This is a genomic window from Streptomyces sp. WMMB 322, from assembly GCF_900090145.1.
Classification (GTDB): domain Bacteria; phylum Actinomycetota; class Actinomycetes; order Streptomycetales; family Streptomycetaceae; genus Streptomyces.
Genome location: NZ_FMHI01000015.1, coordinates 1 through 183,113, shown reverse-complemented (window position 1 = coordinate 183,113; position 183,113 = coordinate 1). Strand labels below are relative to the sequence as shown.

137 protein-coding genes and 2 pseudogenes are annotated in these 183,113 nt (G+C 70.6%); 59 read left to right on the top strand and 80 right to left on the bottom strand.

Annotated elements, in window-relative coordinates; genetic code table 11:
* Positions 1-359, top strand: a pseudogene (locus H180DRAFT_RS21995) (transcription termination factor Rho); the annotation flags it as partial.
* Between the two features lie 63 nt (positions 360-422).
* Here H180DRAFT_RS21995 and msrB read toward each other — a convergent pair.
* The 4 genes from msrB to H180DRAFT_RS21975 all read right to left on the bottom strand — a co-directional run bounded on the left by msrB (position 423) and on the right by H180DRAFT_RS21975 (position 3,939).
* Entirely contained in the window at positions 423-830 is a 408-nt protein-coding gene (msrB, locus tag H180DRAFT_RS21990) for a peptide-methionine (R)-S-oxide reductase MsrB (protein WP_055487827.1), read from the bottom strand.
* A 42-nt stretch (positions 831-872) separates the two neighbouring features.
* The gene (murC, locus tag H180DRAFT_RS21985) at positions 873-2,282 is read right to left on the bottom strand and encodes a UDP-N-acetylmuramate--L-alanine ligase (RefSeq protein ID WP_055487826.1); all 1,410 of its coding nucleotides are present in this window, start codon (positions 2,280-2,282) and stop codon (positions 873-875) included.
* 274 nt (positions 2,283-2,556) lie between these two features.
* On the bottom strand, positions 2,557-3,024 hold the full coding sequence (locus tag H180DRAFT_RS21980; protein ID WP_055487825.1) for a hypothetical protein: 468 nt from the start codon (positions 3,022-3,024) through the stop codon (positions 2,557-2,559).
* Between the two features lie 117 nt (positions 3,025-3,141).
* Positions 3,142-3,939 carry a pyrimidine reductase family protein gene (locus H180DRAFT_RS21975; RefSeq protein WP_055487824.1) on the bottom strand — a complete coding sequence of 266 codons (798 nt, stop codon included), beginning with the start codon at positions 3,937-3,939 and terminating at the stop codon, positions 3,142-3,144.
* Between the two features lie 94 nt (positions 3,940-4,033).
* On the opposite strand from H180DRAFT_RS21975, the gene zapE reads away from it, so the two are divergent.
* The 5 genes from zapE to H180DRAFT_RS21950 all read left to right on the top strand — a co-directional run bounded on the left by zapE (position 4,034) and on the right by H180DRAFT_RS21950 (position 11,737).
* The gene (gene zapE, locus H180DRAFT_RS21970) at positions 4,034-5,197 is read left to right on the top strand and encodes a cell division protein ZapE (RefSeq protein WP_107097731.1); all 1,164 of its coding nucleotides are present in this window, start codon (positions 4,034-4,036) and stop codon (positions 5,195-5,197) included.
* Positions 5,198-5,336: 139 nt separating this feature from the next.
* Positions 5,337-6,722: an alkaline phosphatase PhoX gene (locus H180DRAFT_RS21965; protein WP_055487823.1), complete on the top strand. Its 1,386-nt coding sequence runs from the start codon at positions 5,337-5,339 to the stop codon at positions 6,720-6,722.
* A gap of 1,012 nt (positions 6,723-7,734) precedes the next feature.
* Complete coding sequence (locus H180DRAFT_RS21960) at positions 7,735-8,400, top strand: peptidyl-tRNA hydrolase (protein WP_254666132.1); 666 nt, start codon at positions 7,735-7,737, stop codon at positions 8,398-8,400.
* 121 nt (positions 8,401-8,521) lie between these two features.
* Positions 8,522-9,862, top strand: coding sequence for an MbnB/TglH/ChrH family RiPP precursor modification enzyme (locus tag H180DRAFT_RS21955; protein WP_079100301.1), 1,341 nt, complete (start codon positions 8,522-8,524; stop codon positions 9,860-9,862).
* A gap of 285 nt (positions 9,863-10,147) precedes the next feature.
* Positions 10,148-11,737, top strand: coding sequence for an alpha/beta hydrolase (locus tag H180DRAFT_RS21950; RefSeq protein WP_055487822.1), 1,590 nt, complete (start codon positions 10,148-10,150; stop codon positions 11,735-11,737).
* Positions 11,738-11,813: 76 nt separating this feature from the next.
* Here H180DRAFT_RS21950 and hemQ read toward each other — a convergent pair whose 3' ends face one another.
* Positions 11,814-12,545 carry a hydrogen peroxide-dependent heme synthase gene (hemQ, locus tag H180DRAFT_RS21945; protein ID WP_055487821.1) on the bottom strand — a complete coding sequence of 244 codons (732 nt, stop codon included), beginning with the start codon at positions 12,543-12,545 and terminating at the stop codon, positions 11,814-11,816.
* 4 nt (positions 12,546-12,549) lie between these two features.
* Positions 12,550-13,983 (bottom strand): protoporphyrinogen oxidase, encoded by a 1,434-nt coding sequence (hemG, locus tag H180DRAFT_RS21940; RefSeq protein WP_079100310.1) that lies wholly within the window; start codon positions 13,981-13,983, stop codon positions 12,550-12,552.
* A gap of 101 nt (positions 13,984-14,084) precedes the next feature.
* On the opposite strand from hemG, the gene H180DRAFT_RS21935 reads away from it, so the two are divergent.
* Positions 14,085-15,503, top strand: a complete 1,419-nt coding sequence (locus tag H180DRAFT_RS21935; RefSeq protein WP_055487820.1) for an FAD-dependent oxidoreductase — start codon at positions 14,085-14,087, stop codon at positions 15,501-15,503.
* 94 nt (positions 15,504-15,597) lie between these two features.
* On the opposite strand, the gene hemE is transcribed toward H180DRAFT_RS21935, so the two are convergent.
* A complete protein-coding gene (hemE, locus tag H180DRAFT_RS21930; RefSeq protein ID WP_055487819.1) occupies positions 15,598-16,665 on the bottom strand; it encodes a uroporphyrinogen decarboxylase in 1,068 nt (355 codons plus the stop codon).
* Positions 16,666-16,930: 265 nt separating this feature from the next.
* Between hemE and H180DRAFT_RS21925 the strand changes: the two genes are divergently transcribed.
* The 6 genes from H180DRAFT_RS21925 (at position 16,931) to H180DRAFT_RS21900 (ending at position 23,944) form a co-directional block, all read left to right on the top strand.
* Positions 16,931-17,599: a DUF3000 domain-containing protein gene (locus H180DRAFT_RS21925; protein ID WP_055487818.1), complete on the top strand. Its 669-nt coding sequence runs from the start codon at positions 16,931-16,933 to the stop codon at positions 17,597-17,599.
* Between the two features lie 252 nt (positions 17,600-17,851).
* Positions 17,852-18,526: a response regulator transcription factor gene (locus tag H180DRAFT_RS21920; RefSeq protein ID WP_045865701.1), complete on the top strand. Its 675-nt coding sequence runs from the start codon at positions 17,852-17,854 to the stop codon at positions 18,524-18,526.
* A 231-nt stretch (positions 18,527-18,757) separates the two neighbouring features.
* Positions 18,758-20,035 (top strand): ribonuclease D, encoded by a 1,278-nt coding sequence (locus H180DRAFT_RS21915; RefSeq protein WP_055487817.1) that lies wholly within the window; start codon positions 18,758-18,760, stop codon positions 20,033-20,035.
* Positions 20,036-20,090: 55 nt separating this feature from the next.
* Positions 20,091-20,408 (top strand): hypothetical protein, encoded by a 318-nt coding sequence (locus H180DRAFT_RS21910; protein ID WP_055487816.1) that lies wholly within the window; start codon positions 20,091-20,093, stop codon positions 20,406-20,408.
* A 183-nt stretch (positions 20,409-20,591) separates the two neighbouring features.
* A complete protein-coding gene (locus H180DRAFT_RS21905; RefSeq protein WP_055487815.1) occupies positions 20,592-21,815 on the top strand; it encodes a thiolase family protein in 1,224 nt (407 codons plus the stop codon).
* A complete protein-coding gene (locus tag H180DRAFT_RS21900) occupies positions 21,812-23,944 on the top strand; it encodes a 3-hydroxyacyl-CoA dehydrogenase NAD-binding domain-containing protein (RefSeq protein WP_055487814.1) in 2,133 nt (710 codons plus the stop codon). Before H180DRAFT_RS21905 ends, H180DRAFT_RS21900 begins: the two co-directional genes overlap by 4 nt.
* Positions 23,945-24,143: 199 nt before the next feature.
* Here H180DRAFT_RS21900 and H180DRAFT_RS21895 read toward each other — a convergent pair whose 3' ends face one another.
* From H180DRAFT_RS21895 to H180DRAFT_RS21850, 10 genes are all read right to left on the bottom strand, one after another.
* Positions 24,144-25,676, bottom strand: a complete 1,533-nt coding sequence (locus H180DRAFT_RS21895; RefSeq protein ID WP_079100300.1) for an ArnT family glycosyltransferase — start codon at positions 25,674-25,676, stop codon at positions 24,144-24,146.
* A gap of 137 nt (positions 25,677-25,813) precedes the next feature.
* Complete coding sequence (gene dxs / locus H180DRAFT_RS21890; protein WP_254666138.1) at positions 25,814-27,763, bottom strand: 1-deoxy-D-xylulose-5-phosphate synthase; 1,950 nt, start codon at positions 27,761-27,763, stop codon at positions 25,814-25,816.
* Between the two features lie 737 nt (positions 27,764-28,500).
* Positions 28,501-29,700, bottom strand: coding sequence for a sugar ABC transporter permease (locus H180DRAFT_RS21885; protein ID WP_254666137.1), 1,200 nt, complete (start codon positions 29,698-29,700; stop codon positions 28,501-28,503).
* Positions 29,701-29,810: 110 nt separating this feature from the next.
* Positions 29,811-30,593 (bottom strand): ATP-binding cassette domain-containing protein, encoded by a 783-nt coding sequence (locus H180DRAFT_RS21880; RefSeq protein WP_055487812.1) that lies wholly within the window; start codon positions 30,591-30,593, stop codon positions 29,811-29,813.
* Positions 30,594-30,713: 120 nt separating this feature from the next.
* The gene (locus tag H180DRAFT_RS21875; RefSeq protein ID WP_055487811.1) at positions 30,714-31,805 is read right to left on the bottom strand and encodes a substrate-binding domain-containing protein; all 1,092 of its coding nucleotides are present in this window, start codon (positions 31,803-31,805) and stop codon (positions 30,714-30,716) included.
* A gap of 220 nt (positions 31,806-32,025) precedes the next feature.
* Positions 32,026-33,279 (bottom strand): ROK family transcriptional regulator, encoded by a 1,254-nt coding sequence (locus H180DRAFT_RS21870; protein WP_055487810.1) that lies wholly within the window; start codon positions 33,277-33,279, stop codon positions 32,026-32,028.
* Between the two features lie 229 nt (positions 33,280-33,508).
* The gene (locus tag H180DRAFT_RS21865) at positions 33,509-34,453 is read right to left on the bottom strand and encodes a carbohydrate ABC transporter permease (RefSeq protein ID WP_079100298.1); all 945 of its coding nucleotides are present in this window, start codon (positions 34,451-34,453) and stop codon (positions 33,509-33,511) included.
* Positions 34,454-34,476: 23 nt separating this feature from the next.
* A complete protein-coding gene (locus H180DRAFT_RS21860; protein WP_079100297.1) occupies positions 34,477-35,553 on the bottom strand; it encodes a carbohydrate ABC transporter permease in 1,077 nt (358 codons plus the stop codon).
* 77 nt (positions 35,554-35,630) lie between these two features.
* A complete protein-coding gene (ngcE, locus tag H180DRAFT_RS21855) occupies positions 35,631-37,046 on the bottom strand; it encodes an N-acetylglucosamine/diacetylchitobiose ABC transporter substrate-binding protein (RefSeq protein ID WP_055487809.1) in 1,416 nt (471 codons plus the stop codon).
* A 369-nt stretch (positions 37,047-37,415) separates the two neighbouring features.
* Complete coding sequence (locus H180DRAFT_RS21850; RefSeq protein ID WP_055487808.1) at positions 37,416-40,229, bottom strand: aconitate hydratase; 2,814 nt, start codon at positions 40,227-40,229, stop codon at positions 37,416-37,418.
* Positions 40,230-40,623: 394 nt separating this feature from the next.
* Here H180DRAFT_RS21850 and H180DRAFT_RS21845 point away from each other — a divergent pair, with 394 nt between their 5' ends.
* Entirely contained in the window at positions 40,624-42,153 is a 1,530-nt protein-coding gene (locus H180DRAFT_RS21845; protein ID WP_055487807.1) for a helix-turn-helix domain-containing protein, read from the top strand.
* A 180-nt stretch (positions 42,154-42,333) separates the two neighbouring features.
* Here H180DRAFT_RS21845 and H180DRAFT_RS21840 read toward each other — a convergent pair whose 3' ends face one another.
* Entirely contained in the window at positions 42,334-42,612 is a 279-nt protein-coding gene (locus H180DRAFT_RS21840; RefSeq protein ID WP_055487806.1) for a DUF5133 domain-containing protein, read from the bottom strand.
* A 373-nt stretch (positions 42,613-42,985) separates the two neighbouring features.
* Between H180DRAFT_RS21840 and H180DRAFT_RS21835 the strand changes: the two genes are divergently transcribed.
* Together H180DRAFT_RS21835 and H180DRAFT_RS21830 are read left to right on the top strand one after the other, a co-directional pair.
* Positions 42,986-44,314 (top strand): hypothetical protein, encoded by a 1,329-nt coding sequence (locus H180DRAFT_RS21835; protein WP_055487805.1) that lies wholly within the window; start codon positions 42,986-42,988, stop codon positions 44,312-44,314.
* 302 nt (positions 44,315-44,616) lie between these two features.
* Positions 44,617-45,405: a VOC family protein gene (locus H180DRAFT_RS21830; RefSeq protein ID WP_055487804.1), complete on the top strand. Its 789-nt coding sequence runs from the start codon at positions 44,617-44,619 to the stop codon at positions 45,403-45,405.
* A 27-nt stretch (positions 45,406-45,432) separates the two neighbouring features.
* Here H180DRAFT_RS21830 and H180DRAFT_RS21825 read toward each other — a convergent pair whose 3' ends face one another.
* The 4 genes from H180DRAFT_RS21825 to H180DRAFT_RS21810 all read right to left on the bottom strand — a co-directional run bounded on the left by H180DRAFT_RS21825 (position 45,433) and on the right by H180DRAFT_RS21810 (position 49,541).
* Positions 45,433-46,245, bottom strand: coding sequence for an ABC transporter permease (locus tag H180DRAFT_RS21825; protein WP_055487846.1), 813 nt, complete (start codon positions 46,243-46,245; stop codon positions 45,433-45,435).
* Between the two features lie 53 nt (positions 46,246-46,298).
* Entirely contained in the window at positions 46,299-47,186 is an 888-nt protein-coding gene (locus H180DRAFT_RS21820; protein WP_055487803.1) for an ABC transporter permease, read from the bottom strand.
* An 11-nt stretch (positions 47,187-47,197) separates the two neighbouring features.
* Positions 47,198-48,394, bottom strand: coding sequence for an ABC transporter substrate-binding protein (locus tag H180DRAFT_RS21815; protein WP_055487802.1), 1,197 nt, complete (start codon positions 48,392-48,394; stop codon positions 47,198-47,200).
* Positions 48,395-48,500: 106 nt separating this feature from the next.
* The gene (locus H180DRAFT_RS21810; RefSeq protein ID WP_055487801.1) at positions 48,501-49,541 is read right to left on the bottom strand and encodes an ABC transporter ATP-binding protein; all 1,041 of its coding nucleotides are present in this window, start codon (positions 49,539-49,541) and stop codon (positions 48,501-48,503) included.
* 123 nt (positions 49,542-49,664) lie between these two features.
* Here H180DRAFT_RS21810 and H180DRAFT_RS21805 point away from each other — a divergent pair, with 123 nt between their 5' ends.
* The 4 genes from H180DRAFT_RS21805 to H180DRAFT_RS21790 all read left to right on the top strand — a co-directional run bounded on the left by H180DRAFT_RS21805 (position 49,665) and on the right by H180DRAFT_RS21790 (position 52,991).
* Positions 49,665-50,501 (top strand): FadR/GntR family transcriptional regulator, encoded by an 837-nt coding sequence (locus H180DRAFT_RS21805; protein WP_079100308.1) that lies wholly within the window; start codon positions 49,665-49,667, stop codon positions 50,499-50,501.
* A gap of 28 nt (positions 50,502-50,529) precedes the next feature.
* Positions 50,530-51,297, top strand: a complete 768-nt coding sequence (locus H180DRAFT_RS21800; protein ID WP_079100296.1) for a PDC sensor domain-containing protein — start codon at positions 50,530-50,532, stop codon at positions 51,295-51,297.
* Between the two features lie 117 nt (positions 51,298-51,414).
* Positions 51,415-52,179: an ArsR/SmtB family transcription factor gene (locus H180DRAFT_RS21795; protein WP_055487799.1), complete on the top strand. Its 765-nt coding sequence runs from the start codon at positions 51,415-51,417 to the stop codon at positions 52,177-52,179.
* Entirely contained in the window at positions 52,176-52,991 is an 816-nt protein-coding gene (locus H180DRAFT_RS21790; protein WP_055487798.1) for an isocitrate lyase/PEP mutase family protein, read from the top strand. The genes H180DRAFT_RS21795 and H180DRAFT_RS21790 overlap by 4 nt, the downstream gene beginning before the upstream one ends.
* Positions 52,992-53,022: 31 nt before the next feature.
* Here H180DRAFT_RS21790 and bla read toward each other — a convergent pair whose 3' ends face one another.
* Positions 53,023-53,952: a class A beta-lactamase gene (gene bla, locus H180DRAFT_RS21785; RefSeq protein ID WP_055487797.1), complete on the bottom strand. Its 930-nt coding sequence runs from the start codon at positions 53,950-53,952 to the stop codon at positions 53,023-53,025.
* 275 nt (positions 53,953-54,227) lie between these two features.
* Here bla and H180DRAFT_RS21780 point away from each other — a divergent pair, with 275 nt between their 5' ends.
* From H180DRAFT_RS21780 to H180DRAFT_RS21770, 3 genes are all read left to right on the top strand, one after another.
* Positions 54,228-56,924 carry a type 1 periplasmic-binding domain-containing protein gene (locus H180DRAFT_RS21780; RefSeq protein ID WP_055487796.1) on the top strand — a complete coding sequence of 899 codons (2,697 nt, stop codon included), beginning with the start codon at positions 54,228-54,230 and terminating at the stop codon, positions 56,922-56,924.
* 414 nt (positions 56,925-57,338) lie between these two features.
* Positions 57,339-57,593 carry a type II toxin-antitoxin system Phd/YefM family antitoxin gene (locus tag H180DRAFT_RS21775; protein WP_055487795.1) on the top strand — a complete coding sequence of 85 codons (255 nt, stop codon included), beginning with the start codon at positions 57,339-57,341 and terminating at the stop codon, positions 57,591-57,593.
* Positions 57,578-57,982, top strand: a complete 405-nt coding sequence (locus H180DRAFT_RS21770) for a PIN domain-containing protein (protein ID WP_055487794.1) — start codon at positions 57,578-57,580, stop codon at positions 57,980-57,982. Before H180DRAFT_RS21775 ends, H180DRAFT_RS21770 begins: the two co-directional genes overlap by 16 nt.
* Positions 57,983-58,016: 34 nt before the next feature.
* On the opposite strand, the gene H180DRAFT_RS21765 is transcribed toward H180DRAFT_RS21770, so the two are convergent.
* Positions 58,017-58,436, bottom strand: coding sequence for a RidA family protein (locus H180DRAFT_RS21765; RefSeq protein ID WP_079100294.1), 420 nt, complete (start codon positions 58,434-58,436; stop codon positions 58,017-58,019).
* Positions 58,433-59,569, bottom strand: a complete 1,137-nt coding sequence (locus H180DRAFT_RS21760) for an acyl-CoA dehydrogenase family protein (RefSeq protein WP_055487793.1) — start codon at positions 59,567-59,569, stop codon at positions 58,433-58,435. The genes H180DRAFT_RS21765 and H180DRAFT_RS21760 overlap by 4 nt, the downstream gene beginning before the upstream one ends.
* Before the next feature lie 147 nt (positions 59,570-59,716).
* On the opposite strand from H180DRAFT_RS21760, the gene H180DRAFT_RS21755 reads away from it, so the two are divergent.
* The 3 genes from H180DRAFT_RS21755 (at position 59,717) to H180DRAFT_RS21745 (ending at position 62,611) form a co-directional block, all read left to right on the top strand.
* The gene (locus tag H180DRAFT_RS21755) at positions 59,717-61,435 is read left to right on the top strand and encodes an AMP-binding protein (protein ID WP_055487792.1); all 1,719 of its coding nucleotides are present in this window, start codon (positions 59,717-59,719) and stop codon (positions 61,433-61,435) included.
* A 9-nt stretch (positions 61,436-61,444) separates the two neighbouring features.
* Positions 61,445-62,275, top strand: a complete 831-nt coding sequence (locus H180DRAFT_RS21750) for a PaaX family transcriptional regulator (RefSeq protein WP_055487791.1) — start codon at positions 61,445-61,447, stop codon at positions 62,273-62,275.
* 105 nt (positions 62,276-62,380) lie between these two features.
* Positions 62,381-62,611 carry a DUF3099 domain-containing protein gene (locus tag H180DRAFT_RS21745; RefSeq protein ID WP_055487790.1) on the top strand — a complete coding sequence of 77 codons (231 nt, stop codon included), beginning with the start codon at positions 62,381-62,383 and terminating at the stop codon, positions 62,609-62,611.
* A 57-nt stretch (positions 62,612-62,668) separates the two neighbouring features.
* On the opposite strand, the gene H180DRAFT_RS21740 is transcribed toward H180DRAFT_RS21745, so the two are convergent.
* Both H180DRAFT_RS21740 and H180DRAFT_RS21735 read right to left on the bottom strand, forming a co-directional pair.
* Complete coding sequence (locus tag H180DRAFT_RS21740) at positions 62,669-64,957, bottom strand: bifunctional salicylyl-CoA 5-hydroxylase/oxidoreductase (RefSeq protein ID WP_055487843.1); 2,289 nt, start codon at positions 64,955-64,957, stop codon at positions 62,669-62,671.
* 34 nt (positions 64,958-64,991) lie between these two features.
* Complete coding sequence (locus tag H180DRAFT_RS21735; RefSeq protein WP_055487789.1) at positions 64,992-65,819, bottom strand: enoyl-CoA hydratase family protein; 828 nt, start codon at positions 65,817-65,819, stop codon at positions 64,992-64,994.
* Between the two features lie 206 nt (positions 65,820-66,025).
* On the opposite strand from H180DRAFT_RS21735, the gene H180DRAFT_RS21730 reads away from it, so the two are divergent.
* Positions 66,026-66,796, top strand: a complete 771-nt coding sequence (locus tag H180DRAFT_RS21730) for a sulfite exporter TauE/SafE family protein (protein WP_055487788.1) — start codon at positions 66,026-66,028, stop codon at positions 66,794-66,796.
* 36 nt (positions 66,797-66,832) lie between these two features.
* On the opposite strand, the gene argF is transcribed toward H180DRAFT_RS21730, so the two are convergent.
* Positions 66,833-67,843, bottom strand: coding sequence for an ornithine carbamoyltransferase (gene argF, locus H180DRAFT_RS21725; protein ID WP_055487787.1), 1,011 nt, complete (start codon positions 67,841-67,843; stop codon positions 66,833-66,835).
* Between the two features lie 107 nt (positions 67,844-67,950).
* Entirely contained in the window at positions 67,951-69,183 is a 1,233-nt protein-coding gene (locus H180DRAFT_RS21720; RefSeq protein WP_055487786.1) for an arginine deiminase, read from the bottom strand.
* Between the two features lie 266 nt (positions 69,184-69,449).
* Here H180DRAFT_RS21720 and H180DRAFT_RS21715 point away from each other — a divergent pair, with 266 nt between their 5' ends.
* Complete coding sequence (locus H180DRAFT_RS21715; RefSeq protein WP_254666131.1) at positions 69,450-71,279, top strand: sugar-binding protein; 1,830 nt, start codon at positions 69,450-69,452, stop codon at positions 71,277-71,279.
* Positions 71,280-71,387: 108 nt separating this feature from the next.
* On the opposite strand, the gene mmuM is transcribed toward H180DRAFT_RS21715, so the two are convergent.
* The 5 genes from mmuM to H180DRAFT_RS21690 form a co-directional block, all read right to left on the bottom strand.
* Complete coding sequence (gene mmuM, locus H180DRAFT_RS21710) at positions 71,388-72,335, bottom strand: homocysteine S-methyltransferase (protein ID WP_055487784.1); 948 nt, start codon at positions 72,333-72,335, stop codon at positions 71,388-71,390.
* Positions 72,332-73,246: an LLM class F420-dependent oxidoreductase gene (locus H180DRAFT_RS21705; protein ID WP_055487783.1), complete on the bottom strand. Its 915-nt coding sequence runs from the start codon at positions 73,244-73,246 to the stop codon at positions 72,332-72,334. The genes mmuM and H180DRAFT_RS21705 overlap by 4 nt, the downstream gene beginning before the upstream one ends.
* Before the next feature lie 46 nt (positions 73,247-73,292).
* Positions 73,293-73,769: a DUF6099 family protein gene (locus tag H180DRAFT_RS21700; protein WP_368073139.1), complete on the bottom strand. Its 477-nt coding sequence runs from the start codon at positions 73,767-73,769 to the stop codon at positions 73,293-73,295.
* Between the two features lie 99 nt (positions 73,770-73,868).
* Positions 73,869-74,204, bottom strand: coding sequence for a nucleotide pyrophosphohydrolase (locus H180DRAFT_RS21695; RefSeq protein ID WP_254666136.1), 336 nt, complete (start codon positions 74,202-74,204; stop codon positions 73,869-73,871).
* Positions 74,205-74,265: 61 nt separating this feature from the next.
* Positions 74,266-75,567, bottom strand: coding sequence for an AAA family ATPase (locus H180DRAFT_RS21690; RefSeq protein WP_055487781.1), 1,302 nt, complete (start codon positions 75,565-75,567; stop codon positions 74,266-74,268).
* Positions 75,568-76,068: 501 nt separating this feature from the next.
* On the opposite strand from H180DRAFT_RS21690, the gene H180DRAFT_RS21685 reads away from it, so the two are divergent.
* Positions 76,069-76,869 carry an SGNH/GDSL hydrolase family protein gene (locus H180DRAFT_RS21685; RefSeq protein ID WP_055487780.1) on the top strand — a complete coding sequence of 267 codons (801 nt, stop codon included), beginning with the start codon at positions 76,069-76,071 and terminating at the stop codon, positions 76,867-76,869.
* 181 nt (positions 76,870-77,050) lie between these two features.
* On the opposite strand, the gene H180DRAFT_RS30580 is transcribed toward H180DRAFT_RS21685, so the two are convergent.
* From H180DRAFT_RS30580 to H180DRAFT_RS21645, 7 genes are all read right to left on the bottom strand, one after another.
* Positions 77,051-79,315 (bottom strand): ABC transporter ATP-binding protein, encoded by a 2,265-nt coding sequence (locus tag H180DRAFT_RS30580; protein WP_254666130.1) that lies wholly within the window; start codon positions 79,313-79,315, stop codon positions 77,051-77,053.
* Positions 79,316-79,347: 32 nt separating this feature from the next.
* Positions 79,348-80,553, bottom strand: coding sequence for a glycosyltransferase (locus H180DRAFT_RS21670; protein ID WP_055487779.1), 1,206 nt, complete (start codon positions 80,551-80,553; stop codon positions 79,348-79,350).
* Positions 80,550-81,386, bottom strand: a complete 837-nt coding sequence (locus H180DRAFT_RS21665) for an alpha/beta fold hydrolase (protein ID WP_055487778.1) — start codon at positions 81,384-81,386, stop codon at positions 80,550-80,552. Before H180DRAFT_RS21665 ends, H180DRAFT_RS21670 begins: the two co-directional genes overlap by 4 nt.
* Before the next feature lie 6 nt (positions 81,387-81,392).
* Positions 81,393-81,647 carry an acyl carrier protein gene (locus H180DRAFT_RS21660; protein ID WP_055487841.1) on the bottom strand — a complete coding sequence of 85 codons (255 nt, stop codon included), beginning with the start codon at positions 81,645-81,647 and terminating at the stop codon, positions 81,393-81,395.
* Between the two features lie 85 nt (positions 81,648-81,732).
* A complete protein-coding gene (locus H180DRAFT_RS21655) occupies positions 81,733-86,502 on the bottom strand; it encodes a type I polyketide synthase (RefSeq protein WP_074466925.1) in 4,770 nt (1,589 codons plus the stop codon).
* A 3-nt stretch (positions 86,503-86,505) separates the two neighbouring features.
* Positions 86,506-93,819, bottom strand: a complete 7,314-nt coding sequence (locus tag H180DRAFT_RS21650) for a type I polyketide synthase (RefSeq protein WP_055487777.1) — start codon at positions 93,817-93,819, stop codon at positions 86,506-86,508.
* Positions 93,820-95,011: 1,192 nt separating this feature from the next.
* Positions 95,012-95,485: an ATP-binding protein gene (locus tag H180DRAFT_RS21645; RefSeq protein ID WP_055487776.1), complete on the bottom strand. Its 474-nt coding sequence runs from the start codon at positions 95,483-95,485 to the stop codon at positions 95,012-95,014.
* A 658-nt stretch (positions 95,486-96,143) separates the two neighbouring features.
* Here H180DRAFT_RS21645 and H180DRAFT_RS21640 point away from each other — a divergent pair.
* On the top strand, positions 96,144-96,479 hold the full coding sequence (locus tag H180DRAFT_RS21640) for a MerR family transcriptional regulator (protein WP_055487775.1): 336 nt from the start codon (positions 96,144-96,146) through the stop codon (positions 96,477-96,479).
* Positions 96,480-96,980: 501 nt separating this feature from the next.
* Positions 96,981-99,065: a hypothetical protein gene (locus H180DRAFT_RS21635; RefSeq protein WP_055487774.1), complete on the top strand. Its 2,085-nt coding sequence runs from the start codon at positions 96,981-96,983 to the stop codon at positions 99,063-99,065.
* A gap of 14 nt (positions 99,066-99,079) precedes the next feature.
* On the opposite strand, the gene H180DRAFT_RS21630 is transcribed toward H180DRAFT_RS21635, so the two are convergent.
* The 5 genes from H180DRAFT_RS21630 to H180DRAFT_RS21610 all read right to left on the bottom strand — a co-directional run bounded on the left by H180DRAFT_RS21630 (position 99,080) and on the right by H180DRAFT_RS21610 (position 103,683).
* On the bottom strand, positions 99,080-99,538 hold the full coding sequence (locus H180DRAFT_RS21630) for a hypothetical protein (RefSeq protein WP_368073138.1): 459 nt from the start codon (positions 99,536-99,538) through the stop codon (positions 99,080-99,082).
* 386 nt (positions 99,539-99,924) lie between these two features.
* Positions 99,925-101,241, bottom strand: coding sequence for a molybdopterin-dependent oxidoreductase (locus H180DRAFT_RS21625; RefSeq protein WP_079100306.1), 1,317 nt, complete (start codon positions 101,239-101,241; stop codon positions 99,925-99,927).
* A 396-nt stretch (positions 101,242-101,637) separates the two neighbouring features.
* The gene (locus H180DRAFT_RS21620) at positions 101,638-102,531 is read right to left on the bottom strand and encodes a S1 family peptidase (RefSeq protein ID WP_254666135.1); all 894 of its coding nucleotides are present in this window, start codon (positions 102,529-102,531) and stop codon (positions 101,638-101,640) included.
* A gap of 512 nt (positions 102,532-103,043) precedes the next feature.
* On the bottom strand, positions 103,044-103,268 hold the full coding sequence (locus tag H180DRAFT_RS21615; RefSeq protein ID WP_055487772.1) for a hypothetical protein: 225 nt from the start codon (positions 103,266-103,268) through the stop codon (positions 103,044-103,046).
* Between the two features lie 106 nt (positions 103,269-103,374).
* On the bottom strand, positions 103,375-103,683 hold the full coding sequence (locus H180DRAFT_RS21610) for a hypothetical protein (RefSeq protein ID WP_055487771.1): 309 nt from the start codon (positions 103,681-103,683) through the stop codon (positions 103,375-103,377).
* 296 nt (positions 103,684-103,979) lie between these two features.
* Between H180DRAFT_RS21610 and H180DRAFT_RS21605 the strand changes: the two genes are divergently transcribed.
* Positions 103,980-104,783: a lantibiotic immunity ABC transporter MutE/EpiE family permease subunit gene (locus H180DRAFT_RS21605; protein WP_055487770.1), complete on the top strand. Its 804-nt coding sequence runs from the start codon at positions 103,980-103,982 to the stop codon at positions 104,781-104,783.
* Positions 104,784-104,785: 2 nt separating this feature from the next.
* Positions 104,786-105,526: an ABC transporter ATP-binding protein gene (locus tag H180DRAFT_RS21600; RefSeq protein WP_055487769.1), complete on the top strand. Its 741-nt coding sequence runs from the start codon at positions 104,786-104,788 to the stop codon at positions 105,524-105,526.
* A gap of 118 nt (positions 105,527-105,644) precedes the next feature.
* Here the strand turns inward: H180DRAFT_RS21600 and H180DRAFT_RS30575 are convergent, their stop codons facing one another.
* The 7 genes from H180DRAFT_RS30575 to H180DRAFT_RS21565 all read right to left on the bottom strand — a co-directional run bounded on the left by H180DRAFT_RS30575 (position 105,645) and on the right by H180DRAFT_RS21565 (position 111,253).
* Positions 105,645-106,655 (bottom strand): helix-turn-helix domain-containing protein, encoded by a 1,011-nt coding sequence (locus H180DRAFT_RS30575; protein WP_055487768.1) that lies wholly within the window; start codon positions 106,653-106,655, stop codon positions 105,645-105,647.
* A 39-nt stretch (positions 106,656-106,694) separates the two neighbouring features.
* The gene (locus tag H180DRAFT_RS21590) at positions 106,695-107,219 is read right to left on the bottom strand and encodes a DUF2511 domain-containing protein (protein ID WP_254666129.1); all 525 of its coding nucleotides are present in this window, start codon (positions 107,217-107,219) and stop codon (positions 106,695-106,697) included.
* A gap of 11 nt (positions 107,220-107,230) precedes the next feature.
* Positions 107,231-108,136, bottom strand: a complete 906-nt coding sequence (locus H180DRAFT_RS21585; RefSeq protein WP_055487767.1) for an ABC transporter ATP-binding protein — start codon at positions 108,134-108,136, stop codon at positions 107,231-107,233.
* On the bottom strand, positions 108,133-108,924 hold the full coding sequence (locus H180DRAFT_RS21580; RefSeq protein ID WP_055487766.1) for a hypothetical protein: 792 nt from the start codon (positions 108,922-108,924) through the stop codon (positions 108,133-108,135). The genes H180DRAFT_RS21585 and H180DRAFT_RS21580 overlap by 4 nt, the downstream gene beginning before the upstream one ends.
* Positions 108,921-109,607, bottom strand: coding sequence for a hypothetical protein (locus H180DRAFT_RS21575; RefSeq protein WP_074466924.1), 687 nt, complete (start codon positions 109,605-109,607; stop codon positions 108,921-108,923). The genes H180DRAFT_RS21580 and H180DRAFT_RS21575 overlap by 4 nt, the downstream gene beginning before the upstream one ends.
* A gap of 192 nt (positions 109,608-109,799) precedes the next feature.
* A complete protein-coding gene (locus H180DRAFT_RS21570; RefSeq protein WP_055487765.1) occupies positions 109,800-110,699 on the bottom strand; it encodes an anti-sigma factor in 900 nt (299 codons plus the stop codon).
* Complete coding sequence (locus H180DRAFT_RS21565) at positions 110,696-111,253, bottom strand: RNA polymerase sigma factor (RefSeq protein ID WP_055487764.1); 558 nt, start codon at positions 111,251-111,253, stop codon at positions 110,696-110,698. The genes H180DRAFT_RS21570 and H180DRAFT_RS21565 overlap by 4 nt, the downstream gene beginning before the upstream one ends.
* Positions 111,254-111,484: 231 nt before the next feature.
* On the opposite strand from H180DRAFT_RS21565, the gene H180DRAFT_RS21560 reads away from it, so the two are divergent.
* The 7 genes from H180DRAFT_RS21560 to H180DRAFT_RS21530 all read left to right on the top strand — a co-directional run bounded on the left by H180DRAFT_RS21560 (position 111,485) and on the right by H180DRAFT_RS21530 (position 121,464).
* Complete coding sequence (locus H180DRAFT_RS21560) at positions 111,485-111,655, top strand: gallidermin/nisin family lantibiotic (RefSeq protein ID WP_074466923.1); 171 nt, start codon at positions 111,485-111,487, stop codon at positions 111,653-111,655.
* A 95-nt stretch (positions 111,656-111,750) separates the two neighbouring features.
* Entirely contained in the window at positions 111,751-114,984 is a 3,234-nt protein-coding gene (locus tag H180DRAFT_RS21555) for a lantibiotic dehydratase (protein ID WP_055487763.1), read from the top strand.
* A complete protein-coding gene (locus H180DRAFT_RS21550) occupies positions 114,981-116,336 on the top strand; it encodes a lanthionine synthetase C family protein (RefSeq protein ID WP_055487762.1) in 1,356 nt (451 codons plus the stop codon). The genes H180DRAFT_RS21555 and H180DRAFT_RS21550 overlap by 4 nt, the downstream gene beginning before the upstream one ends.
* A gap of 28 nt (positions 116,337-116,364) precedes the next feature.
* The gene (locus tag H180DRAFT_RS21545; RefSeq protein WP_055487761.1) at positions 116,365-117,357 is read left to right on the top strand and encodes an ABC transporter ATP-binding protein; all 993 of its coding nucleotides are present in this window, start codon (positions 116,365-116,367) and stop codon (positions 117,355-117,357) included.
* Positions 117,354-118,181, top strand: coding sequence for an ABC transporter permease (locus tag H180DRAFT_RS21540; RefSeq protein WP_254666128.1), 828 nt, complete (start codon positions 117,354-117,356; stop codon positions 118,179-118,181). Before H180DRAFT_RS21545 ends, H180DRAFT_RS21540 begins: the two co-directional genes overlap by 4 nt.
* A 110-nt stretch (positions 118,182-118,291) precedes the next feature.
* The gene (locus H180DRAFT_RS29935; RefSeq protein ID WP_159033596.1) at positions 118,292-119,698 is read left to right on the top strand and encodes a DUF6895 family protein; all 1,407 of its coding nucleotides are present in this window, start codon (positions 118,292-118,294) and stop codon (positions 119,696-119,698) included.
* A 587-nt stretch (positions 119,699-120,285) separates the two neighbouring features.
* Entirely contained in the window at positions 120,286-121,464 is a 1,179-nt protein-coding gene (locus tag H180DRAFT_RS21530) for an L-talarate/galactarate dehydratase (protein ID WP_055487759.1), read from the top strand.
* Between the two features lie 141 nt (positions 121,465-121,605).
* Here the strand turns inward: H180DRAFT_RS21530 and H180DRAFT_RS21525 are convergent, their stop codons facing one another.
* The 11 genes and pseudogenes from H180DRAFT_RS21525 to H180DRAFT_RS21475 form a co-directional block, all read right to left on the bottom strand.
* The gene (locus tag H180DRAFT_RS21525; protein WP_055487758.1) at positions 121,606-122,394 is read right to left on the bottom strand and encodes a maleate cis-trans isomerase family protein; all 789 of its coding nucleotides are present in this window, start codon (positions 122,392-122,394) and stop codon (positions 121,606-121,608) included.
* Between the two features lie 203 nt (positions 122,395-122,597).
* Positions 122,598-123,080 carry a MarR family winged helix-turn-helix transcriptional regulator gene (locus H180DRAFT_RS21520; protein WP_055487757.1) on the bottom strand — a complete coding sequence of 161 codons (483 nt, stop codon included), beginning with the start codon at positions 123,078-123,080 and terminating at the stop codon, positions 122,598-122,600.
* 71 nt (positions 123,081-123,151) lie between these two features.
* Positions 123,152-124,006 carry an alpha/beta fold hydrolase gene (locus H180DRAFT_RS21515; protein ID WP_055487756.1) on the bottom strand — a complete coding sequence of 285 codons (855 nt, stop codon included), beginning with the start codon at positions 124,004-124,006 and terminating at the stop codon, positions 123,152-123,154.
* A gap of 92 nt (positions 124,007-124,098) precedes the next feature.
* Entirely contained in the window at positions 124,099-124,821 is a 723-nt protein-coding gene (locus H180DRAFT_RS21510; RefSeq protein ID WP_055487835.1) for an isochorismatase family protein, read from the bottom strand.
* Entirely contained in the window at positions 124,818-125,531 is a 714-nt protein-coding gene (locus tag H180DRAFT_RS21505; RefSeq protein WP_055487755.1) for an SRPBCC family protein, read from the bottom strand. Before H180DRAFT_RS21505 ends, H180DRAFT_RS21510 begins: the two co-directional genes overlap by 4 nt.
* Positions 125,532-125,677: 146 nt before the next feature.
* A pseudogene (locus H180DRAFT_RS21500) lies at positions 125,678-126,178 on the bottom strand ((2Fe-2S)-binding protein); the annotation flags it as partial.
* A complete protein-coding gene (locus H180DRAFT_RS21495; RefSeq protein ID WP_079100291.1) occupies positions 126,175-128,655 on the bottom strand; it encodes a xanthine dehydrogenase family protein molybdopterin-binding subunit in 2,481 nt (826 codons plus the stop codon). The pseudogene H180DRAFT_RS21500 and the gene H180DRAFT_RS21495, both read right to left, overlap by 4 nt.
* The gene (locus tag H180DRAFT_RS21490) at positions 128,652-129,521 is read right to left on the bottom strand and encodes an FAD binding domain-containing protein (RefSeq protein WP_055487754.1); all 870 of its coding nucleotides are present in this window, start codon (positions 129,519-129,521) and stop codon (positions 128,652-128,654) included. The genes H180DRAFT_RS21495 and H180DRAFT_RS21490 overlap by 4 nt, the downstream gene beginning before the upstream one ends.
* A 191-nt stretch (positions 129,522-129,712) precedes the next feature.
* A complete protein-coding gene (locus tag H180DRAFT_RS21485) occupies positions 129,713-131,158 on the bottom strand; it encodes an MFS transporter (protein ID WP_055487753.1) in 1,446 nt (481 codons plus the stop codon).
* A 111-nt stretch (positions 131,159-131,269) separates the two neighbouring features.
* Positions 131,270-132,538: an FAD-dependent monooxygenase gene (locus tag H180DRAFT_RS21480; RefSeq protein ID WP_055487752.1), complete on the bottom strand. Its 1,269-nt coding sequence runs from the start codon at positions 132,536-132,538 to the stop codon at positions 131,270-131,272.
* A gap of 62 nt (positions 132,539-132,600) precedes the next feature.
* Positions 132,601-133,632: a 2,5-dihydroxypyridine 5,6-dioxygenase NicX family protein gene (locus H180DRAFT_RS21475; protein WP_055487751.1), complete on the bottom strand. Its 1,032-nt coding sequence runs from the start codon at positions 133,630-133,632 to the stop codon at positions 132,601-132,603.
* A 482-nt stretch (positions 133,633-134,114) separates the two neighbouring features.
* On the opposite strand from H180DRAFT_RS21475, the gene H180DRAFT_RS21470 reads away from it, so the two are divergent.
* The gene (locus tag H180DRAFT_RS21470) at positions 134,115-135,230 is read left to right on the top strand and encodes a trypsin-like peptidase domain-containing protein (protein ID WP_055487750.1); all 1,116 of its coding nucleotides are present in this window, start codon (positions 134,115-134,117) and stop codon (positions 135,228-135,230) included.
* Here the strand turns inward: H180DRAFT_RS21470 and H180DRAFT_RS21465 are convergent.
* Entirely contained in the window at positions 135,217-136,092 is an 876-nt protein-coding gene (locus H180DRAFT_RS21465) for a SigB/SigF/SigG family RNA polymerase sigma factor (RefSeq protein ID WP_055487749.1), read from the bottom strand. The genes H180DRAFT_RS21470 and H180DRAFT_RS21465 overlap by 14 nt on opposite strands.
* A 313-nt stretch (positions 136,093-136,405) precedes the next feature.
* Between H180DRAFT_RS21465 and H180DRAFT_RS21460 the strand changes: the two genes are divergently transcribed.
* Positions 136,406-137,596, top strand: coding sequence for a PP2C family protein-serine/threonine phosphatase (locus H180DRAFT_RS21460; RefSeq protein ID WP_055487748.1), 1,191 nt, complete (start codon positions 136,406-136,408; stop codon positions 137,594-137,596).
* Between the two features lie 50 nt (positions 137,597-137,646).
* Here H180DRAFT_RS21460 and H180DRAFT_RS21455 read toward each other — a convergent pair whose 3' ends face one another.
* From H180DRAFT_RS21455 to H180DRAFT_RS21445, 3 genes are all read right to left on the bottom strand, one after another.
* A complete protein-coding gene (locus H180DRAFT_RS21455) occupies positions 137,647-138,147 on the bottom strand; it encodes a MarR family winged helix-turn-helix transcriptional regulator (protein ID WP_055487747.1) in 501 nt (166 codons plus the stop codon).
* Between the two features lie 429 nt (positions 138,148-138,576).
* The gene (locus H180DRAFT_RS21450; protein ID WP_055487746.1) at positions 138,577-139,197 is read right to left on the bottom strand and encodes an L-threonylcarbamoyladenylate synthase; all 621 of its coding nucleotides are present in this window, start codon (positions 139,195-139,197) and stop codon (positions 138,577-138,579) included.
* A 93-nt stretch (positions 139,198-139,290) separates the two neighbouring features.
* Complete coding sequence (locus H180DRAFT_RS21445; RefSeq protein ID WP_055487745.1) at positions 139,291-139,977, bottom strand: HAD family acid phosphatase; 687 nt, start codon at positions 139,975-139,977, stop codon at positions 139,291-139,293.
* A gap of 342 nt (positions 139,978-140,319) precedes the next feature.
* On the opposite strand from H180DRAFT_RS21445, the gene H180DRAFT_RS21440 reads away from it, so the two are divergent.
* A complete protein-coding gene (locus H180DRAFT_RS21440) occupies positions 140,320-140,895 on the top strand; it encodes a M23 family metallopeptidase (protein WP_055487744.1) in 576 nt (191 codons plus the stop codon).
* A 134-nt stretch (positions 140,896-141,029) separates the two neighbouring features.
* Here the strand turns inward: H180DRAFT_RS21440 and H180DRAFT_RS21435 are convergent, their stop codons facing one another.
* Positions 141,030-143,915: an AfsR/SARP family transcriptional regulator gene (locus tag H180DRAFT_RS21435; RefSeq protein WP_055487743.1), complete on the bottom strand. Its 2,886-nt coding sequence runs from the start codon at positions 143,913-143,915 to the stop codon at positions 141,030-141,032.
* 488 nt (positions 143,916-144,403) lie between these two features.
* Here H180DRAFT_RS21435 and H180DRAFT_RS30820 point away from each other — a divergent pair, with 488 nt between their 5' ends.
* Positions 144,404-144,532, top strand: coding sequence for a DUF6408 family protein (locus H180DRAFT_RS30820; protein ID WP_302622450.1), 129 nt, complete (start codon positions 144,404-144,406; stop codon positions 144,530-144,532).
* Between the two features lie 57 nt (positions 144,533-144,589).
* On the opposite strand, the gene H180DRAFT_RS21430 is transcribed toward H180DRAFT_RS30820, so the two are convergent.
* Positions 144,590-146,704, bottom strand: coding sequence for a DUF2075 domain-containing protein (locus H180DRAFT_RS21430; RefSeq protein WP_079100304.1), 2,115 nt, complete (start codon positions 146,702-146,704; stop codon positions 144,590-144,592).
* Between the two features lie 202 nt (positions 146,705-146,906).
* Complete coding sequence (locus H180DRAFT_RS21425; RefSeq protein ID WP_055487741.1) at positions 146,907-148,796, bottom strand: DUF2075 domain-containing protein; 1,890 nt, start codon at positions 148,794-148,796, stop codon at positions 146,907-146,909.
* A gap of 317 nt (positions 148,797-149,113) precedes the next feature.
* On the opposite strand from H180DRAFT_RS21425, the gene pglW reads away from it, so the two are divergent.
* Both pglW and pglX read left to right on the top strand, forming a co-directional pair.
* Positions 149,114-153,805: a BREX system serine/threonine kinase PglW gene (gene pglW / locus H180DRAFT_RS21420; protein WP_055487740.1), complete on the top strand. Its 4,692-nt coding sequence runs from the start codon at positions 149,114-149,116 to the stop codon at positions 153,803-153,805.
* Entirely contained in the window at positions 153,802-157,398 is a 3,597-nt protein-coding gene (gene pglX / locus H180DRAFT_RS21415) for a BREX-2 system adenine-specific DNA-methyltransferase PglX (RefSeq protein ID WP_055487739.1), read from the top strand. Before pglW ends, pglX begins: the two co-directional genes overlap by 4 nt.
* A gap of 53 nt (positions 157,399-157,451) precedes the next feature.
* Here the strand turns inward: pglX and H180DRAFT_RS21410 are convergent, their stop codons facing one another.
* Both H180DRAFT_RS21410 and H180DRAFT_RS21405 read right to left on the bottom strand, forming a co-directional pair.
* Entirely contained in the window at positions 157,452-157,661 is a 210-nt protein-coding gene (locus tag H180DRAFT_RS21410; RefSeq protein ID WP_055487738.1) for a DUF397 domain-containing protein, read from the bottom strand.
* Positions 157,643-158,485 (bottom strand): helix-turn-helix domain-containing protein, encoded by an 843-nt coding sequence (locus tag H180DRAFT_RS21405; RefSeq protein WP_055487737.1) that lies wholly within the window; start codon positions 158,483-158,485, stop codon positions 157,643-157,645. The genes H180DRAFT_RS21410 and H180DRAFT_RS21405 overlap by 19 nt, the downstream gene beginning before the upstream one ends.
* Before the next feature lie 177 nt (positions 158,486-158,662).
* On the opposite strand from H180DRAFT_RS21405, the gene H180DRAFT_RS21400 reads away from it, so the two are divergent.
* The 8 genes from H180DRAFT_RS21400 to pglZ all read left to right on the top strand — a co-directional run bounded on the left by H180DRAFT_RS21400 (position 158,663) and on the right by pglZ (position 170,658).
* Positions 158,663-158,989 (top strand): hypothetical protein, encoded by a 327-nt coding sequence (locus H180DRAFT_RS21400; RefSeq protein ID WP_254666127.1) that lies wholly within the window; start codon positions 158,663-158,665, stop codon positions 158,987-158,989.
* Positions 158,990-159,084: 95 nt separating this feature from the next.
* The gene (locus H180DRAFT_RS30570) at positions 159,085-159,264 is read left to right on the top strand and encodes a hypothetical protein (protein ID WP_107097732.1); all 180 of its coding nucleotides are present in this window, start codon (positions 159,085-159,087) and stop codon (positions 159,262-159,264) included.
* An 859-nt stretch (positions 159,265-160,123) separates the two neighbouring features.
* A complete protein-coding gene (locus H180DRAFT_RS21390; protein ID WP_055487736.1) occupies positions 160,124-160,420 on the top strand; it encodes a WXG100 family type VII secretion target in 297 nt (98 codons plus the stop codon).
* Positions 160,421-160,423: 3 nt separating this feature from the next.
* A complete protein-coding gene (locus tag H180DRAFT_RS29565) occupies positions 160,424-161,746 on the top strand; it encodes a putative T7SS-secreted protein (RefSeq protein ID WP_139151425.1) in 1,323 nt (440 codons plus the stop codon).
* Positions 161,747-161,775: 29 nt separating this feature from the next.
* Positions 161,776-162,447, top strand: coding sequence for a hypothetical protein (locus H180DRAFT_RS29560; RefSeq protein ID WP_139151424.1), 672 nt, complete (start codon positions 161,776-161,778; stop codon positions 162,445-162,447).
* A gap of 12 nt (positions 162,448-162,459) precedes the next feature.
* On the top strand, positions 162,460-163,122 hold the full coding sequence (locus tag H180DRAFT_RS21385) for a hypothetical protein (protein WP_139151423.1): 663 nt from the start codon (positions 162,460-162,462) through the stop codon (positions 163,120-163,122).
* Positions 163,123-163,858: 736 nt separating this feature from the next.
* Positions 163,859-167,749, top strand: a complete 3,891-nt coding sequence (locus tag H180DRAFT_RS21380) for a BREX-2 system ATPase PglY (protein WP_055487734.1) — start codon at positions 163,859-163,861, stop codon at positions 167,747-167,749.
* Between the two features lie 11 nt (positions 167,750-167,760).
* Positions 167,761-170,658: a BREX-2 system phosphatase PglZ gene (gene pglZ / locus H180DRAFT_RS21375; protein ID WP_055487733.1), complete on the top strand. Its 2,898-nt coding sequence runs from the start codon at positions 167,761-167,763 to the stop codon at positions 170,656-170,658.
* Between the two features lie 118 nt (positions 170,659-170,776).
* On the opposite strand, the gene H180DRAFT_RS21370 is transcribed toward pglZ, so the two are convergent.
* Positions 170,777-171,523, bottom strand: a complete 747-nt coding sequence (locus tag H180DRAFT_RS21370; protein WP_055487732.1) for a DUF3800 domain-containing protein — start codon at positions 171,521-171,523, stop codon at positions 170,777-170,779.
* 100 nt (positions 171,524-171,623) lie between these two features.
* On the opposite strand from H180DRAFT_RS21370, the gene brxD reads away from it, so the two are divergent.
* From brxD to H180DRAFT_RS21355, 3 genes are all read left to right on the top strand, one after another.
* On the top strand, positions 171,624-172,955 hold the full coding sequence (gene brxD / locus H180DRAFT_RS21365) for a BREX system ATP-binding protein BrxD (protein WP_254666126.1): 1,332 nt from the start codon (positions 171,624-171,626) through the stop codon (positions 172,953-172,955).
* A gap of 104 nt (positions 172,956-173,059) precedes the next feature.
* Positions 173,060-175,171: a DEAD/DEAH box helicase gene (locus H180DRAFT_RS21360; RefSeq protein ID WP_368073137.1), complete on the top strand. Its 2,112-nt coding sequence runs from the start codon at positions 173,060-173,062 to the stop codon at positions 175,169-175,171.
* A gap of 446 nt (positions 175,172-175,617) precedes the next feature.
* Positions 175,618-176,295: a peptidoglycan-binding protein gene (locus tag H180DRAFT_RS21355; protein WP_055487731.1), complete on the top strand. Its 678-nt coding sequence runs from the start codon at positions 175,618-175,620 to the stop codon at positions 176,293-176,295.
* 378 nt (positions 176,296-176,673) lie between these two features.
* Here H180DRAFT_RS21355 and H180DRAFT_RS21350 read toward each other — a convergent pair whose 3' ends face one another.
* A complete protein-coding gene (locus tag H180DRAFT_RS21350) occupies positions 176,674-177,300 on the bottom strand; it encodes an HAAS signaling domain-containing protein (protein ID WP_055487730.1) in 627 nt (208 codons plus the stop codon).
* Positions 177,297-177,623: a PadR family transcriptional regulator gene (locus H180DRAFT_RS21345; protein WP_254666125.1), complete on the bottom strand. Its 327-nt coding sequence runs from the start codon at positions 177,621-177,623 to the stop codon at positions 177,297-177,299. The genes H180DRAFT_RS21350 and H180DRAFT_RS21345 overlap by 4 nt, the downstream gene beginning before the upstream one ends.
* A 272-nt stretch (positions 177,624-177,895) precedes the next feature.
* Between H180DRAFT_RS21345 and H180DRAFT_RS21340 the strand changes: the two genes are divergently transcribed.
* The gene (locus tag H180DRAFT_RS21340) at positions 177,896-178,852 is read left to right on the top strand and encodes a phosphotransferase family protein (RefSeq protein WP_055487728.1); all 957 of its coding nucleotides are present in this window, start codon (positions 177,896-177,898) and stop codon (positions 178,850-178,852) included.
* A 136-nt stretch (positions 178,853-178,988) separates the two neighbouring features.
* Here H180DRAFT_RS21340 and H180DRAFT_RS21335 read toward each other — a convergent pair whose 3' ends face one another.
* On the bottom strand, positions 178,989-179,645 hold the full coding sequence (locus tag H180DRAFT_RS21335; protein ID WP_055487727.1) for a class I SAM-dependent methyltransferase: 657 nt from the start codon (positions 179,643-179,645) through the stop codon (positions 178,989-178,991).
* On the bottom strand, positions 179,645-180,553 hold the full coding sequence (locus H180DRAFT_RS21330; protein WP_254666124.1) for an NAD(P)/FAD-dependent oxidoreductase: 909 nt from the start codon (positions 180,551-180,553) through the stop codon (positions 179,645-179,647). The genes H180DRAFT_RS21335 and H180DRAFT_RS21330 overlap by 1 nt, the downstream gene beginning before the upstream one ends.
* Positions 180,554-180,618: 65 nt before the next feature.
* Here H180DRAFT_RS21330 and H180DRAFT_RS21325 point away from each other — a divergent pair, with 65 nt between their 5' ends.
* On the top strand, positions 180,619-181,191 hold the full coding sequence (locus H180DRAFT_RS21325) for a helix-turn-helix domain-containing protein (RefSeq protein WP_055487726.1): 573 nt from the start codon (positions 180,619-180,621) through the stop codon (positions 181,189-181,191).
* Between the two features lie 64 nt (positions 181,192-181,255).
* Here H180DRAFT_RS21325 and H180DRAFT_RS21320 read toward each other — a convergent pair whose 3' ends face one another.
* Both H180DRAFT_RS21320 and H180DRAFT_RS21315 read right to left on the bottom strand, forming a co-directional pair.
* Positions 181,256-182,194 (bottom strand): GHMP family kinase ATP-binding protein, encoded by a 939-nt coding sequence (locus H180DRAFT_RS21320; protein WP_079100289.1) that lies wholly within the window; start codon positions 182,192-182,194, stop codon positions 181,256-181,258.
* 596 nt (positions 182,195-182,790) lie between these two features.
* The coding region (locus tag H180DRAFT_RS21315; protein WP_139151422.1) for a transposase at positions 182,791-183,113 on the bottom strand (323 nt) is incomplete at its 5' end.

Here is a 183,113-nt window from a genome sequence, read left to right as displayed (position 1 = left end):
TGGCCGCCGCTTTGGTGGAGACCGGTTCGCGCATGGACGAGGTGATCTTCGAGGAGTTCAAGGGCACCGGCAACATGGAGCTGAAGCTGGACCGCAAGCTCTCGGAGAAGCGGATCTTCCCCGCCGTGGACGTGGACGCCTCCGGCACCCGCAAGGAGGAGATCCTCATGGCGGGCGACGAGCTGCAGATCATCTGGAAGCTGCGCCGGGTCCTGCACGCCCTGGACCAGCAGCAGGCCATCGAACTCCTCCTGGACAAGATGAAGCAGACCAAGTCCAACACCGAGTTCCTGCTCCAGATCCAGAAGACCACCCCCACCCCCGGCAACGGCGGCAACGGCGGCAACGGCACAGCCTGACCCGGCGTGCGCACGGCGACGCCGGGCACCGGCCCCTGGCCGGCGCCCGGCAAGCAGCGCGCCTCAGGACTCCGAGGGCACCAGTCGTACGGAGATGCTGTTGATGCAGTAGCGCTGGTCCGTCGGGGTCGGGTAGCCCTCGCCCTCGAAGACATGGCCGAGGTGCGACCCGCAGCGGGCACACCGGACCTCGGTGCGGAGCATGCCCATCGAGTGGTCCTCGATCAGCTCGACGGACTCGGCCTGCGCCGGGTCGTAGAAGCTCGGCCAGCCGCAGTGCGACTCGAACTTCGTGTCGGAGCGGAAGAGTTCCGCTCCGCAGGCCCGGCAGTTGTAGACGCCGGTCGTCTTGGTGTCGGTGTATTCACCCGTGAAGGCGGGCTCGGTGCCGGCCTGGCGCAGCACCCGGTACTCCTCAGGGCTCAGCTCGGCCCGCCACTGGTCTTCCGGCTTCTCGATCTCGTACGTCACGGCCGGTAGGCCTCCTTCGTCTGTTCCCAGGGCTCCACGTGGTCAGTGCGGCAGCCGGGCGAGGATCTCGGGGCCCAGCTCCGTCACGTCACCGGCTCCCATGGTGAGAACGAGATCACCGGGCTCCGCCATTCCCGCCACCAGCTCGGCGCCCGCCGTGCCGGTCTCAGCGTGCCGCACGTCGGCGTCCGCGGCGCGTGCCGCATCGATGATCAACTCACTGGTGACGCCCGGAATGGGGTCCTCACGGGCCGGATAGATGTCGAGGACGACGGAGGCGTCGGCCAGGGCCAGCGACTCCCCCATCTCGGTGGCGAGCTCCTGCGTGCGGCTGAAGAGGTGCGGCTGGAAGAGCACGATGATGCGTCCGTCGCCCGCACCGCCGCGGATCGCCTCCAGGTCGGCGGTCATCTCCGTCGGGTGGTGGGCGTAGGAGTCGATGACCTGGACGCTGTTCGCCTCGCCCTTGAGCTGGAGGCGTCGCCGTACGCCGGTGTAGGTGCCCAGAGCCTTCGCCAGCTCGTCCGCCGGTACACCCAGCTCGGAGCCCGCGACGAGCGCGGCGACGGCGTTGAGCGCGTAGTGCCTGCCGGGCACGAAGACCGCGAAGGTCACCTCCTGCCCGTCGAGCCGCACGGTGGTCTCGCTGGTCAGGCCGTGCGGGGTGATGTCGAGGACGCGTACGTCCGCGTCCTCCGCCTCGCCGTAGGTGCGGACCCGCACCTGCCCGCGTTCGCGCACCCGGCGCGTCAGCTCACGGGCGCCCTCGTGGTCGGCGGAGACGACGAGCACGCCGCCGGGGCGGATGCGGTCGGCGAAGGTCACGAAGGATTCGTAGATCTCCTCCATGGAGGAGTAGTTGGCGTGGTGGTCGAGCTCCACGTTGAGCACGATGGCCACCTCGGGCGCGTACTTGTGGAAGCTGCGGTCCGACTCGTCGGCCTCGGCGACGAAGATCTCACCGCGTCCGTTGTGCGCGTTGGAGCCCGGCTCGTTCAGGTCGCCGCCGATCGCGTACGACGGGTCGAGGCCGAGAGCGCCCAGGGCGACGGCGAGCATCGAGGTGGTCGTGGTCTTGCCGTGGGTGCCGGCGACGGCCAGGGGCCGGCAGGCATCCATCAGCGCGGCGAGCGCGTCCGAGCGGTGCACGACGGGAACGCCGCGCGACGCCGCCGCGGCCAGCTCGGGATTGTCGGGGCGGATGGCACTGGAGACGACGACGCTGGTGGCGTCCTGAGCGAGATGCGCGGCGTCGTGGCCGATGTGCACGGTCGCACCGAGTCCGCGCAGCGCTGCCGCCGTCACCGACTCCCTGGCGTCGCTGCCCTGCACCCGCGCTCCGCGCTGGGTGAGGATCTTCGCGATGCCTGACATCCCCGCACCGCCGATGCCGATGAAGTGCGGACGGGCGAGGTCCGCCGGGACCGTCGGGCTGGGCAGGTCGGCTGCCATGCGGGCGCCTCCATGACTCGTACTCTCGCGAACGGACGCGCCACGCGGCTCCGGGAAGGCCCCGGAACGTCCGCGACGCGCCCGCCCAGCCTATTCGCTGCGGGGCGGCGGCCCCGCCTCCGGCTCCGCGTCATCCCTGTCCGGCACTCCGCGGGGCCTCCACCCGGCAGGACTCCGGCAGACACGTGGCAGCGGGACGTCGGAGAGGCGGCAGAGGGACGGCGGAGAGGCGGTGGCCAACCGGCAGCGTCCGCCACCAGGGCCGCCGGGAAGGTCAGGGTGTGTGGGCGAACAGCTTCAGCACCGGGACACCCACCTTGTGCCGGGCCCGTGTCGCCCAGTCGCGGTGGAAGAACTCCTCGACCAGGTGCGGGGCCGTCAGCACGATGACCTCGTCCGCCTTGTGCCGCTCCACCGTCCCGGTCAGCACGTCGACCGGATGCTTCTCGATGATCTGGCCCTCGGCCTCCGCACCCGCCTCGCGCAGCAACGTCAGTGAGTGCTCCAGAGCGGTGACGGCCGGACTGTGGGTGTCGCGGTCCTCCGGTTCGCTGCCCTCGCGGACTGCCTGGTCGAACTCTCCGAGTGCGACGTCGTCCAGGGCCCGCAGCAGGCGGTCCTGGTCCCCTCGCGGCTGCATCAGTACGACGAAGGAGACGTCCTCGTCACCGTGCAGCGTCGTGACGAGTTCCACATCGTCGGACACCAGCGGCTTCTCGATCATCAGTACGGTCGTGAACACTGCGGCGCCCTTCCTCCCACGTGGAGCCCTCGGCTCCGTGACGATCATCCAGCCATCGGCTGCCCGCCCAGACGGCACTCACGCACACAGGCCGCCGGCGAATTCATCCGGACCGCTCTACTCCGCCGCCGGACCCGGCCGCTGGTACCGCGTGAACAGGAACCCGTCCTCTTCCAGTACCCCGGCGAGCCGGAAGTCCACCGGCACCTGCATCCCGGGCCCGTTCACGATCCGTACGGCCTCGCCCGAGGTGACGCGCGGCGCGACCGTCAGGCACAGCTCGTCCAGGACCTCGCCGGAGACCAGTTCCCCCAGCAGCCGCGGGCCCCCCTCCGTCAGCAGCCGCCGCAGGCCCCGCTCCGCCAGGGCGGCGACCAGCCGGGCGGGTTCGGCGGCGGTTCCCTCGCCCGCGAAGACGACCTCGGCGCCCGCGTGCCGTGCGGCCTCGATCCGGTCCGAGGGCGCCGCCGCACCCGTCACCAGCAGCGTGGGGACCACGGGACGCGTGAAGAGCGGCGCGGAGAAGTCCAGGTCGAGGCCCGCGCTGACGACCGCGATCGCCGGAGCCGGGCCCTGCCCGGCGGCGGCCCGTCGGCGGACGAAGACGTCCCGCTCGCGCGCGGGACCGTAGCCCTCCTGGCGCACGGTCTGCGCTCCCACCACGACCGCGTCCGCAAGGCCCCGCAGCACGCCGAAGATCCGCATGTCGGCCGCGGACGAGAGGGGCTGCGAGCGCCCCTCGTGATGGGCGGCGCCGTCCAGCGAGGAGACCATGTTGGCGCGCAGCCACACTCCCCTCCCCGAGGCCGCCGGCTCCGGGTAGGCGTAGGCCTCGGCCAGGTCGTCGATGCTCCACCGGCCGCCCTCGGGGGCAGCGGGACGCTCGTCGGCGGGGAGTGGGAACAGACGTCGCATGGGACGGCAGTGTGGCACGCCGCCGCAGGCCGGCCGTCCGGCGGCCGGGCCCTGCGTAACCGCGGTTCCACGCCCGGCCGGCGGCCCAACTAGCATGAACGGCGTGTCCAGCTCCCTCGACTCGCACGGTTCCGCCCGCGGTTCCGGCCCCGCCGCCGGCGCGGCCCACCCTGCCGGTGCCTCCGGCGAGCGGAGCGCGCCGCTCTCCCTGACCGCGCGCGAGCCGCGGGTGCCCGCCGAGCGTCTCGTCGCGGAGATGGTGCCGCCGCCGCGCTTCGACTCCGTGCGCTTCGCGACGTACGTGCCGGACCCGGAGAGGCCCAGCCAGTCCGAGGCGGTACGGGCCCTGGAGTCGTTCTCCGCGAGCATCGGTGAGGCTCCGGCTTCCCGGAGCGCGGGCAGCGGCCTGACGCGGTGGTTCCGGCGCGGCAGCGGTTCCGGCGCCCGCCGGGGCTCTCCCCGGGGCGTCTACCTCGACGGCGGCTACGGCGTCGGCAAGACGCACCTGCTCGCCTCGCTCTGGCACGCCACGGAAGCACCCCCGGAGCGCAAGGCGTTCGGCACGTTCGTCGAGCTGACCAATCTCGTCGGAGCCCTCGGCTTCCAGCAGACCGTGCGCACCCTCGGGGAGCACCGGCTGCTGTGCATCGACGAGTTCGAGCTGGACGACCCGGGCGACACCGTCCTCGTCTCCAGCCTCCTCAGCCGCCTCGTCGAACAGGGTGTGGCACTGGCCGCCACCTCCAACACGCTGCCCGGCAGGCTCGGAGAGGGCCGCTTCGCCGCGGCGGACTTCCTCCGCGAGATCCAGGGGCTCTCGGCGCACTTCCGCACGCTGCGCATCGACGGCGAGGACTACCGGCACCGGGGCCTGCCAGCCGCTCCCCCGCCGCTCGAGGAGGACGAGGTCACGCGCGTCGCCAACCTCACCCCCCGAGCCTCGCTCGACCACTTCCCCGCCCTTCTCTCGCATTTGGCCGCGGTCCACCCGAGCCGCTACGGGGCGCTCGTCGACGGTCTCGGCGCCGTGTGCCTGACCGGGGTCGGGCCGGTGCCCGACCAGTCCACGGCGCTGCGGCTGGTGGTGCTCGCGGACCGCCTGTACGACCGCGAACTGCCGGTGGTGGCCTCGGGCGCGCCGTTCGACGAACTGTTCGGGAAGGAGATGCTCGAGGGCGGCTACCGGAAGAAGTACTTCCGCGCGATTTCCCGCCTCACTTCCCTCGCGCGTGACGGCGCACGGCTCGCCGACGGCTGAGCGCACGCCCGCCCGGTCGGCTCCCCCATCCTCACTCCCTCACCGCACGCGCGTAGACGACAGTTGTCGTGGCTAGTGCTCGTACACCCGTCCGCGTGGTAGACACACGAGGTATCTGCCCGCCGACTGGGAGTTCCGTATGACGACACGACGTCAAGTGCTGGCAAGATCGGGCGCCTTGGGAGCAGGCATCGCCTTCTCGGGTGCCCTCTCGGAGTTGTTCACGGGAACCGCCGCCGCCCAGGGCACCGGGGGTCGTTCCGGCTACGGGCCGCTCGTGCCCGACCCGAAGGGCGTGCTCGATCTGCCCAAGGGCTTCAAGTACAAGATCCTCTCCCGCGAGGCCGACGAGCTGCGCTCCGGCGAGGGCAAGGTTCCCAGCAACTTCGACGGGATGGCCGCCTTCGCCGCAGCGAACGGGCACGGCGACCGCCACGGCTCGACCTGGCTCGTCCGCAACCACGAGAACAGGATGGACGCCGAGCACGGCGTGCCCACCGTCGACGGCCTCACCTACGACCCGGAGGCGCTGGGCGGCTGCACGGTCCTCGAAGTCGACCGTCGCAACGAGGTCCTTCAGGAGCGCGTCGGCATCGCCGGTACCTCCACCAACTGCGCGGGAGGCCCCAGCCCCTGGGACACCTGGCTGACCTGCGAGGAGACCGAGTTCAAGGCGGGCGAGGAGGGCTACGCCAAGGACCACGGCTTCATCTTCGAGGTCGGCTTCCGGCACGACCGGCCCACCTCCACCGAGCCGCTGTCCGCGATGGGCCGCTTCCAGCACGAGGCCATCGCCTTCGATCCGCGCAACGGCGTCGTCTACGAGACGGAGGACGCCTTCGAGAAGCCGTTCGGCCTGTTCTACCGGTTCCTGCCGGAGAAGCCGCTGGGCGGATACGGCTCCCTCCACGCGGGCGGCACCCTCCAGGCCATGCGGGTGCCGGGCGTGCCCGACCTGTCGGTCGTTCAGGAACCCGGCACGAGCTTCGAGGGCATCGAGTGGGTCGACGTCCCCGACCCGCTCGCCAAGGAGACGGCGATCCGCTTCCAGGACTTCGGCAAGGACGGCATCACGCACGCCCAGAAGCTGGAGGGCTGCTACTGGGGCGGCAAGTCCGTCTACTTCGTCTCCAGCTTCGCCAAGACCGCCGACGGCTCGAAGGCCGACCACTACGGGCAGGTCTGGCGCTACGACCCGAAGCACAAGAAGCTCACGCTCGTGGTGATCTTCGGGCCCGACTCGGATCTGGACATGCCGGGCGAGGAGCCGGACAACATCTGCCTGGCGCCGAGCGGCGGCCTCATGGTGTGCGAGGACGGCGAGGGCGCCCAGCACGTCTACGGGCTGACCAAGCACGGCTCGGTCTACCCGATGGCCAGGAACCGGCAGAACACCGGCTCCGAGGACGAGCCCGCGTGGGGCGAGTTCGCGGGTGTGACCTTCTCGCCGGATGGCCGCACGATGTACGTCAACTGCTACGACCCCGGCACCACGTTCGCGGTGACGGGCCCCTGGAAGCACTGAGCCGGCCGGCACCGCCGCCGGGCTCCCTCCGGGCACTGCCGCCGGACACTGCCGTACGGCCCGGACCCCTCGGGGTCGGGCCGTACGGGGTCGGGATTCGCGGGGGTGGTGTGCGGGGCGGGTGTGCGGGGTGCGGGGTGCGGGGTGCGGGGTGCGGGGTGCGGGGTGCACCTGACGGTTCGTGGTGGGTGCGGGGGCGTGCCGTTCCGGCGGGTGTCCCGGGGCGGCATGATTTCCCTCCCTGTACCGGTTCGGGTCTTCGTGCTGCCTTCCATATGCCGGTCCGCAAATCACGTTTAAGCCCCGTGCCCCCCGCCTCCACGTCCCGCCCCCTCCCGCCCGTCTCGCGTCTGCCGCTCAGGTCCCCCCCTTCTCCCTCCGGGAGTCCGGCTGGCTCGCGGCTGGCGCGCCGGTGGCCATCTGGGTCACTCGCGCAGGTTCGTCCGGTGACTCAACTCCTCTGCCTCGTGGAGGGGTTCACCGACGCTCGGGGCTGGGCGCGCTTGGGCCCGGTGTCCATCCACGTTGCGGGGCCATCGGCCGCGCCCGTCGAGGACGACGGGGTACGGGCCCCTGGCCGGTGTGGAAGAGGGGGTTATGGCGACCCTCTGGGGAGAGCCGCGGACGGGCGGGAGGGGGCGGGACGCGCAGGGGGGCATGGACGGGCCCTTGGGGTCTCCCCAGCGAAGCGTGGGGAAGTGATTTGCGGACCGCCATATGGGAGGCAGCACGAAAGCCCTTGACGGTCCAGGGAGGGAAATCATGCCGCCCGGACTTGCCCCCCGGAGCGGCACGCCCCCGGCACCCCGAACCCACGCAAAGCACCGCGCACCCCCGCACCCGAACGCAAACCCGGCCGCCGCCGACGCTGCGCCGCCGAACGCTGCGTGTACCGATCGTCAACTCGCCCAAGACTGGACGCATTCGGACGCCCCTACGGCTCGCCGGGGAGTGGATCCCGCGCGGCTTCGGCCTTGGATCTCCCGTAGTCGGGGGCTGGCAGACTGGCCGGGTGAACGACGCACAGGAGTACGCGCTGCCGCTGGTCGTCCGGGTGGAGCGGGAAGCGCCGCCGGAGCGCACCGACGCGCTGGAGACGGCGGCGCGCGCGGTGCTCACCTTCCTGTCCGACGAGCGGGCGGCGGAGGACGGCGAGTGGGGCGAGCGTGTGCGGGCGTGGGAGGACAGCGCGATCCGCAAGGTGGTGCGGCGGGCACGCGGCGCGGACTGGCGGCGTGCGGAAGCGCTGCCCGGCGTGACGGTGACGGGGCGGACGGCGGCGGTGAGGGTCTGTCCGCCGGTGCCCGTCGACGACTGGCCGAGGGACCTGGCGCGGTTGCAGGTCTCCGGCACCGAACTCACCGACCCGGAGCCGCCCGCGGCGCCGCCACCCGGGGTGCCGGTGATGTGGCTGGCGCCGGATCTGGAGATGTCGGCGGGCAAGGCCATGGCGCAGGCCGGACACGGCGCGCAGTTGGCCTGGTGGGAGCTGTCCGCCGCCGCGCGCACGGACTGGCGCGAGGCCGGCTTCGACCTCGCCGTGCGCAGGGCCGCCGGTCCGGGGCAGTGGGCCCCCTTGGTCCGCGGCGGACTCCCGCTCGTACGGGACGCCGGCTTCACCGAGGTCGCGGCGGGTTCGGTCACCGTGGTCGCCGGCCATCCCGCGCTGCAGACCTGACACGGCGCCGCGGGCGGGCCCGTGCACACGTGCCGAACCTCAATTCCCGCTCAGAACACGGCACACGGTGGATTCGGCGGACGGTTCCGTGGCATGAGCGAGGAATACAGGGGAGGCACACATGGGATCGGCGTCCACGGGCGGGGCACACCCGCCGACGGCCGGCACTGCGGTGCGGCTGGGCACGGGCGTCGGCTGGCGGCCCGAGATCGCGGACGGGATCGAGGCACTGCCGGGCATCGACTGGGTCGAGGCCGTCGCGGAGAACCTCTGCCCGGACCATCTGCCGGACGCCCTCCGGCGCCTGCGTGTGCGCGGCACGCCGGTCGTCCCCCACGGGGTCTCTCTCGGGCTCGGCGGCGCCGAACCGCCCGATCCGGCACGGCTGTCGGCGCTCGCCGGGATCGCCGAGGCCCTCGGGGCGCCTCTCGTCACCGAGCACATCGCCTTCGTGCGGGCAGGCGGCCCGGGCACCGGCCGGCCGCAGATGGAGGCGGGCCACCTGCTGCCGGTGCCGCGCACGCGGGACGCCCTGGACGTGCTGTGCGAGAACGTACGGACCGCGCAGGACGCCCTGCCCGTTCCGCTCGCGCTGGAGAACATCGCCGCGCTCGTCGAATGGCCGGGCGAGGAACTCACGGAGGGCTCCTTCCTCGGCGAACTCGTGGAGCGTACCGGTGTGGGCCTGCTGATCGACGTCGCCAACCTGCACACCAACCACGTCAACCGCGGCGAGGAGCCGGCCGCCGCGCTGGACGAACTCCCCCTGGACGCACTGGCGTACGTGCATGTGGCGGGTGGCTTCGAACGGGACGGCGTCTGGCACGACAGCCACGCGCATCCCGTTCCGCAGCCCGTGCTGGATGTTCTCGCCCAGCTCTGCGCACGCACGCACCCACCGGGAGTGCTGCTGGAGCGGGACGAGAACTTTCCGCCCCTGAGCGAACTCGCAGACGAGCTCGACGGCATACGCAGCGTGGTCGAGGGCAGCGTGCGGCCACACGGGCCCAAGGGAGTCGAGCGCCCCAGGGCGGGCGGGGAGACCGCCGGGACCGCCGCCGCGCGCGAACGGCTCGCACGGGAGCAGGCCGGGCTGCTTGCCGCGCTCGTCGCGGGCGCGCAGCCGCCGGAGGGCTTCGACCGCGACCGGCTGGCAGTGCAGAGCCGTGCACTCGTCGCGAAGCGCACCGGCGTCGTGGCGAAGGTCGCGCCTCAACTGCCGGAGATCATGGGCGAGTCGGCCTTCCGCGCGGCCTTCGCCTCGTACGCGCGGACCCGTCCCCTGACGGGAGGACACCGGCGCGACGCGCTGGACTTCGCGGCCCACGTGCTGGACACGGGCCGCGCCGGCGGCCGCCGCGCCCGCAGGAGGCTGCGGACGTGGTGGCTGGAGCGCTCCGGTCCGGAACCGCTGCCCGGGGGACGGCTCGCCCGCGCGCTGCACCTGATGCGCACCCGCTGACGAGGACGGGGCCGTCCGGCTCCCCGCCTCCTTCACGCCCGGCGCCGGCTGCCGTCTCCGGCCGGGAACTCTCCCGCGTACGGGCGGACTTCGCACGGCGTTCGCCATCGGTCGCCGCTTCGGGCGCACCGCCGCCGACACCGGCCGGCGGTCCTTTACTTCGTCAACTCCCGCGCCGACCATGCGTGTTGTCACGCCATGCATGCATACGATCACTGCCAGTGCAACAAGTTGTCGGCTGCCGGAGCCGCGTCCGGCCGCCGCGCAACAGGAACGAGGCACCCCGTGCGCTCAGTCGCGATCCATGCCGCGCTCGGGGCTCTGGTTCTCACGGCCGTGCTGCCGGGCGGCACCGCCCCGGGCGGCCTGCCCCTGCCGCTGCGCGACGTACGCGAGGCGGCCGGTGCCGCCGAGGCGGCCGAGGCGGCGTGGGCGGCGGGCATCGGCTGGGGCAAGTGCCCGGCTGCGGAGGGCCTTCCGTCATCCGCCGAGTGCGGCAGCGTCACCGTCCCCCTCGACTACGCCGACCCGCACGGGGAGAAGATCCGGCTGGCGGTGAGCCGCAGACGTGCGACCGGGCCGGCGCCCGTGAGACGCGGGCCCCTGCTGCACAACCCGGGCGGGCCCGGGGCCGACGGCTTGGACTTCCCGCTCTACGCCGCGGTGCGGGGAGGAGTGTGGAAGGAGCTCAACCGCTCCTACGACCTGGTCGGTTACGCACCGCGGGGTGTCGGCCGCTCCGGGCCGCTGCTGTGCGGGGACCCTCACACGGTGGGCGAGGCGCACAGCGGCCCGGCACGCTCGCCGCGAGTGCCGTCCGAGCGGTTCAAGCGGAGGATGCGCCGGCAGGCGGCCGCGTTCGCCGCGGAGTGCTCACAACGGCACGGGGCGCGGCTCGCCCACTTCACCACCGCCGACAACGCCCGGGACCTCGATGTCCTGCGAGCCGCCCTGCGCCGCCGGAAGACCGACTTCGTCGGAACCTCGTACGGCAGCTACCTCGGCGCCGTGTACGCCACGCTCTTCCCGGACCGGGTGGGCCGTCTCGTGCTCGACAGCGTCCCCGATCCGCGCCCGGAGCGGATCTGGTACCGCAACGCCCTCGAACAGAGCGAGGCGTTCCAGCGGCGCTGGCGCGACTTCACCTCCTGGGTCGCCGGACACGACTCCGTCTACGGACTGGGCCGCACGGCACACACCGTGCAGCGCAACTTCGACCGGGCCCGCGACGCCCTCGACCGGGGGCAGCCGGTCGGCTGGAGCGGCAGCCGCGCCGGCTCGCGGCAGCTGCTGCGCGGCTACCTCGAGGCCGGCTACGGCGACGACAGCTGGCCCCGGCTGGCCGGGGCCCTCGCCGACTTCCGCGAGGGCGACCCGCGTGCCCTCGCCGGGGTGGCCGCTCCCGGTCCGCGTGGCTCGGAGCAGCGGATGAACAGCGACTCCGTCTACCGCGCCGTTCCGTGCTCCGAAGGGCACTGGCCGCGCGAGTGGTCACGCTGGGACCGCGACGGCACCGCGCTCGCGCGGGAAGCGCCCTTCCAGACGTGGGAGAACCTGCGGGCGAACCTGCCGTGCGCCTACTGGGGGGTCAGGCCCTCACGGCCCGTCGACGTGCGCACCGCGCCGGGCGAAGTGCCGCCTGTGCTGCTGCTCGCCTCGACACGCGACGCGGCGACTCCCTATGCGGGCGCCGTGGAGACCTGGAAGCGGCTGTCCGGCTCGTCCCTCGTCACCGAGCGGGGCGCGGGCTCGCACGGCGTCGCCGGCGGCGGCGCATGCGCCGACCGGCATCTGGCCGCCTACCTGCTGGAGGGCAGAACACCCGGCCGCCGGGCCGACTGCCCCGCACCTCCCGCACCACGCCCCGACCGCTGAGCCCTGACGCCCTGACGCCCTGACGCCCTGACGCGACCGCCCTTACCGCCGCTGACCCCTGGTGCCGCGCCCCGCGCTAGACCAGCCCGGCCAGCAGCTCCGCCACGGGCTTGCGGCGCCCCGTGAAGAACGGCACCTCTTCCCGTACGTGCATCCGCGCCTCCGAACCGCGCAGGTGACGCATCAGGTCGACGATGCGGTGCAGCTCGTCGGCCTCGAAGGCGAGGATCCACTCGTAGTCGCCGAGGGAGAACGCAGGCACCGTGTTGGCCCGTACGTCCGGGAACCCGCGGGCCATCTTCCCGTGGTCGGCGAGCATGCGGCGGCGGTCCTCGTCCGGCAGCAGATACCAGTCGTAGGAACGCACGAACGGGTACACGCTCACGTAAGCCCGCGGCTCCTCCTCCGCCACGAAGGCAGGAAGGTGCGACTTGTTGAACTCGGCCGGGCGGTGCAGCGCCATGTTCGACCACACCGGTTCCAGGGCCCGTCCCAGCCGGGTGCGGCGGAAGCGGTTGTAGGCGTCCTGAAGGGCATCGGAGGACTCCGCGTGCCACCAGACCATCAGGTCCGCGTCGGCGCGCAGCCCCGAGACGTCGTAGGTGCCGCGCACCACGACGTCCTTCTCGGCGAGCTGCCCGAACAGGTCCTCCACTTCGTCCGCGAGGCCCGAGCGGTCCTCGGGCAGGACGTCGCGCAGCCGGAAGACCGACCACAGGGCGTATCGGACGACCTCGTTGAGGTCCTTGGCCTTCTTGCCCGCGTTGGGCGTCTTCCCCGGCTTGTCCGGCTCAGGTACAGCTGTCATGCGCCTATTCTCGCGCGCTGCCCGCCGCCGCCGGCGCCAGGGTCTCCCGGGCAGCACGCTCCCCGCTCGCGATGCACGCCGGGATGCCCACCCCCTCGTAGGCGGCTCCGCACAGCGCGAGACCCGGCACCCCCTCCACGGCTGCACGGATTCCGGCGATCCGCGCGGTGTGGCCGACCGGGTACTGCGGCAGGGCGCCGTTCCAGCGGCTGACGACACGGTCGACGGGCGCGGCGGCAAGACCCGTCGCGGCGGCCAGATCACGCAGGGACAGCTCCACCAGCTCGGAGTCCTCGCGCTCCAGGACCGACTCCTCCCCGTACCGTCCGACGGAGGTCCGCAGCACGAACAGCTCCGGGTCCTGCGCAGCGACCCAGCCCCACTTGTTGCTGGAGAACGTCGACGCCTTGATGGTGCGGCCTTCGACGGGCGGTACCAGGAAGCCGCTGCCGCCCGGCACGTGCTCCATGTCCGCGCGGCGGAAGGCCATGGTGACCAGCGCCATCGACGCGTACTCCACGGCGCGCAGCCCCTCCGCGGTGGCCGGCGCCTCGTCCGCGAGCAGCCGCGCGGCCTGCCGGGCGGGCACGGCCAGGACGAGCGCGTCGGCTCCGAGCGTCTCGCCGCTCCCGGTGACCACGGTCCACCGTGCGGGGGCCGCGGTGCCGGGCGGTGACGGTTCGCCGGCGGGGTGCGCGCGCACGGCCCGTACGGGAGTGCCCGTGCGGATCACCGCACCGGCGGCGCGGCAGGCGTCGGCCACCGCGCCGGGCAGTCGCCCCACCCCTCCCTCGATCCCCGTGAACACGGGCGACCCGCAGGGCGCGGCCGGTGTCCGCTGCAGCAGCCCGCGCACGCCGGCCAGCAGCGACGTCCCGGCTCGTGCGGCCTCGTAGAGCTGGGGCACGGCGGCGCGCATCGAGATGCGGTACGCGTCGCCCGCGTACACGCCGCCCAGCAGCGGTTCGACGAGACGGTCCACGACTTCGGGCCCCAGCCGCTCCGCCACGTAACCGCCGATGGCGACGTCCTCGCCGACCTCGGTGGGCGGGAGCGAGACGTCCTGGCCGGCGCGCGCGACGCCCTCGTCCGAGAGCAGGCCGCGCAGCGCTTCCGGCTCGCCCGGCACGCCCATCACATGTCCCCTGGGCATCGGGCACATCTCGCCGCGCGACCAGATGGCGGCGCTCGCGGCGGTCGGCGGCCCCAGCGACTCGGCCAGGCCCGCCTCCCGCGCGAGATCCACGCCTTCGGGGCGTCGCGCCAGCATCGACTCCGCGCCCAGATCGACGGCGACGGAACCCGCGACGGAGCCCGTGAGCAGCTTCCCGCCCACCCGCGCCGACCCCTCCAGTACGGTCACCGACGCGCCGCCCGAGGAGAGCCGCAGGGCCGCGGCGAGCCCCGAGATGCCCCCGCCGATCACAATCACACGCATGTGTCCCATCGTCCCAGGGCGGGTACCGCCCAGCGTATTCAGGGCCACGGCGGGAAGCCCGGCCCGAGGGGGAGCCCCGCCCACGACGGAAGGACCCGGACATGCCCGCTGCCCGACGCATGGTCGTCGTCGGAGGTGACGCGGCAGGCATGACGGCCGCGTCGCAGGCCCGCAGGCTCCGGGGGCCGGACGAGCTGGAGATCGTCGCCTTCGAGCGCGGCGACTTCACTTCCTACTCCGCGTGCGGCATCCCGTACTGGATCGGCGGCGACGTCGGGGAACGGGACGCTCTGATCGCGCGCACGCCGCAGGAGCACCGGGAGCGCGGTATCGATCTGCGAACGCGCACCGAGGTCACCGCGATCGACGCGGACGGCGGGCGCGTGCGGGCCCGTGAGCTCCCGCGGGACGCGCCCCCGGGGCCGGAGTTCTGGACCGGCTTCGACGACCTCGTCATCGCGACCGGCGCAAGGCCCAGGCGCCCGCGGCTGCCGGGCATCGACGCCGAGGGCGTGCACGGCGTCCAGTCGCTGGAGGACGGGCAGGCCGTGCTGGACGACCTGGACGCATCGCAAGGGCGCAGGCGCACGGGCCCGGGGAACGGCGGCACACGGAAGGCAGTCGTGGTCGGCGCCGGCTACATCGGCGTGGAGATGGCCGAGGCCCTTCTCCTGCGGGGCTTCGGGGTGACGGTCCTGGAAGGCGCCCCGCAGCCCATGACGACCCTCGACCCCGACATGGGCGAGCTGGTGCGCGACGCGATGTGCGGCATGGGCATGGAGGTGGTGACGGGCGCTCCGGTCACCGCCGTCGAGACGGGCCAGGGCGGCCGGGTCCGCGCCGTCACCACCGAAGAGGCCACGTACCCGGCCGACGTGGTGGTGCTCGGCCTCGGCGTCGCGCCGGAGACCTCGCTCGCGCGGGAGAGCGGGCTGCCGCTCGGCGAATCGGGCGGCCTGCTGACGGACCTGGCCATGCGCGTGCGGGGACGGGAGAACATCTGGGCGGGCGGCGACTGCGTCGAGGTCCTCGACCTGATCTCCGGACGGACGCGGCACATCGCTCTGGGCACGCACGCCAACAAGCACGGGCAGGTCATCGGCGCCAACGTCGGCGGAGGCTACGCGACCTTCCCCGGCGTCGTCGGCACCGCCGTCAGCAAGGTCTGCGATCTGGAGATCGCCCGTACGGGACTGCTGGAGGAGCAGGCACAGGAGGTGGGACTGCAGTTCGTGACGGTGACGGCCGAAGCCACGAGCCGTGCCGGATACTTCCCGGGCAGCCGTCCGATGAGGGTGAAGATGCTCGCGGAACGCGGCACGGGACGGCTGCTGGGCACGCAGATCGTGGGCCGTGAGGGCGCGGGCAAACGGGTCGACATCGCGGCGGTGGCGCTCACCGCCGGGATGTCCGTGGAGCAGATGACGTATCTCGACCTGGGCTACGCGCCGCCCTTCTCCCCGGTCTGGGATCCGGTGCTGGTGGCGGCACGCAAGGCTGCAGCGGCGGTCTCACGCTGACGGACGGCGGGCGTGGGGCGCGCCGGCCGGGACGCGCCCGTCGGGCCGATCCGGGGAACTCGGCGCTCTCACTTCCGTCTTCCCGTCGGCCGAACTACCCGGCCGCCGACTTCTCGTGCACGTACTCCACGAGCCGGGTCAGCGCCTCGGGGTCGGTGTCGGGCAGAACTCCGTGCCCCAGGTTGAAGATGTGGCCCTCCAGGCCGCGCGCCGCGTCCAGTACGCGCTGCGCCTGGGCCTCCACGGCCCCGCGCGGCGCGAACAGCACCGCCGGGTCCAGATTCCCCTGCACCGCCTTGCCGGGCCCGATCCGCCGGGCCGCCTCGTCCAGCGGCACCCGCCAGTCCGCCCCGACGACGTCGGCTCCCGCCTCGCCCATGGCCGTGAGCAGTTCGCCCGTGCCGACGCCGAAGTGGATGCGCGGCACGCCGTAGTGCGCCACCGCCTGGAAGACCTTCGCCGAGGCGGGCAGGACCGAGCGGCGGTAGTCGGCCTCGGAGAGGGCGCCCGCCCAGGAGTCGAAGAGCTGCACGGCCGACGCACCGGCCTCGATCTGCACCTTCAGGAACGTGCCGGTGATGTCGGCGAGCCGGTCCAGCAGGGCGGCCCACAGTTCCGGGTCGCCGTACATCAGCGCCTTGGTGCGTTCGTGGTTGCGGGAAGGCCCGCCCTCGACGAGGTAGCTGGCCAGCGTGAACGGCGCACCGGCGAACCCGATGAGGGGGGTGCCGCCGAGTTCGCGGCCGAGCAGCCGCACGGCCTCCGTCACATACGCGACATCGCCCGGCTCGAGGGGCCGCAGCCGCTCCAGGTCCGCGCGCGTGCGCACGGGCTGCTGCACGACGGGCCCGACGCCCGGCTTGATGTCGAGGTCCACGCCGATGGCCTTGAGGGGCACGACGATGTCGCTGAAGTAGATCGCGGCGTCGACGCCGTGGCGCCGCACCGGCTGCAGCGTGATCTCCGTGACCAGCTCCGGGCGCATGCAGGAGTCGAGCATGCCGATGCCCTCACGCACCTTGCGGTACTCCGGGAGCGAGCGTCCCGCCTGCCGCATGAACCACACCGGGGTGTGCGGCACGGGCTCCCTGCGGCACGCCCTGAGGAATGCGGAGTCGTGCGGGTCGGTCGGCTTGCCCGGCTGGGGTTCTTCGGCGCTCACGCAGGGCAGTCTCCCACGCCACGGAGGGGCCCCTGACCGGCGAGGTGGCGCAGGGGCGTGCGGCTCCTCGCACGTCCCGCTCCGGCGGACGGCGTACCCGTGCCGCGAACCGTCAGTTGTCGGCCAATCTCGCGGCCCGGCAGTCGGCCGTCCGCTCCCTGACCGCGCCCCGCACCCGCGGACATCCTCAACACCCACCATTCTTCGGCCACTTGCGAGTGTCCCTACCGGTCTGCGCCTGCCGCTCGCCCTACTCTTGCGCCCCATGGCAGCGGCGCGACCAACGACGACGGAGGGTTCCGGCGACCCGGGCAACGGGGGCGACGGCGCCCCCTTGCCCTTCCAGCGGGCGGTGGAGGCCCTGAAGACCGCACACACCAGACCCGAGGTGCAGCTCTCGCCGCTGCCCGCGCCCAAGCGCCTGGCCCCCTACTCCTGCGCGCTGTCCGCCGCCGTCATGGACCCGGAGGACGAGTCGGCCGAGCTCGCGGACGGCCGCTTCGTGCTGCTCCACGATCCGGCCGGGCAGGAGTCCTGGCAGGGCACGTTCCGCGTCGTCACCCTGGCCCGCACCGAGCTGGAGCCGGAGATGGCAGGCGATCCGCTGCTGCCCGACGTCACCTGGTCGTGGCTGACGGGGGCGCTGGAGGCCCAGTCGGCGGCGTACTCGGACTCGAGCGGCACGGTGACCAGGTCGGGTTCCTCCTACTTCGGCGGCCTGGACGAGCGCCCGCCGCAGACGGAGCTGGAGATCCGGGCCAGCTGGACACCCCGCCCCGACGAGGCGGCGGCACCCGACGCCCTGCCCGACATGGCCGTCCACCTGACTGCCTGGTCGGAGCTGCTGTGCCAGTGCGCGGGGCTGCCGCCCGAGGCGGGCGAGGGAAGCTCCGTCGTCTCCCTGCCGAAGCGGCGGGGCCCCCAGCCTCTCTGACGGGCGCCTGCCGCGGTGTCCGCGGCGGGCATCGCGGGTCACGGTGCGGATGCACCCGGCGCGCGAGCCCGCGCGGGGCGGCGTCGAGCGACTGTCCTATTCGGGAAATATCGGTCATCAATTGGTGATCTTCCCCTAAAGCAGGGCCCCCGACCTGCCGAAGGAGTCTATGACCCTTCCACACGGAACCCCCCGGCCCACCCCACGCGGTCACCGGAATCGTTCCGTCCGCAGCCAGCCCTCGGAGGCCCGGTGTCTGTTCTTCTTGAGCACCCCACAAGCCTGGTCGCCTACCGCCCGAACAAGCCGACGGCCATGGTCGTCGTGGCCGACCCCCGCGTCCGTTCCACCGTGACCCGACATCTCTGGGCTCTCGGCGTACGTGACGTGATCGAGGCGTCGTCGATCGCGGAGGCACGTCCCCGAGTCAGCAACCCACGCGACATCTGCGTGGCCGACGTCCACCTCCCCGACGGTTCGGGCCTCAGCCTGCTGTCCGAGACCCGTGCAGCGGGCTGGCCCAACGGCCTGGCCCTCTCGGCGGCCGACGACATCGGCGCCGTACGCAACGCCCTCGCGGGCGGCGTCAAGGGCTACGTCGTCACCGGCACCCGCAACAACCTCGGCGCCATGCCGACCCGGCACGGTGCGGCCCCCATCGGCGCAGCCGCCGCGCGCATGCACCGCCGTCCCGGTGGCGGCCCCGGCGGCCCGGGTCACCCCGGTGGCCAGCGTGAGCTGTCCGGACGCGAGGTGGAGGTCCTGCGGCTGGTTGCGGAGGGCCAGTCCAACAAGGCCATCGGCGTCTCCATGGGCCTCTCGGCCCTCACCGTGAAATCCCATCTGGCCCGCATCGCACGCAAGTTGGGCACCGGAGACCGGGCGGGCATGGTCGCCGTGGCGCTCCGCACCGGCATCATCCACTGATCACGCGCTCCCTCGCGGAGCTTCCCCTCCCCCCACACCTCGAGGCGCCCGCCGGCGGCACGGTCCGCAGGCGGGCGCCTCGTGCGTGCACCGCGGAACCCGCCACGGAAGCCGCCGCGGAAGCCGCCGCCGGGCACCGCCGCCTCAGCCCCGCGGGGATTCCGGTGCCACGGGCAACGATCTGCCCGGACATTCGGACAACGACGGGCCTTCCGCAGCTACCCTTGACCGGTGACCGACGCCCGAGAGACCGCATCAGCAAACGCCGCCATGGCCCGGACCGAGGGCCAAGACCCTGGTCAGGCGCCGGTCCCCCTGCTCGAGCCCCGTGAGGGCGTTCCACCCGTGACCGCCGACGAGGCCGGGCTGGCCGAGATCGTCGCCGCTTTCGCCAAGGGCACCGGTCCGGTCGCCGTGGACGCCGAGCGCGCTTCCGGATACCGCTACGGGCAGCGGGCCTATCTCGTACAGCTGCGGCGCGAGGGCGCCGGAAGCGCACTGATCGACCCCGTGGGATGCCCGGACCTGTCGGCGCTGGGCTCGGTGCTGGCCGACTCCGAGTGGGTGCTGCACGCCGCCACGCAGGACCTGCCCTGCCTGCGCGAGATAGGCATGGTGCCCCGGAGGCTGTTCGACACCGAGCTCGCGGGACGCCTCGCCGGGTACGCGCGGGTCGGCCTGGGCGCGATGGTGGAGAACCTGCTCGGCTACGCGCTGGAGAAGGGCCACTCCGCCGTCGACTGGTCCACCCGTCCGCTTCCCGAGCCCTGGCTGCACTACGCGGCGCTGGATGTCGAGCTGCTCATCGACCTGCGGGACGCCCTTGAGGAGGAGCTGGAACGGCAGGGCAAACTGGCGTGGGCGCGGGAGGAGTTCGAGACCATCGCCTCCGCACCCCCCGCTCCGCCGCGCAAGGACCCGTGGCGCCGCACCTCCGGCATGCACAAGGTGCGGCGGCGGCGTCAGATGGCCGTCGTACGGGAGATGTGGACGGCGCGGGACAAGATCGCGCAGAAGCGGGACGTCTCGCCGGGCAAGGTCCTCTCCGACTCCGCGATCGTCGAGGCGGCACTGGCGCTCCCCTCGGACGCGCGGGCCCTCGCCGCCCTGCCGGGCTTCGGGCACCGGATGGGCCGCAAGCAGCTGGACCAGTGGCAGGCTGCCGTCGACAGGGCGAAGGCGCTGCCGGAGTCGGCCCTTCCGCAGCAGAGCCAGACGCCCAACGGCCCGCCTCCGCCGCGCTCCTGGGCCGACAAGGACCCGGCGGCCGCCGCACGGCTCGCGGCGGCGCGGGCGGCGATCACGGCACGCGCGGAGGAACTCGGCATGCCGCAGGAGAACCTGCTGACGCCCGACTCGGTCAGGCGGCTGTGCTGGCAGCCGCCGAGCGCGAGCACGGAGCCCGAGGTGGTCTCCGCGCTGCGTGCGCTCGGAGCCCGGGAGTGGCAGATCGAGCAGACGGCGTCGCTGCTCACCGAGGCACTGGCCGCCGCCGCTCCGTCCGAGTAGCGGGCCTTGGCTGTCCTCGGGCGAGGGGGAGCGGCGCCGGCCCCGGGCGGCGTCCATGGGTGAGCTGTTGCCGTATCTCGTGGTCGCGGGTGTTCTCGCCGCCGTTGTCGGCTTCTTCACGTGGCTGGCGGCGGTCGTGCGCCGTCGCGGCGTCGCCGGCAGCGCCGTGCGCGGCGCACTTGCCGCGCACGACGAGGCGTTCCACGTCACCGCACACGATTCCGCGTACGAGATCCGGGCACAGGCGGAGCGCAAGGTGCCCGTCGTCGAGCCCGGTTGCGGGACGGGCGGGACGGGCCGGCGGCCGTTCGTACCGCGTCCGCGTGCGCGGCGGAGGTGGCGCTTGCGGAAGGGCGGCCCGCGCGGCCGGTGACCGGATCCGCCGCCCGTGTTGCGAGTGTGGTCCGCGGGTCTCGGGGCACGCCGGTGACGGGCGCCGGTGTGACGTGTGCCCCTCACGGCGAACCGGCCTTGCCCCTCAGTTACCCACGGGTAGCATGAGCCCTGGGAAGCGCGCCGTACGGCGTAACTGCACCGCACCTGGAGGAGAGCCAAAGTGCCTCGTACCGCTAGGGACGTCGTCTTCGTCGACGGCGTCCGCACACCGTTCGGCAAGGCGGGCCCCAAGGGCATCTATCACGAGACCAGGGCAGACGACCTGGTCGTGAAGTGCATCCGCGAACTGCTGCGCCGTAACCCGGAGCTGCCGCCCGAGCGCATCGACGAGGTGGCCGTCGCCGCCACCACCCAGATCGGCGACCAGGGGCTGACCCTCGGCCGCACCGCGGGGATTCTGGCCGGGCTGCCCAACACCGTCCCCGGATACTCCATCGACCGCATGTGCGCCGGCGCGATGACAGCGGTGACGAGCACCGCCGGTTCCATCTCCTTCGGCGCGTACGACGTCGTGGTCGCGGGCGGCGTCGAGCACATGGGCCGTCACCCCATGGGCGAGGGCGTCGACCCCAACCCGCGCTTCGTGTCGGAGAAGCTGGTCGACCAGTCCGCCCTGTTCATGGGCATGACGGCCGAGAACCTGCACGACCGATTCCCCCACCTGAGCAAGCAGCGCGCCGACGAGTACGCGGTGCGCAGCCAGGAGAAGGCCGCCAAGGCCTACGCGAACGGGAAGATCCAGCAGGATCTCGTGCCGATCTCGATCCGCCGTACCAACGAAGAGGCGGGAGAGACCGGCTGGGGTCTGGCGACGCAGGACGAGCCGATGCGCCCGGGCACCACACTGGAGAGCCTCGCCGGACTGAAGACTCCCTTCCGCGCCCACGGCCGCGTCACGCCGGGCAACGCCGCCGGTCTCAACGACGGCGCGACGGCCTCGCTCATCGCCGCCGAGGACTTTGCGCAGGAGATGAACCTGCCGGTGAAGATGCGGCTGGTCAGCTATGCGTTCGCCGGTGTCGAGCCGGAGGTCATGGGCGTCGGGCCCGTGCCGTCCACGCAGAAGGCGCTCGCCAAGGCCGGGCTGTCCATCGACGACATCGGCCTCTTCGAGATCAACGAGGCCTTCGCCGTGCAGGTGCTGGCGCTGCTGGACCACTACGGCATCGCCGACGACGACCCGCGCGTCAACCAGTACGGCGGCGCGATCGCCTACGGGCACCCGCTGGCCTCCTCCGGCGTCCGTCTGATGACGCAGCTGGCCCGCCAGTTCGAGGAGCAGCCGCAGGTGCGTTACGGGCTGACGACGATGTGCGTCGGCTTCGGCATGGGCGGAACGGTCATCTGGGAGAACCCGAACTTCGAAGGTGGGGCAGGCAAGTGAGTACCAAGACCGCCGAGTTGCTGAAGGGCGCCGCCGAACTGTTCCCGGACGAGGTCGTCACGCAGGCGCACGTGCGCCACCTCGACCTGCCGGGCGGAGTCGGCCGCTTCGCTCTCATCACGCTGGACAACGGCTTCGACCACACCAAGCCGACGACGTTCGGCCCGGCTTCGCTGGCCAACCTCGACGCGGCCCTCGACCAGGTGGAGAAGGAGGCGAAGGCGGGCGAGATCGTCGGCGTGGGCCTCACCGGCAAGCCGTTCATCTTCGCCGTCGGCGCCGACCTCAAGGGCGTCGAGCTGCTCAAGGAGCACAAGGACGCGCTCGCCATCGGACAGGGCGGCCACGCGGTCTTCCGGCGGCTGGCCGACCTCGGAGTGCCGACGTTCGCGTACTACAACGGCGCGGCCATGGGCGGCGGCGTCGAGGTGGGGCTGCACTGCAACTACCGCACCGTCTCGCAGGCCGCGCCCGCGTTCGGGCTGCCGGAGGTCTTCCTCGGGCTGGTGCCCGGCTGGGGCGGCTGCGCACTGCTGCCGAACCTCATCGGCGCCGACCGCGCGGTCTCCGTCATCATCGAGAACTCCCTCAACCAGAACAAGCAGCTCAAGGGCCCGCAGGTCTACGAACTGGGCATCGCCGACGCTCTGTTCGAGGGCGCGGACTTCCTGGAGCAGTCGCTGCGCTGGACCGCGGCCGTCCTCAAGGGCGAGATCGAGGTCGTGCGCCCCGAGATCGACCGTGACGAGGCGTGGGACCAGGCCGTTGCGCGCGGCAAGCAGATCGCCGACGAGAAGGTGCACGGCGCCGCCCCCGCCGCGTACCGCGCGCTCGACATCATCGCCGCGGCCAAGAGCGGCGATCTGCGCGCGGGCTTCGAGGCCGAGGACAAGGCACTGGCCGACCTGATCATGGGCGGCGAACTGCGCAGCGGCATCTACGCGTTCAACCTCGTACAGAAGCGCGCCAAGCGGCCGGCGGGAGCCCCGGACAAGTCCCTCGCGCGGCCCGTCACGAAGGTGGGCATCGTGGGCGCCGGGCTCATGGCCTCGCAGCTGGCGATGCTCTTCGCGCGCCGCCTCGAGGTGCCGGTCGTACTGACCGACATCGACCAGGAGCGGGTCGACAAGGGCGTGGCCTACGTCCACGAGGAGATCGACAAGCTGCTGCTGAAGGGCCGCGTCAACCAGGACAAGGCGAACCGCCTGAAGTCTCTGGTGACCGGTTCGCTGGACAAGGCGACCGCCTTCGCGGACGCGGACTTCGTCATCGAGGCCGTCTTCGAGGAGATGAGCCTCAAGCAGAAGATCTTCGCCGAGGTGGAGGCGGTCGTGCCGGAGCACGCCGTCCTCGCCACCAACACCTCGTCGCTGTCGGTCACCGAGATGGCCTCGAAGCTCAAGCACCCCGAGCGCGTGGTCGGCTTCCACTTCTTCAACCCCGTGGCGGTGCTGCCGCTGCTGGAGATCGTACGGGCGGAGAAGACGGACGACGCCTCGCTGGCGACGGCCTTCTCCGTGGCCAAGTCGCTGAAGAAGACGGCCGTTCTGGTCAAGGACGCACCCGCCTTCGTCGTCAACCGGGTGCTGACCCGGTTCCTGGGCGAGGTGCTGCGTTCCATCGACGAGGGCACCCCGGTCGACGTCGCGGACCGCGCGCTGGCGCCGCTGGGTCTGCCGATGTCGCCGATCGTGCTGCTGGAGCTGGTCGGTCCGGCCGTCGCCCACCACGTCTCGGGCACCCTGCACACCGCGTTCCCCGACCGCTTCGGCGTCTCGGAGAACCTCGGACGCATCGTCGAGGCGGGCAAGCGCAACCTCTACGTCCCGGGCTCCGCGAAGCCGGAGCTGGACCCGGAGGTCGAGGCGCTCTTCCAGACGGGCGACGTGGCGCTCACCGAGGAGCAGGTGCGGGAGCGGGCGCTGGACGCCATCGCGCAGGAGGTCCGCCTCATGCTCGACGAGGGCGTCGTCGCCGAGGCGCAGGACATCGACCTGTGCCTGATCACCGGTGCGGGCTGGCCGTTCCACCTCGGCGGCATCACGCCGTACCTGGACCGTGAGGGCGTCAGCGAACGGGCCACCGGACGCCGCTTCCTGGAGCCGGGCGTCGCCAGCGTCCCCGCGTAGCACCCGGGGAGACGGACACGGAAGCGGCGGCGTCCGTCCGCGCTCACCGGCAACGGGTGCGCGGGCGGGCGCCGTTCGCCGTCACGGATCGCATCACCCGCGCGACGGCACAGGAGACGGAGAGACCGCGAGGAGACCGGGACTCCGAAGGCGGCATCGGACCGGCCACTCCCCCCGGAGCCGGGGTTCGCATCCGCGCTCAACCGGCCGGGGCGGCTGAACGGACGTAGACGACCGCGCCGTCGACCGTTCCCACGCGTTCGTAGTGACGGGCCACGTACCCCCGCAACGTCGGCGTGCGCGGCAGCGCATACGGCTTCCCGCGCGAGTCGTCGACGATCAACTCCGGCGGCTTGTCTCGCAGTTCGCGCCGGAAGTACGGCCAGGCACCCTCCATCGCGTACCGCTCCCCCACGCGCGCCCCGGTGCGTCCGCCGCTGAAGTTGGTGAGGAAGCCCGCGGTGAGATAGCGGGAGGCGGGGGTACGCGCGGAGAGCCAGTAGCCCTCCGGATGCATGCCCCACAGAAGGACGCGGTCGGACGGGGCGGTACGGGCCCGGACCTCGGCGGCCAGCCGCTGCTGGTGGGCGAGTTCGCCGCGCGGGAAGAGCAGCAGCGCCCAGGCGAGGAACCCGGCGGCGATCAGCGCGTTGCACGCGATGACGGCCACGGCTGCGCGCACGGTGAGGTGTTGCAGCGCGGCCGCCGACAACAGGGCGACGGCAGGGGTGAGTTGCAGGAAGTAGTGGCCGAAGAACTGGAAGCCGGCGGTGACGGCCACCGCGGAGGCGGCCAGCCACAGCCACGCGTCCACCGTGTGCGTCAGGGCGCGGCGGACACGGGAGACGTACAGCACCGCGAGCAGCATCGGCAGGCAACCGGCGGCCAGCAGAGCGCAGTTGGCGAGGGCGCGCACGAGCGCGTAGCCCGCGGAACCGTCCGCCGAGACGTAGCTGGAGGACCCGGTGGCCATCCAGAACGCGAAGCGCGCGGGCCCGTAGAGGAGGGCGGCCGCCAGCACCGGCAGCGCGCACCCCGCCGCCAGCCACGCCGCCAGCCGCGCCGGGGGCCGCCGGCCGCCGCGCTCCGACCACAGCAGCCACAGCACCGGCACGAGCACCGCACCGCCCGTCTGCTTGGTGAGCACCGCTCCCGCGACCGCCAGACCGGCCCACGCCCAACGGCCGCGGTCCGCACACCACATGGCGAGGATCGTCCACGGCAGCATGAAGACCTCGAACGTCGCCGCCTGGGTGTCCTCGGGCACCAGAGCGACGGACGCGAGGACGTAGCACACTCCCGCGAACCGTCCCGCGCGCTCGCCCCAGCGGCGCCTGGCCATCGACGCCAGCAGCACCGCACCGGCCAGCACGGCCAGCACGGCCGCCACCCTCAGCGGCCACAGGGAGCGGTCCCCGAAGAGCGCGAACGCGCCGCGGTACAGCCAGGGCAGCAGTGGCGGCTTGCGGTCCACGACCGTCTCGTACAGCGTCCCTCCGGCCGCCAACTGCCGTGCCTGGGTGGCGAGATAGCCCTCGTCCGGATTCCACAGCGGACGGGTGAAGGACGGCAGCCGGGACACGGCCGTCAGCAACGCGAGTACGGGCAGCAGCAGCGCCCAGAACTGCCGCCGGCTCCCGCCCCCGGCCGCCTCGGTGACGGCGGCATCGCCGGTGGGAGCGTGAGCACCGTCCCCGGGTCCGGGCACCGTGGTCGTACGCGTAGGCGGCATGGCACCAAAGCTAGCGGGACGCACGGCAGGCATGCGGCAGGGCCGGGCCGGAACCCCGGGGTTCCGGCCCGGCCCTGCCGATCGGCTGACTGCTGTCCGCGCCGGCCGCCTGCCTGCGAACGGCCGTCGTGCGCGGCTCAGTCGCGCGCGGCTTCGGCGGCCTCCGTCTCGTACCGCCCGTCCAGCTTCGCGACGAGGCCCGTCACCTGACGGGCGATGTCCGGTGCGGTGAGCCCGATCTCGGCCATCACGTCGGCGCGCGAGCCGTGGTCGAGGAAGCGTTCGGGGATGCCGAAGTCACGCAGCGGGACGTCGACGTTCGCGTCCCGCAGGGCCTGCGCCACGGCCGAACCGACGCCGCCCGAGCGGCCGTTGTCCTCGACGGTGACGACCACGCGGTGCTGCTCCGCGAACGGCGCCAGCTCCTCGTCGACGGGCTTGACCCACCGCGGGTCGACCACGGTCGTCGAGATGCCCTGCTTGTCCAGGAGGTCGGCGACCTCCAGGCACATCGGCGCGAGCGCGCCCACCGACACCAGCAGCACGTCGGGCCGCTGGACGTCCGCGGGCCTGCGCAGCACGTCCATCCCGCCGACACGGCCGACGGCCGGAACGGGCGGGCCCACCTTGCCCTTGGAGTAGCGCACGACTGTCGGTGCGTCGTCCACCTCGACGGCCTCGCGCAGCTGGGCGCGCACCTGGTCGGCGTCGCGCGGTGCCGCAAGCCGCAGACCGGGAACGCACTGGAGCACCGACATGTCCCACATGCCGTTGTGCGACGCGCCGTCGGAGCCGGTGACGCCCGCGCGGTCCAGTACGAACGTCACGCCGCACTTGTGGAGCGCGACGTCCATCAGCAGCTGGTCGAAGGCCCGGTTGAGGAAGGTGGCGTAGACGGCGAAGACGGGATGCACACCGCCGGTGGCCAGACCCGCCGCGGAGACGGCGGCATGCTGCTCGGCGATGCCGACGTCGTAGACGCGGTCGGGGAACTCCTCGGCGAAGCGCTGCAGTCCGACCGGGCGCATCATCGCGGCGGTGATGGCGACGATGTCCTCACGCTCGCGCCCGAGCTTGACCATCTCCTCGCCGAAGACCGAAGTCCAGTCGGCGCCGGCGGACTTCACCGGCAGGCCGGTGTCGGGGTGGATGATGCCGACCTGGTGGAACTGGTCCGCCTCGTCCTCCAGGGCGGGCTGGTAGCCGCGGCCCTTCTCCGTCAGGCAGTGCACCAGCACCGGCCCGCCGAAGCGCTTGGCGCGCTGGAGGGCGGATTCGACGGCGGCCAGGTCGTGTCCGTCGATGGGGCCGACGTACTTCAGGCCGAGGTCCTCGAACATGCCCTGCGGGGCGATGAAGTCCTTCAGGCCCTTCTTGGCGCCGTGCAGCGTCTCGTACAGCGGCTTGCCGACGACGGGCGTGCGGTTGAGGACCTCCTTGCCGCGGGCGAGGAAGCGCTCGTAGCCGTCCGTCGTGCGCAGCGTGGCGAGGTGGTTGGCGAGGCCGCCGATGGTCGGTGCGTAGCTGCGCTCGTTGTCGTTGACGACGATGACGAGCGGGCGGTCCTTGGCGGCGGCGATGTTGTTCAGCGCCTCCCAGGCCATGCCCCCGGTCAGGGCGCCGTCACCGATGACGGCGACGACGTGGTCGTCCTTGTGGCGCAGCTCGTTGGCCTTCGCGAGGCCGTCCGCCCATCCGAGGACGGTGGAGGCGTGGCTGTTCTCGATGACGTCGTGCTCGGACTCGGCACGCGAGGGGTAGCCGGACAGGCCCCCCTTGCTCTTGAGCTTGGTGAAATTCTGACGGCCGGTCAGCAGTTTGTGGACGTAGCACTGGTGACCGGTGTCGAAGAGGATCTTGTCCTTCGGGGAGTCGAACACCCGGTGGAGGGCGATGGTCAGCTCCACCACGCCCAGGTTCGGCCCGAGGTGCCCGCCGGTCTTGGAGACCGAGTCGACCAGGTACGACCGGACCTCGCCGGCCAGCTGCTCCAACTGCTCCGGTGAAAGCTGGTCGAGGTCGCGCGGTTCCTCGATGCGGGTCAGCAGATCCCACCTGCCGCGGCGTTGTGCCCTGGGGAACTCCACCGCCCCCGACCCGGGATGACGCGCTGAGCGCGGCCCCTTATCCACGGTGCCTCCTTGCTTTCGAGCGTGATCGAGCTGTGCCGATCCGTCGAGTCTAATGTTCCTACCGCAGACGGGGTCTCCTGGCCGTGCGAGATCGATCACCCGTCTGGACGTGGCACACGTGGTCTCCGGGCCCGTTTGCGGGGCGGAAAGCAAGTCCGGCACACCGCCCGGGAGGCCTCCTTTCCGGGGAACGGAAGCGTCCGTCCGGGCGCCTGCGCCCCGGAATGCGGCCGGTCCGGCGGTGCGGCCGGTCCCGCGGTGCGGCCGCCCCCGGGTGGCGGAGGGCACCTGTCCGGCTCATGGGTGCGGGCGGAGCGCCCGCTCGGTTTGTGCGGGGATCACCCGGAAATCCCCTGCGGCGGACCGGAGTTGCCATATTCAGGACGATTCGGGGTGAACCGGATACCGGACAGCCATGGGCCACGGGGAGCCGGAACCGGCGGCCCCGTCCGGACGAGGGAACCCCGCCGGAATCCGCCGGACCGCGTTCCGCAACAGCCGTCCGCAGCAGCACCGCACCGCACGCCGCGGGGCCTCCGCGGAAGAAGTCCGCGAAGGCCCCGCCGCCCGGGCCCAGGAGGGGCGGCACCGGGAGCGCACTCCCGGGCGGATGCGGCGGGGAGGGCTTCGCGGAGCCCGCCCCGCCGCATCGAGAGCGGCTGCCAAGGCGGCCGCCGGACGCGGTCCGGCTTCTAGGTTCGTCCCGCCGTCTTCTGCGTCCGCCGGGAGACGGAGTCGATGACGACCGCGGCGAGCAGCACCGCACCGGTGATCATGTACTGGATCTCGCTCGCCATGCCCAGCAGGTTCAGGCCCTGCTGGATCGACTGGATGACCAGGATGCCCAGCAGCGCGGACCAGATCTTGCCGCGCCCGCCGAAGAGGCTGGTGCCGCCGATGACGGCCGCCGCGATGACGTTCATCAGCGTGTTGCCGGCGCCGAGACTCTTCGTGGCGCCGCCGGAGAGGCTGGCGATGAACAGCCCGCCGAAGGCGGCCAGCATGCCCGCGATGCCGAAGACGGTGATGCGGACCCGCTCGACGTTGATGCCGGCCCGTCGCGCCGCCTCCGCGTTGCCGCCGACGGCGAAGATCTGCCGCCCGTAGGTCGTGCGGCGCACCGCGAAGTCGGCGATGACGAGCACCGCCAGGAACAGCACCAGCGCCAACGGCAGTCCGCGCGACTGGTTGAGCACGTAGGCCCCGACGAAGGCGACCACCGCAACCACCGCGGTGCGCACCACGATCTCGCTGACCGGGCGGGACGGCAGCCGGGCCGACCGGCGCCGCTTCGCGTCCACCAACAGGGCCGCGGCGTAGGCGAGTACGGCGACGAGGGCCAGGCCGTATGCGGCGGCGATGTCCTCGAAGTAGTAGCCGGTCAGGTCCTCGACGACGCTGCTCTCGGGAGTGTTGATGCTGCCTTCCTGGCCCATGAGCCAGATCTGCAGACCGCTCCATCCGAGGAACCCGGCCAGCGTGACCACGAACGCGGGGACGCCGACCCTGGCGAAGAAGAAGCCGTGCAGCGAGCCGATGGCCAGGCCGGAGACGATTGCGAGCAGCACCGCAAGCCAGTCGTTGACGTCGTGCGTGACGCTCAGCACCGCCCACACGGCCGCCCCGACGCCCGCTACGGAACCGACCGAGAGGTCGATCTCGCCCAGCAGCAGGACGAAGACGATGCCGGTGGCCATGATTCCCGTGCCGGCGATGTAGACGCTGATGTCGCTGACGCTGCGCGCGGAGAGGAAGCTGTCGTTCAGCGACTGGAAGATGACAGCGATGATGATCAGGCCGAGGACGACGGGGATGGAGCCGAGCTCACCACCGCGGATCTTGCGCTTGAACTCTGTCAGGTAGCCCGCGAAGCCCTGCTCGCGCACGAGCAGGCGGGGGTCGACGACGCGGTCCCCGCCGCCGGCTCCGGCATCGCCGTTCGCGGGTGCCGATTCCTTCGCGTCCGTGGCGTCGGTGCCGCGCTCCTTGTCGACGGTGTCGCTCACTGCGCCGCCTCCTTCTCGGTACGGGCCTGCCGGCGGGTGACCGCGTTGTCGGAGGCGCCGGTGATCGCGGCGATGACCTCTTCGTGGGAGGTGGTCTCCACGTCGAACACCCCGTTGTTGCGGCCGAGGCGCAGCACCGCGACGCGGTCGGCGACGGCCTGCACGTCGGCCATGTTGTGGCTGATGAGGATGACGGCGAGGCCGCGTTCACGCAGCCGCTCGACCAGGTCGAGGACCTGGGCGGTCTGTTCGACGCCGAGTGCCGCGGTCGGCTCGTCGAGGATCACGACCTTCGGGTCGCCGATGAGGGCGCGCGCGATGGCGACGACCTGCCGCTGCCCGCCGGAGAGCGAGGCGACGGGAATGCGGACGCTGGGGATGCGGATGGAGAGCGTGTCCAGCAGCTCCATCGCCCGCTTCTCCATTGCGATCTCGTCGAGGATCGCGGCGTGGCGCGCCTCGTTGCCGAGGAAGAGGTTGGCTACGACGTCGAGGTTGTCGCACAGCGCCAGGTCCTGGTAGACGGTGGCGATGCCGAGGTCCTGGGCGTCGTGGGGGCGGCTGATCGTGACCGGCCTGCCCTCCCATTCGATGCCGCCCTCGTCGATGGGGTGCACACCCGCGATCGTCTTGACGAGGGTCGACTTGCCGGCGCCGTTGTCGCCGACGAGGGCGACCACCTCGCCGGCCTGTATTTCCAGATCAACGTCGGTGAGTGCCTGGACGGCACCGAACCGCTTGGAGATCCCGCGCAGCGCCAGCACGGTTTCCTTCGCCACTGGGCAAACTCCGATCTTCCGTCAGGAGCCGCCCCCGCTCACGGCGGGGGCGGCGGCCTGCGTTTCGTTCAGGGAGACGCTTCGTTCAGGAGGGGCCGCCCGGCCGGGCGGCCCCGGTGGTCACTTCAGACCGGCCGCCTCGCAGGCCTTGGCGAACTGCGGGGTGCAGATCTGACCGACCTCGTAGACCTTGTCCTTGATGATCGTGTCCTTGATGTTGTCCTTGGTCACGATCTTGGCGTCGTAGAGCTGGGCCGGGATGCCCTTCTTGCTCTTGCTGTCGACCTTCTTCGGCGCGAACTCGTCGATCTTCTTGCCCTTGAGCAGGGCCACCGCGATCTCGGCCGTGGTCTCCGCCTGCGGCTTGATCGCCTTGTAGATCGTCAGCGTCTGGTCGCCCCTGATGATCCGCTGCAGACCGGCGAGTTCGGCGTCCTGGCCACCGAGCGGCACGTCCTTGACGCCCGCCTTCTTCATGGCGGTGGAGACACCGCCGGCCATGCCGTCGTTGGCGGCGTAGACGCCGTCGAAGCCGTCCTTGCCGAGCTTGGTGATGGCGGCGCCCATCTTCTTGTTCGCCTCGTCCGGCGACCAGTCCGGGATGTCCTGCTCGTAGACGATCTTCTTGACCTTGCTGTCGAGGACGCTGTGCGCGCCCTTCTTGAACAGCGGCGCGTTCGGGTCCGTCGGCGAACCGTTGATCATGACGACGTTGGCGTCCTCGGCCTTGTCGCCCAGCGCCTCGACCAGTCCCTGGCCCTGCAGTTCGCCGATCCGCTCGTTGTCGTAGGAGATGTAGGCGGAGATGTCGCCCTCGGCGAGGCGGTCGTACGCGACGACCTTGACGCCCTTCTTCGCGGCGCGGTCCACCCACGACTTGGTGGCCTGCGCGTCGACGGCGTCCAGGATGATCGTCTTGACGCCCTGCGCGATGAGCGCGTCGAACTGCTTCTTCTGGAGCTCGGAGTCCTGGTTTGCGTTGTTGTACTTGACCCTGCATTCCTTGCAGAGGGACTTGATCTTGTCCGTCATGTAAGGACGGTCGAAGGTCTCGTAGCGGGTCGTCTTGTTCTCCGGCAGCAGCAGACCGATGGTCTTGTTGTCGCCATCGCTGCCGCCGTCACCGCCGCCGGCCTTGCCACAGGCCGCGAGAGACACGGCCATCGATATGGCTGCCGTACCGATGACGACGCGACGCACCTTTGCGTTCATGGGGTTCCAACCTCCCTGACGAGGCCGCGTCGGTGCGGCCGAGGTGCTCGGAAGTCAACTCTCAGGCCAGCCAGGCGTCAAGAAGTAAATCATTAACGAGACGGCAACGATGCCATCCGTTATCTCCATGAAGGCAGAACGCCCACGGCGTGTGCCCGCACGATTCCGGAGCGCAGGCGGATGCCGTCCGTCTTCGTGCCCCGCCCGCCTCCGGGTTCCGTCAGACGGGCGCCGCGAGCGCGCCGACGGGCGCCCTGCGTTCACCGTCGACGGCTCCCGCGTGCCTCCTCCCAGGCACGGGGGCGGAGGGTTCCAGCAGCGTCGCGTCCCCCATCTCGCTGAGCACCAGGGCCAGCGCGCCCAGCACCTCCGCGCGGCCGCCCAGCGTGCCGGGCACCACCGTCAACTGGCGTGCGGCGCTGGGGATCGCGTACCGCGCCACGGAGTCGCGCACGGGCCCGAGCACGACGTCGCCCGCCTCGGCGAGATCGCCGCCGATGACGACACGGCTGGGGTTGAGCAGATTGCAGAGGTTGGCGACACCGCTGCCGATGTGGCGGCCGAGGTCACCGACGACCCTGCGGCATCCCGGGTCCCCCTCGCGCGCCAGCTGGACCACTCGCGCCATCGTCAGGTCGGTGCCGTGGCTGGAGTGCAGCAGTGGCAGTACGTAGCGGGCCGCGGTGAAGGTTTCAAGGCATCCGCGGTTCCCGCAGCGGCAGACCGGGCCCGACTCGTCCAGGGTGATGTGCCCGATCTCGCCCGCCGTACCGCCCGGGCCGCGGTAGATCTGCCCGTTGATGACGAGGCCGGCACCGACTCCGCTGGCGACCTTGATGTACGCCAGGTCCGTCGCGCCGCGGCCGTTGCCCCACACCTGCTCGCCCAGAGCGCCGAGGTTGGCGTCGTTGTCGACGTGGACCGGAACTCCCAGCCGCGAGGCCAGCTCCTCGCGCGGGTGCGTGCCGCTCCAGCCGGGAAGGATGGACGTGGATCCCAGCTCACCGGTCTCCACGTCGATGGGCCCCGGAACGCCGAGGCCCACTCCGATCAGTTTCTCGCGGCTGATCCCGGTGGAGGCGACGAGCCGGTGGACGAGCTGCTCGGCCCGGTCGAAGCCCTCCTCCGCCGAGGCGTCCACGTCGATCGGCTCGGCCTCCTCGGCCAGCACCTGGTGCGCGAGGTTCCCCACGGCGACGCGCAGATGCGAGTGCCCGAAGTCGACCCCGACGACGGTGCCCGCGTCACCGCTCAGCGAGACCGCACGCGCCCTGCGACCGCCCGCCGAGGTGGGCGTGACCTGGACGGTTCCGCCCTCCTTGAGCTCCCGGACGATGTTGGAGACCGTCGCCGCGGACAGCCCTGTGGTGCGCGCGATGTCCGCCTGCGTGAGCGAGCCCGCCATGCGTACCGCCCGCACGACCCGCTCGAGGTTCGCCCGGTGCAGCGACGACTGCGACCCCGGAGTCTCCACCACTGATCCACTCCCGCCTCGACGGCCGGCGCGACCATCGGACCGTCCGCCGCACCGACTCTTCTGGAAACGGCTTTGTCTCCAACACCTGAACTCCAAGCAGAGCCCGAGGGGTTCTCTCCCGTCAAGACCTTGAACGGGGTGTGCGCTCACATGTGGGACTTTCTACGGAGGGTGAGCGGGCAGCCCGCGGCCACGCCCCCGTGAGGCTGCCTCGCCGCCGAGTGGATTACTTGACGGCGCCGGCGGTGAGCCCCTCCTGCACCTGCCTCTGGAAGACCATATACACGACGAGGATCGGCACCATCGCGATGGTCAGCCCCGCGAAGAGGGCTCCCCAGTCGCCCTCGTACCCCTGGTTGACGGACAGTTCGGCCAGCCCCTGTGTCAGCAGCGCCTTGTCCCCGTCCTCCGAGTTCAGCGCGAGGGGCAGGAAGTACTGGTTCCACTGGCCCAGGAAGTTGAAGATTCCGATGCTGATCAGGCCGGGCTTCGCCATCGGCAGCATGATCTGGAAGAACGTCCGCAAGTGCGAGGCCCCGTCGATGGTGGCCGCCTCCGCGATGCTTCCGGGGAGGGTGCGGAAGAAGGCCGTCATGAAGAACGTCGTGAACGGCAGCGAATAGGCGATGTACGCGAGGACCAGTCCCTGCCTGGTGTCCAGCAGGCCGAAGTTGTCCATCACGAAGAACAGCGGCACGACCGCGAGGATGATGGGGAACATCATGCCGCCCGCGAAGAGCAGATAGATCACGCGGTTGCCCGGGAAGGAGAAGCGGGCGATGACGTACGCGGCCATCGAACCGAGCAGCATCGTGCCGGGAAGCGAACCGGCCAGGATTATCAGCGAGTTGAGCGCGAAGCTGCCGATGTTCGCGTCCGACCACGCGTTGGCGAAGTTCTCGAAGCTCAGCGCCGTGGGCCAGCCGAAGGGCTTGCCCTCGATCTGCGCGGAATCCCGCAGCGAGTTGACCATGACCCACAGCAGGGGGCCCGCGGCCATCACGACCCACAGCGCCAGGAAGGAGTTGGCGAACACGTTGAGCGTGCCGCCCTCGGCGCCCGGCCCCTTCGCGCGGGCCGCGCGATCGGCCGGCGCGGTCTGCGCCGCGTCGTCTCCGTCCGCGGGCTGTGAGGGGTCCTCGGCCGTCCCGGCGGGCCGCGTAGCGCTCATTCCTCGAATCTCCCCGCTCATTCTCAGTACTCGATCCGGTCACGACGGCTGAGCAGCATCATGATCCCCGCGAAGACCATGGTCACCACCAGCAGTACGACGCCGATCGCGGTGGCATAGCCGGCCTGCCCGGAGTCGAAGGCCTTCTTGTAGAGGTAGACCGGGGTGACCAGCGTGGAATCCCCGGGGCCGCCCCGGTTGATGGTCATGATGTGCACGATCGCGAAGGCGTCCAGCGCCTGGATTCCCATGTAGATCCAGCCCGTCTGCACGGTGTCCCAGATCAGCGGGAGCGTCACGCGGAAGAACGTGGCGGGCCTGCTTGCGCCGTCCAGCAGTGCAGCTTCGTAGATGTCACGCGGGATGGCGCCCATCGCGGCGGAGAAGAGCACCACGTAGAAGCCGATGAACATCCAGCACAGGACGAACAGCACGCACAGCAGAGCGAAGTTGGGGTTGGCCAGCCACGAGCGCGTGAGCGAGCCGAGGCCGACCGTGCGCAGCACTTCGTTGATGGGCCCCGTGATCGGGTCGAACATCGCCCCCCAGACGACACCGATGATCGCCACGGAGAGCACCTGCGGAAAGAAGTAGACGTTCTTGTACAGCTTCGCGCCGCGGACGCCGGAGACGGCCTCGTTCTTCTTGTGCCGTCCGCCCGCCTGGAGCATGAACGCGAAGAAGAGGCCGAGCCCGAGAGTGCACACGGGTGCGACCACGAGAAGCATCAGGCTGTGCTGGAGCGAGGCCCAGAACGTCGAATCGTCGAGCAGCTTCGTGTAGTTGTCGACGCCGACGAAGGAGAAGTCGCCGCTGAAGCCCGTCCAGTCGGTCAACGAGTAGTAGAACGCCTGGAAGAACGGCGAGATGACGAACACCGCGTATATCAGCACCGGTATCAGCAGGAACCAGCAGATGAAGCGGTACTTGTCGAGTGTGCGGTAGCGCCTGTCGTTCCGCACCTTCTCCGGTGTGAAGCGGGGCGGCAGGAGGAACGCCGAGACGAGTGCCCCCGTCCCGGCGGGTGCTTCCCTCCGAGTGCTGCCGTGCGTCGCTGAACCAGTGGAGGCCCCGGCCACTGTCCGGACGTCGTCAACCATTCCCGCCCCGCTCCATACTCACCTGTCGAACGATCGATGCCGTGGTGCGCCGCCCTCGGCGCTGCCCACGCTCCGGGTCAGCGCTTGTACTTCTTGATGTCGTCGTCCTTGGCCACCTCGTCGGCCGCCTTCTGGCAGCGCTTGACGGCCTCGGCCGGCTCGATGTCGCCGGACATCATGGAGGCGATGACTCCGCCGATCTTGTCCTTGTCCAGCTCCAGGTACCAGTCGCGCAGGCGCGGCCCGACGACGTTCTCCCCGGCGGCCTTGAGGGTCTTCTGCGCGGAGGCGAGACCGGGCTGGAGGTCCAGACCGTCGGCCGCGCCCTCGACGCTGGTGAGGGCCGAGACCTGCTTGCTGAAGTTCTGCGTGGACTGCTTGCCGAGCATGACGCGCAGCCATTCCATGCCGCCCTCGACGTTCTTGGCCTGCTTGGGCACCATGAACGGCTCGCTGGCCTCGGCCCAGATCGTCTCGAAAGGCATCGCGTCGGACTTGTCGAGACTGGAGGGGGGCGCCACCCGCATCTCGAAGTCCTTGGGCGTGGTCTTCTTCGCCTCGTTCTCCACCCAGGAGCCGTTGGGCAGGAAGAGGGCCTTGCCCTTGTTCCACTGCGTCTGCGACTGGATGTGGTCGATGCCGGGAGTGCCCTTGAGGATGTAGCCCTTCGCGTAGAGCTCGTGGTACGCCTCGAAGGCCTTCTTCACCGCATCGTGCTTCCAGGCGTTCGGCTCGAGATTGTCGATGTCCTTCAGCACGTCCTCACCGCCGATCTTGGCGATGAAGGGGTAGAGGCTGAAGGCGAAGTAGTACGGGTACTTGCCCGCGTACGTCCAGCCCGCGACCCCCTCCTTCTTCGCCTTGGCGCAGGCGGCGAGCATCTCGTCCCAGGTCTTGGGGTATTCGAGGTCCAGCTTGTCCAGGTTCGTCTGCGAGTACCAGACGCCGTAGACGGTGTAGGAGTAGTTGAGCTGGTAGACCTTGTCGCTGCCGAACCGACCCTTCTCCATCACTCCGGGCAGCAGCGTCTCGCTGACCTTCTTCGACGGGTCGTAGAGGGACGGGGCGTCCAGCAAGGGCTGCAGGTCGGCGACCTGGTCCTCGGCTATGAGGCTGGCGATGTCCATGTTCTCGGCGCCGGAGTTGTTGATCACGTCCGGCGGGTTGCCCTTGACCATCCGCGGCTGCATCTTGGTGCGGATCTTCTGGGTCTTGGAGTGGTCGACCTTGCCGAAGTTCTTCTCGTAGAGCTTGTGGTTGTCCAGCGCGTACTGGTCGCCGTACCCGCCGTTGAAGATCACGACTTCCAGCTTGGCGTCCTTGTTGACCGCCAGCGGGTTGTCCTTGGTCTTCTTGCCCTTCTCGACCTTGTCGTCGTTCTCGCCGCCGCCGCTGGCGCAGGAGGTGAGCGCTCCGACGGCGGGAATGGCTATCAGGCCTGCTGCGGCTGCCTGCTTGATCAGGTTACGGCGGTTGACGTGGTTGGGTCCCATGCTCAAGTCCTCGCCTTCTCCAGGACTCAGGCGGTGTTCCGGGGTCTCCCGAGGACTCGCCCACCGGCGAAGGGCCCGACACCGCGGGTCAGTTGAAGCTGAGTTGGTCTTTTTCGCTACCGCCGGGAGCGCCGCGTGCACGGGGCCCTCGTGAGGTGCCGACAGGTATAGTCCACTTGCCGTCAACAGGGCAAGATCAAAACAACCCGAAAGGTGAGTCTTTCCCGAGTTGAGACCTGGCGGATTCCCGGCGGCACCGGGAACAGCCGACGGCAAGAGACCACAAAGCGGCGGGTGCCGGGAGATGACTCCCGACACCCGCCTGCGCCCTCGCTGCCCGCCCACGCCTGGGGCGGGACAGGGCCCGTGCTACGCGTTCAGCAGCGAGCGCAGGACGTACTGCATGATCCCGCCGTTGCGGTAGTAGTCGGCCTCGCCGGGGGTGTCGATGCGTACGGTCGCGTCGAAGGAGACGCCCGTCTCCGTGCTGACCCCGACCGTCGCGGGAATGCCGCCGTCGTTGAGCGCGGTGATCCCGGAGAAGCTGAAGGTCTCCTCGCCGGTCAGCCCCAGCGACTCGGCGCTCTGCCCCTCGGGGAACTGGAGCGGCAGCACACCCATGCCGATCAGGTTCGAGCGGTGGATCCGCTCGTAGGACTCGGCGATGACGACCTTGACACCCAGCAGCGCCGTGCCCTTCGCCGCCCAGTCGCGGGACGAGCCGGAGCCGTACTCCTTGCCCGCGAGGACGACCAGCGGGATGCCCTGTGCCTGGTAGTTCTGCGAGGCGTCGTAAATGAAGGAGACGGGCGCGTCCGGCTGCGTGAAGTCGCGGGTGTAACCGCCTTCGGTGCCCTCGGCGATCTGGTTGCGCAGCCGGATGTTGGCGAACGTCCCGCGGATCATCACCTCGTGGTTGCCGCGGCGCGAGCCGTAGCTGTTGAAGTCGCGGCGCTCGACACCGTGTTCGGTGAGGTACTTGCCGGCGGGGGTGTCGGCCTTGATCGCACCGGCGGGCGAGATGTGGTCGGTGGTGACGGAGTCGCCCAGCTTTGCCAGCACGCGCGCGCCCGAGATGTCCTCGACGGGGGCGGGTTCGGTGCCCATGCCGTCGAAGTACGGGGGCTTGCGCACGTACGTGGACTCCGGGTCCCACTCGAAGGTGTTGCCGGTGGGCACCGGCAGCGCCTGCCACTGCTCGTCACCGGCGAAGACGTCGGTGTAGCCCTTCGTGTACATCTCCTGGCCGATGGCGGAGGCCACGACCTCCTCGACCTCGTGCTCGGAGGGCCACAGGTCGGCGAGGTAGACGGGGTTGCCCTCCTGGTCGGTGCCGAGCGGCTCGGTGGTGATGTCGGTCTTCATCGAACCGGCGATGGCGTAGGCGACGACCAGCGGCGGGGACGCGAGGTAGTTCATCTTCACGTCCGGGTTGATCCGGCCCTCGAAGTTCCGGTTGCCGGAGAGGACGGACACGACGGCCAGGTCGTTGTCGTTGACGGCCTGCGAGATCTCCTCCGGCAGCGGGCCGGAGTTGCCGATGCAGGTCGTGCAGCCGTAGCCGACGAGGTTGAAGCCGAGCTTGTCCAGGTACGGGGTGAGGCCCGCGCGGTCGTAGTAGTCCATGACGACCTGGGAGCCCGGCGCCAGGGTGGTCTTGACCCACGGCTTGCGCGTGAGGCCCTTCTCCACCGCCTTCTTGGCCACCAGCGCGGCGCCCACCATCACGTACGGGTTCGAGGTGTTGGTGCAGGAGGTGATCGCGGCGACCGCGACGGCGCCGTGGTCGATCTCGTACGAGTTACCGTCAGGACCTGTGACCTGGACGCGCTTGGTCGGGCCGCTCTCCGTCCCGGAACCGATGGACGCGTGCTGCGGGGCGCCGACACCGTTCTCGCTGGTGCCGTAGGCCGGGGCGTCGCTCGCCGGGAAGGACTCGGCGCTCGCCTCGTCCACGGGGGAGCTCCCGGTCTGCGCCTTCCGCGGCGTCCCGTTCTCCTCCTCCTTGACGTAGGCGGGCAGGTCGGCGAGGAACTGCTGCTTGGCCTCGGAGAGGGCGATGCGGTCCTGCGGGCGCTTGGGCCCGGCGATCGACGGCACGACGGAGGCCAGGTCCAGCTCCAGGTACTCGCTGTACTCCGGCTCGTGCGCAGGGTCGTGCCACATGCCCTGCTCCTTGGCGTACGCCTCGACGAGCTTGAGCTGCTCCTGCGAACGGCCGGTGAGCGTCAGGTAGTTGATGGTCTCCTCGTCGATCGGGAAGATCGCGGCGGTGGAGCCGAACTCCGGCGACATGTTGCCGATGGTCGCGCGGTTCGCGAGCGGCACCGCGCCGACGCCCTCGCCGTAGAACTCGACGAACTTGCCGACCACGCCGTGCCGGCGCAGCATCTCGGTGATCGTGAGAACGAGGTCGGTGGCGGTGGTGCCCGTCGGCAGCGAGCCGGTGAGCTTGAAGCCGACGACGCGGGGGATCAGCATCGAGACCGGCTGGCCGAGCATGGCCGCCTCCGCCTCGATGCCGCCGACGCCCCAGCCGAGCACGCCGAGGCCGTTGACCATGGTCGTGTGCGAGTCCGTGCCCACGAGGGTGTCCGGGTAGGCCTGCCCGCCACGCACCATGACCGTGCGGGCGAGGTGCTCGATGTTGACCTGGTGGACGATGCCCGTGCCGGGCGGGACGACCTTGAACTCGTCGAAGGCGGTCTGGCCCCAGCGCAGGAACTGGTAGCGCTCGCGGTTGCGCCCGTACTCCAGCTCGACGTTCTGCGCGAAGGCGTTGGCCGTGCCGAACTTGTCGGCGATCACGGAGTGGTCGATGACCAGCTCGGCGGGGGCCAGGGGGTTGATGCGGTCCGCATCGCCGCCGAGCTCCTTGACGGCCTCGCGCATGGTCGCCAGGTCCACCACGCAGGGCACACCCGTGAAGTCCTGCATGATCACGCGAGCCGGCGTGAACTGGATCTCCTGGCTGGGCTGGGCCTTCGGGTCCCATCCGCCCAGCGCGCGGATGTGGCCGGCGGTGATGTTGGCGCCGTCCTCGGTGCGCAGGAGGTTCTCCAGCAGGACCTTCAGGCTGTACGGGAGGCGGGCGGAGCCCTCCACCTTGTCCAGCTTGAAGATCTCGTACGACTCGTCGCCCACCTGCAGCGTGCTGCGGGCGTCGAAGCTGTTCGCCGACACGACAGTCTCCTTCAGTGCGTTGGCATCCGTCCCCTGGCCCTGCGGCCGGAGACCCCCAGCGGGCGAAGCTTGTCGGCTGGCTGCGGGCAAGCCTGCAAGCCTTGCTCGGCTGCGGTCGGTTGTGGTGCGCGCGCTCGTGGTGTGCGCACTCAGGCAAGTTATCTCGATGTCGAGATAACTCTAGTACACGCGCGCCCCCGGGTCATGAGGGGTTCCCGAACCCGTCGGCGCCACGCCCGGGGGGTGCACGGGATTCAGCGGTCCGCGAGCCCCCGCCGGAACCCCGGGACTGCGCTCCGCACCGGGCCGGTCCCGCCCCGTATCGCGCCGCACGTCAACCGCACGGGCACATCCTCGGTGCGAAGTCATCTCACATGTGAGATATTCTCGACGCATGACTGATGACTACCTGGCCCGCATCGGGCAACTCATTCGCGACGCCCGTCAGCACCGGGGCTGGACTCAAGTGAAGCTTGCCGAGGCCCTGGGTACGAGCCAGAGCGCCGTGAACCGCATCGAGCGGGGCAACCAAAACATCAGTCTTGAGATGATCGCGCGGATCTCCGAGGCGCTGGACAGCGAGATCGTCTCGCTCGGCTACTCCGGCCCGATGCACCTTCGCGTGGTCGGCGGGCGGCGCCTGTCCGGCAGCATCGACGTCAAGACGAGCAAGAACGCGTGCGTCGCGCTGCTGTGCGCCTCGCTGCTCAACTCCGGGCGCACGGTGCTGCGCCGGGTCGCCAGGATCGAAGAGGTCTTCCGCATCCTCGAGGTGCTCTCCTCCATCGGCGTCCGCGCCCGGTGGATCAACGACGGCGCCGACCTCGAGATCGTGCCCCCCGCCGAGCTGGACCTGGAGGCCATCGACGCGGACGCGGCGCGCCGCACCCGCAGCATCATCATGTTCCTCGGTCCTCTGCTGCACCGCATGGAACAGTTCCGCATCCCGTACGCGGGCGGCTGCGACCTCGGCACGCGCACCGTGCAGCCTCACATGATCGCTCTGCGCCGCTTCGGCCTGGAGATCACGGCGACCGAGGGCCTGTACCACGCTGTGGTGGAGCGCTCCGTCACGCCCGGGGGGCCCATCGTCCTGACCGAGCGAGGCGACACCGTCACCGAGAACGCGCTGCTGGCCGCGGCCCGGCACGAGGGCGTCACGGTGATCCGCAACGCCTCGTCCAACTACATGGTCCAGGACCTGTGCTTCTTCCTGGAGCAGCTCGGCGTCAAGGTCGAGGGCATCGGCACGACGACGCTGACCGTGCACGGTGTCGCGGAGATCGACGTCGACGTCGACTACTCCCCCTCCGAGGACCCGGTCGAGGCGATGAGCCTGCTGGCCGCCGCTGTCGTCACCGGCTCCGAACTGACCGTCTGCCGGGTGCCGGTGGAGTTCCTGGAGATCGAGCTCGCGGTGCTGGACGAGATGGGCCTCGACACCGACCGCAGCCTGGAGTACGCGGCCGACAACGGCCGTACGCGGCTGGTCGACCTCACGGTGCGCCCCTCCAAGCTGGAGGCGCCCGCAGACAAGATCCACCCGATGCCCTTCCCGGGCATCAACATCGACAACGTCCCGTTCTTCGCCGCGATCGCCGCCGTCGCGGAGGGGCAGACACTCATCCACGACTGGGTCTACGACAACCGCGCCATCTACCTCACCGACCTGAACCGGCTCGGCGGGCGCCTGCAGCTCCTCGACCCCCACCGGGTCCTGGTCGAAGGCCCCACGCGCTGGAGGGCCGCGGAGATGATGTGCCCGCCCGCGCTGCGGCCCGCGGTCGTGGTGCTGCTCGGGATGCTGGCGGCGGAGGGGACTTCCGTGCTGCGCAACGTCTACGTCATCAACCGCGGCTACGAGGACCTCGCCGAGCGGCTCAACGAAGTCGGCGCGCAGATCGAGACGTTCCGCGACATCTGAGCCTCAGCCGGCCCCTCCGGTTCACCGGCCCAGCGGCCCCCTCCGGCCCCGGCGGCCAGGCGGACAGGCGGAGAGGCGGACCATGCACGCCGCGCAAGCCGCGGAGGTCACCGAGGCCGCGCGCCGGGGAGCACGCCGCGTGCCGCCGCATCCGGGACCACCGGGCGCGGCCGGTCACAGTCAGCCTGCGGAGGGGAGGGCGTCGTCCCTCGCAGCCGGTCCGGGCGCGGCCTCCTCGGCGAGGAGTGAATCGTCGTGCGTACGGGCGCCCGGGAGCCGGTGCCGGGCAGCGATCAAGGCCGCGTCGACGTCCTTGGTGCCCGTGGCGATGCAGAGGGTGTACTCCACGTCGTCGAGGCGCTGCCGCGCTTCGGGGGTGCCTTCCTCCGCATTGACGGCGTGAAGGGTCTCGTACTGCCGGAGCAGCTTGTTCAGGACGGCGGTGTGTGCCATCAGCATGGCCGGCCTCCTCCGATTGCTGTTTCGCATCACGCTGCACGGCAGACAACGGCGCGCTGCCCGTTCGCCGGCGCAGTCCTCGGCTGACCGCCCCTCCCCCGGGCGACGGTGCGTTCGCCGGACGCGAGTACCCCCTCGGCCGGTTCGATGCGGGCGGCAGCGGCAGACGGCCGTGTCGTCACCGGATCTCCACACCGCGTTGGTCTCCGCGTCGGTCTCCGCGTTCCCCTGCCGGTCCGGCCCCGGGTCCGGGTCGGGTCCTGCCCGGACCGCACGCGGCCGCAGACGCCGCCTTCCGAGGCCGGGGCGGAGCTCGCATGACGAAGTGAGAGCCGCCGTGCAGCCCCGGCCCGAATCGGGGTACACGGCGCAAATGCATCGAATACGACACAAAGGTCCCCTGAGGCTGCTGCTCCTTGTCGTGGCCGCCCTTCTGCCGGTGCTCGCCATCGCTCCGGGCGCGCAGGCGGCCGGCAAGGCGGACAGCGTCGGCGAGGTGGCCGCGGAGCTGAGAGAGGGCCCCGTCTACGTCGACCCGCGCGCCTCGGACCGGCTGTCCGGCGCCGAAGCCAGGGACCTCACGCGGAAGATCAAGGACGCCGACAAGCCGGTCTTCGTCGCCGTGCTGCCGAAGGCCCGCGAATTCCCCCCGTCGAACCTGCTGCGGGACCTGCGCGCACAGGTCGGCGACAGGGGCGTCTACGGAGTCACGCTCGGTGACGACTTCGCCGCGGGCGCCGACCGCTCCGTCATGTCACGCCCCGCGGTCGATGATCTGCGCCGCTCCGCCGAAGGCCCCGGCGGTGACACGGAGGCGAAGCTGGAACGGTTCGTCGACGGCGCCACGAAGCAGGCGGACGGCAGCGCACCGGCCTCGTGGGACAGCACCACGTCACGGGGAACCGGCGGCGGCTTCGCCCTGGTGGCGCTCCTGGCGCTGCTCGTCCTGGGCACAGGGGGCGCCCTCCTCGTACGCAACCGGGCTCGCAAGCAGCAGGCCGAGCGGGAGCGTGCACAGCTGGAGCAGCTGCGCCCCGTGGTGGACGAGGACATCACGGCCTTCGGCGAGGAACTCGACCGCGTCGGCTTCGATCCGCAGGCCCCCGACTCGGACGACGCCATGCGCCGGGACTACACGCACGCCATCGACAAGTACGACGAGGCGAAGCGGAAGATGGAGGCCGCAGGCGGGCCGGGAGAGGTCCGCGGGGTCACCGAGGCCGTGGAGGACGGGCGCTTCGCGCTGGCCACCGTCGAAGCCAGACGGAACGGCGAGCCGCTGCCGGAACGCCGGATGCCGTGCTTCTTCGACCCGCGTCACGGACCGTCCGTCGAGGACGTGCGCTGGGCACCGCCGGGCGGCACCGAGCGGACGGTGCCGGTGTGCGCGGCGGACGCGGCGAGGCTGAGGGACGGTACCGAACCGATGGCCCGCAACGTCGACACCCCTCAGGGACGGCGGCCCTACTGGGAGGCCGGGCCCGCCTACGGGCCCTGGGCGGGCGGCTACTTCGGCGGCGGCATCCTGCCCGGCCTGCTCGTCGGTACGTTGCTGGGCAATGCGCTCGGCCCCTGGAGCTACGGCGACGGCTTCGGCGAGGGCGGATTCGAGGGCGGGGGCGACGGCGACGGGTTCGGCGACGGGGGCGGATTCGACGGCGGCGGCTTCGGCGGGGGTGACTTCGGCGGAGGGGGCTTCTGAACAACGGGCCGTCGCCGCCACGCCGTTGAGACACCGCACGCGGCGCTGCACGCGACGCGGAATTGCTTGCCGGCCGGGCCGCGTGCCGGCCGGGGTGCCGCGGCGGGCCCGGCGCCCCGGGCCGCACCCCTGCCGACTCCCCCGGCCTGCGCGTCCCGCGCGCGTCCTGCCCGTCCGCGCCCCCGTGCAGGCGGTCACGCCCGGCCCTACTTCGTTTGGCACAGGCAACCGCCGCTGCTGTTGCCGGTTGCCCGCCGTCCGCTTTGACTCGAATGTGCGGACGCCGTACGGAGGTGGCACTGATGCTCTCGTCCCGAAGCCTGTTCCGGGAGATTCTGGAGAACGACCGTTCCTTCCAGCTCTTCTGCTCCATCGCTGCCAGCGGGGAGGCACAGGGAGGCTGGGAGAACACCCGGATCGCGGCCCTTGTGCCGGAGAGCCTGCGCGATCTCGCCCCGAAGATCACCAAGCACGGCGCGGACGAGGACAAGCACGGCCGCATCTTCAAGGCCCTGCTGAAGAAGCGCGGTCTCGAACCCGTCCCCGTGCCGGCGGAAACCGACTACACGATGCTGCTGGAGCGGCGCGGCATCGGCCTGATGCACGAGAAGCTGCGGCGCGACGAGCAGCTCACCGAGAACGACGTCATCGTCTATCTCTCGCACAGCAGGGTCACCGAGCAGCGCGCCTCCGACCAGATGGCGATGCTGCTCGACAGTTGCGGCGACGACCCCGAGACCGGCCGCGCCATCAGGATGATCAGCAACGACGAGGACAACCATCTGGCCTACTGCCACGAGGAGTTGCTGCGGCTGGCGGCCAAGGGCCACGAGGGGACCATCCGCCGCAGTCTGCGGCAGTGCGCCCGCGCCGAGATCGTCGTCCACCGCGAGGTCTCCCTCGCCGTGATGTCCCACATGGGGCGGTTGCTGGACTGGCCCGCCGTCAAGACCGCGTCACTCGCCGCCGGCATCCACGGCATGTACCAGTTCGAACGGTTCGGCGGCTGGCGGCGGATGGCCAACCTGACCATGCCGGAGAGGCTGGACGCACTCGGCGAGCACTCGCCGACCACCGCCCCGGTGATGTGATGCTCCGGTCCGTGCGGCCGACGTGCTTCAGATCCGGCCGCCGGCCGTGTCGGACGACATCCGCTGTGCGATGTAGATCGGGATGACGGAGAGCAGCACGAGGACCGCCGCGACCACGTTCACCACCGGTGCCTGCTGCGGGCGTGCCATGTTGGAGAAGATCCAGATGGGGAGCGTCTGGGTGTTCGGGCCCGCGGTGAAGGTCGTCACGATGATCTCGTCGAAGGAGAGCGCGAAGGCGAGCATGCCGCCCGCGACCAGGGCCGAACGCACGAGCGGAAAGGTGACGTCGGCGAAGGCGCGGAAGGTGTTCGCGCCCAGGTCCATGGCCGCTTCCTCGTAGCTGCCGGACGTCCGCCGAAGCCGGGCGATCATGTTGTTGTAGACGACCACGACACAGAACGTGGCGTGGCCGACGATGACGGTGAAGAGGCCGAGCCCGATGCCGAGGGGCTCCAGGACCGTGCGGAACGCGGTGTTGAGCGCGACACCGGTGACGATGCCCGGCAGCGCGATCGGCAGCACGACGACGAAGGAGAGCGCCTCGCGGCCGAAGAACCTGAAGCGCTGGATGGCGAACGCGATGAGCGTGCCGAGGACGAGTGCGGCGACCGTCGCACCCGCTCCTGCCTTGAGCGAGGTGACCAGGGCGTGCCGTGCACCCGCGCTGCCCCACGCGTCCGCCCACCAGTGGAGGGTGATGCCGGGCGGCGGCCAGCTCGAACTGCGGTCCGGGTTGAGCGAGTTGATCAGGACGAGAAAGAGCGGGACGTAGATGACCGCGAAGCCGGCCGCCGCGGCGACGCCCAGCGTGATCCGTGCGGGCCGGGAGAGTTTCATCGTCGTTGCCTTCGCGTCGTCGGGGCCGCCGGCCACTGCGCCGGCGGGTGCGGTCAGAGGCTGCTCAAGGCGCCGGTGCGGCGCACCGCGAGCAGGTAGAACACGATGATCACCACGGGGACGGTGCCCAGCGCCGCGGCCAGCGGCAGATCCAGGGTGATGTTGGAGTAGATGAGGTTGCCGATCAGCTGGGTCTTGCCGCCCACGATCTGCACGGCGATGTAGTCGCCGAGGCTGAGGGAGAAGGTGAAGACGGATCCGGCGGCGACCGACGGCAGCAGGAGCGGCATCACCACGGAGCGGAAGGTGCGGCCCGTGCGCGCGCCCAGGTCGGAGGAGGCGTCGAGGAGGTTGCCGGGGATCTGCTCCAGCCCGGTGTGGATCGGCAGGATCATGTACGGCAGCCACAGGTACGTCAGGACGAGGATCGTGGCGATCAGCCCGAACCCCGGGCCGTCGAGGCCGAACGGCGCGAGCAGCCAGTCCAGCAGACCGCCCTCGGCGAGGATGAGCCGCCACGCGTACGCCTTGACCAGGTAACTGGCCCACAGCGGCGTGAGGATGGCGACGACGAGCAGCGGCCTCCAGCGGGGGGAGGCGATGCGTGCGGTGAAGAAGGCCACGGGGAAGGCGATCACCACGCAGATGACGGTGACCGCGAGGGCGACGCCCACGCTGCGCAGGGCGACCTGCCGGTAGACGTCCGCGGTGAGCAGGGTCGTGAAGTTGTCCAGGGACCAGACCTTCACCACGTTCGAGGTGAAGGTGTCCGTGGTCCAGAACGCTGACATGAACAGCGCGGTGAGCGAGCCGAGGTAGGCGAGGATCAGCCACGTCAGCGGCGCGGTCAGCAGCAGGGACAGTTGCAGCCGGGGACGGCGGTGAAGGGTCCCGGCTAGCCGCCGGGCGGTGTGCCCGGCGGCCGGCTCGGTTTTGCTCATCGGTGTCGGTCCTAGTCCTTGATCTCGGTCCAGGCCTGGACCCACTTGGCGTACGGCACGCACTTGGCGTCCTTGCGGCCGTCGAGGCACTGCTGGGTCGGCGTGGTCCAGAAGTGGACCTTCTTCCAGTAGTCCTCGTCCTCGGCGTGGAACGTGCGGCAGTGGTTCTTGTCCGCCGTCAGCTTGCACGCCTTCTCGTTGGACGGCGCCTCACCGAAGTACTCGGCGACCTGGGCGTTTGCCTCCGGCGAGATGATGTGGTCCAGCCACTTGTAGGCGCAGTTGGGGTGCTTGGCCTTCGAGGAGACCATCCAGGTGTCGGACCAGCCGGTCGAACCCTCCTTGGGCAGTACCGCCTTGACCGGCGCCTTCTCGTCCTGCGCGGTGTTGACGATGACCTGCCACGAGGTGCCGACCACGGAGTCGCCGCTCTTGAAGGCGGAGATCTCCTTGAGGTAGTCGCTCCAGTACTCGCCGATGTTGGCGTTCTGCTTCTTCAGCAGGTCCACCGAGGCGTCGAACTGCTTCTGGTCCAGGGAGTAGGGGTTCTTGATGCCGAGGGAGGGCTTGTGCTTCATCAGGTACAGAGCCGCGTCCGCGATGTAGATCGGGGAGTCGTACGCGGTGACCTTGCCCTTGTGCTCACCGGCCTTGTCGAAGACGGCGGACCAGGAGTCGGGGGCGGGCTTGACCTTCTCCGTGTTGTACATGAGGAGGTTGGCGCCGCGGCCGTGCGGGATGCCGTAGGCCTTCCCGTCGACGGAGTTGAAGTCCTGGTTCTTCAGGCCCTTGAAGACGTCCTTGTAGTTGGGCACCAGCTCGGTGTTGACGGGCTCGGCGTCGCCGGAGGCGATCAGGCGCAGTGAGGCGTCGCCCGAGGCCGAGACGGCGTCGTACTGCCCGGTCTTCATGAGGCTGACCATCTCGTCGGACGAGGCGGCCGTCTTGGTGTTGACCTTGCAGCCGGTCTTCTTCTCGAAGGGGGTTACCCAGTCGACCTTCGGGTCGTTGCTGCCGTCCTCAGCGTAGCCGGCCCACGCGATGAGGTTCACCGAGTTCTCCGCCTTGCCGATCTTCTTCTGGGGCTTGAGGTCCGGCGGGTCGACGGCACCCGACGAGGACGAGGAGGAGCCGGAGGAGCCGCAGGCGGTGGCCAGGAGCAACGCACCTGCCGCGGCGAGGGTTTTGAGGGTCGGGGACTTGCGCACAGAGATCTCCACAGTAGGAGGGGCGGCGAATCGTAGGTGCGGAGGTGGGGGTCGGTTGGGGACGGGGACAAGCAGGGAGAGGGAGTGGGAGAGGCGCGGGCGTTGCTCAGGGCGCCTGTTCCACCTGGAAGTTGTGCCTGTGGTGCCACTGGAGCCTCACCCGTGAGCCGCGGTACGCGGCGACGTCCTCGGAGGAGGCCTCCAGGTTCTGCTGGACGGCGGTCAGCCGTCCTCCGGCGTCGAGGTCGACCAGGAAGCGCGTGGTGTCTCCCAGGTAGACGACCTCGGCGACGGAGCCTTCGGCGGCGGTGTGTTCCGGTTCGTTTGCACCGGTCGCCGGTTCCTTGAGCACCCGGATCTTCTCCGGGCGCACGCTGAACGTGCCGGGCTTGCCCACGACCTGCTCTGCGGTCTCGCCGCTCAGCAGGTTGGAGGTGCCGACGAAGCCCGCGACGAAGGGAGTCGCGGGGCGTTCGTAGATCTCGGCGGGCGTTCCGGTCTGCTCGATGCGGCCGTCCCGGAAGACGGCCATCCGGTCGCTCATCGTCAGCGCCTCGTCCTGGTCGTGGGTGACGAAGACGAAGGTGATGCCGACTTCCCGCTGGATCTCCTTGAGTTCGATCTGCATCTGCTCCCGCAGCTTGAGATCGAGGGCGCCCAGCGGCTCGTCGAGCAGCAGCACCCGCGGACGGCCGACGAGTGCGCGGGCGAGGGCGACGCGCTGCCGCTGCCCCCCTGAGAGCTGGGAGGGGCGGCGATCGCCGAACCCCGCGAGGCGGACGCTCTCGAGGGCGTCGGCGGCCCGGCGCAGCCGCTCGGCCCTGGGCACCTTCTGCACCTTCAGGCCGTAGGCGACGTTCTGCTCGACGGACATGTGCGGGAAGAGGGCGTAGTCCTGGAAGACGGTGTGCACGTCACGCTCGAAGGGCGCGAGCCGCGTGACGTCCTTCCCGTCGAGTTCGACGGTTCCGCTGGTGGGCGTCTCGAAGCCCGCTATCAGGCGGAGCACGGTCGTCTTCCCCGACCCCGAGGGCCCGAGCATCGAGAAGAACTCACCGTCCGATATGGCCAGTTCGACGCCTGCGACGGCCTCGGTACGGCCGAAGGCCTTGCGCAGGCTCCGCAGCCGGATGGCATTCCCCTCCATCAACGGGAACCTTTCTGATGCTGTGGTCGTTGGCCGGTAAATATATGAAGTCATAGTTCAACCTTCAAGACCACTCCGAGCCCTCTTCAGGTAAAACTTGAGCCAACTGACAAGGTGGTGGCCGTGAAGAGAGACCAGGACGGCGCCCGAAGAACGGTCTTCACGCCCATCGGGACACAAGCCCGCGTCGAGGCCGTCGTGCGGCGCCTCGGTGACGCGATCGAACTCGGCCTGCTCGCCGACGGCGAGCAGCTGCCCGGCGAGCAGGAACTCGCGGCGCAACTCGGCGTCTCGACGGTCACCTTGCGCGAAGCACTCATGGCGCTGCGGCAGCGCGGGCTGGTCACCACGCGCAGGGGACGCGGCGGCGGCAGCTTCGTCACCGTCCCCGAAGGGCCCGTCGGGGAACGGCTGCTGGCCCATCTGGGCAGCTGGAGCCTCGAGGAGCTGCGCGAACTCGGTGACTACTGGACGGCCGTCTCCGGTGCCGCCGCCCGCCTGGCCGCACAGCGCACCGCCCCGGACGACCTGCGTCAACTACACCGTTCCGTCGCGGAGTTGGAGGCCGCCACGGACGCGCCCGCGCGCAGCCGCCTCTACTTCCGCTTCCACGTCGAGCTGGCCGCCGCGGCCCAGTCGGCACGGCTGACGAGGGAACTGGTGGGCGTCCACTCCGAGGCGGGCGCGCTGCTCTGCCTCGTCCTCGCGGAGGAAAGGCACCTCAAAGACGTCTGCGATCGTCATCGTGCCGTGATCTGTGCGGTGCAGGATGATGCGGCGGAGCAAGCAAGAGCCCTTGTAGAGGAGTGCGTTCAGGTCTCCATGGGGCGCCTGGTCGAACTCCGCCTCGGTACCTCCGGCCCGGCCGGCGGCCCGCAGACCAAGGAGGGCAACCGTGGGCAGCAGTCCTCGTCCAAGTCACCGATCCGGACCCGCAAAGGGCGGAACACGCCTCGTTGACGACCCCGCGGCAGCCGCGGCGTCGGGCGTGCGTGACGCGCTGGAGTGCGTCTTCGACGCCGTGAACGAGACCCGCAGGGACACCCTGGCGCTCCTCGCCGACGCCGCCGCCGAGCACAGACGGCCCGCGACCACCGACCTGGCGGGCCTCCGTCCCGGGCTGAAGAAGCGGCTCGCCCGGCTCACGCTGGTCTCCGGCGCAGGCTTCGTGGCCGCACCGGGGCTGCTCGCCGACGCCGAGGCGTGGCTGGAGTGGTGGCAGACGGGACCGGGCGGCGATGTGCGTCCGCTGCTGCTGGACCTCGACCCCCGGCACTCGGCGTACTCGGACTACACCCACTGGGAGTGGTACGCGCTGGCCCGTGACACCGGGCGACGCGCGGTCGCCGGACCGTACGTGGACTACCTGTGCTCCGACGAGTACAGCCTGACCCTCTCGGTGCCGGTGACCCTCGACGGCCGTTTCAGCGGAGTGGCCGCGGCCGACGTCTACCTCCCCGACTTCGAGGCGGTCGTCATGCCCGTGCTCCAGCGGCTGCCGGGGCCCGCCTGCCTGGTCAACTCCCGCGGCCGCGTGGCGGTCTCGACGTACGCGCACCAGCTGGCGGGATCGCTGCTCAAGGGGCCGGACTTCACCGCGGTGCCCCTCATGCCTCCGGGCCCCGTGGACGGCGACGGCGCGGCCGGGGAAAGCGGCGGACCACGGCCCGGCGAGCCCGTCCCCCACATCCAGAACGGGCTGGCGCTGCGTGCCTGCGGAGACATCCCGCTCATACTGGTGACCGACGAGGATTGACGGGGCGGAGTGCACGTGCCCCGGGCCCGCCCCGGGGCAGCGTGGCCGGCCGGGCGGGTGGGCACACCCGTCGACACTTCGGCGCCCGCCGAAGTGTCGACGGAGCATCATGGCCGTATGGAACCGGACGCAGGACCCTCCCGACCCGACCGGAGCGGACAGCGGCTCGCCGGACTGGCCGGGCTGCTCGCCGACCCCACGCGTGCCTCCGTCTGCCTGGCGCTGCAGGACGGGCGTGCGTGGACCGCCGGTGAACTGGCGAGGGCCGCCGGTGTCACGGCGGCGACGGTCAGCGCACACCTGGACAAGCTCGTCGCGGGCGGGCTGCTGGAGGAGGTGCGGCAGGGCCGGCACCGGTACGTGCGCATCGCCGGGGCGGGGATCTCGCAGCTCATCGAGGACCTGACAGCGCACGCCGGGCCCCCTCCCGCCCCGCGCGGGCTGAGCGCCGCGTCGGCCGGTGCGGCGATGGCACGGGCCAGGACCTGTTACGACCACCTGGCGGGCGCTCTGGGCGTCGCTGTCACCGACGCGCTGCTGGCACGGGGGCTGCTCCAGCAGTCGACGGGCTTCTCCGTGACGGACGAGGGTCTGGAGTGGTTCGGGAAGCTGGGCATCGACCTGGCCCCGCGCCGCAGCAGCCGCCGGCCCGCCACGGCCCAGGGGGCGGCGCGCTCGTGTCTCGACTGGACGGAACGCAGGCCGCACCTGGCGGGGCGGGCGGGCGCCGCCCTGTGCAGCCGCGCGCTGGAGGAGGGCTGGTGCGAACGCATCGGCAGCCGACGGGCGTTGAGGGTGACACGCAAGGGCCAGGACGCGTTCGAGGACCTGCTCGGCCTGCGGGTGGAGGAGATCGGCGTGCGGGTGGAGGCGGCGGCGTGAACCCGGACGAGAAGTACGAGACTTTCCGCGAACTGCATTGCGGGGAGCGTCCTTTGCTGCTGCCCAACGCCTGGGACCACGCCTCGGCCGCCCTCCTGCACAGGTGCGGCTTCCCCGCGATCGGCACCACGAGCCTGGGCGTAGCGGCGGCCGCGGGACTCCCCGACGGGAGCGGCGCCGCACGCGGGCAGACGCTGGCGCTGGGCCGGGGGCTGGCGCGTCTGCCGGTGCCGGTGAGCGTCGACATCGAGGGCGGCTTCAGCGACGACCCGGCCCGAGTCGCGGCGCTGGGGGCGCAGTTGGCGCAGGCGGGCGTGGCAGGCGTGAACGTCGAGGACGGCCTGGCCGACGGCACGCTCGCCGATCCGGCACGTCACGCGGCGAAGGTGTCCGCGCTGAAGGAGGCCGCGCCGGGCCTCTTCGTCAACGCACGCACCGACACGCACTGGCTGGAGGCCGACGCCACGGTCGCCGGGGCCGCACGCAGATGCGCCGCGTACGTCGAAGCGGGCGCCGACGGGGTGTTCGTGCCGGGGCTGGTGGAACGCGACGACATCACCGCGCTGGCCGCGGAGTTGGGGACGACTCCGTTGAACGTCCTGCACTCCCCCGCGCACCTGTCGTACGACGAGCTCGCGGAAACCGGTGTCCGCCGCATCAGCCTGGGCTCGCTGCTCTTCCGTGCGGCGCTCCGGCGGGCCGCCGACCTGGCGCTCTCGGTCGCCGCCCCGGACGGAGGCACCGAGGCCCCCTCCACGGTGCCGGGTTACGGCGAAGTGCAGGGTCTGCACGAGGTCTTCGGACAGCACTGACGGTGCTGCCGGCGGTACGCCGGGCGCGGCGTCAGGTCAGTGCCGGGGCCAGAATCCGGGCGGTCTTCGCGATCAGCGCCCGGTCCGGCTCGGCCCCGGCGGACTTCTTCGTGGTGAGGACGGCCAGGACGACCGGCTCCCGGCCGTGTGCGGTCCAGGCGACACCGACGTCGTTGTGCGTGCCGTACCCGCCCGCGCCGGTCTTCTCCCCCACGCTCCAGCCTTCGGGGAGTCCGGCGCGCAGGCTCTCCTCCCCCGTGGTGTTGCGCTTGAGCCAGTCCGCCAGCCGGCGGCGCCCGGCACCTCCGAGGGTGTCGCCGAGGATCAGGCGCATGTACGTCCGCCCGATGGCCCGCGGCGACGTCGTGTCCTTCACGTTCCCGGGCTCCGCGGAGTTCAGCTCCGTCTCCCAGCGGTCCAGGCGCGTGACCTCGTCCCCGAGGGAGCGGCAGAAGCGGGTCACCGCGGTGGGGCCGCCCAGTTCGCGCAGGAGCAGGTTCGCGGCGGTGTTGTCGCTGTAGCGGACGGCGGCGTCACAGAGCTCCCGGAGGGTCATTCCCCCGGCGAGGTGGGCACGGGTGCCGGTGACCGGCGAGTGCTCCACCAGGTCGGAACGGGAGTAGCGGATCCGTTCGTCGAGAGAGCTGCCGCCGCCCCCGTCACGGGCCTTCATGACCGCCGCCGCCGCGAGGGGCTTGAACGTCGAGCACATGGGGAAGCGCTCGCCGGCGCGGTGGACCACCGTCGTCCCCGTTCCGGTGTTGTGCGCGAACACCCCGAGGCGTGCGTCGTGTTCACGCTCCAGCTTCTTCAGCCGGCGGGTCGTCGCGGCGTCCTGCGACGGGGGGCCGGAGGGCGACGGGGGTTTGTCACCGGCGGAGGAGGTGCATGCGGCCAGCACGCTCCCGGCGCCGGCGGCCAGCAGCGTGCGGCGGGCCGGCCGGAACACGTCCTTGCTCAATTCGGCGCCTCTTCCGTGCCGTTCGGAACCGTCCCTGCCGTCCGGGACCGGTCTCAGTGAAACAGGACATCTCCACGCACCGGCCGGTTCCGGCCACAATCACCGGGAGGGAGGGTGTTCGCCCCGGATCCCTTGCGTGCATCCACGGCCACGGGGAAGATGCGGGCTGGCCGGGGTGACGTCCAACACATCCCGGCGGCAAGCCCATTCGCAATGGCTGAGGGGGCGGGGGCCCGTGGCAGCTCGCGGGAGCCTGCCACGGGGGGAGTTCCGCCATGTCCCAGTCCATCCCACCGCTGACCGGTGTCGACCAGCTGATCGAAAGCCTGGAAGAGCTCATCAAGGTCCCGCCGGGCAGACGGGGGCCGTCGCCCCGGGTGCTGCTCAGCCAGCCGGCCGAGGGCCCGGAGGCAGAACGTCTCGCGGCGGGGCTGTGCAAGCGTCTCCACGTCTCGGGCCGGGCCCTCGTCCCGTACGCGGAAGTGGCCGGCCCGACGCCGGAAGGGCAGCGGGAACGGATCGGCGCCGTCTTCCAGAAGGTGGAGCAGGAACTCAAGCGGAACCGCCCCGCAGGCTCCGGCAAGCTCCGGTTACCTCAATTCGCCCTGATGTGCAGCGTCGTCGAAACAGACCTCGTCGAACGCCAGCCTCCGGTGCGGGCCCGGGAGTTGCGTGACCAGTGCTTCGCCGAGCGCCGCAAGGACTCAGGCTTCCTCAGGGCACTGGAGATGGTCAGCGGGGGCGACCAGCCCCCGGCGACCGGAGGGCCGGCCCTGGCCTGGTACTACCTGCGCCAGCCGGTGCTGAACCTCCTGCCCCGCTGGATCTACGGCCGGATCCAGGAACGTCGCATGGGGCACGGCGGCAGCTGGTACAGCCAGTGGCAGAACCTGCCCAAGAGCACCCGCTTCTTCGAGGACGCCTGCAAACTCGCCGGAGGCGGCACGGAGCCACGAGCCGACCGCACCGCCTGGATGGAGGAGACGACCGGCGCGCTGCTGCGGGCGCTGCTCGCCGATCTGGACGCGGCCTTCCGCCGGCGCTGGTTCTCCCCGTGGCGGCGCAGACGCAGGACCAGGTTCACCGTCGTCCTCCCGCAGACCGACTGGTGCCCGGAGTGGACGGCTCCACTGGTCCGGGACTTCCCCCTCGCAGTCGAGCAGACGGGGAGCACCGGGGTCGTACTGGTCGCCGCCGAGCGCTCCTACGGTGAGCGGCCCCAGCGGAGCCAGAACACGGCCGACGCGGCGGGAACTCTGAAGTCCTGGAGCGCCACGACCGGCGGTGCCGGCGCGCGGGTCGTGCGGGTCGGGCTGGAACCGCAGGACCCCGACCGCGACATCGAGCACTGGCTGGACCGCCACCCGAAGATCGACGTACGGGTCCGCACCGACGCCGCACCGCTGGCGGAGGCGGTGACCGGGACGCTCGTGGTCCTCAGCCTTCTGGCGTGCGCGGGTGCCTACGCCGTGTCCCACGGACCGCACCGCGGCTCCACCGAGTGCCTCGGCTCCACGGCCGCCGCCGGGTCGGCGCCGCCCGAGCACAGCCAGGCGCCTCCCGGCAAGGAGCCGAGGGAGCTGTACGAGGAGACACGGGCGGGCATCGGGAAGGAGAACGAGGAGGCGGAAGAGGCCGGGAAGCGCCCTGACGCGGTTGTCCGAACCGTCGTCTACCTGGGCGTGCCCACAAAGGTCGGTTCCTGGGACGACGCCATGTACAGCGGCGCGATACCGGAGTTGAGGGGCATCGCCCTCGCCCAGGAGAAGCTCAACCACGAGGCGGCCAGGGACAGGGCGAACAAGGTCCTGCTCCGGGTGCGGATCGAGGACGCGGGTGCGAAGTTCCACCGTGGACCCGCCATCGCGAAGCAGATCGCGAAGGAGGTCGATTCCGGGAAGGGCGAGGAGATCGTCGGCGTCGTGGGGCTGGGGCAGAGCCGCCAGACCACCATGGAGACCCGCGACATCCTCGGAGACGCCGGGGTGCCCATGATCGGGACCGTCGCGACGGCGCAGGAGATGCAGCGCCACTCCATGTACCGGCAGGTCGCACCGGACAACGGCCGCGAGGCGCGGATCGCCGCGGACTTCGCACGGCGCGGCAACATCGTGCGTACGGGCCCCGGCACATGTGCGCCTGCCGAGAAGGCCGTTGTGATAGCGGACCCCGGCGACGCGTACAGCGACAATCTCAGCCGCCGGTTCACGCAGGCCTTCGGGGACACCCACACCCTCTGGTACAGCCCGGACGGGAAGTCGCACGGGCCGTCCGCCGAAGGACGCGGCGACGTCGACTGGGTGGGAACGCCCATGGAGATGGCGACGGAGGTGTGCCGCCTGCTGAAGGCGGAAGCCCGCACAGTCGTCTACTGGGCGGCGCGGTCCAACGAGTTCAGCAACTTCCTCGCCGACTTCGACGGCGGAACCGCGTGCAACGGCCGGGTGACGGTGCTGGGCGGGAACGACCTCACCAACTCCGTCGTGGAGAAGCAGCGCCCCAGTCAGAACCACCCCGGCATCCGGCTCTACTACGCCGCACACGCCCTGCCGAAGAGCTATCCGCCCAATCTGCGCGCGGAGACCTTCCGCGCCGACTATGCGGCCAAGTACAAGACGGACCAGTGGAGCAACGACGGCCACGCGCCGTTGTCGTGGGACGCGATGCAGGTGCTCTCCCACGCAGTCGACTCGGCGCGGCAGGACGCCGAGCCGGCGGCGTTCGACCGGGGCACGGTGCAGGCGGCGCTGGTCAACGGGCCGGGCGGTGAGGCAGGGGTGCGGGGAGCCAGCGGGTCGCTGGTCTTCGGCCACCGGGGCGAAGTGCCACGGAACAAGCGGCTGCTCATCCTGCACGAGACCAGGCGGGGCCCGGAGGTGTCCCTGGAGTGCGGGGTGCGGGACAGCGGCGTCGAACAGAAGGCCTGGGGGAAGCACGGAGAGTTCAAGTGCCCGCAGGACGAGGACCAGTGACTGTCCGGCGGGACAGCCCCTGGCTGTGGACCAGTCGTACTTCCCTGATTCGTTGCTCTCCCGCCCGGGCGGGATGCTCGTCGGGGCCTGCATCACGCTGCTCGGAGTGGTCGCTTCCGCCCTCTGGGCCCGGAGACGACCCGTCTCGCCCTCCATGAGTCCGCAGCGCTGAGCGGGGGCGCACGGCAGCGGAGGGAGCCGGTCGGCCGCTGCATTACCCGCGGATCACTGAGCGTGCCGCCGGACTCGAACCGCCACACGGCACGTTCGACGAGGTCGTCACGGACGAAGGCCGGGGCCGGTGGACCCGGGCCCCTGGGGCGAGGCCGTGTGACAATCGGCGATCCGGGGCGCCGTGGGGTCGCAGGGCGGAGCCACCGTGCATGATCAGGTGAAATCAGATACTCTGACATCATGAAGACGATGACGGCAACCGAGGTGTCGAGGAACTTCGCCTCAGTCCTCGACCGTGCCGAGCACGGAGAGACCATTGTGATCACAAGAGGTGGGCGGCGGCTCGCCACACTCTCCCCGACCACGACGGGAAACGGCGGAGCGCTCATGGATTTCCTCGCCGCACACCCGGTCGACGAGGACTTCGAAGCGGACGTCACCTCTGCGCGCGACAGCGTTGGCGACGAAATGAGCGCGACGTGGCCCGACGACTGATTCTGGACACCGGGATCATCATCCGGGCGGAGCGGGAACCCACAGGCCTGACGGGCCTGCTGGATCCCGAAGACGACGTCACCATCTCAGCCGTGACAATGGCCGAGTTGCAGCTGGGGGTCGAACTCAGCGACGGTGCCCGCCGCATCCGGCGACAGGAATACGTCGACGGTGTGCACGCCCTCGTGCCTGTGGAGGACTACACCTCCGACGTCGCACGCGTACACGCCCGGCTTCTGGCACACGTGCGGCGAACAGGGAAGCCCAGAGGGGCACATGACCTGATCATCGCCGCCACAGCCGCCGCCACCGCTCGCACTCTGGTCACTCTCGATGAGAAGGCGGCGTTCGGAGACCTTCCAGGAGTCAACGTGATCACCGGAACCTGATCGCTGAGTCGTCTGTGCGCGGTTTCGGAGACCGTCACGGCAGCACCGCGATGCCGTCCAGCTCCACCAGCGCCTCCTCGTCCCACAGCCGGGAGACGCCGATGAGGGCCATCGCCGGGTAGTCGCGGCCGGCATGGCGGCGCCAGACGGCGCCCAGGTCGCGGGCGGCGGACCGGTAGGCGGCGACGTCGGTCGTGTAGACGGTGACGCGGGCGAGGTCGGCGGGACCGCCGCCGGAAGCGGCCAGCGCCGTCAGCAGGTTGGCCAGCGCCTGCTCGAACTGCTCGGTGAGCGTGCCGCCGACGACGGCCCCCTCGCTGTCGAGCGCCGTCTGCCCGGCGAGGAAGACGATCCGCGAACCGGTCGCGGTCACGGAGTGCGAGAAGCCGGTGGGCGGGGAGAGTCCGTCGGGGTTGGTGCGCTGCAGGTGGGGGCGGGAGTCGGCGTCGGTCACCGGTAGAGCTCCTTCGCGATGATCGAGCGCTGCACTTCGCTGGCGCCCTCGTAGATGCGGGGTGCGCGGACCTCGCGGTAGAGGTGTTCGAGAAGGTGTCCGCGCTGGAGCGCGGCCGCGCCGTGGATCTGCACGGCGGTGTCCACTGCCTGCTGCGCGGTCTCCGTGGCCAGCAGCTTCGCCATGGCGGCGCGCCGCGCGATGTCCGGCTCGCCCCGGTCGTGGGCCGCGGCGGCCGCGTAGACCATCAGGCGGGCGGCCTCGATGCGGGTCGCGGTCTCGGCCAACTGGTGCGAGACGGCCTGCAGATCGCTGAGCGTGCCACCGAACGCCCGCCGCTCACCGGCGTGTTCGACGGCGGCGTCGAGGGCCGCCTGTGCCATGCCCGTCGCGAAGGCGCCGACGCTGGGCCGGAAGAGGTTCAGCGTGCGCATGGCCACGCCGAAGCCGCCGTCGGCCTCACCGAGGAGGTCGTCGCGGGAGACGGGGACGCCGTCGAAAGTGAGGGTGCCGATCGGATGGGGGGAGAGCATCTCCAGCGGTTCGCCGCCGAGCCCCGGCCGCCCGGCGGGTACGAGGAAGGCGCTCACGCCGCGCGAGCCGGCGCCCTGCGTCGTGCGGGCGAAGACGGTGAAGACGTCGGCGTGCGGGGCGTTGGAGATCCAGGTCTTTTCTCCGGTCAGGCGCCATCCGTGCCCGGCCCCTGTGCCGTCCGGCTCGGCTTGGAGGCCGAGCGCCGCCGCGTCGCTGCCCGCGCCCGGCTCGCTCAGCGCGAAGGCGGCGACGGCACGTCCCGAGGTGACCTCGCCGAGCCAGCGTGCGCGCTGGGCGTCCGTGCCCGCGAGGGCGACCGGTCCGGCGCCGAGCCCCTGGAGGGCGAGCGCGGTCTCGGCCTCCGTGCAGGAGTAGGCGAGGGATTCGCGCAGCAGGCACAGGTCGAGGGCGCTCGCGGGCCGCCCGTCCGGCGCGAACAGGCGGCCGAGCAGCCCGAGTTCACCGAGGGCGGCGACCAGCTCGCGGTTGATGCGGCCCTCCTCCCCGGCTTCGGCGAGCGGCCGGAGCTCGCGGGCGCCCAGCGTCCGCAGCTCCTCGCACCACTTGTGCTGCTCCGGTTCCAGTGCGAACGCGGGCATGCGGGCCTCCTCCTGGTGGCGGGCTGGTGCTCCCGGTCACTGATCCTCTATCGCGGACCGTTGACTGTCGTCACCAACACGTTACGCTCAACGGCACACCGGCGACACCGGCCACCGGCACACGGCACACCCCCGAGGGGGCTTGCGATGCATCTGAGCCCGTCCGCACACGTCGACACCTTCGCCCGCGAGCATCTGCCCCCGCCCGAGGACTGGCCGCAACTGGTCTTCGACCGGCCCGGACTGCACTACCCGGACCGCCTCAACTGCGGTGCCGAACTGGTCGACGGGTCCGCCGCGCGGTACGGCGCCGAGCGGCCCGCCTTCCGCGGCGACGACGGCGAGTGCTGGAGCTACGGCGAACTGCGCGCCCGCGTGGACCGCATCGCCCACGTCCTCACCGGGGTCCTGGGCGTCGTACCCGGCAACCGGGTCCTGCTGCGCGGCCCCAACTCCCTTCACCTGGCGGCCTGCTGGCTCGCGGTGATGAAGGCCGGGGCCGTCGCGGTGACGGTGCTCGCCGCTCAGCGCGCGCACGAGCTGCGCACCGTGTGCGCCATGGGGCAGGTCAGCCATGCGCTGTGCGACGCGGATTCCCTGGAGGAGCTGACGAAGGCGGACGTACCCGGGCTGCGGGTGACCGCGTTCGGCGGTGACGGAGCGGAGGACCTGCTGGCCCTGTGCGAGTCGCAGCCCGAGCGCTACGAGGCCGTCGCCACCGCCGCGGACGACGTCGCCATGATCGCCTTCACCTCCGGCACCACAGGGAAGCCCAAGGGGTGCGTCCACTTCCACCGCGACGTGCTCGCCGTCGCCGACACCTTCTCCGCGCACGTGCTGCGTCCGACGCCGGACGACCTCTTCGCGGGCAGCCCGCCGCTGGGCTTCACCTTCGGGCTGGGCGGCCTGGTGATCTTCCCGCTGCGGGCGGGCGCGTCGGCGCTGCTCGGCCAGTGGAGCGGCCCGCAGCAGATGCTCGCGGCGGTCGAACGCCACCGTGTCACCGTGCTGTTCACCGCCCCGACCGCCTACCGCGGCATGCTCGCGGAACTCGGCACCGCTTCCCCGCAGGCCCCGGCAGGCGGCCGCACGTACGACATCTCCTCACTGCGCCGCTGCGTCTCCGCCGGCGAGAACCTGCCCGCCGCCACCCACGAGGCATGGCAGGAGAGGACCGGCCTGCGGATGATCAACGGCATAGGTGCGACGGAGATGCTGCACATCTTCGTCTCCGCCGCCGACGAGGCCGCCCGCCCCGGTGCCACAGGAGTCGCCGTGCCCGGCTTCGAGGCCCGCGTGGTGCACAAGGACTCCGAGGGCCGCCTGACACAGGTGCCGGACGGCGAACCGGGACTGCTGGCCGTGCGCGGCCCCGTCGGCTGCCGCTATCTCTCCGACCCGCGGCAGCGCGAGTACGTGTGCGACGGCTGGAACCTCACGGGCGACACCTACATACGCGGGACGGACGGCTACTTCCGCTACGTCGCACGCGCCGACGACATGATCGTCTCGGCGGGTTACAACATCTCGGGCCCGGAGGTCGAGGAGGCCCTGCTGCGCCACTCCTCCGTGGCCGAGGCCGCCGTCGTGGGACGCCCCGACGAGCGGCGCGGCCAGGTCGTCGTCGCGCACGTGGTGCTGCGGGAGGGAACCGAGGGGGGAGCTGCAACGGCGGAGGAGCTGCGCGAGTTCACCACCGGGGAGCTCACGCCGTACAAGTGCCCCCGTGAATTCGTCTTCGCCGACTCGCTGCCGCGCACACCGACGGGGAAGCTCCAGCGGTACCTCCTGCGGGAGGCAGGCCCGGCACAGGCCGGGCCGGAGGCGGCCACCGAAGATCAGACGGCGGACGGGCTCCCCGCCTAGAGTTGCCGCGTGAATCAGCAGCAGCCGGCCGCCAGGCCGTCGCCGAGTTCGCTCATCCTCACCTTCTACGGGGCGTACGGACGTGCCTTCCCCGGCAGCACCGTGCCGGTGGCGGCGCTGATCCAGCTGCTCGGCGCGGTCGGAGTGGACGCGCCGTCGGTCCGTTCCGCCGTCTCGCGGCTGAAGCGGCGCGGGCTGCTCACCGCGGACCGGCCCGGCAGCAAGGCGGCGGGCTACGCCCCCTCGGACGCCGGGCGGCAGCTCCTCGACGACGGCGACCGCCGCGTCTACGCCCGCCCCGCGGCGGACGGCCGCTGGCTGCTGGCCGTCTTCTCGGTGCCGGAGAGCGAGAGGGGCCGCCGCCACATACTCCGTTCCCGTCTCGCACGGCTCGGCTTCGGCAACGCCGCACCCGGCATCTGGATCGCCCCGTCCCACCTGGAGGAGGAGACGCGTCACAGCCTGGGGCGGCTCGGTCTCACCCCGTACGTGGACCTGTTCACCGGCACGCACGTGGGTTTCGAGACGACCGCGGACGCGGTGGCGCGCTGGTGGGACCTGGCGTCCCTGGCGGCACTGCACCGCTCCTTCCTGGACGTGCACGAGCCGGTGCTGCGCTCCTGGGCGCGGCGGCGCCAGGCGCCCCCGGAGGAGGCGTACCGGGACTACCTCCCGGCGCTCGACGCGTGGCGGCGGCTCCCCTACGCCGACCCGGGCCTGCCTGCGTCGCTGCTGCCGGCGGACTGGCCCGGCGAGCGCTCCGCGGAGGTCTTCTTCGCGCTGCACGAGAAACTGCGGGAGCCGGGACGCGAGTACGCGGTGCGCTTCGCGCAGGGGTGACGGGCGGACGGCGGCCAGGCGTCTCTCCGGCCGCCGTGCACGGCCTCTCGTGGGCCCGCCGGGCACGGGCTCTCGTGGGCCGCCGTGCCGCAATACCCTGGAGGTATGTACGCACGACGGCGCAGGCGTTACTTCGTGCTGATGGCTACGTGCCTGGTGCTCTTCGTCAGCGCATGGAGCTTCGTGCGTCTGATCTCGGTCCCCGCCGCGGTCGGACTGTGCGTAGCGGCGCTGGTGATTCCGCCGATCGCGGCGATCGTCGGCAACCGGCGCGAGCCGGACGACCGCTGGTTCGACGAGGACCGCAACCCTGACCGGGACACCTATCGCAGATGACGCCGCGGAAGACGCCCGGCAGGCGCCGCACGGACCCGGACACGGGGCGGGCGGCTGCTACAGCGTGAGCCGCGGCTTGGGCGCGTCGGTACGGCCCGTCGGGGGTTTGCGGCTGCCCGCGCGGTAGGGCAGCGGCCAGGGCGCGCCGGGGCCCTGGTATCCCTGGTCGGCCGCGGCGTGCAGCGTCCAGTGCGGGTCGTACAGGTGGGGGCGTCCCAGCGCGCACAGGTCGGCACGGCCGGCGAGCAGCAGCGAATTGACGTCGTCCCACGAGGAGATGGCGCCGACGGCGATCACGGGCACCCCGACGGAGTTGCGGATGCGGTCGGCGTACGGCGTCTGGTACGAGCGCCCGTAGTCGGGCCGCTCGTCCGCGACGACCTGTCCGGTGGAGACGTCGACGGCGTCGGCTCCGTGCTCCCCGAACGCGGCCGCCACGTGCAGGGCCTCCCCGGGGGTGATGCCTCCCTCCGCCCAGTCGGTGGCGGAGACGCGCACGGTCATCGGCCGCTCCCGCGGCCACACTTCGCGCACCGCGTCGAAGACCTCCAGCGGAAAGCGGAGGCGGGCGTCGATGCCGCCGCCGTAGGCATCGGTGCGGCGGTTGGTGAGCGGAGAGAGGAAGCTGGAGAGCAAGTAGCCGTGGGCGCAGTGGAGTTCGAGCAGGTCGAAGCCGGCGCGGGCGGCACGTCGCGCCGCCTCGGTGAACTCCTCGCGGATCGCTGCCAGTTCGGCCACGGTGAGGGCCTGCGGCACCTGGTTGACGCCCTCGCGGTACGGCAGGGGTGAGGGGGCCACGAGCGGCCAGTTCCCCTCCGGCAGCGGTTCGTCGATTCCCTCCCACATCACCTTCGTCGAGCCCTTGCGGCCGGAGTGCCCGAGCTGCACGCCGATGGCGGTGCCGGGCGACTGCGCGTGCACGAAGCCGGTGACGCGGCGCCACGCCGCCTCCTGCTCCGCCGTCCACAGGCCCGTGCAGCGTGGCGTGATGCGGCCGCCCGGCGAGACGCACACCATCTCCGTCATCACCAGGCCCGCTCCGCCCAGCGCGCGGGCCCCCAGGTGCACGAGGTGGAAGTCGCCGGGGGTGCCCGCCTCGTCCTCGGACGAGTACATGTCCATGGCGGAGACCACGACCCGGTTGCGCAGGGTCAGTCCGCGCAGCCGGAAGGGCGTGAACATCGGCGGGGTGCCCTCGGGGACGCCCGCCTCCGCCTCGACGCCGGCGACGAACCCGGGGTCGCGCAGCCGCAGGTTGTCGTGGGTGACACGGCGGCTGCGGGTGAGGAGGTTGAAGGCGAACTGCCGTGGCGGCTGGGCCGTGTAGGTGGCCAGGTCCTCGAACCATTCGAGACTGCCGCGCGCCGCGCGCTGCGTCGAGAGGACGACGGGCCGGCGTTCCTCCTCGTACGCCGCCAGCGCCGCAGGCAGGCCGGACTGCTCCTCGATGCACGCGGCGAGCGCGAGCGCGTCCTCGACGGCGAGCTTGGTGCCGGAGCCGATGGAGAAGTGGGCGGTGTGCGCGGCGTCGCCGAGGAGCACCACGTTCCCGTGCGACCAGCGCTCGTTGACAACCGTGCGGAAGGCGATCCACTGCGAGTTGTTGCCGCGCAGCGGGCTGCCGCCGAGGGTCTCGGGGAAGAGCTTGGCGCACTGCTCGGCCGAGGCCCGCTCGTCGAGCCGGTCCAGTCCCGCGGCCCGCCACACCTCTTCGCGTGCCTCGACGATGACGGTGGAGGCACCGGGGCCGGACTCGCCCGCTCTCTCGTACGGATAGGCGTGCAGCTGAAGCACGCCTAGCTCGGTCTCGGCGATCTCGAAGCGGAAGGCGTCGAGTGCGAAGTCGGCGGCGAGCCAGATGTAGCGGCAGCGGTGCGTGGTCACCTGCGGCCGGAAGACGTCGGCGAAGGCGTCCCGGGTGGCGCTGTGCACCCCGTCGGCGGCGACCACCAGGTCGTGGGTGGCGGCCAGTTCGGCCGCCGCAGGCGCCTCGCTGCAAAACCGCAGCTCCACTCCCAGTTCGCGGCACCGCTCGTGCAGGACGGCCAGCAGCCGGCGGCGGCCGAGCGCCGCGAACCCGTGGCCGCCGGAGGTGAGAGTGTGCCCTCGGTGCACGATGTCGATGTCGTCCCAGCGCACGAACTCCCGCTGGAGCGCGGCGTACACGGCCGGGTCGGCGTGCTCGATGCCGCCCAGCGTCTCGTCGGAGAGGACGACGCCGAAGCCGAACGTGTCGTCGGGGGCGTTGCGTTCGTGCACGGTGACGCTGCGGGAGGGGTCGAGGCGCTTGAGCAGCGCCGCCGCGTACAGCCCGCCCGGTCCGCCGCCGACGACGGCGACGCGCATCCCCGTGGTGCCGGCCGAGGGCCCCGGGCTCATCTCATCTCCCCTGCCACTTCGGCGGGCGCTTCTCGCTGAACGACGCGTGGAACTCCGCGTAGTCCTCGCTGTGCATCAGCAGCGCCTGCGTGGACGCGTCCATCTCCACGGCGGCCGAGAGCGGCAGGTCCAGCTCCGCGGTGAGCAGCGCCTTGGTCTGCGCGAGGGCCAGCGCGGGCCCGTCGGCGAGGGTGCGGGCCAGCTCGGCGGCGACCGTGTGCGCCTCGCCCTCTTCGGTCAACCGGCTGATGAGGCCGATGCGTTCGGCCTCGTCGGCGCGTACGGGCTCACCGAGCATGAGGATGCGGGTGGCGTGCCCGAGGCCGACGACGCGCGGCAGCAGATAGGCCGCGCCCATGTCGCCGCCGGAGAGGCCGACCTTGGTGAAGAGGAACGAGAAGCGCGCCGTGGGGTCCGCGACGCGGAAGTCCGACGCCAGCGCCAGAACGGCACCGGCACCGGCGGCCACCCCGTGCACGGCCGCGACGACCGGGAACGGGGTCTCGCGCAGCGCCCGTACGACCTGGCCCGTCATGCGGTTGAAGTCGAGGAGTTCGGCGGTGCCGGCGTCCAGGGTGGCCCCGATGATCTCATCGACGTCGCCGCCGGAGCAGAAGCCGCGGCCCTCGCCCGCGAGCACCAGTGCGCGTGCGCGGCGCTCCCGCGACAACTCGGCGAGAAGGTCGCGCAGATCGGCGTAGGCGCCGAAGGTGAGGGCGTTGAGCCGCTCCGGACGGGCCAGGGTGACGGTGACGACGCCGTCGTCCTCGGCCACGCGGATGTGCTGCCACTCGCCGGTCGCACGGGCCGAGCCCGTGTACGGGCTCACGCGGATGCTCCGGGGGCGCTGTGCTCGCTCGTGGGCTCGCTGGTTGGCTCGGTCATGGCTCAATGCCTCCTTCGAGACGCCGGCGACGGCACACGCTGAACGTATCACCGGTTCGTGACTGCCGTCACGGGTGCGCGATAGACGCCCGCCGGGGTGCGGGTCGCGACCCGTTAGCGTGAGGGGCCGGTCGCGGGAGGGAAAGGCTGATGGAGCACGGTCCGCTGGTACTCGCACTGCTGGCGCTCTTCGGACTGGTGGGCGGCATAGGCATCACGGCGGTCGGTCCGGGCGGTGTGCTGCCCACCATCGGGATGTTCGTGCTGACGGGCCTGTCCCCCTCCGGCGTCGCCGGCACGGCCATCGCCACGCACATCGCGACCGGTGCACTCGGCACCGCCGCCTACACACGCTCCGGGCAGCTGCGAGACACCCGCACGCGCCGCATCGCGCTGATCCTCTCGGGCGCCGCGCTGGTGGGCTCGCCGCTGGGCGTGCTCTTCAACACCCGTGTCGACGGGCGGGTGTTCGGGATTCTCCTCGCGGTCGCCGTCGCCACCACGGGCATCCTGGTGTGGGTGCGAGAGCGCCGCACCACCGCAGCCGGGGACGGCGCCGGGAGGGGCCCGTCACCTCTGGTCACCGGCACCGTCGGGCTGCTGGTCGCCGTCGCCGCGGGCCTCTTCGGGCTCGGCGGCCCGATGCTGAGCGTGCCGCTGCTGGTGATCTGCGGCCTGCCGCTGCTGCCCGCCCTGGCCGCCGCGCAGGCGCAGTCCGTGGTCATCGCGGGCGTCGGAACGGTCGCCTACCTCGTGCACGGCTCGGTCGACTGGGCGCTCGCCGCGGTCGTCGGCGTCCCGGAGCTGGCGGGCGTCATGATCGGCTGGAGGATCGCCCATGCGGTGCCGACGCGGAAGCTGAAGTTCGCCCTCGCGGGCACCCTCCTGGCCCTGGCGCCCTATCTGGCACTGCACGGATAGGGCGTGTGCGGGCGGCGGCCGGCCCGACCTGCGCTGCTACGCCCCGCCCGCGAGAGTCGCGACGAGCACCGCCTTGATGGTGTGCATCCGGTTCTCCGCCTCGTCGAACACGACGGAGTGCTCGGCCGATTCGAAGACTTCGTCCGTGACCTCCAGGAAGTCCAGGCCGTGCCGTGCGTGGATCTCCCGGCCCACCGCCGTGCCCAGGTCGTGGAAGGCGGGCAGGCAGTGCAGGAACTTCACGTCCGGGTTCCCGGTGGCCCGCAGCACGTCCATCGTCACGGCGTACGGACGGAGCAGCGCGATCCGCTCGTCCCACACCTCCTGGGGCTCGCCCATGGAGACCCAGACGTCCGTGGCGACGAAGTCGGCTGCGCCCACGCCCTCTTCGACGTCCTCGGTGAGGGATATGCGGGAGCCGGTACGGGCCGCGATGTCGCGGGCCCGGGTGATGACGGACTGTTCGGGCCACAGTGCACGCGGGGCGACGATGCGCACGTCCATGCCGAGCAGCGCGCCGGTGACGAGGTAGGAGTTGCCCATGTTGTTGCGTGCGTCGCCGAGGTACGCGAACGCGGTCTCCGTGAGCGGCTTGGGGCAGTGCTCGGTCATCGTGAGCACGTCGGCGAGCATCTGCGTGGGGTGCCAGCTGTCGGTCAGCCCGTTGTAGACGGGGACGCCGGCGTAGGCGGCGAGCTCCTCGACGACGGCCTGGCCGCTGCCCCGGTACTCGATGCCGTCGTACATGCGGCCCAGCACACGGGCGGTGTCCCGCGCGGACTCCTTGTGTCCCAGCTGGGAGCCGGTGGGGTCCAGGTAGGTCGTGCCGGCTCCCTGGTCGGCGGCGGCGACCTCGAAGGCGCAGCGGGTACGCGTGGAGGTCTTCTCGAAGACCAGCGCGATGTTGCGGCCCCGCAGCCTCTGCTGCTCGGCGCCCGCCTTCTTGGCCACCTTCAGCTCGGCGGCCAGATCGATCAGGTGACGGAACTCCTCGGGAGAGAAGTCCAGTTCCTTGAGGAAGTGGCGGCCCGTGAGATCTGTCGCCATTAGGGCTCCTAGGTCGCTGGCAGAGGCTGACTGATATCGACCTGGAATTCTATACCGTGGCTCGAATCTCTATACAGCGCCCTCTCTTCCTGCCGCCGCTGCCGCGTTCAGACCGGGTCCCTCTCCACCGGGCAGCTCATGCACCGCGGCCCGCCCCTCCCCCGGCCGAGTTCGCTGCCCGGGATCTCCAGCACCTCGATGCCCTGCTTGCGCAGGTGGGTGTTGGTGGTGACGTTGCGCTCGTATGCGAGCACGACACCCGGTTCCACGGCGAGCACGTTGCACCCGTCGTCCCACTGCTCGCGCTCCGCGGAGTGCACGTCCTGCGTGGCGGTGAGCACGCGGACATGGTCCAGGCCGAGAGCAGCCGCGATCGCCCTGTGCATGTGCTCCGGCGGGTGGTCGGTCACCTTCAGCTCGTTGGCGCTGCTGCCGGGCTCGATGGTGTACGAGCGGAGCATGCCCAGCCCCTCGTACTGGGTGAAGGTGTCGCCGTCGACCATCGTCATCACGGTGTCCAGATGCATGAACGCACGGCGCTTGGGCATGTCGAGCGCCACGATCGTGCGCGCGGAGCCCGCCGCGAAGAGCCCCCGTGCCAGCATCTCGACGGCCTGCGGAGTGGTGCGCTCGCTCATGCCGATCAGCACGGCGCCCGAGCCGATGACCAGCACGTCACCGCCCTCGATGGTGGACGGATACGCGCCCTGCCCCTCGGACCACACGTTGAAGGCCGGACTGCCGGGACCGGCGAAGAGCGGGTGGTGGAAGTAGATCGCCTCGAAGTGCACCGTCTCGCGCTGACGGGCCGGCCAGCGCATCGCGTTGATGGAGACCCCGTCGTAGACCCAGGCGGAGGTGTCCCGCGTGAAGAGGTGATTGGGAAGCGGGGCGAGCAGGAAGTCGTCCAGGTCCATGACGTGGAAGCGCACGGACGCCGGCTCCTCGTGGCCCTCCAGGAACTCGCGCTTGGTCATGCCCCCCACCAGCGCCTCGGTCAGCTCCCTCGTCGGCAACCGGTCGAAGGCGGCGCGCAGATGCCCGGTGGCGAGCGGACCGTACTCCTTCTCGTGGAAGACGCGATCCAGGACGAGGGTGCGGGCGTCGGGGATCTCCAGCGTCTCGGCCAGCAGATCACCGAAGAGGTGCACCGCGATGCCGCGGTCGCGCAGCGCGTCCGCGAGGGCGTCGTGCTCCTGGCGTGCACGGCGGACCCACAGCACGTCGTCGAAGAGGAGATCGTCCTTGTTCGTCGGCGTGAGGCGCTTCAGCTCCAGGTCCGGGCGGTGCAGGATGACGCGGCGCAGCCGTCCGGCCTCTGAATCGACATGGAAACCCATGTCTCCATCCTCGCCGAGGTCGACGTGACGCGCGTAGTGTTTGCGCAAAGGTCTCCACGCCGGAGGGGCAGAACAGCGGGCCGTACCCCGAGAGGGTGCGGCCCGCTGCGCGGTCCGGCCGCGCCGCGCGAGCAGGCTCCGGGCGTGCGGACGGGGGCGGCGGACATGGCCTGCGGGACGGTTGCCCGGAACGCAAAGATGCCGAAGAGTTGCGGCCGGTGACATCCGCGGGCCGAGGGCGGGCCGGAGAAGAGGGCGGTTCCAGCGTGTTGGATTCGAGCGAGCAGACCGGCACGTCGGGCCCCTCCCGGAGGCTCGTGACGGCTGCCATGGCCTCCGGCCTGGTGGGCGCCGCCGGCGCGGCGGGGAGTCCCACGGCGCAAGCGGCCGAACGTCCGTCCGCCGGGCGCCGCGACCCCGCCCACCACGACGTGCTGTTCGTGAGCGCCCACCCGGACGACGAGGCCGGCAACCTGTCCACCTTCGGCCTGTGGCGGGAACGGCTGGGCCTGCGCACGGGAGTCGTCACCATCACCCGCGGTGAGGGCGGCGGGAACGCCGTCGGCCCGGAGGAGGGCGCACCCCTGGGCATGCTGCGCGAGGACGAGGAGCGCTCCGCGACCGCGCTCGCGGGCATCGAGAACATCTTCTACCTCGACAAGCCCGACTTCTGGTACACGCTCTCCGCCCCGCTCACCGAGCGGATCTGGCATCAGCAGGACACCTTGGAGCGCATGGTGCGGCTGCTGCGCATGACCACGCCGCACACCGTCGTGACCATGGATCCGCGTCCGTTCAGCCAGCACGGCGGGCACCAGATGTCGGCGCGGCTGGCGATCGAGGCGTTCTTCCTGGCCGGTGACGGGCGGGCGTTCCCGGACCAGTTGAACTGCGAAGGGCTGAAGCCGTGGCGCGCCCGGCGCCTGCTGGCCCAGAATCACGGATTCTCGGACCTGCTCGGGCCGGACGCTCCCCGGAAACGCCGCAAGGACCCCGTGACGGGACTGCCTGTGGTCGGCGTCTGGTCCGGGCACCGCTCACGCGAACACGGCAGGTCCTGGGCGCAGGTGGAGCGGGACGCGAGCCGCATGTACCGCAGCCAGGGCTGGGCCGCGATGCCGCCCGAGGTTCCCACGGACCCCGCGAAGCTGGGGTCGGACTGGTTCAGCGTGCTGGCGCGGCGGGGCCGGGTCGTCCGGGCGCCCGTGCGGGAACAGGGCGGACTGCGGCCCGTGTACGCCGAGTTCCGCGAATGGGCGCGGCGGGTGGGGCTGCCGTGGCTGGCCAACGACGCACAGCCCGACTACCCGGCCGTGCCGTCGACGACGGTTCCCGAGGTCGCGGCGGCTCCCGTGCTCAACGGCGTCGAGGGCGAAGGCGAGTACCCGGGGCCCGAGTTGCCCCTTCGGCACTGGGAGGGCGACGAGGTCCCGCACTCCGACTGCTCGGCGACGGCGAAGATGTCCCGGCACGGGGACGACCTCTACGTGCTCGTCACGGTGACGGACGACAAGGCGGGGACCGCTCTGGACCAGGACGACGCGAAGCGGCACTGGCGCACCGACTCCGTCGAGATCGCGCTCGACCCCCGCGGCGACGGCGACGACACCTCGGTGACGTTCAAGACCGGCATCTTCCCGTTCACGGCGGGAGACGCAGGCCCGGCCGCGGAGCGGGACGCCGACAACAGGCAGGGGCCCGCGGAGAAGACTGCGCCCGGTATGCGCGTCGCCGCCGCGGTCGGCGAGCCGTTCCGGGGCTACACGGTCGAAGTGAAGATCCCCCTCGGGGAGTTGCCGGCCGCGGCGGACCCGGAGCGCTTCGCGGCGAACATCCTCGTGTACGACTCCGACACCCAGGACAAGACGGGCCAGACGCGGCTCGCCTGGTCGCCGTTCGGCAGCGCCCAGGCCGATCCGTACGTGTGGGGCACCGCCCGCCTCGGGGGTTACACGCCGCCGGCGGACCGTCCGACGGTTCCCGTCGACCCCGAGATTCCCACGGAGGCGGCACGCAGCGAGGACTCCCCCGCGTCCGTCGCCCAGGCCCGGCGCACCGGCGTCCCGCTTGCCGGAGGCCCGCGCCCCTGCCGCTGACGGGGCGGGGCGGACGGGACGGGACGGGACCGGGCAGTGCGGCGACCGGGTGTGGTGGTGCGCAGTTTTCCGGGCGGCGTCCGTCAACTCACCGTCGCCCAGGGCGGATCAGCCCTCGCCCGGCGCGCCCCGGCCGCCGGACCGCATGGCGGGTTCGCGGGCCAGTTCCGCGATGAGGTCCGGGCCCACGCGGCAGCAGCCGCCGATCAGGCGGGCGCCCTTCTCCACCCAGCCGGCGGCACGGTCGGCCGACCAGGTGCAGGAGCCGTGCCATGCACGCCCGTCGGCGCCGTCCCACTGTTCGCCGCTGTTGGGGTAGACGACGACCGGCTTTCCCGTCACCGCCGCCGCGGCAGCGACGGCACGGTCCGCGTCGCCCGGAGCGCAGCAGTTGACGCCCACCGCCATGACTTGATCCCGGCCGGCCGCCAACGCAAAGGCCTCTCCCAGGGGTTGCCCCGCGCGGGTGCGGTCCCCGGAGATCGTGAAGCTCAGCCACACAGGGATGCCGCAGCCGTCCGCCGCGCTCAGCAACGCCTCGGCCTCCACCACGTCCGGGACGGTCTCCAGCGCCAGCACGTCCGGCGCCGCCTCCGCCACGGCCTCGATCCGGGGCCGGTGGAAGGCGGCGAGTTCGCGCACGCTCAGCCCGTACCGGCCCCGGTACTCGCCGCCGTCCGCGCGGACCGCGCCGTAGGGGCCGACCGAACCCGCGACCCACACCTGATCGCCCACGCCGCAGCGTTCGGCGGCCCGGCGGGCGAGCTCCACGCTGCGGCGGAAGAGTTCCCGCGCCTCCCGCTCCCCGGCGCCCGCCCGCGCGAAGCCATCGAAGGAGGCCTGATAACCGGCGGAGATGAGCACCCGCGCCCCCGCCCGCACATACGCCGCGTGTGCGTCCTCGATCCGCCGCGGGTCGTCGCGCAGCAGCCGCGCCGTCCACAACTCGTCGTCCAGGGCGCAGCCCTGGGCCTCGAGCTGGCTGGACAGCCCGCCGTCCAGGACGAGCGGACCGCGGGCGAGGGCGGTGCTCAAGGCGGTGGCGGGCCGGGTCACGACAGCTGGGGGCGTACCTGCTCGGAGATCAGCTGAAGGTGATCCAGATCGTGCACGTCGAGGAACTGCAGGTAGATCCGGGAGGACCCGGCCTCCTTGTAGCGGCCGATCTTGTCGACGACCTCTGCCGGGGAACCGGCGAGCCCGTTCTCCTTCAGCTCGTCCACGTCGCGTCCGATGGCCGCGGCGCGGCGGGCGGTCTCGGCGTCGTCCTTGCCGACGCAGGCGACGAGCGCGTTGGAGAAGACGATCTCCCGCCCCGTCTTCTCTGCCGCCGCCCGTACCCGGGCGAACTGCCGCTCGCTGTCCTCGACGGAGGCGAAGGGGATGTTGAACTCGTCGGCGAAACGCGCGGCGAGAGCGGGCGTGCGGACCTTGCCGTGGCCGCCGATGAGCACGGGCACCTTGGACTGGGCCGGCTTGGGCAGCGCGGGCGAGTCCGTCAGCGTGTAGTGCTTGCCGCGGTGGTGGAACTTCTCTCCGGGCGGCGTGGACCACAGCCCGGTGACGATCTCCAGCTGCTCCTCCAGCCGGCCGAACTTCTCGCGGGGGAACGGGATGCCGTACGCGGTGTGCTCGTCCTCGAACCAGCCGGTTCCCAGGCCCAGTTCGACCCGGCCGCCCGACATGTCGTCGACCTGGGCGACCTGGATGGCGAGGGGACCGGGCAGCCGGAAGGTCGCCGCGGTCATGAGGGTGCCCAGCCTGATGCGGCTGGTCTCACGGGCCAGCCCGGCGAGGGTGGTCCAGGCGTCGGTCGGCCCGGGAAGGCCGTCGGAGCCGCCCATGGCCAGGTAGTGGTCGGACCGGAAGAACGCGTCGAAGTGCAGGTCCTCGGCAGCCTTCGCGACGCGCAGCAGCGTCTCGTAGCTTGCCCCTTGCTGGGGTTCGGTGAATACACGAAGCCTCATGGCACCCATCCTGCCTCACCCCCCTCACTGGCCCTCGCCCTGATCGTCAGGCTGCCGGGCCGTGTTCCTGCGCCTCCAGCCTGCGCATCATGCCCGTGACACGGTCCCCGGACTCGTCGGCCGCGTCGAGGGCCTCGACGCACTGCCAGTACAGGCCCTCCTCCCTCGCAGAGACGGCCACGAGCACGAGCGCCACGCCCGTCTCGGCCAGCAGCAGACTCAGGTCGGACAGCGCGCACTTGGGGTCCTGGACCTGGGAGAGCCGGTCGGCACGCGCCTCGCACCACCGGCCGCCGCACCGCACCGGGCCCACCGACGACAGGCAGGCCTGCGTGCCTGCTTCGCTCAGGCCGATCGCTTCGGCCCGCACCGACTGCGGTCCGCTCACCGCGAGATGACGTCCGATCGCCCCGGCGAGGGCCTGCACCTGCCACGCTTCGGCGACAATCTCTTCCACGGACTCGCACTCGGCGAGCGCGTGGCGGGTGGCCTTGATGAGATGCACGGCATCCAACTTCACCACCTCCCTCCACGCATCACTACGGAGAGTGACACTCAATAGGCAAGCAAGCCGGGCCAAGTTGCACCAATCCGGGCATACCGCCTCTCGCGAATACCTCTGTCACTTCATAGAGTGACCGCTTCCGGTAGCCGGGAAACGCTTCTCGTTGCGCTCGATCTTCGCGGCAAGCGCTTTCAGCACGTCGACACCCAACACCTCGCAGAACTGGAGCAGATACGCGAGGACGTCCGCGACCTCGTCCTCGACGCGGTGCGCGGTCCCGGGACGTTCCATCACACGGGCCGACTCCTCGGGCGTCAGCCACTGGAAGATCTCGACGAGTTCACCGGCCTCGACGCTCAGCGCAGCGGCCAGATTCTTCGGGGTGTGGTACTGCTCCCAGTCGCGTGCCCTCGCGAACTCCGCAAGTCTGCACTGCAGTTGGGACAACGACACGGACTCGTGCGGGCCGGAGCGCGAGGGCCCGCCGGACGGGGACGCGGAAGAAGAGGGGAATTCACTCACCCCCAAGGTCTACCAGGGACACATCCGGGTGCCGCGCGGCCTCTGCCGCCGCCGTCCCCGTATCGCTCACGGCTGCCAGCAGCCTCACATGCCCCCGCTTGCCCATCCGCACCGCAAGCGCGACCAGTTCGGCCGTCTGCCGCGCGTCCAGGGCGCGGTCCAGCCCGTCGGCGAGCAGCGTCATCGCCTGCCTGGCGGGAAGCACCTCCTGGGCGGGGTCCATCGACAGCACCCCGGGGCCCGTCAGCAGCACCAGAGCCAGCGCTGCGTAGCGCAACTCGCCGTCGCCCAGCCACTCCAGGGGGGTGCGGACGCAGGGGTGGCCGGCGCCGGGACCGCTGCCGGAGCCGGGGCCGGGACCGGGGCCGACGATCAGCGCGCGGACGCGGCCCCTGTCCGAGTGCTCGTCGGGAAGGTCGGCGACCACCTCGGCGACGGGGTCCGCGAAGCCGGCGCTCAGGGCGTCGACAAGGTGTCCGTACCGGATCGCGCACTCCGTGCGGGTACGGCGCAGCACCGCCGCCAGGTTGTCGCAGCCGCCGCGCAGAAGGGTGTCGCCGACGGGCACTGGGTCGCGCATGGTCTCCGGACGCGGATCGCAGGCGAAGGCGGAGCGCAGCGCCACCACCACCTGCTCGGCCGCCTCCAGCACCCGGCGCTCCTCCTCCGTGCCGCCGGCGACCCGGAGGGGCAGCAGGGCCGTCGCAAGCCTGTCGGCGGGAAGCCGGGCCCGCGTGACCCGGCCGGTCCCGGCGCTGTGCCATTCGGCCTGCACGGCGGGGCGCGCCGGGTCGCGCAGCGCCGTGGCCAGCAGGGTGCGACCGCCGGGCACCGTCAACCGCTCGCCTACGATGCGCAGTTCGGGCTCGGCCTGCACCGCGAGATCGAACCGCACCGGCCCCGCCGGGCCGTCGACGGTGCAGCCGAGGCGGAAGCCGCGGCGCCCCTCGGCGTCGGGGCGGGCGCGGCGGGGAACGTAAGCACCCGGACCTCCGGAGGCGCGCCCGAAGACCTCCCCCAGGGCCTCGCCGCCGCCGAGCCGGGCCAGGGCCTCGTGCGCCTCCAGGACCGCCGACTTGCCGCTGCCGCTCGGCCCGGTCAGCACGGTGACCGGGCCGAGCGGGACGGTGCGGTCGCGCAGCGCGCGGAACGAGGACAGGTGCAGCCGGGTCACCGCCGCGGCTCTCGACGGGGCGGCCGCCTCGTCGGGGCCCTTTGCCTCTTCGGAGCCCCCGGCAGCCGGAGCCGGAGCCGCGCAAGAGCCGTCCGTGGTGCGGTTCTTCGTGACGTGCATGCTCCGGACGGTAAGCAGCGCAGCGTCAGCCGAACCGTTCCGTCACCCCTGTCTCCCCCTAACGAGCGACGCATGCGGTCACGGTGGCCTGCCATACCGAGCGCCGGAGTTGCGAACGCGAAGCGCAGAGAAGCCTGTTGGCGGAGTGACGGGACGCGTCGGATCAAGTGACGGACCAGTGAAGGCACTTCACGCCAGGCGGCGGCCCGGCCGGGGTGCGCGGCGCACAGGCTCGCAGGCCCACGGCCACAGCGACCGCGTTCCGGCGCCGGCAATCGCGTCCGCAATTTCCGCCCGGAAGCGCAAGGAATCACGAAAGAAAGTCGCCCGCATTTGCCGGTAATGCCACCCGTACTGGATCACCGAAACACCTTCGAAGATCTTCGAGTTTATCGAAACGTGATCGAAAAAATACGCGCCCGCACATACCCGCGCGCGCGAGGCGACTGCTATTTCTAGGGTGTTCTGTTCTCATCCCCCACCTTCGGAGAAGACAACTTCATGCGCTCGTTGAAGCTGCTGTTCGCCGCATTGCTTGCGATGGTGGCCATCGCCTTCGTCGCTCCGGGATCACAGGCTGCCGCGGGCAAATACGTGGCCCTCGGTGATTCTTATACCGTCGCCGTAGGAACGAGGACCTACGACAACCCGGACGACCCCTGCCGCCGCGGCCCCACCTCCTACCCGAGGCTCTGGGCCGCCGCGCACCAGGACGTCGGATTCGTGGAAGCGGCGTGCTCGGGCGCCACGACGGCCGATGTCATCAACACGCAGGTCGGCCGGCTGACGCCGGACACATCCCTGGTGACGCTGCAGATCGGCGGAAACGACGTCGGCTTCGTCGACGTGCTGAAGAACTGCATCCTCACCGCGGACGACGCCGACTGCATAGCCGGGGTCGAGGCTGCGAAGGCTGCCGCCAACAGCACGCTGTCGCCGGCACTCGCCCAGACGTACTCGGCGGTGCGCGCCGCGGCGCCGTCGGCGAAAGTGGTTGTCGTCGGCTATCCGCGGCTTTACACAATCGGAGGTGACTGCGGCATTCTCGGTCTCAGCGACAAGGAGCGGACCGCACTGAACTCCGCGGCCGACACACTCGCCGGGATCATGTCCGCGCGGTCGGACGAAGCCGGATTCACTTTCCTGGACGCACGGCCGGTTTTCGACCCGCACACCATCTGCTCGAGCGGTGAGGACTGGGTCACGAGCCTGGAGTGGGACAAGCTCAACGAGTCCTACCACCCGAACACGAAAGGGCACCGGGACGGCTACCTCGCCGCCCTGAACCCCCTGATGGGCTGACCGGCCGGCACTTTCGCGGCAAGGAACGTGAAGGGGTGCCCGCCGTATGCGGCGGGCACCCCTTCACGTCTCGGACCCGAGTCCGGGCACCGGTGCCACGTTCCGTGGAGGTGCGCGGCGACGCCGCAACTTCGCCCGCGAACATCAGACTTGGCGAGAACCTGCCCGGATGCCGCCGCGATCAGCGGCCCGGCGGTCCGCCGGGCGACGCCACGGGACGCTGCGGCAGAGGTCCCGCCGACGGCGCCGGCCCCCTTCCCTGCGGGGGCCGACGGCCGCCACCGTCCGGGGTGCCCGCGGGGGTGCCGCCCCGGCCACCGGCAGGACGCCCCGTACCGGGGCCGGCCGGCATGCCGCCGCCTCCGGCGGGACCGCCCGGCTCCGCACCCGCAGCCGCACCCGGCGCCGCTCCGGCCGCGCCCTCCTCGCCCACGAGCATCTGGGAGGCGGCGAGTTCGCGGTAGAGCGGGTCGGCCTTGACCAGCTCCTCGTGGCTGCCGAGCGCGCGGATCTCGCCGTGCTCCATCACCACGATCTGGTCGACGTGGGTCACGGTGGACAGACGGTGCGCAATGAGGATGACGGTGCACCGCCGGGCCGCCTGGTCCACCGCCTCGCGCAGCGCCTGCTCGTTGCGGGCGTCGAGCTGCGCCGTCGCCTCGTCCAGCAGCAGCACTTCCGGCTTGCGCAGCAACGCCCGTGCGATGGCGAGCCGTTGGCGCTCACCACCCGAGAGGGAGACGCCGCGGTTGCCCACCTCGGTGCGCAGTCCGTCCGGAAGCCGGTCGATCAGCGTGTCGAGCCGCGTCACGCGCAGGGCCTCGGCGATGTCGGCCTGCGAAGCGTTCGTCGCCGAGTACGTGAGGTTGTCCTCCAGCGTGCCGGCCATCACCGGGGAGTCCTGCTCGACGTAGGCGATGCGGCGGCGCACCTCGGCCCGCCGCATGCTCTCGATGTCGACGCCGTCGATGATGATCTGACCCGCCGTCGGGTCGTAGAAGCGCTGGAGCAGCGCGAACATGGTGGTCTTGCCGGCGCCCGAGAGACCGACGAGCGCCGTCTGCGTCCCGCCGGGGATGGTGCACGAGATGCCCTTGAGTGCCGTGCCGCGCCCGGGGTATCCGAACCGCACGTCGCGGAACTCGATGGTCGGCGGCCTGCGCACACCGCCGGCCCGCGCTCCGATGACCTTCAGTTGCATCGTCGAGGCCGGGTTGCCCCGGATTCCGGCGTCCTCGTCCGCGCCGCCTCCGGCGAAGCCGTTCACGTGGCCGTCGGGCGCTCCGTTCACCCTGCCGTTCGCGCCGGGGCTCGCGGGATGCCTGGGCATGTGGTCCTGGGGCAGCTCGTCGACGTCGGCCTCCACGGCCATCCGCTTGATCTGCTCGATGCGTCCCACCGCACCCAGCCCCTGCTGGAGCATGCCCAGCCCTCCCACGAGGGAGCCGATCGGGCTCGCCAGGTAGAAGACGTAGAGCAGGAAGGCGATCAGTTCGGGCGTCTCGAGGTCCCCCGAGGCGACCAGCGCACCGCCGACACCGAGCACGGCGAGGAAGGCCGCCTGGATGGAGACCCCGGAGAGGATCTTGACGAGGGCCACGTACTTGGCCCCGACCAGGCCCGCCTTGTAGGCACCGTCGATGGCGTCGTCGGCGACCTCGGTCTCCCGGTCCTCCGCGCCGTTGGCCTTCACCGTGCGGGCCGCACCCAGCGTGCGGTCCAGCGCCGAGCCGACGGCGCCGATCGACTCCTGGGCGCGCGCGACCGCCTTGCGGATGCGCGGCAGTACGCCCCCCATCACCAGGCCGACCGCCACCAGCACGCCGACGGTCACCCCGAGCAGCGGAAGGTGCACGATCCCCATGAGGACGCCGGCGCCCACGATGCTCAACAGGCCGTTGGCGATCATCACCAGGCCCTCGGTCGCGGCGTTCTGCAGCAGCGTGCTGTCGGAGGTCACCCGCGCGATGAGATCGCCGGGGGGACGGCGGTCGAGTTCGGGTACGCGCAGCCTGATCAGCCGGAAGACCAGTTCCTGCCGTACGCGGCGCACGACCCTCTCCGATGTGCGCTGCTGCCACCACGACTGCAGTCCGGTCAGCCCGGCGCCCGCCACGACGAGCGCGCCGAGCAGGATGACCGGCCCCTTCACATCGCCCCCGCCCGAGAGGGAGGTGAGGACCTGCTGCGCGACGAGCGGCTGCATCAGTCCGGCTCCGCTGGAGGCGAGCACGAGCAGCAGCGTCGCGAACAGGACGAGACGGTGGGGACGGGCGTACCCCATCAGCACGCGCAGCGGCGCGCGCTTGCGGTGGTCGATCCGCAGCACGCTCGCCCGCGGGTGACCGGCCACCTCGGGCAGGACCGGAGCCTGCGGGGGCGGAACCGGGGGCTGGGAGCCCTTGAAGAACCCGAAGGGCTCGGGGGGTCCGGGAGCCGTCGTCATGTGTGTCCTACAGGTCGCTGGTCGGGCGGGAGTCAGCCTGCTGCCTGGTAGTTCGCCGCCTGCGCGGCGATGCGGTCGAGGTGGTCCGCGGCGGCCCGCGCGCCGCCGGCCTCACGGAAGGACCGGCCGATCGCCTCGGCCGCCTCCTTGTGGCCGCCCGCCGGATCGAGCACGGACGTGACGGCCGCGGCCAGCCGTGGAGCGTCGACCCTGTTGAAGCGGACCCGCACTCCCGCACCGGCGTCGACGACCTGCCCCGAGACGATCGGCTGGTCGTCGCGGATCGGCGCGAGCACGAGGGGGACGCCGTGCCAGAGCGATTCGCACACGGTGTTGTGGCCGCCGTGGCACACGACGGCGTCGAGGTGGGGAAGCAGATCGAGCTGCGGCACGTACTCGCGCACCAGCAGCCCGGACTGCCCCGGCCCGGTCTGCTCCCGGGGTACTCCGAGCACACCGCCGGGGTCGACGACGATGCCCTGCACCGTCTCGCGCAGGCCCTCCAGCGCGGCGACGGCCTCGCCGAGGAACCGTCCGCCGGCGTCGGCGTTGGCCGTGCCCAGGGTGACCAGCACCTTGCGCCGCCCGGGGTCGAGCTCCCCGTAGGGGAAGTCGCACCGGGGTGCGCGCGGGGCGATGGCCGGGCCCACCATGTGCACGCCGTCCCAGGGCAGCGGGGCGTCGCCGAGCAGCGCCCGGCCGGTGAAGGCGACGATGCCGTGCGGGGAGAAGCGGGGGTCGCCGCTGCACCGTTCGTCGCCGAACTCGGCGCGCAGCGAGGCGAAGATGCCCTTCAGCCACGCCTCCACCTTCGGCATCGAGGAGAGCGGGTCGGTGAGTTCGGCCGACGTGGTCACCGACGTCACGTACGGGATGCCGTGGCGTTCGGCCACCAGCGCCCCGGCCACGGCGTGCTGGTCCGCCACCACCAGGTCGGGGCGGAACTCGCGGATCGCGGAGTCGACGCCCGGCGCCATCAGTCCGGCCAGCGGTGCGAAGAAGTCCTCCCACAGGAAGCGGAAGGCCGCGGGCCCGGTCAGCTTCGGCGGCCGGCCGAGGTCGCTGTCCGGCATCCGCGTCTCGTGGACCTCTGCGTCCTCTCCCGCCAGGCGCCGGATCAGCTCGCCGTACCCGGCCCAGGCCACCCGGTGGCCCCTGCGGGTGAGTTCGGCGGCGACGCCCAGCAGCGGGTTGGTGTGCCCGACCAGCGGGGGGACGACGAAGAGGAGGCGAGTCACCGTGCGGCCTCTGCCAGTTCGTGCCCGGCCGCCCTCTTCTCGGCCTCGTCGTGCTCGCGCACCCAGTCCAGGAGCAGGTCCCGTGTCTCCTTGGTGCGCTCCACCAGGACGGAGTGGCCCTGGTCGGGCAGCACGACGGTGCGGCAGCGCTCCAGCACGCTCTCGAACAACGGGACCTGGGCGACGAGCCCCGACTCCTCACCGAAGATCGCCAGCACGGGGCAGGTGATCGCCGACAGGTCGTCGTCTATGACACGTCCGCTCCACACCTCCGCGCCCAGCGTGGTGGAGTTGAGGATGCGGCCCGCGATGCGCGAAAGGCGCGCGGTCTGCGCACCGCGGTTCTCCTTGATCCAGTCGATGACCTCCTCGTGCACGAGCTGCTCCTTGGCGAGAGCGAGCCCCTCGGCCATGTGCCGTGTCCACCGCTGGACCGGCGGCTCGGCCTCGATGAGGGTGAGCGTCGCGATCCGCTCCGGGTACCAGGCGGCTGCCCCGGCCGCGACCGTGCCGCCGAAGGAGTTGCCCACGACGTGCACCCGCCGCCGCTCACCGAGCGCGTCGAGCAGCGCGACGAGGTCGTCGACGAAGGACTCGATCCGGTAGCCGCTCTCCGGCCGCTCGCTGCGGCCGTGCCCGCGCAGGTCGTACATGATCACGTCGATGCCGGCCGCGGCGAACGCGGGCCCGAGCGTGAAGTAGTAGCTCGCCAGGCTGTCGGTCAGCAGCCCGTGCACGAACACCACGACGGGCGGCTCGCCCTGCTGCCCCTCGCGCACGGTGGCGGGGAGGCGCTGCACATGGGTGGTGATCTCTCCGGTACGGATCTTCATCCCGGATCAGCCCTCTTCCGTTGCGCGCAGCGACGCGACGACGAAGTCCACCAGTTGACCCACGGTCAGCGCGATGATCTCGTCGAGTTCGAGATCGGCCACGAACTCGGCGAAGTTGACGCGGTCCCCGTAGTGCTCGCGCAGCGAACCCGAGAGCGTCACCAGGTCGATGCTCTCCAGCTCCAGGTCGTCGTGGAAGGTGGTCTCCCTTCCTATCTCGGCCTCGTCGAAGCCGTACTCCTCGAGCAGTTCGCGCAGCATTCCGGCGATGTCCGCCAGGACTTCCCCCGGACCGGTTCCGGCGTGCGCCGTCCCGTGCGGCTGCGCAGGCGCGAACCGGGTCGCGTCAGTGGTCATCTTGCACTCCTGATTCCTCGTGGGCGGCCGTCCACGCGACCACATACCGCCGCTCGGGCAAGCCCGGCGGATTCGCTGTCTCCCGCACCCGCACCTCGTACGAGTGGCCCCCGTGACGCACCCGGAGCCGGTCGGTGTCCGCCGAGACCACCTGGTAGTCCGACGGACGGCCCCGCAGTCCGGTGCCGCGCAGCTTCGCGACGGCTTCCTTCGCCGCCCACATGCGCGTGAACCAGACCTCCTCACTTCCTGAACTCTCCGCGCCGTGCTCCGGCCCGCCGTCCGACAGGCCGCGCAGCAGGGCGAGTTCCTCCGCTCCGCAGGCCGCCTCGACGGTGGCCCGGGAGCGGGCGGTGATCTCCTCGACGTCGATGCCGCACGGGCCGCGGCGTGCGATCGCGACACCGCACTCGCCGCGGTGCGCGATGGAGACCGTCAACTCCCCGACGGTGCGGCCGTGCACGCCGCGGACGAAGGGCCGGCCTTCGTCGTCGTTGTGCACGGAGACCTCCGCCGGGTAGATGTCGCCTGCGCCTTCCGCCCACAGCAGTGCGCGCGCGGCGTCCTTGGCCGCGATCCTGCCGAGCAGGAACTGCCGCCTGCGGACGGGAGGAAGCGCGGCGTAGCCGGCGCGTTCCGCGCTGCCGAGCATGTTGCGCATCACCAGTTCGCGCGTCGCCAGGTCCGGCCAGCGCTCGTGCACCAGGGACCAGCCCTCCGGCTGCTGTGCGGAGAGGGTGTTGCAGCCGGGGAAGCGGTCGACGGCGCGGATTCCGGGATCGGTGTCGAAGCGTCGGTCCGTCCAGCCCGTCAGCTCCGCCCACACACGGCCTTCGTGCAGCAGCTGCATGTCGGCGGTGAGCAAGCTGCGGGTGACGCCGGTGATGCGGACGGAACAGGTCACCTGCTGGCCGGCTCCGGGCTCGGGGCCGTGGAAGCGTATGCGGTCCACGCTGACGGGGAAGACCGTCGTGCGCTCGGTGAGCGTCGCCATGATCCAGTAGCCCAGGAGCTGGCCGACGTTGTCCAGCAGCGAACCCGGTGCCCCGGGCGCGGTGATGACGCCCCGTACGTGCCTCTCGCCGATGGCGGTCAGCTCGCTCACGCCCTGGAACTTCGGGCCGTGGAACATCCACCGTTCCGTGTAGAGCTGTTCGGCACGCATGTCCGGTGCACGGTCCGAGGACGGGTCGACGGGCCACGGCGCCGGGGGCGGATCATGGCGGGGGGCGAGTTCGACGACGGCGCGGGAGGAGCCCGTCAGCTCCACCTCCACCTCGGTGGGTGCGGTGCGCCGGACGGCGACGGGCACGTCGTGGGCCGGGACGGCCTCGATCCACTTCAGCAGCCGCACGTCGCGAAGGCCGACCGCGCGCATGCCCGGCACGGCGCTTTCGGCGATCTCCATGAGGTGTCCGATCACGGTGGTGGCGGGCACGATGGGCCAGCTGTCGGCCACGTCGGGCCATCCGGGGCGCTGCCGGAAGAAGCAGTGGTCGACCAGGTACGGCATCTCGTCCAGCCCCACGCGGAGCACCGAGGGCACGGACGGCGCCGCTCCGGGCCCGGCAGGCGGAACGGCGGGAGGCACGGGCGCGGAGGGCGGCACCGGTGCCGGACCGGCCGGTGCCGGACCCGCCGGTGCCGGACCCGCCGGTGCCGGGCCGCGCCGCGCGGTCGGCCCGCCCGGACGGCTCCTGTGCGCGGGCCGCGCGGCCGGCACGTGACGGCGGGTGCCGGCGCCGATCACGTCGGCGGCGGCGGAGGCCGTCTCCTGCAGGAGCGCGGAGAGTTCGGCGGCCAGCGGATTCCCGGAGCCGGCATTGTCCAGCCTCGCCATCGACGCGGAGGCGGCAGCGAAAGCGGGGGCCGGCGCCGGGGCCGTTCCGGCGGAGGCGGCCGCTGCCGCCGGACCGACGGTTCCGGAGAGGCTTCCGTGCACCTGCTCGGGCAGCGACACCAGCGCGCCGTCGAGGTCGAGCCGCACCCCGGGGCGTGCGGAGGACCCGGCCCCCGCCCCCGCCTTCGCCCCGGCGCGCCCGGCGTCCTCGGAGCCGAGCAGGGGCCGCACGTCCGGTTCGGCCCCCTCCACCCACAGCGCGGTCACGACGCGGCGCAGCTGCGCAAGGCTGTCCCGCGCACCGGCGTGCGCGGAGACGACGAGGCGGTCGCATCCGGAGAGCGTGTCGTCGATGAGGGAGCCGAGCTGCCCGGCTCCGAGCTGGATGAACGCACGGTGACCGGCGTCGTACATGGCCAGGATCATCTGCCGGAAGCGCACCGGCTCCAGCAGATGCCGTACGAACAACTCCCGTATCGCATCGGGGTCTTCGGGATACGGCGAGGCCGTGGTCGCCGACCACACGGGCGTCGTCTGCGGATGCAGGCGGTAGGCCTCCGCCGCGCCGCGGATCGGCCCGAGGTAGGGGGCGAGCATCGGCGTGTGGAACCCGGAGCGGAACGGCAGCACCTGGCTGATCACTCCGCGGGAGCGCATGCGCGCCACCATGGCCTCGACGGCCTCTTCGGAGCCGCAGATCATCGACTGGTTCGGCGCGTTGTCGTGGGAGAGCACGACGTCCGTGCGTCCGTGCAGCTCCGCGAGGACGTCATCGGCGGGCATGCCGAGGACGCCGAAGACGGCTCCCGGCACGCGCAGCGCGTCCGGGTCGAACCCGGCCAGGAACGCGTCGACTTCGTCGGCGGCGTGGATGCCGCCGCACGCCATCGCCGTCCACTCGCCCACGCTGTGCCCGGCCACGGCGTCCGGGACGACGGCGAGTGCGCGCAGTGCGGCGTCGAGAATCCTGCCGAGCTGGAAGACGGCCGCGCCGTGCCGTCCGACGTCGCCGACCTCCGCCTGACTGCCGAAGGAGAAGTCAAGGCCGAACCGCTCTGCCAGCCCGCCCGCCCTGGGTTCGAACTCGGCCTCCAGCCCCGGGAAGACGAAGGCGGTGAGCCCTCCCGCGGGACCGAGTATGGGGCGGGGGCTGAACCACACGTCACTGCGTCCGGACCACGGCATGCCCTTGGCGACGGCCTTGCGTGCCAGCTTCAGGCGCCGCGCCGTCGGGTCGACGATGCCCAGCCGGCACCGCGCGGTGACGGAGGTGGTCTCGTCGAGGCCCTGCGCCAGCACCGCCGCGTCGTCGCGCTCCAGCAGGTCCGCGAGCGCCTCAGGTCCGTCGGCGGCCAGCCGCAGCACCCGCTCGGGTTCGACGACGGCCGCGGTGGCGGTGGCGCCCCCGCCGGACGCGGCGTTCCGGTCGGCGGGCCGCGTCGCGGGCTGCTCCAGTACGACGTGGGCGTTGATGCCGCCGAAGCCGAAGGCGTTGACGCCTGCCCGGCGCGGTGCGCCGCCCTCCGGTTCCTCCCAGGGGCGTGCCTCGGCGAGCGGCGCGAAGCGCGTGCGGGCGAGGGCCGGGTGCGGGTCGTCGCAGTGCAGCGTCGGGGGCAGCACGTTGTGGTGGACGGCCAGTGCGGCCTTGATGAGTCCGGCTATGCCCGCGGCGGGCATGGTGTGCCCGATCATCGACTTCACCGAGCCGATGACCGCACGGGCGCCCTCGCCCCCGTCCGCGGCGGTCCCTCCGGGCCCGGTGCCGGTGCCGAACACCTCGGCGAGCGTGGTCAGTTCGGCCTCGTCACCGGCGGGTGTCGCGGTGCCGTGAGCCTCCAGCAGCCCGATGGCTCCGGGAGCGAGCGGGTCCAGCCCCGCGGCGTCCCACGCCTGGCGCACGGCACGCACCTGTCCGCCGGGGTCGGGGTTGAACAGGCTGGAGGAACGGCCGTCGCTGGCCACCCCCGTGCCGCGCACGACGGCGTATATCCGGTCGCCGTCACGTTCGGCGTCCGCGAGGCGCTTGAGCACCACGACGCCCGTGCCCTCGCCGATGAGGACGCCGTCCGCCCCGCGGTGCAGCGGCCGTATCCGCTGGCTGCGTGAGAGCGCGCCGAGCTGGCTGAAGACGGACCACAGGGTGATGTCGTGGCAGTGGTGCACGCCGCCGGCGAGCATGATGTCGCAGCGTCCGGCGTCGAGTTCGCGGACCGCGTGGTCGACGGCCACGAGCGACGAGGCACAGGCGGCGTCCACGGTGTAGGCGGGACCGCGCAGGTCGAGCCTGTTCGCGACACGCGAGGCCGCCAGGTTGGGCACCAGGCCGATGGCCGACTCCGGTGCTTCGGGCCCGAGTTGGGCAGCGAAGGCCGAACGCACCTCTTCCAGCCGGTCCTCGCCCAGTTCGGGCACGAGTTCGCGGAGCGTGCGCACGACCTGGTTGCTGGTGCGTACGCGCTGATCGAGCCGCACCAGACCGGGCGTGAGGTACCCGCCGCGGCCCAGTACGACTCCTGCCCGCTGCCGGTCCTCCGGCAGCACCCCGTCCCCTCCGGCGTCCTCGACGGACCGGTGGGCCACATCGAGGGCGATGAGCTGGTCGGGCTCGGTCCCGGGCACCGAGTTGGGCATGATGCCGAACCGCGTCAGGTCGAACTCGGCGGTGTCGTCGATGAATCCGCCGCGCCGGCAGTAGACGCGGTCGGCGCGCCGTGGCCCTCCCGCGGACTCCGACCGGGGGGACCCCCAGGCCGCGTAGAACTCCTCGTCCCAGCGGCCTTCGGGCACGTCGGTGATCGCGTCGACGCCGCCGACGATGTTCTGCCAGTAGCGGTCCAGATCGCCGGCGCCCGGGAAGAGAGCGGCCATGCCGACGATCGCGACGGGGGTGCGGGAGGGACCCCGCTCAGGGGCGGACACGGTTCACCAGCCGGACGCAGCGGCGACCACCGCGTGCACTGTGGGCGCGCCCCAGGCCAGTTCGCGCAGCAGACTCAGCGGCCCCTCCTCGGGGTCGAGGAGTTCGATGCCGCGAGCCGCGTAGGAGCGCATCAACTCCGGTGTGACCATGCCGCTGTTGGTCTCCGAGGCGGCCCATGGCCCCCAGTGCACGGTCAGACCGCGGCGGTCCTCCGTCGACCAGCGCCGGCCCAGCTCCTCCAGGGCGTCGTTGGCTGCCGCGTAGTCGGCCTGTCCGCGGTTGCCCAGTGCTCCGGCGATGCTGCCGAACAGCACGGCGAAGCGCGGGGATTCGGGCAGGGCGCCCAGGGCGTCGAGCAGCACGCGGGCGCCGTCGGCCTTCGTGGAGAAGACACGGCGGAAGGACTCCGGCGACTTCTCCGCGATCAGCTTGTCCTCGATGACGCCTGCCGCGTAGACGACCCCGTCGAGCCTGCCGTGCTCCGCGTGAATCTCCTTCACTGCGGCGCGTACGGCTTCCTCGTCCAGCGCGTCGACGCAGCGGTAGCGGGCCTGGCTGCCCGACTCCCGCAGCGCGGCGAGGGTTTCGCGCACCTCGCGTTCGGCGAGGACGGCGGAGACGGCACGCTCGATCTGCGCCGGTGACGTCATCCCGGAGCCGATGAAGGCCGTGCGCAACTCGTCGCGTCCCGGCGCCGCGGCCGTGGCCGGGTCCTCGGACGGCGGCGGCACGGGAGTGCGGCCCAGCAGCTCGATCCGGCAGCGGCTCGCGGCGGCGACGGTGCGGGCGAAGCGCGCGGTGATACCGCGGGCGCCCCCGACCAGGAGCAGCACTGAGTCGCGGTCGAGTCCCGCGGCGGCCGCCTCGGAGACCCCGTCACCGGCCGGGCCGGCGCCCGTCGCGGCGACCGCGCCCAGGTCCTTGGGTGCCAGCTTCAGTGCGCGCCGGCGTCCGCCTTCGCAGAGGACGACGGGTTCGCGCTCCGTGGCGCCGAGTTCGGCCACGAGGAGACGGGCGACGGTGTCCGGGTCGTCGTCGGCGCCGACTTCGACCAGGGTCGCGGCGACGTCCTCGTACTCGCGGGCGACGCTGCGGAAGAAGCCCCGCAGACCGGAGGCGGCGCCTTCCGCGCGCCGGTCCGCCCCGATCAGCCGCGCGGGTCCGGAGGCCAGGATGCCCTGGAAGAGCGGGAAGGTCTCCGGGAGCGTGGTCTCCGGCGACTCCAGGAAGGGCAAGTGGAAGACGATCTCGCCGACCTGCTCCGGGAGCGGCTGGCCGTCCGGCACGGTGTGCGGCATGGCGCCCAGCTCCCGGAGGCGTTCCGCCACGAGGGTGCCCAGTGCGCCGCCGCCGAGGACGGTGACGGTGGTGCCCTCGGCGAGGGCGGGGGCGGGCGGTGCAGGCAGCTCGGTCTCGGTGAACTCCAGCCGCTGCGGCGCCACGACGACGGCGCCGCCCGCGGCGGCCTGCTCGGAGGGCGCGTCCTGCGCCGGTGCGGGCACTGCTGCGGAGGCCGCGGACTGCGCAGCCCCGGTCGCGGGTGCGGCGGCGCCGAGTCTGGCGACGAGGAGCTCGGAGACCGCGGCCGCCGTACGGGCCGCACTCAGCTCCTCCACATCGGCGTCCCGCCCCACAGGCAGACCCAACCGCACCGCCAACTCACCGGCAATCTCAGCCCTCTTGATCGAATCCACACTCAGATCCGCCTCCAGATCCAACCCCGGCTCGATCATGTCCACCGGATAACCCGTACGCTCCGCCACCACCGACAACACCGACTCCAGCACCGCATCCGCCGACAACACAGCGGCAGCGGCACCATCACCGGACGACGCCGGAGCAGCGCCGGGCAACGGGGCGGACGCCGGCCCGGCGGCGCCGAGTCTGGCGACGAGGAGCTCGGAGACCGCGGCCGCCGTACGGGCCGCACTCAGCTCCTCCACATCGGCGTCCCGCCCCACAGGCAGACCCAACCGCACCGCCAACTCACCGGCAATCTCAGCCCTCTTGATCGAATCCACACTCAGATCCGCCTCCAGATCCAACCCCGGCTCGATCATGTCCACCGGATAACCCGTACGCTCCGCCACCACCGACAACACCGACTCCAGCACCGCATCCGCCGACAACACAGCGGCAGCGGCACCATCACCGGACGACGCCGGAGCAGCGGCGGGCAAAGGCGCGGACGCCGGCCCGGCGGGGGTGTTCGCGGCCGTCGCGGGGGCAGGCGCGGCGGGCACTGTGACGGCGGGTGCGGGCAGCGCCGGCGAACCGGCGGGGGCGGGGGGAAGTTCGGCAGCTCCCAGGTAGCGCAGCAGCACATCTCTCTGCGCGGTGACCATCTCCCTGCTGGAGCGCAGGAATTCGGCGATGAGAGCGTCCGGACCGGACAGCGTGGTGCCGTCCTGCGTGGGGGGTTCCGGCACGATCAGCTCCGTGACTGGGCGTGGGGGACGAAGGGCGTTGGGCGGGATGGTGCCGTCGGCGAGACGGACGAGCTGACCGTCCACGGTCCAGCCGGCGGGCTTGCCGGGGGTGGCGCTCTCCGGGTCGACGGCGTCCCGCCCCTGGTAGAGCTTTGCGGTGCGCACGTCTGCGCCGGCGACGGCAAGTTGTGCGACACCGGCGAGAAAACCGTACAGTCCTCCGCGCCCGGCGTCCTCGAATGTGACCGTACTGTGTGGACGATCGCCGAGGATCGCCGATACGAGCCTGGTCAGGACCTTGCCCGGGCCGACCTCCGCGAAGACGCGTGCGCCCGCCGCGTACATCGACTCGATCTGCTCGGCGAACCGGACCGGCGACCCGATCTGTTCGGCGAGTCCTGCGCGCACCGCATGGGGGACGGCGTCGTAGGGCTCTGCCGTGCTGTTGGACCAGACGGGAAGTCCGGGCGCGTGTATGTACATCGACTGCAGCGTCCGGGCGAACACTTCTCCGGCGCCTGCCACGAGCGGGCTGTGGAAGGCGCAGGCCACCTGGAGCGTCCTGGCTGACAGACCGGCGTCCTTGAGGTGACCGACCGCCTTCGTGACGGCCTCCGTCGGGCCGGAGATCACGGTCTGCCTCGGCGAGTTCCGGTTGGCCGTGACGACCTCACCGTCGAGCCCCGCCAACGCCAGTACCTCGTCGACCTTTTCGGGGAGCGCGGTCACGGCGGCCATGGCCCCGGCGTCACCATCGTCCGGGATCTGGCCGAGTATCGCCTCGGCGCGTGCGGCGCTGGCCGTCAGCACGTCCTGGGGCGACAGCGCCCCCGCCACGCCCAGCGCGACGAGTTCGCCGTAGCTGTGACCGGCGGCCATGTCCGGGCGTATGCCGAGGGAGGCGAGCAGGTCGGCGGCGGCGAGTTCGACGATGCCCAGGGCCGGCTGGGCGACGGCGGTGTCGGTGATGCGGGCGAGCTGCGCGTCGGCGGTCGCCTTGTCGAAGGCCGTCGGCGGGTACAGCACGTCCGCCCAGCGCCTGCCCAGGTGCAGGTAGCGCTGGAGTTCGGGGAAGGCGACGAAGAGGTCGGCGAGCATCCCGGGGCGCTGGCTGCCCTGGCCCGGGAAGAGGAACGCGATGTCGCCTCCCTCCGACGCCTCGCCCGTGGCGCTGCCGGAGGCGGCGAAGATGCCCGCCGCCGGATCGTGCGCGCCCTCGGCCGCACGGTGCAGCAGCCCGCGCAGCTCTGCGACGCTCTGCGCGAGCAGAGCGATGCGCACCGGTTCGCCCCGCACGGCGGCCGAGTCGCTGACGCGGGCGGCACCGAGCGCGTGGTCCCGCAGCCGCCACGCGCCGCCCCGTCCCGTCTGCCCGGCCTGGTCGACCTGCTCCAGGAGGCGGCGCACGGCGCGCTGCGCCGCGGCGTCGTCCTTGCCGCGGAAGGTGAACAGCTCCACCGGCCACTCGTCGCCGGAGTGCACGGAGGGCGCCTGGTCGTATGCGCGCAGGACGGCGTGGAAGTTCGTCCCGCCGAAGCCGAATGCGCTTACACCCGCGACACGTTCGGAAGCCTCGGCGGCCCACGGCCTTGCCGCGGAGTGGAAGAAGAACGGGCTGCTCTCCCGGCTCCAGGCCGCGTTGGGCTCCTCGATGTGCAGCGTCGGCGGCTTCACCCCGTGGTACAGGGCCAGCGTCGTCTTGATCAGGCCCGCCAGGCCGGCGGCGCACTTGGTGTGCCCGATCTGCGACTTCACCGACCCGATGGCGCAACTTCCGGGCGCCGCACCCGCCTCCGTGAACACCTGTGTGAGCGTGGTCAGTTCGGTACGGTCGCCCACCACCGTGCCCGTGCCGTGCGCCTCGATCAGGCCGATCTGCGCGGGCGATACGCCCGCGTTGCGGTAGGCGCGGGTCAGCGCGGCACGCTGGCCCTCGGGGCGGGGCGCGGTCAGGCCGAGCGCGCGGCCGTCGCTGGCGCTGCCGACGCCGTCGATCACCGCGTAGATGCGGTCGCCGTCGCGCTCGGCGTCCGCGAGGCGCTTGAGCACGACGCAGCCGACGCCCTCGCCGAGCGCGATGCCGTCGGCGCCGTCGTCGAACGTGGAGGAGCGCCCCGTCGGCGAGAGGGCGTGCACGGAGGAGAAGAGCAGGTAGTCGTTGATCCCGTTGTGCAGGTCGGCGCCGCCGCACAGCACCATGTCGCTGGTGCCGGTGACCAGTTCCTTGCAGGCCACGTCCACGGCGGTCAGCGACGAGGCGCACGCGGCGTCCACGGTGTAGTTGGCCCCGCCGAGGTTGAGCCGGTTGGCGATGCGCCCGGCGATGACGTTGGCGAGGACACCGGGGAAGGAGTCCTCGGTCAGATGCGGCAGCTGTTCGTCGAGAGCGGCGGGCAGGTCCCCGCCGAGGTATGCCGGGAGAACGGTGCGCAGGACGCTGGCGTTGGACAGGTCGCTGCCGGCCTCCGCACCGAAGACGACGGACGTGCGGGAGTGGTCGACGGGCCGCCCTTCGCAGCCCGCGTCGGCCAGGGCCCGCCGCGCGGCCTCCAGCGCCAGCAGCTGCACGGGCTCGATGCTGGCGAGCGAGGCGGGCGGGATGCCGAAACTCAGCGGGTCGAAGGGGATTTCGGGCAGGAACCCTCCCCAGCGTGAGGGGGTGCGCTCCCCATCGCCGTCCGGCGCGTAGTACAGCTCCGGGTCCCAGCGCTCTTCCGGCACCTCGGTGACGCAGTCCTTGCCGGCCAGCACGTTCGCCCAGAAGGCGGAGAGGTCCTCGGCCCCGGGGAACATGCCCGCCATGCCGACGACCGCGATGCGCAGCGGCTCGGCCCGGCTCTCCTCCTCCTGCCCCGATCCCCGCTCCACGAGGCCGAGTTCGTCCCGCAGCCGCCGTGAGCGTTCGCGCAGCACCGAGGCGGCCCGCTCGCCGACGGACTCGTGGAGCGCGGCGACGGTCGTGACGTCCGTGCGCAGCACGCACACCTCACCGGCCATGAACATGCCCTCGTCGCCCTGGCGCTGCTCGTCCACGCCGCGCAGCTCGGGCCCGACGCGTTCGATGCCCTTGCTGGCGACGCGCAGCCGCCCGACGTTGAACTTCTCCAGCTGCTCCCAGATCTCCCGCTCGGGGACGCCGGCCTGGCGCAACTGCTGCTTGAGGGAGGCGAAGTGGGAGGTGAAGGCGCTGTGCGCGCACCGCGTGGCGTGTCCGGGTGCGGTCTCCAGCAGGTCGGTGCGCTCGGCGGCGACGACCTGCTGCTGGAAGCGCGGAAGGATGGCTCCCGCGTCCACGGCTTCCTGGGTGAACAGGTAGGCGGTGCCCATCAGTACGCCGGTGGCGACCCCGGCGCGGGTCAGCGGTGCGGCCAGGGCGGCGACCATCGATGCGGATCGTTCGTCGTGCACGCCGCCGGCGAAGAGGACGGTGATCTCACCGGCAGCGCCGGGTCTCTCCTTCGCCACGAACTCCAGCAGGATCTCGGCCTGTGCCTCCCACAGCGGAAAGCTGTTGCGCGGACCGACGTGGCCTCCGCACTCGGCACCCTCGAAGATGAACTTGCGGGCGCCGGCGGCGAGGAACTGCCGCAGCAGCCCCGGCGAGGGCACGTGCAGGAAGGTGGATATGCCCTCCGCCTCCAGCGCGGCCGCCTGTGCGGGACGGCCGCCGGCGATGATCGCGTGCGTGGGCTTCGTCTGGCGTACGGCCTCCAGCTGGGCCGCCCTGATCTCCTCGTCGGCGAACCCGAGGATGCCCACGCCCCAAGGCGCCTCGCCCAGCGCGGACTTGGTGGCCTCCAGCATGGTCCTGGTCTGCTCGGCGCCGGCGAGCGCCAGCGCGAGGAAGGGCAGCGCGCCGTCCGCGGCGACGGCGGCGGCGAACTCCGGCTGGTCGCTGACGCGTGTCATCGGCCCCTGCGCGACGGGCAGCCGGGTACCGAGGGCGGCGGCGCCGGGAGCGCCGGGGCCGAGTGCCGCGGCCGCCCCGTCGTCCTGAACGGCGGCCGCGACGGCCTCGCGGATGCCCCGTACGACGTCGGTGACGGAGTTCCACCTGCGCGCGAAGGACGCGGCGAGGAAGACGTCCTGGCCGGCGGGGAGGAACTGCGTGCGCAAGTCGTCGCCGCCTACGCGGGAGGTGAACTCCTCGGCGTCGTCTGGCAGTTCGGGGGCGCCGGGGCCGCGCCGGCGCAGCACGCGCATCCCGTGGTGCAGCACCGTCTCGGAGCCGTCCAGGCCGGAGAGGGCCTCGGTGATCTCCAGCGGCAGTCCGGCCTCGTCCAGCAGAGCCAGCTGTGTGTCCAGTACGACACCGGCCGCGCCGCCCGCGACGGCGGCGGCAGCGGTGTGGGGCCCGATGCCGCCGCAGGCCCACACGGGCATGCCGTCGGGCAGCCCGTCCCGTGTTCCGCCGAGGGCCGCGAGGACATGCTGGAGCAGCACGAAGGTGCTCAACTCCCCGGCGCGGCCCCCGCTCTCGCTGCCTCGGACGATGAGGCCGTGGGCCCCGGCGGCAGCGGCGCGGCGTGCCTCGTCCAGCCCGACGACCTCGACGAGGACGCGTCTGCCGCCGAACTCCCCCGGTGACCTGGCGGGGTCGGCGAGCAGTACGGTCTCCGCGGCTGCGGGAAGGTCGCCGTCCGTCACCGGGCAGCCGGGGCGGACACGTACTCCGAAGGGGCGTGCCGCCCATCGGTCCGTGCGGTCGAGATGCTCGGCCGCTTCGCGCAACGCACCGTCACCGGCGGGCAGTTCGAGCACTCCGAGTGCACCTGCCGCGCAGGCGCCCGCGGTCAGCCGTGGTGACGGCCTGTGCAGGGGGTTGATCGCGATGACCGGGTTGGATCGCGAGGACACGTGGGACGCGTCCTTGTCCAGCATCCTCATGGGCTCTCCCGACTGCACGATCGCTTCGGCCAGCTGACCATGCGTAGTAGACGGGACGGTTACTGTGCGGTCAACCGATGGTTTTCCGCGTGCTCGTCACTCTCCGTCAACTGCCGAAGAGGCGCCCAGTGCCGGGCATTTCGCCCTCCGGGGCACACCGAGCAGGGCCTTGACACACGCGTCATGAAGACGGAACGCAGCGGTCATTACGTTTGTCATGGCCATGTAACCGTCCGCTTACATGCCACACGAGCACTGTGTGGCAGATCACAGCATTGGAGCGGGATTTCCGGATCAGCCGGCGGCCGCGACGAGCCACCGCGACGGCAGGAGGTCGGCCTGCCGGTGGCCCGGGGCGGGTCACGCCGGGCGGATTCCGGTTGTCCGGCGATTGTGCCCCAGCTCCCCGCACCGGCGGCCACCATTGAGGAAACGCGCAAATACGCCGCCGGGAGGGCTTCGGGGCCGGACCCTCACATCATCCGTCGAAGGGCACGGGGAGGGAGGGGGAGTGAGCAGCGGGCGGACGGGCGGAGGTCCGTGCATCCGCCGCACCGGTGGCCCGAGGGGGCACGGCTGCCCACCCCGGAATCGGCGTGCGTCTGCTCGATCTCACCCTCGGAGCAATGTGGTTGGGGGTCACGGCGGTCTCCTTGGCGACTGTCCCGGTGGGGTCGGAATGTCTACGCGCGGAGAACGTACGACGGGATACTCGTGAGTCACAAGAGACGGACACACAATGGCAAGTACCTGCCACGAATTCACGTGTACGGGCACGCACATGGTGCGATTTCAGCTCCACGCCGGTGCATGATCGTGCGCTTTCGGCCGCCACACCCCGGCCCGACCACGCCTGCCCACCAACTCGGGGCTCAAGTACCCGCTGTTTTCCGCCTGTTCGTACGACGGACTCGACAGGAAGGCGATCCAGCGCTACAGCGCGAATCCTCGGTGGAGTCGCCCGCAGTCGACGGCGACGCCACCGCGGACTCGCGGTGGTCTTCGTCGGACGGTCGACGACGCCTCCCATCCGGCCGACGGCGAAACTCATGACTCCGCGCCTCGCCCACGCCGGCCGTTCCCCACGCACAGATACACGTCGCACGGCCGGGTGGCCGCTGTGCGGCCGGCATGACTTGGCGCCGGCGCCCGGCAGCGTTCGCGATCCGGGTCATCGCCGTGCCGATCCGGGTCATCGCCGTGCGCAGAGGTCGGCTCCGACGCCGGACGCGCCCTCCGGTTCCGGGCGGAGCTCTCGCGGGAGCCGGACGCGGATGGTCTTGCCTGGCCCTGGGCCGAGTGTGATGGTCAGGCGGCCGGCGACGCTGCGGATCATGTGCCAGCCGAAGCCGCCGCTGCCGCCGCTGCGGTCGGGTGTCCGCTCGCACGGGCCCGCCGGGCTGAGGTCGCTGACCGCGACGGCCAGCGCGTCCGGGCCGGCGGACAGCTCCAGGGTGTACCGGCCGCCACCGTGACGCAGGGCGTTGGTGACGAGTTCGGAGACCACCAGGACCAAGGTGTCCGCCATGGAGCCGTCCGGTGCCGGCGTGAGGCTGTCGGCGAAGGCACGGGCGGCGTCGCGGGCCTTGTGAACGTCACACGAGCGATCGCCCCGCACCACGGTCGCCCCGGGATTCGGCATGCTGGTGATCATCGTGCCGTTCATGCGCGTACACCCCACTTGGATCGTTGTGCCGCTCTTGCCGTGCCCAGCCGCATGCCCGCCCCGGCAGACCTTCATACTCCGCCGGCAGTGCTCTCCGGTGCAGCTTTCCGGGGGCCGCAGAGGACGGAAGCCGACATTCCTCCTCCCAGAAAATCTGTCATGGCGGGAGTAGACATGTGAGCCTCCCGGAGTTAGTGTCTTCCTCGTAGCCAAGAGATCGAGAAGGCGCGGCAGAGGATGAACTGCCGCGCATGCAGGACCAGCAAGTCGGGCACGGCAGTGGAGTGGCGGGGCCGGAAGGATCTCGGGGTCCCCTCGCTGACTGCCGGGCCGGGTGGCTCACCAGGAGCCGCCGTAAGAACGCAGTACCCGTAGTGGCAAGCAAGTTGAACAGCACGAAAGAGAAAGAAGGAGGCAGACGCCATCCAGGATCGCCCGGGCGAGGAAACCGACAGCCCGGGTACCGCAGGCCCCGGAATGGAAGGTGGTCCCACGGTCACGCATCCGCGATCCCCGCACGCGCTCCCCTCTTCCAGGGGTCGGTGCGGAAAGAGAAGGCCGGCACTGCAGTAAGCCGGCAGATGGTGTTCAAATCCCTCGGGGCCCTGGTGCCGTTCGGCACCAGGGCCCCACGATGCGTTCCCTACCAGAGGTGCAAATGACAGAGGAAAACTCACTCGGCCGTCTCGACGACGACGACTACCCCGCTTTCACCATGGGCCGTGCCGCCGAAATACTCGGCACCACGCCCGCCTTCCTTCGCGCCATCGGCGAAGCCCGCCTCATCACCCCCCTGCGCTCCGAAGGCGGCCACCGCCGCTACTCCCGCTACCAGCTGCGCATCGCCGCCCGAGCCCGCGAACTCGTCGACCAGGGCACTCCCATCGAGGCCGCCTGCCGCATCATCATCCTCGAAGACCAGCTCGAAGAAGCCCAGCGCATCAACGAGGAACTGAGCCGCGCCACCAAGTCCCGCCACGGCGCCGAAGCCTGACTCCTCCTGCTCGCGCACCCCCGACGGCCGGCCCCGGTTTCGGTCGGCAGCCGGCCGGCCCCGCAGCCCGGCCGGCTCCCGGACCCGTACCGACGGGGTGATGATGCCGGGTGAGACACCACCGCCATGCCGACGACGACGGCCTTCCGCCGGGCCGCTCGGCCATTGGCCCGGGTGTGCCGTTCGGCTGATGAGCAGCGGACCGGATTGCGCCATTACTTCCTGACGGACCGAGAGCCGCGGCAGCGGGCATCCTCATGCGGCCGTCCCGTGATCCGAACGAGGCACCGCGTGCGGCGCCGGGTGCTCCAAGTCTGTCCGTGGGGTTGTCTAAACCGATTTAAACGGGCAGGGTGCGAGACCCTCCAGCCGGCCGGCGGAGACCTGCACGGTCGGGCACCAGCCAGGACACGACCGGACAGCACGCCGGCCCGCAGGCCGGAACGCACGCCGGGACGCAGTCGAACGTCCGGAAGAAGACAGGGAAGAGGAGCCGAGACCATGAGTGTGCCCCGCAGAAGACTCCTCGCCCTGGGCGCCGCCGTACCGGCCTCGTCACTGCTCGGGGCCGCACCGGCACGCGCCGCCTCCCCCGCCGCCCGCGGCGGCACGGGCCGCCTGACCAATCTCGCCCACCTCCGCTTCCTCGGCGACACGGTCGAGCCGGAACCGCTCCCGGGGCACGACACCTACCGGCTGCGCGAGGAGCCCCGGCTCGGAACGCTGTGGACCTACGCCGAACGGCAGGACGACGGCTCCTACAAGCGCATCGGCGGTGGAAGACTCGATCCGGAGACAGGGCACTACGAGCAAGGCGCCTTCAACGCCGACGACATCGCCCGCGCCGCAGTCGTGCACCTTCGGCACTGGGTGAGCACGGGCTCCGGCCGCAGCCGCGACTCGGCCCGGCAACTGCTGCGCGGCCTCTGCTATCTCCAGACCACCGACGGCCCCCACGCCGGCAACGTCGTCCTGTGGCAGCAGGCCGACGGCACCCTCACCCGCAGCGCCTATCCGCCCGAGAAGCCCGACCCCTCGGACTCGGGCCCCTCCTACTGGCTGGCCCGGTTCGTCTGGGCGCTCGGCGAGGGCTTCGAAGCGTGCCGCCGTACCGACCCCGCCTTCGCCGCGTTCCTCCGCGACCGCCTCGATATGGCCCTGACCGCCCTCGAACGCGATGTGCTGAGCCGGTACGGGACATGGGAGACCGCCGACGGCCGTCGTGTGCCCGCTTGGCTCATCACCCACGGCGCGGACGCCTCCTCGGAGGCGGTGCTCGGCCTCGCCGCCTACGTGCGGGCGGGCGGCGGCACCCGCGCCCGGAGGGTCATGGCGCAACTGGCCGAAGGCATCGCCGCGTTGGCCTCCGGCGGACCGGGCCGGTGGCCGTACGGGGCGGTGCTGCCCAGCGCGGCGGCTGTCTCGCAGTGGCACGCCTGGGGCGCCCAGATGCCGACCGCGCTCGCAACCGCGGCGTCCGTGCTCTCACGCCCCGGGCTGCTCCGTACCGCGCTCGCCGACACGGCCGGCTTCACTCCCGAACTGCTGACGGCCGGAGGCTGCGACAACGGCTGGCTGCCCGCCCCCGTCGACCGCAACCAGATCGCTTACGGCGTCGACTCCCGCCTGCGCGCCCTGCTCACCGTCGCCGAGAACGGCGGCGCACCTGGCCTGTACCCGCTGGCGGCGCTCACCGCCGCCTGGTACTTCGGGGCCAACGCGGCAGGGGAAGCGGTCTACGACCCGGGCACCGGCATCACCTTCGACGGCGTCGGCCCCGACGGCAAGATCAACCGCAACTCCGGGGCCGAATCCACCATTCACGGCCTGCTCTCGATGCTCGCCCTCGACTCGCTCAGCGACCGCGGAGGCGTGCGCTCCGTCGCTTCCCCGCTGGGTCTGGGCGGCACCGGCGAACGTGACGGACTGCGCGTACTGGAGGCCGAGAAGGGCGAACTGACGGGAGCCGCCGAGTCCGTGAGCCCCGACTCGCCCTGGACCGGGGAGTCGCAGTACAGCGGCGGCGCCTACGCCGCCCTGCGCGAGGGCGGAGGCATCTCGTGGACACTTCCCGACGACACCGAAGGGCCCCTGCTCGCCTCGCCGGTCGTCAACCTGGTCCCCGACACCGAAGCCGGCGCGACGCGCTGGGGCGTCCGCGGCTCCGGCCCCCGGGTCACCCGCGTCGACCACGGCACTGCCGGAGACCAGGGCATCACCGCAGCACCCGGTGCGCTCACGCCGGTTGCACTGCCGGAGACGTTCGCACCAGGAGCACGGCTGCGGGCGCGCGCCGAAGCCGTCGGAGAGCATCCCCTGCGCGTCGACGCCGTGTTGGTGCGGCCCGCCGTGGCACGACGGGTGCTCCACGGGCCGGAGCGAAGCATCGCTCTCCTCCACAACGGTGACGGACAGGCACACACGGCCGAGGTGACACTGCCCGGTCAAGGATCTGTGACCGTCGAGCTGTACGACGTACGGGCACGGCTCCGCAGCCGGCACACCCTCCCCGGTCCGGAGGCCCAACTGACACTGCCTGCACACGGATTCGCCGTCGTACGGCGGAAGGCCGCACGACGGACATGACGAGGAGGCGGGCGCTATACCCCGTCCTCACGGTCCGCCCGCCGCCGTCCCCGCACTGCCCGCGCCAGCAGGCACACCGCCGAGAGGGCGAAGAGCGCCGCGGTGACCAGCAGCCAGCGGCCCATGAACACGCCCGGATCGAGAGCGGTGTACGAGGCGTAGCGACCGCCCCGCTCCAGGATGAGCGGAAACCAGACGAGAAACAGCAGCAGCGAAATGACTGCCGGCACCCGCACATAGTTGACCTGCTCCGGCCGCTCCGGCTGCCCCGATGATGCCTCCGTCCCGCGCCCACGGGCCTTGCGCGGCCATGCCGTGACCGCCCGCAGCGCACGGTCGGCGACCGAGTAGAGCGGAACGAGGACGAGGTCGTGCACGACCGCTGCGCCCACGAACCACAGGACGACACCGAGCGTGTTCCCCTCCAGCAGCCGGACGCCGGCGTACCCGGCCAGCGCGAATGAGCTGAGCACCAGGAGCAGATGGAACGGCGATGCCCCGTACCTCGCGCGGAACGCAGCCAGGCCCTTGCCCCGCTCCGGGCCCCTCTTCGCCGGGCCTTCCTTCTCCGGGCCTTCCCGCTCCGGACCCTCCTCCCCCGGGCCTTCCTTCGCCGGGCCTCCCTCTCCCGGGCCGCGGTCCCCCGGCCCCCTCTTCTCCGGGCCCCCCTTCTCCGGGCCGCGGTCCCCCGGCCCCCTCTCCTCCGGGCCCCCCTTCTCCGGGCCGTGGTCCCCCGGCCGGTGGTCCCCCGAATTCCGGTCGCCCGTCGGGCTCGTGTCCCCGGGACGCGCGTCACCCCTCGGGGTCTCGTCACCCCTCGGGTCCTTGTCTCCCGAGTTCTCCTCTGCCGGGCCGCCCGTCACGGCCGCGCTCCGAAGGTCAGGCGCGTGACCCACTTCGTGTTGTTCACGCCGGGGTTGGCCGGAACGATGACGCGTGCGGGATACCCGTGGTCCAGGGACAGGTCCGCTCCGTTGACCTGGAGTGCGAGCAGGGACCGCGGGTCGCGGACCTGGTTGTCGCGCAGGTTCGCCGAGCGGAACGAGCCGCTGCGCTGCGCCGATTCGACGAAGACCTCCGGAGGGCCGTCGCGGAACCCGGCGAGTGCCGCCAGCGTCGTCAGCCTCACGCCGCTCCACTCCTGGTCGTCGGTCGACCATCCCTCCACGCACGCGATGGGGAGGGCGGCGGTGTGCTGCGGCAGTTCCAGCAGCTGCTGCCGGGTGAGGATCCTCTCCCGGTCGCCGGAGCGCACCGTCAGCCGCCAGTCCTCCCCGACGTCGGCGGCCCGGATTCCCCGCGCCTCTGCGGTCTTGTTGATCTGGAACCCGTTGGGTCCGGTGCCGGGGTCGGTGTGACGCGGCGCCAGTACGGCCGTCTCACGTAGCGATCCGCCGATGCTCTGGCCGGCCGTCACCACGAACAGCACGAGTGAGCCCGCGCCGACCATGCCCAGGGCGCCCCGCCGGGAGATCGTCGCCGGTGCCGGATCGGGAGTGACCAGCCCGGTTGCGTCGGGCGGTTCGGGCTCCGTGCGGCGAGTGGGGGTGCGCAGTTCCCTGCGCAGGTCGCGGCTGCGCAGGGCCCGCACCATGACGGGGATGCGGAAGGCGATGTGCACGACGAAGGCGCCGATGAAGACCCAGGCTCCGTAGAAGTGGAGGGTGTAGAAGGAACCGGGGAAGATGTAGTCCAGCTGCACGTTCAGCAGGCCGGTTGCGAACTCGAAAAGCGCCCCGCCGACGAGCAGCAGCAGCGAGAGCCGCTCCAGCGCATGGCTGAGGGAGCGCACGGGCGGCCAGGTGAACAGCTTCGGCACGACCGACCACAGCTTCGCCAGCAGAACCGGCACCAGGACGACCCCGAGCGTGACGTGCACACCCTGGTTGAGGCGGTACAGCCACGGAGGGTCCGTCGGCCAGGGGAAGAGGTAGAAGCCGAGCCAGCCCTTGCCCGGCGTCGTGTCGTTGGGCGGCCCCAGGCCGGGGTTGTACGCGGCGTACGACAGCAGGCCCGTCACGAAGAGCACGATGATGCCGACGAGGAGGACCAGGCCGAACATCGAGGTCAGCCACGGGCCGCGGAGCGGGCTGCGCCAGAATCCCGGCCGCGTCGGACCCGGGGGCGGACCGAGGGGCGAGCTGCCCTTCCCGCCCCCGCGGGCGACGTCGCGCATTCGGGCGAACCGCCCGTGCCCCTGCGGCTGTTGAGGGGCGCGGCGTGCGCCGTGCTCGCCGGGTCCGGGGGTGTGTCCTTCCGGCGGGCCGGTCTCCGCCGGGTGCTCCTTGGCCTGCATCTTCGTCCTCCGCGGTGCGACGACGGCCGGACGGCCCGTCACATCGACGGTATGCAGCGGGGCACGCCGGGCCATGGAGATCGACTGCCACGTCACCGGACCGTTCGATCTTTCGCCCCGGCGCCACACGGACGAAGCCACACGGCGGAAGCCGCAGGCAGGAAGCCACAGGCGGGGAGCCGCGCAAGACGAAACCGGCCTGCGCGCCCCTCAGGATGCACAGGCCGGCGCTCACCGCGCGGCAGGGAGGGAGTCCGTGCCGCGCGGCGAGGTGGTTCAGAAGACGCTCACCCCGTACGCGCTCAGCGCCTCGGTGACCGGCTGGAAGAAGGTCGTACCGCCGGAGGAGCAGTTGCCGCTGCCGCCGGAGGTCAGGCCCAGGGCGGTGCTGCCGGCGAACAGCGCGCCGCCGCTGTCCCCGGGCTCGGCGCAGACGTTGGTCTGGATGAGCCCGTTGACGATGCCGTCGGCGCCGTAGTTGACGGACACGTTCAGGGCCTGGACGGTGCCGCCGTGCAGGCCGGTCGTGCTGCCGCTGCGCTGCACGGACTGACCGACGGACGGGTTCCCGGCGTTGGTGATGTCCTGGTAGCCGCCGTTGTAGAGGTAGACCCGGCCGTCGGCCGCACTCGGGTTCGAGTGGCGGATGATGCCGTAGTCGTTGCCCGGGAAGCTGCTGCCGGCCGTCGTGCCGATCGACCAGGAGCTGCCGATGTTGGTGCAGTGACCGGCGGTCAGGGCGTACTTGGTGCCGCTGCTGTCCTGCACGTTGAAGCCGAGCGAGCAGCGGGCGCCGCCCGTGGTGATGGCTTCGCCGCCGGCTATGAACTTGGTGAACTTGCCGGGTGTGCGCTTGATCTCGTAGGCACCGGCGTTCACGCCGGCTTCCTTCTTGATCTTGGCCAGGTCGGCCTTTGAGACCGTGCGGTCCGCCGTCACGACGACCTTGTCGGTCTTCGCGTCGGTGTACCAGGCCACGCCGCCGACGTCTGCCGTGCGCAGGGCCTGGCTCGCGTCGCTGAGTGCGGCGGCGCTGAACTTAGTGGGGGCGGGTTCGGCTGCTGAGGCGCCGCTCGCGGGGAGCGCAAGCGCGGCGGCGACCGCGAAGCCGGATGTCACTGCGATCAGCCGCGCGCGTCTCGCAAGGCGATGGGGGGTGGTGCGCGTGATCCTCACTGATTCCTCCAGTTGGAGAACGGGGGCCCTATGGGGTGGTGGGCCCATTGAGCGCAGCCATGAGCGCACGACGGTGGGGCCGCCGTGTCCCTGACAAGCGCTGGTGGGAATGTTTGCTCCAGGCCCCCGGTCCACGCAAGACGCTGTTTCAAAGTTCAAAAAGTGAAAGAGGCCAGCCGGGACGAAATGTCAGATTGATCCGCCTGATAACTGTCACAAGCGGACACACGTCAAGTGCACTTCTCTGTCCGCTTGTTCGCGGCACGCCACATCGGGTGATGCGCCTCCATCGAGCCGGCACTCGCTCATGAGGCGCGCCGACCGCCTTCCGGCGGCGGCCAGTTGGGCACGCGGCTTCGGGAACGGGACTCCGGCGGCGCCTGCCCGGGGGTCCGGACACGCCACTCCCCGGCCCCACCGGCACGCGGCTTCGGCAGCCCGGTGGTCGTTGCTCACTTCGTCGGCCCGGACCTCGGAATCCGGCGGAAGGACGAAGGCGCCGGCAGTCAGCGCCTCTCGATGCGGGCCTGGTCCACGAGCTCGGAGTAGGCCTCGTCGTCATCGAGGTCCGACTCGTGCAGGAGGAGCGCCGACCACGGGACCGGGCACGGCGGAGCGTGATCCGGGTCCGGGCAGAGAAGCCTGGCAATGCGCTCCTTGATTTCCTCCGCCTGCTTCTCGGTCGCGTAGATACCCAGCCGTACTTCCCACACGCTCGGCTCGTCCGGCAAAACCCACCGACCTCCTCGGAGACAATTTCTGTCGGAATGAATCAGAAACGGGGTCCGAATTGACAAAGAAAAGGGAGGCGAGCTCTCACCCGCCTCCCATTGCACGCTACCAGACCCGCTTTGCGTCGCAGTGCCGCTTGTAGTGGCCCTTGGGCACCGGCACGTTGGCCTTCGCGGCCTTGATCGCCTTCTCCCTGGAGTTGCCGGTGCCGTCGGCCCGGTCGTAGCCCACGACGTTGTTGTCCTTGATACGGACGATCTGGCACTGCACGGTGGCATGCCACGTCCGCAGAATTCCGGCGCTGTGCGGGACGGCCTCGTAGGAACTGCCGGCGGCCGAGGCCGCCGGCACCACGAGTCCCCCCAGCGCGAGGGCCATTACTGCGGGAACGAGTGCGCGGCGGAGCTTCTTCATGAATTCCTCCCTGACGGTGGTGAGGCCGGACCATGCCTGCCCGGCGACGCCAGATGACCTTCGCACCGGCGCACTCCGGGACGAGTCCTTTGTCAGGCGAGCGGCAGTCCCGCGTCAGGTTTCCGTCAGTCGGCTGCCGACTTGCGGAAGGAGCCATGTCATGCCCTGCCCTGGGCACCCCCCGAGCCCGTCCGGGCCGACTCGTGGATAGTCCGTCTCGTGGAGGATTCCGTGAACCGAAGCCTCCCGGCCCGCTACGTACAGAGAGCACGGACACAGCGGCCGCAGGAGATCACATGGCAAACGAAACAGCTGTCCCCCTCAGGGCGGGGCGGCGGGACAATCCGTCACTGGCGACGGTCACAGGCACCGAACTCGCCCGCAACAAGCGGGGGTTCATCTTCTGGTACCACCTGCTGGCCCCCGTCGTGATCACCGTCCCCCTCTTCATCGGCGCGCTCGGTTCCTCCGAGGCGAAGGCAGGCCAGACTTTCGAGGTGTTCCGCAACGTCACCCTCGAGTTCTGGGGAGTCCTGGTGCCGATGACGGCCGCGCTCGCCGCCGCGCTGACCGTCCGCGCGGACCAGGACCCTTGGCGGCTGCTCCTCTCGTACGGCGTGCCGCGGGGGCGCTACTTCGTCGCCAAGGTCGCCGCGCTGGGCGTCCTGGGCTTCGTCTCCTCGACGGTGCTCCTGGTGATGCTGTCGCTCGGCTCGGTGATCAGCGGACGCTTCCCGGAAGGCATGGGAACGGTGGCCGCGGCCGTCTACCTGCCCTGGCTGGTCGGCCTCTCCATGACGGCGCTGGCGGTCCTCGTGGCCGTCATGTGGGGCATGGGGCCCAGCATCGGAGTCGGCGTCGCGGGCCTGCTGTGCGGGGCTCTGGTCTCGGACAAGGTGTTCTGGTTCGCCGTCCCGTTCGCCTGGCCGATGCGGGTGGTGCTGCCGCTCGCCGGCATCGGGCCGAACGGGGTGCCACTGCCGGAGGACAGCCCCGTCACCGAGATGTCCGCGATCCCCCTTGCTCTGGGCCTCGCCACGGTGCTCACCGTGGTTCTGCTCCTCCTCGGCCGCCTGCACATGATCCGTAAGGAGATCTGACCATGTCCGTGGGGACACCCGGCACACAGACTGCGCACGCTCTGGTGATCCGTCAGCTGCACAAGCACTACGGCACGCACCGCGCCCTGGACGGTGTGGATCTCACCGTGAAGTCCGGCGAGGTCTACGGCCTGCTCGGGCCGAACGGCGCGGGTAAGACGACGCTGATGAAGGCGCTGCTCGGGCTGCAGCGCCCGACGTCCGGCAGCATCAGGATCTTCGGCAGGCCGGTCGGCCGGGAGACACTCTCCGAAGTCGGCGCGCTGATCGAAGTGCCCGGCCTGTGGCCGACGCTGACGGGCGACGAGACGCTGAAGGTGCACGCCAAGCTGCGCGGAGTGCCCGACGAGTGGATCGAGGGGGCGCTGCGGCTGGTGAAAATGACCGATGCACGCGGTCGCCGGGTCGGGGCGTACTCGCTCGGTATGCGCTGGCGGCTGGGCATCGCCATCGCGCTGCTCGCTCGGCCCCGGTTGATCATCCTGGACGAACCGACCAACGGCCTCGACCCGGTCGGCATCCGCGAAATGCGCGGCATCATCAGGTCGTTGGCGAGCGAGGGCGTGGCGGTGCTGATCGCGAGTCACCAACTGGGTGAGGTGGCCCAGGTATGCGACCGAGTACAGGTGCTGACTGCCGGCCGCACCCAGTACGAGGGGCCGCTGGAAGGCCTGGCCGTCGACGGCGATGTGGAGGCCGGCTTCTTCCGCCTGCTGGAGACCGCCGATGCCGGCATCCGCTGAGCAACCGGACCACCGCCGGTGGCCCCGTAATGGCCGGTCACGAGGCCACCGGGGCGCAGTCCGGGACATGCCGAGCACGGAAGAAGCAGCAGTCCGAGAGCGAATGTCCCCCGGCGCCTCAGGAGGCCTGTCTGCGGTCGCGCTGCGACGGCACCCTGGCAGCGGCGTGCGGTGCGTCCGCGGCGAGCACGGATGCCAGGGGAATCAGCTCGGCACGGCTGCGCACGCCCACTTCGTCGTACAGCCTGCGAATGCGCCGGTACATCGTGCGTTCCGAGCAGTAGTAGCGTCGGGCGATCTCCGACACCGTCATGGACGAACACAGCATCCGCATCAGCCCTGTGTCGATTCCGGGCGCGGTTCGCACCGCGTCCGCCGCGTGCGCCCCGCCCGCCCGGCCACACGGGGACGGGCGGACGGGCCCGTGCTCGCCGGACGCGGAACCTCCCGGATGGAGAGGATGAGACGGGAGTCCGTCCCCGGCTTGCAGAGTCCGGCGCCCTGCAGCGGCGGCATGTTCCAGGCCGCTTCCCTGCCGCATGCTCCCCGGCCTGGCCGTCCGATCCTCGAAATGCCCTGGCAGGGCCTGCCGGTGATCTTCTTCGCCGAAGCCGCTCTCGCGTGCCACGGAGAGAGGCTGAAATTGCGACTCCGCCCTCTCGGGAGGGCCTGTGGTGCAGTGCGAACGGAGCTGGGCGTACAGCATGTCCACCTGATGTGCGCCGGAAATGGCCATGTTGAAGACGAAGTTCGCACCTGAACGGATGGCGTAGTACGTGCGAAAGCCCGAGACGTCATTGGTGACGGCAACGAGCAGCGCCAGGGGATGCCGCACTCTCACCGCGCGCAGTCCCTCGGCCTGGAATTCGCTGGTGACCGGAATCAGCACCGGCAGGTCGAGCGCTCCGCCGGGCGCGGTCAGATCCTCGTCATCGACGAAACCGATCCTGCCCAGGCCTGAACGGATTCCGGCGAGTGGTGCGTGAGGCGACTCGAAGTGGGCCCTGAGGCCCGAATGGATCAGGACGTGGAGTTCGCTGGAGTTCGAAACCTGCTGCTGTTCGTGCTGGTGCATCGTGTTTCCCCCGTCGTTCATCCCCGTGATCGCCCGGTCGTAGGTGACGATCACGGGTCATGCCCCTGCCGGCTCTGAGAGATCCGGTACCGGTCACCGTCCGACCCGACAGAGCTTCATCGTTCTGCTGAGCAGCGAGCCGAGGCTCACTTTGTCACCATCGTCCCCGGATACCCTCATCGGCCCGATATCACGGTAACCGGCCCGCTTTGCACGCTCGTTGAGCGCGTATGTCGTGCCGTCGGGGTCCGTGAACACGGCCTGGTTTCCTTCCCGGCACTCCGCTGTACCGTGGTCGGTCTTCAGCGGCCAGGTGTAGCCCAGGTTCTTCTCACTCATCTTCTGCTTGGTCGAGGTCGGGCTGGGCAGCGGCTCCGGCTGCTTGGTGTCGGGGTCCGTTCTGCCTGCGCCACCGCAGGCAGACACCGCGAGCAGCACGAGCCCGGCAACGGCCGAGGCCAGAACCGCCGGGCGGGCACGGCCGCCGGACCTCACGGAGCCGGTCGAGCCGGTGGCCGGGAGGGCCGCGGTCAGTGAAGTGGTCGTCGGCGTCGTGGTGTTCATGGTTGTCGCGACGGTGCTCGCGGTCTCCGAGCGGTTCCGGTTCTTCGTGGTCACGTGTGCATGCCTCACTGTTGGATCGGGCTGGTGGAGAATCGGGCTGCTCCGTCGGCGCCCAGCAGGGCGGCATAACCGTCCTCGAGAGACGGTTCGACCGGACGGGCCCCCGCCGGCGGATCGTTGGTGATGACCCGGTACTGGGCTCCTAGCGCGGTGGTCACCGCACTCACCACCTCCGCCCCGGGCGGCGGTCCTTGCGCGGGTCCTTCGGCCTCGCACACGTAGGTGCACCCGGCGGCCTGGTCGACCAGTGCCGTGGTGGCGTCGTGGAAGACCAGGCGACCGCCGGAGAGCACTGCCACCGCGGGGCAGGTCTGTGCGACGTCGTCGAGGATGTGAGTGGAGAGCAGAACGGTGCGGCCGCGGCCGAGCCCGGCCAGCAGCGTCCGGAACCGCATGCGTTCGTGCGGGTCCAGGCCGGTCGTCGGCTCATCGACGATCAGCAGGGACGGATCGCCCATCAGGGCCTGCGCGATGCCTACCCGTCGCTTCATGCCACCAGAGAAACCGGACAGGCGCTCGCCCGCCCGCGCCTCCAGGCCGACCTCGGCGATCCGTTCCTCCACCTGGCGCCGTCGGTCCCGCTTGTCGTGGATGCCTTTGAGCACCCCGATGTAGTCGAGGAACTCACGGGCGGTCAGGTCGGGATAGAGGGAGAGCTCCTGCGGCAGATAACCGAGCATCCTCTTGACCGCGGTGAGCCCGCCGCCGGTCGACAGGTCGTGTCCGCCCACGGTCACACGGCCCGCAGTCGGCCGCAGCACCCCGGTGAGGATGCGCAACAGGGTTGTCTTTCCTGCGCCGTTGGCGCCCAGCAGGCCCACGGTGCCGTTCTCGATGTGCAGGTCGACGGCGTCCAGCGCGCGGCGTCCACCCGAGTAGACCTTCGTCAACCGCTCAGTGGTGATGTTCATGTTGCTCCGTCTCGACGGCGGACGAGGAGGTGGCCGACGGCGTAACAGACGGCGGCCATGGCGAGCACCAGCAGAAGGTTCATCAGCGCGGCGGCGTCGCTGACGTCGGGGCGCAGCGCGCCGTCGCCCTCTCTCGCCGCCCACACCTGAGGTGCGTGCGCCCAGGCCACAAGCGGGTAACCCCCGAGTGGTGACAGGACAGTGCCGGTGATCGTGGGCAGCGGAGAGAACGCGGGCGGGAAGTGACAGGCCCACAGCCACACCACGACCGTGACAGCGCGCGCGGCCGCGACCGGCATCAGCACGCCCAGCAGTCCGGCGAAGGCAGTGACCAGCAGGGTTGCCGGGAGGAGCACAGCCACGAGGGAGACCACCGCGGATGTCAGAGGTGCTGCGGACCCCCCGGTACCGGCGAGCACCGCGGAGGCCAGCAGGAAGAGCAAGGCGACCGGTGCGAGTGCGGTCACCAGCGGACCCGCGAGCGCCCCGGCTGTGCGTGACAGCGCACGGGTGGGAGTGGCGGCCAGCAGCTCGGGCATTCCGCGCGCTTCCAGACTGCGGCGCAGCCGGTCCGCGAGGGCGAGACCGACACCCAGGGTGCAGAGGGTGTTGACGAGCACGGCGCCGGCTCCGGCCCGGGCGGCAGGGTCATCGTGACCCGTGACCACAGGTGACGTGGCGGCCAGAAGCACACTCAGCAGCGCCAGTGGCAGGACCGCTCCCCAGACGACCTTGCGACGGGCCGCCATGAGGGCCTCGTACCGCAGTGTCCACAGCAGCGCCGTCATCCTGTCTCCCCCCTCGTCGAGCGGTGGCCCGCCACGTTTCCGGACGGCCCACCACCGGTCCCCGGCCACCTGCCGGAGACTGCCCCTTCCCCGCCTGAACGGCCCGCGTCACCCAGAGCACGCAGGGCCAGCACGATCAGCACGGAACCGGCCAGCAGCGCCGGCACGCCCTGTCCCGCACCCTCGGGCACCACGCGGTCGATGAGCAGCAATTTCGCCAGGACGGCGGCCACGATGAGACCTGTGGCGGTCGCAGCCGACCCGGACCGCACCGTCGCCCATACGGCACCGCCGGCCAGCAGCACCGTCAGCCCGGTCAGCTCCAGGAGGGCGGCGCCCAAGTTCAGCGAGTGACTTCCCGCCCGTACCAGCGCCACCAGGGCGAGAGCGGAGACGGCGCTGACTGCAGCGGGCCACGCGAGGCGGCGGGCGACAGTCCGCGGATAGGGCGTGGGCAGCGACAGATGGAGTTCCAGGAGCTGCTCGCGGGCGACAACTGCCGCACAGGCCAGCGCAGTCGCTGCGGGCAGCGCGCTGGTCAACAGCGAATGTCCGAGCAGCGTCCCGCCACCGGGCCCGGTGAGCATCGCGACGCATGCGAGCAGGGCGGCCAGGACCGGCAGGACGACGGCCTGCTTTCCGCAGCGGCGCACCTCGTGCGGCAACCACGTCGCGATCGTCATCTCTCGGCTCCTCCCGTCGGTCCCCTGCCTTCGCCGGCCCGGTGCACCACCGCCCCCGGCCGGCAACGGGGGAAACCGGCCGGTGAGCAGTGGCGCACTCTGTACGTAGCCCGGCGAAGTCGGATGGTTCACACATGGCCGTGCATTCTTCGTTTCGTTCCCCCTTCCGCCCGCAGCGCCGCCGCGTGCGGGCTACGCCGCCGAAGCCGCGGCCGCATGCCTCCTCATGGCTCCGGCGGCCCAGCCGAGCAGCGCGAACGCGAGCAGCAGGGTCCAGGGCGTCGTCGACAGCAGTGGCTTCAGGAAGGCGTCCGCCGGCGTGGAGAACGGCCCCCGCGGGCCTGCCGCCACCCCCAGCAGCCACAGCGCGGCTCCGGCGGCGGCCCCGGTCACCGGCGCGAACCGGACGGCAAGGGCGAGCGCCAGCGAGGCTGCCAGCAGCGACTCCCCCAGCCAGCTCGTCACCACGGGCCACCAGCCCGGCCCGTCCACGAGAGCGGAGCAGATCATCGCCATGGCGACGTCCGCGAAGAGAACCACCGTGAGCCTCGCGAGAAAGACCGCGGCGGGCGGCACCGGCAGCGTGAACAGAAGCTCCCGCCGGGGGTCCCTGCGGGGTGAGGCGGCCATGAGGGCGCCGAGGATCACCAGCAGCACCACGACACCTCCGAACAGCCGCACCCCGAAACCGTCCTGCACCCTCGCCGATGCCGTCAGCGCCGCGCCGACGAAGCCGGCCGCGCTCAGCGGGGCCCAGACCCGGGGCATCAGCGCTGCCTGGCGCAGCGTCAGCTGCCATGCAGTGCGCCAGGACATGCCACGTCCGTGCGGCCTCTCTGCCGGAACGGCCACGGCTGCTGCGCTCCGTGACGGCGCCGCCCCGGCCAGGGCCGGCGCGAGCAGCGCGTCGAACGAGGGCGGAGCGACCGCCAGCTCGTCCGCTTCCGCGCGCACTGCCGAGCCGATGTTCTGCCACGCTGCCATCCGCGTTCGGCAGTCGGTGCACACTGCCAGGTGTTCCGGTCCGCTCCCGCCGTCCCGGTCCGGGCGGGCAAGCTGCGCCAGGACGTCGTCGGTGATGTGTTCGGTCATGATCGTCCCGATCCTTCCAGCCGCGTGGCGGCGAGCATGCCGGCCAGGCGTCTGCGCGCGTGGGACATCCGGCTCTTGACGGTGCCCACCGGGATGGCCAGCACGGTGGCGACTTCCGCGTAGGCCAGTTCTTCCACGAGCACCAGGGCGAGCACTTCCCGCAGATGCCCGGGAAGAGCACGCACGGCGGCGAGCAACTCGGTGTGTTCGGCCTCTCTCACGATCTGTTCCTCCACGCCCGGGGACGGGTCGGGCACGTCGTGCGCCTCCGAGAGATCCGCCAGTTGCGGGCGGGACTTGCGGAGTTGGTTGTGTGCCTGTCTCCGGGCGACGCCCATGAGCCAGCCGCGCGCGGAGGACTCGCCGCGGAATCCCTTCGCGGAGCGCCAGACGGCCAGCCACGTCTCCTGCAGGATCTCCTCCGCCACCCCCTGGTCCGAGGTGAGTCTGCGGATGAGGCGGAGCGCGGCGGCGGCATGCCGTTCATAGAGGGCACGCAGGGCGGTCTGGTCGCCGTCGGCGACGGCGGTAAGCAGAGCTTCGTCCGAACACACATCACGTACGTATCAGGAAAGTCCGTCCCGGTTCACGTGTCTCCGGGAGGAATCACCGATTCAGGCGTGAAAGCGCCACTCCGGCCTCATCTTTACCCATAGCTGCCATCGAACTGCCAGCGCTGCCAAATCGGTTGGATTCCGTTGATCGACGCCGAACAGCATGATTCGGTAATTCCCGGATCGCGACCCACGAACGTTCAGTCGTTTCAAACGGGAGGAGTAGTCAGCATGGGAAACATCGCCCCTGCGCAGTCGCACAACGAGGTGAACCTCTTCGATCTCGACCTGGAGATCGGTGTGGAGAAGTCCGTCGCCGGCCCGGCCATTACGAGCGTCTCGTACTGCACCCCGGGCTGCACCAGCGAGGGCGGCGGCTCCGGCTGCAGCCACTGCTGCTGACCTGAACCACCGTGTGGCCGGGCGGGTGCCCGCCCGGCCACACGGGCCGCACCGCCGAACGCGGGCGCACAGACCGGCGCACAAGGAGGGGGAACGTGGGGCAGCCGTCACTTGAGAGACCGTTCGAATCGAAGGACGTGTTCCTGCTCCGGGCGCCGCTGGCTCCGGAGTCAAGGGGGCTCCCCCTGCCGCACGGGCCCGGCGGAGGGCCCGGGGACCTGTCCGCATGTGCGGACCTGCTCGCTTCCGTCACCTGTGACAGCGCGCTGAGCGAGGCGCTGGACCTGGCCTCCCCCAGCCTCAGCGCGACGATCCGCCGCGTGGCGGAACTCGGGGCCGGAGCGGTCAAGGCCGGACAGCTCCGCCGTGCCGCGCTCGCGGTACTGCGCTACGACATCCGGATGCGGACCCGGCCGACCCCGTTCGGGCTCTTCGCGGGCGTCGCGACCGGGCATTTCGACTCCGCGGCCAAGGTCGGCCGCGGGGCCGGGCACAGGACGCGGACCCACGCCGACATGCAGTGGCTCACCCGGATCGTCCACCGCCTCGAGTCCGACCCCGCCGTGCTCGCAGAGCTCACCGTGCAGGCGCATCAGGGCCTGGTGCAGCGCGGGGACCGGCTGGTCCTCACCTCGCCCTCCACCCAGGGAGTCCGGCCCGGCGAGAGCGGAGAGGGCCGCTCCGTGGTGTCGGTGCGCAGAACACCCGTGGTGGAACGGGCGGTTGCCGAGTCCCCTGCCCCCGTCCCCTACGAGGAGCTGGTCCGGCTCACCGCCGCGGCCTTCCCCGGCGCACCCGCGGAGCGGGTGCGGGCCCTGTTGGCCGAACTGGTCCGCCAGGAAATCCTGATCACCGGGCTGCGGCCCCCGCTGGACGGCGGTGATCCGCTGAGCCACGTGCTGGGCGTCCTCGCGCGGGTGGGCCACCCTTCCGAGGCGACCTGCACGGTCCACGAGGCGCTGCTGGCGGTGGAGAAGGAGCGGCAGGCCTACGACGAGTGTCCCGTGGGCGAGGGCCGTGAACCGCTCGGCAGGCTGCTCGCCGCGGCACGCTCGGTGGAGCCGGACGACACGCCCCTGCACATCGACACCCGTCTCGATGCCGAGATGCATCTCCCGTACCCGGTGCGCGAGGTGATCGAGGAGGCCACCGGTGTGATGTGGCGTCTCTCCCGCAGCAAGCTCGGGCTCTTCGCGCTGCGTGACCACCACCGTCGCTTTCTCGACGTCTACGGGGCAGACCGGCTGGTCCCCGTGCTCGAACTCCTCGACGAGGCCACGGGGATCGGCGCGCCCGCGGGATATGGCTGGCCCAACAGCGAGGCCGCACCGGTGACTCCGGAGGTCCCACGCACGGCTCGCCGCGACCGGGCGATGGCGCGGCTCGTCGCCGCGGCGCAGCGGCAGGGCGCACGCGAAGTGGTCCTCGAGGACGGGGACATCGACGAGCTGTGTCATGACGCGGCGGACCCGGCGGACCTTCCCAGTTCCTGTGAGGTGACGGTGCAGGTGGTCGCGCCGTCCGTCGAGGCCCTGGACGACGGCGACTTCCGCGTCTTCCTCTCCCCCTCCCCCGGCTCCCATCGCGCCGGTTCCACCTTCGCCCGCTTCGCCGATCAACATCCGTACTGGCGTGAGCAGTTCGCTGCCCTGCACCGCGGCAATCCCGTTCATGTCCGGGACGCGCATCCCGTCGACCTCGCCTTCATGCCGCGCTCGGGCCGGGCCGCGAACCTCGCGCACACCGTGCCGGCGACGGGCCGCCGCATCGGAGTCGGCCTGCCCGACGCCGCCGGGACCGAAGAACTGCGCCTGAGCGACATGGGCATCGGTGCCACCCTCGACCGGCTCACGGCCGTCCACATCCCCACGGGCCGTGAAATCGTGCCCGTGCTCGGCAACATGGTCAGCGCTCCGGCGCAGGCACCCAACGCCGTCCGTCTGCTGTGGGAGATCGGGCTGGAGGGTCAGCGGCTGTGGGAGCCGTGGAACTGGGGCCCGCTCGCCGACGCACCGTTCGTGCCCCGCGTGCGGTACGGACGCTTCGTACTGGCCTGCGCCGTGTGGCGGCCGGACGTGCTGCGGGCCGGTGCCGAGGAGCTGCGGGGGCGGCGTGAGGCGAAGGGCGGAAGCGGCTCGGGTTCCGCGGACGCGGAGCGGGACGCCCTCGTCGCGGAGTGGCGCAGTACCTGGGACGTGCCGCGCCATGTCCTCGCCGTCACGGCCGACCAGCGGCTGCTGCTCGACCTGGACCTGTCGTGGCACCGGGAGTTGCTTGTCGATCAGGTGATCCGCCACCCGGATCTGGTCGCCCAGGAGGTCCCCGGCGAGTACGAGAACTGGATGGAGGGCCCGCTCGCGGGGCACACCACGGAGTTGGTCATCCCGCTGGTCCGCCGGGGGAGCAGCTGCGGCAGGCGCCCCTACGCCGGGCACATCCAGCCGGCCCGCACCACGCACGGCCTCGGCAGCGAGTGGCTCTACCTCAAGCTGCACGGACCGGCCCGCACGCAGGACGATGTGCTGCGCGACCGTATCCCCGAACTCGTCGGGCTGGCGGGCGAGAGAGGCGCCGACGGCTGGTTCTTCATCCGCTACACGGACGAGGGCGGTCACCATCTGCGGCTGCGGCTGCACAGCGCCCGCCCCGCGGAACTGTGGGGAGACGTGGCTCCCGCCGTCGGGGAGCTGCTGGGTCGCTGGCAGCGCGAGGGCATCCTGCGGGGCCATTCCCTCGCGCAGTACGACCCGGAGACCGAGCGCTACGGAGGCCCCGGCGCCCAGCTTCTGGCCGAGCGGGTCTTCAGGTACGACAGCGAGGCAGCGGTCGAACTGCTGCGGCTGGCAAAAGATCCTTCCAGCGAGTACGGCATCGACGACCTGGCCGTCGTCTCCTGTGCCGCCCTTGCTCACGCGTTCGGGCCGCCGGCGCCGGACAACCCCCTCGTCACCGAGGACTGCGGTGACGACGGCGCCGCGGCTTGGCTGTCCATGACCGGCTCACGGCGTGACCTGCCCGCCGCATTCCGTGCAGGTTCGGCTCGCTGGCGCCGGCTTGTCGACCCGTACGGCGGCTGGCCGGCCCTGTCGCAGGAGGGCGCGGGGTCTCGTGCCCTGGACGCGCTGCGCCCTCGTGACGACGCCGTGCGCGAACTGGCCGCGCTCGTAAGGGAGTCGGGTGAGACCCCGGAGGGCCGGGTCGTGGGAAGTCTGCTGCACATGGTCTGCAACCGTCTCTTCGGAGGTGAGAGCGCACGTGAGCTGAAGGTGCTGGGAATCGCGCGGGGCGCCGTGCAGGACCACCTCAACCGCCGGAGGCACCAGTCATGAACGACACCCTCGTCCGCTGCGAGGAAGCGGTTTCCCTCGTCGCCGAGCGGCTGGCCGACCCGGAGCATGTCGCGTCCGTCGCGTCGCGCGACGACAACCGTGACCCTGTCTACGACGCCGTGATGTGGGGGCCGCTGACTCTCGCCAACGGCCTGCCGGGCACGGCGCTCCTCTACGGCGAACTCGCCCGCACGGACGAGACGTGGCGCCACGTCGCGCACCGGCACATCACGGCGGCGGGGCAGGCGATGGGTGCAGCGCCGAGCCGCGGACTGTTCTCCGGTCCGGCCGCCCTGCTCGCGGCGGCGCAGACCTGTGCAGGAGCGGAGGGGCACTACGGTTCGCTGCGCCGGAAGCTGGCCGCCTGGGTGGCGCAGGACCAGACGGAGCGTCTGCGCCTGTTCGACGAGCAGGTGCGCTCGGGCCGGAGCGGCGTCGACTGGGCGGCCTACGACCTCGTGAACGGGCTGTCGGGGACGGCGCGGCTGCTGCTCGACTCCGCGGCCGATCCGGCGGAGACCGGGCCGGAGGTGGAGTCCGCGGTGACGGCGTCGCTGCGTCATCTTGTCCGCATCACCGAGCCGGTGCGCGTCGACGGCCACGATGTGCCGGGCTGGTGGGTGCCCGTCGAACTGCAGGTCGGCGAACGGGACCGCGAGCTGTATCCTCGCGGCGACTTCAACCTGGGCATGGCGCACGGCATCGCCGGTCCGCTCGCCGTCCTCTGCTCCGCCGTCGAACGTGGGCGCGAGGTGCCGGGTACACGCGACGCGATCCGGCGCATCGCGGACTGGCTCGTCGGCTGGACGCTGCACGACGAGGCGGGCCCGTACTGGCCGGCCCGCGCAGGATGGGACGACGAGACGGCAGGGGAGCGACCGCGCGCGCTCTTCACACGCACCGCATGGTGCTACGGAACCCCCGGGGTGGCCGCTGCCCTGCACCGGGCCGGCGGGATCGTGGACAGGCCGGAGTGGTGCGCCGCAGCACTGCAAGGGCTCTTGGCCGCGCTGCGCCGGGACGAGTCCCTGTGGGCGATCGAAGGTGCCACGGTCTGCCACGGCTATGCCGGGCTGCTGCGTGTACTGACGCATGTGAACGAGTCCGCCGGGGATCCGGAACTGCTCGCCGGCTGCCGCCGCCTGACCGGCAAGGTGCTCGAATGCGCCGACGAGGAGGCCCCGTTCGGGTTCCGTCACCTCATGCGCTTCCCCGCCGCCGCTCGCTCGCCGCGACCCCACCGGGCAGTCGACACCGCGGGCATGCTCGAGGGCGCCGCGGGCGTGGCTCTCGCCCTGCTGCCCGCCGGCACCGGCCCGCTGCCGTGGGACCGCACGCTGGGTCTGGCATGACGGGGCGACCGGGGTCAGGGAGGAGCAGATGACGACGGAGACGGACGTGACAGCGGCGGCGCAGGTGCCGGGAAACGCCAGCCCGGCCTTCGAGTTGAGCGGCCTCGTCGTGCGCTACGGCAAGGTCACCGCGGTGGACGGGGTGTCGCTCAGCTCGCCGCCAAGCCGCGTCACCGCGCTCCTCGGCCCCAACGGAGCGGGGAAATCCAGCTTGCTGGGCGTCCTGTCGACGGCGGCCCGGCCGGACGCGGGCACCGTGCGGATCTTCGGCCACGACGTGCGGAAGTCGGCGATGGCCGCGCGCCGCCGTCTGGGCCTGGTCTTCCAGGAACGCACCCTGGACAGGGAACTCTCCATCGAGCGCAACCTCTGGTTCCACGCGCGCCTGTTCGGCATGAAGCGCGACGACGCACGCGCCCGGACGCGTCTGATGCTGGAGCTGTTCGGGCTCACGGACCGTCGCCGGCAGCCGGTGGAGGAGCTGTCCGGGGGGCTGGCCCGGCGGGTGGAGATCGCCCGCGCCCTGCTGCACCGTCCGGGACTGCTCATCCTCGACGAGCCGACCAACGGGCTGGACCCGACGGCGCGGGCCACCGTATGGACCGACCTGCTCCGTCTCCGGGACGAACTCGGTGTCACCGTCCTGTACTCGACGCACTACATGGACGAGGCCGAGTTCGCCGACGAGATCGTCATTCTTCAACAGGGCCGCGTGGTACGGCAGGGCAGCATCGGCAGGCTCAAGAGCAGCCTGGACTCCTCCCGCGTCGTGGTGACCTGTGCCGACGAGGAGACAGCGGTCCGGCAGCTCTCGGCGGCCGGCTTCGAGCCGCTGAGCGAGCCGGGCGGCGTCGCCGTGCACTGCCCGGACCCCGAGGCCCAACTGGCGTGCGTGGTGCGGGCACTCGACGTCCCGGGGCTGACGGTCTCCGTGCACCACCCGTCCATGAACGACGTCTATCTGGCTGCCGCGGCCGCGAACGGGGCGCCGCAGCAGCGGGAGGGGGTGAGCGCACCGTGACCGTGACGACGACTGCCAAGGCCGCCCCGCCGGGTCCGGAGGCGGACGGTTCCGCGCCCACGGAGGACGGGCAGCTGCGTGTGGCGCTCCGCGCGGTGGGCGTCATCGCGCACCGCGATCTGCTGCGGCAGGTGAAGAAGCCGGGCGTGCTGTGCAGTCAGGGCGTTCAGATTCTGTTCTTCGTCCTGGTCTACGCGGTCGGCTTCGACGGGATGGTCGGTTCCGTCGGTTCGATGCCGTTCAGCGCCTACGTGTTCCCGGGGATCATCGCCATCCAGGTCGTCTCGATCAGCATCGCCTCCGGGCAGAGTTATGCGTGGGACCGGGAGTACGGCGTGTTGAGGGAACTGCTCGTGGCACCGGTGCCGCGGGTCTGCCTGCCGCTGGGCAAGGTGCTGGCGGGAACGGGGATGGTGACGGTTCAGAGCATCGTCATGCTCGCCTTCTCCCCGCTGATGGGGGTGCCGCTGGCCCCGGCGCGGTTCGTTGCCACGGTCGGCTGCTACGCGCTCGCCGCCATGGTCTTCAGCGTCATCGGGCTGTGCCTGGCCACGCTCATCCAGCGCGTCCAGACGCTGCAGGCGACGGTGCAGATGGCCATGTTCCCGATGCTTTTCCTGTCGGGGTCGGTCTTCGCCGCGGACGACGCGCCCGCGTGGCTGGCGTGGATCATGCATGCCAACCCGATGACGTACGCCGTCGACCTGGCCCGCCAGACCTTGCTGGGCGGCGGAGGCCTGCTGTCCTGGTGGGCGGATCTGTGCGTACTCGGCACGGTCCTCGCGGCCGTCCTCACGCTGCTGCGCATCCGGAGCGGCCGGTGACCCCGCTCGCCGGCGCACCCTCCTGGCCCCTGCTCCCGGGACTCTCCTGTTCGGAGACACCTGCCGCCGGCGCAGGAACACCGACGGCCGACGGGGAAGCAGCGGGCCGGGTGCTGTCCGGAGCCCTGCGCTGGACCGGTGCGAACCTGGAGTGGTTCGCACCGCGGCGCTGGCAGGAGCACCTTCCACCTCGGGCGTTCGGGCCCGGGCCGCTCCTGGAACTCCTCGGCCTGGTACGGGTGCTGGAACGCTCAGGTCTCCTGCCGCTGGATGCCGAACTGCCCATGAGAGCGCTCGATCTCGCCGAAGAGGCCGCGCACACTGAGGAGTTCGCACGCGGAATGGGACGGTGCGACGAACTCTTCCCCTACCACCTCAACCTGGTCGGACTGCTGGAGTGCCTGGGGCGCCCGCAGGGTGAGCTGCGCAAGCGGGGCGAGACGCTGCTCGCGGCCGGTGCCGGCGGCCACGCGCTGCCGTACAAGCCGGTGCTCAACAGGATCGAGCTGCGCTACTTCACCGACCGGGCGGGCTTCACCGCGCCCGCGACGCTGGCCGGTCTCGGCGCACTGTACGGGCAGAGCATCGCAGCGCTCGGGCCGGACGTCCTGCAGCTGACCGAGAGCGAGGTCTACGCGTTCACGCACGTCCTGTTCTACGTCACCGACTTCGGGCGCCACCGGCCTTTTCCCGGTGGCCGGGCGGATTCGGCAAGGCTGCGCGAGACGGTGCGGGTGTTGCTCGGCGTCCACCTGGCGCGGGGCGGCCTCGATCTGCTCGCCGAACTTCTGCTCTGCGACGCGGCATTGGAGGAAGAGGAGGCAGAGAGCGTCGAGGACCATGACCTCGCGTATGGCGCCGAGGCCGGACCTGGCACCGGTCCCGGTACGGGCACCGGCCCCGGCCCCCGTACGGGCTCGGGCGCCGGTTCCGGTACGGGCTCGGGCAACGCCCCCGGTACAGGCCCCGGTTCCGGTACGGGCTCGGGCGCCGGTTCCGGCCCTGGGGAAGGCTCGGGTTTTCTGGTGAACGCCGCCTGGAACGCACTGGCGTCGGCCGCTCGCCCGGACGGCTCGGTGCCCAGCCCCGTGCACCGTCCCGATGTCCTGGCCGGCCTCACCGGGGACAAGGCCGCCGCATACGTCTTCGGCACCTGCTACCACACCACCCTGGCCGCGGCTCTCGCGTCAGGTGTCGCGCTGGCCGCCGGGCGCCGGGACTCCCGGCCGGGAGAACGGGCCGGGGTGCCCTGCGCAGTTCCGCCCCTCCCGCTGCCCCGCTCGGAGCCCGGTGAGATCAGGCAGTGGGTGCGCGCCGCTTGCGAGGTCCCCGGGGCTGCGAGGCCCGGCGAACCCGGGGCGTGGCCGGGATATCTCGCCTCCCTGCTCGTCCTCGCCGTCCAGGCGCGCGACCCGGATGTGCTGGCGGAGGTGCTGAGCGCCGCCGAACGACTCGGCCACGGCGACGAGTCCCTGGTGCGCTCGGCGAGCGCGCTGCTCGCTGCGTGGAACGGCTGAGACGGACCGCAGTGCCGGCTCCGAGCTCGCCGAGCCTGAAGCGGCGACGGACGGGCCGGGCTGTCCTCAGCGGCAGCACGACGCATCGCGCACCCCGGAGCCCCAAGCCCTGAGCCGTCTTCGAGACCCCGAGACCCCGAGACCCCGAGACCCCGAGACACGAGTCTCCAATTCTTCGCTCTGTCGCGTTCAGCATCATGAACACTGCCTCATCTGTACGGAGTTGGGCGGCCTGCAACGGCAATCGGCCGACGGCCCGTGCGACCCACACACAGGAGCGCCGCTGCCCCCGTCGGCCGCAGGACCGGACACGGCACGACGGACCGGCTCCCAGGCTCCGCTCCGCGTAGGACGGCGTCCGCACGGGAGAACTCTGTCCATGTACAGGACTGGCGATTATGGTTGTGACCATGCGGAGTTGACGGGCTGCTGTACGGGGCCGGCTGTACCGGCCGGCTGCCGGACGCGCGTACGGCCACCCGTGCACGACCGGAAACCCGCCCCAGCCCCAGCCCCGCCAAGCCCCAATCGCACACCCGACACCAGGACTTCCCGGCCCAGGACTTCCCGACAACCAGGACGCAGCCGTGAACTCGACGCACAGCGGCCCGCAGGCCGCGCCCCGGGCGGACGAAGCGGAGCGCGACGGCATCCGCGGGATCAAGCTCTCCTCCGTACGCCTCCCCCTCGCCGTACCGGTCAGTGACGCGAAGGTCCTCACCGGACGCCAACGCCCCATGACCGAAGTGGCTCTGCTCTTCGCCGAGATCACGACGCAGAACGGTCACGAGGGCATCGGCTTCACCTACTCCAAGCGCGCGGGCGGCCCGGGGCAGTACGCACATGCCCGCGAGGTGGCGCCCGAGTTGATCGGCGAGGACCCCAGCGACATCGGCCGGCTCTGGACGAAGCTCGTGTGGGCGGGTGCTTCCGTGGGCCGAAGCGGCCTCGCCACGCAGGCCGTCGCCGCCTTCGACGTCGCCCTGTGGGACCTGAAGGCCAAGCGTGCCGGTCTGCCGCTGGCCAAGCTCCTCGGCGCCCACCGCGATTCCGTGCGCTGTTACAACACTTCGGGCGGCTTTCTGCACACCCCTGTCGAAGACCTCGTGAGCAACGCCTCCGCTTCCCTCGCAGGCGGGGTGGGCGGAGTCAAGATCAAGGTGGGCCATCCCGACCACAAGGAGGACTTGCGGCGACTGGCCCGCGTACGCGAGGAGTTGGGGGACGACGTGCCACTCATGGCCGACGCCAACCAGCAGTGGGACCGGCCCACGGCCCGTCGCATGGGCCGTGCCCTTGAGGACTTCGGACTCGTCTGGCTCGAAGAGCCCCTCGACGCCTACGACTCCGAGGGTCACGCTGCCCTCGCGGCCGCCCTGGACACCCCGGTCGCCACGGGCGAAATGCTGGCGTCCGTCGCCGAGCACTGGGAGTTGATACGCGCCGGCGGTGCGGACGTGATCCAGCCGGATGCGCCGCGCATCGGCGGCATCACCCAGTTCCTCAGGCTCGCCGCCCTCGCCGAGCACCGGCATCTCCAGCTCGCACCGCACTTCGCCATGGAGATCCACCTGCATCTCGCTGCTGCCTATCCGTACGAGCCGTGGGTGGAGCACTTCGACTGGCTGGAACCGCTGTTCAGCGAGCGCCTGGAGATCCGCGACGGACGGATGCGTGTGCCGTTCCGGCCCGGCCTCGGGATCACCCTGTCCGAGCGTGCCCGGGAGTGGACGCGGGAGGAGTGCCGGATCACCAGCCGCCCGTGATGGAGGGACGGTGCCGGTGCCGGCTCGCGGCCGTCCCTTCGCCGTCCGTGCAACTGCCGCGTCTCAAGCAGCAGTTGTCCGCCACGACCGACCAGACCGGCTGCACGGCGACGCCGTCGGCCCTCCCGGCCCGGGTCGGCCTCACCGCCCACCACCCTGGTGGCCCTCTCCGGCGCTCAGTGCCCGCCCGCGGAGCAGGGCCCCGGCGTCCGGAACCGAGGGGTCGAGCCCGAGTTCGCTCAGGATGCGGTACGCCGTGGCCGTCGCCGCGGTCAGCACCGGCAGACCCGAGGCGTCCTCCACGTACTGCACGGACGGCAGCGACGGCATCTGCACGCAGGCGGACAGCACTATCGCATCGGCCCGCGCGAGGTCGAGACGCCGCCAGTGCTCCCGCAGCGCCGAAGGGTCGAGACGGGCGACGGCCAGGTTGTCCGGAACCTCCAGGCTCAGCGAGTCGACGACTTCGGTGCCGGCGTCCTCGATGTAGTTCACGACCGTCTCGGTGAGCGGCTTCATGTACGGGGTGATGACGGCCACGCGCTTCGCGCCGAGCGCCTCGATCCCGCTCAGCAGCGCACCGGCGCTGGAGACGACCGGAACCTGCGCACCCTGCTCCTTGAGGACCGCGGTGATCTCGTCCTCGGCCGTGCAGTGATGGCCCGGCCCCTGAGCCATGATCGCCACCAGGCACGCGGTGGCGACGATGTCCGGCCGGGCGTCGGCGAGTTCGAGGGAGGCGCGCGCCGTCTGCGCGTTCATCTCCTTCAGTTGCTCGGGGGTCACCTTCTGCATCCGCATCCGGCTGCTGTGGAAGACGAACCGGTCCCCCGGCACCGTCTCCTCGCGCGCCCGCAGCATGCGGGGCAGTTCGGTCTCCATCGTCAGGTTGGAACTCGGAACGATCATGCCGATGTGATGGTCCGCCATGGGAGGCTCCCGTCTTTCCGGCGGCGACCCGGAGGCGGCCGCGCACAGAATTAATCCGAACACGTACGATTTGTGCGGGCATCTCCCGCCGACAGCGGGGGATGCCACGCCCCCCTACGGTTCACTTCCTGCCCGGGACGGCTCCCGGCTGCTCACCGGGCCCGCCCGGCCCGCAGCGGGCCGTTCGGACTCCCCGAGCCCGCTCAGGACTCCCCGGACAGCCCTTCCCAGTGGTCGGCGAGCTCCGTGAGCTCCCGCATCAACCGGCTGCGCTCCGCCCCGGACCCGTAGTTCTCCAGCAGGCGTTCGTCCAGGGCCCGCGCCCGGTCGTCGGCCTCCCGCAGCGCCCGCTCTCCCTCCTCGGTGAGGAAGAGAAGCTTGCGGCGTCCGTCGTCGGCTGCCGTACGGCGCACCATCAATCCGCGCTTCTCCAGGCGCCGGGCGACGTCCGCCATCGTCGAGGTGTCCAGCGCCACCGCCGACGCCATGGCGGTCTGGTCATGTCCCGGCGCGGCATCGACGGCGGTGAGCACGGCGAACTGCGGGCCTGTCAGGGTCGGATCGACGCTGCGCACCCATGCCGCGAGATATGCCTGGTAGAGACGGCGCACCTGGTAACCGGGCGCGGCGAGCAACGCCGCGGGCGGGGCAGCCGTGCCCGAGGCCGGTGAGGTCTTGTCAGCCATGGGCCCACTAAAGCACGGCGGCGTCACTGCGTGTTCCGCGCCTCCCGCGCCCCCTTCCCGCACCGTCCTGTTCACGCCAACATGGCGCGCAGCGCCTCGCGCAAGGCGTCCAGGGCGGCGTCCGGCGCGTCCCAGAAGACCATGTGCCCGGCGCCGGGGATTCCGGCCAGCCGTGCCTGCGGATGCTTGAGGGTCGCCTCCTCCACTCCGGCCGGGGTGACGACCGGGCTGTCCTCTCCGTGGAGGAGCGCAGTGGGTGTGGGCACCGACGGCCACCAGTCGAAGAAATCCTCGTTCTCGAAGCCGTGGTGGGTGGCGCGCAGCGCCTCCTCGCCGCAGCTGGAGAGCCAGCGGGCGCGCAGTTCCTGTTCGCGGCGTGGCCAGCGGGGCCATGCCGCGGCCACCTCGTCGGCGTCGGTGCCGCGCCGCGCCTGCTCCAGCTGACCGAGGAAGGCGGACAGCGTCGTCGGGTACGGCGCCCTTCCGGGACCGCTCATCGGCGGGTCGACCAGGACGGTGCCGAGGAGCGGCACCTTCGTGTGCACAGCCGTGGCCGCCGCGATGCGGGCACCCATCGAATGACCGGCCACCACCGGGCGTTCGAGGCCGAGTCCGGTGATCCATGCTTCGGTGTCCTCGGCGTAGGCCTCGAGCGAGTAGTCGTCGCCGTCGTCGGAGAGTCCCCTTCCGCGGATGTCGGGGACGATCGGGCGCACGAGGTCGGTCAGCCTGCGTGCGACGAAGTCCATCGTGACGGCGGGGCTGGTGATTCCCGGCAGCAGCAGCATCGGCACACGTCCGTCCCCGGGGTCGCCGCCGTAGTCGAGGGCGTGCAGCCGCAGTGAACCTGAGCGCACCCAGCGGCTGCGGGCCGGCACGTCTGCGAGGTCGGCGAGGGCGGGCTGGGTGATGAACCGGTGGGACATGGTGCTTCCTCGGTGAGTGGTACGGGAAGGGGCGGGACTCGGGGCGTGGGGCGGGCAAGAGGAAGGCTGCATTCTGCGGCGCTCACCGCGGGTCAGCCGGTGGGCCTGCCTTCCAGCCGGACGGACGGACGGCGGGAGACGGCAGGCCCGGGCAGCCTGCCGAGGTACGCGAGGGCGTCCGCGAGCGGTACGACGTCGCCGTATTTGACCTGGATGTCGAAGAGCGCCGCGTCGTGCGGTCCTTGGGCTCGGTCGCCCGCGCACTCCTCCGGAACCAGCACGGGAAACCCGGACTGCACGGCGTCCACCGCGGTGGCCCGCACGCATCCGCTGGTGGTGGCACCGCAGACCAGCACGGTGTCGCAGCCGAGGGCGACGAGCGTGGCGGCCAGCGAGGTGCCGAAGAACGCCGACGCGCCCTTCTTGACGACGAGTTGGTCCTCCGGCCGGTAGGGCAGTCTCGGGTCGAGCGCGACGGCCCGGCTGCCTTCGACGAGGGCCCGCATGCCGGGCGCCTTCTCCAGCCAGGTCACCGAACGGCCCTCCGCCTCGGCCCCGGTGTAGGCGATCGCTGTCCAGATCACCGGGACGCCGGCGGCGCGCGCCGCGTCCGCCAGGGTCGCCGTGGCCTCGACGACGGCCGTCAGGTCGGCGCCGGAGGGGTAGGAGTCCTCGGTGAATCCGCAGGTGAGGTCGACGACGACGAGGGCGGGGCGGCTGCCGCGCCGCACCGGGGCGCCGAAGCCGGCCCGCTCGTAGGTGCGGTCGGTCTCCTCGCCGTAGCGGCCGGTCCGTCCGGACCGCTCTCCGCTCACCGGGACCTCCCCGCCGCCGCGCCGCACCGGCTTCCTCCGCCGCCGAATGCCCGGCTGAGGAGCCATCCCTCGAAGAGGCCGAACGCGAACGCTCCGACGACCGGGGCGTACTTGGCGGCCGCCGGCCCCAAGAGCACCGCGAGGCCGTTCAGTTCGGTATCGCTGCCACCGGCCTGCGCGGCGACCACGCCGTTCTCCCCCGCAAGAGCGGGCCGCCCGTCGCTGCGCGTGCCGTCGCCCGCCGGGGCCGGGGCCGTTCCGCGGCGCTCCTGGTCGAGCAGGCTGCCGAGGTTCGCCGCGAACTGCTGGAGGATCCTGTCCGAGACGGCGGCGACCGCGCCCTTGCCGAACTGGGCGATCTTTCCCCGGATGACGAGGTCAGTCGTCATCCGCAGCTCGGCGCCCTCCGGTGCCGCAGCGACCTCCAGGACGACCTCCGCCTCGGCGTCGCCGCTGCCGTGGGTGTCGGCGCCGCGCGCCTGGACGCGCAGCCGCCGCTTGTCCTCGTCGGCCTCCAGGAACCGCACGGTGCCGGAGTAGGCCGCTGTGACGGGGCCGACCTTCACCTTCACCCGGCCCGTCCAGGCGTCGCCGTCCCGGCCCTCCAGCGTGGCTCCCGGCATACACCCTGCGACGCGCTCCACGTCGTTGACGACGGCGAACACCTCTTCGGGCGATGCCTTCACCGGGACCGCGTTGTCGATCCGCATGGAACCTCCTCGTGCTTGTCGTGCTCCACGTGCTCCGCGTGCTTCTCGTGCTCTTCGGCTCCGCCGGGGTGCGCGGCGTGCGGGCGGACCCCGCCCGGGGCCGTCCCGTCCGGCCGTGTCTCCTCCAGCCGCCGCTGGAGTGCGGCGCGGCGCCGCGTGGCGCAGTCGTCGATCGCCTCGACGATGGTCTGGTAGCCGGTGCAGCGGCACAGGTTGGAGGCGACGACCTCGCGTATCTCCTCCTTCGTCGCCCGTGGCCGCTCCGCCAGGAAACCCTCGGCGAGCATCAGGAACCCGGGTGTGCAGAATCCGCACTGCAGGCCGTGGTGTTCGCCGAACGCCTTCTGCAGATCGTTGAGTTCGCGTCCGTCCGAGAGCGATTCGACGGTGCGGATCTCCCGGTCCTCGGCCTGCGCGGCGAACATCAGGCAGGCGCGCACCGGTTGCCCGTCGAGCAGCACCGTGCAGGCGCCGCAGATCCCGTGTTCGCAGCCGACGTGGGTGCCCGTCAGACGCAGGTCGTGGCGGAGCACGTCGACAAGGGTGCGGCGGGCCTCGGTGAGCAGCTCGTAGGTCTCGCCGTTGACATGCAGGGTGATCAGCTGCTGATGCCGCGGATCGCGCGGTGCGTGTGCGGGTTGCGTCATGAGGTGTGCTCCAGTGCTCGCGCCGGTGACGCTTCCAGTGCGTCGGCCACCGACTCGGGCGTGACGGGGGTGTCGTCGAGCTCCACGCCGGTGGGGAGCAGCGCGTCGTTGACGGCGTTGAGCACGGCGGCGGGAGCGCCGATCGTGCCGCCCTCCCCCACGCCTTTCGCGCCGGTCTCGGTGAACGCGCACGGTGTCTCGAGGTGGTGGATGCTCACCTCCGGGATCTCCAGGGCGGTGGGGACCTTGTACTCCATGAAGCCGACCGCGGACGGTGCGCCCTGCGCGTCGTAGGTGACCTGCTCGAAGAGCGCCCCGGCGATGCCCTGCGCTATGCCTCCCCTGGCCTGGCCTTCCACGACCTTCGGGTTGATGGCCACTCCGCAGTCCTCGACGCAGACGTACCGCAGGATCTCCACCTGGCCGGTGCCCTCGTGGAGTTCGACGACGACGCCGTGGGTGGCGTTGGAGAACGTGCCGTCGTTGAAGACGTCGAAGGTGGCGGTCGCCGTCAGACCCGGTTCGACGCCCTTGGGCAGGAGGTGCGACTTGAGGTAGGCGATGTCGGCGATTTCGCCGTAGGGCACCGAGCCGCCCGTCGCGGGATGGACGATCAGCCCTTCACCCAGCTGCAGTTCCCCGGCGGGCACTTCGAGCATCGAGGCGGCGATCGTCTTCAGCTTCTCGCCGAGCTTGCCGGCAGCCAGCCGGACGGCGCTGCCGCCGACGGCGATGGACCGGCTGGCGAAGGTGCCCCAGCCGTAGGTGATGCGGTCGGTGTCGCCCTGGTGGATGCGCACGTGCGCGATGTCGAGGCCCAGTTCGTCGGCGGCGATCTGCGCCATCGTCGTCTCGTGGCTCTGGCCGTGGCTCATCGTGCCGGTGGTGACGACGAGGGCGCCGCTGGTGTCCATCCGCACCTCGGAGATGTCAAAGCCGGGGACGACTTCCATCTTGCGCTGCGCGAAGGCGGCCGAACCGTAGCCGGTGCGCTCGCTGAAGCAGGAGTAGCCGATGCCGATGTGACGGCCCTCGCCGGCGGCCTCCTCCTTGGCGGCGTACCAGCCCTCCTCGCTCAGCACGCTCTCGCACAGGTTCAGCGACTCCAGATAAGAGCCCGGGTCGTAGGTCACGTTGTTGACGCCGGTGTAGGGGAACTGCGTGATCAGGTTGCGGCGGCGTATCTCCGTTGCTCCCAGGCCCAGTTCGCGGGCGGCACGCTCGAAGAGCCGCTCGACGACCATCACGTACTGCGGACGGCTCACGCCCCGGTAGGGCGCCGTGGGCGCCTTGTTGGTCGTCACCGCCCTCGCCCTCACTCGGTAGGCGGGGACCTTGTAGACGCCGGGCATCTCGGCCGAGGCCATGAGTGGTTCGATGCCGGCGGTGAAGGGATAGCAGGAGTAGGCGCCCATGTCGCAGACGATCGCGGCGTCAAGCCCGAGGATCCGCCCGTCGCCGTCGAAGGCGGCCCGTACGTCGTAGTGCTGTTCGCGCGCGAGGAAGGAGGCGCTGAGGGCGTCCTTGCGGTCCTCGATCCACTTCACCGGCCGTCCCAGGGCCAGGGCGGCCGCACCCACCGCGATCTCCTCGCGTCCTACGACGCACTTCAGACCGAAGCCGCCACCCATGTCGGGCACGACGACGCGGACGGCGCGCTCGTCGAGTCCCAGGCAGCGGGCGGCAGTTGTGCGGACCTGGTGCGGCACCTGCGTGGAGGTGCGCAGCAGCAGCTGCTCCTCCCGGTCGTCCCAGCCGGCGAGGACGCCCCGGGTCTCCAGGGGCAGGGCGTTCTGCCGCCCCGTCCGGGTGTCCACGCGGACGACGCAGGGAGCTTCGTCGAAGACCTCGTCGATGCCCTCGGTGGCGAACATCGAGACGTCGAGGAGGGTGTTGGCGCTGGCTTCGTCGTGCACGAGCGGAGCGCCGGCGGCGAGAGCCGTCTCCTCGTCGAGGACCGGGGGCAGCGTGTCGTAGGTGACCCTCGCCGCCTCGATGCCGTCCTCGGCCGCGTACGGGTCGCGTGCGACGACGACCGCCAGCGGCTCCCCCATGTAGCGGACGCGCTCGCGCGCCAGCACGGGCATGCCGGTGGGCACGAACTCGGTGAGCGGACGGCCCAGCCGCGCCGTGATGTCGGCCAGTTGGAGGTCGGCGGCGTCGAACGCCGCGACGACGCCCGGCACTTGCCGCACGGCGGACAGGTCGAGGGAGGTGACGGCGGCGTGGGCGACGGCGCTGCGCACGAACTGCGCGTGCAGCGTGCCCGGCACCTCCAGGTCGTCGGTGAAGCATCCGCGGCCGCTGAGCAGCCTGGGATCCTCGCGGCGTCCGACGGAGGCGCCGATCCACGCGCCGTCCCGGCGGCGGACATCGGCGCGGACATCGGCGCGGGCGGCGCTTCGCTCGCCCTCGGCCTGTCCGTCCTGGCTGCCTCGGCTCGGCGGGCTGTCCCCCTGGCGGTGTTCCTGCGTCATCGGGACGTCGCCTCCTCGCACGCGCGTGCCACAAGTGTGCGGATGAGCCTGCGCCGGTGACGTGCGCTGCCGTTCGCGTCGGCCGGCGGCCGGGCCGCGGCGGCCGCCGACTCGGCGCACTCGGCGAACAGTTCGGGCCCTGCCGGGCCGCCCCGTTCGAGCACCGCCTCCGCTTCCGGGACCCGTACCGGCCGCGGTGCGACACCGCCCAGCGCGACGCGCCCCCCGGCGACGCTCCGTCCGTCCCGGTCGAGCCGCAGGTCGACGGCCGCGGCGACGACGGCGAAGTCGCCGCGCCGCTGGGCGAATTCGGTGAGCGCGGCATGCGGAGCGGGCCGAGGGAACACCACTTCGACGAGGATCTCGTCGGGCGCCAGGGCGGTCGTGTAGTAGCCCTGGAAGAAGTCGGTCGCCGGTATGCGCCGCTCCCCCGAGGGGCCGCGGGCCACCAACTCGGCGTCCAGAAGCACCGCGAGCAGGCACCATTCGGCGGTGGAGTCGGCGTGCGCGAGGCTGCCGCCGACGGTTCCACGGGTGCGGATGGGCAGATGCCCGATCCAGTGCATGGCCTCGCGCACGACGGCGAAGCCGGTCCCCAGGGCGTCGGGCGGTGCGGTCTCCACCGCGTGGTGCGTGGCGAGCGCACCGACGCGGAGACCGCCGTCGGCGTCGGTGCGGACCCTGTCGAGTCCGTCGAGCCCGCCGATGTCCACGAGGTGTTCCGGCCGTGCCAGGCGGAAGTTCATCATGGCCACGAGGCTCTGGCCTCCCGCGATGATCTTCGCTTCGTCCCCGAGTTCGGCGAGCAGACGTGCTGCGCCGTCGACGTCGCGTGCACGGTGGTACGTGAATGCGGCGGGCTTCATCTCACTCCTCTCCTGCTGCGTCCTGCGGCGGTGTTCCGGCCCGGGGGTGCGCCGACCGCGGGGAGGCGGGCGGGCACGCCGGTCCGGGGAGATGTCCTGCGGGCACGGGTGCCAGGGGTGCCGTCGGCGCCGTGCGCCCGTGCCCGCAGGACAGCTAGGTCCAATACCAGTGACTTTGCTGGTTGTTGGGCCTAGCCCTTCACGGGCGTCTTCTCGGCCTGCGGTGCAACGGTCACCGTCTGGTTCGCCGCTCCGTCACCGGCGCCGCCGCTCTCGCCGCTGCCGTCGATGTCGTCGAGGTCCTTGCCCTTGGTCTCCGGGGCCCCGAAGGCCATCCAGATCACGGCGAGGACGACGATCACGCCGAGCACCGCGAAGGTCATCGGCAGCCCGAGCAGCGGCCACATCAGCGACCCGAACAGCATCGGGGCGAACCCGGTGCTGACCCGGCTGACCGACGAGGCCCAGCCGAAGCCGCTGGCGCGCAGCGTCGTCGGGTACAGCTCGGCGGCGTAGGCGTACAGCACGGGGATGGTCAGCTGGATGAGGAAGCCGAAGACGGCGATCGCCACCATCGCCGCGGTCTCCACCTTCAGCACCATGGCGAAGGCCACGAGCGCCGCCGTCGAGACCGGCGCGGCGACCCCGATGAGCCACTTGCGGCCGACGATGTCGACGAGCCAGGTCGACACGAGGACGCCGAGGATGCCGACGCCGCTCATCAGGGTGGGCCCCATGAAGGACGCGGTGTCGTTGTAGCCCTCGTCCTTGAGGATCGACGGCATCCAGGTCAGGGCCGCGTAGTACACCAGCATGATCGTGACGAACAGCAGCCAGGAGACCGAGGTGATGCGGGGGTTGTACTTCCACAGCCGCCGGAACTGCTCGACGCCGGCGCGCACGCCCCTGGGCCGGTCGGAGCCGTCACCGGCCGCCGGCGCGGGGATCCCGTACGGCTCGGGCAGGGCTCCCGTGCGGGCGACGAGTGTGTCGATGACCTCACGTGCCTCCGCCTCCCGGCCGACCCGGGTGAGGTAGATCGGGGACTCGGGCACGCCGCGGCGCACCCAGAAGAGCAGCAGCGCGGGCATGACCATGGTCGCGAGCATCCAGCGCCAGTTGCCGGGCAGCGGCACCATCATGGTCGCCGTCAGGCCGCACAGGGTGACGCCGACCGGCCACCACAGGTCGAGCGCGGTGAGGATGCGGCCGCGGTGCTTCCTCGGTGAGAACTCGCTGACCAGGGCGTAGTCCACGGGGATGCATCCGCCCAGGCCGACGCCGGCGAGGAAGCGCAGCACGAGGAAGACCGAGTAGTCGGGCGAGAGCGCTCCGAGCACGGAGAACAGCGCGAATATCAGCAGCGTCGCGCTGAAGGCCCTGCGACGGCCGATGCGGTCGGCGACGGCACCCCAGACGACGGCTCCGACCGCCATGCCGACCAGGTTGGCCGTCGCGACGAGACCGCTCTCTGCGACGCTGAGGCCGAAGTCCTTGGACAGCAGGGGCATCAGGAAGCCGTTGAGCGCGATGTCCCACGCGTCGAACAGGTAGCCGAGGCCACCGATGATGAAAATCCTGCCCTGGACACCCCATTTCCATGGGAGTTCCTGGACTATCTGATCGCCTGTCTTCACGGTTCGCTCCACGGTTCGGTGTTGGGCTGGGGCGCGTCGCCGGAAAAGGCGACGCCGACGCCGGTTCGCTCGCCGGTCAGCGGGGACGTCGCATCGACGCGCCCGCGCGGCTCACCGGGAGAACTGGTAGGAAAAGGCCCCCAGGTCGGGGTCGTTGAGCGGTGTGCCGCTCCACAGCCAGTCGTAGGAGACGTCGGACTCCCCGTCGAAGCGTTTCAGCTTCTCGTCGCGCTGCCTCTGCTCGGGTCCGTCGGGATAGTGGTAGAAGGTCTTGTTCCGCAGTGAGGCCTGCTGCACCATGCCGGCGTGCTTGGCCCGCCGGTCCACGTAGCGGCGCAGTGCTCCGCGGATGCCGTCGGCGGTGACGGCGCCCAGTTCCTCCGCGAGTACGGCGGCGTCCTCCATGGCCTGCGAGGCGCCCTGCGCCTGGTAGGGAAGCATGGCGTGGCACGCGTCGCCCAGCAGCGCGACGTTGCCGTCCATCCACACCGGGTCGGGACGCCGGTCGTACAGCGCGAAGCAGGTCACGTCCTCCTTCGCCTTGGCGAGCATGGCCGGGACCCTGTCGTCCCAGCCGGGGAAGGCTTCCGCCAGTTCCTGCGCGCTGGAGGGCGCCACCCACTTCTCGGCGACCTCGTCGGTGCAGGGGACGCAGGCGACGACGTTCAGATACTCGCCGCCGCGGATCATGTAGTGCACGAGGTGGCGGTCGGGTCCGTACCAGATGGTGCTCTGGTAGCGGTCCACCAGCCATCTCGTGGCCGGGTCGGCGGCGATCAAATCGCCCGGGACGAGGGCCCGGTAGGCCATCTCGCCGGAGAAGACGAGCGTGTCGTCGGCACCCATCGCGTCGCGCACCCGTGAGCGGATGCCGTCCGCCCCGATCAGCGCGTCGCCCTCGTACCGGCCGCCGTCGCCGGTGATCGCGGCGGGTCGCCGCGGGTCCGTGCGGTCCAGGCCCGTGACCTTCTTGTCGGTGTGAAGGGTGACCACGGGGCCGGGACCGTCCGGGTCGGTGCAGGCCTCCAGGATCACGCGGTGCAGATCGGCGCGGTGGTAGTGCCAGTACGGGGCGTTGTACCTGTCCTTGCAGAACTGTCCCAGCCTGGTCAGGCCGACGACGCTGCCGTCCTTCCACCTGCGCCGCACCTGGTCCTGCGGCTCGGTGTGGATGGCCTCCAACTGCCGGCGCAGTCCGAGTCCGAGCAGCACGCGGCTGGCGTTTGGTGCCGTCTGGATCCCGGCCCCCACCTCTCCCAGTTCGGGGGCCTGCTCGAGGACGGTGACCCGGATGCCCCTGTGGCGCAGGGCGAGCGCGGCGGTCAGACCGCCCAATCCACCGCCGACGACGGTGACTTCGAAAGACTGGCTGGGCGCCAAAGCTCCTCCAAGGCGAGGCGTGGACGTGAAGGTCTGCGGCCCTGGCCGGCAGTGCGGCAGGGTCAGCGCTCGACGAGCCGGCCGTCCACGACGACGTCCGTGCCGTCGACGGAGACGGTGCAGCCGCGCATCGCGATGTCCACGTGTGCGTAGGATTCGCGGCCCAGGACGGGGTGCGGCCCCGTCGACCAGAGGAAGTTCCCGGCGAAGGCACGGGCGTCCATGCCCATCAGGTCGCTCTTGCCGTAGAGGGCGGTCGCGAACCAGTCGGCGGTCTTCATCAGGCCCCACCCCATGTGGGACAGGCTGCGGCCCCACTGGTCGCCGGCGTCGTCGAAGAAGGTCTCCAGGAGCTTCGCCTCGGCACCTCCGGAGATCTTCTCGATGTGGCCGTCGGCGATGTGCAGCGTGACGGGGTCGCGGACGTACTCCTTGAAGGGCAGCAGGATGTCGCCCTCGGCCAGCACCAGTTGACCGTCGGAGAACTCGGGCCAGCACATCACCATCGTGCTCGGCCAGTGGTCCCAGCGGCCGGGGTCGTCGGCGAAGCCGACCTGGAACTCCGGGTGGGAGCCCTTGAGTTGCACGCTCAGGTCCGTACCGGAGCCGGAGGTCACGCGCATGGTCTCCGAGCGCTCGAGCAGACCCGCCCCCTGAAGGACGCGCTCCTTGTCGCCCGCCTGCGGCAGATTGCGTATCAGCACGTCGGGGGCGTCGCAGACGAAGATGATGCGGGTGCCGGCCTTGAGGATCTCCTGCTGGACGGGGGCGTGGATGAAACCTTCCTGCGTGAGGTCGACGACCAGGTCGGCCGACTTCAGCAGGTCCTGCGCGGCCGTGTCGTCGAGCACGGAACGCAGGCCGGGGCCCGCGCCGGTGTGGGTGCTGTCCATGGGGGCGGCGCTGCCGCCGGGCACGGTCGCGGAGATGACGTGGGCGCCCAGGGACTTGGCGGCTCCGAAGGCGGCAGCGACGTAGTCGCCGCGGCTGTCGGGCTCGGCGAGGACGACGACGTGCTCGTCCTTCTTCACCTTGCACAGCTCCAGTTCACGGGTGAACGCGTCGAGCAGATCGACGGACGACAGATCGAACATGGATGTTCCTCCAGGAGGCTTCGCTTCAGCTGTGGGGGCCTTCGGGCCTTCGTGCGGCGCTTCGCCGCGTCGACCGGCCGTCGGAGACGTCGGGATCGCAGGCCGGAATCGACCCACTGCGTAGGCTCTGACCAGCGGAAATGGGCAGGCGCTGGGCGCCTGGACGAAACTAATCCGAACACGTACTAACTCTGCTTGGCAAGGGTTCAGCCATGAGTTAACGCGGAATTTTCGTCGGCCCTTGATCGCGTTTGACCGTTCCGGACTGCCTGCGATCGACGCCGGCCCCCCTTGTGGAACACGCTTCAGGGACCCCCGAAGCGCGCAGGTGGAACCCCTGACGAGCCGTCGCGCGTTGACCTACGGCCCGACCGACGACGAACGGGCCCCGGACTCCCGGCGGGGACGGAGCTCGACGTCTGCGCGACGAATGACCGCCTCCCGCGCGGTCCGCGCAGCCGGGCCACACGGGGAAGGTGACGATGCAGCCCACAGGACCGGAACGCTTCCGGATCGCCGTCGTGCAGGGCAGCAGGCAGGGCTCCGGCTATCTGCTGACCTCCCGCCTCGTGCTCACCGCCGGACACCTGGTCACCAACCGGTACCAGGTGAAGGTCGCGGCGCTCGGCGGCGTCGGCGAGATCGAGTGCCGGGTGCTGTGGGCGCGGCACGACCGTGAGTGCGACGCGGCTCTGCTGTTCGCCAAGAAAGGGGGCTTGCTACCCCGCGAGCGGGCCGACGAGCTGGATACGGCACCGGTGCGACGGGGAAGGCCGCTGGGGCTGGAGACGATGGAGTCCTGCCAGGCCATCGGTTTTCCGCGCATGCAGCGCGACGGCGAAGAACTCGACACCGAGCAGATCGTGGGCACCTTCAAGCCCGGCTCGCGGATGGTCCACGCCCGGTACGTACTCGACAGCCCGCACACTCCGCCGGCTCCACTGCAAGGCGGCGAGTCGCCCTGGGCCGGCATGTCCGGCGCCGCACTGTTCGCCGAGGGGCACATCATCGGCGTGGTGGTGGCCGACCCGCACGGCTGGCAGCACGGGCGCCTCGAAGCCGTGCGCAGCCGAGTGCTCTTCGACGACGCGAAGTTCGTACAGGAGCTGGTGAAGCACACCGGCCACGAGCCCACGATCGCCGAGTTCTCCGGCACCGAGGAGCACAATCCGCACGCCGAGTTCGAGCGACGCTACGCCGCCCAGGTGGCCGAGCGATTCAACGAACTGACCATCTTCGGGCTGGACTTCAGCCGCCAGGACCCCCATCGTGTGGCCTTCACGCTCACCCCCAGGCACGCCGGCACCGGTTGCGGCGTGGAAATCGGTAACGACTGCTTCGAGCTGGACCAGCCGGCCGTGCTCGGCCTCAAGTCGGCGCAGACCGGGCCCGTCCATGTTCACGGAACACGTCACGCACACCGTCGCCCGGCTCGCCTGACGGATTCCCCTCCCGCCCCGGCCGACCGGCCCCCCGCAGGAATCCGGTCGGCCCCGGGGCCTCTCCGCGAAACACGGCGCCGCTCCGGGCCGCGGCGGCCGGCGCCGTGCCTCGTCCGGCCCGGCGGTCAGGCGTGCCGGCCTCTCAGCCCTGAGTGAGGCCGGCGCGCAGCTCGCCGAGGCACCTGCGCAGCAGGCGCGAGACGTGCATCTGGGAAAGACCGAGGACGTCCCCGATCTGCTGTTGCGTGAGCTCCTCGCCGAAGTGCATCTCGAGGATGCGGCGGTCCCGCTCCTCGAGCTCTGCCAGCAGCGGCTTGAGCGAGTTGAGGTTCTCGACCTTCTCCAGGGCGGGGTCCCAGCGGCCGAGGCGGCCCAGCAGCGTGTTGACCTCCTTCGCCTCGCCCTCGTCCTCGCTGGAGAGGTTGAGGGAGTGCGTGGAGTACGCGTTCGAGGCGATCACGGCCTCGGTGACCTCGCCGGCGGACACCTCCATCGCCTCCGCCAGTTCCTGCGTCGTCGGCGCACGGCCCAGGCGGGCCTCCAGCCTGTCGGTGGCGCGCGCCAGGGCGATGCGCTGCTCCTGAAGCCGTCGCGGAACGTGCACCGCCCAGGTGGTGTCACGGAAGAAGCGCTTGATCTCACCGGCGATGTAGGGAATCGCGAAGGTCGAGAACTCGACCTCCCGGCTCAGGTCGAAGCGGTCGATGGCCTTGATGAGCCCGATCGTCCCGACCTGGCGGATGTCCTCGTACTGGTCGTCCCGGTCCTGGAACCGCTTGGCCACGAACCCGACCAGGGGCAGGCTCAGTTCGATGAGGGTGTTGCGCGCGTACTGGTAGTCGGCGGTGCCTTCCTCGAGCTCCTGGAGCCGCCGGAAGAAGACCGCCGTCAGCCGTCGCGCGTCCTGAGGCGCGACGGACTGCGGGTCGTCGATCCGCGGGGGCCGGGTCTCACCAGCTGTTCCGCTTTCGGCCTTCGCATTCGCCGCTCTGCACCGCGGCACGGTTCTGCTGCTCATGAAAGCCTCCGTACGGCAACTGTTGTCGTTGTGCATCTTTCTACCTGCCATGGAGGCTGAGCACCACACCCTCGTGGCGGAAAGTTGTCGTCGTGCAAGTACCGCACGCCACCTCCGAGGGCGGACCGCCCCGCGTTCGCCCGGGCCGCACGCCGGAGTTCGGACGCAAAGGTTCCACCTGTGATCTCGTTCACATCTTCGACATACAAGTGAAGGTTTGGTGTCGCGTACTCTGGCCATGACACGCACGACCGCGAAGCGCTCACCGGCGCCGAGCCGCCCCTCGTGCCCGACATGGCGAGAAGCAGGACAAGTGGACAGATTCGCTGTGGTCGAACGCGCTCTGCGCGCCGCCGCCCCCCACGAGCTGCCCGAGGTCGTCACCAAGGCGATGCGGCAGCACTACGACGCGCTCGACGTGCGGCTGCGCATGGCGGACTACGGGGTACGGACACTTCAGGCCGTGGAGCCCGTGCCGTTCACCACCGAGCCGGTGCCCATCCATGACAGCCCGCCGGGCCGTGCCTTCGGCGCGCAGGAACCGGTGGTCGAACTCGACCCGGCTGCCCACACGTTGACCGCACACCTCGCGGTGAGCGTCCGCGGCGACCGCGTCGGCGTGCTGTCGGTGGTGTTTCCCGAACACATCGACATCAAGCCGCTGCTGGGCCAGCTGGAACAGCTCGGCATGGCGCTCGGCCACGAGATCATGGTCGCCGAGCGCGACACGGACATGTATCTGCTGGCCCGGAGGGCCTCGCGGCTCACCCTCGCCGCCGAGATGCAGTGGCAACTGCTGCCGGGGCGCTCGTGCCGGCGGTCCGAGTTCGCCCTCGGCGCTCATCTGGAACCCGCGTACGCGATCTTCGGCGACAACTACGACTGGTCCGCCTCCGCCGACCACCTCACCCTCTCCATCACCAACGGCATGGGCGAGGGAATCGAAGCCGCCCTGCTCACCAACCTCGCCGTCAACGCGATGCGCAACGCCCGCCGTGCGGGCCTCGGCCTCGCCGACCAGGCGTGCCTCGCGGACCAGGCCATCTACGCCCGGTACGACGGCCAGGCGTACGTGTCGATGCTGCTGCTCCGCTTCGAGCTGCTGTCCGGGCGCGTGGAAGTCGTGGAGGCGGGCTCACCCCGCACCTGGCGCGTCAGGGAGGGCAAGGTCGAACCCCTCCACTTCGAGGCCCAGTTGCCCCTCGGGATGTTCGAGGACACCCTCTACGTCGCCCAGCGCTTCGACGTACGGCCGGGCGACCGCCTCCTCTTCGCGAGCGACGGCGTCTACAACACGGTCTCGAGCACCGGCGAACACTATGGCGAGAGCTCCCTCACGCGCGCGCTGAACGCCAATCGGCTGCTGCCCGCGGCGCAGGTGCCCCAGGCCGTCCTCCGTGATCTCGCCGGCTACCGGGGGGTCGCACCGCTCGACGACGACGCGCTGGTGCTCTGCGTCGACTGGCATGGACGCGGGGCCGCCGAGGGTGGGGACGGGCACTGACCACCACCGCCACGGTGCGGAAGGTGCGCGGCCCGTCGGCCTGACCGCGGTCAGGCCGAGCTCTCCACCTGTCCGCCGCCGCTCAGTCCCAGTTCGGGGTGGGCGCCTTCCGCGGCGTTCCGGAATCCCCTGAGGCCTTCCGTCAGAGCCGCACGGGCCCTCGGCGTCATGGCGGCGACCGTGGCCGTCAGCGCCTCCTCTCGCCGGTGTCGCAGATCGCGCAGGTAGTCCCTCCCCTGACGCGTCAGGTGCAGCTCGAGCTCCCTGCGGCTTACCGGGCTGGGCGAGCGCTCGAGGAAGCCCAGCGCCTGGAGACGGTCGCACAGCCGGCTGACGGAGGACGCCGCGGAGCCCAGGGTCTGGCCGAGCGTGCGCAGGTTCATGCCCTCGTCACGCTCCAGGCAGTAGAGCACTTTCAGCTGCGAAGCGGACACGGGCGACGGGGAGACGGCCTCACGCCCCCGCTCCCACAGCACCTCGAGCAGTTCGAGCACTTCACGGGCCTCCGCGGCCGCGTCCTGCGACCCACGTTCCCGTGACTGTGCGGACAAAGAGCGGTTCTCACCCTTCACAGCGGCACTCCGACCCGGGTCGACCGATCCGCGATGCGACCCCTGATGCGACCCCTGATGCGATGCAGCCTCAAAGCTTCATTCCCACGCCTTCGAGTTCCGAAAGAGATCAGATCCGGCACCGGCACTCCCGTCACGCGCCCCGGGCACGCCTGCGCTCCTGGAAACGCGCCGGTGCGCGGGCCGTGACGCCGGACCGTGCTGCGGAGACACACCGCTCTGACCCTTGTCGGACGACAAACATACTCCGGGGATTCGTCTGCCCGGCCCCGGCCGCCGGTACACCTTTCTCCTGTCCCCGCGGCGCGGACGCCGGGCCGCGGGGCCCCTGCACATCGGCGCTGCCGGGCCGGGACGTCTTCTCCGCGGGGCGCTGTGAAGCCCCGGTCCACAGCGGTCACCGGCCGGCTACTCGAAGCGTGAGACGTCGCCCGCGCCCCTGCGCACGATCTCGGCAGCGCCGCCGGAGAAGTCGATGACGGTGGTCGGCTCCGTGCCGCAGTCGCCCGAGTCGATCACCGCGTCCACCACGTGATCGAGCCGTTCCTTGATCTCCCAGCCCTGCGTCATCGGCTCCTCCTCGTCGGGCAGGAGCAGCGTGCTGGAGAGCACCGGCTCGCCGACCTCGGCGAGCAGCGCCTGAGTGACCGCGTGGTCGGGGATGCGGACCCCGACGGTCTTCTTCTTCGGGTGCAGCAGCCGGCGCGGCACCTCCTTGGTCGCGGGGAGGATGAAGGTGTAGCTGCCGGGCGTGGCCGCCTTGATCGCACGGAACACGTCGTTGTCGACGTGCACGAACTGGCCGAGCTGCGCGAAGTTCTGGCACACGAGGGTGAAGTGGTGACGGTCGTCGAGGTTCCGGATCGACCTGATCCGGTCGATGCCGTCGCGGCTTCCCAACTGGCATCCCAGCGCGAAACAGGAATCCGTCGGGTACGCGATGAGGGCGCCGTCGCGCAGACTGGCGGCCACAGCGCCGATGGTGCGGGGTTGCGGGTTGTCGGGGTGCACGTCGAAGTACTTCGCCATCCACCGACCCTATGCGACCTGCGGCTCCGGCGCCCATGGCGGGCACGGCGCCCTCCCCGTTCCGTCACCGGTGCGGCATCTCAGTTCAACGCATCAGTTCAACGCACCGTCGTAGTCGGGCAGTTTGAACGTCTTCTCGGCGTGACCTCCCACGATGTCGGTCGGGGTGTTGCCGATATTGGCGATGATCTTGTAGCCCTTGGACTCGATCTCGGCACGCTTGGCGGTCTTGTACTTGCTGACCTCGTCGAAGATGTCCGGCAGATCACGCAGGTAGAGCCCGTCGATCGGGTATCCGGTCTTCTCCAGGTTGTCCTTCGTCAGCCAGTGGATGATGCCCGGGCGGGCGGTGACGAAATAGACGTCCACACCGCGGGAGTCCGCGTAGCGGGCGAGCTCCAGCGTCTGCTCGACAGGAGGCGTCGGCAGCTCCCAGATGGGGTGGAAATGCGTCTCCAGCGAGGTGTTGTCGATGTCGAGGACGATCGCCATCTTCTCGCCCGCGCCTCGCGAGATGCGTTCTTCGAGGTACGGGCGGGCTTCGTCCGTCACTGCGCTCACGTCGCGCTTCCAGGTCTCGTAGTCGACCTCCGCGCGCGTGCCGCTGCCGCCGCGGTCGGCCTGCTGCTCAGCCGGCGCGGCCGAAGTCGTGCGTGCGGCCTGCGAGTCGGCCGTGGCGGAAGCGGCGCTCGCAGACGTCGCACCCGCCGCCGTCACCGTCGCCACCGCCGCACCGGCGACGGAGACCGCTATCCGCGTTGTCAATGTGCGTCCATGCATGGGGGGTTCACTCCTGGGTCGCAGAACCGGCAGGGAACGGCCCGTCGCCGGATCGACGAGGAGCCCGTGGCATGCTCACGTCTCATCATGACCGGATCGGAAACATCCGGCTACCGATCGGTAGCAATTGGTGTGTTCCAAGCCGTCTGAACACGCCCCGGACGCAGGCCGGTTGGGGTCACCTTCGGTCCACCAGGGGCCGCCGGACCGCGGATTCCCGCGCGGACCGGCCCGCTGGACGGAGCGTCGCCGCCGCTCCCGCGCACGTACCCGCCCGCATGTATCCGGTTTGTATGCCCGGCTCCTTGAATCGCCCGGTCAACCGACGACAAGGAGAACGTCATGCAGAAGCATTACCGCCGGTGGCTGGCGGCCGGGAGCGCGGTGGCAGCCCTCGTGGTCACGGCTCCGATCGCCGCTGCGACGCAGGAGAAGTCCTCGTCACAGACCGCGCTGAACGGACGGCCGTCCTTCAAGATGCCCTTCGAATGCGGCCAGAGATGGCTCGGCAGCAACTGGCGCGGCCACAGTCCCGCCCACTCCATCGACTGGAACCACTACAACGCCGCCGGCGGCACGGACGATTACGGCCGGCGCGTGTTCTCCAGCGCCCGCGGCAAAGTCCTCGCCTCCTACTACTCCACGAGCACCGGGTACGGCAACACGATCGTCATCGGTCACGGGGACGGCTGGCGCACGCGGTACGCCCACCTGAAGACCCGTGCCGTCAAGCGCGGAGACCACGTCCGTGCGGGCCAGCGCATCGGCCGGGTCGGCAAGTCGTCCGCGGTCTACAACATCTCGCCGCACCTGCACTACGAGCAGATACACGACGGGCGGACGGTCGTCTCCGTCATCCAGGGCGTGCGGTGGAGCGACTACCTCAAGCGCTACCAGACGAGCAAGAACCGCTGCTGAACAAGCACTGCCGAGACGGGAGTCCACCATTCCACAGGGCTCTCCGAATCCGGCGACGGCGGTCCCGGTGAGGCGGTCCGGGTACGGCGGAACAGCCGTACCCGCGTCCGCCCGCCGGTGCGCCCCGTCCCGCTTCAGCGCAGCGACCGCAGCTTCGCGTCCACGAGCGCGGCCTGGTCGCGGGCCTCCAGGCGGCGCCACGTCGAGAGGGAACGGTGGAAGTAGCTCCGGGCGGTCTGCTTCCGTCCGGTGGCGTGGTGCAACTCGCCCAGCAGGCACGCCACCCGCGCCTCCGCCCGGCGGTCACCGAGCTGCTGCTGCACGGCGAGCGCGTCGTTCAGCATCGCCGACGCCTCCCTCGCGTTGCCCTGCCGCAGGCACAGTTCCCCGATGCTCTGCTGTACGTAGGCGGCACAGTGGGCGTCGGACAGCTCGTCGAAGATGCCGCGTGCGCGCTCCAGTTCGGCCCGCGCCGCCCTCGGTTCGCCACGCAGCTCGTGCAGTTCGGCGACCCGCCGGCGCACCTGGGCCTCCCGGTGCCGGTCGCCGACGTCACGGGAGAGCTCCAGCGCGCCGGAGAGCCAACCGGCCGCGGCTCCCGGGTCCTTCCGCTCCAGCCACACCGAGGCGATCGCGTTGTGTGCGACCGCTTCACCGTGCCGGTCGCCTGCCTTTCCGAAGGCGTGCAGCGCATCGGTGAACGCCTCGAGGGCGGCGTCCAGGTCGCCCACGACCCGGTGCACGGACCCGGCTCCCGCAGCAGCGACCGCCTCGCCCGGCAGATGCCCGAGACCCGCGAACAGCGCGCGGGACCGCTCGAAGCACGCGCGGGCATCGCCGTACCGGTCCTGGTAGAGGTGGAGCTGGCCCAGGTTGCGCAGCAGCGCCGCGGCCCGGACACAACTCGGATCTTCCATGGCGTCGAGTGTGAGCCGGTGAGTCCTCAGCCAGTCCCCGTAGTAGCCGCGCATGTCGAAGAAGCTCGCCAGTTCCACGGCCAGGTCCGCGGCACGCGAGACCCGGCCGAGACGTATCGCGGAATCCACCGCGGCGACGAGGATGCGGCGTTCGCTCTCGAACCACTCCACCGGCCGGGCACACACCAACTCCGCCATAGAGGACTCGGGGCCCCTCAGGGGTGCCGGCTCGCCGAGCACGCCCAGGAAGCGGGTGGGCATCGCGGAGTTCGCACTGCGGGCGAGCCCGATCAGGGCGTCGATCACCCGCGCCTGCTGCCGCTCGCGCACCTCCCTGCCGTCTCTGCCGGCCAACTCCCGTGCATAGCAGCGCAGCAGGTCGTGCATGCCGTAACGCTGCACCCCGAGACGGTCGGTGCCCGCAACCTCGACCAGATGCTCGTCGAGCAGCGTCTCCAACGCCACGGCGGCACTGCCGGTTTCCTCCATGGCCACCGCGACGGTCCAGCCGGCCACGGCAATGTCTCCGAGCTGACCGAAGGCACGGAAGACCCTCGCCGCCGCGTCGGGCAGATGCCGGTAGCTCAGCTCGGCGCTCGCCCGCACCTCCATCTCGCCGGTGCGGAGCTGGTCCAGCCGGTCCCGCTCGTCGTGCAGGAAGTCGGCGAGGGTGGCGGCGGTCCAGCCGGGACGGTTCGCGAGCCGGGCACCTGCGATCCGCACGGCCAGCGGCAGTGAGCCGCACCCGTCGATCACCCGGTCCACGTCCGCCCCCTCGCCGCGCAACCGGTCCGCTCCGGCGACCGCTCCGAGGAACGCACGGGCCTCGTCGCGTCTCATGACGCCGAGGGGCGCGCTGTACGCCGGAAGCCCCGGCATCCGGCGGCGCGAGGCGACCAGCACCGCCGAGCCGCCGGTGCCCGGAAGCAGCGGCCGGACCTGCGGGGCGCCGGCGGCGTCGTCGAGGACGATGAGGACGCGCCGCTGGGCCAGGCGCGAGCGGAACAGCGCGGCCCGCTCGCCCGGTTCATCGGGGATGGTGCTGTCGATGACGCCGAGGCCGCGCAGCATCTCCGCCAGCACGTCGGCCGGTTCGCGCGGCTGATCGCTCGTCCCGCCCAGGTCGGCGAAGAGCTGACCGTCCGGGAAGGCACCACGCACCCGGTGCGCCACATGGACAGCCAGCGTGGACTTCCCGGAGCCGGGCGGGCCCGACACGATCGCGACGACCGGCTGCCTGCCCGCCGACGACAACAGGCCTTCCAGCGCCTCGATCTCCTCGGCGCGGCCGGTGAAGTCCGGGACGTCCATAGGCAGTTGGCACACCGGTTCGGGGACAGTGGTGCGCCGACGGCCTGCCCAGCCGTTGATCTCCTCCCCGATGGCGCGCAGCGGTCCGCTCGGCTCGATGCCCAGCTCGGCGGCGATGATCCGCTCCGCCTCGGCGTATGCGGAGCGGGCCTCAGCGATGCGGCCCGCGTCGCGCAGGGCCTGTACGACCATGCGCCACAGGTCCTCCCGCAGCGGATCCTCGGCCAGCCGGGACCGTAAGTCGGCGACCAGGGACGCGTGGTCGCCCGTCCGCAGCCGCACCTCCAGGCACTCGTCGGCCGCGACGGATCTCAGTCCTTCGAGCCGGGTGACCGCCGGATCCCACACCACGCTGGACGGCAGGTCCTGGAGCACGCTGCCGCGCCAGAGGCGGAGCGCCGACTCGTAGCCGCGCAGCGCCGCGGCGTCATCGCCGCGGTCGCGCTCCGCGCGGGCGTCCTCCAGCCGTTCCTCGAAGAGCAGCGCGTCGATCTCGCCGGGAGCGAGCAGGAGCGCGTAGCCGGAGGACTCCGTCCGCAGCTGCGTGGCTGTCCCCGCTGCGGCCAGGGCCCGTCGCAGCGACCGCACGTAGGTGCGTACGTTGGCGACGGCGGACGGAGGCGCGCCCCCGGGCCACAGCACCTCCGTCAGCAGGTCGACCGAGACGAAACCGTTCGGCTGCAGCAGCAGGGTGGCGAGCACCGCCCTCGGCTTCGGTCCGCCGACGGCGAGCGGGGCGCCGCCGGCCCGCACCGTGAGTGGCCCCAGGATTCCAAATGCCGGCTCCCCCATCCGCACGCCTCCGCGACAGACCGCAATCGGGGCCGCAGCGTACCGGTGCACGGGCGAGGCCGAACAGGACTGCGGGGGAACCGTCCGCGCGATCGCCGCCGTCGCGGAGCGGATTCGCGTCCCGGACGTTGCTCGACCGCAGCCGGCCCCTCGGAGTCGAGGGCGCACGCGGCTGCGAGGGGTGGGTGCGAATACGACGTCCTCCAGTTCGCCACCCAGCCGCAGCCAAAGACTCGTCGACACAGTGGCCGCCTTCGGCCGGAGAACACTGTCGGCCGACGATGGGCGGAATTGGATCACAGTCAACTGCCTTGTGTACTACGGTTGTTGGTGCTGCGCACCTTCCCGGAGGGTACGTCGGCGGTGTTCAGGTGCCCGTCCTCGGCCGAGGCTGACGAGTGGTTTCCATCGCGTGCTCCACGCGGTGTGAGTGCGGTGCCCGGTAGGGCCCCCTGCCATTCCCAGCTCACGCCAAGGAGTGGTTCCGCATGAATCCCGTTGAGTACAAGCCTGCACGTCGTGATCGGCTTCGCGAGATGCTGGTCGACGTCGCCGTGGGTGTCACCGCCAATCTCGTTGTGGCGGCCCTTACTGCGGCAGCGCACCTGGTCCTCTGACACAGGCGTGTGGCGGGTCCGGAGAGCCCGCCACCATCTGCTTCCACGAGGCTTCGATCAGAACAGCTTCAGATCCGGTCGCTGTGAAGCCGACGTCCTCCGGTTACGGCCGCGCCCCCTCCGGGGGCGGGGCAGGTGGGGTCTGCGTGCTTCCTGCGGAAGGTTGTCCCAGGTGGGACGCAGTCCTTGGATCTCGACCGCGCCTACCATTTGTTTCAGGTAGGCCCGTGTCTCCTCATCCGTTGAATAGAGCACCGTCGCACGGCTCGCCCGGGTCATCAGCACGTGGTAGGCGTGACGGACCAGCCGGGCGAACTCTTCGTCGTCGACGCTGCCGGGCTTCACTTTCGGGTCGAACGAACCGGGTACGGCGACGCGCTTGACACCCTTTTCCGGGCCTGCGCAATGCTTGCCCCGGCGGAAGACCCATCGGCCATCACGGCGCACCATGTCATCACCCATGATCACACCACACCAATCCCATTCGAGGCCTTGTGCGGTGTACACACAGCCGATCTGGTCCAGGCCGTTCTTGTGCACGGACCAGATCTTCGACGGTGGTGCGTCGTTCTCACAGAAGGTGTCACTGTCCGCGTTCCAGGCCCGGTGCCAGTCGCCGATGCGAACGTCGGTCTCCAGCCTTTTCTCCTTGCCGAGCGGCTTCGTCCAGGGCCAGCAGTAACCAGCGACCATGCGCGCCGAAGCCCCCGCGAGGGCTTCGGCACGAATGATCAATTCCAACTCCCCGGGGGTGTCTGCCACCTCGACGTGCATGAGTCCGTCCTGCGTCCACTCCTGCGGTGCCTCGTCCGTCACCCCGAGCAGGGCGCGCACCCAGCGGATGTATGCATCGCTGCCGCCGCAGCGGAACTGCTCCCGGAGCTCGTACCGCTTCAGCTGAGCACCGTGCCGCCTCGCTGCGTCCTCGATCAGGTCCACGGTTCCGACCTCGTTGGGCCGTACGGACTGCCCCTCGTCCAGGAAGAAGACAGCCAGACGGGAGGCATCGAGGAGCTCGTCCACCTGAGGCCGTGTGCCCTGTTGTTCGGGCTTCCAGAAGCGGTTCGTCGAACGGTCCCGCAAGCGGTGTGCCTCGTCGCAGATGAGCACGTCCAGGGGAGGATCAGGCGGAGTCACGAAGTGGCTGAAGTAGGTGAACGTCTCCCTGAACTCGCGGTCACCGTAACCGACGTGTTCCTGGATCGCGCCATTGAAGGCCCTGCTGCCGCTGGCATACTTCACGGTCCGTCCCTGTGCCTCCAGCTCCGCCTTGAGTTGCAGGCCGACGGCGCTCTTGCCGGTGCCGGCGCCACCAGTGACCAGAAAGATCACCCGCCGTTCGTCCGGTATGAGAGCAGGGTGCCGGGGGTTCGGGAGAACTTGCGAGGCGGTTCCCATGATCTGGTCGGCCACGGCTTTCTGCCGACCGCGCAGCGTGAAGACTGTGTCCTCGCCGCGAGAACAAATCATGGCGTCGAGCAGCGGTGTGTTGCGCAGACCCATGCGACTCAACAAGATCTCGGCCTCGGAGGCGCCACCTTCCTCGTCGAAGCTCTCCCGGAGATCGGACATCAGCTCTTCCCGCCCGTCCTTGGTGTACACCCGGGCGTAAGGACCGGTGGGCGCGTCGATGTCGTTCAAGGGGCGCACGGACTCATCCGTGGCGTTGTGCAGGTAGGCGAATCCGCCGCATTCGAAACTCAGCCCGTTCAGAGGCCCTCTGTCGCCTGTGAACGCGTCGTAGTACCGGCGCAATTGAAGGGCGGGGTGCTTCTTCGCCTCCTCCATGCCCGGTACGTGCACCAGATCCGCAGTGGCCTGCTCCACCCTGGTCACCAGGGACCAGCGCTTCAGCTCGACGAGTTGCACGGACAGACGTCGGCCCTCCTGCGGGTGACGCCCCACGAGCACGACATCGATGAGCCGCGGATCACCCGGGCGTTCGGCTTCATCGAGCGTGGCGGCGCATTCGACGATCATCTCCACATTGCCGCGACCGGCGTCGACCAGATCACCGGCAAGGCTGACCAGACTCTCCGCCCAGGCGGAACGCTCCGTCAATGAGGCGTCCGAGCCTCGGAAGTGCCGCCATCTGTCGGCGAGATGCGGCACCATGTGCCTTCTTGAGTTCAGAGTGAGCAGATCCTGCGCTGCCAACTTCAGCAGGAGCATGGACACGAAGTGATTCCCCCAGGACACGAGTGACTCGTGCGGGTGGGGGCATGTCCTCAGGTGGAAGCCCGTCGGGCCGCGATCGGTCCGGAGATCATAGGCAAAGGGCCGCTTGCAGAGAAACGGCAGAGGGTTCTCGGCGGAGCTGCTGGCATCGCGGCTGAATGGCGATGCCAGTGATGTCGGTTTGCCCACCGCTCCGTCAGGCCATGGCGTGGTCCCGGTCCACACGGCTGCCCACCAGATCCCGCAGCTTCTGACGCGTCTCCGGGTCCGTCGAATACACGACGGTGCCGATCATGCCTCGGGTGAGCAACACCTTGTAAGTGTTGCGGATGAGACGGTCCACATCGGCGTCGGGAGTGGAGCGCTTGAAGACCGGGTCCTTGGACGCCGTGCGGTCCGTGACCCACCGGTCGCTGCGCCACACCAGGTCCGGCCCGATGATGACTCCGGACCAGTCGTACTCGAAGCCCTGGGCGGTGTAGACGCAGCCGACCTGCCCGAAACCTGCGGGGTCGGTGGCCCACAACGCCGCCGGAGGCGCACCGGCAAGGGATCGTTCACCACGCAGATTCCAGGGCCGGGCCCACTCGCCGACGACGACGTCGGGCTGCAGCGGATCCCCCGGCTTGGGCTCCCGCGACCAGGGCCAGCAGTAGCCGGCGGACATGCGGGCACTGTAGTTCCGCGCGCGTCGAGCCTCGAGGAACGCCTCCATCTCCTGTGGGCTGTCGGCGACCAGCAGCTGCATGCGATCGTCGGGCTCCCACACCACCGGGTCGCCGGATACCAGTCCGAGAAGCCGTACCACCCAGCGCAGATAGGCGTCGCTGCCACCACAGCGGAACTGGCCCTCCAACGGAACGACATGGCACCCCAAGCCCTTGGCAGCTGCAGCGGCCTTGATCTCATCCACCGTGCCCATCTCGCCAGGACGCACGACCTGGTGTTCGTCGAGGAGGAAGACAGGGACACGGGCGACGTCGATGAGTTCGTCGATCTGCCGCTTGCCGGTGCGGCGATCGGCAGGGGTGAAGCGGTTGGCGGAGGTTTGCCGAATACGGTGGGCCTCGTCGCAGATCAGGACGTCGAGAGAGTTTCTCTCTGTGGTCATGAAGCTGTTGAAGTACTTGAACAACTCCTGCACCTCACGCTTCCGGGTGCCCGCGACCTTCCGCATCGTCTTGGTGAAGGACTGTGAACCTGTCGCGTGCAGGGCGGGAACACCCTGCCGGTACAGCTCACCCAGCAGTGAGAGAGCGATGACGCTCTTGCCGGTGCCGGGCCCGCCGGTGACCACCACGACTTCCTTGTGGTCGGACCGTTTCGCCTTGCGCACAGCGTTGAGCACCAGCCGGTACGCGACCTGCTGTTCGTCGAGCAGGTCGAACTGCTCCCGCTCCCGTACCTCTTGGGCCGCCACCGCCATCAGCTGTTTCGAGGGCGCGGTCTTCGCGGAGAGAAGTTCGTCGGCCGAGCCTGCGCCCGGGTGCTTGTCGCTCAGCCTGGCGCGGAGGTGGTCGATGAAGGCACCGCGCTGCTCACCGGTGAACAGCTGGCCGTAGTCGTCGTGTTCCGACGCACGCAGACCTGCGACGCCGAACTCGGTGGCGTTGTGGAGGAAGGCCACTCCATTGACTCTGTCAGGGTGCTCGGACACCGCGCCATTGAAGTTGACGATGTAGTCGCAGTAACGGCGCACCTGATCGATGGGATTGAGGACGGCGTGGGCGTAGGCGTCGATACGGCACAGAGCAGGGTCGTCCTCGTCAGGTTCGGCCTGGCTCCATTGCTTCAGCTCCACCACGACGTACGACGGCTCTCCCGTCACCGGGTGCGTTCCGGCGAGTACGGCGTCGGCACGTTTGCTGTTCAGCGGGAGCGCGTACTCGAGCAGGATCTCCACGTCGCCCAGACCCGCATCGTTGAGCGCGGCGGTCAGCGCCGGGATGCTCCGTTCCCAGGAACGCATCTCCGAGGCGCCGGGCCGATAGCCGTGCATGTGGACGAACTGCTCGGTGAGGTGAAGCTGGAGCGAACCGTCGAGCGCCATGACGGCGACCGTTCTTGCGGACGCGCGGAACAGCAAAGAGCTTCCCCCAGGCAGCACGAAGTGACTCGTGCGGGTGGGGGCGTGTCCTTCGAGACTCCACCGGGTGTGGAGCGGAAGCCCGTCGGACCCGCGTTGACGATCCTGAGGGTACCTGGCGGCGGCGACAGAGCCCGTTTCGGGGCGGCAGGGGTCGACGCGTACGTCTCCGGCCCGGCATGCGACCTGACGCCACCTCAACTTACCTGTGAGAATGCACAGTTAGGATTTTCATCCGAGCGGTCGGCCGCCTCACCCCCCACAGGACGGCCGGACAGGGGAGAACGCACCACCGAGTCACGAGGCGGGGACAGCGCATGCGGGAAGGCCGGTGGACCACGGTCACCGAGTCGGAGTTCGAGCACGAGCGTCGCGGTCTGGAGGCCATCCGGGAGCAGTTACCCGACGCCGATCCGTGGCGGGCCTGGTCGAATTTCACCTTCACCGCGAACACGGGTCACGTCCGGGAGGTCGACCTGCTCGTCGTCGCTCCAGGCGGCGTGTGCATGGTCGAGCTGAAGAACTGGCACGGTTCCCTGACCAGCGAGAACGGCACCTGGGTGCAGACCACTCCGAGCGGCCGTCGCCGTCCCTTCCGCAACCCGCTGCATCTGGTCAACAAGAAGGCGAAGGAGCTGGCCGGCCTGCTGGGCCAGCGAGGCAAACGCGTGTGGGTCGGCGAGGCCGTCTGCTTCACCGAGGGTTCGCTCCGCATCCGGCTTCCCGCCCATGAGCGGAACGGCGTGTACACCGTTCCCGAACTCGTCACGATGCTGAAGCAGCCGCCGCACGACGAGCGACGGCGTATCTCGCCCGGCGACTCACGAGAGATCAAAACCGCGCTGGATCGGGTCGGCATCCGCCGCAGCGACGCCGAGTACAAGGTCGGCCCGTACGAACTGGAGCGCAAGGCGTTCGACTCCGGGCCGACCTGGGCCGACTACCTGGCCAAGCACGACGAGTTGCCGGAGACCGCCCGCGTCCGGATCTACCTTCGCGAGCGCGGCTCCGACGCCACCATCCGGCAGTCCGTGGAAGACGCCGCCCGTCGCGAGGCCGCGGTCCTGCAGCGCTTTCAGCACCCGGGAGTCGTGCGCTACAAGCAGTACCACCCGTCAGGGCACTCGGCGGGCCCCGCCCTGATCTTCGACTACGACCCGCAGACTCTGCGCCTGGACGAGTATCTGCTGCAGTACGGGCCGAAGTTGGACATCCTGGGCCGCTTGGCGCTCGTGCGGCAGCTCGCCGAGACGATGCGCTCCGCGCACTCCAGCCGCATTCACCACCGGGCCTTGGCCGCCCGCTCGGTCCACGTCGTCCCCCGCAGCCGCGGTCGGCGGCGCACGGCCGTCGGCGAGGAAACGGCCTGGCTGAACCCGAAGCTGCAGATATCCGACTGGCAGATAGCTACGCAGCGCACGGGTACGGACGGCTCGGGACCGGGCTCTATGCGGCACGCACCGACCGAGCTGTCCACGAGGCACCTGGCCGAGGGCTCCGACGCCTATCTAGCACCGGAGTTGAGAGCGCTCAACGCCGACCCGGTCTACCTGGACGTCTACGGGCTCGGCGTCCTCACCTATCTCCTCGTGACGGGCAGGCCGCCCGCCGCGAGCCAGGCCGAGTTACTCGCCAGGCTGGAGGCCGAGAAGGGGCTGCGCCCCAGCTCCCTCGTGGACGGCCTGTCCGAGGACGTGGACGACCTGGTCCAGATGGCCACCGCCTATCGCCCGGCCCAGCGCCTGTCCACCGTCGACGAGTTCCTCGAGATCCTGGAATCCGTCGAGGAGCGGCTCACCGCTCCGGCCACCGCCTCCAACGGACCGATACCCGAGGAGCCGGAGAAGGACCCGCTCGAAGCCGTCGCCGGGGACCGCCTCGCGGGGCGCTGGGAGGTCCGCCGCCGCCTGGGCACCGGGTCGACCAGCCGCGCATTCCTCGTACGCGACCTGGAGGCCGAGGCACGTGGGACGCGGCCTCTGGCCGTCCTCAAGGTGGCGCTGTCCGACAGCCGCGGCGAGGTCCTCGAACGTGAAGCGGAGGTGATGGGCCGGCTGCGCGCGGACTCCCGCGTCATCCGCCTCGTCGAGCCGCGGCCGCTGCGCATCGCCGGCCGCACCGTCCTCGCACTGGAGTACGTCGGCGACGAGCGGGAGGAGGACGGCGACGGCGCCGAGTCCGGCGGCAAACGCGTCCGGCACCGCCAGGAGACGGTCGCCCGCCAGCTCCGCGAGGGGGGCCGCCTCAAGATCGACCAACTGGAGGCGTACGGCGACTACTTGTTCGGCGCCGTGGACTTCCTGGAAGGGGAGAGCGTCTGGCACCGGGACATCAAGCCCGACAACATCGCCATACGCATCCGCCCCAACCGCACCCGCGAACTCGTCCTCATCGACTTCTCCCTCGCCGGCTATCCGGCGAAGAACCACGAGGCCGGCACGGAGGGCTACCTCGACCCGTTCATCGGCACCGTCACGCGCACCGCCTACGACTCCCACGCCGAGCGGTACGCCGTCGCCGTGACCCTGCACCAGATGGCCTCGGGCGAGCTGCCCAAGTGGGGCGACGGCTCCGTACTTCCCCGGCAGACGGACGCCGAGGAATTCCCGTACCCGACCATCGCCGCCGACGCCTTCGAGCCCGCCGTCCGGGACGGGCTGGTCGCCTTCTTCAAGAAGGCACTCCACCGGAACGCCGCCCGGCGCTACCCCGACCTCAAGCCCATGCGGGACGCCTGGAAGAAGATCTTCCTCGACGCCTCGCAGACCGTCACCTCCAGCCACCGCTCCAACCACACCGATCAACCGGCGGACTCGCCGACAGGCGGGCCCGCCATCGCGGACGCCGAGCCGCTCACCGCGGAGCAGCACCGCGACCGGCTCGCCAAGCAGGTGGGCCGGGAGACCCACTTGTCGGCCGCGGGGCTCAGCCCGGCCGCCGAGTCCTTCCTCTACGGCCTCGGCCTCACCACGGTCGGGGAACTCCTCGACTACAGCCGCCGTAAGCTCCTCAACGCTCCAGGCCTGGGCGCCAAGACCCTGCGGGAACTTCAGCGGCGCCAGCGACAGTGGGGCGAGGCGCTGCGCGAGGCACCCGTCTCGCCGCTGACGCCGAAGGGCCGAGCCGAGGCCAGGGAAGAGCTCGCACAGCTGACCGCAGCCGACGCGGCCGCACTCGGCACCCACGCGGCAAGCGGCAAGGCCGAGGGACTCTCCGACTCCGCGCTGCGTTCGTTCAGCCTCGACGCGCTCACCACCGTTCTGGTCCCGGAGCTGAACAACAACCGCTCCAACCACAACAAGGTCGAGATGGTCCGGCTGCTGCTGCGGCTCCCGAACGAGCGCGGAGTGCTCCCGGACATCGGCGTCTGGCCCAAGCAGAAGGACGTGGCCGACGCGCTGGGCCTCTCGGCCGGCCGCATCCCCCAGATGCTGAGGGAAGAGCGCAAGCGCTGGAAGAAGCACCCGGCCGTGCGGGCGCTGCGCGACGAGATCGTAGACCTGCTGCTGGACCTCGGCCGCGTCGCCTCCGCGGCCGAGATCGCCGACGCCCTCGCGGTGCGGCGTGGCACACAGCTCCCGGAACGGGAACAGCGACGGGCCCTGGCGCTCGCCGCCGTACGGGCAGTGGTGGAGGTGGAGCAACTCGACCCGGAGAACGCCCGGTTCCAGCACCAGCCGAACCGCAAGGCCACCGAGGAGTCGCTCGGGGCGGGTCTGCTCGCCCTGCACGTCCGGGAGGCCGACGAGAACGCGGGCACGGACGGCGACCCGCCGGACACCCCCACCGCGCCCGGTCTCCTCCACTACGCGGCCCGCCTCGGCCACACCGCCGACCGCCTCGCGAAGCTGGACACGCTGCCGACCGCGACGACGGTCCTCGCCGAACTGGGGGCGCTCAATCCGCCGCCGGGCACGCTGGACTGGGACGAGCGGCGCCTGGTCGAACTGGCCGCCGCGGCCTCGGTGAACGCCGCGGCGACGCCGCGTCTGGAGATCTACCCGCGCGACCTGGACCCCGTCCGCGCCCTGCGGCTCACGCAGGCCGGCCTGGTGCGCCTCATCCCCGGGATGGCGGAGGAGCGGCAGCCGGGACTGACCGGTCAGGAGGTGCACGAGCGCGTACGGGCACGCTTCCCCGAACTGGTCTTACGGACGGGCCCGGGCACGGTCGCCCACGAGCTGCCGACGGGCGGCCGTCTGACGAAGGCACTGAAGGACGCGGGATTCGACCTCACCCTCGCCACCCGCGAGGGCACCGGGACGCTGCGCTACCTTCCGGCGCGGATGGACACCGCTTCCAGCTACCTCACCTCCGGCACCTGGCCCCCGTCCAGCGTCGCCAGGACGGCGACGCGCTACCACGACGACGCCGAACAGGCGGCAGAGGCACGCGCCGAGGAACAGCTCGCCGCCTCCTCACGGCGGGACGGCTACCGCGTCCTGACCGTACGCAACGACCTCTCGAGGCGCGCCACGAAGGCGCTGGGCAAGGCGACGGACAGGCGGGGCGGCGCCGAAGCGGTCTCCGTGACCGAGATGTTCCTGGAGGCCCTGCGCGGGCTGGTCCCCGAGGGGACCAAACCCACCTGGGAAACACTGCTCAAGGCGGACGTGGCGAAACCCGGATCCCGGGGGGCCATGAAGTTCGCGGAGTACACACGGACCGCCTGGGTGGCTGTCGAACCCCGCATACGGGAGCTGCTGGACGGCGACCCGCGCTCGGGTCCGGTGCTGCTGACGGAGGCCACGGCCTTCGCCCGGTACAACGCGATGGGCGTCCTCGACAGATGTGCCGAGGCGGCGCGGCAGGGCGGCCGCGGGCTGTGGCTGCTGGTCCCGCAGAGCGACCCGTCGCGGGAGCCGAAGCTGGGCCAGGTCGCAGTGGCGTACCAGGCGGGCTTCGGCGAATGGATCCAACTCAACGATCTCTGGGTCACCAACGCGCACCGCGGTGGCCCCGAGCGGCAGAACGACGAGCGAGCAACCGAGGGGGCCGTCGCCGAATGATCGACCGCAAGGCGCTGTTGGAGGACCTGAAGAAGCAGGTCAAGGCCGCCGAAGCCGACCTGGGCAAGCAGGTGAAGCTCGTCGGCGACACGGGGCAGCGGCTGCGTGCCGAGTACGACCAGGCACGCAAGCTGGGCCGCACGGCGGCGACATGGAACGCGTGGCTCGATGAGCGGGTCACGCAGGTAGCGGTGGCGTGGGTGCTGGGCACGGTCTTCGTCCGCTTCTGCGAGGACAACGGGCTGATACCGGAGCCGTATCTGACGGGCCCGGACGACGACCACCGGGACCTGGCGCTCGCACGGTACGAGGAGTACGTGGCGACCTCCGACGACCCGACGTACCGAGGCTGGCTGGAGCACGCCTTCGAGGAGTTGGGCGCGGGGCAGGCGGGCCGGCTGCTCTTCGACCGTCGCCACAACCCGCTCTTCCAGATCCCCCTCTCCCACGACGGGGCGCGCGACCTGGTCGAGTTCTGGCGCGAACGGGACGAGGCCGGGGTCCTCGTCCACGACTTCACCGACCCGCTGAACGAGGACGGCACGGAAGGCTGGGACACGCGTTTCCTGGGCGATCTGTACCAGGACCTGAGCGAGGCGGCACGGAAGACGTACGCGCTGCTTCAAACCCCTGAGTTCGTGGAGGAGTTCATCCTCGACCGGGCGATGGAACCCGCGATCCGCGAGTTCGGCTACGAGCAGTTGAAGATGATCGACCCGACCTGCGGGTCGGGCCACTTCGTGCTGGGCGCGTTCCGGCGTCTGGTACGGCGTTGGGCGGACGGCCAGCCGGGACGCGACGTACACGAGCGGGTTCGGGCCGCGCTCGACTCGGTTCACGGGGTGGACGTGAACCCGTTCGCGGTGGCGATCGCGCGGTTTCGCCTGTTAGTCGCCTCGATGGCGGTCAGCGGACTGCGGACGCTGGCGGAGGCCGACCGGTACACGTGGCCGGTGCATCTGGCGGTGGGTGACTCGCTGATCAAGGAACGGCAGTTGGAACTGGACCTGTTGGGGGACGCTTCCGGAGACCCGCTGGCGGAGTTCAAATACTCCACCGAGGATGTTCAGGACCACCCGGGAATTCTGGAGCAGGGCCGGTACCACGTGGTCGTCGGCAACCCGCCGTACATCACAGTGAAGGACAAGAGGCTCAACGCGCTCTACCGGGACCTGTATGACGCGTGCGGCGGTACATACGCCCTCTCAGTGCCCTTTGCCCAGCGGTTCTTCGAGCTCGCGAAACGTGGGGACGCCGACGGCCACGGCTATGGCATGGTCGGGCAGATCACCGCGAACTCCTTCATGAAGCGGGAGTTCGGAACCAAGCTGATCGAAAGCTACTTCCGTGACCGGGTGGAGCTGACGGAGGTCATCGACACCTCCGGCGCGTACATTCCAGGGCATGGGACTCCGACGGTCATTCTCGTGGGTAAGCGCCGGGAAGGAAGCGGGCGTTCTGCGACTGTGCGTACGGTGCGGAGTGTGCAGGGCGAGCCTTCCGCACCGAAGAAGGCTAAGAACGGGTTGGTCTGGCGCGCTATCGAGAGTCAGATTGATGAGCCTGGATCGGTCAGCCAGTGGGTCTCCGTCGATGACCTTGAGCGCAGGCGCTTCTTCGGAAAGCAGCCGTGGGTTCTGGCCGACGGTGGTCTTGAGATGCTGGAACAGTTGGCTTCCCACTCTAAAACGGCACTAAGAACAACCGTTGACGAGATCGGCGCGGGAGCCGTAACTCGCGAAGATGGCGCGTACATGATCGGCGCCGGTGCCCTGCGCAGACATGGCATTCCACCGACTCACTGTCGGTTTCTAGTTGAAGGCGGGGAAGTTCGAGATTACCTCGTCCAGAATCCCACGATGTCATTGTGGCCCTACCGTGAGCATGACCTGACCGCCGACGCTCCAGATATTGTCGAGACTCTACTGTGGCCCTTTCGAGTAAGTCTGCGGGGTCGAATTGCATTCGGGAAAAATCAGATTGCCCGGGGGCTCTCATGGTTCGAATACTCCATGTTCTTCAAGAACCGCTACAGGGCTACCCTCTCGATCGCCTTTCCCTTCGTCTCTACTCACAACCACTTCACACTGAACCGCGACAGGCGTGTCTTCATACGCACCGCGCCGGTGATCAAGTTGCGGGAAGGGGCAAGCGAGGAGGAGCACCTGCGGCTGCTTGGACTGCTCAACAGCTCAACAACGGGCTTCTGGCTCCGCCAAGTCAGCCACGACAAGGGACGCCCTGGCGCCGATGTCGCGGGAGCAGATGAACCGTGGGAGCACCGCTTCGAGTTCACAGGAACCAAGCTTGAGCAGTTCCCGCTACCTCGCGAATTCCCGACAGCACGTGCCGCTGAGCTCGACTCCCTTGCACGGGAACTTGGGGCCACCAGTCCTACCGCGATTGCAAGCTCTGGCGTACCCACCACCACAACCCTTCGGGATGGCCGCGACAAGTGGGAAACCATTCGAGGCCGCATGATTGCTCAACAAGAGGAACTGGACTGGGAGGTCTACGCCCTTTACAACCTCCTCGCTGAGGAGATCACGGCACCGCCTGAGTGCATCCCTGGTGTGGCGCCAGCAGAGCGCGCCTTCGCCATAGTGCTCGCTCGGAAGGTCGAACGAGGTGAGGTCAATACTTCCTGGTTCGAGCACCACAACCATAAGTTCACGCCCATCACCGAGATCCCGTCGCACTGGCCCGCCGCCTATCGCGAGGTCGTGCAGAAGCGGATCGACGCCATCGAGTCGAGCCGGGCGATCGGGATGGTCGAGCGGCCCGAGTACAAGCGACGTTGGGCCACCGAGGGGTGGGACGCCCTTCAGGAAAAGGCACTCCGCTCCTGGCTGCTCGACCGGATCGAGGACCGAAAGCACTGGTTCGACGAGAACGACATGCCCACGCTCGTCTCCCTCTCCCGGCTCACCGACGCTCTCTCCCGCGACGACGATTTCGCCTCTGTCGCCAAGCTCTACGCACCCCGCAAGGAACTCCCGGCCGTCGTCGCCGAGTTGATGACCGACGAGCACGTGCCGTTCATCTCCGCCCTGCGCTACAAGCCTTCCGGACTCAAGAAGCGCGAAGACTGGGAGCACGTCTGGGATCTCCAGCGGCAGGAGGATGCCGCGCCGGACGAGCCGACCAAGCGCAAAATACGGGACTTCATACCCGTGCCCCCCAAGTACACCTCGGCCGACTTCCTGCGGCCCTCCTACTGGAGAGCGCGCGGCAAACTTGACGTACCCAAGGAGCGGTTCATCTCGTACGAGCAGAGCAACGTCGCAACGCCGGACCTGTACGGGTGGGCCGGCTGGAACCACCAGGAGCAGGCGTACGCCCTCGATGCCTACATCGCCTCACACGAGGCCCTGACCACCGAGGAGTTGACGCCCTTCCTCGCTGGGCTCCTGGAACTCCAGCCGTGGCTGGACCAGTGGCACGACGAGTTCGACTCCACTTTCGGCACCTCCCCAGCCGCGTTCTTCCGCAGCGACCGGCAGAGCGTCCAGGGCGAGCACGGTCTCACCGATGACGACCTGCGCGGCTGGCGCCCTTCTGCCGCGACGCGCGGGCGACGCGCGAAGAAGTAGCCGGGCAGCGATCGGCCCCGCGACCCGTCGGTCGCGGGGCCACAGTCAGCGTCTCAGGCGCCCAGCTTTCCGTCCTTCACCGCGTGGGCGAACGCCGACCAACCGGCTGCGCTGAAAGCGAGCACAGGCCCGTGCGGGTTCTTGCTGTCGCGCACAGGGACGATGGCGGCGAAGTCGTCAGAGACCTCGACGCACTCGCCACCGTCGGGGTTGCTGTAGCTACTCTTGCGCCAGCTTACGGTGCTCAGGTCGAGGGATCGCACGGCACTTCCTCCAGCATGCGTAGGACAAACTTCCGCGACTCGGCCGGGGACAGGGCCATATCGCGCACCACATCGTAGTCTCGCTGCAACCGCTCAACCTGCGAGTTTTCTTCGATCAGTTCGCCCCGGTACGTGCTCTCCGTGTACGCCACAGGACGGCCGTCCGGAAGGCGAAGGGACATCACCGCGCTACCCACCAAGCCGTGCAGTCCCGCGCTGAACGGCAGCACCTGAACCACAACCCCCGCCCGCTCCGCGACCTCCCCCAGGTACTCCAACTGCGCGCGCCACTCCCCCGCGTCCCGCAGCGGCGTGCGCAGGACCGCCTCCGACAGGATCGTGCGGAACGGTGGCGCGTCGTCCCCCTCCAGCAGTTCACGCCGCCCCATCCGGGCCTCGACCTGCTGCTCCAGTTCCTCCCCCTTGAGGCCGCCCGCGGCCAGAACTTCCCGCGCGTACCCGGGAGTCTGGAGCAGCCCCGGCAGCACGCTCACCGCGAAGTGCCACAGGCTGGTGGCCTCCGCCTCCAGCGCCATGTACCGGCGGTACCGCTCGCGGAACTGGGTCTGGTCGCTCACTGCCAGCTCCCATAGCGCCAGCAGCAGGCCGGGCGTTCCGTAGTGCTGGTCCAGTGCTTCGACGACCTCCGGGCCGCCGAGCGTCTCGCCGTTCTCCATCTTGCCGAACAACGACCAGTCCCAGCCCAGCCGTTCGCCGAGCTGCCGCAGGCTGTCACCCCGCTGCGTGCGCAGCAACCGCAGCTCCTCCGCGAAGCGTGCGCGGGGCTCACGGCTGCGGCCCGTGACCGCTCGTCTCGTCGGCATGACGCTCTCCGTGGAAGGTGTGGAACTTGCGCTGACCAGCGGGGAAGCACCAGCCGTCGGCCGTGCGCGGACCCCGTTCGGGGACGCATCCTCGTAATGCCCCCGTCACGCACGGTAGTTCACACACTTCGTGCCGCGAGGGCAAACGACGCAAGCGACAGTCCGAGGAGTACGCCGATGACCGCGCAAGGCACGTCCGACCACAACAGCGCCCAGGCGACCAACGGTTCAGTCGACTCGATTACCCGAGCACAGGCACCCAAGATCCAGGAGACCGTCGAGGCGCGCGACGCCCTCGCCGCCGCCCTCACCCGCGCGGGCATTCAACTCCCGGCGATGGACGTACGCACGCCCTGGATGGACGTCCTCGAAGACGGCAACGACACCGAGGCGGACGCGGACGCCAAGAGGGCGGCCCGCTACGCCCTCGTCCACCTCGGCGTCTGCTCCGCGCCCGTCGCCATCGCGCTGGCAGCCGTGATCGTCAAGGGAGCCGGCCGGTGACAGAAAACCCACGACGGTGTGCGGACGTTTCACCGCCCGGCCCCGTCGTCGGCACCGCCGTCCGGGACACCGCCCAAGATCGCGTGGGCGTCGTCATGGGCCACGAAGGGCCCTATCTCCAGCTCCGCCCACTCAGCGGCGGCCGCGAATGGGACGCCGACCCCAACAGCATTCAACCCCTCAGCCCCGCTGAGCTGTTGAGCGCCCGCGTAGCCGAAGCCAACGCACGCAGCCGCACGGGCCTCGGTCTCAGTGGGTCACCGGGAGAGCCGTGAAGTGGTCAGCCGAGGGCCGTGCCCGAACGGTTCGTATGAAGCGCCACCGAACTGCATCCTCAATTCCGCAAGCTCGGTCCACCGCCAGCCCGCGAGCAGGTCGTCCGCTGCGCGCACCACCCGCCGGATGGCTCCGACATTCGAAAGGTGCTCCCCCGTGAATGCCCTCTTGTTGCGCGTCCTCCAGACGAAACCGCCGCAATGCTGCGTGCGGGCGGGTCTCCACAGTGCCAGGTTCGGCGTTGGCCACGAATCGAAATACGACTCGGTCATGCTGGCTGGCACCATCCCGCTTCCGTCACCTGCTGGTCTTCTCACCCCCACACGAGCGGATCGTGCTTGCCGTCGACGTGAGCACCTGACTACGAGCGGGATACCGCGACCACCCCAGCGTTGCTGTTCTCCGCATGTACCGACGGAGCCTCAGCGCATACCGCTTGACCCCGGCTGGCCCTATGGACAGTCGCCATTGCCCTCCATGAGACCGAGCGGACCTCGGCCAAGTCCTGCAGGCCTCCGCCCCGTCACCAGCCGGTACGGTCAACTCGAGACCCTGACCCGGAAAAGGATGCACCCCCCTGCAGGGCCCGCGAACCTGCAGTTTGAGCGCCTGCCCGGCGACCGGAGCTCAGGCCGCCGGGGCCTGTGGCCTCGTCCACCGAAACCTCCTGATCAATCATCAGCCCTGCACCTCCCGTTTTCTGTTCCTGCACCTTTTCTCTCACGAAGCCCAAGAACCGTGTGCCCTGCGGCACTTCGACTCTGCGTCCTTGCCCCGGACGCCGCCGGACGGCATGGCTGGCTCCACGTCGCCTTGCTACGCTCCTTCGCGAAGTAACGGGGAACAGGAGGGGTCGCTGTGTCCGGTTTCGCAGTGGAAGTTCGAGAACTGAGGAAGCTCGTCGCACGACTCGAGGACTGTGCCGGCGAGTTGGAGAGCGGACTGAACGCTCTGCGCGATATCGGGCCGAAAGGCTTGGGGTTCGACTTCTTTGACGAGGCCTGCGAGCACTTTCAGGACAAATGGGAGAACGGTCTGGATGAAATCCGTGACTCCGTGGACGACCTCAAGAGCGGTCTGAAGCAGATCACCGACAACTACGAGAAGAACGAGCATAACGTAGCGGACGCAATGAAATCCACCGGGGGGAACTGACCGATGACCATTGGAAAGCCTCAGGATTGGTCGGGTCTGGGATTCGATCCCACACCGGGGACTCAGCATGTCGTCGACAACCTGAGCGTGAAGCTTGGCAAGGTGGCGAAGCACCTCACAGAGGTCCACGCGGTGCTGGAGGAGATCACCAAAGGGAAGTCCAGTACTTGGAGCGGCGAAGCAGCCAAGTCGTTCGCTGAGCGGGTGGGCAAGCTGCCCAAGTACCTCCAGGACGCGGGTGATGCGATGACGGGCGCCAAGCGCGCCCTGCACAGTTGGCATGAGACTCTGACCGAGAACCAGCCTAAGGCCTGGCGTCTAGAAGCTGAGGCAAAAGAGGCCAGGACTCGCGTCCGCCGGGCGGAATCCGAACACAGCCAGGCGAGTAACAATCCAGACCTCGACCTTGCGGGCACCACGTACATTGACGAAACGGCCCGTCAAAGCGCACAGCGACGTTTGGACAACGCCAATGAGGCGCTGGACAAGGCGACTTCCCGGCTCAACGGGGCACGGTCGACCATCGAAGAACTCATCAAACGCGCCGAAGCTCTGGAGACCGATCACAAGTCTGTGGCCACGGCCCGGGCCAAGGCGGTACGAGAGGCAGCAGACAAGTCTGCCCCGCCGAGTGGCTGGGATTCGTTCGTCAACTGGTTGGACGAAAACAAGGGCGACATCCTCGGGACCCTATCCGGGGTCTTGGGCGTCGCAGCACTGTTCTGCCCGGTTCTCGCGCCCTTCGCAGTAGCTCTCAGCCTCGCAGCGCTCGCAACTCACACGGCGGAGTACGCCAGCGCGGGAAAGCTGTGGCCGCCGCAGAAGAACGTCGGCAACTACCTCACTCTCGGGGGCGACCTGCTGGGATCGATTCCAGGGGTCGGGGTGGCCGGTCGTGGGATCATTTCCGGAGCCAAGGGGGCGCGTTTCGCAGCCTCCGGCAGCAAGGTCGCCCAAGGCATGCGAGCGGGCAGCACGGCGGTCAGTCGGGGGGTACGGACCATGAAGCTGGAGGCAACAACGGCTCCGTGGCTGCTGGATAAGTCTGTTGGTGCTGCGGCATCAAAAATGGGGGCCACGGACGATGTGGCGCGTAGCGCTGCTCGCTATGCCACAGCGGGCACTGGATCGGCAGTGACCGGGGCGCAGGTCCCGTCTCTCTTCACGGATTCGCCCGGTGCAGGAACGGCGAACAGCGTCGGCGGTGGGACCGGCAATGTCATCGGTGGCGTCGACCCAGGAATCTCAGGCTCAAAAGTGAGTGGCACAGTCATCGGAGTCAGCAGTGCACTGGGCGTGGGGGCAGTACTAGGAGGCGCCAACTAGCGATGAGTCTTGCGTCGGCTACGATTCCTGTGCCTGTTTGGTTCACCCTCCCGGAAGGCTTCACGGAGATAGCTCTGGATGCGAAGCCTGAAGACCGGGCGGCTCAACTGGGCGAAACGCTCCACCACTTGTATCCCTCAGCACCCGTGTTCGAGAAGCTGACTGCTGTCGCGGCTACCGAGATCATGATTCAAGAACTGCTCGCGCAGGGAGCAATCAGTATCTCGACATTCATGTACAAGCGCGCAGACGGAGAGCTGTGCAGCGGAATGCTGTCCGCGTTTGCCACCGAGCAGAATGTGCAACCGATCTCCTCTTTCGGCGAACGACTTCTCGGTGAGCTGACAAGCACAGCTGATGATCTCGAATGCGGAATCATCAAGTTGGCTATTGGGCCAGTTGTGCTGGCCTCCCGAGACACTCAAACACCAGATTTTGCTTCACTGCTCGGGGATGAAGCACAAGACCAGACCGTTTCCACGCAGCGCCAACTTGAAGCGTACCTCCCGTTTCCGCACGGCAGGTCAGTCCTTCAACTATTGTTCACAACCACAGACGTTGAGGCGTGGGAAGACTTGCTCCCAGTATTTGCCGAAGTCCTGAATGGCGTCTCCTTCAACCCCCCAAAGAAGAATGTCGATTCGCCCGAGAATGAGCCGCGAGCAGCAGTAAGCGACTGGGCGAGAAAAGAATTCGGATGACAGGTGATCCTAGTGAATGACGAAGAGGTACGCTTCCTCGGCTATTTCCGCGCTGCGCGTTTTGTGCCCAGCACCGCAGGTAAAGCAGTGACTGTTCCCGTCTCCAACTTCCGCGGGTGGAAAGACGGGAAGGCGCAGAGTCTGGCTTCCCGATGGGGTTATGTGTATAGGGGGAGGAACAACGCGGGAACCGTCACGTGGTTGTTCCAACGGGATGATGCGCCTGAGCAGGACGTGGTCGGTGGCCCGTCCCGAAAGATCGCGCGCAAGGTCCCCGCCGCACGCGCCGAAGCGGAGAAGGTCCGCGAGGAGACTGGGTTCGATGTTTTCGACGCGCACACGTGCCTGGAGGTCGAGCGCGCTGCTGGTGAGACGGCGAAGAAGTCCCAGAAGCCCATCATCGGCGTGGTCTTCAGCTGGATTCCAGCAGTTTTCTGCCTTGGTGGCGCAATCTACCTGGCGTCTGAGGGTGCAAGCGCATCTGACGAGGTGACAGGCCTGACCGTGATGAGCGTACTCGCAGTGTGTCTAGTAGCACTTGGACTGCACTTTCTGCGCAAGAACCGCGCGACCATGCGCCTGTACCGGGAAGTGCACGCTCCCAAGGTTGCCCTTATCAAACGCGTTTTGACCGTCGCCGAGGACGAGCTACTCAAAGCCGGCCGACCGACCTGACTCCCCACGACCGCTGCCCTCCGCCCCGGAGGCGGCGGCCTTGCACTGCTGTTTGCAGCTATGGCGCTCAGTCGGTACGTGAGCGGCTGAGCAGTGTTCGACCTCGTGCGCTGACCTTCCGTCAGCGCGCGACGAGTTGATATACGAACGAACAGACGATGATGAGCCCGAGAGCCCCGTACACGATCGCCTTGCGACGCCGGTCCCGAGCTGCACCTTCCGGGGTGCTCCCCTCTGAGGCCCGCACACGACGCATCATCTCCCGTCGTTCCCGAGGGGTCGCCGCCTGCCAGCGCTGTTGCATCTCTTCGCGACTGAGGGGGCCACTCTCTGGTCTGTCCATGAACGGCATGCTACGGGTGCCCACGAGAGGAAGGACCGGCAGACCGCGCCCTCGATACGAAACGCGCGGGTAGAACCCGACTCTCAACTCCGCCTGGGAAGTGCCTCCGACGGTGGCAAGAACGAGGACCTCACCGGTCCTCGTTCTTGCTGGTCAAGGACACTTCTCGCTTTCCTGATCACCCTCGGACATCAGGCTCGGTGCGCACCCGAGGCAAGCCGTCAACTTCGCAGTCTGCGCTATGAGTTGGCGGCCGAATGCGCCGAGAACCACCGGGTGCCTGGACAATGTCCTGAGCGGTAATCAGGACACCCGATCCCCCTGCGAGACCCATGTCCGTCCCCCCACAGCGACGGCGCGCACCCCGCCGCCAGAAGGAGAGCGAGACCCGTAATGGCCCAGGCCCAGAAGGCGCCCCTGCTCCGCGAGGTCATCGACATCAAGGAGTCGATATCGACCTCGGACTTCGTCCTCCGGCTCTCCGAGGCGACGACGCCCGAGGGGGCCGAGCACGCGCTGCGGGACTACGTCGTCACGGAGCGGTTGCTGGACAACTTCGACGAGGCGCTCGGCCTCATCAAGTCCGCGCTGGACGGGCAAACCTCCAAGGCGGCCTATCTGCATGGGTCGTTCGGTTCCGGTAAGTCTCACTTCATGGCGGTGCTGCACGCCCTCCTCAGCGGCAGCCCGGCTGCCCGCAGCCGCCGCGACTTCGACCCCGTGCTGACCAAGCACGAGTGGCTCGGCACGGACGGGAAGAAGTTCCTGCTCGTGCCGTACCACATGCTCGGGGCGAAGGCGCTGGAGCAGCGGATACTCGGCGGCTACGTGAGTCACGTCAAGAAGCTGCACCCGGAGGCGCAGACGCCGCAGGTGTACCGGACGGACGCGCTCTTCGAGGGCATCCGGGCGATGCGCGCCAGCATGGGTGACGCGGCCGTCATCAGCGGACTCACCTCCTCCGATGCAGGGGACGACGACGAGGACGACGAGTGGGGCGAGTCCTTCGCCTGGCAGCCGGCGCTTCTGGACGCCGCCCTCGCCGCGGAGGAAGAGCACGAATCCGGAGGGTCCCTCAACCTCGTCAGCCCCTCCACGCCCACCGAGCTTCGCGCCCGCCTCGTCCACGACGCGAGCACGAACCTGCTGCCCGGCTTCGCGAGGAACGCCGCCGAGGACGAGCACGGATTCATATCCCTTGACGCGGGTCTGTCCGTGATAGCCGAGCACGCCAAGTCGCTCGGCTACGACGGACTGATCCTGTTCATGGACGAGCTGATTCTGTGGCTGGCCACACTCATCCACGACCAGAAGTTCGTCGCCCATGAGGCCAGCAAGATCACGAACTTCGTGGAGGGCGGCGACGCGCGCCGCGCCATACCCGTGGTCTCGTTCATCGCCCGTCAGCGGGACTTGCGCGAGCTCGTCGGCGAGGAGGTCTCCGGTGCGGCGGAGTCCTCCATCCAGGACACCCTCAATCTGGCGTCCGGCCGGTTCGACAAGATCACGTTAGAGGACCGGAACCTTCCGCAGGTGGCGCACGCACGGCTCCTCCAGCCGAAGAACCCCGAGGCGAAGGCCGCCATCGACACCCAGTTCGCCAGAACGCGCAAGGTCCGGCAGGAGGTGTGGGACACCCTCCTCGGTTCCGACCGCGGTGCCGACGGCGTCGGGGCCGACGAGGAGAGCTTCCGGCTCACCTATCCCTTCTCGCCCGCCTTCATGGACACCCTCGTCCACGTCTCGTCCGCCCTGCAGCGGAACCGGACCGGCATGAAGCTGATGGGGCAGCTGCTCGCCGACCACCGCAACGAGCTGCGGGTGGGTGACCTGATACCCGTCGGCGACTTGTACCCCCTGATCACCGCCGGGGGCGACAAGCCCTTCACCGACAGTCTCAAGGTCGTCTTCGAGGCGGCCGACAAGCTCTACCGCACCAAGCTGCGCCCACACCTCCTCACCACGTACAACGTCTCGGAGGAGGACGTCGAGCAGTACACGAACCGCGGCCCGGAGAGCATCGCCGACGAGGAACTGCGCGGACGGGTCAAGCTGTTCAACGGGGACAACAGGATCATCGGCACCCTGCTGCTCTCCGCGCTCGCGCCCAGCGTGCCCGCCCTGGCCGACCTGACCATCCGCCGGCTCTCCGCCCTCAACCACGGCTCCGTGGTCTCCCCGATACCCGGCCGCGAGTACGGCGCGCTGCAGAACAAGATCAGCGAATGGGCCGGCCACTTCCCGGAGATCAAGAAGACCGGCACCGACGCCAACCCGGGCGTCCGCCTCGAACTCACGGGTGTGGACGTCGACTCCGTCATCGCCAACGCCAAGGTCAACGACAACCCGGGCAACCGCCAGGCTCTCGCCAAGCGGCTCCTCGCGCAGGAACTGGGAGTCGAGCAGCATCAGTTGACGAGCCGGGTGGAGTTCGCCTGGCGGGGGACGGCCCGCAGCGCAGAGGTGGTCTTCGGGAACGTCGCCGACGAGGACGACCTGCCCGACCACGATCTGATGCCCCAGGAGGAGGGGTTGTGGCGGATCGTCGTCGACCTCCCCTACGACGAGGGCGAATACGTGCCCCGTGACGACGCCAACCGCATACAGCGGCTCCGCGAGCGGCAGCAGGGCGAACGCTCCCGCACCGTCGCCTGGCTGCCGACCCACCTCTCCGCCCAGCGCTATGCGGACTTCTGCCGTCTCGTCGTCATCGACAAGGCCCTCGCCGACGAGCAGCGCTTCGACAGCCAGTACGCGGGCCATCTCAACGCCGACAACCGCGCACGCGCCAAGGGGCTGCTGGAGTCCCAGCGGGAGTCCCTGCTGGCGAACGTCAAGTCGGCCTTCAAGCAGGCGTATGGTCTGGCCGACAAGAAGCCCTCCGACGTGGGCGTGGGCTTCAGTGACCACCTGCACTCGCTGCGCGAGGTCGACGATCTGACCCTCTCCTTCGGCCAGACCATGCGCGGAGGACTCCGGCACATCGCAAGCAGGCTTCTGGCGAGCCAGTTCCCCGACCATCCGGATCTCGACCCCGACGGCAGCGGCACGACGGTGAAACCTGCTGACGCCCGACGCGTCTTCACCCACGTGCAGGCCGCCGCCGAGGCGCGCGACGGACGCGCCGAAGTTCCCGCCGCCGACCGGAAGTTGATGCAGCGCATCGCCGGTCCGCTGCGGCTCGGTCAGCAGAAGGAGGCGTACTTCGAGCTGTCCCTGTACTGGGCCGACCACTTCCGGAGGCTGGCCCGCGAACGCGGCGCCACCGGCGACCTCTCCCTCATCGCTCTCAGCGACTGGATCGACAGCCCCAAGCCGCGCGGCCTGCCCGACTTCCTCGTGAAGCTGCTCGTCGCCTCGTTCGCCGAGATGGACGACCGGGTCTGGGTGCGGGGCGGGACGCCACTTGGCTCGATCGAACTGTCCCAGATCCGGGACCACGACGCGCTGCGCAGCCAGCCCCTCCCCTCCGAGGACGACTGGGAGCGCGCACGGGAGCGCTTCGCGCGGATCTTCGGAGAGACAGCTCCTGCATTGCGGCGCGGCCGCATGGTCCACCAGTTCGCCCGGCAGATCACGGACAAGGCCCGCCTCCACGAGGAGCACGCGGCCGAACTCGTACGGCAGTTGGAGGAGCACGCCGCGTTCCTCGGGCTCGACGAGATGGACGAGTCGGGCCGTTTGCCACTCGCTCGCAGCTCAGTCGGGCTGCTCAAGACGGTTACCGAGGCCGGGGGGCAGGGCGCGGCCGGGGCGAAGAAGACCGTGGAGGCGCTCGCCTCCTTCGACCTCGGAGACGTCGGCGCCGACCGCTTCGGCACGTCCATTACGCAGGCACGGGCCGTCGCCGAAGCGCTGAATTCGGTCTCCTGGGACACTCTCGCCCTGGCCTCGAGCGAAGGTCCAGATGGTCAGGCCCTGCTGGATTCCCTGCGGAACGCCGCGCGCAGCGACCAGCGGACCAGCGACTTGCGGGACGCACTGGGACGTACGCAGCGCGACGTGCTGGCGCTGGTGAAGCGCAATCGGACTACTTCCCCGTCTGTGCCCGAGCCGCGGCCTCCGCGAGCCGGAGACGTACCGCTGCACACGGACACGAGTCATCCGCCCGTGAGCGAGGACGCGTCCCCGACGCAGCTGCCCGCCACGAAGGAAGCGCCGCGCTCCGGTGGTGGCCGGACCACGGCGGCCCGCGCCGCGGCCGAGCTGCAGGCCGAACTGGCCGAGCTGACCGCGAGCCGGCCCGACGCCACCGTCGAGATCACCTGGCAGGTCGTGGACTGATGAGCACGACCATGACGACCTCCGTTGCGGCACCTGTCAACGCCGCCACCGTCACCCAATACCTCACCTCCCAGACGTCGCTCGCAGCTTCCCTCACCGGGAGCGACAAGCGACGCGTCGTCCTGCTGCGCTCCGCCCCAGAGTGGGACGGTCCGGCCGAACCGGTGTGGGGGGACGGCCGGACGGCACGGATCGCCACGGCGCCCTCCCCGCTCGCCGTCCATGAACTCGTCCTGGACCACCTGGCTGAGGGGACGGACGAGGCCGCCGGGCCTGCGGTTCTCGTCGTCCTGACCGACCGCGAGCAGAACGAACTCGATCCAGCGATCCTGGCCCGTGCCCATAAGCAGCGCATCGCCACCGTCGACAGCTGGGACGTGGTACGCGAGGCATTCGGCGCCAAGGCTGCTGACCACCGGCTGAAGGACGCCGACTGGGCCGCGGAGGCCCTGCTGGACGCCACCCCGCCGGGCGGGTGGCCGCCGCTCGCGGGCGGCATGCTCTCCTGGCGCACCGCCTTGTCCGCGCTGGCGCTGCGCCGGCTGCGGCTGGGCCGCTACAGCGACGCCGAAGCCGGGGCGGACCGCCGGACCGACGACGCTCTCGACACGCAGGCCCTGCTGAGCTGGTCCCTGAGCCCGGGCGGCCCGGGCCGGTTGCTGGAGCTGCGCGGTCCCGAGCGAACGGGGCTGACGCATTTTCTCAGCGAGGAGAGTCAGGCGGGTCTTGCCGGGCGGGCACTGCTGGCCCTGGTCGAGGCCGGGCACGGTGAGGAGGCCGCGGCCTTCGGACTCGTGTGCGGTGCGCTCTGGCTGCATGCGGCCCCGGACGCCGGCACGTACCGCGCGCGGGGCCGAGCCGAGCGCTGGTTCGGCGAACAGCCGCCGGCGGCGGGCGAGGAGTTCGACGCCCTCGTGTCGGTGTTCGCGCACGCCTGCGAGGAGTACATGGGGGTGCAGCTCGCCAGGGCCGCGCGGACTGCAACGGGCAGCGATGCGGAGGAGATCCGGGAGGCCCGGCGGGTCAGCGGCACGCTGCTGAAACAGGCATCCGTACTTGTGGACCGGTTCGGTGCGGACCTCGCCGCTGAGGCGAGCCCACTGCTCACCGAAGGCCTTGAGGCGAGGTTCGCCGCCGTGGGCCGGGCGCTGGAGGCGAGGCGACCGGAGCCTGTCGCGGACGCGCTTCGCGTCCTGAGCGACCACAAGCGTGCCGGCGACCCCGAGGTACGTGCCCGAGTCGAACGGGCTCGCATGGGTGGCCGCCTGAACCAGTGGCTCGCCGGTGACCCGGCGGTGGAATCGGGCGCCACGGCGGACGGCGTCGAACGCCACATCGCCGAGACCGGCTGGGTGGACCGCGCGCTGGAGCACATCGAGGCCGGCGGCGACATCGAACCCGTACTGACGTCGGCGTACGACAAACTCGCCGCTCGTGTGCGGGAGCGGCGGCAGCAGATCGACCGGGACTTCGCCCGCTCGCTGGCCAACTGGACCGCTGCCGGTACTCCCCCGGGCTCGATGCTGACCGTGGAGTCCTTCCTCGACCGGGTCGTGAAGCCGCTCTTGCGGAACGGTGAGGAGCGCCGCGTCCTCTTGATCGTCGTTGACGGCATGAGCGCGGCCATCGCCAACGAACTGGGCGAGGAACTCCGCTCCTCGTGGGCCGAGTTCGACCCGGTGAAGGAAGGCGCCCCGCGTCGCCGGGCCATGGCCGCGGCGCTGCCGACCCTGACCGCCGTCTCCCGGACGTCGCTGTTCGCGGGCAGGCTGATGAAGGGGACGCAGGCGGACGAGAAGCGGCTCTTCACAGCGCAAAAACTGTGGGGCGGGGCGCCGGCTGCCGTGTTCCACAAGGACGATCTGCGCGCCGAGAGCGCCGGTGAGACCTTCGGCCCCGACCTCGGCGAGGCGCTCGCCGACGGGCGCACACATGTGGCGGTCGTGCTCAACGCCGTTGACGACAGACTCGCCAAGGAACAGAAGCTCGGCGACGGCACATGGCGGCCCGACCACATCCCCGGCCTGGTCGAGCTGCTGAGAGCGGCCGCGGTTCAGGGCATGGCCGTGATCGTCACCAGCGACCACGGGCACGTCGTGGAGCGGCACGGCACGAAGGTCGACGCCGACGCTCCGGAGTCCGCACGGCACCGCACGCCCGGCGGGTCGCTGGCGGCCTCCGAGGTCGCGCTCTCTGGTCCGCGTGTGGTCTGGCCGGAGCCCGGAGGATCGATCGTCGCGCTCTGGGACGCCTCCTCGCGGTACACGGCCCTCAAAGCGGGCTACCACGGCGGGGCGTCCCTCGCCGAGGTGGCCATCCCCGTTCTTGCGTTCCTCCCCTTCGGTGCGACCCCGCCGAGGGAGTGGCGAGAGCTGGGTGCGCAGCGGCCGCCCTGGTGGCTGCTCGGCGAGGAAGCTCAGCTGCCCACTCCCGCAACGGATCCGGACACCGTTCCCGCGCCGAGGAAACCGGTCCGCCACAAGCCGTCGAAGGCGCAGAGCGAGCTGGCTGAGACGCACGACTCCCTGTTCGATGTTGCTCTTGTGCCCGCGAAGGAAGAGCAAGAAGTTCCGGTCGACAAGACTCCTTCGCCTGCTTCGTCCGAGACCGTCGTGAGCGCCCTTCTCGTCTCTGCGGCTTTCCATGGCCAGGTGGGTCTGCTGGCCCGCAAACCCCCGATGGACAAGGTCGAGAAGGCGCTGCTCGCGCTGCTCGACGCGGGCGGCACGCTGCCCGTGACCGCGGTAGCGCAGCGTGTCGACTACCCACTGACCAGGGCAGACGGCTTCGCCGCGGTGCTGCGTCAGCTGCTCAACTTCGACGGCGTTCAGGTTCTGGAGACGTTGCCGGACGGGCGTACCCTGCGGCTGCATTCGGGCCTGCTGCGGGAACAGTTCGGCCTGGGCTGAGTCCGTGCACGAGGCGGTCGCCGTGGGACCACCCGTGGTAGCCTCACGTACAGGGACGTCTTCTGAAAGTGACGCCCGGTTCGCCTCAGGCCCCGCGGATGCGGGGCCTTTGTGCTGCTCAGGCTCCTTCGCCCCCCTGCTGCTGCGGAGCCCAGCAACGCTGATGGACCACGCGCGGTTCCACGAAGGACCACAGCGTCTCGTTGGCCCTGCGGGCCCGGCTGTCACCATCCTGACCGCTGAGCAGCCGCCTGTGCAGGTATGCGATCAGGTCTGCGGCCTGAAGCAGCCGGCTCGCTTTCGAGGGCGCGAAGTGGATGGTGTCGACGAGGCACGGCAAGGTGCTGCTGATGCTCCCGCCCGTGCCTGTCATCTGGTAGTCGCGAAAGTGACGCCGGTGGTCGTCTGCGCCATCGATCTCGTCCGCGATCACCAAGGCCAGTTCGTCCCGCGTCTCCACTTGGTCGCAGATCTGCTCCAACAAGTGCCGCAGCACAAGCTGGTGGGGAGAGGGATGCCGACCGGGGGCGTTCTGATGTGACCGGTAGGCCGACAAGTCAAGCCCGCGGACGATCACTTGCACATCATGAGAGCCGATCGCCTTCATCGCGTCGCCGTAGATGCCTATCCGGGCACGGACCATGTTGCGGCCCTTGTTTCCCAGTCGCTGCCAGTCGTCCCGGGCCTGTACCAGGGCATGGCCGTGCAACTCCGCTTCCGGAGCGACTGGATAGCTGTCTGCCGCCTTCCTCACGACGGAGTCGAGAGCGCTGTGCAGTGGCCGCAGATGTCTCTCGGCCACCACCAGGGCGACCATCCAGTACCGGTCCTTGTCATATGACTCATCGACATAGGTCAGCAACACAGCGTGAGTGTTTCACAACAACACTCTGTCGAGCGCGACTTGGGCGTCGCGGAGCATGCGGCCCCGGCATCCCACTGTGCCGGGTGAGACAATCTCACTCGTGAGCTCAGCCAAGCCGCCACCGGTCTCGTCAGCTTCAACTGCCCGCAGGCGCACGGTTGTCGACGCTTTGCGGCGCGGTGCAGTGCCCGAGAGCGGGCTCGACCTGCTCGCCACCGGACTGGACCGGTTCGAATCGGCGCTGGATGCCGAGCTCGACGGGGTCGCCTCAGGCGGATCGATGTTCAAGGCCGTACGGGGTGAGTACGGGTCGGGTAAGACGTTCTTCACACGGTGGCTGGGTGAGCGGGCCAAACGCCTCGGCTTCGCGGTGTCCGAGATCCAGATCTCCGAGAACGAGACGCCGCTGCACAAGCTGGAGACCGTGTACAGGCGCCTGACGGAGCGCCTCTCCACATCGAGCTTCCCTCCGAGTGCGCTTCGCCCGATCGTCGACGCCTGGTTCTACGCCCTGGAAGAAGATGCCCTCGCGGCCGGTGCGAGCGAGGACGATCTGGCCGGTGATGTGGAGAAGCTGCTGGCCGGGCGGCTCGCCGAAGTGTCACGGCATGCCCCGTCTTTCGCGACGGCGTTGCGCGGCTATCGGTCCGCCTTGGCCGAGGGAGACGAAGCGACAGCAGCCGCGGTGCTGGCCTGGCTCGGCGGCCAGCCTCACGTGGCCGCGGCAGCGCGTCGCTCCGCCGGGGTGCGCGGCGATCTCGACCATTTCGGGGCTCTGGGCTTCCTGCAGGGCCTGCTGACCGTGCTGCGCGACTCCGGTCACAGGGGGCTGTTCGTCGTCCTGGACGAGGTGGAGACCCTGCAGCGTGTGCGGTCGGACGCCCGCGACAAGGCGCTCAACGCGCTGCGCCAACTCATCGACGAAGTGCATTCGGGCCGATTCCCGGGCCTGTACCTGGTGATCACCGGGACCCCGGCCTTCTACGACGGTCAGCAGGGTGTTCAACGTCTTGCCCCGCTGGCTCAGCGCCTCGCCACGGACTTCACCACCGATCCCCGCTTCGACAACCCACGTGCGGTGCAGTTGCGGCTGCCCGGCTTCTCCCGGGACTCCCTGGTGAGCCTCGGGGTGACCATTCGCGACCTCTACGCGGCCGGAGCCGGAGCACCCGAACGGATCAAGACTCTCGCGGACGACAGATACGTCGCCGATCTCGCCGGAGCGGTCGGCGGGGCCCTCGGCGGCAAGGTCGGTGTGGCACCACGGCTCTTTCTGAAGAAACTCGTCGGCGATGTCCTCGACCGCGTGGACCAGTTCGAGGATTTCGACCCGAGGCAGCACTACCAGTTGACGGTGCACAGCAGCGAACTCACCGATGTGGAACGGAATGCGGCAGCCTCCTCGGCCGACGACGTCGAGCTGGACGTTTGATGGCAGGCACCACAGACGGGAGCGGCGGCGACCGTCGCTTGGTTCCGCGACGTTCAGCCGGAGGTGATCCCGTCGACCGGCTCGATCCAGTCGTTCTTCACCATGTGGTGAACACGCTGGGCTGGCCGGACCTGCGGCCGCTGCAGCGCGCCGCGATCCACCCGCTCATGGACGGCGAGGATGCCGTGCTGCTCGCCCCCACGGCCGGCGGGAAGACCGAAGCCGCGTGCCTGCCGATCCTGTCGGCAATGACCGACAAGCGCTGGTCCGGCACCTCCGTCCTGTACCTCTGCCCTCTCAAGGCGCTGCTCAACAACCTCGTGCCCCGCATCGATTCCTACGCCCAGTGGCTGGGGCGTCGTGCAGCCCTGTGGCACGGGGACACAACTGAATCCCAACGGCAACGCATCCGCTCCGAGCCACCGGACATTCTGCTCACCACACCTGAATCTCTCGAAGCCATGCTCATCGGCGTGAAGACCGATCACGCCCAACTGCTGGGACGAGTGCGGGCCGTTGTCGTGGACGAGGTGCACGCCTTCGCGGGTGACGATCGGGGGTGGCACCTGCTCGCCGTACTGGAGCGCCTGGAACGGGTGACCGGTCATTCCATCCAGCGCATAGGGCTGTCTGCGACGGTCGGCAACCCTCAGCAGCTTCTCGCCTGGCTGCAAGGAGCGCAGTCAGGGAAGCGTCGCGGATGCGTCGTCGCCCCGGAGCTGACTCCCTCCTCCGGTGCAGAACCGGGCGCGAGTTCCACCGCAGACAGTGGGCCCCCAGCGGGAGAGGTGGAACTGGACTACGTAGGCTCCCTGGACAATGCCGCCGAACTCCTCGCTGTTCTGCACCGTGGTGAGAAGCGGCTGGTGTTCTGCGAATCACGGCGGCAGGTCGAGGAGTTGGGGGCGGCGCTGCGCGAGCGCGATGTGACTGTGTCCCTGTCACACGCATCTCTTTCGGCGGAGGAAAGAGCACGCTCGGAGCAGGCCTTCGCCGAGGCGCGCGACTGCGTCATCGTGTCCACCTCCACTCTGGAACTGGGCATCGACGTCGGCGACTTGGACCGCGTCATCCAGATCGACTCGCCCAGTACGGTCGCCTCGTTCCTGCAGCGCCTCGGCCGTACTGGGCGCCGCGCAGGGAGCACCCGCAACTGCTTGTTCCTCGCGACACGCAAGGACACGTTGTTGCAGGCAGCGGCGCTGCTGCTGCTCTGGGGAAAAGGGTGGGTCGAGCCTGTGATCGCACCGCCCGAGCCGCGTCACCTTGTGGCACAGCAGCTCCTCGCGGTCGTCCTCCAACGGCACACGGTTGGTGATCAGTTGTGGCACGAGGAGTGGAACGGACTCCCTCCGTTCGACCGTTCCGCGAAGCCCATACTGCGGCATCTCGTGGACGAGGGCTTCCTCAACGATGACGGAGGGCTGCTGTTCGTGGGCCCGGAAGCTGAACGGCGCTTCGGCCGACGGCACTTCATCGAACTCACCGCGTCGTTCACCGCTCCTCCCCAGTTCACCGTCCTGTCCGGGCGCACCGAGATCGGGCAGACAGACCCTTCCCTTCTGACAGAGGAACGGCCGGGGCCACGTCGGTTACTGCTCGGTGGACGAAACTGGCAGGTGAACTTCATCGACTGGAAACGCAAACGCGTCTTCGTCGAACCCGCCGACAGCGGTGGTGTGGCCAAGTGGACCAGTGACGTGCTGGCTGGACTCTCGTATGCCCTGACACGTGCGATGCGCGAGGTTCTTCTGGGAACTGATCCGCATGTGTCGTTGACCAGACGGGCGAGGGCGTGCCTGACCGAGTGGCGGGAAGCAGACGCCCCCGACTGCGTACATCCCGCCAGGACGTTGGTGACACAGCGAGGCACTGAGGTCCGCTGGTGGACCTGGGCCGGCTTCCGGGCGAACGCGACACTCGCGGCAACACTGCAGTCGGTCGCCGATCCCGTTCAGCGGCCCACAGACTGCTTCATACGGCTGCGCAGCGATCTGACGGCCGACATGTGGCAGGCGAGCCACAAAGCAGCCGCCGGCGGAGCGCCCATGGTGCTCCCCAACGTCGATCAACGCGCCGTCCACGGGTTGAAGTTCTCGGCGGCGCTTCCGCAGCGACTCGCGGTCGCCTCACTCGCAGCTCGCCTCGCAGACTTCGAGGGGGCACAAGCCGCCCTGGGTGAGCCCGTTCGCTTTCACACCGACCCCTCTGGCTGACTGAGCTGCTTCCGGCTCAGAAATTGGCCACTTCCCAGCAGCCTCAGCACTGCCCGCCCAATCCCCCGCGCCGCCGCAAGTGGCGTGCATCACGGCCTCCCCTGTCATACGGCAGGGGCCGCCCGCGCGTATGCGGAGTATGCATCGCGGACTCCCCGGGACCGACCGCCCGGTGGATCACTCCCGGTCGGCGCCGAGAGCGCCCCGGCGAAGTGCGCTGCTCGAAGCGCACCTGCCCGGCGGCGGCCGAACACACGTCGAACCCGCCCTGCCCGGGTGGGAGATGCCCGGCCGACGCTCGCCTGCTTCCCGTGCACCCGGGGCGTCGGGACCGGATCCGCGCCGCACCGTGACACATCCCCTGCTTCGGTACAAACGTCATGAGTCGCCTATACCGGGTTTCTGGCACCTTGACATGTTTTGCGTGTACACGTCAGGGTCGCACCATGCAGAGAAACCGAGCAGCAATCGCAGCAGCCGCCGTCATCGCCGCGGGCACGATGCTCGCCGTGCCGGCTGTCGCTCAGGGCGCCCAGTCCGGGACGGCCTCCGAGGCGTCGGTCAAGGGTTCTGGCCACGGCATCAAGTGGTTCCAGGCCCGGCACGGACTCAGCGAGACGGGTTCGGTCGACAAGGCGACCGCGAAGGCGCTGCAGCAGGCACCGGACAGCGAACTGCGCAAGGTCTTCGCCTCGCCCGCGGACCTCGGCCCCGAGGAACTCGCCAACGCCCGTACGGTGATCGGCGTCGGCAAGGGCGCGAACATCCCCGAACAGGGGCAGGTCATCGCTCTGATGACGGCGATGCAGGAGTCGAAGTTCGTCAACTACACGACGCCCGTCGACCACGACTCCCTCGGCATCTTCCAGCAGCGGCCCAGCACGGGCTGGGGCACACCGGAGCAGATCACCGACGTCCCCACCTCGTCCAAGTCCTTCTACGGAGTCGCCCCGTTCGGCTCCAACCCAGGCCTGATCCAGATCTCCGGCTGGGAAGGCATGCCGCCGGGCGAGGTGTGCCAGGCCGTCCAGAAGTCGGCCTTCCCCGACCGGTACGCGCAGTGGGAACAGTTCGCCCGCGACCTGCTCGCGCAGGAGGGGCCCACCGTCCCCCCGATCCCCTGACCATTCCCCCACCCCCCACAAGAAGCGGGGCCGCGCTCCTCTGCCACCGCCGGCCGACCACTGGTCGCCCACGGCTGGACGAGGACCGCGGCCCTGCGGTCGTCCGGCTCTGCGGTCCTGCGGCCCTGCGGTCGTCCCGCACCGCGGTCTCGCCGGTTCCGGCGCCGGCTCGGCCGCCGAGCACGGCCCGCCTTCCCGGAGCTCCGCTTCCCGCCCGGACAGAGCCGTCGGCGCTCAGACATCGGCGCTGTCCGGCTCACCCCCGTGGAGCGGACGCCGGTGAGACACCGCCAACGCCTGGGCAGCGAGGCGCGCCTGCCGGCCGCCCGGCAGCTCGCCGCCTGCCGGGCCGACCGACCGGTGCCGCACCGGCCGGCCCTAGCGGGACGAACGTGATTCGGACGGAGTACCCCCGGGCGAGGTGGAGTTGTGCGAGGGCGGAAGCGAGGTCTCGGGGCCGGCGCCCGGACTTCCGTCCGGTCCCTCGCTGTTGGGCGAACTGCTCTGCGACGGTGTGGGTGTCGGACGCGTCGTCTGCTGCGGCTCGTCGCTCCCGCTGGACACGCCGAACGCAGCGAACGCCAGCACGCCGACGACGACCGCCGTCGCCACCGCACCGATCAGCGGCAGCGGGAATCTCCGTGGACGGGCGGACGGAGCCGGTGCGGAACTCTTCTGCGTGGACGGTCCCTCGCCGCCCTCGTGGACGGCCCCGCCGGCGGACGGGGACTCCTCGGCCGTGACCGGGTCGACCGTGACCGGGTCGACCTCCGGAAAGGACCCCGAGTCGGTCTCCGACGCCACGATGTCCGCCGGCGGGCCCAGCCGGTCCAGCACGGCCCGTACCGCGTCGGCGTGCACGGCCTGTGCCTCTTCGGTGCCCGCTTCTATGTGCTCGACGATCTCCTGTCTGAGCTCGGCCCGGCGCTGGTCCGGGAGGAACACGGAGGCGTTGTCGAAACGGCGCAGGTACTCCTCGACGAGCTGATCTCCCCTGGATGTCACCGGTGCTTCCCCTCACTGTCGAGAAGGCTGTCGACGGTCGATTTGAAGGAGCCCCACTCCCCCGCGAAGTCCTCCAGCGCCCTTCGTCCCGCCGCCGTCAGCGTGTAGTAGCGGCGCGGGGGCCCCGTTTCGGACTCCTTCCAGACGGTGGTCACCCACTCCTCTTTCCGAAGCCGGGAGAGCAGCGGGTAGATGGTGCCTTCGCTGGTGTCGAGGCCGTGGGCGTCGCACAGCTCCCGCACGAGTTCGAAGGCGTACCTCTCCCCGTCGCGGAGCAGGGCCAGGACGCAGAACTGGAGGATCCCGCGCCGGAGTTGACTCACTCCGGAATGCCCGCCACCACCAAGTACCATGCAGAACAAGGTACCTGCCGGGAGATCGTACCGCTACCTCCGGGTCCGGTCCGGGGAGACGGAGAGGCGGGGCACCCCTTCACCGCAGCGGCTGCCGCGTCCCGTTGCGCCCGCACGGGCACGGAGTTCACCGGATGAGCCTCTGAGCCCCTGCCGCACGGCCAGGAACCGCGGGCCGTACGACCAGGGGCCGCGGGGGAATTCACTGGCCGTCGCCCGCTGCCGCGTGCTGGGGTCGCCCCATGACCGCCTCTGCGCCCGACCCCCCGTACGACGGCCCACAGCCGTGTGCCGACCCGACACCCGCAACGCTCGCCTGGGCAGCCGGGCTCCTCGGCTCCGCCGCCGGCCCCGACGCACTCGCCGTCCACAGGCTCGACGGCGGAAGCCACGCCTCAACTCACCTGCTGCAGGCGGCCGATCCCCCACGGCGGGCCGTGCTGCGGCGCTTCCCGCCCGGCGACGACTCCGCCGCCCGCGAGGAGAAGGTGCTGATCGCCCTCGACGGCCTGGAAGGCTTCGCTCCCCGCCTGCTCGGAGCCGACCCGCGGGGCGAACGGTGCGGTGTGCCCGGCGTTCTGATCACCCACCTCCCCGGGCGGGCCGACATCACTCCCGCCGACCCGGACGCCGCTGCCGCCGCCCTCGGAAGTGCGCTGGCCCGGCTGCACGCCGTGCCCCTCGCACGCGTCGCCGGGTTCCGGGACGGCATGAGCGCCGCCCGCAGCTTCAGCGGCCCGGCCGCCGCGGCGCTGGAGGGGCACGCCGGCCGGCTGGCCGACCGGCCGCGCGTGCTCTGCCACTTCGACTACTGGTCCGGAAACGTCGTCTGGCGGGACGGCACGCTCCTCGGCGTGGTCGACTGGTCCGGTGCGAGCCTGGCACCGCGCGGCTACGACATCGGCTGGTGCAGGCTCGATCTCGCACTGCTGCACGGCCCCGGCACCACCACCGCCGACGCCTTCTGCGACGCCTACCGTGATGCGTCGGGGATGCCGGTGCCCGACGTGGCGCTGTGGGACCTTCACAGCCTCGCCCGCTCCCACCGCACCGTGGAGACCTGGGTCCCCAACTACGCCGGGCTCGGCCGCACCGACCTCACCGCCGAGGAGCTCCGCCGCCGCCACACCGCGTGGACGGCCCGGTGCCTGGCCGCCGTCGGCCCGCAGGGTGCCCTCCCGCACTCCCCGCGCCGCTGATCGAGGGCCGTTACCCCGTGGCCGTCCCGGCGCTCCCGGCCCGGACGCCGAGTCGGACGACAGACGCCCGAACGGGCCCCGGCCGGAGGACAGTTGAGCATTCGGGCATGGCGAGACCGGGTAAGACCTGGTGCCGCTAGTCCGCCCTGCGGCGGGCGAGCAGCGTGGAGTCGTGGACGTCGACCGACACTCCGTCCCGGACCACCGTCCGTGGCCGCTGTTCGACCACGAGGACGTCGAAGTCCCCGGGAAGGCCGGGCAGCAGCTCCTCGGCGCGGAACATCGCCCGGCGATGGCTTGCGCTGAGGTGGGTGAACACCTCGGACGGCGCGTGGCCCACGACCAGAAGGTGCCCGCCGGGGGCGACCGCCTCGGACAGCCGGCCGGTGACCTCGACCATCCCTCCGTCCGGTGGGTGCAGGAAGTGGGTGGTGACCAGGTCGTAGGAGCGGCCGCCGGCCGCGAAGGCCCGCGCGTCGACCTGCCACCAGTCGGTACGGTCGCGGACCCCGGCCTGCTCGGCGTGCCGGGCGGCACGGGCCAGGCCGTTTGCGGAGAAGTCGGCGCCCGTGACCTTCCAGCCCTGCCGGGCCAGCCAGATCACGTCGCCGCCCTCTCCGCAGCCGACGTCGAGCGCGGTGCCCGGGGCCAGTCCGGAGATCTCCGCGACCAGTTGCGGGTTGGGATTCCCGCTCCAGACCGTCTCCTCGCCGGAGTACCGCTCCTCCCAGCCCGCCGGCTCGAACATGGCTGCCGCTTCCTCGTCGGTGAGCTCGTGTCCGTGTCCACTCATCAGGCGGCCCTGCCTTTCGGGGTGTTCCGGTACTCCGCGACGGCCGCCGCGGTCTCCTCGAGGAGGAGGTCGTGGTTGATAAGCGTCCCGGCGACCATGCCGTCGGCCGCCGAGGAGATGACCCCGCCGTACGGGGTGGCCGCATTGCCGACGACCTTCACTCCGGGGGCCTCCGGGCCGCCGACCGCGTCGAGCAGCGTGGTGTCCGGGGTCGGCACGGTGGTGACCACCAGCGCCGCCCGAGGCACGAACTCGCCACCGGCCAGCTCCACACCGGTGACGGCGTCGTCCTCGACGACCACGCGTGCGATCCTGCCCGGCACCCACCGGATGCCGCGGGCGGCGAGCCTCTCTGCGTCCTCGCCCTGCGGGGCGGGCCGGCCGTTGAGCAGGATCACCACGTCCTCGCTCCACTGACGGAACAGCAGAGCCCGCTCGACGCAGTCCGCCCCGCTCGCCACGACCCCCAACGGCGAGTCGGCGACTTCCCAGCCGTGGCAGTAGGGGCAGTGCAGCACGTCCCGGCCGAACCTCTCCTCCAGTCCCGGCACCTGCGGCAGCTCGTCGACCACGCCGGTGGCCAGCACCAGCCGCCGCGCGGAGACCGAGCCGCCGTCCTCCAGCCCCAGAGCGAACCCGCCACCCGTGCGGACGGCGGAGACGACCCGGCCACTGCGCACCTCGACGCCGTACCGCCCCACTTCCTCACGTCCGGCAGTCAGCAGCTCGGCCGGGGTCGCGCCCTCTCTGCCGAGGTAGTTGTGCATGTGGCCGGCTCCGGCGTTGCGGGGCTCACCGGCGTCGATCACCAGCACCGAGCGCCGGGACCGTCCCAGCACCAGCGCGGCGCTCAGCCCGGCGGCTCCGCCTCCGACCACGACCACGTCGTACGACTCTTTGATGTCCATGCCCGCAGCGTGCGGGGCTTCCGCTCGATTGGCAAATATTCTTGCCGGTACGGCAAAATGCAGGGATGGCAGACTTCGATGACGTACTTGACGGTGTCGGCCCGCGGCTGCGGGCGTTGCGGGTGGAGCGGGGCGCGACCCTGACGGAGCTGGCGAAGAGCACCGGCATCTCGGTCAGCACGCTGTCACGGCTGGAGTCCGGGCAGCGCAAGCCCACGCTGGAACTGCTGCTGCCGCTGGCGAGGGCTCATCAGGTGCCTCTCGACGAGCTGGTCGACGCACCGGAAACCGGGGACCCCCGGGTCCGGGCCAGACCGATCAAACGGCACGGCTGGACGTTCATCCCGCTGACCCGGCGGCCGGGCGGCCTCCAGGCGTTCAAGGTGATCGTGCCGCCGCACGACCCGCCGGGGCCCTACGAGCCCAAGGTCCACGAAGGCCACGAGTGGATCTACGTCCTCTCCGGGCGGCTGCACCTCGTACTCGGCCGGCGGAAGCTCGACCTCAAGCCCGGCGAGGTGGTCGAGTTCGACACCCGCACTCCTCACGTCATCGCCAACCAGGGCGACCACCCGACGGAGATGCTGGCGCTCTTCGGCCCGCAGGGCGAACGGATGCACGTCAGGTCCGGAACCTGACCGGGCCCGCACGAACGGCCTCCCGTCCACGGGCTGCTGCGAACTCTCCGCAGGAGACGGGCCCTCAGGCAGGCAGAAGGGAGCCGACGGCCGGAGCGGATGCGCCGGGAAAACTCAGCGTCCGGTAGACGGCGACATGACCGGCCAGCTCGGCACATGCGCGGGCGGCTGCTGTGGCCCTGTGGGTGCACGAGGGGTCGCGGCCGTCCAGAAGAACTCCGAGAGTCGTGCCGCTGTGCCCGACGGCCACGCCGAGACCGCCGACGTCACGGCAGATCTCCAGCATCGGCTCCAGCGACCGCTTGTACCGGAGTGGCTGATTCATCAGAGCGCTTCGCGTCGCCACTCTGCCCACTTCTTCCAGATCGTGTCTGGGCACCGCGTCGGCGAGCCTGTCCAGCAGCCGGGCGTATTCGCAACACTGCGCCGCTGAGAAGGACTTGGGGATGCGGTTGAAGTCGACCGTGTCCACGGCACCGCCCTCGTCGATGCCCACGACAGTCATCGCCGGAAGGGACCCCAGGACGGCCCGGAGCCGTACCGCACGATGGTGGAACGCGACGATCGCGGGGTAGAGCACCCCGTCGGTCGGCTCGATCCGGGCCAGCAGTCGCTCGATCCGGGAGGGCGGCATCGGTATGTTGAGGGAACTGGCCACGGCCCGGGCGGTCGCGACCAGGTCCGCCGAGGAACTGGCCAGCCCCTTGCCTTCGGGGATCACGCTGTTCACCGTCAGGATCCCCGCCACGGGGTCCGGGACCTCTTGGGCGATCATGCGGGCGAGCTGGAGGGCCTTCTTCTTGCGTGAGGGCCGCACTGTGATCCCGTCGGCTCCCGGATCCTGCTGGAAAGCGGCCATGCTCCAGCGGGCGACGGGGAGGGTGACCAGGAAGTCGCCGTCCTCTTCCGGCAGTGCACCCTGCAGCAGCTCGCCGAACGTGCCGAAGGCTGTGCCCACCCCCGTCATCCCCTGTCGCGGTGTCACGTCGCGGGAGAGCTGCACGTCTTCCTCTTCTCAGGCTTCTTGACCGACGAGCGGATGCCACTGGGGATGAGGGTCACCTCTCAGAGCCCACGGCGCACCGGCAGAGTGCCCGGTGCGGCGCCTCGCCGTTGAGGCGGCTGGATGCGGGGGAGCCACGCGCGGCACCCGGCTCGAGAACGGATTCCGAGCGAGGCGGCACGGGGCGGCACCGGCAGAGGGCTAGATGAAACTGATAATCGTTCTACCTCCTTCGCCTCGAGGAATCAAGTGACCTTCGCCCTGCACCGGGGGGCCGTCCCGGAGGAGGCGGGCGCATCCCCCGCCTTGTGGCCGCCAGGCCTGACCGTCGAGTTCAAACGGTCTTGACAATCATTTCCATCTAGCCTCATGCTGCGCTGGACGCAGGCAGCCGTCCGGCCGCAGCCGCCTTCCGCATCGGTGGGCGGGGGCCAGGCCGGAGGAGCCACCACGGCGTCTCGTACGGCCGGTCCGTACAGGCCCCGTCAACAGCGCGCTCACTGCCGGGAATTGGCCGCGTCAGCGGGCGTCCCAATGCGGCGCGGCGCAGCCGGCTGCGCCGTTCCAGGAAAACCACAGGAGTCTCAATGACGAAATCAAGCGGCTTGCGTGACCGGTGGGGCGGAGGTGAAGACCCTTCCGTCACGCAGCAGCGCCCACATCACGCTCGCTCGTCGGCGGGCCAGGGCGATGATGGCCTGGACGTGTTTGCAGCCCTCTCCGCGCTTCTTGAGGTAGAAGTCCCGGTTCGGTCCCTCGCGAATGATGCTGGTCTGCGCGGACATGTAGAACACCCGGCGCAGGCGGCGGCTGTAGCGCTGGGGCCGGTGCAGGTTGCCGGTGCGGCGCCCGGAGTCACGCGGGACCGGCACCAGTCCGGCCGCAGAGGCCAGATGGCCGGCGTCGGCGTAGGCCGACA

What these genes read in the sequence shown, in the direction of transcription:
- H180DRAFT_RS21860 (WP_079100297.1), bottom strand. Translation starts at nt 35,553, where the DNA reads ATGGTTGACGACGTCCGGACAGTGGCCGGGGCCTCCACTGGTTCAGCG.
- H180DRAFT_RS21610 (WP_055487771.1), bottom strand. Translation starts at nt 103,683, where the DNA reads ATGAAGAAGCTCCGCCGCGCACTCGTTCCCGCAGTAATGGCCCTCGCG.
- H180DRAFT_RS21570 (WP_055487765.1), bottom strand. Translation starts at nt 110,699, where the DNA reads ATGACCGAACACATCACCGACGACGTCCTGGCGCAGCTTGCCCGCCCG.
- H180DRAFT_RS21660 (WP_055487841.1), bottom strand. Translation starts at nt 81,647, where the DNA reads ATGCTGCGCGAACTGCTCGAGGAGTACGGCTTCGACGAGGCCGAGATA.
- murC (WP_055487826.1), bottom strand. Translation starts at nt 2,282, where the DNA reads ATGGCAGCCGACCTGCCCAGCCCGACGGTCCCGGCGGACCTCGCCCGT.
- H180DRAFT_RS21705 (WP_055487783.1), bottom strand. Translation starts at nt 73,246, where the DNA reads ATGAGGCTTCGTGTATTCACCGAACCCCAGCAAGGGGCAAGCTACGAG.
- H180DRAFT_RS21525 (WP_055487758.1), bottom strand. Translation starts at nt 122,394, where the DNA reads ATGGCGGACCATCACATCGGCATGATCGTTCCGAGTTCCAACCTGACG.
- H180DRAFT_RS21635 (WP_055487774.1), top strand. Translation starts at nt 96,981, where the DNA reads ATGAGTGTGCCCCGCAGAAGACTCCTCGCCCTGGGCGCCGCCGTACCG.
- H180DRAFT_RS21665 (WP_055487778.1), bottom strand. Translation starts at nt 81,386, where the DNA reads ATGAAGATCCGTACCGGAGAGATCACCACCCATGTGCAGCGCCTCCCC.
- H180DRAFT_RS21740 (WP_055487843.1), bottom strand. Translation starts at nt 64,957, where the DNA reads ATGCGCGTCGCCGTCGTCGGCGGCGGACCGGGCGGGCTGTACGCGGCG.
- H180DRAFT_RS21450 (WP_055487746.1), bottom strand. Translation starts at nt 139,197, where the DNA reads ATGGCGAAGTACTTCGACGTGCACCCCGACAACCCGCAACCCCGCACC.
- H180DRAFT_RS21690 (WP_055487781.1), bottom strand. Translation starts at nt 75,567, where the DNA reads ATGCACGTCACGAAGAACCGCACCACGGACGGCTCTTGCGCGGCTCCG.
- pglX (WP_055487739.1), top strand. Translation starts at nt 153,802, where the DNA reads ATGATCGACCGCAAGGCGCTGTTGGAGGACCTGAAGAAGCAGGTCAAG.
- argF (WP_055487787.1), bottom strand. Translation starts at nt 67,843, where the DNA reads ATGGCGACAGATCTCACGGGCCGCCACTTCCTCAAGGAACTGGACTTC.
- H180DRAFT_RS21755 (WP_055487792.1), top strand. Translation starts at nt 59,717, where the DNA reads ATGCATCTGAGCCCGTCCGCACACGTCGACACCTTCGCCCGCGAGCAT.
- H180DRAFT_RS21335 (WP_055487727.1), bottom strand. Translation starts at nt 179,645, where the DNA reads ATGAGTGGACACGGACACGAGCTCACCGACGAGGAAGCGGCAGCCATG.
- H180DRAFT_RS21505 (WP_055487755.1), bottom strand. Translation starts at nt 125,531, where the DNA reads ATGCGGATCGACAACGCGGTCCCGGTGAAGGCATCGCCCGAAGAGGTG.
- H180DRAFT_RS21440 (WP_055487744.1), top strand. Translation starts at nt 140,320, where the DNA reads ATGCAGAAGCATTACCGCCGGTGGCTGGCGGCCGGGAGCGCGGTGGCA.
- H180DRAFT_RS21560 (WP_074466923.1), top strand. Translation starts at nt 111,485, where the DNA reads ATGGGAAACATCGCCCCTGCGCAGTCGCACAACGAGGTGAACCTCTTC.
- H180DRAFT_RS21645 (WP_055487776.1), bottom strand. Translation starts at nt 95,485, where the DNA reads ATGAACGGCACGATGATCACCAGCATGCCGAATCCCGGGGCGACCGTG.
- H180DRAFT_RS21545 (WP_055487761.1), top strand. Translation starts at nt 116,365, where the DNA reads ATGACGACGGAGACGGACGTGACAGCGGCGGCGCAGGTGCCGGGAAAC.
- H180DRAFT_RS21830 (WP_055487804.1), top strand. Translation starts at nt 44,617, where the DNA reads ATGCTCTCGTCCCGAAGCCTGTTCCGGGAGATTCTGGAGAACGACCGT.
- H180DRAFT_RS21780 (WP_055487796.1), top strand. Translation starts at nt 54,228, where the DNA reads ATGTCCCAGTCCATCCCACCGCTGACCGGTGTCGACCAGCTGATCGAA.
- H180DRAFT_RS21325 (WP_055487726.1), top strand. Translation starts at nt 180,619, where the DNA reads ATGGCAGACTTCGATGACGTACTTGACGGTGTCGGCCCGCGGCTGCGG.
- H180DRAFT_RS30820 (WP_302622450.1), top strand. Translation starts at nt 144,404, where the DNA reads ATGAATCCCGTTGAGTACAAGCCTGCACGTCGTGATCGGCTTCGCGAG.
- H180DRAFT_RS21445 (WP_055487745.1), bottom strand. Translation starts at nt 139,977, where the DNA reads ATGCATGGACGCACATTGACAACGCGGATAGCGGTCTCCGTCGCCGGT.
- H180DRAFT_RS21430 (WP_079100304.1), bottom strand. Translation starts at nt 146,704, where the DNA reads ATGCTCCTGCTGAAGTTGGCAGCGCAGGATCTGCTCACTCTGAACTCA.
- H180DRAFT_RS21600 (WP_055487769.1), top strand. Translation starts at nt 104,786, where the DNA reads ATGTCCGTGGGGACACCCGGCACACAGACTGCGCACGCTCTGGTGATC.
- H180DRAFT_RS21495 (WP_079100291.1), bottom strand. Translation starts at nt 128,655, where the DNA reads ATGACGCAGGAACACCGCCAGGGGGACAGCCCGCCGAGCCGAGGCAGC.
- H180DRAFT_RS21380 (WP_055487734.1), top strand. Translation starts at nt 163,859, where the DNA reads ATGGCCCAGGCCCAGAAGGCGCCCCTGCTCCGCGAGGTCATCGACATC.
- H180DRAFT_RS21835 (WP_055487805.1), top strand. Translation starts at nt 42,986, where the DNA reads ATGCATCGAATACGACACAAAGGTCCCCTGAGGCTGCTGCTCCTTGTC.
- H180DRAFT_RS21965 (WP_055487823.1), top strand. Translation starts at nt 5,337, where the DNA reads ATGACGACACGACGTCAAGTGCTGGCAAGATCGGGCGCCTTGGGAGCA.
- H180DRAFT_RS21775 (WP_055487795.1), top strand. Translation starts at nt 57,339, where the DNA reads ATGAAGACGATGACGGCAACCGAGGTGTCGAGGAACTTCGCCTCAGTC.
- H180DRAFT_RS21845 (WP_055487807.1), top strand. Translation starts at nt 40,624, where the DNA reads ATGACTGATGACTACCTGGCCCGCATCGGGCAACTCATTCGCGACGCC.
- ngcE (WP_055487809.1), bottom strand. Translation starts at nt 37,046, where the DNA reads ATGGGACCCAACCACGTCAACCGCCGTAACCTGATCAAGCAGGCAGCC.
- H180DRAFT_RS21550 (WP_055487762.1), top strand. Translation starts at nt 114,981, where the DNA reads ATGAACGACACCCTCGTCCGCTGCGAGGAAGCGGTTTCCCTCGTCGCC.
- H180DRAFT_RS21585 (WP_055487767.1), bottom strand. Translation starts at nt 108,136, where the DNA reads ATGAACATCACCACTGAGCGGTTGACGAAGGTCTACTCGGGTGGACGC.
- H180DRAFT_RS21650 (WP_055487777.1), bottom strand. Translation starts at nt 93,819, where the DNA reads ATGAGGATGCTGGACAAGGACGCGTCCCACGTGTCCTCGCGATCCAAC.
- H180DRAFT_RS29565 (WP_139151425.1), top strand. Translation starts at nt 160,424, where the DNA reads ATGACCATTGGAAAGCCTCAGGATTGGTCGGGTCTGGGATTCGATCCC.
- H180DRAFT_RS21935 (WP_055487820.1), top strand. Translation starts at nt 14,085, where the DNA reads ATGCCCGCTGCCCGACGCATGGTCGTCGTCGGAGGTGACGCGGCAGGC.
- hemG (WP_079100310.1), bottom strand. Translation starts at nt 13,983, where the DNA reads ATGCGTGTGATTGTGATCGGCGGGGGCATCTCGGGGCTCGCCGCGGCC.
- H180DRAFT_RS21435 (WP_055487743.1), bottom strand. Translation starts at nt 143,915, where the DNA reads ATGGGGGAGCCGGCATTTGGAATCCTGGGGCCACTCACGGTGCGGGCC.
- H180DRAFT_RS21625 (WP_079100306.1), bottom strand. Translation starts at nt 101,241, where the DNA reads ATGCGCGACGTCGCCCGCGGGGGCGGGAAGGGCAGCTCGCCCCTCGGT.
- H180DRAFT_RS21825 (WP_055487846.1), bottom strand. Translation starts at nt 46,245, where the DNA reads ATGAAACTCTCCCGGCCCGCACGGATCACGCTGGGCGTCGCCGCGGCG.
- H180DRAFT_RS21745 (WP_055487790.1), top strand. Translation starts at nt 62,381, where the DNA reads ATGTACGCACGACGGCGCAGGCGTTACTTCGTGCTGATGGCTACGTGC.
- H180DRAFT_RS21465 (WP_055487749.1), bottom strand. Translation starts at nt 136,092, where the DNA reads ATGAGCAGCAGAACCGTGCCGCGGTGCAGAGCGGCGAATGCGAAGGCC.
- H180DRAFT_RS21515 (WP_055487756.1), bottom strand. Translation starts at nt 124,006, where the DNA reads ATGTCCCACCGGTTCATCACCCAGCCCGCCCTCGCCGACCTCGCAGAC.
- hemQ (WP_055487821.1), bottom strand. Translation starts at nt 12,545, where the DNA reads ATGACAGCTGTACCTGAGCCGGACAAGCCGGGGAAGACGCCCAACGCG.
- H180DRAFT_RS21575 (WP_074466924.1), bottom strand. Translation starts at nt 109,607, where the DNA reads ATGACGATCGCGACGTGGTTGCCGCACGAGGTGCGCCGCTGCGGAAAG.
- H180DRAFT_RS21865 (WP_079100298.1), bottom strand. Translation starts at nt 34,453, where the DNA reads ATGAGCGCTACGCGGCCCGCCGGGACGGCCGAGGACCCCTCACAGCCC.
- H180DRAFT_RS21820 (WP_055487803.1), bottom strand. Translation starts at nt 47,186, where the DNA reads ATGAGCAAAACCGAGCCGGCCGCCGGGCACACCGCCCGGCGGCTAGCC.
- H180DRAFT_RS21490 (WP_055487754.1), bottom strand. Translation starts at nt 129,521, where the DNA reads ATGAAGCCCGCCGCATTCACGTACCACCGTGCACGCGACGTCGACGGC.
- H180DRAFT_RS30570 (WP_107097732.1), top strand. Translation starts at nt 159,085, where the DNA reads ATGGGCCACGAAGGGCCCTATCTCCAGCTCCGCCCACTCAGCGGCGGC.
- H180DRAFT_RS21795 (WP_055487799.1), top strand. Translation starts at nt 51,415, where the DNA reads ATGGAACCGGACGCAGGACCCTCCCGACCCGACCGGAGCGGACAGCGG.
- H180DRAFT_RS21605 (WP_055487770.1), top strand. Translation starts at nt 103,980, where the DNA reads ATGGCAAACGAAACAGCTGTCCCCCTCAGGGCGGGGCGGCGGGACAAT.
- H180DRAFT_RS21810 (WP_055487801.1), bottom strand. Translation starts at nt 49,541, where the DNA reads ATGGAGGGGAATGCCATCCGGCTGCGGAGCCTGCGCAAGGCCTTCGGC.
- H180DRAFT_RS21685 (WP_055487780.1), top strand. Translation starts at nt 76,069, where the DNA reads ATGCGCTCGTTGAAGCTGCTGTTCGCCGCATTGCTTGCGATGGTGGCC.
- H180DRAFT_RS21840 (WP_055487806.1), bottom strand. Translation starts at nt 42,612, where the DNA reads ATGCTGATGGCACACACCGCCGTCCTGAACAAGCTGCTCCGGCAGTAC.
- H180DRAFT_RS21340 (WP_055487728.1), top strand. Translation starts at nt 177,896, where the DNA reads ATGACCGCCTCTGCGCCCGACCCCCCGTACGACGGCCCACAGCCGTGT.
- H180DRAFT_RS21910 (WP_055487816.1), top strand. Translation starts at nt 20,091, where the DNA reads ATGGGTGAGCTGTTGCCGTATCTCGTGGTCGCGGGTGTTCTCGCCGCC.
- H180DRAFT_RS21475 (WP_055487751.1), bottom strand. Translation starts at nt 133,632, where the DNA reads ATGTTCGATCTGTCGTCCGTCGATCTGCTCGACGCGTTCACCCGTGAA.
- H180DRAFT_RS21875 (WP_055487811.1), bottom strand. Translation starts at nt 31,805, where the DNA reads ATGAACGCAAAGGTGCGTCGCGTCGTCATCGGTACGGCAGCCATATCG.
- H180DRAFT_RS21520 (WP_055487757.1), bottom strand. Translation starts at nt 123,080, where the DNA reads ATGGCTGACAAGACCTCACCGGCCTCGGGCACGGCTGCCCCGCCCGCG.
- pglW (WP_055487740.1), top strand. Translation starts at nt 149,114, where the DNA reads ATGCGGGAAGGCCGGTGGACCACGGTCACCGAGTCGGAGTTCGAGCAC.
- H180DRAFT_RS21925 (WP_055487818.1), top strand. Translation starts at nt 16,931, where the DNA reads ATGGCAGCGGCGCGACCAACGACGACGGAGGGTTCCGGCGACCCGGGC.
- H180DRAFT_RS21580 (WP_055487766.1), bottom strand. Translation starts at nt 108,924, where the DNA reads ATGACGGCGCTGCTGTGGACACTGCGGTACGAGGCCCTCATGGCGGCC.
- H180DRAFT_RS21975 (WP_055487824.1), bottom strand. Translation starts at nt 3,939, where the DNA reads ATGCGACGTCTGTTCCCACTCCCCGCCGACGAGCGTCCCGCTGCCCCC.
- H180DRAFT_RS21730 (WP_055487788.1), top strand. Translation starts at nt 66,026, where the DNA reads ATGGAGCACGGTCCGCTGGTACTCGCACTGCTGGCGCTCTTCGGACTG.
- H180DRAFT_RS21720 (WP_055487786.1), bottom strand. Translation starts at nt 69,183, where the DNA reads ATGGGTTTCCATGTCGATTCAGAGGCCGGACGGCTGCGCCGCGTCATC.
- H180DRAFT_RS21640 (WP_055487775.1), top strand. Translation starts at nt 96,144, where the DNA reads ATGACAGAGGAAAACTCACTCGGCCGTCTCGACGACGACGACTACCCC.
- H180DRAFT_RS21355 (WP_055487731.1), top strand. Translation starts at nt 175,618, where the DNA reads ATGCAGAGAAACCGAGCAGCAATCGCAGCAGCCGCCGTCATCGCCGCG.
- H180DRAFT_RS21895 (WP_079100300.1), bottom strand. Translation starts at nt 25,676, where the DNA reads ATGCCGCCTACGCGTACGACCACGGTGCCCGGACCCGGGGACGGTGCT.
- H180DRAFT_RS30580 (WP_254666130.1), bottom strand. Translation starts at nt 79,315, where the DNA reads ATGACGACGGCTCCCGGACCCCCCGAGCCCTTCGGGTTCTTCAAGGGC.
- H180DRAFT_RS21955 (WP_079100301.1), top strand. Translation starts at nt 8,522, where the DNA reads ATGGGATCGGCGTCCACGGGCGGGGCACACCCGCCGACGGCCGGCACT.
- zapE (WP_107097731.1), top strand. Translation starts at nt 4,034, where the DNA reads ATGAACGGCGTGTCCAGCTCCCTCGACTCGCACGGTTCCGCCCGCGGT.
- H180DRAFT_RS21330 (WP_254666124.1), bottom strand. Translation starts at nt 180,553, where the DNA reads ATGGACATCAAAGAGTCGTACGACGTGGTCGTGGTCGGAGGCGGAGCC.
- H180DRAFT_RS21405 (WP_055487737.1), bottom strand. Translation starts at nt 158,485, where the DNA reads ATGCCGACGAGACGAGCGGTCACGGGCCGCAGCCGTGAGCCCCGCGCA.
- H180DRAFT_RS21400 (WP_254666127.1), top strand. Translation starts at nt 158,663, where the DNA reads ATGACCGCGCAAGGCACGTCCGACCACAACAGCGCCCAGGCGACCAAC.
- H180DRAFT_RS21470 (WP_055487750.1), top strand. Translation starts at nt 134,115, where the DNA reads ATGCAGCCCACAGGACCGGAACGCTTCCGGATCGCCGTCGTGCAGGGC.
- pglZ (WP_055487733.1), top strand. Translation starts at nt 167,761, where the DNA reads ATGACGACCTCCGTTGCGGCACCTGTCAACGCCGCCACCGTCACCCAA.
- H180DRAFT_RS21760 (WP_055487793.1), bottom strand. Translation starts at nt 59,569, where the DNA reads ATGCCCGCGTTCGCACTGGAACCGGAGCAGCACAAGTGGTGCGAGGAG.